The organism is Streptomyces sp. S063, from assembly GCF_002832675.1.
GTDB lineage: Bacteria > Actinomycetota > Actinomycetes > Streptomycetales > Streptomycetaceae > Streptomyces > Streptomyces sindenensis.
On the sequence record NZ_CP021707.1, the window covers coordinates 2,561,230 to 2,791,915 of the forward strand.

General features: G+C 70.8%; 178 protein-coding genes, 2 tRNA genes, 3 rRNA genes, 1 other RNA gene and 7 pseudogenes (1 of these 191 cut by a window edge). 77 read left to right on the forward strand and 114 right to left on the reverse strand.

Annotated features, from left to right (window positions below; genetic code table 11):
- Positions 1 to 53: 53 nt before the first annotated feature.
- Entirely contained in the window at positions 54 to 536 is a 483-nt protein-coding gene (locus tag CCZ36_RS11580; protein WP_069738990.1) for an SsgA family sporulation/cell division regulator, read from the forward strand.
- Between the two features lie 74 nt (positions 537 to 610).
- On the opposite strand, the gene CCZ36_RS11585 is transcribed toward CCZ36_RS11580, so the two are convergent.
- Positions 611 to 1,978, reverse strand: a complete 1,368-nt coding sequence (locus CCZ36_RS11585) for an FAD-binding oxidoreductase (protein WP_128817593.1) — start codon at positions 1,976 to 1,978, stop codon at positions 611 to 613.
- A gap of 97 nt (positions 1,979 to 2,075) precedes the next feature.
- On the opposite strand from CCZ36_RS11585, the gene CCZ36_RS11590 reads away from it, so the two are divergent.
- The gene (locus CCZ36_RS11590) at positions 2,076 to 3,719 is read left to right on the forward strand and encodes a tetratricopeptide repeat protein (protein WP_128817594.1); all 1,644 of its coding nucleotides are present in this window, start codon (positions 2,076 to 2,078) and stop codon (positions 3,717 to 3,719) included.
- Positions 3,720 to 3,804: 85 nt separating this feature from the next.
- Here CCZ36_RS11590 and hppD read toward each other — a convergent pair whose 3' ends face one another.
- The gene (hppD, locus tag CCZ36_RS11595) at positions 3,805 to 4,950 is read right to left on the reverse strand and encodes a 4-hydroxyphenylpyruvate dioxygenase (protein WP_069738987.1); all 1,146 of its coding nucleotides are present in this window, start codon (positions 4,948 to 4,950) and stop codon (positions 3,805 to 3,807) included.
- 122 nt (positions 4,951 to 5,072) lie between these two features.
- Here hppD and CCZ36_RS11600 point away from each other — a divergent pair, with 122 nt between their 5' ends.
- The 8 genes from CCZ36_RS11600 to CCZ36_RS11635 all read left to right on the forward strand — a co-directional run bounded on the left by CCZ36_RS11600 (position 5,073) and on the right by CCZ36_RS11635 (position 11,618).
- Positions 5,073 to 5,546 (forward strand): Lrp/AsnC family transcriptional regulator, encoded by a 474-nt coding sequence (locus CCZ36_RS11600; RefSeq protein ID WP_010070916.1) that lies wholly within the window; start codon positions 5,073 to 5,075, stop codon positions 5,544 to 5,546.
- Positions 5,547 to 5,589: 43 nt separating this feature from the next.
- Positions 5,590 to 6,237 carry an ABC transporter permease gene (locus CCZ36_RS11605; protein ID WP_069742692.1) on the forward strand — a complete coding sequence of 216 codons (648 nt, stop codon included), beginning with the start codon at positions 5,590 to 5,592 and terminating at the stop codon, positions 6,235 to 6,237.
- Positions 6,230 to 7,501: a betaine/proline/choline family ABC transporter ATP-binding protein gene (locus CCZ36_RS11610; protein WP_069738985.1), complete on the forward strand. Its 1,272-nt coding sequence runs from the start codon at positions 6,230 to 6,232 to the stop codon at positions 7,499 to 7,501. Before CCZ36_RS11605 ends, CCZ36_RS11610 begins: the two co-directional genes overlap by 8 nt.
- On the forward strand, positions 7,498 to 8,367 hold the full coding sequence (locus tag CCZ36_RS11615; protein ID WP_128817595.1) for an ABC transporter permease: 870 nt from the start codon (positions 7,498 to 7,500) through the stop codon (positions 8,365 to 8,367). Before CCZ36_RS11610 ends, CCZ36_RS11615 begins: the two co-directional genes overlap by 4 nt.
- Positions 8,368 to 8,393: 26 nt before the next feature.
- Positions 8,394 to 9,338 carry a glycine betaine ABC transporter substrate-binding protein gene (locus CCZ36_RS11620; RefSeq protein ID WP_069738983.1) on the forward strand — a complete coding sequence of 315 codons (945 nt, stop codon included), beginning with the start codon at positions 8,394 to 8,396 and terminating at the stop codon, positions 9,336 to 9,338.
- Between the two features lie 64 nt (positions 9,339 to 9,402).
- Positions 9,403 to 10,020 (forward strand): ArsR/SmtB family transcription factor, encoded by a 618-nt coding sequence (locus CCZ36_RS11625; RefSeq protein WP_069742695.1) that lies wholly within the window; start codon positions 9,403 to 9,405, stop codon positions 10,018 to 10,020.
- Between the two features lie 46 nt (positions 10,021 to 10,066).
- The gene (locus CCZ36_RS11630) at positions 10,067 to 10,261 is read left to right on the forward strand and encodes a hypothetical protein (protein WP_069738981.1); all 195 of its coding nucleotides are present in this window, start codon (positions 10,067 to 10,069) and stop codon (positions 10,259 to 10,261) included.
- Between the two features lie 25 nt (positions 10,262 to 10,286).
- The gene (locus tag CCZ36_RS11635) at positions 10,287 to 11,618 is read left to right on the forward strand and encodes an MFS transporter (RefSeq protein ID WP_128817596.1); all 1,332 of its coding nucleotides are present in this window, start codon (positions 10,287 to 10,289) and stop codon (positions 11,616 to 11,618) included.
- On the opposite strand, the gene CCZ36_RS11640 is transcribed toward CCZ36_RS11635, so the two are convergent.
- The 4 genes from CCZ36_RS11640 to CCZ36_RS11655 form a co-directional block, all read right to left on the reverse strand.
- A complete protein-coding gene (locus tag CCZ36_RS11640) occupies positions 11,578 to 12,366 on the reverse strand; it encodes a S16 family serine protease (RefSeq protein ID WP_069738979.1) in 789 nt (262 codons plus the stop codon). The genes CCZ36_RS11635 and CCZ36_RS11640 overlap by 41 nt on opposite strands.
- A gap of 121 nt (positions 12,367 to 12,487) precedes the next feature.
- Complete coding sequence (locus CCZ36_RS11645) at positions 12,488 to 13,132, reverse strand: IclR family transcriptional regulator (RefSeq protein WP_030591826.1); 645 nt, start codon at positions 13,130 to 13,132, stop codon at positions 12,488 to 12,490.
- 500 nt (positions 13,133 to 13,632) lie between these two features.
- Positions 13,633 to 15,417: a DEAD/DEAH box helicase gene (locus tag CCZ36_RS11650; protein ID WP_079134137.1), complete on the reverse strand. Its 1,785-nt coding sequence runs from the start codon at positions 15,415 to 15,417 to the stop codon at positions 13,633 to 13,635.
- Between the two features lie 200 nt (positions 15,418 to 15,617).
- Complete coding sequence (locus tag CCZ36_RS11655; RefSeq protein WP_128817597.1) at positions 15,618 to 17,123, reverse strand: MFS transporter; 1,506 nt, start codon at positions 17,121 to 17,123, stop codon at positions 15,618 to 15,620.
- Positions 17,124 to 17,341: 218 nt separating this feature from the next.
- On the opposite strand from CCZ36_RS11655, the gene CCZ36_RS11660 reads away from it, so the two are divergent.
- Positions 17,342 to 17,416, forward strand: a tRNA-Cys gene (locus tag CCZ36_RS11660).
- Positions 17,417 to 17,493: 77 nt separating this feature from the next.
- On the opposite strand, the gene CCZ36_RS11665 is transcribed toward CCZ36_RS11660, so the two are convergent.
- The 14 genes from CCZ36_RS11665 to CCZ36_RS11730 all read right to left on the reverse strand — a co-directional run bounded on the left by CCZ36_RS11665 (position 17,494) and on the right by CCZ36_RS11730 (position 33,662).
- Positions 17,494 to 18,270, reverse strand: coding sequence for a hypothetical protein (locus CCZ36_RS11665; RefSeq protein ID WP_128817598.1), 777 nt, complete (start codon positions 18,268 to 18,270; stop codon positions 17,494 to 17,496).
- A 64-nt stretch (positions 18,271 to 18,334) separates the two neighbouring features.
- The gene (locus CCZ36_RS11670) at positions 18,335 to 18,595 is read right to left on the reverse strand and encodes a hypothetical protein (RefSeq protein ID WP_237302639.1); all 261 of its coding nucleotides are present in this window, start codon (positions 18,593 to 18,595) and stop codon (positions 18,335 to 18,337) included.
- Positions 18,596 to 18,842: 247 nt separating this feature from the next.
- A complete protein-coding gene (locus CCZ36_RS11675; RefSeq protein ID WP_128817599.1) occupies positions 18,843 to 19,496 on the reverse strand; it encodes a hypothetical protein in 654 nt (217 codons plus the stop codon).
- A 2-nt stretch (positions 19,497 to 19,498) separates the two neighbouring features.
- Positions 19,499 to 21,811, reverse strand: a complete 2,313-nt coding sequence (locus tag CCZ36_RS11680) for a hypothetical protein (protein WP_128817600.1) — start codon at positions 21,809 to 21,811, stop codon at positions 19,499 to 19,501.
- 19 nt (positions 21,812 to 21,830) lie between these two features.
- Complete coding sequence (locus tag CCZ36_RS11685; RefSeq protein WP_069738973.1) at positions 21,831 to 22,259, reverse strand: hypothetical protein; 429 nt, start codon at positions 22,257 to 22,259, stop codon at positions 21,831 to 21,833.
- A 126-nt stretch (positions 22,260 to 22,385) separates the two neighbouring features.
- Complete coding sequence (locus CCZ36_RS11690; RefSeq protein ID WP_128817601.1) at positions 22,386 to 24,749, reverse strand: xanthine dehydrogenase family protein molybdopterin-binding subunit; 2,364 nt, start codon at positions 24,747 to 24,749, stop codon at positions 22,386 to 22,388.
- A 76-nt stretch (positions 24,750 to 24,825) separates the two neighbouring features.
- The gene (locus tag CCZ36_RS11695) at positions 24,826 to 26,469 is read right to left on the reverse strand and encodes a (2Fe-2S)-binding protein (RefSeq protein WP_128817602.1); all 1,644 of its coding nucleotides are present in this window, start codon (positions 26,467 to 26,469) and stop codon (positions 24,826 to 24,828) included.
- Positions 26,466 to 27,362 (reverse strand): FAD binding domain-containing protein, encoded by an 897-nt coding sequence (locus tag CCZ36_RS11700; RefSeq protein ID WP_069738970.1) that lies wholly within the window; start codon positions 27,360 to 27,362, stop codon positions 26,466 to 26,468. The genes CCZ36_RS11695 and CCZ36_RS11700 overlap by 4 nt, the downstream gene beginning before the upstream one ends.
- 318 nt (positions 27,363 to 27,680) lie before the next feature.
- Positions 27,681 to 29,390, reverse strand: coding sequence for a beta-N-acetylhexosaminidase (locus CCZ36_RS11705; protein WP_128817603.1), 1,710 nt, complete (start codon positions 29,388 to 29,390; stop codon positions 27,681 to 27,683).
- 4 nt (positions 29,391 to 29,394) lie between these two features.
- Entirely contained in the window at positions 29,395 to 30,243 is an 849-nt protein-coding gene (locus CCZ36_RS11710; RefSeq protein WP_069738968.1) for a carbohydrate ABC transporter permease, read from the reverse strand.
- Positions 30,240 to 31,226: a carbohydrate ABC transporter permease gene (locus tag CCZ36_RS11715; RefSeq protein WP_069738967.1), complete on the reverse strand. Its 987-nt coding sequence runs from the start codon at positions 31,224 to 31,226 to the stop codon at positions 30,240 to 30,242. The genes CCZ36_RS11710 and CCZ36_RS11715 overlap by 4 nt, the downstream gene beginning before the upstream one ends.
- A 2-nt stretch (positions 31,227 to 31,228) precedes the next feature.
- Entirely contained in the window at positions 31,229 to 32,533 is a 1,305-nt protein-coding gene (locus CCZ36_RS11720) for an extracellular solute-binding protein (RefSeq protein WP_128817604.1), read from the reverse strand.
- Positions 32,534 to 32,774: 241 nt separating this feature from the next.
- Complete coding sequence (locus CCZ36_RS11725; protein WP_006124925.1) at positions 32,775 to 33,071, reverse strand: DUF3039 domain-containing protein; 297 nt, start codon at positions 33,069 to 33,071, stop codon at positions 32,775 to 32,777.
- 30 nt (positions 33,072 to 33,101) lie between these two features.
- Complete coding sequence (locus CCZ36_RS11730; RefSeq protein ID WP_069738965.1) at positions 33,102 to 33,662, reverse strand: YqgE/AlgH family protein; 561 nt, start codon at positions 33,660 to 33,662, stop codon at positions 33,102 to 33,104.
- A 287-nt stretch (positions 33,663 to 33,949) separates the two neighbouring features.
- On the opposite strand from CCZ36_RS11730, the gene murA reads away from it, so the two are divergent.
- Positions 33,950 to 35,290, forward strand: a complete 1,341-nt coding sequence (murA, locus tag CCZ36_RS11735) for a UDP-N-acetylglucosamine 1-carboxyvinyltransferase (RefSeq protein ID WP_006124927.1) — start codon at positions 33,950 to 33,952, stop codon at positions 35,288 to 35,290.
- 51 nt (positions 35,291 to 35,341) lie between these two features.
- Here murA and CCZ36_RS11740 read toward each other — a convergent pair whose 3' ends face one another.
- Positions 35,342 to 36,220, reverse strand: coding sequence for a helix-turn-helix domain-containing protein (locus tag CCZ36_RS11740; RefSeq protein ID WP_443069803.1), 879 nt, complete (start codon positions 36,218 to 36,220; stop codon positions 35,342 to 35,344).
- On the opposite strand from CCZ36_RS11740, the gene CCZ36_RS11745 reads away from it, so the two are divergent.
- Positions 36,219 to 36,698 (forward strand): DUF2000 family protein, encoded by a 480-nt coding sequence (locus CCZ36_RS11745; protein WP_443069804.1) that lies wholly within the window; start codon positions 36,219 to 36,221, stop codon positions 36,696 to 36,698. The genes CCZ36_RS11740 and CCZ36_RS11745 overlap by 2 nt on opposite strands.
- Before the next feature lie 111 nt (positions 36,699 to 36,809).
- Here CCZ36_RS11745 and CCZ36_RS11750 read toward each other — a convergent pair whose 3' ends face one another.
- The 13 genes from CCZ36_RS11750 to CCZ36_RS11810 all read right to left on the reverse strand — a co-directional run bounded on the left by CCZ36_RS11750 (position 36,810) and on the right by CCZ36_RS11810 (position 52,868).
- Complete coding sequence (locus tag CCZ36_RS11750) at positions 36,810 to 37,091, reverse strand: HU family DNA-binding protein (protein WP_003968811.1); 282 nt, start codon at positions 37,089 to 37,091, stop codon at positions 36,810 to 36,812.
- Positions 37,092 to 37,467: 376 nt separating this feature from the next.
- The gene (locus CCZ36_RS11755) at positions 37,468 to 38,904 is read right to left on the reverse strand and encodes an NAD-dependent malic enzyme (RefSeq protein WP_128817605.1); all 1,437 of its coding nucleotides are present in this window, start codon (positions 38,902 to 38,904) and stop codon (positions 37,468 to 37,470) included.
- 434 nt (positions 38,905 to 39,338) lie between these two features.
- Positions 39,339 to 41,711 (reverse strand): HelD family protein, encoded by a 2,373-nt coding sequence (locus CCZ36_RS11760; RefSeq protein ID WP_206515723.1) that lies wholly within the window; start codon positions 41,709 to 41,711, stop codon positions 39,339 to 39,341.
- 101 nt (positions 41,712 to 41,812) lie between these two features.
- Positions 41,813 to 42,787 (reverse strand): anti-sigma factor family protein, encoded by a 975-nt coding sequence (locus tag CCZ36_RS11765; protein ID WP_069738961.1) that lies wholly within the window; start codon positions 42,785 to 42,787, stop codon positions 41,813 to 41,815.
- Positions 42,784 to 43,371, reverse strand: a complete 588-nt coding sequence (locus tag CCZ36_RS11770; protein ID WP_069738960.1) for a sigma-70 family RNA polymerase sigma factor — start codon at positions 43,369 to 43,371, stop codon at positions 42,784 to 42,786. The genes CCZ36_RS11765 and CCZ36_RS11770 overlap by 4 nt, the downstream gene beginning before the upstream one ends.
- 66 nt (positions 43,372 to 43,437) lie before the next feature.
- Positions 43,438 to 44,124 carry a CGNR zinc finger domain-containing protein gene (locus CCZ36_RS11775; RefSeq protein ID WP_234427821.1) on the reverse strand — a complete coding sequence of 229 codons (687 nt, stop codon included), beginning with the start codon at positions 44,122 to 44,124 and terminating at the stop codon, positions 43,438 to 43,440.
- 101 nt (positions 44,125 to 44,225) lie between these two features.
- Positions 44,226 to 44,789, reverse strand: a complete 564-nt coding sequence (locus CCZ36_RS11780) for a GNAT family N-acetyltransferase (RefSeq protein ID WP_128817607.1) — start codon at positions 44,787 to 44,789, stop codon at positions 44,226 to 44,228.
- 82 nt (positions 44,790 to 44,871) lie between these two features.
- Entirely contained in the window at positions 44,872 to 46,014 is a 1,143-nt protein-coding gene (locus CCZ36_RS11785) for a uroporphyrinogen-III synthase (RefSeq protein WP_069738957.1), read from the reverse strand.
- A 175-nt stretch (positions 46,015 to 46,189) separates the two neighbouring features.
- A complete protein-coding gene (locus CCZ36_RS11790; protein ID WP_069738956.1) occupies positions 46,190 to 47,521 on the reverse strand; it encodes a nitrate/nitrite transporter in 1,332 nt (443 codons plus the stop codon).
- A gap of 135 nt (positions 47,522 to 47,656) precedes the next feature.
- Complete coding sequence (locus CCZ36_RS11795; RefSeq protein WP_069738955.1) at positions 47,657 to 48,820, reverse strand: acyltransferase family protein; 1,164 nt, start codon at positions 48,818 to 48,820, stop codon at positions 47,657 to 47,659.
- Positions 48,817 to 50,946 carry a glycosyltransferase gene (locus tag CCZ36_RS11800; protein ID WP_069742716.1) on the reverse strand — a complete coding sequence of 710 codons (2,130 nt, stop codon included), beginning with the start codon at positions 50,944 to 50,946 and terminating at the stop codon, positions 48,817 to 48,819. The genes CCZ36_RS11795 and CCZ36_RS11800 overlap by 4 nt, the downstream gene beginning before the upstream one ends.
- An 86-nt stretch (positions 50,947 to 51,032) precedes the next feature.
- Positions 51,033 to 51,734, reverse strand: coding sequence for a hypothetical protein (locus CCZ36_RS11805; protein ID WP_128817608.1), 702 nt, complete (start codon positions 51,732 to 51,734; stop codon positions 51,033 to 51,035).
- Positions 51,735 to 51,896: 162 nt separating this feature from the next.
- Complete coding sequence (locus CCZ36_RS11810) at positions 51,897 to 52,868, reverse strand: LysR family transcriptional regulator (RefSeq protein ID WP_069738952.1); 972 nt, start codon at positions 52,866 to 52,868, stop codon at positions 51,897 to 51,899.
- Positions 52,869 to 52,971: 103 nt separating this feature from the next.
- On the opposite strand from CCZ36_RS11810, the gene CCZ36_RS11815 reads away from it, so the two are divergent.
- Complete coding sequence (locus tag CCZ36_RS11815) at positions 52,972 to 54,432, forward strand: MFS transporter (protein ID WP_237302640.1); 1,461 nt, start codon at positions 52,972 to 52,974, stop codon at positions 54,430 to 54,432.
- A gap of 131 nt (positions 54,433 to 54,563) precedes the next feature.
- Here the strand turns inward: CCZ36_RS11815 and ssrA are convergent.
- From ssrA to ftsE, 5 genes are all read right to left on the reverse strand, one after another.
- Positions 54,564 to 54,950: a transfer-messenger RNA gene (gene ssrA, locus CCZ36_RS11820) on the reverse strand.
- 98 nt (positions 54,951 to 55,048) lie between these two features.
- Entirely contained in the window at positions 55,049 to 55,537 is a 489-nt protein-coding gene (gene smpB / locus CCZ36_RS11825) for an SsrA-binding protein SmpB (RefSeq protein ID WP_003968790.1), read from the reverse strand.
- An 18-nt stretch (positions 55,538 to 55,555) separates the two neighbouring features.
- Positions 55,556 to 56,743, reverse strand: a complete 1,188-nt coding sequence (locus CCZ36_RS11830; RefSeq protein WP_128817609.1) for a S41 family peptidase — start codon at positions 56,741 to 56,743, stop codon at positions 55,556 to 55,558.
- A 68-nt stretch (positions 56,744 to 56,811) separates the two neighbouring features.
- A complete protein-coding gene (ftsX, locus tag CCZ36_RS11835; protein ID WP_010062141.1) occupies positions 56,812 to 57,729 on the reverse strand; it encodes a permease-like cell division protein FtsX in 918 nt (305 codons plus the stop codon).
- 54 nt (positions 57,730 to 57,783) lie between these two features.
- A complete protein-coding gene (ftsE, locus tag CCZ36_RS11840; RefSeq protein WP_003968787.1) occupies positions 57,784 to 58,473 on the reverse strand; it encodes a cell division ATP-binding protein FtsE in 690 nt (229 codons plus the stop codon).
- Positions 58,474 to 58,733: 260 nt separating this feature from the next.
- Here ftsE and CCZ36_RS11845 point away from each other — a divergent pair, with 260 nt between their 5' ends.
- The gene (locus CCZ36_RS11845; RefSeq protein WP_030087514.1) at positions 58,734 to 58,934 is read left to right on the forward strand and encodes a hypothetical protein; all 201 of its coding nucleotides are present in this window, start codon (positions 58,734 to 58,736) and stop codon (positions 58,932 to 58,934) included.
- A 234-nt stretch (positions 58,935 to 59,168) separates the two neighbouring features.
- Here CCZ36_RS11845 and CCZ36_RS11850 read toward each other — a convergent pair whose 3' ends face one another.
- The 4 genes from CCZ36_RS11850 to CCZ36_RS11865 all read right to left on the reverse strand — a co-directional run bounded on the left by CCZ36_RS11850 (position 59,169) and on the right by CCZ36_RS11865 (position 64,692).
- Positions 59,169 to 60,041, reverse strand: coding sequence for an LPXTG cell wall anchor domain-containing protein (locus CCZ36_RS11850; protein ID WP_128817610.1), 873 nt, complete (start codon positions 60,039 to 60,041; stop codon positions 59,169 to 59,171).
- 330 nt (positions 60,042 to 60,371) lie between these two features.
- Entirely contained in the window at positions 60,372 to 61,478 is a 1,107-nt protein-coding gene (gene prfB / locus CCZ36_RS11855) for a peptide chain release factor 2 (RefSeq protein WP_030708835.1), read from the reverse strand.
- An 81-nt stretch (positions 61,479 to 61,559) separates the two neighbouring features.
- Positions 61,560 to 62,807 carry a serine/threonine-protein kinase gene (locus CCZ36_RS11860; RefSeq protein ID WP_069738948.1) on the reverse strand — a complete coding sequence of 416 codons (1,248 nt, stop codon included), beginning with the start codon at positions 62,805 to 62,807 and terminating at the stop codon, positions 61,560 to 61,562.
- Positions 62,808 to 63,006: 199 nt separating this feature from the next.
- Positions 63,007 to 64,692 (reverse strand): serine/threonine-protein kinase, encoded by a 1,686-nt coding sequence (locus CCZ36_RS11865; RefSeq protein WP_128817611.1) that lies wholly within the window; start codon positions 64,690 to 64,692, stop codon positions 63,007 to 63,009.
- Between the two features lie 471 nt (positions 64,693 to 65,163).
- Between CCZ36_RS11865 and CCZ36_RS11870 the strand changes: the two genes are divergently transcribed.
- The 5 genes from CCZ36_RS11870 (at position 65,164) to CCZ36_RS11890 (ending at position 75,291) form a co-directional block, all read left to right on the forward strand.
- Positions 65,164 to 68,949 (forward strand): FHA domain-containing protein, encoded by a 3,786-nt coding sequence (locus tag CCZ36_RS11870; RefSeq protein ID WP_128817612.1) that lies wholly within the window; start codon positions 65,164 to 65,166, stop codon positions 68,947 to 68,949.
- Positions 68,950 to 69,164: 215 nt separating this feature from the next.
- Positions 69,165 to 70,529, forward strand: coding sequence for an ABC transporter substrate-binding protein (locus tag CCZ36_RS11875; protein ID WP_069744185.1), 1,365 nt, complete (start codon positions 69,165 to 69,167; stop codon positions 70,527 to 70,529).
- Positions 70,530 to 70,629: 100 nt separating this feature from the next.
- Positions 70,630 to 71,916, forward strand: a complete 1,287-nt coding sequence (locus CCZ36_RS11880; RefSeq protein ID WP_128819449.1) for a carbohydrate ABC transporter permease — start codon at positions 70,630 to 70,632, stop codon at positions 71,914 to 71,916.
- Positions 71,913 to 72,857: a carbohydrate ABC transporter permease gene (locus CCZ36_RS11885; protein ID WP_128817613.1), complete on the forward strand. Its 945-nt coding sequence runs from the start codon at positions 71,913 to 71,915 to the stop codon at positions 72,855 to 72,857. Before CCZ36_RS11880 ends, CCZ36_RS11885 begins: the two co-directional genes overlap by 4 nt.
- Before the next feature lie 205 nt (positions 72,858 to 73,062).
- On the forward strand, positions 73,063 to 75,291 hold the full coding sequence (locus CCZ36_RS11890; protein WP_128817614.1) for a bifunctional glycosyltransferase/CDP-glycerol:glycerophosphate glycerophosphotransferase: 2,229 nt from the start codon (positions 73,063 to 73,065) through the stop codon (positions 75,289 to 75,291).
- 23 nt (positions 75,292 to 75,314) lie between these two features.
- On the opposite strand, the gene CCZ36_RS11895 is transcribed toward CCZ36_RS11890, so the two are convergent.
- From CCZ36_RS11895 to CCZ36_RS11920, 6 genes are all read right to left on the reverse strand, one after another.
- Complete coding sequence (locus CCZ36_RS11895) at positions 75,315 to 76,457, reverse strand: glycosyltransferase (RefSeq protein ID WP_128817615.1); 1,143 nt, start codon at positions 76,455 to 76,457, stop codon at positions 75,315 to 75,317.
- Complete coding sequence (locus tag CCZ36_RS11900; protein WP_128817616.1) at positions 76,454 to 79,318, reverse strand: bifunctional glycosyltransferase/CDP-glycerol:glycerophosphate glycerophosphotransferase; 2,865 nt, start codon at positions 79,316 to 79,318, stop codon at positions 76,454 to 76,456. Before CCZ36_RS11900 ends, CCZ36_RS11895 begins: the two co-directional genes overlap by 4 nt.
- The gene (locus tag CCZ36_RS11905) at positions 79,315 to 82,776 is read right to left on the reverse strand and encodes a bifunctional glycosyltransferase/CDP-glycerol:glycerophosphate glycerophosphotransferase (protein ID WP_128817617.1); all 3,462 of its coding nucleotides are present in this window, start codon (positions 82,774 to 82,776) and stop codon (positions 79,315 to 79,317) included. Before CCZ36_RS11905 ends, CCZ36_RS11900 begins: the two co-directional genes overlap by 4 nt.
- A gap of 215 nt (positions 82,777 to 82,991) precedes the next feature.
- Positions 82,992 to 83,861, reverse strand: a complete 870-nt coding sequence (locus CCZ36_RS11910; RefSeq protein WP_176734687.1) for a TylF/MycF/NovP-related O-methyltransferase — start codon at positions 83,859 to 83,861, stop codon at positions 82,992 to 82,994.
- 26 nt (positions 83,862 to 83,887) lie between these two features.
- Entirely contained in the window at positions 83,888 to 84,703 is an 816-nt protein-coding gene (locus tag CCZ36_RS11915; protein ID WP_128817618.1) for a methyltransferase domain-containing protein, read from the reverse strand.
- A gap of 117 nt (positions 84,704 to 84,820) precedes the next feature.
- Positions 84,821 to 86,038, reverse strand: a complete 1,218-nt coding sequence (locus CCZ36_RS11920; protein ID WP_164873497.1) for a CDP-glycerol glycerophosphotransferase family protein — start codon at positions 86,036 to 86,038, stop codon at positions 84,821 to 84,823.
- A gap of 101 nt (positions 86,039 to 86,139) precedes the next feature.
- Here CCZ36_RS11920 and CCZ36_RS11925 point away from each other — a divergent pair, with 101 nt between their 5' ends.
- Together CCZ36_RS11925 and CCZ36_RS11930 are read left to right on the forward strand one after the other, a co-directional pair.
- On the forward strand, positions 86,140 to 89,712 hold the full coding sequence (locus CCZ36_RS11925) for a bifunctional glycosyltransferase/CDP-glycerol:glycerophosphate glycerophosphotransferase (protein ID WP_128817619.1): 3,573 nt from the start codon (positions 86,140 to 86,142) through the stop codon (positions 89,710 to 89,712).
- A gap of 77 nt (positions 89,713 to 89,789) precedes the next feature.
- Positions 89,790 to 91,013, forward strand: a complete 1,224-nt coding sequence (locus tag CCZ36_RS11930; RefSeq protein WP_128817620.1) for a hypothetical protein — start codon at positions 89,790 to 89,792, stop codon at positions 91,011 to 91,013.
- A 16-nt stretch (positions 91,014 to 91,029) separates the two neighbouring features.
- On the opposite strand, the gene CCZ36_RS11935 is transcribed toward CCZ36_RS11930, so the two are convergent.
- Positions 91,030 to 91,653, reverse strand: a complete 624-nt coding sequence (locus CCZ36_RS11935) for a TetR/AcrR family transcriptional regulator (protein ID WP_069739516.1) — start codon at positions 91,651 to 91,653, stop codon at positions 91,030 to 91,032.
- Positions 91,654 to 91,806: 153 nt separating this feature from the next.
- Between CCZ36_RS11935 and CCZ36_RS11940 the strand changes: the two genes are divergently transcribed.
- Both CCZ36_RS11940 and CCZ36_RS11945 read left to right on the forward strand, forming a co-directional pair.
- On the forward strand, positions 91,807 to 92,754 hold the full coding sequence (locus CCZ36_RS11940; RefSeq protein WP_373297623.1) for an ABC transporter permease: 948 nt from the start codon (positions 91,807 to 91,809) through the stop codon (positions 92,752 to 92,754).
- Entirely contained in the window at positions 92,747 to 93,550 is an 804-nt protein-coding gene (locus CCZ36_RS11945) for an ABC transporter ATP-binding protein (protein ID WP_069739518.1), read from the forward strand. The genes CCZ36_RS11940 and CCZ36_RS11945 overlap by 8 nt, the downstream gene beginning before the upstream one ends.
- Positions 93,551 to 93,644: 94 nt before the next feature.
- Here the strand turns inward: CCZ36_RS11945 and CCZ36_RS11950 are convergent, their stop codons facing one another.
- Positions 93,645 to 98,645, reverse strand: coding sequence for an NAD-glutamate dehydrogenase (locus tag CCZ36_RS11950; protein ID WP_128817621.1), 5,001 nt, complete (start codon positions 98,643 to 98,645; stop codon positions 93,645 to 93,647).
- Positions 98,646 to 99,089: 444 nt separating this feature from the next.
- Between CCZ36_RS11950 and CCZ36_RS11955 the strand changes: the two are divergent.
- Positions 99,090 to 99,676, forward strand: a pseudogene (locus CCZ36_RS11955) (DJ-1/PfpI family protein).
- Positions 99,677 to 99,758: 82 nt separating this feature from the next.
- Here the strand turns inward: CCZ36_RS11955 and CCZ36_RS11960 are convergent.
- Both CCZ36_RS11960 and CCZ36_RS11965 read right to left on the reverse strand, forming a co-directional pair.
- Positions 99,759 to 100,445, reverse strand: a complete 687-nt coding sequence (locus CCZ36_RS11960) for an HAD family hydrolase (RefSeq protein WP_069744194.1) — start codon at positions 100,443 to 100,445, stop codon at positions 99,759 to 99,761.
- Between the two features lie 62 nt (positions 100,446 to 100,507).
- Positions 100,508 to 101,014, reverse strand: coding sequence for a DUF6912 family protein (locus CCZ36_RS11965; RefSeq protein WP_069739522.1), 507 nt, complete (start codon positions 101,012 to 101,014; stop codon positions 100,508 to 100,510).
- Between the two features lie 275 nt (positions 101,015 to 101,289).
- Between CCZ36_RS11965 and CCZ36_RS11970 the strand changes: the two genes are divergently transcribed.
- Positions 101,290 to 101,778, forward strand: a complete 489-nt coding sequence (locus CCZ36_RS11970; protein WP_128817622.1) for an Rv3235 family protein — start codon at positions 101,290 to 101,292, stop codon at positions 101,776 to 101,778.
- Positions 101,779 to 101,855: 77 nt separating this feature from the next.
- Here CCZ36_RS11970 and secA read toward each other — a convergent pair whose 3' ends face one another.
- On the reverse strand, positions 101,856 to 104,675 hold the full coding sequence (gene secA, locus CCZ36_RS11975; protein ID WP_069739524.1) for a preprotein translocase subunit SecA: 2,820 nt from the start codon (positions 104,673 to 104,675) through the stop codon (positions 101,856 to 101,858).
- 239 nt (positions 104,676 to 104,914) lie between these two features.
- On the opposite strand from secA, the gene CCZ36_RS11980 reads away from it, so the two are divergent.
- Both CCZ36_RS11980 and CCZ36_RS11985 read left to right on the forward strand, forming a co-directional pair.
- Complete coding sequence (locus tag CCZ36_RS11980) at positions 104,915 to 105,535, forward strand: GNAT family N-acetyltransferase (protein ID WP_128817623.1); 621 nt, start codon at positions 104,915 to 104,917, stop codon at positions 105,533 to 105,535.
- Between the two features lie 88 nt (positions 105,536 to 105,623).
- On the forward strand, positions 105,624 to 106,811 hold the full coding sequence (locus tag CCZ36_RS11985) for a winged helix-turn-helix domain-containing protein (protein ID WP_128817624.1): 1,188 nt from the start codon (positions 105,624 to 105,626) through the stop codon (positions 106,809 to 106,811).
- A gap of 12 nt (positions 106,812 to 106,823) precedes the next feature.
- On the opposite strand, the gene CCZ36_RS11990 is transcribed toward CCZ36_RS11985, so the two are convergent.
- The 7 genes from CCZ36_RS11990 to mtnA all read right to left on the reverse strand — a co-directional run bounded on the left by CCZ36_RS11990 (position 106,824) and on the right by mtnA (position 115,323).
- Positions 106,824 to 107,579, reverse strand: a complete 756-nt coding sequence (locus CCZ36_RS11990; RefSeq protein ID WP_069739527.1) for a response regulator — start codon at positions 107,577 to 107,579, stop codon at positions 106,824 to 106,826.
- A 183-nt stretch (positions 107,580 to 107,762) separates the two neighbouring features.
- A complete protein-coding gene (gene hpf, locus CCZ36_RS11995) occupies positions 107,763 to 108,452 on the reverse strand; it encodes a ribosome hibernation-promoting factor, HPF/YfiA family (RefSeq protein ID WP_006124981.1) in 690 nt (229 codons plus the stop codon).
- Positions 108,453 to 108,779: 327 nt separating this feature from the next.
- A complete protein-coding gene (locus CCZ36_RS12005; protein ID WP_128817625.1) occupies positions 108,780 to 109,523 on the reverse strand; it encodes a ComF family protein in 744 nt (247 codons plus the stop codon).
- Positions 109,524 to 109,587: 64 nt separating this feature from the next.
- Positions 109,588 to 111,423: an LpqB family beta-propeller domain-containing protein gene (locus CCZ36_RS12010; protein ID WP_069739529.1), complete on the reverse strand. Its 1,836-nt coding sequence runs from the start codon at positions 111,421 to 111,423 to the stop codon at positions 109,588 to 109,590.
- 28 nt (positions 111,424 to 111,451) lie between these two features.
- Complete coding sequence (mtrB, locus tag CCZ36_RS12015; protein WP_069739530.1) at positions 111,452 to 113,485, reverse strand: MtrAB system histidine kinase MtrB; 2,034 nt, start codon at positions 113,483 to 113,485, stop codon at positions 111,452 to 111,454.
- A 1-nt stretch (position 113,486) separates the two neighbouring features.
- Positions 113,487 to 114,176 carry a two-component system response regulator MtrA gene (gene mtrA / locus CCZ36_RS12020; protein ID WP_007448372.1) on the reverse strand — a complete coding sequence of 230 codons (690 nt, stop codon included), beginning with the start codon at positions 114,174 to 114,176 and terminating at the stop codon, positions 113,487 to 113,489.
- Positions 114,177 to 114,180: 4 nt separating this feature from the next.
- Entirely contained in the window at positions 114,181 to 115,323 is a 1,143-nt protein-coding gene (mtnA, locus tag CCZ36_RS12025) for an S-methyl-5-thioribose-1-phosphate isomerase (protein WP_128817626.1), read from the reverse strand.
- 140 nt (positions 115,324 to 115,463) lie between these two features.
- On the opposite strand from mtnA, the pseudogene CCZ36_RS12030 reads away from it, so the two are divergent.
- From CCZ36_RS12030 to CCZ36_RS12050, 5 genes and pseudogenes are all read left to right on the forward strand, one after another.
- Positions 115,464 to 116,674 (forward strand): annotated as a pseudogene (locus CCZ36_RS12030) (hypothetical protein).
- A gap of 4 nt (positions 116,675 to 116,678) precedes the next feature.
- Positions 116,679 to 117,368: a DUF4129 domain-containing protein gene (locus CCZ36_RS12035; RefSeq protein ID WP_128817627.1), complete on the forward strand. Its 690-nt coding sequence runs from the start codon at positions 116,679 to 116,681 to the stop codon at positions 117,366 to 117,368.
- On the forward strand, positions 117,365 to 118,615 hold the full coding sequence (locus CCZ36_RS12040) for a DUF4350 domain-containing protein (protein WP_128817628.1): 1,251 nt from the start codon (positions 117,365 to 117,367) through the stop codon (positions 118,613 to 118,615). Before CCZ36_RS12035 ends, CCZ36_RS12040 begins: the two co-directional genes overlap by 4 nt.
- Entirely contained in the window at positions 118,612 to 119,631 is a 1,020-nt protein-coding gene (locus CCZ36_RS12045) for an AAA family ATPase (RefSeq protein WP_069744207.1), read from the forward strand. The genes CCZ36_RS12040 and CCZ36_RS12045 overlap by 4 nt, the downstream gene beginning before the upstream one ends.
- 10 nt (positions 119,632 to 119,641) lie before the next feature.
- Positions 119,642 to 120,955, forward strand: coding sequence for a DUF58 domain-containing protein (locus tag CCZ36_RS12050; protein WP_128817629.1), 1,314 nt, complete (start codon positions 119,642 to 119,644; stop codon positions 120,953 to 120,955).
- A 107-nt stretch (positions 120,956 to 121,062) separates the two neighbouring features.
- On the opposite strand, the gene rrf is transcribed toward CCZ36_RS12050, so the two are convergent.
- The 4 genes from rrf to CCZ36_RS12075 all read right to left on the reverse strand — a co-directional run bounded on the left by rrf (position 121,063) and on the right by CCZ36_RS12075 (position 127,936).
- Positions 121,063 to 121,179: ribosomal RNA gene (gene rrf / locus CCZ36_RS12055) — 5S ribosomal RNA — on the reverse strand.
- 78 nt (positions 121,180 to 121,257) lie between these two features.
- Positions 121,258 to 124,381 (reverse strand): 23S ribosomal RNA (locus CCZ36_RS12060).
- A gap of 297 nt (positions 124,382 to 124,678) precedes the next feature.
- Positions 124,679 to 126,206, reverse strand: a 16S ribosomal RNA gene (locus CCZ36_RS12065).
- Together the 16S, 23S and 5S rRNA genes form the textbook arrangement of a ribosomal RNA operon.
- A gap of 722 nt (positions 126,207 to 126,928) precedes the next feature.
- Positions 126,929 to 127,936, reverse strand: coding sequence for a stage II sporulation protein M (locus CCZ36_RS12075; protein ID WP_069740197.1), 1,008 nt, complete (start codon positions 127,934 to 127,936; stop codon positions 126,929 to 126,931).
- 119 nt (positions 127,937 to 128,055) lie between these two features.
- On the opposite strand from CCZ36_RS12075, the pseudogene CCZ36_RS12080 reads away from it, so the two are divergent.
- Positions 128,056 to 129,080 (forward strand): annotated as a pseudogene (locus CCZ36_RS12080) (RDD family protein).
- Here the strand turns inward: CCZ36_RS12080 and CCZ36_RS12085 are convergent.
- The 8 genes from CCZ36_RS12085 to CCZ36_RS12125 form a co-directional block, all read right to left on the reverse strand.
- Entirely contained in the window at positions 129,077 to 129,739 is a 663-nt protein-coding gene (locus CCZ36_RS12085) for a hypothetical protein (protein WP_128817630.1), read from the reverse strand. The pseudogene CCZ36_RS12080 and the gene CCZ36_RS12085 sit on opposite strands and share 4 nt — an antisense overlap.
- Before the next feature lie 206 nt (positions 129,740 to 129,945).
- A complete protein-coding gene (gene ahcY / locus CCZ36_RS12090; protein ID WP_069740194.1) occupies positions 129,946 to 131,403 on the reverse strand; it encodes an adenosylhomocysteinase in 1,458 nt (485 codons plus the stop codon).
- Between the two features lie 280 nt (positions 131,404 to 131,683).
- Positions 131,684 to 132,670 carry a cation diffusion facilitator family transporter gene (locus tag CCZ36_RS12095; protein WP_128817631.1) on the reverse strand — a complete coding sequence of 329 codons (987 nt, stop codon included), beginning with the start codon at positions 132,668 to 132,670 and terminating at the stop codon, positions 131,684 to 131,686.
- Between the two features lie 90 nt (positions 132,671 to 132,760).
- Complete coding sequence (gene manA / locus CCZ36_RS12100) at positions 132,761 to 133,936, reverse strand: mannose-6-phosphate isomerase, class I (RefSeq protein ID WP_128817632.1); 1,176 nt, start codon at positions 133,934 to 133,936, stop codon at positions 132,761 to 132,763.
- A gap of 299 nt (positions 133,937 to 134,235) precedes the next feature.
- On the reverse strand, positions 134,236 to 135,372 hold the full coding sequence (locus tag CCZ36_RS12105) for an SIS domain-containing protein (protein WP_069740191.1): 1,137 nt from the start codon (positions 135,370 to 135,372) through the stop codon (positions 134,236 to 134,238).
- 186 nt (positions 135,373 to 135,558) lie between these two features.
- Positions 135,559 to 135,741 carry a Trm112 family protein gene (locus CCZ36_RS12110; RefSeq protein WP_069740190.1) on the reverse strand — a complete coding sequence of 61 codons (183 nt, stop codon included), beginning with the start codon at positions 135,739 to 135,741 and terminating at the stop codon, positions 135,559 to 135,561.
- A gap of 339 nt (positions 135,742 to 136,080) precedes the next feature.
- Positions 136,081 to 137,448: a phosphomannomutase/phosphoglucomutase gene (locus CCZ36_RS12120; protein WP_128817633.1), complete on the reverse strand. Its 1,368-nt coding sequence runs from the start codon at positions 137,446 to 137,448 to the stop codon at positions 136,081 to 136,083.
- Positions 137,449 to 137,517: 69 nt separating this feature from the next.
- Positions 137,518 to 137,991, reverse strand: a complete 474-nt coding sequence (locus CCZ36_RS12125; RefSeq protein ID WP_128817634.1) for a DUF3499 domain-containing protein — start codon at positions 137,989 to 137,991, stop codon at positions 137,518 to 137,520.
- Positions 137,992 to 138,386: 395 nt separating this feature from the next.
- Between CCZ36_RS12125 and CCZ36_RS12135 the strand changes: the two genes are divergently transcribed.
- The gene (locus CCZ36_RS12135) at positions 138,387 to 138,815 is read left to right on the forward strand and encodes a metallopeptidase family protein (RefSeq protein ID WP_075265990.1); all 429 of its coding nucleotides are present in this window, start codon (positions 138,387 to 138,389) and stop codon (positions 138,813 to 138,815) included.
- 40 nt (positions 138,816 to 138,855) lie between these two features.
- Here CCZ36_RS12135 and CCZ36_RS12140 read toward each other — a convergent pair whose 3' ends face one another.
- From CCZ36_RS12140 to CCZ36_RS12150, 3 genes are all read right to left on the reverse strand, one after another.
- A complete protein-coding gene (locus CCZ36_RS12140) occupies positions 138,856 to 140,394 on the reverse strand; it encodes a DUF5719 family protein (RefSeq protein WP_128817636.1) in 1,539 nt (512 codons plus the stop codon).
- Positions 140,391 to 144,272: a glycosyltransferase family 2 protein gene (locus CCZ36_RS12145; RefSeq protein WP_069740187.1), complete on the reverse strand. Its 3,882-nt coding sequence runs from the start codon at positions 144,270 to 144,272 to the stop codon at positions 140,391 to 140,393. The genes CCZ36_RS12140 and CCZ36_RS12145 overlap by 4 nt, the downstream gene beginning before the upstream one ends.
- Positions 144,273 to 144,648: 376 nt before the next feature.
- Positions 144,649 to 144,912: a WhiB family transcriptional regulator gene (locus tag CCZ36_RS12150; protein WP_003968728.1), complete on the reverse strand. Its 264-nt coding sequence runs from the start codon at positions 144,910 to 144,912 to the stop codon at positions 144,649 to 144,651.
- 668 nt (positions 144,913 to 145,580) lie between these two features.
- Here CCZ36_RS12150 and CCZ36_RS12155 point away from each other — a divergent pair.
- The 3 genes from CCZ36_RS12155 (at position 145,581) to CCZ36_RS12165 (ending at position 148,427) form a co-directional block, all read left to right on the forward strand.
- The gene (locus tag CCZ36_RS12155; protein ID WP_069740186.1) at positions 145,581 to 146,081 is read left to right on the forward strand and encodes a cysteine dioxygenase; all 501 of its coding nucleotides are present in this window, start codon (positions 145,581 to 145,583) and stop codon (positions 146,079 to 146,081) included.
- Positions 146,082 to 146,094: 13 nt separating this feature from the next.
- A complete protein-coding gene (gene cofD, locus CCZ36_RS12160) occupies positions 146,095 to 147,051 on the forward strand; it encodes a 2-phospho-L-lactate transferase (protein ID WP_128817637.1) in 957 nt (318 codons plus the stop codon).
- Positions 147,052 to 147,155: 104 nt separating this feature from the next.
- Positions 147,156 to 148,427, forward strand: a complete 1,272-nt coding sequence (locus CCZ36_RS12165) for a coenzyme F420-0:L-glutamate ligase (protein WP_234428103.1) — start codon at positions 147,156 to 147,158, stop codon at positions 148,425 to 148,427.
- Positions 148,428 to 148,588: 161 nt separating this feature from the next.
- Here the strand turns inward: CCZ36_RS12165 and CCZ36_RS12170 are convergent, their stop codons facing one another.
- The 3 genes from CCZ36_RS12170 to CCZ36_RS12180 form a co-directional block, all read right to left on the reverse strand.
- On the reverse strand, positions 148,589 to 149,572 hold the full coding sequence (locus CCZ36_RS12170) for a DNA-3-methyladenine glycosylase family protein (RefSeq protein WP_069740183.1): 984 nt from the start codon (positions 149,570 to 149,572) through the stop codon (positions 148,589 to 148,591).
- Positions 149,573 to 149,654: 82 nt separating this feature from the next.
- Positions 149,655 to 150,746, reverse strand: coding sequence for a sugar phosphate nucleotidyltransferase (locus tag CCZ36_RS12175; RefSeq protein WP_069740182.1), 1,092 nt, complete (start codon positions 150,744 to 150,746; stop codon positions 149,655 to 149,657).
- An 80-nt stretch (positions 150,747 to 150,826) separates the two neighbouring features.
- Positions 150,827 to 152,320 (reverse strand): N-acetylmuramoyl-L-alanine amidase, encoded by a 1,494-nt coding sequence (locus CCZ36_RS12180; protein WP_128817638.1) that lies wholly within the window; start codon positions 152,318 to 152,320, stop codon positions 150,827 to 150,829.
- A gap of 137 nt (positions 152,321 to 152,457) precedes the next feature.
- Between CCZ36_RS12180 and CCZ36_RS12185 the strand changes: the two genes are divergently transcribed.
- The 4 genes from CCZ36_RS12185 to CCZ36_RS12200 all read left to right on the forward strand — a co-directional run bounded on the left by CCZ36_RS12185 (position 152,458) and on the right by CCZ36_RS12200 (position 158,613).
- Positions 152,458 to 153,210, forward strand: coding sequence for a TIGR03089 family protein (locus tag CCZ36_RS12185; RefSeq protein WP_069740180.1), 753 nt, complete (start codon positions 152,458 to 152,460; stop codon positions 153,208 to 153,210).
- Between the two features lie 177 nt (positions 153,211 to 153,387).
- Positions 153,388 to 154,812 carry an LCP family protein gene (locus CCZ36_RS12190; RefSeq protein WP_128817639.1) on the forward strand — a complete coding sequence of 475 codons (1,425 nt, stop codon included), beginning with the start codon at positions 153,388 to 153,390 and terminating at the stop codon, positions 154,810 to 154,812.
- A gap of 224 nt (positions 154,813 to 155,036) precedes the next feature.
- Complete coding sequence (locus CCZ36_RS12195) at positions 155,037 to 156,836, forward strand: LCP family protein (RefSeq protein ID WP_370738591.1); 1,800 nt, start codon at positions 155,037 to 155,039, stop codon at positions 156,834 to 156,836.
- 37 nt (positions 156,837 to 156,873) lie between these two features.
- On the forward strand, positions 156,874 to 158,613 hold the full coding sequence (locus tag CCZ36_RS12200) for an LCP family protein (protein WP_206515724.1): 1,740 nt from the start codon (positions 156,874 to 156,876) through the stop codon (positions 158,611 to 158,613).
- Positions 158,614 to 158,699: 86 nt separating this feature from the next.
- Here the strand turns inward: CCZ36_RS12200 and CCZ36_RS12205 are convergent, their stop codons facing one another.
- Positions 158,700 to 159,728 carry a glycosyltransferase family 2 protein gene (locus CCZ36_RS12205; RefSeq protein ID WP_069743157.1) on the reverse strand — a complete coding sequence of 343 codons (1,029 nt, stop codon included), beginning with the start codon at positions 159,726 to 159,728 and terminating at the stop codon, positions 158,700 to 158,702.
- Between the two features lie 151 nt (positions 159,729 to 159,879).
- Between CCZ36_RS12205 and CCZ36_RS12210 the strand changes: the two genes are divergently transcribed.
- A complete protein-coding gene (locus tag CCZ36_RS12210; RefSeq protein WP_443069805.1) occupies positions 159,880 to 161,454 on the forward strand; it encodes an LCP family protein in 1,575 nt (524 codons plus the stop codon).
- A 57-nt stretch (positions 161,455 to 161,511) separates the two neighbouring features.
- Here CCZ36_RS12210 and CCZ36_RS12215 read toward each other — a convergent pair whose 3' ends face one another.
- Positions 161,512 to 162,081, reverse strand: a complete 570-nt coding sequence (locus tag CCZ36_RS12215; protein ID WP_069737496.1) for an acyl-CoA thioesterase — start codon at positions 162,079 to 162,081, stop codon at positions 161,512 to 161,514.
- Between the two features lie 117 nt (positions 162,082 to 162,198).
- On the opposite strand from CCZ36_RS12215, the gene CCZ36_RS12220 reads away from it, so the two are divergent.
- Positions 162,199 to 163,524, forward strand: a complete 1,326-nt coding sequence (locus CCZ36_RS12220) for an LCP family protein (RefSeq protein ID WP_128817641.1) — start codon at positions 162,199 to 162,201, stop codon at positions 163,522 to 163,524.
- A gap of 79 nt (positions 163,525 to 163,603) precedes the next feature.
- Here the strand turns inward: CCZ36_RS12220 and CCZ36_RS12225 are convergent.
- A pseudogene (locus CCZ36_RS12225) lies at positions 163,604 to 164,142 on the reverse strand (DUF5954 family protein); the annotation flags it as partial.
- Positions 164,143 to 164,479: 337 nt separating this feature from the next.
- Between CCZ36_RS12225 and CCZ36_RS12230 the strand changes: the two are divergent.
- Positions 164,480 to 165,466: a hypothetical protein gene (locus CCZ36_RS12230; RefSeq protein ID WP_069737494.1), complete on the forward strand. Its 987-nt coding sequence runs from the start codon at positions 164,480 to 164,482 to the stop codon at positions 165,464 to 165,466.
- 14 nt (positions 165,467 to 165,480) lie between these two features.
- On the opposite strand, the gene CCZ36_RS12235 is transcribed toward CCZ36_RS12230, so the two are convergent.
- From CCZ36_RS12235 to CCZ36_RS12260, 6 genes are all read right to left on the reverse strand, one after another.
- Positions 165,481 to 166,077 (reverse strand): hypothetical protein, encoded by a 597-nt coding sequence (locus tag CCZ36_RS12235; protein ID WP_128817642.1) that lies wholly within the window; start codon positions 166,075 to 166,077, stop codon positions 165,481 to 165,483.
- Between the two features lie 19 nt (positions 166,078 to 166,096).
- Positions 166,097 to 166,699, reverse strand: a complete 603-nt coding sequence (locus CCZ36_RS12240; RefSeq protein ID WP_069737492.1) for a hypothetical protein — start codon at positions 166,697 to 166,699, stop codon at positions 166,097 to 166,099.
- Positions 166,700 to 166,702: 3 nt separating this feature from the next.
- A complete protein-coding gene (locus tag CCZ36_RS12245; protein WP_069743152.1) occupies positions 166,703 to 168,952 on the reverse strand; it encodes a DUF6571 family protein in 2,250 nt (749 codons plus the stop codon).
- A gap of 12 nt (positions 168,953 to 168,964) precedes the next feature.
- Complete coding sequence (locus tag CCZ36_RS12250) at positions 168,965 to 169,423, reverse strand: hypothetical protein (protein ID WP_069737508.1); 459 nt, start codon at positions 169,421 to 169,423, stop codon at positions 168,965 to 168,967.
- A gap of 95 nt (positions 169,424 to 169,518) precedes the next feature.
- On the reverse strand, positions 169,519 to 170,364 hold the full coding sequence (locus CCZ36_RS12255) for a class I SAM-dependent methyltransferase (protein ID WP_128817643.1): 846 nt from the start codon (positions 170,362 to 170,364) through the stop codon (positions 169,519 to 169,521).
- A complete protein-coding gene (locus CCZ36_RS12260) occupies positions 170,361 to 170,843 on the reverse strand; it encodes a hypothetical protein (RefSeq protein WP_128817644.1) in 483 nt (160 codons plus the stop codon). The genes CCZ36_RS12255 and CCZ36_RS12260 overlap by 4 nt, the downstream gene beginning before the upstream one ends.
- A gap of 159 nt (positions 170,844 to 171,002) precedes the next feature.
- On the opposite strand from CCZ36_RS12260, the gene CCZ36_RS12265 reads away from it, so the two are divergent.
- A complete protein-coding gene (locus CCZ36_RS12265; RefSeq protein ID WP_032767324.1) occupies positions 171,003 to 171,575 on the forward strand; it encodes a dihydrofolate reductase family protein in 573 nt (190 codons plus the stop codon).
- Between the two features lie 100 nt (positions 171,576 to 171,675).
- Here CCZ36_RS12265 and CCZ36_RS12275 read toward each other — a convergent pair.
- A pseudogene (locus tag CCZ36_RS12275) lies at positions 171,676 to 172,323 on the reverse strand (class I SAM-dependent methyltransferase); the annotation flags it as partial.
- Positions 172,324 to 172,419: 96 nt separating this feature from the next.
- Between CCZ36_RS12275 and CCZ36_RS12280 the strand changes: the two are divergent.
- The 6 genes from CCZ36_RS12280 to CCZ36_RS12315 all read left to right on the forward strand — a co-directional run bounded on the left by CCZ36_RS12280 (position 172,420) and on the right by CCZ36_RS12315 (position 176,235).
- Positions 172,420 to 172,998 carry a maltokinase N-terminal cap-like domain-containing protein gene (locus CCZ36_RS12280; RefSeq protein WP_128817645.1) on the forward strand — a complete coding sequence of 193 codons (579 nt, stop codon included), beginning with the start codon at positions 172,420 to 172,422 and terminating at the stop codon, positions 172,996 to 172,998.
- A 398-nt stretch (positions 172,999 to 173,396) separates the two neighbouring features.
- The gene (locus CCZ36_RS12285; RefSeq protein WP_069737487.1) at positions 173,397 to 173,588 is read left to right on the forward strand and encodes a hypothetical protein; all 192 of its coding nucleotides are present in this window, start codon (positions 173,397 to 173,399) and stop codon (positions 173,586 to 173,588) included.
- Complete coding sequence (locus CCZ36_RS12290; protein ID WP_128817646.1) at positions 173,572 to 174,096, forward strand: DUF6879 family protein; 525 nt, start codon at positions 173,572 to 173,574, stop codon at positions 174,094 to 174,096. The genes CCZ36_RS12285 and CCZ36_RS12290 overlap by 17 nt, the downstream gene beginning before the upstream one ends.
- Positions 174,093 to 174,923, forward strand: a complete 831-nt coding sequence (locus tag CCZ36_RS12295) for a helix-turn-helix domain-containing protein (protein ID WP_128817647.1) — start codon at positions 174,093 to 174,095, stop codon at positions 174,921 to 174,923. The genes CCZ36_RS12290 and CCZ36_RS12295 overlap by 4 nt, the downstream gene beginning before the upstream one ends.
- A 534-nt stretch (positions 174,924 to 175,457) precedes the next feature.
- On the forward strand, positions 175,458 to 175,682 hold the full coding sequence (locus CCZ36_RS12310) for a DUF397 domain-containing protein (protein ID WP_128817650.1): 225 nt from the start codon (positions 175,458 to 175,460) through the stop codon (positions 175,680 to 175,682).
- 85 nt (positions 175,683 to 175,767) lie between these two features.
- Positions 175,768 to 176,235 carry a hypothetical protein gene (locus CCZ36_RS12315; protein WP_128817651.1) on the forward strand — a complete coding sequence of 156 codons (468 nt, stop codon included), beginning with the start codon at positions 175,768 to 175,770 and terminating at the stop codon, positions 176,233 to 176,235.
- A gap of 332 nt (positions 176,236 to 176,567) precedes the next feature.
- Here the strand turns inward: CCZ36_RS12315 and CCZ36_RS12320 are convergent, their stop codons facing one another.
- Positions 176,568 to 177,119, reverse strand: coding sequence for a hypothetical protein (locus CCZ36_RS12320; RefSeq protein ID WP_128817652.1), 552 nt, complete (start codon positions 177,117 to 177,119; stop codon positions 176,568 to 176,570).
- Positions 177,120 to 177,176: 57 nt separating this feature from the next.
- Between CCZ36_RS12320 and CCZ36_RS12325 the strand changes: the two genes are divergently transcribed.
- Positions 177,177 to 178,430 (forward strand): tyrosine-type recombinase/integrase, encoded by a 1,254-nt coding sequence (locus CCZ36_RS12325; RefSeq protein WP_237302642.1) that lies wholly within the window; start codon positions 177,177 to 177,179, stop codon positions 178,428 to 178,430.
- 199 nt (positions 178,431 to 178,629) lie between these two features.
- On the opposite strand, the gene CCZ36_RS12330 is transcribed toward CCZ36_RS12325, so the two are convergent.
- On the reverse strand, positions 178,630 to 179,787 hold the full coding sequence (locus tag CCZ36_RS12330) for an acyl-CoA dehydrogenase (RefSeq protein ID WP_010059900.1): 1,158 nt from the start codon (positions 179,785 to 179,787) through the stop codon (positions 178,630 to 178,632).
- 207 nt (positions 179,788 to 179,994) lie between these two features.
- Between CCZ36_RS12330 and CCZ36_RS12335 the strand changes: the two genes are divergently transcribed.
- A complete protein-coding gene (locus tag CCZ36_RS12335) occupies positions 179,995 to 181,338 on the forward strand; it encodes a UDP-glucose dehydrogenase family protein (RefSeq protein WP_069737485.1) in 1,344 nt (447 codons plus the stop codon).
- Between the two features lie 45 nt (positions 181,339 to 181,383).
- Complete coding sequence (locus CCZ36_RS12340; protein WP_128817654.1) at positions 181,384 to 182,580, forward strand: GDSL-type esterase/lipase family protein; 1,197 nt, start codon at positions 181,384 to 181,386, stop codon at positions 182,578 to 182,580.
- 3 nt (positions 182,581 to 182,583) lie between these two features.
- Here CCZ36_RS12340 and CCZ36_RS12345 read toward each other — a convergent pair whose 3' ends face one another.
- From CCZ36_RS12345 to CCZ36_RS12355, 3 genes and pseudogenes are all read right to left on the reverse strand, one after another.
- A complete protein-coding gene (locus CCZ36_RS12345; RefSeq protein ID WP_128817655.1) occupies positions 182,584 to 183,768 on the reverse strand; it encodes a dipeptidase in 1,185 nt (394 codons plus the stop codon).
- Positions 183,769 to 183,779: 11 nt separating this feature from the next.
- Positions 183,780 to 184,328 carry a 5-(carboxyamino)imidazole ribonucleotide mutase gene (gene purE / locus CCZ36_RS12350; RefSeq protein ID WP_069737482.1) on the reverse strand — a complete coding sequence of 183 codons (549 nt, stop codon included), beginning with the start codon at positions 184,326 to 184,328 and terminating at the stop codon, positions 183,780 to 183,782.
- A pseudogene (locus CCZ36_RS12355) lies at positions 184,325 to 185,415 on the reverse strand (5-(carboxyamino)imidazole ribonucleotide synthase). Before CCZ36_RS12355 ends, purE begins: the two are co-directional and overlap by 4 nt.
- A 213-nt stretch (positions 185,416 to 185,628) precedes the next feature.
- Between CCZ36_RS12355 and CCZ36_RS12360 the strand changes: the two are divergent.
- Positions 185,629 to 186,222 (forward strand): GtrA family protein, encoded by a 594-nt coding sequence (locus tag CCZ36_RS12360; protein WP_069737481.1) that lies wholly within the window; start codon positions 185,629 to 185,631, stop codon positions 186,220 to 186,222.
- Between the two features lie 20 nt (positions 186,223 to 186,242).
- Here CCZ36_RS12360 and CCZ36_RS12365 read toward each other — a convergent pair whose 3' ends face one another.
- Together CCZ36_RS12365 and CCZ36_RS12370 are read right to left on the reverse strand one after the other, a co-directional pair.
- Positions 186,243 to 187,508 carry an ATP-binding protein gene (locus tag CCZ36_RS12365; RefSeq protein WP_069737480.1) on the reverse strand — a complete coding sequence of 422 codons (1,266 nt, stop codon included), beginning with the start codon at positions 187,506 to 187,508 and terminating at the stop codon, positions 186,243 to 186,245.
- Positions 187,509 to 187,623: 115 nt separating this feature from the next.
- Positions 187,624 to 188,301 (reverse strand): response regulator transcription factor, encoded by a 678-nt coding sequence (locus tag CCZ36_RS12370; protein WP_069737479.1) that lies wholly within the window; start codon positions 188,299 to 188,301, stop codon positions 187,624 to 187,626.
- 488 nt (positions 188,302 to 188,789) lie between these two features.
- Here CCZ36_RS12370 and CCZ36_RS12375 point away from each other — a divergent pair, with 488 nt between their 5' ends.
- Positions 188,790 to 190,274 (forward strand): oligopeptide:H+ symporter, encoded by a 1,485-nt coding sequence (locus CCZ36_RS12375; protein WP_069737478.1) that lies wholly within the window; start codon positions 188,790 to 188,792, stop codon positions 190,272 to 190,274.
- Positions 190,275 to 190,426: 152 nt separating this feature from the next.
- Here the strand turns inward: CCZ36_RS12375 and CCZ36_RS12380 are convergent, their stop codons facing one another.
- The 3 genes from CCZ36_RS12380 to CCZ36_RS12390 all read right to left on the reverse strand — a co-directional run bounded on the left by CCZ36_RS12380 (position 190,427) and on the right by CCZ36_RS12390 (position 191,916).
- Positions 190,427 to 190,762: a hypothetical protein gene (locus CCZ36_RS12380; protein WP_128817656.1), complete on the reverse strand. Its 336-nt coding sequence runs from the start codon at positions 190,760 to 190,762 to the stop codon at positions 190,427 to 190,429.
- A gap of 99 nt (positions 190,763 to 190,861) precedes the next feature.
- Positions 190,862 to 191,353 carry an ATP-binding protein gene (locus CCZ36_RS12385; protein WP_069737476.1) on the reverse strand — a complete coding sequence of 164 codons (492 nt, stop codon included), beginning with the start codon at positions 191,351 to 191,353 and terminating at the stop codon, positions 190,862 to 190,864.
- 194 nt (positions 191,354 to 191,547) lie between these two features.
- Positions 191,548 to 191,916: an STAS domain-containing protein gene (locus tag CCZ36_RS12390; RefSeq protein WP_069737475.1), complete on the reverse strand. Its 369-nt coding sequence runs from the start codon at positions 191,914 to 191,916 to the stop codon at positions 191,548 to 191,550.
- Between the two features lie 285 nt (positions 191,917 to 192,201).
- Here CCZ36_RS12390 and CCZ36_RS12395 point away from each other — a divergent pair, with 285 nt between their 5' ends.
- The gene (locus CCZ36_RS12395) at positions 192,202 to 193,200 is read left to right on the forward strand and encodes an RNA polymerase sigma factor SigF (RefSeq protein WP_069737474.1); all 999 of its coding nucleotides are present in this window, start codon (positions 192,202 to 192,204) and stop codon (positions 193,198 to 193,200) included.
- A gap of 148 nt (positions 193,201 to 193,348) precedes the next feature.
- Here CCZ36_RS12395 and hutI read toward each other — a convergent pair whose 3' ends face one another.
- The 4 genes and pseudogenes from hutI to hutU form a co-directional block, all read right to left on the reverse strand.
- Positions 193,349 to 194,521 (reverse strand): imidazolonepropionase, encoded by a 1,173-nt coding sequence (hutI, locus tag CCZ36_RS12400; RefSeq protein ID WP_069737473.1) that lies wholly within the window; start codon positions 194,519 to 194,521, stop codon positions 193,349 to 193,351.
- Positions 194,522 to 194,642: 121 nt separating this feature from the next.
- Positions 194,643 to 196,010, reverse strand: coding sequence for a formimidoylglutamate deiminase (locus tag CCZ36_RS12405; protein WP_069737472.1), 1,368 nt, complete (start codon positions 196,008 to 196,010; stop codon positions 194,643 to 194,645).
- Positions 196,001 to 197,310 (reverse strand): annotated as a pseudogene (locus tag CCZ36_RS12410) (allantoate amidohydrolase). Before CCZ36_RS12410 ends, CCZ36_RS12405 begins: the two are co-directional and overlap by 10 nt.
- Positions 197,310 to 198,968, reverse strand: coding sequence for a urocanate hydratase (gene hutU, locus CCZ36_RS12415; RefSeq protein ID WP_069737470.1), 1,659 nt, complete (start codon positions 198,966 to 198,968; stop codon positions 197,310 to 197,312). The pseudogene CCZ36_RS12410 and the gene hutU overlap by 1 nt, the downstream one beginning before the upstream one ends.
- Before the next feature lie 136 nt (positions 198,969 to 199,104).
- Here hutU and CCZ36_RS12420 point away from each other — a divergent pair, with 136 nt between their 5' ends.
- The 5 genes from CCZ36_RS12420 to CCZ36_RS12440 all read left to right on the forward strand — a co-directional run bounded on the left by CCZ36_RS12420 (position 199,105) and on the right by CCZ36_RS12440 (position 202,920).
- Positions 199,105 to 200,490: an APC family permease gene (locus CCZ36_RS12420; RefSeq protein ID WP_128817657.1), complete on the forward strand. Its 1,386-nt coding sequence runs from the start codon at positions 199,105 to 199,107 to the stop codon at positions 200,488 to 200,490.
- 158 nt (positions 200,491 to 200,648) lie between these two features.
- A complete protein-coding gene (locus CCZ36_RS12425) occupies positions 200,649 to 201,056 on the forward strand; it encodes a hypothetical protein (protein ID WP_069737468.1) in 408 nt (135 codons plus the stop codon).
- A complete protein-coding gene (locus CCZ36_RS12430; protein ID WP_069737467.1) occupies positions 201,053 to 201,859 on the forward strand; it encodes a helix-turn-helix domain-containing protein in 807 nt (268 codons plus the stop codon). The genes CCZ36_RS12425 and CCZ36_RS12430 overlap by 4 nt, the downstream gene beginning before the upstream one ends.
- A 38-nt stretch (positions 201,860 to 201,897) precedes the next feature.
- Positions 201,898 to 202,374 carry a roadblock/LC7 domain-containing protein gene (locus CCZ36_RS12435; RefSeq protein WP_069737466.1) on the forward strand — a complete coding sequence of 159 codons (477 nt, stop codon included), beginning with the start codon at positions 201,898 to 201,900 and terminating at the stop codon, positions 202,372 to 202,374.
- Between the two features lie 171 nt (positions 202,375 to 202,545).
- On the forward strand, positions 202,546 to 202,920 hold the full coding sequence (locus CCZ36_RS12440) for a hypothetical protein (RefSeq protein WP_069743134.1): 375 nt from the start codon (positions 202,546 to 202,548) through the stop codon (positions 202,918 to 202,920).
- 31 nt (positions 202,921 to 202,951) lie between these two features.
- Here the strand turns inward: CCZ36_RS12440 and CCZ36_RS12445 are convergent, their stop codons facing one another.
- Entirely contained in the window at positions 202,952 to 203,797 is an 846-nt protein-coding gene (locus CCZ36_RS12445) for a MurR/RpiR family transcriptional regulator (protein WP_069737464.1), read from the reverse strand.
- 536 nt (positions 203,798 to 204,333) lie between these two features.
- Here CCZ36_RS12445 and CCZ36_RS12450 point away from each other — a divergent pair.
- From CCZ36_RS12450 to CCZ36_RS12490, 9 genes are all read left to right on the forward strand, one after another.
- A complete protein-coding gene (locus CCZ36_RS12450; protein WP_069737463.1) occupies positions 204,334 to 204,783 on the forward strand; it encodes a hypothetical protein in 450 nt (149 codons plus the stop codon).
- 263 nt (positions 204,784 to 205,046) lie between these two features.
- Positions 205,047 to 205,763, forward strand: coding sequence for a hypothetical protein (locus CCZ36_RS12455; protein WP_237302643.1), 717 nt, complete (start codon positions 205,047 to 205,049; stop codon positions 205,761 to 205,763).
- Positions 205,760 to 207,067, forward strand: a complete 1,308-nt coding sequence (locus CCZ36_RS12460) for a peptidoglycan-binding domain-containing protein (protein ID WP_237302644.1) — start codon at positions 205,760 to 205,762, stop codon at positions 207,065 to 207,067. The genes CCZ36_RS12455 and CCZ36_RS12460 overlap by 4 nt, the downstream gene beginning before the upstream one ends.
- The gene (locus CCZ36_RS12465) at positions 207,064 to 207,783 is read left to right on the forward strand and encodes an ABC transporter ATP-binding protein (protein WP_128817659.1); all 720 of its coding nucleotides are present in this window, start codon (positions 207,064 to 207,066) and stop codon (positions 207,781 to 207,783) included. The genes CCZ36_RS12460 and CCZ36_RS12465 overlap by 4 nt, the downstream gene beginning before the upstream one ends.
- Complete coding sequence (locus CCZ36_RS12470; RefSeq protein WP_069737460.1) at positions 207,777 to 209,048, forward strand: ABC transporter permease; 1,272 nt, start codon at positions 207,777 to 207,779, stop codon at positions 209,046 to 209,048. The genes CCZ36_RS12465 and CCZ36_RS12470 overlap by 7 nt, the downstream gene beginning before the upstream one ends.
- Before the next feature lie 68 nt (positions 209,049 to 209,116).
- Positions 209,117 to 211,477 (forward strand): glycoside hydrolase domain-containing protein, encoded by a 2,361-nt coding sequence (locus CCZ36_RS12475; RefSeq protein WP_128817660.1) that lies wholly within the window; start codon positions 209,117 to 209,119, stop codon positions 211,475 to 211,477.
- Positions 211,478 to 211,492: 15 nt separating this feature from the next.
- Entirely contained in the window at positions 211,493 to 211,936 is a 444-nt protein-coding gene (locus CCZ36_RS12480; protein WP_069743129.1) for a hypothetical protein, read from the forward strand.
- Entirely contained in the window at positions 211,929 to 212,627 is a 699-nt protein-coding gene (locus CCZ36_RS12485; RefSeq protein ID WP_069743128.1) for a hypothetical protein, read from the forward strand. Before CCZ36_RS12480 ends, CCZ36_RS12485 begins: the two co-directional genes overlap by 8 nt.
- A 106-nt stretch (positions 212,628 to 212,733) precedes the next feature.
- Positions 212,734 to 213,150: a hypothetical protein gene (locus CCZ36_RS12490; RefSeq protein ID WP_069737456.1), complete on the forward strand. Its 417-nt coding sequence runs from the start codon at positions 212,734 to 212,736 to the stop codon at positions 213,148 to 213,150.
- Positions 213,151 to 213,492: 342 nt separating this feature from the next.
- Here the strand turns inward: CCZ36_RS12490 and CCZ36_RS12495 are convergent, their stop codons facing one another.
- Positions 213,493 to 214,899: a cystathionine beta-synthase gene (locus tag CCZ36_RS12495; protein ID WP_069743127.1), complete on the reverse strand. Its 1,407-nt coding sequence runs from the start codon at positions 214,897 to 214,899 to the stop codon at positions 213,493 to 213,495.
- Between the two features lie 159 nt (positions 214,900 to 215,058).
- Between CCZ36_RS12495 and CCZ36_RS12500 the strand changes: the two genes are divergently transcribed.
- From CCZ36_RS12500 to CCZ36_RS12510, 3 genes are all read left to right on the forward strand, one after another.
- Positions 215,059 to 216,060, forward strand: coding sequence for an SGNH/GDSL hydrolase family protein (locus tag CCZ36_RS12500; protein ID WP_069743126.1), 1,002 nt, complete (start codon positions 215,059 to 215,061; stop codon positions 216,058 to 216,060).
- 177 nt (positions 216,061 to 216,237) lie between these two features.
- Positions 216,238 to 217,458, forward strand: a complete 1,221-nt coding sequence (locus CCZ36_RS12505; protein WP_069737453.1) for an acetyl-CoA C-acetyltransferase — start codon at positions 216,238 to 216,240, stop codon at positions 217,456 to 217,458.
- A 220-nt stretch (positions 217,459 to 217,678) separates the two neighbouring features.
- Positions 217,679 to 218,581: a hypothetical protein gene (locus CCZ36_RS12510; RefSeq protein WP_237302645.1), complete on the forward strand. Its 903-nt coding sequence runs from the start codon at positions 217,679 to 217,681 to the stop codon at positions 218,579 to 218,581.
- A 39-nt stretch (positions 218,582 to 218,620) separates the two neighbouring features.
- On the opposite strand, the gene CCZ36_RS12515 is transcribed toward CCZ36_RS12510, so the two are convergent.
- The 3 genes from CCZ36_RS12515 to CCZ36_RS12525 all read right to left on the reverse strand — a co-directional run bounded on the left by CCZ36_RS12515 (position 218,621) and on the right by CCZ36_RS12525 (position 220,310).
- A complete protein-coding gene (locus CCZ36_RS12515) occupies positions 218,621 to 218,938 on the reverse strand; it encodes a hypothetical protein (RefSeq protein ID WP_069737451.1) in 318 nt (105 codons plus the stop codon).
- 146 nt (positions 218,939 to 219,084) lie between these two features.
- A complete protein-coding gene (locus CCZ36_RS12520; RefSeq protein WP_069737450.1) occupies positions 219,085 to 219,966 on the reverse strand; it encodes a Bax inhibitor-1/YccA family protein in 882 nt (293 codons plus the stop codon).
- 258 nt (positions 219,967 to 220,224) lie between these two features.
- Positions 220,225 to 220,310: transfer RNA gene (locus tag CCZ36_RS12525), tRNA-Leu, on the reverse strand.
- Positions 220,311 to 220,904: 594 nt separating this feature from the next.
- Here CCZ36_RS12525 and CCZ36_RS12530 point away from each other — a divergent pair.
- Together CCZ36_RS12530 and CCZ36_RS12535 are read left to right on the forward strand one after the other, a co-directional pair.
- Positions 220,905 to 221,675: an ABC transporter ATP-binding protein gene (locus CCZ36_RS12530; protein WP_069737393.1), complete on the forward strand. Its 771-nt coding sequence runs from the start codon at positions 220,905 to 220,907 to the stop codon at positions 221,673 to 221,675.
- Positions 221,676 to 221,794: 119 nt separating this feature from the next.
- On the forward strand, positions 221,795 to 224,326 hold the full coding sequence (locus CCZ36_RS12535) for an ABC transporter permease (protein WP_128817661.1): 2,532 nt from the start codon (positions 221,795 to 221,797) through the stop codon (positions 224,324 to 224,326).
- 125 nt (positions 224,327 to 224,451) lie between these two features.
- Here CCZ36_RS12535 and CCZ36_RS12540 read toward each other — a convergent pair whose 3' ends face one another.
- The 6 genes from CCZ36_RS12540 to eno all read right to left on the reverse strand — a co-directional run.
- Positions 224,452 to 225,801 carry an SAM-dependent methyltransferase gene (locus CCZ36_RS12540; protein ID WP_128817662.1) on the reverse strand — a complete coding sequence of 450 codons (1,350 nt, stop codon included), beginning with the start codon at positions 225,799 to 225,801 and terminating at the stop codon, positions 224,452 to 224,454.
- A 342-nt stretch (positions 225,802 to 226,143) separates the two neighbouring features.
- On the reverse strand, positions 226,144 to 227,529 hold the full coding sequence (locus CCZ36_RS12545) for an NAD(P)/FAD-dependent oxidoreductase (protein ID WP_079134182.1): 1,386 nt from the start codon (positions 227,527 to 227,529) through the stop codon (positions 226,144 to 226,146).
- Positions 227,530 to 227,998: 469 nt separating this feature from the next.
- Positions 227,999 to 228,961, reverse strand: a complete 963-nt coding sequence (locus CCZ36_RS12550) for a Ppx/GppA phosphatase family protein (protein WP_069737389.1) — start codon at positions 228,959 to 228,961, stop codon at positions 227,999 to 228,001.
- The gene (locus CCZ36_RS12555) at positions 228,958 to 229,572 is read right to left on the reverse strand and encodes a DUF501 domain-containing protein (protein ID WP_128817663.1); all 615 of its coding nucleotides are present in this window, start codon (positions 229,570 to 229,572) and stop codon (positions 228,958 to 228,960) included. Before CCZ36_RS12555 ends, CCZ36_RS12550 begins: the two co-directional genes overlap by 4 nt.
- A 46-nt stretch (positions 229,573 to 229,618) precedes the next feature.
- Complete coding sequence (locus tag CCZ36_RS12560) at positions 229,619 to 230,098, reverse strand: FtsB family cell division protein (protein ID WP_069743120.1); 480 nt, start codon at positions 230,096 to 230,098, stop codon at positions 229,619 to 229,621.
- Positions 230,099 to 230,192: 94 nt separating this feature from the next.
- Positions 230,193 to 230,686, reverse strand: the end of a protein-coding gene (gene eno / locus CCZ36_RS12565; RefSeq protein WP_006125111.1) for a phosphopyruvate hydratase. Its footprint extends 787 nt past the window's final position; only the last 494 of its 1,281 coding nucleotides appear in the window; its start codon lies beyond the right edge, outside the window; it ends in the stop codon at positions 230,193 to 230,195.

The following is a 230,686-nucleotide window of genomic DNA, read 5'->3' on the forward strand; positions in this document are numbered from 1 at the left end:
GTGCGGGACGGTCACGGGACCGGCCCATGAGCACCGGAAGGTCGTGCATTTCGATGATGAGCATCGTGGAACGTGAGCTGGAGCTGAAGCTGGTCCTGTCCCCCGAGCGGTCCATCCCGGTACCCGCCCGGCTGGCGTACCGCACCGACGACCCGTACGCCGTGCACATCGCCTTCCACATCGGCTCCGAGTCGCCCGTGCACTGGACGTTCGCCCGGGAGCTGCTGGTGGAGGGCGTGTTCCGGCCGTGCGGGCACGGGGACGTGCGGATCTGGCCGACGAAGGTCGCGGGCCGCAGCGTCATCTGCGTGGCCCTCACCTCCCCCGACGGCAACGCCCTGCTGGAGGTGCCGTCGGCCGCCGTGGCCGCCTGGGTGGAGCGGACCCTGCGGGTGGTTCCGCCGGGCACCGAGAGCGACCGGCTCGGCCTGGACGAGGCGCTGGCGGAGCTGCTGGCACCGCTGCCGGCCGACGACCTGTGGCTGAGCGACCCGTGGTCGGCGGACGAGTCGCCGTCCCAGGACGGTGAGGCGTGAGGGCCCCCGCACGGAGCGGGGGCCGGCGGGGCGGCGGTCAGAAGGGCTTGCCGGGGTTATCGGCGGAGCAGGGGTCAGAAGAGCTTGCCGGGGTTGAGGAGACCGAGCGGGTCGAAGGCGGCCTTGATGGAGCGCTGCAGTTCGACGCCGGTCTCCCCCAGCTCGCGGGCCAGCCACTCCTTCTTGAGGACTCCGACGCCGTGTTCGCCGGTGATGGTTCCGCCGAGTTCGAGACCGAGCGCCATGATGGCGTCGAAGGACTCGCGGGCCCGGCGGGACTCGTCGGGGTCGTGGTGGTCGAAGCAGACGACGGGGTGGGTGTTGCCGTCGCCCGCGTGGGCGCAGACGCCGATGGTGAGGCCGTACTCCTCGGCGATGGCGGCCGTGCCCGCGAGCATCGCGCCGAGCTGCGAGCGCGGGACGCACACGTCGTCGATCATCGTGGCGGACTTGACGGTCTCCAGGGCGGTGAGGGACATGCGGCGGGCCTGGAGGAGGAGTTCGGACTCGGCCGGGTTGTCGGCGGGGACCACTTCGGTGGCCCCGGCGGCGGTGCAGAGCTCGCCGACGGCGGTGAGATCGGCGACCGGGTCCGGGGTGTCGAAGGCGCAGAGGAGGAGTGCCTCGGTGGTCTCGGGCAGGCCCATGGAGGCCATCGCGTTGACGGCACGCACGGTCGTACGGTCCATCAGTTCGAGGAGTGACGGGGTGTGACCGCGCTCCATGATCCGGCACACGGCGTCACAGGCGGTGGCCGCGGAGGGGAACTCGGCGGCGAGGACGAGCTGCTGCTGCGGCCGGGGTTTGAGCGCGAGGACGGCCTTGACGATGATCCCGAGGCTGCCCTCGGAGCCGACGAAGAGCCGGGTCAGGTCGTATCCGGCGACGCCCTTGGCGGTGCGGCGGCCGGTGGTCAGGAGCCGCCCGTCGGCGAGGACGACCTCCAGGCCCAGTACGTATTCGGCGGTGACCCCGTACTTCACGCAGCACAGGCCGCCGGACGCGGTGCCGATATTGCCGCCGATGGTGCACGTCTCCCAGCTGGACGGGTCCGGCGGGTAGTACAGACCGTGTTCGTTCACCGCGCGTGAGAGCACCGCGTTGACGACGCCCGGTTCGACGACGGCGATCCGGTCGACCGGGCTGATCTCCAGGATCCGGTCCATCCTCACCAGGGAGAGCACGACGCAGCCGTCCGAGGCGTTGGCCGCGCCGGACAGGCCGGTACGGGCGCCCTGCGGGACGACGGGGACGCGCAGCGCGGTGGCGGTGCGCATGACGTGCTGGACCTGCTCGACCGTGCGCGGGAGCACCACGACGGCCGGGGTGCCCGCCTCGCAGAAGCTCGCCATGTCGTGGGCGTAGGACGCGGTGACGTCCGGATCGGTGATCAGCGCCTCGGGAGGCAGTCCCGCGCGCAGCCGTTCGAGGAGATCGCTCATGATCCAAGCGTGTCACCCGGGGCCAATGGTGTGAACCCGTGAGCGGGGGCGATCCCAAGGCGCGGTGTGCTCGTATGACTGACGCAGAGTGATGGTCATGGATGTCACGCCGCAGCAGGGCCCGGACTCCGGCCGGCCGCCCGAGCCGTCCCCGCAGGACCCTTGCGCCCTGCCCGCCGAAGGCGCCACCGCGCTGCCCCCGCCACCGCCCACGCTGCGGACGACGCTGCGCCGGGCCGCGTTCGGCGCGGTGGCCGCCGGGGTGCTGCTGGCGGGGGCCCTGGTGGCGGTGGACGACAGGGACGAGCGGCCGAAGGAGCCGGGGCCGGTCGAGCGGGCCGAGGCGGCGGCGACCGCGGGGTCCCCGGCCTCGCTCTCGGACCTCACCGCGCTGATCGGGGACCGGCAGAAGTGGGTGGAGTCCCACCCGAAGGACGCCCCGTCCCTGGCGACGCTCGGTACGGCGTACGTGGAATGGGCGCGGCGTTCGGCGGACACGGCGTACTACCCCCGCGCCGAAGAGGCCCTGAAGCGGTCGCTGGAGGCGCAGCCGGGCGAGCGCGGGAACGGGGAGGCGTGGGTGGGGCTGGCGGCCCTGGCCAACGCCCGGCACGACTTCCTCGCGGCGAAGCGGTGGGGCGAGACGGTGAGGAAGCAGCAGCCGACGGCGTGGAGCGTGTACCCGGTCCTCATCGACGCGTACACCGGGCTCGGCGACCGGAAGGCGGCGACCGCGGCGACGGAGAAGTTCGGCGAGCTGCGCAAGGGGGTCCCCGCGCTGGCCCGCACCGCCGACCTCTACCGGGGCCAGGGCTGGCGCGAGGACGCGCTGGCCACCGCCCGGGAGGCGGCCGACCGGGCGACGCGGCCGGCCGAGAAGGCCGAGGCACTGCACCGGCTCGGCGAGCTGGCCTGGGAGCGGGGCGAGCCGGAGGAGGCGGTGGCGCAGTTCGACGCGGCGCTGCGCACGGACTCCGCTCACCACGCCTCGCTGGCGGGCCGGGCCCGGGCCCTGGTGGCGCTGGACCGCACCGACGAGGCGCTGGCCGCGTACCGCCGGGCGCTGGAACAGCTGCCGCGCCCGGAGTACGCGTTGGAGCTGGGCGAGCTGTACGCGTCGCTGGGGCTGGACGGGGACGCCCGCACCCAGTACGCGAAGCTGCGGGAGATGGTGGCCGCGGCGAAGAAGGACGGGGTCGACGAGTCCCTGGTGCTGGCCCGGTTCGAGGCCGACCACGGGGATCCGGAGGCCGCGGTGGAGCTGCTGCGGGCGCAGTGGCGGGGGCAGCACCGCAGTGCGGCGGTGGCGGACGCGCTGGGCTGGGCGCTGCACCGGGCGGGGAGGTCCGAGGAGGGCCTGGAATACGCGCAGCGGGCGGCCGACACGGGCGTGCGGAACGCCTCGTACGCCTATCACCTCGGCGTGATCCAGCGGGCGCTGGCGCACTACGGTCCGGCGCGCCGGAATCTGGAGCAGGCCGTGCGCACCAAACCGGCGTTCTCGCCGCTCGCCGCGCCGCTGGCGCGGGAGGCGCTGGACGCGCTGGGCGAGCCGCCGCCGGGCGGACCGGGCGACATGCGGCCGCCGTCCCCGCCGCCGTCCCCCGAGCCGAAGCGGGAGCCGCGGCCGGAGCGGGAGAAGAAGCCCGAGGCCCCGGCACCTGCTCCGTCGGGAACGGCGGCCGCCCTTTCGACGTCCCCGTCACCCTCCGCACCGCCCTCCGTGTCGCAGAGCCCGTGAAGCGGAGGCCATCAGCGACGGACGCCGCCGTGGTCCGAGGTACTGCCTCGGACCACGGCGGCGTCTTGGCACCCGAAGGCGCGGATCAGAGGTTGCCGCGCTTCTCCTGCTCGCGCTCGATCGCCTCGAACAGGGCCTTGAAGTTGCCCTTGCCGAAGCCCATGGAGCCGTGGCGCTCGATCATCTCGAAGAAGACGGTCGGCCGGTCCTGGACCGGCTTGGTGAAGATCTGCAGCAGGTAGCCGTCCTCGTCGCGGTCGACGAGGATCTTCAGCTCGCGCAGGGTCTCGACCGGCACCCGGGTCTCGCCGGCCCACTCGCCGAGGGTGTCGTAGTACGAGTCGGGGGTGTCCAGGAACTGCACACCGGCGGCGCGCATCGAGCGGACCGTGGAGACGATGTCGTTGGTGGCGAGCGCGATGTGCTGGACGCCCGCGCCGCCGTAGAACTCCAGATACTCGTCGATCTGCGACTTCTTCTTCGCGATCGCCGGCTCGTTGATCGGGAACTTGACCTTGAGCGTGCCGTCGGCGACGACCTTCGACATGAGGGCGGAGTACTCGGTGGCGATGTCGTCGCCGACGAACTCCTTCATGTTGGTGAAGCCCATGACCTCGTTGTAGAAGCCGACCCACTCGTTCATCCGGCCGAGCTCGACGTTGCCGACGCAGTGGTCGATCGCCTGGAAGGTGCGCTTGGCGGGCGGCTCGACGATCGGCTTGGCCGCGACGAAGCCGGGGAGGTAGGGGCCGTCGTAGCCGGAGCGCTCCACCAGGGTGTGGCGGGTCTTGCCGTACGTCGCGATGGCGGCGAGGACGACCGTGCCGTGCTCGTCCTTGACCTCGTGCGGCTCGGTGATGCCGCGCGCACCGCGCTCGACGGCGTACGCGTACGCGGCCCGGGCGTCCGGGACCTCGATGGCGAGGTCGACGACACCGTCGCCGTGCGCGGCGACGTGGTCGGCGAGGAAGGTGCCCCACTCGGTGGAGGCCTTGATCACGGAGGTGAGGACGAAGCGGGCGGAGCCGTTGGTCAGGACGTAACTCGCGGTCTCGCGGCTGCCGTTCTCCGGTCCGGAGTAGGCCACGAGCTTCATGCCGAAGGCGGTCGAGTAGTAGTGCGCGGCCTGCTTGGCGTTGCCCACGGCGAAGACGACCGCGTCCATTCCCTTGACCGGGAAGCGGTCGGCCTGCGCTGCGGTGTCGGGGCTGGTGTGCAGAGTCTCAGTCATGTTCGAAGGCTCTCCCCGCATCGCAAGGTGCGCAATAGTTCACGCAATCACTGGTCAATATGTTCAGCGGATGGCCATCATGGCCGGACTATCTGTACAGGCTGACCACCGGAGGCGGGCCCATGGCGATCGATCATCTGGACGGCCGGCTCATCGTGCTGCTCGCACGTGAGCCACGCATAGGCGTCCTCGAAGCATCCCGACGGCTGGGGGTGGCGCGCGGGACCGTCCAGGCGCGGCTGGACCGCCTTCAGTCGAATGGCGTCATCCGGGGGTTCGGCCCGGACGTGGACCCCGCGGCGCTCGGCTATCCGGTCACCGCGTTCGCCACACTGGAGATCAAACAGGGTCAAGGAGCCGACGTACGGGCGCACTTGGGCGGTGTACCGGAGGTGCTGGAGCTGCACACGACCACCGGTCACGGGGACATGCTCTGCCGGCTCGTCGCCCGTTCCAACGCCGATCTTCAGCGAGTGATCGACCGGGTTGTCGGATTTGATGGCATTGTCCGGGCTTCCACGGCGATCGTCATGGAGAACCCGGTTCCGCTGCGGATCATCCCGCTGGTGGAGCAGGCGGCCGAGGACACCGGCTGAGCCGAAGGGCTCGGCGACACCGACGGAGCCGAGGGAGTGCCGTGTGAGCTTCTGGGAGTATCTGAGCACGCGCCACCAGCAGCTCCTCACGGATGCGTTCCAGCACGTCAGCGCGGTTTTCCAGTGCATGGTGATCGCCACCGTTCTGGGCGTGATCATCGGGGTGGTGAGCTATCGCAGTGGCTGGGGCGGCTCGCTGGCCATCACCTCCACGGCGACGATCCTGACCATTCCGTCCCTCGCCGCGATCGGTCTGCTGATCCCGCTGGTCGGCCTCGGGGTCGCCCCGACCGTGATCACGCTGACGCTGTACGGGCTGCTGCCGATCGTCCGGAACTCCATCGTCGGGCTGCGGGGCGTCGACCCGGCCCTGGTCGACGCGGCGACGGGCATCGGGATGTCGCGTACGGCGCGCCTGTGCCGGGTGGAGCTGCCGCTCGCCTGGCCGCCGATCCTGACCGGGATCCGGGTCTCCACGCAGATGCTGATGGGCATCGCCGCGATCGCCGCGTACGCCTCCGGGCCCGGCCTCGGCAACGAGATCTTCCGGGGGATCGCCTCGCTGGGCAGCGCCAACGCGATCAACCAGGTGCTCGCGGGCACGCTCGGCATCGTGATCCTCGCCCTGCTCTTCGACGCCGCGTACGTCCTGCTGGGACGGCTGACCATCCCGAGGGGGATCCGTGCCTGAGACCGAGACCGACCCGGCCGTCACGACGGAGGAGGGGGCGGCGGCCGCGTCCGGGGCCACCATCCAGCTGGAGAACCTCACCAAGAGGTACCCCGGCAACCCGAACCCGGCCGTCGACAACGTCTCCATGGAGATCAAGGCGGGCGAGACGGTGATCTTCGTCGGCCCGTCCGGCTGCGGGAAGTCGACCACCCTGAAGATGATCAACCGGCTGATCGAGCCGACGTCGGGCCGGATCCGGATCGGCGACGAGGACGTCACCGACATCGACCCGGTGAAGCTGCGCCGCAAGATCGGTTACGCCATCCAGTCCTCCGGTCTCTTCCCGCACATGACGGTCGCGGACAACATCGCCCTGGTGCCGAAGATGGTCGGCTGGTCGAAGTCCCGGGTGAAGGACCGGGTGGAGGAGATGCTGGACCTGGTGGGTCTGGACCCGCGCGAGTTCCACGGGCGCTATCCGCGTCAGCTCTCCGGCGGGCAGCAGCAGCGGGTGGGCGTGGCGCGGGCGCTGGCCGCCGACCCTCCGGTCCTCCTGATGGACGAGCCGTTCGGGGCGGTCGACCCGATCACCCGCGACCACCTCCAGGACGAACTGATCCGGCTCCAGCACGAGTTGCACAAGACGATCGTGTTCGTCACCCATGACTTCGACGAGGCGATCAAGCTGGGCGACCGGATCGCGGTGCTGCGGGAGCGGTCGCACATCGCGCAGTTCGACACCCCCGAGGCGATCCTCACCAACCCGACGGACGACTTCGTCTCCGGTTTCGTCGGCGCGGGCGCGGCCCTCAAACGCCTCAACCTCACCCGCGTACGGGACGTGGGCATCGCGGACTTCCCGACGGTGACGGTCGAGGACCCGCTCCAGACGATCTTCAACAAGCTGCGCAACGGCCCGCACAACGAGCTGCTGATGCTGGACCGGCGGAACCGCCCGTACAAGTGGCTGCGGCGCGGCGATCTGATGCGGGCGCGCGGTTCGCTGGCGCGGGCCGGGCAGCTGGTGCACGACACGGTGACCCGGGACGCCACGCTGCACGACGCGCTGGAGGCGGTGCTCACGGACAGCGGGGGCCGGGTGGCGGTGACCGGGCGGCGCGGCGAGTTCATCGGGGTCGTCGACATGAAGACGCTGATGGACAACGTGCAGGAGCTGCTGGAGGCGGACCGGCTGACCGCGATGGAGCACCAGCACGAGCTGGAGGAGCAGCGCGTCCACCAGACGGAGCAGGAGCTGGAGGGGGGTGGCGGCGGAGTATGAGCCCCAGCCATCGGTCCGGCTCGGACAAGGGCCCGGCGGCCCCGACCCGGCCGCCGGGCGAACACGACGTCAAGGGCCACCCGTTCCACGACGAGGAGAGCGCCCCCTCCCCCGCCCCGGCCGCGCCGGAGCGCCGGATCACCTGGCGGAAGCTGGTGGTCCTGCCGGCGGTGCTGGCCGTCATCCTGGTGATCACGTACGTCTGGATCACCAACATCCACCTGGACTCGATCGCGGAGAACTCCCTCTCCGGCGGAAATGTGCAACTGCGCTGGTGGCAGCACGTACGGCTGACGGCGATCTCGACGTTCTGGGTGCTGATCATCGCGATCCCGCTCGGTATCGCGCTGACCCGGCGGCGGCTGCGGAAGGCCGCCCCGGCGTTCACGGCACTGGCGAACGTCGGGCAGGCGACCCCGGCGATCGGTCTGCTGGCGCTGCTGGTGATCTGGCTGGGCATCGGCCCGCGTACGGCGATCATCGGCATCGTGATCTACGCGGTGCTGCCGGTGCTCTCCAACACGGTGGCGGGCCTGCGGGCGATCGAGCCGAGCATGATCGAGGCGGCGCGCGGGATGGGGATGTCCGGGCGGGGCGTCCTGCTGAAGGTGGAGCTGCCGCTCGCGGTGCCGCTGATCCTGGCGGGCGTCCGTACGGCCCTGGTGCTCAACGTCGGTACGGCGACGCTGGCGACGTTCGGCGGGGGCGGCGGGCTCGGCGACCTGATCACCTCGGGGATCCAGACGCAGCGGATGCCGGTGCTGATCATCGGCTCGGTGCTGACGGTGGTGCTGGCGCTGCTGGTGGACTGGCTGGCCTCGCTGGCCGAACTGGCGCTGACGCCGCGCGGGCTGGAGGAGCGGTGAGGAGGACGAGGAGGAAACTGCTGCTGATGGCGGTGCCGGTGCTGCTGCTGGGCGGCTGCGGGCTGAAGAGCGGATCGCCGATGGTGGACGACGTATCACCGGGTTCGGTCGGGCGGGGCGAACCGCTGAAGGGCGCGACGCTGACGGTGACGTCGAAGAACTTCAGCGAGAACATCATCCTGGGCCAGATGACCGGCCTGGTCCTCAAGGCGGCCGGAGCGGAGGTCCTGGACCGGACGAACCTGCCGGGTTCGATCAGCGCGCGCGAGGCCATCATCAACGGCGACGCCGACGTCCAGTGGGACTACACCGGCACGGGCTGGATCACCTTCCTGGGCCACGCGGACCCGATCGTCGACCCGAAGAAGCAGTACGAGGCGGTACGGGACGAGGACAAGGGCAACGGGGTGATCTGGCTGCCGCCGGCCCCGCTCGACAACACGTACGCGCTGGCGATCAGCAAGAAGAACAACGCGAAGTACAGGCTGAAGACCCTCTCGGACGTGGCCGCCCTCGCGAAGAAGGACCCGGGCGCGGTGACGATCTGCGTGGAGAACGAGTTCGCCTCGCGCGACGACGGACTGCCGGGCATGGAGAAGAAGTACGGGATGAGGATCCCGGCGGGCAACATCCAGAAGATGGACGCCGGGATCATTTACACCCAGGTGTCCGAGTCCAGCTCCTGCCTGCTGGGCGAGGTCTTCACCACGGACGGCCGGATCAAGGCCATGAACCTGGACGTCCTGGAGGACGACAAGCACTTCTTCCCCAACTACAACGCCTCCCCGGTCGTCCACGAGGCCACCTTCGAGAAGTACCCGGTGATCGCGGAGCTGCTGGACCCGCTCGCCCGGAAGCTGACGACCGAGGTCGCGCAGACGCTGAACGCCAAGGTGGACGTGGACGGCGAGGATCCGCACGAGGTGGCGAAGGAGTGGCTGGTGGAGGAGGGGTTCATCGAGGAGGGCTGAGTTACCAAGAGATCATTGCAAAGAATCTCTTGCAAAGCTCCCTTTGCATCTCTACTGTCGAAGCATGACGGAGAACGAGGACGCCTCCCGCCCCCACCGCCACGGCGGCACCGACCGCAGGATGCACACCGTGGACGCCCGCACGCTGCGCAGCCTCGCGCACCCCCTGCGGATCCGACTGCTGAACGCGCTGCGCGAGTTCGGCCCGGCGACCGCCTCGAAGCTGGGCGAGCGGCTGGGCGAGTCGAGCGGTGCGACCAGCTATCACCTGCGCCAACTGGCGGAGTCCGGGCTGGTCGAGGACGCCCCGGAGCTGGGCAAGGGGCGCGAGCGCTGGTGGCGGGCGGTGCACGAGGGGGCGATCTTCGAGAGCTCCGACTTCCTCGCACACGCCGATCCGGAGGTGCGCGGCGCCATCGGGGTGGTGATGCACGAGGTGGCCACCACGCACGCCCAGGAGCTCAACACCTGGCTCGGCACGATGGGCGAATGGCCGCAGGAGTGGCGGCAGAGCTCGGACATGAGCGACTTCAAGGTGCGCCTCACCCCCGAGCTGGCCCGGGAACTCTCGGCGAAGCTGCACGCGGTGGTGGAGACCTACCGCGACGTGGTCCCCGAGGGCACCGAGGGCTCGGCCGTCGTCCGCACCCATCTGCACGTCTTCCCGCGTCCCTCCGAATGACGGCACCGCACACCGCACCTCCCCACCACCCGAAGGGAAGCCCGTTATGCACGCCGACGTCCACCACCTCCTGCACGCGGCCGAGTCGGCCGAACTCCGCTCCAAAGCGGGCGAGTTCCGCCTCCCCCGCACCAGCCTGCGCACCCGGGTCGGCTGGACCCTGGTGGAGGTGGGCCTGCGGCTGACGGCGCAGGGCCGGGAGACGGCCGCGCCTCGCGCCGCCGCCTTCCATCCGGCGTAACCACCGGCCCGGGGGGGAGGAAAGCATGGGGAACCGCACCCCGCTCGCCGTCACGCTCGCGGCCAACTCCATTTCCACCGCAGGGACTTCACTGACGCTGATCGGCGTCCCCTGGTTCGTCCTGGAGACCACCGGAAGCGCGGGCCGGGCCGGGGTCGTCGCCTTCTGCGCCACCCTGCCGATCGTCGTCGCCGCGCTGATCGGCGGACCGGCCATCGACCGGTTCGGCCGCCGCCGGACGGCCGTCGTGTCCGACGCCGTCTGCGCGGCCGCCATCGCCGCGATCCCGCTGCTGCACCTCGCCGGCGCCCTCGACTTCTGGATGCTGTGCGCGCTCATGGCGCTCAACGGGTTCGCCCACACCCCGGGCAACACCGCGCGCTACGTCCTGATCCCGGACCTGGCCGAGCACGCCGGAACCACCCTCGCCCGCGCCGCCGGCCTCTTCGACGCGGTCTCGCGCGGGGCCCGCATGGTCGGCGCGGCCCTCGCCGGGCTCCTCATCGCCTTCGTCGGCGCGGAGACGGTCCTGCTGCTGGACGCGGCGGCCTTCGGGCTGTCGGCCCTGCTGATCGCCGCGGGGGTACGGGGAGTACGCGCGGCCGAACCGCGGAAGGCGGAGGCCCCGGTCTCCCTGCGCGCCTACGGCACCGAACTCCGCGAGGGTTACGCCCACGTGCTCGGCAACCGGCTGCTGCTGGCGGTCGTGGTGATGGTGATGTTCATGAACGGCACCGACCAGGGCTGGAACGCGGTCCTGCTCCCGGTGCACGCCGAGAGCGAGCTGAGCGGCGCGCCCGCCATCGGACTGCTCACCGCGCTGTTCGGCGCGGGCGGCCTGACCGGGGCGCTGCTGTACGGGGCGGTGGGGCACCGGTTCTCGCGCCGGGCGGTGTTCACGGTGTGCGTGGTCCTGTGCGGCGCGCCGAGGTTTCTGGTCGCGGCGGTGACCGGGACGACGCTGCCGCTCGCGGTGACGATGCTGCTCGGCGGAGTCGCGGGCGGCGTGCTGAACCCGATCCTGACGACGGTGATCTACGAGCGCGTGCCGGACCGGCTGCGCAGCCGCGTGTCCGGTGCGCTGACAGCGGGCTGCGAGTTCGCGATGCCGGTGGGCGGGCTCGCGGCCGGGCTGCTGGTGGAGGGCGCGGGAGCGACGGGGGCGCTGCTGGCGATGGGCGGGGTCTACTTCCTGGCGACGCTGAGCCCGCTGGTGTTCCCGTCCTGGCGGACGCTGGACGACGGGCCGGGGGCCGTACAGGAGGCGGCGGGGCCGGAGCCCGTACCCTCGGAACCGGCACAGGCACCGGCGCCGGTCAGCAGCTCGGGACCTTCCCGCCCGACTCCAGGGCCTTGAGCGAACCGACCGCGTCCTTCAGCGTGGAGACGGGCACGATCCGCAACCCGTCGGGCGCCTCGGCCTCCGCCTGACCGCACTCGGCCTTCGGTACGAGGAAGACGCTCGCGCCGTCGCGGTGGGCGCCCTGGACCTTCATCGACACCCCGCCGACCGCGCCGACCTTGCCGTCCGCGGTGATCGTCCCCGTACCGGCGATGGTGCGGCCGCCGGTGAGACCGCCGCCGGAGCCGTCGCCGTCGAGCTTGTCGATGATGCCGAGGGAGAGGAAGAGCCCGGCGCTCGGACCGCCGATGTCGCCGAGGTCCACGTCCACCCGCATCGACCCGGGCTCGCGGTCCAGGTAGTCCAGGGCGGCGTCGACGGCGACGTTCTGCGACTCCTTCATGTCGTCGAGGTTGTGCTTCTCGATCTCCTTCTCGGAGCCGCCGGTGGGGTAGACCGCGTCACGCGGCATGACCGCCCGGTCGGTCCGGAACCAGCTGTCGAAGACCTCGCCGATGCGGACGTCCGCCTTCGGCCCGGTGGCGAGGATCGTCGTCATCCGCAGCTGCCCGTCGGTGGGCCGGGTCTCGGCCCCGGTGATGGTGATCACCGGCCGCCCGTCGTCCTTGCCGAGCACGTCCGCGGTCACCCCGGGCCGCGCCAGGGTGAACGGCAGCGGCGCGAGGGCCGCCGTACCGAACAGGGCGAGGACGGGGAGTGCGCAGAGGGCGAGGACGCGGGGGCGCGAGAGACGAGAGAGCACGCACCCAATCTAACCGCCGCGCCGGAACGGGAAAGCGCCAGGAGCACGCCGCCCGGCGCACGCTCCGACGCGTTACACGTCCACGCCCACCCCGACGCACCGGAGGCGTACGGCCACCCGCCTACCGCAGCGCGTCCGCCACTTCCCGGGCGGCGTCGAGCACACGGGGCCCGACCCGTTCCGGGACGGCGTCGGCGAGCATGACGACACCGACGCTGCCCTCGACGCCCGAGACCCCGACCAGGGGCGCGGCCGCCCCGCTGGCGCCGGCTTCGAGTTCGCCGTGGGTGAGGGTGTAGCCGGGGTGGCCGGACTCCGTGGCCTGCCGGGCGGACAGGATGGCCCGGCCCGCGGCGCCCCGGTCCAGGGGATGGCGGAAGCCGGCCCGGTAGGCGACGTGGTAGTCCGTCCACGTGGGCTCGACCACGGCGACCGCGAGGGCGTCGCTGCCGTCGACGAGCGTGAGATGGGCGGTGGCCCCTATGTCCTCGGCCAGGGAACGCAACGCGGGCAGCGCCGCTTCCCGGACCAGCGGGTGCACCTGTCTGCCGAGCCGCAGCACACCGAGGCCGACCCGGGCGCGACCGCCCAGGTCGCGGCGTACCAGGGCGTGCTGCTCCAGCGTGGCGAGCAGCCGGTAGACGACGGTCCGGTTGACACCGAGCTTGTTGGACAGCTCGGTCACGGTCAGGCCGTGGTCGGTGTCGGCGAGCAGTTTGAGGACGCGCAGTCCTCGGTCGAGCGTCTGGGAAGTCTCCGCTGTCACGACGCCCTCTCCTCTTCGGGGTGAGCGACGACGGCCTGCTCCGACGGTTGCGACGCCGGTCCCAGCGGCGACGCACGGAGAGGCCGCCGGTCTGGCAAGGCACCGGCTGCGCTCCGCGGCGGCGTTGCCACGGGGCGTTCATATGGCGGGGACAGTAGCGAGCCAGTCCGCTCAGCGGAAGTCCTCGTCCAGAATCCGGTCTCCGGACGCGGGGCCCCGGAACGGCCCGCACATAAGGGCCGGTCAGCGGGACGGCGTCCGGTAAGCGAACATCTACGCGCGTTCACGTGTCACGACTTCGCCGGTCGGCCCGTCCACGGATGCGAACCGACGTTAACTGCGTGTGAACGGACACCGGGGAAATTTCCCGGGCACGAGGCCCGGAAACACGGCCGTACGCCCATGGGGAGAGTCGGTAACGCCGTCGGCCCGTACGGAGGTTGGAACCTCCGTACGGGCCGACGGGCCGACGCGGACGACGGAAACGAACGGCTGCGAGGTCACTTCATCCGCGTCGCCCACTCCTGGACCTTCGCGATGCGCGTCTGGATCTGGTGAGCCGTGGCCTCCGCGCTCGGCGGGCCGCCGCAGACGCGGCGCAGTTCGTTGTGGATCACGCCGTGCGGCTTGCCGCTCTGGTGGGTGTAGGCGGAGACCATCGTGTTGAGCTGCTTGCGCAGGCTCAGCAGCTGCTTGTGCGTGACGACGGGCCGGGCCTCGGCGGGCTTCTCCAGGAGGTCGGCCTCCTCGGCCGGCTTCTGGCGGCTGTGCGCGATCTGCCGGCTCTGCCGCTTCTGGAGGAGCAGCTGGACCTGGTCCGGCTCCAGGAGCCCGGGGATGCCGAGGTAGTCCTGCTCCTCCTCAGAACCGGGGTGGGCCTGCATGCCGAACTCGGCGCCGTCGTACAGCACCCGGTCGAAGACGGCGTCGGACTCCAACGCCTCGAAGGGCAGCTGGTCCTCGGTCTCCTCGTCCTCCAGCTTCTCGGCGTCGGCGAGGAGCTTGTCCTCCTCCGAGAAGGGGTTCTCCTCGTCGCTGCCCTTCTTCGGCTTGTCGAGGACGTGGTCGCGCTCGACCTCCATCTCGTTGGCGAAGTCGAGGAGCATCGGGATGGTCGGCAGGAAGACGGACGCCGTCTCGCCGCGCCGGCGGGAGCGCACGAACCGGCCGACGGCCTGGGCGAAGAAGAGGGGCGTCGAGATGGTGGTCGCGTACACGCCGACGGCGAGGCGCGGCACGTCGACGCCTTCGGACACCATCCGGACCGCGACCATCCAGCGCGACTCGTCCGCGCTGAACCGGTCGATCTTCTTGGACGCGGCCTTCTCGTCGGAGAGGACCACGGTCGCGGACTCCCCGGTGACCTTCTTCAGGATCTTGGCGTACGCGCGGGCCGAGTCCTGGTCGGTGGCGATGACGAGCCCGCCCGCGTCGGGGATGCCCTTGCGGACCTCGGTGAGCCGCTTGTCGGCGGCGGCGAGGACGTTGGGGATCCACTCGCCGGTGGGCGCGAGCGCGGTGCGCCAGGCCTGGCCGATGGCGTCCTTGGTCATCGGCTCGCCGAGCCGGGCGGCGATCTCGTCGCCCGCCTTCGTACGCCAGCGCATGTTGCCGCTGTAGCTGAGGAAGATGACCGGGCGGACGACGCCGTCGGCGAGGGCGTTGCCGTAGCCGTAGGTGTAGTCGGCCGAGGAGCGGCGGATGCCGTCGTTCCCCTCCTCGTACTGGACGAAGGGGATCGGGTTGGTGTCCGAGCGGAACGGCGTACCGGTCAGCGCCAGCCGCCGGGTCGCCGGGTCGAACGCCTCCTGGCAGGCCTCGCCCCAGGACTTGGAGTCACCGGCGTGGTGGATCTCGTCGAGGATGACGAGCGTCTTGCGCTGCTCGCAGCGGTTGCGGTGGAGCATCGGGCGGACGCCGACACCGGCGTACGTCACGGCGACCCCGTGGTACTCCTTGCTCAGCGGACCTGCGCTGTAGTCGGGGTCGAGCTTGATCCCTATGCGGGCGGCCGCCTCCGCCCACTGCTTCTTGAGGTGCTCGGTCGGGGCGACGACGGTGACCTGCTGCACGACGTGGTGGTGCAGCAGCCACGACGCGAGGGTCAGCGCGAACGTGGTCTTGCCGGCGCCCGGCGTCGCGACGGCGAGGAAGTCGCGCGGCTGCTCCTGGACGTACCTCTCCATGGCGCCTTGCTGCCAGGCTCGCAGCTTGTTGGCGGTGCCCCAGGGGGCACGGCCCGGGAAGGCGGGTGAGAGGTGGTGGGAGGCGGTGGTAGTAGTCACGGTCTCCGGTTCGGGGCTCTCGGGTACGTGGGGCGCTGCCCGTACCGCACCCGGCCCCAAGGGCCCGGCCCGCGATACGACAACCGGGCCACCTTACCGGGGGCCCGGGCCTGAACCCGTACGAACGGGCCGCGGCTCGGGCCCGTTGAGACCCTCTTCACAGGTACGGCAACCGGGCGAGCATCTGTTCCCGGGTACCCCTACTTCTCCCGTACGAGCACCCTCGTCGCCACCCACACCCCCACCAGCGCCACCCCCGCCATCGGCAGGAAGACGGCCGCGAACGCGCCCGGGTGGGAGCCGGAAGCGCCCGCCTGCACCGCCCCGTGCGCGGCCGCGCCCACCGCTCCGCCGCCCAGCGCCGCGAAGGCCGCGCCGCCGGAGGCCAGGAGCAGCACGTTGGAGAGCCCGTCGGAGATCTGGAGGGCGGCGGAGTTGGAGCCCGCCTCCTCGGGGGCCGACAGCTTCAGGAGCAGGACGCTGGTGGAGGCGATCACCATGCCCATCCCGAAGCAGCCGAAGGCCCAGGCGACGGCGACGATCCAGACGGGGACCCCCTCGATCAGCACGGAGGGCGCGACGGCGATCGAGGCGGCGACGAGCAGCATGCCGGTCACCATCAGCCGCTCCCGGTACGGCTCCATACGCGGCCGGGACTGGACGAACGAACCGAGCGCCCAGGTCGCCCCGCCCACGGCCAGCGACAGCCCGGCCATCGTCGGGGACAGTCCGCGCTGGGTGACCAGCATCAGCGGTACGAAGGACTCGGCGGCGATGAACGACCCGGCGGCGATCCCGCGCAGCAGAACCACCGAGGGCAGCCCGCGCGCGGCCCGTACGGTCCCGGTGGGCAGCAGTCCGCGGACGGCGGGCACGAGCAGGGCGGCGCCGGCGGCGGCGGGCAGGAGGGCGAGCCAGTTCAGCTCCTGCCCCGCGTACTGGAGCAGCCCCGCCCCGGCCGAGATCCCGAGGGCGAGCCGGATGCGTCGGCGGTCGTACGGCTCGGTGGCGGCGGCCGGGTCGGCGGGCCCGGAGGCCGTGCGCCGGATCGCCGGGAGGGCCAGGGCGAGCGGGATCACGATGAGGACGGGGATGCCGACGAAGACCCAGCGCCACCCGAGCTGCTCGGTCACCGTCCCGGAGGCGAGCGGCCCGACGACGGACGGGATCACCCAGCTCGCGGCGAAGGCGGCCAGGATCGCGGGCCGGATGTGCTCGGGGTAGGCGCGCCCGATGACGACGTACAGCGCGACGATCACCAGCCCGCCGCCGAGCCCCTGGACGGCCCGGCCCGCGATGAAGACCCACATGCTGGTGGCCGCCCCGGAGAGCAGCAGCCCGACGCCGAACGCGGTGATCCCGGTGGCGAGCGGCTGGAGCGGCCCGCGCCGGTCGGCCCACTGCCCGGAGAGGACCATGGCGAAGAGGCTGGTGGTGAAGTACGCGGAGAAGGCGAACGCGTAGAGCGGGATCCCGTTCAGCTCGCGGGCGGCGACCGGCATCGCCGTACCGACTGCCGTGGCCTCGAACGCGATGAGGAACACCACGGACACGATGCCGATGCTCAGTGCCCGGTAGGTGCGCCCGAGGACCCCTTCGACGGCCGCGGCGGGAAGGTCGGACAGGGGGTCCGGGGAGGGGGCGTCGGTCGCGGGCGGCGCGAGGTGTGCGGCGTCAGTGCCGTCACGGGGTTCGAGGGCGGTCATGGGGTCAGCGTAAGGGGCATGGGCCGCTTTGAACCCTGTCGATGTGCGGTCCCGTGCTCGCCCTTGGTCGTAGGTCCCGGGCCCGGAAGTCCGCTCCTCCCCCGGATATGAACGGCGTATGGCAGTCGCGTTGCACCCCGGCCGGATTGCTTGAGGCGGGTGCCGGGGGCCCGTAGCGTCGTTCTCAGCAAGGAACAACGGACCACAGCACCACGCCCGACCGTGTGCCCGAGAGGCTCAGGGGCTCGACTGCAACTCGAGTTACACCGGTTCGAATCCGGTCGCGGTCTCCAGAACGCGGAAGTGGCCGCCCTCACGGTAGGGGGCGGCCATTACCGCTTTTCGCACGTCTCGGCCGAAGCCCGGCCCGTCAGCCGGTCTTCAGCGCCTTCATGACATCCCGCATGTCACTGATCAGATGTCCCCGGTACGCGAGCATCTCGGGCTCCTCCGGCGCGTCCGGCATCTCCTCGGTGTCCTCGCCCTCGCCCTCGTTGTAGGACATCCAGACGGACAGGTCGAGCATCATGACGGCACCGCCTTCCACGACGTTCAGGCGCATGCTGTTATCGTCCGTGATCAGCAGATACGCGCTGTCCCCGAGGTCCGGTACGCGCTCCACCCGGTCCACGGCCGTCCCGTCGATGTCCGTCACCGTGCTGCTCGCCTCGAACACGGGACGCGGATCGGCTTCCTTGTGCAGCTCGGCCGTGAGGGAAGCCCGGTAGCCCATGTACCAGCCCGATCCGTCCTCGCCGCCCCGCTCCCCGAGGACCGACTCCGGGAAGTCGACGGTGCATCGGATGCGGTGGAGGGCGGGATGCTCGATCCCGTCCAGCTCGGTGGTCGTCTCGGACTCCGGCTTGCCGAGCGCCCTGGCGAGCTCCTTCAACTGCATCGCCGCGCAGGAGTCGGACTCCACGCGGTAGCCGCGCGAGTCCGGCCTGCCGTCGCCGCCGATCCCGTACCCGAAGACGGCTGCGGCCCACACCGCCGACGCCGTCAGCGCCCCGGCGACGCCCCAGATCGCCCCGTGCCACCGCCGCCGGCCGCCCTCCCCGATCCCCTGCTCGGGGTCGAACCCGCTCACGACGTCCGAGGACGAGCCCGGCCCGTCCTCCCCCACCAACTCCGGCTCGGAAATCACACCGGCACCTCCCCCTGGTCAACGGCCACGGTACCGGCCGGGCTTGTCGCCGCGGCTCCGTACGTCAGGCGGGGTCGAGTACGGGCCGGGACTCCAGCCCTCCGTCGTTCTCGCAGCGCAGTTCCTTCGCCATGGCCAGGGCGAAGGAATGGACCACGGTCGCGTAGGCGTCCGTCAGCTTCTCCGGATCGCCCTCGGGGTCCTTGGGTGACCAGCGCTCGACGCCGATGTCGATATGAGCCGGCGTGGAGCCGGGCAACTTCTCACTCCGGCAGGCGAACTGGATGGAGCCGGCGTCCGGAGCGGCCAAAGCCCGCTCCCCCATCGGGAGCACCCTGAACTTCGGAGCAGGCTCGCCCTTCGGCGGGGGGCGCAGATAAGCTCCCAGGTGACCCTCAGTCGATCGCTCGCGGCGGAGTTCTTCGCGTATATGCGGCAGATGTCCCCGCCATACGGCCAGACCTGCGATGAGCATCAGCCGGTCGTTTCCGGCCGCATGAATCAACCACTCCTGGCCAGCTGACGACAGGTCGCAGATTTCCCGTTCTCGTGGGAAAACTCGAAAATTGAGGTCAGCGGAGTAGTTGTGCCGGGATAACCGGATCTCCGGCACAGGACAATTCTTCTACCAGAGTTCGAGCGAACGTCGACAGCAGGACTTGACGCTGATCAACCGCCAATCCGGGATCGGTCACCGCCATCTGCAGAGGAAGCCCCACTTCCTGCCCTGCTGCGGCACCGGGGACGCCGCACGTGACGAGGATTTCCATGCTCGGCCGCCCGGTCTCCAACTCGACGAACACCTGATCATTCAACTGTCGCCAACTCTTGGCATACTTCGGCTCGCTCATCGAATCAACGGTGAGCACCGACCACTGAACTGTCGCCTCGATCACAAACGCACCACCACCCTCGGCTGGCACCTGAATGCGGCAAGCACTGTAAGAGTTGTGCAGTAGATCATCAACTGGCCACTCCTCAGCCTCGCGATCCAATATCGCAGCCAGCCGTGCCGGGCTGTTCCGCGCGGTAGCAGTCGCCTTACCTCCTTCTACAGATTCGACCGCCCTGTTTACGTTCTCCACACCAAGGAACTGGCCACACTTTTGGAGGCCTGCGGAACTACGCATCCCCTTGTCCACCTCTGGGTCATCCGAGCACCCAACCAGCACCAGCGCGCACAGAAAAACACCGGGCGTCACGAATGCAGAAAATGATCGCTTCACGATTAGTTGACCTTCATCGGCTGACGCGCAGCCGTGACGCCATTGTTGTAATCATACTGAATATCACGGAACAGTTCCTGCTTCTCTTCTCTTGCCATTCCCACGGAGTCGGCGTAGTGGAACATAGCGGCTGCAGCGCTACTTTTGCCCTGCTCACTCCCTTCCTCAATACTGGTGAGCGCTTGGTCATTATTGTTATATTCGGCATCTTTGAGGTACTGCAGAGTTTCAGAGCCATACTGCGTGCTCACTGCACTGCCAGCCGTCTCCATGACCAGCGGTACAGCAACCGTGGAGACGACGCCAGCGGCAGGTCCGAGTACAACCGCAGACCCCACCCCCACCACAGCCGTCACCGCACCGCTGACGCCAGCCTTACGCCACTCTGCACTTTTCTCCCTCGCCAAATTCTCCGCATCCTCGTTGCTTTTGAATTCATCACCGATTCCGATGCTACGCGACTCGTCAAGAATTCCATGGATCTTGGTCGCGTTTCCACCGAACGCCAACGCATCCGCCTTTTCATCTCCGAACGATCGGAGTCCGCTGGCCTCATACACTTGCTGAGCGCTGCTCAGCGTCCGGTACCCCTCGTCACCTGTGGCAACTGCGGCCATGAATCTCAGCGCCGAACTCTCTCCGAAATCAGTCCTTTCGGATTCATCGCTGCTCTTCATGAAAAGTTCCTCGCGTCCTGCCGCATCACCGTAACCGCCGAAATTGTAGGTTGAGTAATTCAAGTCGTCGATGTAGGCGGCACCCATGCGCGCAAGGCTGTCTTTCATCGGATCATGCCGATCCCTAAGCCCTGAATCCATTCCGTAGCTATCGATCACATTTTTCATGATGCCCGCCGTCACCTCGTCGCGCTTCAGCGTGGGCGAGGGGTCGTCCCAGGCGTGCCCGGTGGTCGCCGCCTCCAAGGCCTTTCCGAGCGCGTCGGGCAGGTACTGCGTGGACTTCTTCACGTCGTCCGGATGGTGGCTCGTGACGTCGAAGAACGGGTCGTAGTCCTCGTTCTGGAAGAAGTCCAGGTAACTGGTGATCTCCTCCCCATCCTTGTCCTTTCCGAGATCAGCGTCACCGCTCTTCAGGGTGCCGTCCTCGCTGTACGCGGTGGGCTCGGCGGAGAAGAAGTGCTTTGCCGCCTCCGGGCTGTGCCCCAGGGCTTCCAGCATGCTGTTCACCGGGTCGTAGCCGGAGCCGTTGACACCCGAGGGGTTGTACAGATTCTCCGGCCCGCCGGGCACGCCCTTGGACGCATAGAAGAAGTCGTGGTCCTTCTGCCTCAACTGGACCACATGCTCAGCCATGGGATTGAGGAACTTGGGGTCGTAGTTCCCGAACCGCATGATTCCGCCGAGCAGCTGGTAGCCGAACGGCCCGCCGTAGTCGTTCTTGGCGAGCGGGAAGCGTTCCGTACCCATCTTGCGGAGCTCCGGCCCCCACTCCGCCGTGAACGCCTTGTCGTGCGAGGCGGTGGCCAGGTTGAGGCCGAGGTTCTTCTGCAGCGCCTGAACGTCCTTGAGCCGCTCCTCATCCACGCTCACACCCATGTGCGTGTCCGTTGCGAGCTGGCCGAAGAAGGTGAGCGCCTTCTCCGGGCCGAGCTTCTCGTAGAAGTTCTTCGCGAACTCCACCGAATTGGCGTTGTCTCGCAGCAGTTCGTTCAGCGCCTGGAGTTGCGCGTGCGTGAGGTCGCGGCCCTTGGACGCCAGGGCAACGGCGCGGGCCGCCTCTTCCTGGTCGAACTTGGTGTACTTCGGGGTGGTGAAGTCCTTGCGGTCGGTGACGTTGGCCTCAAGGGAGTTCTTGAAGGTCACATCGGTGTCGTTGCAGGTTTCGACGATGTGGTCGATCTTCTTCTGCCACGATGCGATGTTCTCCCTCTCCTGCTGGAGGTACTTGCCGAAGTCGGGATCGTGACGCGCCGCGTTGTTCTCGGAGATCGGGGAACGTGCCGTGACCTTTCCTCTGCCGTCCACCGAGATCCCGGCGGCCGGCCCCTCGTGGTCCCGGATGTTGGCAAGGTCGTCCTTGGCCTTCTTGAAAGCCGCGTATCCCTCTTCCAGCAGCGCCTTCACGCCCTTGGCCTCGGCGGCGGCGTCCGCGAACTCCTTGACGGTCTTGCCGACGAACGCCTTGGTGACCCCTGCGTTGAGGCCTTCCCAGCTCGCCTTGTTCGCCTTCGCCTTCATTCCGTCCGACGCGTGATCGGCGAGCCTGTCCAGCTTCGTAGCCATCTCCGACCAGTCGTCGGCCGCCGCCTTCAGCTTGCCCAGCGGGGCTTCGACGATGTCCTCGTAACTCAGCATGTGCGCGCTCCCCCGAGCCCTACTTCATGTACTCCGACAGCTTGGAGATCGGCGTCAGATCTCCACCGATCTTCACGTCGTCCTTCGCGTGCTGCGCCTTGGTGTAATCCAGGTGGTTCGAAATGTGCGCGCAGGAATCCAGCAGCGTCTTGAGATGCTTCTGCCAGAAGTCGTGCACCTTCAGAACCGCCGAGCCGCTCGCGAAGTTGCCGTTGGTGAGCGCGATCGCCGCGTCGAAGGTGGCCGGGCGGGCGTGGTCACCGTCCTTCGACAGTCTCGTCCTGAGCTCGTAGGCGTCATTCCCGATAGCTCCGAGATCATCCCGGTTCACCACCAGGTCCGGCGCACCGGCACCACCGCCGCCCTCGGCCGGGGCGCTGTTGATCTGCATGGCACTTCGCTGGGCGGCAGCCGAACGCAGTTCCGCCCATTCCTTCTCGAAAGTCACGAATTCCCTCAGGTCTCACCCGCGCGGATAACCTTCGCGGGAACGGTACCGTCAAGAGAACAGCAGTCACGAGCCCGATCCGAGCCTCTTATCGGCCATAAAATTCAGCAATCGCCGGAGGACGCCTCAGCCCTTCGGCGCCGTCGCCACCGCTGCCTGCGGCCTGATCGGGAGGCGGTTCACCGGGCGGCCCGTTGCCGAGCGGACCGCTGAGGCCACCGCTGCGGGGGCCGTGACGACCGGGACCGCCGACGCGGGTTTCGCGCCGAAGGGGGCCACCACGTCGCGTTCCTCGACCAGTTTCACGATGCGGATGTCCGGCACGTCCAGCGCCGTCGGAAGCGCGTAGCCCGTCAGGTCGGGGTGGCGGATCAGGCCCTTCGCGGTGCGGAGGTTCTCCGTGAGGGCCGCGCCGATTCCCTGGGTGATGCCCGCCTCGATGCGCACGGCGAGCTGGGCCGGATTCAGGACGCGGCCCACGTCCTGGGCGACCGCCATCTCGACCACGCGGATCGAACCGAGCTCGATGTCGACGTCCACCACCGCCCGCACCGCGCAGAACGCGAGGCCGACGAACGCGTCGCCCTGGCCCGCCTCGTCCAGCGCTTCCGTGGGGTGGGGGCGGCACTGGGCGGTGGCCCAGAGTTCCTTGCCGTCCATGGCCTCCATGACGGTGGTGGAGAGCACCCCGTCGTACGAGGTGATCTTGCCGTCGGCGATCTGGAGCAGCTCCGTGGACATGCCGAACTTGTGGGCCAGCGGCTGGAGGAGCTGGGTGCGGACCATCTTCGCCGCGCGCTCCACCGCCCCGCCGGAGACCCAGGTGTGGCGGCCGTGGGTGGCCGGGCCGGCAGGGGGCTGGTCGGTGTCGACCGCCGCCACGTGGACCTCTTCGACCCCCAGGACCTCCTGGACGATCTGGCGGGCGAGGGTCGTGAAGCCCTGCCCCGTCTCCACCGCAGCGCAGATCACCGTGGCCACCCCGTCATGGACCCGGACCGTGGCCGTGGAGACCTCGTCCGTGCCCTCGGCGCCGAGCATGTGCACCATGCCGACCCCGTAGCCGACGCCCCGGCGCACCGCCCCCGGCTCCCCCGCGCCCTCGGGGCCGCCCGGCAGCAGCCAGTCGTCCTCCGGGGCGTCCTTGGGGAGGGCGGGGAGCGGGAAGTCCCGTACCGCCTGGAGCAGTTCGGCGACCGGGGCCGGGCAGGTCACCGTCTGACCCGTGGGCAGGATGTCGCCCGTGGAGAGCGTGTTGCGCAGGCGCAGTTCGGCCGGGTCGATGCCCAGCTTGGCGGCCAGCTTGTCCATCTGGCCCTCGTACGCCGCGCAGACCTGCATCGCGCCCTCGCCGCGTACGTGACCGGAGGGCGGGTTGTTCGTCCGGACCGCCCAGCCTTCGATGAAGGCGTGCGGGACGACGTACGGGCCGCAGGCGAACGCCACGGCGGCGGCCAGGGATTCGGAGGAGGCGTCGGCGTACGCGCCCGCGTCCAGGAGGATCTGGGCCTCCACCTTGACCAGCCGGCCCTCCGCGTCCGCGTGGTGGCGGTAGCGCAGGAGGGTGGGGTGGCGGTGGGTGTGGCCGAGGAAGGACTCCTCGCGGCTCGCCGCCAGCTTCACCGGGCAGCCGGTGCGCAGCGCGAGCAGGCCGAGCGCGATCTGGAAGCCCGGGTCCTCGCGGTCGCCCGTCGCACCCGGCACCCCGGTCACGACGACCTTGACCCGGTCCGGCTCCAGGCCGAAGCAGGCGGCGACCAGGTCGCGGTCGGTGTGCGGGTCGGTGGAGGAGGTGTAGATCTCGACACCGCCGTCGGGCCTCGGCACGGCGAGGCCGGCCTCCGCGCCGATCGGGGCCGGGTCCTGGCGGCCGATGCGGTAGAGGCCCTCGACGACGACGTCGCCCGTCGCCTCCGCGTCGCCGTACCGGAGGGGGATGTGGCGGATCAGGTTGCCGTCGGGGTGCAGCGGCTCCGCCTCGAACGCCTTCTCCGGGTCCGTGACCGGCTCCAGCACCTCGTACCGTACGGCGATGGCGGCGGCGGCCAGCCGGGCCGTGTCCGGGTGGTCCGCCGCGACCGCGGCGATCGGCTCGCCGTGGTGGCGTACCAGGTCGGAGGCGAACACCGGGCGGTCCACCACATGGCGGCCGTAGTTGCTCTCCCCCGGCACGTCCTCGTGCGTGACGACCGCCCGCACCCCGGGCATCTCCTCGGCGCCCGAGGTGTCGATGGACAGGATCCGCGCGTGCGGGTGCGGGGAGCGCAGCACGGCCGCCCACAGCAGGCCCTCGGCCCAGAGGTCGGCGGCGTACGGGAAGGTGCCTTCGGTCTTCGCCCGGGCGTCGGTGGCGGGGAGCGACGACCCGAGGCCCATGCGGGGCTGCTCCAGGTCCGGGTCCGGGCCGCCTCCGGGGCCGCCGCGCAGCGCGTCGATCCTGGGCAGACTGGTGCTGGTCGCGTTGGCCGCGGTGGCCGCGTCGCTGCTCACGCCGCCTCCTTGTCGATCACGTGGTGCTGCCGGTGATGCGTGTGCCGCTGCTGTACGGCGGGGCCGCGGGCGTGCCTCACAGCGCCTCTCCCTCGTGCGGGTGGGAACCCTGCTGCACGCCGCCGCTGCCCGGCTCGGCCTGGTGCGGGATGCACGCCTCGTCCGGGGCCGCCGTGGCCGCCGCCTCGGCGTTCGCCTCGCGGGCCGCGACGACGTCCGCGACCGCGTCGAGCACGCCCCGGTAGCCGGAACAGCGGCAGAGGTTGCCGCAGAGCGCCTGGCGGGTCTCCAACTCGGTGGGGGCGTGGTTGCCCTCCAGCAGGTCGTGGACGGTCATCGCCATGCCGGGGATGCAGAAGCCGCACTGGACGGCTCCGCAGGCGGACAGGGCGCGCTGGACGTCGGAGGGTTCGCCGTCGACGGCCAGGCCCTCGACCGTACGCACCTCGCTGCCCGCCGCCGTGGCCGCGGGCACCAGGCAGGAGGCGACCAGCCGGCCGTCGACCTGGACGTTGCACGCGCCGCACTCGCCCTGCGAGCAGCCGTCCTTGGCCCCGGCCAGGCCCAGGCGCTCGCGGAGCACGTAGAGCAGGGACTCGCCGATCCAGGCGTCGCTGACCGGGCGGTCCACGCCGTTCACATGGAGCAGGTAGGACGCGGCGGGGTGCTCGCTCGGTACGCCGGGGAGGGCAAGAGCCTCGTCGGTGGGGGCTAGGGCCTCGTCGGGGAGGGCAAAAGCCTCGTCGGTGGGGGCAAGGGCCTCGACGGGGAGGGCGGGGGTCTCTTCGGTGGGAGCGGGGGCCTCGTCGGTGGGGGCGGTGAGGTCGGCGGTCTCGGTTTCGGTTGCGGTGGGGGCGGTGTACGACGGTGCCTCCGCTTCCGTCTCCGCTTCCGCGTTCGGGTCCGCTTCCGCCGCCGGGGGTGCCCCCGCTGCGCCCAGCTCGGATACGGCCCCCTCGGCCTCGGCTTCCGGCTCGGCTTCCGGTGCCGCCTCCGGTACGGGCGCGGCCTCCGGTTCCGGTGTCGCCCAGGGGGCGGGCGCGCCGCCGGGCAGCGTCGCCGGGCGGGCGCTGTCCGCGTACCACTGCGGGGTGTGCGCCGACGCCGGGAACTCGCCCGATTCGTCCGGCAGGTCCCCGTCCGCGACCGGGATCGTCCACTGACCCGTGTGGCCGGAGTAACCCGTGTGGACCGTGTGGGCCGACGCGTCGGACTCCCCCGTCGCCTCCGGCGCAGCCTGTGCCGTCTCCCCCAGGGCCTCGGTGAAGTTCCACTGGGCCGTGGCGTGCGAGGTGCCCTCGTACGGGCCCTGGTAGGCGCTGGGCACGCCGCCCTGCTGGTTCGGGTCCGGCCAGTGGATCGCGCCGGTCTCCTGCGCGGCGGCCTCGTGCGCGGCCGCCGCCTCCTGGGCGCGCTGCTCCGCCTGCGCCTGCTGGGCCTGCGTCTGGATGACCCAGCTGCCCGTCGCCGCCGGGTCCAGACCGGCGGCCGGGGTCAGCGGCAGGATCATCGGCGGGACGTACCCCTGACCCGGCGCGGCCAGGGGAATGTTCGCCAGGTCCTCCGGCGGGAGGTGGACGAAGGCGGTGGCGTCGGCCGCGGTGGCGTCGGCGTCGAAGCCGTCGCCCTGCGGGGTCGGCTCCCAGCCGCCGTACCGGGGGTCCGGGCCCTCGGAGTGGCCCTGCCCCTGCTGCTGGTGGGGGTTTTCCTCATTGCTCACGACAGTGCCCTCCCCAGCGCGCGTCGGGCGAGCGCGGCGACCGTGCGCCGCAGGTGCAGGACGGCCGGGGACAGCGGCGGGGCCTCTGATCCGTCGGCCGGTGGTGCGTGGTCCGGGATGCAGGCCGCGGCGACGTACTCGCCGAAGGCGGCCAGCGCGTCGGGGGCCAGGCCCCGCTCACCGTCCCAGTCGATCAGCGAGGCGATCCACTGCTCCGCCTCCAGCGGGCGCAGCGGCATCGGGGCGATGGCGCCGACCGCGCAGCGCACGCCCCGGCGGGCCGGGTCCAGGACGATCGCGACGGACGCGGTGGCGCGGCCGGGGCCGGTGCGGCCGGTGGCCTTCAGGAACACCTGCGGGGCGTGCAGCAGCGGTACGCGGACGAAGCCGATCAGCTCCGCGGGCTCCAGCAGCTCGCGGCCCGCCAGCAGGTGCGAGACGGGGATCTCGCGGCGGGCGCCGGCGGGGCCCGCGATGACGAGCTCGGCCTCCAGCGCGGCGAGCACAGGCAGGGCGTCGCCGGTCGGCGCGGAGGTGACGATGTTGCCGCCGAGCGTGCCCGCGTTACGGATCTGGGGCGGGCCGGCGGCGCGGGCGGATGCGGCGAGGGCGGGGATGAGGGCGGCGAAGTCCGGGCGGCCCATCCGGGCGTGGGTGAGTCCGGCACCCAGGAGCGCGTGTCCGTCCTGGTAGTGCCAGCCGCGCAGCTCGCTGATCCGGCCGAGGCCGACCAGGCCGGAGGGGCGCAGCAGCCCCTTGTTGACGGCTGCCATCAGGTCCGTGCCCCCGGCAACCGGAACGGCTGCGGGCATGGCGCCGAGAGCCGCCACGGCCTCGTCCAACGAGGCCGGCAGCGTCACCGACTGCATCGCCTGCGGTGCGTGCGTGGTCAACCCAGCTGCCCCTTCCCGGTCTCCCGGCGCTCTGGCCTGTTCCGCCGTACGGTACGTGTTCACAGCCCGGACGTGGCAACTCTGGCACATCTTCCGATCGGACCGGCGCGAGGGTCCGCGAAGGGTGGATCCGTCCCTGACCTGCGGGATGTTCCGGTTTCGCATGTCTTCGGCGGGGAAGGTGAATTGCCACTCTTCAGCGAGGCTTGTACGACTTATACGGTTCGCGCTCCGGATCCGTTCCCGGACGCGCGTCGGCCGCAGCGGTTCCGGAGGGCTTCCGGAGGACGGCTGCGGCCGACGGGGTCGGTGCTCGGGTCACACCACCGGAGGCTCCCCCTCCCGCGGGAAGCCGAGGACGCCGGGGCGCTGCTGGCGGGGGTACGGGCCGCCCGGCGGGCGGTAGTCGACGCCGAGGGCGTCGAGGCGGGCGTAGTGGGCCCGCATCCGGGCGTCGAAGGCGGCGAAGTCCCGGTCGGCCGGGGCGGGCAGGGCGGACCAGGCGACCTCGGCGAAGGCGGCGAGGCGTGGGAAGACCTGGTAGTCGACGCGGGCCCGGTTCTGCATGACCTCGGTCCACACGTTGGCCTGGGTGCCCAGGATGTGACGGGCCGCCTCCTCGCTCAGGCCCGGCGGGACGGGCTCGAAGCGGTAGACGTCCTCCAGGGTCCGTACGTACCCGATGGGCATCGGCTCGTCGGGGCCGCCGTCCTGACGGTGGTCCAGATACACCTGCTGTTCGGGGCACATGACCACGTCGTGCCCGGCCTCGGCGGCCGCGATGCCGCCGCCGTAACCGCGCCAGGAGGAGACCGCGGCCCCTTCGGCGAGGCCGCCTTCGAGGATCTCGTCCCAGCCGATGAGGCGGCGGCCCCGGGCGGTGAGCCAGGCGTCGAAATGCCGGATGAACCAGGACTGGAGGCCGTCCTCGTCCTTGACGCCGAGTTCGGCGATCCGGGCCTGGGCGAGCGGGGACTCCTTCCACTGGTCCTTGGGGCACTCGTCGCCGCCCATGTGGACGAAGGGCGAGGTCGCGGCGGGGAAGAGCTCCAGCACCTCTTCCAGGACGCCCTCGAAGAAGCGCAGGGTGGTGTCGGTGGGGGCGAGTACGTTCGGGCTGACGCCCCAGGTGTCCCAGACGGAGAGGGTGGTGGTGTCGATGACGTCGGTGTTGCCCAGCTCGGGGTACGCGCTGATCGCGGCCTGTGAGTGGCCCGGGATGTCGATCTCGGGGACGACCCGGATATGCCGCTCGGCGGCGTAGGAGACGATCTCGCGGATGTCGTCCTGGGTGTAGAAGCCGCCGTAGGGGGTCTCGTCCCACAGCTCGGAGGCCCGGTGGCCGTATTTGGTGCGCGCGCGCCAGGAGCCGACCTCGGTGAGGCGCGGGTAGCGCTTGATCTCGATGCGCCAGCCCTGGTCGTCGGTGAGGTGGAAGTGGAAGACGTTCAGCTTGTGGGCGGCGAGAAGGTCCAGGTAGCGCAGGACGTCGTCCTTGGGCAGGAAGTGCCGGGAGACGTCGAGCATCATGCCGCGCCAGCCGAAGCGGGGTTCGTCCTCGACGACGACCGGCGGGACCTCCCAGGTGCGGCCGGGGGTGAGGGGGGCGCGGCGGAAGGCGTCGGGGCCGAGGAGCTGACGGAGGGTCTGCGCGCCCCGGAAGACGCCCGCCGCCGTGCCGCCCGTGACGCGTACGGCGTTCGCCTCGACGGCCAGACGGTAGCCCTCGGGGGCGAGCGACTCGTCGAGCGCCAGCACGATGCCCTGTCCGGTCGAGCCCGTTCCGGAGCCGTCGCCCGCCCCCGTGCCGGTGCCGTCGCCCTCGGGCAGGGGCAGTCCGGTGGACGGGCCGAGGGTGGCGCGCAGCCAGCGGGCGACTCCTTCGGTGCCCGGTCCGGCGGTCAGCGGGGTCCGGTAGCCGAGCGGGTACGGCCCGGCGGCGGCCGCGGTCAGGGTGCGCGGGGCTGGGATCAGACCGAGGGCCGAGGCGTCCACGGTGCCCGGGGAGGGGGATTTCTCGGGTGTCATGACGTCAGTCCTTAACCGCTCCGCCCAGTCCGGAGACGAGGCGTCGCTGTACGAGTACGAAGAAGACCAGGACGGGGATGGTCATCACGGTCGAGGCTGCCATGATCCCTCCCCAGTCGTTCTCGTCCGGCTTGAAGAAGACCAGCAGCGCCATCGGCAGCGTCGACTGGGAGGTGTCGCTGATGATGAACGACTTCGCGAACAGGAAGTCGTTCCAGGTGGTGATGAAGGAGAAGACGCTCGTGGCGACCAGCCCGGGGAAGACCAGCGGGAAGAGGATCTGCCACAGGAACCGCGTACGGCCGGCACCGTCGATGTAGGCGGCCTCCTCCAGGGCCTCGGGGACGGCCTTGACGAAGCCGCGCAGCATCCAGATGGCGAACGGCAGCGAGAAGGCGAGGTGCGGCAGGATCAGTGAGCCGAGCGTGTTCAGCTGGCCGAAGTCCCGCATCAGGAAGAACAGCGGGATGGTCAGCGCCTCCACCGGCACCATCTGCGCCACCAGGAACATGATCAGCAGCGTGGTGCGGAACGTGAAGCGGAAGCGTGTCACGGCGGTGGCGGCCAGGAAGGCGATCAGCGCGGAGAGGACGACGACGGTCCCGGCCACCAGCAGGCTGTTGAGGAAGTAGCGGCCGAAGTCCTGCTGCTCGAAGACCCGGCGGAACGAGTCGAGTGAGGGGGCGAGCGTCCAGGGGCGGGCCTCGGTGGACTGGATCTCGCCGGCCGGTTTGAAGGCGGAGAGCACCATCCAGTACAGCGGGAAGGCGACCGTGACGGCGATGAGCAGGGCGGCGGCCTCGGCCATCAGCCTGCCGGGCCGCTTGACGCGCAGGAGCGTGCGTGCGCTCACAGTTCCTCCCCCTGGCGCCTCACCAGGCGCAGATAGACCAGCGTGACGGCCAGCAGGATCACCAGCATCACGACGCCGATCGCCGATCCGAGGCTGTACTGCGAGGACGCGAACGCCTTCTGGTACGCGTACACGTTCAGCACCAGGTTCTGGCCGGCGATACCGCCGCCGTTGGTCATGACGTAGATCTGGGTGAAGACCTTGAAGTCCCAGATGATCGACTGGATGGTGACGACGATCAGGATGGGCTTGAGCATCGGCGCCATGATGGTGCGCCAGATCCGCCACTGCGATGCGCCGTCCAGCGAGGCGGCCTCCAGCACCTCGGTGGGGATGGCCCGGATGCCCGCGTACACGGTGACCATCACGAACGGGAACGAGCACCACAGGACTTCGAGGAGGACGAGCGCGAAGGCGCTGTAGCGGCCGTACGTCCAGGAGAAGTCGCCGAGTCCCAGCACCTTGTTGACCGGCCCGAAGTCGGGGTCGAAGAGGAAGACCCAGACGGTGGAGCCGGTGATCGCGGGGGTCGCCCAGGCGCCGAGGGCGGCCATCATCAGCGCCAGCCGGGGCAGCGCGCGGACGCGGGTGAGCAGGACGGCGAGTGCGCAGCCGACGAACAGGGTGGAGATCACGCAGGCCGCCGCGAAGAGCACGGTGGCGAGGAGGACCTGCCAGAACTGGCTGTCGTTGAAGAGGGTCGCGTAGTTGCCGAAGCCCTGGAAGGTGGTGGGTTCGCCGCCGCTGACCTGGGCCTGGGTGTACTCCAGGAACGAGATCAGGCCGAGCTGGTAGATCGGGTAGACCAGCAGTCCGGCGAGCAGGACGAGGGCCGGCAGGAGGTAGAGCCAGGGGGTCCAGCCGGAGTGCCCCCTGGGGGACACGGACCGGCCGCGCCGGGGCGGGCGGGCGGCCGGAGTGGTGCCGGCCGCCCCGGCCCCGCCGGCGGGCGGGGCCTTGAGCGGTGAGGTGTGCGTGGTCATCGTCAGCCGGCTTCGGTGAAGGCCGCGTCCATCTTCTTCGCCGCGTCGTCCGAGGCCTTCGCCACGTCCTTACGGCCGGAGACGATCTCCTGGAACATCGTCGGCAGGATCAGCGAGGCGTCGATCTGGCCCCAGGCGGGCGAGGCGGGGACGAACTTGGCGCCCGCGCCGAGGGTCTGGACGAACGGGGCGACGAAGGGCTCCTTCTTCGCGGCGTTGTCCCGGACGTCGGTGTAGGTGGGCAGGAAGCCCATCGCGTCGAACATCTGGGCCTGGGTCTTCTTGCCGGACAGCGACTTCATCAGGTCGACGGCGAGGGTGCGGTGCGAACTGCTCTTGAGGACGCCGAGGTTGTTGCCGCCCGCGAAGGCCGGGGCGATGGAGTTCTCCGCGACGCCGGGCAGCGGCACGACGGCGTACTTGCCCTTGACGGCGCCCGCCTCGACGGCCGCGTGGCTGAAGTCGCCGCCGATGGCCATGGCGGCCTTGCCGGAGGCGAAGGCGGTCACGGTGGCGTTGCCGCCCATGGACGCGCACTTGGCGGCCGGACAGTTGTCGTCGCCGAAGAGGGAGGTGTACGCCTCGATGCCCTTGCGGGACTTCTCGCTGTTGATGCCGGACTTGTACGTGCCGTCGGTCTCGCCCGCGAGTTCGCCGCCGTTGGCCCAGATGAAGGGCATCGCGCCGTAGGTGTACGCGCCGCCGACCGCGAGGCCGTAGAGGTCGGGCTTGGCCTTGCGGATCTTCTTGGCGGTGGAGATCAGCTCGTCCTGGGACTTGGGGGGATCGATGCCGAGGTCCTTGAAGACGTCGGTGCGGTAGTAGAGGGCCCGGACGCCGACGAAGAAGGGCGCGCCGTAGACCTTGCCGCCGACGGTGACGGACTGCTTGGCGATCGGGTCGGTGTCCTTGGCCTCGTCCCAGGCGCCGAACTCCTCGGTGATGTCGGCGAGTCCGCCGTCCTTGACGTACCCGGCGGTGTCGCTGTTGCCGTACTCGATGAGGTCCGGGGCGCTCTCGGGGTCGTTGAACGCGGCCTTGATGCGCTGCGCGCGGGTGTCGACGGGTATGTACTCGATCTCGACCTTCGCGCCCTCGTGGGCCTTCTCGAATTCGGCGACGGCCGCGTCGACGACCTTCTCCTTGGGCTTGTTGCCGACCTCCTGGAAGAGCCAGACACGGAGCGTGCCGCTCTTGTCGTCACCCTTCGCACTCGTGTCGGAGGTCTGCGGCGCACAGGCGGTGGCGGTGAGGCCGGCCAGCACAAGCGCCGCGACGGGGGCGGCAATTCGGGCAGAAAGCTTCATCCGGAACCCCTACCGGTCAAGCGTTGCATCATGTGCAACGTGCGTTTCGTTCTGCACAACTGGCAGGAGAGTAGGCCTGCGCTCCGGTGACGACAAGTGGTCTCGACCACTCTGTGACCAGCGGATGCAGCCCGTGCAACGCGACCGAACCGTCACCTTCCGTGAGCGAGCACGGAGAAGGCCCCCGGGGCGTGCGGTGTCGCACGCCCCGGGGGCCTTTCAGCGAGTGCGGGAGCCGGACCTACTTCTTGTCCTTGCCGCCGCCCTTGCCCTTGTCCTTGTCGCCGCCGGCACCCATGGACTCGTAGATCTCCTTGCACATGGGACAGACCGGGTACTTCTTGGGGTCGCGCCCCGGCACCCAGACCTTTCCGCACAGCGCGACCACGGGAGTGCCCTCCAGGGCGCTCGCCATGATCTTGTCCTTCTGGACGTAATGGGCGTAGCGCTCGTGGTCGCCGTCGCCCCTCGACACCTGCGGCGTCGGCTCGACGAGGGTCCCCGTACCTGCCCCGCGATCGGGCTCAAGAGTGCTCATAACCGCCAAGGGTACTGAAAGAGACGGGGATCAGTTGAGTGAAGGGTCGTCCGGATACGTGGCGATCATCGCGAGCTCGCTGCGCTGGCGGCGGAGCACCGCACGCCAGAGCTGCTCGGGGCGCGGGGAGGAGACGTCGCCGGGCTCGGACTCGACCACGTACCACGCGCCCTCGGTCAGCTCGCCCTCCAGTTGACCGGGGCCCCAGCCCGCGTACCCGGCGAAGATCCGCAGCGAGCCGAGGGCGGGGCCGAGCAGCTCCGGCGGGGTCTCCAGATCGACCAGGCCGATCGCCCCGTGCACCCGCCGCCAGCCGAGCGGGCCCTCGTCGCCGGGGATCACGGCCACGCCGAGCGCGGAGTCGAGCGAGACCGGACCGCCCTGGAAGACGACGTCCGGCTCACCGGTCAGGGCGGCCCAGGACGCGAGGATGTCGCCGACGCCGACCGGGGTCGGGCGGTTGAGGACCACGCCGAGGGAGCCCTCCTCGTCGTGGTCGAGGAGCAGCACCACCGCGCGGTCGAAATTCGGGTCCGTGAGGGCGGGTGCGGCCACGAGCAGTCGCCCTGTGAGCGAGGACACCTCGGTCATGGCACGAATGATCCCGCATCTTCGCCCTTCACGGGAGGCGAGTCGGCGTGATGCCGCCCTCAGGAGAGCGAGCGCAGCTCAGGGCGCACGGAGGCACGGGGAGCGCACCGTCCGGCGGGGACGCTGTGGGCCATCCGGACGGTAACCCTCCGCAAGATCGGATGCGCAGAGGGTGTTGTGGCGGATTCATGACGTTCGTACACCCCCCTTCGCCTTACGGAAGGGGGGTAGGAGGCCATTACCCTTTTCGTTGGCCCCCTGCCCGACCACTCCGGAACGCGAGATACATGACCGGCACAGACGATGTCCTGCTTGTCCACGGCGGCACCCCGCTGGAGGGCGAGATCCGCGTCCGAGGCGCCAAGAACCTGGTGCCGAAGGCCATGGTCGCCGCGCTGCTCGGCAGCGGGCCCAGCCGCCTCCGCAACGTTCCCGACATCCGTGACGTACGGGTGGTCCGGGGGCTCCTCCAGCTGCACGGCGTCACCGTCCGCCCCGGCGACGAGCCGGGCGAACTGATCCTCGACCCCTCGCACGTCGAGTCGGCCAACGTCGCCGACATCGATGCCCACGCGGGTTCGTCGCGCATCCCGATCCTCTTCTGCGGCCCCCTGCTGCACCGCCTCGGCCACGCCTTCATCCCGGGCCTGGGCGGCTGCGACATCGGCGGCCGGCCGATCGACTTCCACTTCGAGGTGCTGCGCCAGTTCGGCGCGACCATCGAGAAGCGGGCCGACGGCCAGTACCTGGAGGCCCCGCAGCGGCTTCGCGGCACCAAGATCCGGCTGCCGTACCCCTCGGTGGGCTCCACCGAGCAGGTGCTGCTCACCGCCGTCCTCGCCGAGGGCGTCACCGAGCTGTCCAACGCGGCCGTCGAGCCGGAGATCGAGGACCTCATCTGCGTACTGCAGAAGATGGGCGCGATCATCTCCATGGACACCGACCGGACCATCCGGATCACCGGGGTCGACAAGCTCGACGGATACACCCACCGGGCGATCCCGGACCGCCTGGAGGCGGCCTCCTGGGCGTCGGCGGCGCTGGCGACCGAGGGCAACATCTATGTGCGCGGCGCCCAGCAGCGCTCGATGATGACCTTCCTGAACACCTACCGCAAGGTCGGCGGCGCGTTCGAGATCGACGACGAGGGCATCCGCTTCTGGCACCCGGGCGGCGCGCTCAACGCCATCGCGCTGGAGACGGACGTGCACCCCGGCTTCCAGACCGACTGGCAGCAGCCGCTGGTGGTGGCGCTGACGCAGGCCGCGGGCCTGTCGATCGTCCACGAGACGGTGTACGAGTCGCGGCTCGGCTTCACCTCCGCGCTCAACCAGATGGGCGCGCACATCCAGCTGTACCGCGAGTGCCTGGGCGGCTCCGACTGCCGCTTCGGTCAGCGCAACTTCCTGCACTCGGCGGTCGTCTCCGGACCGACGAAGCTGCAGGGCGCGGACCTGGTCATCCCGGACCTCCGGGGCGGTTTCTCGTACCTGATCGCGGCGCTGGCGGCGCAGGGCACCTCCCGGGTGCACGGCATCGATCTCATCAACCGCGGTTACGAGAACTTCATGGAGAAGCTGGAGAAGCTCGGCGCGAAGGTGGAGCTGCCGGGCGGTTCCCTGGTCTGACCCCGCTCAGTGCTGCCGCACACAGCACTGCGCGAACGGGTGCCCCGGTCCTCACGGAGGGCCGGGGCACCGTGCCGTCCGGGACCGCGCGAACCGGCCCGGGGTGGTGCCCGCGATCCGCTTGAAGTGCCGGGTGAGGTGGGACTGGTCGTGGAAGCCGACCGCGCCGGCCGCCTCCCCCGGCGGCACGCCCTCCAGCAGCAGGCGGCGGGCGAGGTCGACCCGGCGGGCCGTCACGTACTGGTGGGGCGGCATCGCGTAGGCCGCGCTGAAGGCCCGTACGAGATGGGTCGGGTGCGCGTGGACCAGCCGGGCGGCCTCGGCGAGCGTGATGCCCTCCCGCAGCCGCTCGTCCAGCAGCTCGCGCAGGTCCCGGGCGACCCCCGGACCCGGCCGGGGGTGCTCCGGGGCTTCCACGGGCCGCAGATGGCCGCGCAGCCGCTCCCCGACGAACGCCAGGCGGCTCTCCGCCTCCAGCGCGTCGCCCGGATCCGCGAGGGCGGTGTGCAGCCGGGCGACGCGGGCGCGCAGCAGCGGGTCCGCCAGGTCCGGGGTGTCCACGGCGGGTCCGATGAGGCTCGCGTCGAGGTGGCTCATGTCCAGATAGAGCACCCGTTTGCGGAAGCCCTCCGGGGTGGCGGGCGAACCGTTGTGCGGTACCTGCGGCGGCAGCAGGCTGACGGTGCCGTCCGGGGTGCCGTGCCGGTGGCGGTCCAGGTCGTAGCGGACGGCCCCGTCGTCGACGATCAGGAGCGTCCAGGCGTCGTGGACGTGCATGGGGTAGGCGTGCTCGGTGAAGCGGGCATGGAAGACCTCCACGACCCCGGCGACGGACGGTCGCCAGGCCGAGATCTCCTGCGGGCGGCTCGCGCGGGTCACGCCAAGAACGTACAAGACGGGCCGGCGGGGCGTCGGCCAGTCTCGGCCCATGGGAAACACGTACGAGAACGCCATGGGAGACACGCTCGGGAACGCGAGCGGCGACGAGACCGCACCCGTCCGTTTCGACACGAAGATCGCGGTGCTGCTCCGCGACGACCTGGAGACCTGGCAGCGGCTGAACGTGACCGCCTTCCTGGTGAGCGGCCTGGGGACGGCGGCGCCGGAGGTGATCGGCGAGCCCTACGAGGACGCCGACGCGACCGCGTACCTGCCGATGCTGCGGCAGCCGGTGCTGGTCTTCGAGGGGGCGAAGGAGACTCTGACCGCGGCGCACACGAAGGCGCTCTCCCGGTCCCTGACGGCGGCCGTGTTCACCTCGGACCTGTTCGGCACGGGCAACGACCGGGACAACCGCGCGGCGGTGCGGGCGGTGGGGCGGGGCTCGCTGGACCTGGTGGGTCTGGCCGTGTACGGGCCGCGGAACGCCGTGGACAAGGTCCTGAAGGGCGCGCGGATGCATCCGTGAGTTCCCGGACCCCCGGACGGCCGACGGGGCTCCACGGGGCGCATGTGCCCCTGGCATGCGCAAGGGCGGCCACCCCTGGTCGGGAGTGGCCGCCCTCGTCGCGCCTGGGGGTTACTTGCCCTTGGCGGCTTCCTTGAGCTTCGAGCCCGCGGAGACCTTCACGCTGTAGCCGGCGGGGATGTTGATCGGGTCGCCGGTCTGCGGGTTGCGAGCGGTGCGAGCGGCACGGTGGGTGCGCTCGAAGGTCAGGAAACCGGGGATGGTGACCTTCTCGTCGCCCTTGGCGACGATCTCACCGACGGTCTCGGCGAGCGCGGCCAGCACGGCGTCGGCGTCCTTGCGAGTCACCTCGGCGCGGTCGGCCAGGGCGGCCACCAGCTCACTGCGGTTCATGTTGTTACTCCCGTGTTCTTCTTGCCTGTGAGGCGTGAGATCGAAGCCGATGCTGCCAGGGCCCTCTGACAGTCCCCGGACCCGGGTCTGATGTCAGACCCTCTCGCCCGATTACGCATCCTGCCCCCACCAGCGGCGGGAAAGCCAATCCGGAACCCTTCGGGGTCAATGAAAAGCGCCACGGTTTGCTCGTGGTGACGCTCCGTCGACTTGGCCGAGCGGTCCGCAGCGGATGCCGGGCCCCGCAGGGCCCACTGCCCGCCCACCCTAAAGGGGCGTTTGGGGCGCCGCGACCCGCGACGCGCCGTACGGCACGGGCGGGTGCGGCCCGGGGTACTTCGCGCGTACCCCCTGAAAGGGCGCCGAAACGGCCGCGTCAGACGGCCGGGGAGGGGGCGCCCGCGGTGACGCCGGCGGCCTTCGCGGCGGCCCGTACGGCTCCGGCGACCGCGCCCGCGACCTTGTCGTTGAAGACCGAGGGGATGATGTAGTTCGCGTTGATCTCGTCCTCGGCCACCACGTCGGCGAGGGCGCCGGCAGCGGCGAGCATCATCTCCGTGTTGACGGTGCGGGACTGAGCGTCCAGCAGACCGCGGAAGACACCCGGGAAGACCAGCACGTTGTTGATCTGGTTGGGGAAGTCCGAGCGGCCGGTGGCGACGACCGCGGCCGTCTGCCGGGCGATCGCGGGGTCGACCTCGGGGTCCGGGTTCGCGAGCGCGAACACGATCGCATCGTCCGCCATCGCGGCGACGTCGTCGCCGTTCAGCACGTTCGGGGCGGAGACGCCGATGAAGACGTCGGCTCCGACGACCGCCTGCCTGAGGGTGCCGGTGACGCCCTCGGGGTTGGTGTTGTCGGCGATCCAGCGCAGCGGCGAGTCGGGGTCGGCGGCGACCAGGTCCTCGCGTCCGGCGTGCACCACTCCGTGGATGTCGGCGACCACCGCGTGCTTGACGCCCGCCGCGATGAGCAGCTTCAGGATGGCCGTTCCGGCCGCGCCCGCGCCGGACATGACGACCCGTACGTCGCCGATGTTCTTCCCCACCACGCGCAGGGCGTTGGTGAGGGCGGCGAGTACGACGATCGCGGTGCCGTGCTGGTCGTCGTGGAAGACGGGGATGTCGAGGGCCTCGCGCAGCCGGGCCTCGATCTCGAAGCAGCGGGGGGCGGAGATGTCCTCCAGGTTGATGCCCGCGAAGCCGGGGGCGATGGCCTTGACGATCTCGACGATGGCGTCGGTGTCCTGGGTGTCCAGGCAGATCGGCCAGGCGTCGATGCCGGCGAAGCGCTTGAAGAGGGCCGCCTTGCCCTCCATGACGGGCAGCGCGGCCTTCGGGCCGATGTTGCCGAGGCCGAGCACGGCGGAGCCGTCCGTCACAACTGCGACGGAGTTGCGCTTGATGGTGAGACGGCGCGCGTCCTCGGGGTTCTCGGCGATGGCCATGCAGACCCGGGCGACCCCGGGGGTGTAGATCATCGACAGGTCGTCACGGTTGCGGATGGGGTGCTTGGACGCCATCTCGATCTTGCCGCCGAGGTGCATGAGGAACGTACGGTCGGAGACCTTGCCCAGCACGACGCCCTCGATGTCGCGCAGACCTTCGACGATCTCGTCCGCGTGCGAGGTGGAGGTGGCGGCGATGGTGACGTCGATCCGCAGCTTCTCGTGGCCGGACGCGGTGACGTCGAGGCCGGTGACCGAGCCCCCGGAGGACTCGACGGCCGTGGTGAGCTGGGAGACCGCGGTACCGCTCGCGGGCACCTCCAGCCTGACCGTCATCGAGTACGAGACGCTGGGCGCCGTTGCCATGGCCGAGTCCTTCGCTTTCCTTAGCTTCATTGCCGCACATCCGGAGGGTGGGTTCCGGATGTGCTTTCCGATCGTCGCACCTACCGACTGGTAGCCGGTAATGACTGCCGTCTTTCGGAAAGTAGTTTCCACCATACGAGAGATCACCCGTTCGGCGGAACCCCCAACGGGCCGGAAAGCCGCCGGACCGCCCACAACGAGAACAGACCCGCGCCACCGGAAGGTGGCGCGGGTCTGTCTTTTTCGTTGAGGTGGCACCGACCCGCCATGCTCGCCTCGCGGCAAGTGGTCGCTCGAAGCGACGAAGGTTGGGCCCGGGGGCTTGGATCGAGCCGGTGCCAGTACCAAGGTAACAAAGACCCCGGAAAAGTGATTCCCGTGCGCCGGGTTGACTCTCCGAACCCTTCCGCGTCAGCCCGCCGGCACCGCGGGCATCAGTCCCTGAGCAGGTCCGGCACCCCGTCCTCGTCCGGCATGTCCCGCTCCCCCGAGACCACCGTGAGCTGCTGCGTCGCCCGGGTCAGCGCCACGTACAGCACGCGCAGCCCGGCCGGGGACTCGTCCGCGATCTCCGCGGGCGAGACGACCACCGTGGCGTCGTACTCCAGCCCCTTGGCCTCCAGGCTGCCCAGCGCCACCACCCGCTCCCCCAGCTCCGCGAGCCACTCACGGGCCTGGGCGCGCCGGTTCATCGCGACGACCACGCCGACCGTGCCGTCCACCTCCGCCAGCAGCCTGGCGGCCTCCTCGCGGACCGTGGTGGCCAGCTCCCCGTCGCGCACCGGCTCGAAGCGCGGCACCACCCCGGTCGAGCGGACCGCCGCCGGGGACTCCATGCCGGGCATGGCCAGCGCCAGCACCTTGGCGGCCAGCTCCGCGATCTCCGCCGGGTTGCGGTAGTTGACGGTGAGGGTGAAGCGGCGGCGCGGCCGGGAGCCGAGCGCCTCGTCCCGGGCCGCGGCCGCCTCGTCCGGGTCGGACCAGGAGGACTGGGCCGGGTCGCCGACGATCGTCCAGGTGGCGTGCCGACCTCGGCGGCCGACCATGCGCCACTGCATCGGGGTGAGGTCCTGTGCCTCGTCGACGATGACGTGGGCGTACTCGGTGCGCTCCGCCGCGAGCCGTTCGGCCCGCTCCCACTGCGTCTCCTCGCGCTGCGGCATCAGCTCCTCCAGCCCGGTGAGCTGGTCCAGCGGGTCGGCCTCGCGCTTGCGCTTGGGCCGGGCGGGGGTGCCCAGCAGCGCCTGGAGCTCGTCCAGGAGCGCCACGTCGTGGACGGAGAGCGGGCCGTTGCCCTCCGCGTCCAGGCGCTTGAGGGAGCGGGCCAGGCGGCGCGCCTCGCCCTGGTTGAGGATGCGCCGGGACCAGCGGCCGAGCCGCCGTTCGTCGGCCATCGCGGCCAGCACCCGGCGGGGCGTCAGCTCGGGCCACCAGGCGTCGAGGAACTCCAGGAACGGGGTCTCGGTGGAGACGTCCTCGTCGAACGAGGAGCGCAGCTCCGCGATCAGCTCCGGGTCGGTGTAGCGGCCACGCCCGGAGGACCTGTTCCACAGGGCGTCCAGCAGCAGCTTGCGGGCGCGCGGGCGCAGCAGGTTGACCGGTGCGGTGCCGCCCAGCGCGTTGTGCCGGATGCGCTTGAGCTCGTCCGCCTCCAACTCGATCCGGGCCCCGAAGGCGACGACGCGCAGCCGGGTGGGGGTGGCCGGGGCGGCCGACTGCGCGGGCTCGTCCCCGAAGGCGAGCTGACCGCCCTCGTTCACCGGCGGTGGGATCTCCAGGGCGCCCCGGGCCGCCTTGCGCAGCACGTGGAGCATCCGGGAGGAGCCCTTGACCCGGGCCACGGCCGGTTCGTCGTAAGCGGTGGCCCCTTCCAGGCCCGCCGCGTCGTCGGAGAGCGAGCCGATCGCGCGGATCGCGACCTGGCCCTCCTCGCCGAGCGAGGGCAGCACCCCTTCGGTGTACGCGACCAGGAGCGGGGTGGGCGAGACGATCAGGATGCCGCCCGCGTACCGCCGCCGGTCCTGGTAGAGCAGATACGCCGCCCGGTGCAGGGCGACGGCGGTCTTGCCGGTGCCGGGGCCGCCGGTGACCTCGGTGACGGAGGCGGCGGGGGCCCGGATGACCAGGTCCTGTTCGGCCTGGATGGAGGAGACGATGTCCCGCATGGTGTGGCTGCGGGCCTGGCCGAGCGCCGCCATCAGCGCGCCGTCCCCGATGACCGGCAGCTTCTCGCCGTCCAGGAACGCCGTCAGCTCCGGGCGCATCAGGTCGTCCTCGACCCCGAGGACCTTGCGGCCCTTGGAGCGGATGACCCGGCGGCGTACCACACGGCCCGGGTCCTTCGGGGTGGAGCGGTAGAACGGGGCGGCGGCCGGGGCCCGCCAGTCGATCACCAGCGGCGCGTAGTCGGAGTCCAGGACTCCGATCCGGCCGATGTGGAGCGTCTCCGCGATATCGGCGGTGGCGTCGTCGCGTACGGAGTCGTCGGCCGGCTCCACGGAGGTGTACGCGCCGTCCGGACCGCGCTCCCCGTCCTTGCCGAGCAGCAGATCGATCCGCCCGAAGAGGAAGTCCTCGAACTCGCTGTTCAGCCGGTTGAGGTGGATCCCCGCCCGGAACACCTGGGCGTCCCGCTCCGCGAGCGCGCCGGGGGTACCGACCTGGCCGCGCTTCACGGCGTCGTTCATGAGGAATTCCGCCTCGTGGATCTTCTCTTCGAGGCGGTGATAAACACGGTCGAGATGCTCTTGCTCGACACCGATTTCCCGGTCCCGCAGCGATTCGACAGCGGCATCCTGCGCGGCCACCGAGGCCCCCTTCTTAACGGCACTGGGCAGCCGTCAACCCTATAGCGAAGGGGGCCCGGGCGCACCTGCCGACCGGCAGGCGGTCGCGCGTCGCGCCCTGGTCAGGCCCCGATCTCCACCAGCCGCTCCCCGTCGAAGGTCCGCACCTCGAAGCGGGCGATGTCCTCGCGGTCCATCGCCGCCCCGCCGTGGACGTACAGCGGGGCCCTCGCCGTCGGGTTCGTCGCGCCCTCGATGCCGTACCCCCACCGCGGGACGGACCAGGAGGTGACGACCTCTTCCTCGCCGGTCCTGGAGACGGCGACCAGCGTGCACTTCTGCGGTCCCTTGACGTTCTTCAGCTCCAGGACCGTGTGGGTGCCCCAGGCCTTCTCCTCCATGCCGACGGTCGCGCCGACCCGGGTGGTGGGGTCGGTCGCCGAGACCTTCTCCGTCATGTGCTCGAAGAAGGCGTCCTCGGCCGGGCTGGTGGGGTGCGGCTCGCCCACGGCCACCGATCCGCCGCCGCGGTCGTCGCCCGCCGTGACCGCGAACGCGGCGACCGGGCCGCCGACGATGAGGGCGGCGGCCGCGGCGACCCAGTAGCGGCTGCGCCGGGTGCGGCGGTGCCGCCTTCGCGCCACCTCGTCCATCAGTCCGCCGAGCAGCCGGGGCGCGGGCTTCTCGGGCACATGCGGTACGGGGCGGGCGCCGGGCACGGCGGACGGGGCCTCGGAGAGCATCGCGAGCATCGGCTCCATCCCCGCGAACTCGTCGAGATGCGCGGCGCACCGGGCGCAGCCCGCGAGATGGGCCTCGAAGTCGCTCGCCTGGGCGTCGTCGAGGATGCCGAGGACGTACGCGGCGGCCGCGTCGTGCTCGGACCCTTCGGAGTCCGGGCCGCGGCCCGGACCGGCGCCGAAGCGTCCGGGCGGGCCGGAGGAACCCGGCGGGCCGGACGGGCCGGGGACGCCGGTGAGGTGGGCGGGCCCTGAGGGGTGTGCAGGACCCGCCGCATACGGGGGACTTGAGGGACCGGACGGCGTGCGGTGACCGGGAGGCCGGGGCCCGAACGGCTGCCACTGCTGGTCGCTCATGCCGTGATCCCCCTCTCTTCGAGTGCGAGCTTCATCGAGCGCAGTGCGTAGAACACCCGGGACCGCACGGTCCCGCTGGGCACACCGAGCACTTCGGCGGCCTCATTGACCGTACGCCCCTTGAAGTAGGTCTCGACCAATGCTTCCCGGTGCGCGGGGGTCAAATCTTCCAGCGCGTCCGAGAGCGTCATCAGCCACAGCGCCTTGTCGATCTCGTCCTCCGCGGGAATGACCTCCAGCGGCGACGGATCGACCTCGCGCGGCCGGGCCTGCCGGCTGCGGTGGTTGTCGATGACGATGCGCCGGGCGACCGTCACCAGCCAGGGTCGGACTGAGCCGGTGGCCCGGTTGAGCCGGCCGGCGTTCTTCCAGGCACGGATGAGCGTCTCCTGCACCACGTCCTCGGCCCGCTGGCGGTCGCCCGCGACGAGTCGGAGGACGTACGCGAGCAGCGGCCCGGCGTGTTCGCGGTACAGCGCCCGCATCAGTTCCTCGTCCGGTATCCCGGAGGGGGGCTGGGGCGGCTCACTGCGATGTCGAGCCCTGGGCGGACGGTCATCGGCCACGGCCGCATCCTTGCGCACCCGAACCTCCCGGTCGAGACCTCTGAAACGAGCTCCTGGACCATCGATACGGGGGTGGGCGCCGGTTCATTCAACGCCGGGCGGATTTTCTTTCTCCGGGCCGGGCGGGCCGGGTTCACCCGGACCGTACGCGCCGGGTGTCGCCGGGCCGGGGGCACCGGTCGTTCCGGAGGTCCGGCGCCGGTGCCGGGCGACCCGTTCGCGGTTGCCGCAGACCTCGCCGGAGCACCAGCGCCGCCGTCCGCCGCGCGAGGTGTCCAGGTAGAGCCGGTGGCAGGCCTCCCCCTGGCAACGGCGCAGGGCGGCCCGCGCGACGGGGTCGGTGAGCAGGTCCACCGCGTCCCGGGCGACGACGGCGAGGAGCCCCGCGCAGTCGGGCGCGGCGCTCAGGGCCCGTACGAGGCCGCCGTCCGCGCCACGCACCGCCCGGGGGCCCGGAGGCGCTGCGGAAGCGCGGGAGTTGACCCGTTCCAGCGCGCCGTCGGCCGGGGGGCCGCCGAGCTGAGCGGCCATCAACCGCGAGATGTCGGAGCGCAGTTCGTGGAAGCGGGCCACCCAGGTGTCGTCCAGCTCCGCCAGTGCGGTGCCCGGCGGGACGAGCCGGGCGTCGGTGAGCCACTGGGCCAAGTGGCCCGGCCCGCCGAGCTGTTCGCAGGTGCCGGGCACCCCGCCCGCGCGTTCCGTGGCCACGAGGTCGAGGCAGATCCGGCCCGCGTCGAACCGCCACATCCGCGCACCCCTGCCCGCTGCCATGATCCCGCTCACCGCCCTGGGCCACCCGGTGGAACGACCCTCCCCAGAGTGCTCCTGTCGGGGCCCGGCCGGAACCCCGCGGGAGGCTCCGGCGACGACGGTCAGCCGGTCGGCGGGTCGTCGTGGAGAAGCCGCTGGAAGAGGTGGTGGTCGCGCCAGCGGGCGTTGATGTGCAGATAGCCGGGCGCGGTGCCGGTCCGCTCGAACCCGGCCTTGGCGAGCACCCGTTGGGAGGGGGCGTTGTCGGTGACGGTCGCCGCCTCGACGCGGTGCAGGCCCAGCCGGTCGCGGGCCGCCTCGCAGACCGCCCGGACGGCCGCGGTGGCGAGGCCGCGGCCGGCGTGGCCCTCGGCGACCCAGTAGCCGAGGCGGCCGTTGCGGAACGGGCCCCGCTCGATCGCGGAGAGCGTGAAGGCGCCGATCACCCGGTCGTCGGGGTCCGCGAGCACCCAGGGCATGGCCCGCCCGGCGTCCCGGTCGGCCAGCAGGGCGGTGAGCCGGGCGGCCTGGCCCTCGACGGTGTAGAAGGTGTCGGGGCGTACGGGTTCCCAGCGGCGCATGTACGCGCGGTTATGGGTGAGGGTGGCGGCGAAGGAGGGCGCGTCGGCGAGTTCGGCGGGCCGGAAGGCCACGTCCGGGGCGAGCAGGTGGGTGCGGTCGGTCATCCGGTCACGCTAACCGGGACGGCCGGGCCGTGCCCGGGGCCCCGGCTCCTGCGGACCAGGCCCGACTCCTGGGAGGGGGCCCTCAGCGCCCGCACTCCGTGTCCGCCGACGGGTCCAGCGCCAGCCGGTAGCCGCGCTTGACGACCGTCTGGATCAGCCGGGGCACGCCCAGCGCCGAGCGGAGCCGGGCCATCGCCGTCTCCACCGCGTGCTCGTCGGAGCCGCTGCCGGGCAGGGCCCGCAGCAGGTCGGCGCGGGCCACGACCCAGCCGGGGCGGCGGGCCAGCGCGTGCAGGAGGGCCATGCCGGCGGGCGGCACCGCGCGCAGTTCGTCGTCGACGAGGACCGCGTGGCCCCGGATCTCGATGCGGTGTCCGGCGACGGGCAGGATGCGGGCGGCCGCCGGGAGGTGGGAGCACATCAGCTGGACGAGGGGGCCGAGCCGGAAGCGTTCGGGCTGGAGGGTGTCGATGCCCCGGGCCTGGAGCGGGAGGGCGGTGACCGGTCCGACGCAGGCGACCAGCACGTCGTCGCGCAGGGCGCCGAGGACCTCCGGGAGCAGTCCGCGGGTCTCGGCCCGGCCCAGGAACGAGGCGGCGGCGGGCGCGCTGGTGAAGGTGATCGCGTCCAGGCCCCGGGCGGCCGTGACGTCGAGCATCCGGTCGAGCGGGGCGAGGTCCTGCGGCGGCATCCAGCGGTAGACGGGGACGACGACGACCTCGGCGCCCGCGGCCGTCAGGGACTCGACGAAGCCGGGCAGCGGTTCGCCGTGCAGCTGGAGGGCGACCCGGCGGCCCGCGACGCCCTCGGCGAGGAGCCGGTCGAGGACCTCGGCCATCGATTCGGACCCGGGCGACCAGGCCTCGGAGAGCCCGGCGGCCCGGATCGCGCCCTTGACCTTGGGGCCCCGGGCGAGGAGTTCCACCCCGCGCAGGGTCTCCAGGAGCGCGTCACCGATGCCCCAGCCGTCGGCCGCCTCGATCCAGCCCCGGAAGCCGATCGCGGTGGTGGCGACCGCCACGTCGGGGGCGTGGCCGATCAGCTCCTTGGTGGCGGCGAGGAGTTCGCTGTCGTCGGCCAGCTGCACGATCCGCAGGGCGGGGGCGTGCAGGACGGCGGCCCCGCGGCGCTTGAGGAGGGTGCCCAGCTCCTCGGCCCGGCGGGCGGCGGTCACCCCGACGGTGAAGCCCGCGAGGGGGCCGTGCGTTGTGTCGTCGTCCTGCATGGCGTGTTCCCGGCTCCTGTGTTCCCGCTGGTGCGCGATGGTTCCCCGCTGATACGCGATGGCTTCCGCTCGTGACGCGATGTACGGAGGGCCGAGACTGCCAACGGTGCGTGACAGGCTCGGTTCCCCCGTATTTCCCGGCCGTTACGTCGCACGACACCGGACCGTGCCGTTTCTACACCTCCGCGTAGCCGAGCTGGGCCCGGGCGGGCGCCGGTGCGGGGCGGCGAAGGTATACCGCCCAGGTGATCGTGGTGCACACCCCGTAGAAGGCGAGGAAGGACCAGAAGGCCGCGGTTCCGGTGCCGGAGGCCTGGAAGGACTGGCGGAAGGCGAGGTTGATCGCCAGGCCGCCGAGCGCGCCGACGGCCCCGATCAGGCCCATGGCCGCGCCGGAGAGCCGCCGTCCGTGGACGGCGGCCGCCTCACCGTCCAGGCCCCGGGCGAGCGCCTTGGTGTGGAAGATGCCGGGGATCATCTTGTACGTCGAGCCGTTGCCGAGGCCTGTCAGGACGAACAGGGCGGTGAAACCGGTGAGGAAGACCGGCAGCGAGGCGGTCCCGGAGGCGTGGATGACGACGCCGGTGGCGGCGGCCATCGCGACGAACGTGGCCAGGGTGATGCGCGCCCCGCCGTACCGGTCGGCGAGGCGGCCCCCGACGGGCCGGATCAGGGAGCCCAGCAGCGGGCCGACGAAGGTGAGCGAGGCGGCCTGGAGCGGGGTCCGGCCGAACTGGGTCTGGAGCACCAGGCCGAAGGCGAAGCTGTAGCCGATGAACGAGCCGAAGGTGCCGATGTAGAGGACCGCCATGATCCAGGTGTGCGGGTCGCGGACGGCCTCCAGCGCGGCCCCGGTGTCGTTCTTCACGGGCCGGAGGTTGTCCATGTACAGGGCTGCGCAGACGGCGGCGAGGACGATCAGCGGGATGTAGACCCCGAGGACGATCCGGGGGTGCGAGGCGCCCAGGGTGCCGATGACGAGCAGGCCGACGAGCTGGACGACGGGGACGCCGATGTTGCCGCCGCCCGCGTTGAGCCCGAGCGCCCAGCCCTTCTTGCGCAGCGGGAAGAAGGCGTTGATGTTGGTCATCGACGAGGCGAAGTTGCCGCCGCCGATGCCGGTGAGCGCCGCGACCGCGACGAACGTGCCGTACGAGGTCCCGGGCTCCATCACCCAGAACGCGGCCAGGGTCGGGACGAGCAGGCTCACCGCGCTGAAGATCGTCCAGTTGCGGCCGCCGAAGCGGGCGACGGCGAAGGTGTACGGCACCCGCACCAGCGCGCCGACGAGGGTGGCGGTCGAGATGAGGAAGAACTTCCCGGCCGGGTCGATGCCGTACTCCGGTCCCATGAACAGGACCATCACCGACCACAGGGTCCAGATGGAGAATCCGATGTGCTCGGAGAGCACGGAGTACCAGAGGTTGCGGCGGGCGACCCGTTCGCCCTTCTCCCGCCAGAACGTCTCGTCCTCCGGCTCCCAGGTCTCGATCCAACGGCCTGCCATCACGCGCCTCCACAGGGGGTCGGGGTGTTGTTCCCGACGCTAGGGAGCCCGCGTTTCGGCGTGGTGCCGCGAGGTGACCGGTGCGCAACCTTGCTCTCACCGGGCCGTTCCCGGCCCGGTGAGATGCGGTGCCCGCTACCGTCTGCCGTCCGGCCAGAGGCGGGGCCGGCGTTTGGCGGCGACGTCCTCCACCCAGCCCACGGCGACGATCATGAGCGCGATCAGCGGCCAGACGAGCAGGGTCATCAGCAGGGTGTACCCGGCCTCGACCGCCGATCCCAGGTGCGCGTCCACGTACGGGATCTCCCAGAGGAGGTCGAGCAGCGGGATCGTCGCCAGGATCAGCAGGTTGTGCCAGAGGTAGATCGTCACGGCCCGGTTGTTGGCGAGTGTGACCAGCCGGTCGAAGCGGGCGAGCCGGCCGGGCAGCTCCTGCCAGGACGGGGCGTACTGGAGCAGGATCACGCAGAAGCCGAGCGACCAGGTCGCCTGGGCCAGCGGGATGTCGTTGAGGTCCCAGCCGTCCGCGGTGAGGTGCCCGGAGGCCCACCACAGCCCGAAGCCCATGACGATCGACGCCAGCGAGATCGTGAGGTAGCGCGGCACGTCCGTGAACAGCCCGTCGTGGTGGGCGAAGCCCAGGATCCAGCAGGAGCCGAACACGGCGAAGTCGCTCAGCGCGTTTCCGGTCTCGCCCGGGATCGTCACCAGGCCGGTGCCGATCACGGCGGTCAGGCCGAGCGGGGCGAGCAGCGTCGCCCAGGGCAGCCTGCGGAACGCCCGGAGCAGCAGGGGCGAGGCGAGGACGAACCAGAGGTAGGCGCGGATGTACCAGAGGGGCCCGGCCGCCTGGACCGCCCAGGTCTCCTCCAGCAGACCGGCCCGGTCACCGCTGGACCAGGGGAAGGGGGGCGCGCCGACCGGGAAGACGTACCAGGCGAGCTTGATGAACCACCACGCGCCCTCCTCCTTCACCGGCTGCCAGCTCAGCGCGAACATCATCGGTACGACGACGAGCGCGAACACCCACATGGGCGGCAGCAGGCGGCGGATCCGGCCCCGGATGACGCCCAGGGCCGGGCGGCCCAGCGAACGGGCCATCAGCGAGCCGGCCAGGGCGAACATCACGCCCATGGAGGGGAACAGGATGGTCAGCCAGGCCCAGCCGAAGATGTGGTAGATCACCACCCGGACCAGGGCGATCGTCCGGAGCAGGTCGAGATAGCGGTCCCGGCCGGGCTTCCCCTTCGTGGCGGGGGGCGCCGCGGGGGCTCCGGCGGGCACGGTGGCGGCGCTCATCCGACGGGCCCCCGCTCGGGGACGGACCCGGTGCCGCGCCGCTGGGCGGAGACGCCGCCGGGGGCCTCCACCGCGCCGGTGCGGCGCAGCTTCTGCCAGCGCAGCCGGCCGCCGGTGAGCGCGGTGATCCAGGACTGGAGCAGCACGACGTACATGAGCTGGCGGTAGAGGATCTGCTGGAGCGGCAGCGAGAGGAGGTGCGTCATGCGTTCCTTGTCCAGCCGGAAGGCGTACGCGGCGCAGACGGCCTGGACGACCAGGACGCCGAACCACGCGGCCACGGTCTTGCCCGTCGGGCCGAAGACGAGTCCGTACAGCAGGAACACGTCGATGAGCGGCGCGAGCAGCGGGGCGACGACCATGAACAGGGAGACGAACGGCAGGCCGACCCGCCCGAAGCGGCCCGACGGTCCGCGCTCGATGACCGCGCGGCGGTGCTTCCAGATCGCCTGCATGGTGCCGTAGCTCCACCGGTAGCGCTGCGACCAGAGCTGCTGCACGGACTCCGGGGCCTCGGTCCAGGCGCGGGCGTTCTCGGCGTAGACGACGCGCCAGCCGTCCCGGTGCAGGGCCATGGTGACGTCGGTGTCCTCGGCGAGGGTGTCCTCGCTCATCCCGCCGACCCGTTCCAGGGCCTCGCGGCGGAACGCCCCGACCGCGCCGGGGATGGTGGGCATGCAGCCGAGCACGTCGTACATCCGGCGGTCCAGGTTGAAGCCCATCACGTACTCGATGTGCTGCCAGGCGCCGATGAGGGAGTCGCGGTTGCCGACCTTGGCGTTGCCCGCGACGGCCCCGACCCGGGGGTCGGCGAAGGGCTGGACCAGCTCGCGGACCGTGGCCGGTTCGAAGACGGTGTCGCCGTCCATCATCACGACGATGTCGTAGCGGGCGTGCCGGATGCCGTTGTTGAGGGCGGCGGGCTTGCCCGCGTTCCGCTGGCGCACCACCCGTACGTGCGGCATCCGCATGGCCTCGACGAGGTCGGCGGTGCCGTCGGTGGAGCCGTCGTCGATGACGATGATCTCGATGGGGTGCTCACTGGCGGCCAGGGAGCGCACGGTCGCCTCGATGCACTCGCGTTCGTTGTACGCGGGGACCAGGACGGAGACCGGGCGGCGCAGGGGTTCGCCCCAGCTGAAGTTCCTGCGGCGGACCTTGCGGGCGTGCAGGAAGGAGAGCAGCAGCATCAGGCCGAAGCGGGCCAGCACCAGGGCGCCGATGGCGGCGAGCCCGACGACCAGGACGCCGGTGATCCGCTCGGAGACGGCGACGGCGGAGACGAACGCCTTGCCCTTCCACAGGGCGAACCCGGTGACCGGGGTGTGCGCGCTGGGGGCGTCCAGGGCGGTGGTGAGGCGGGTGAAGGTGTAGCCCTTCTCCTTCAGGTCGGGCAGCAGGGTGTCGAGGGCGGCCACGGTCTGCGAGCGGTCGCCGCCGGAGTCGTGCATCAGGATGATCGCGCCCTTGCCGTTCTTCGGCGTGGCCCGCTCGACGATGGCCCGGACCCCGGGGCGCTTCCAGTCCTCGCTGTCGGTGTCGTTGACGACGGTGAGGTAGCCGCGGCTGCCGATGTACTCGGTGACCGGCCAGGACTTGTTGTCCATGGCGTCCGAGAAGGAGGAGTAGGGCGGCCGGAAGATCGAGGTGCGGACCCCGGCCGCGCCCGCCAGCGCCAGCTGGTTCTGCGACAGCTCCCAGTCGATGCGCGCGGTGGACTGGTAGGAGAGGTCGGGGTGGTTGAAGGTGTGCAGGCCGAGTTCGTGGCCCTCCTCCACCATCCGCCGGACCAGGTCCGGGTGGCGGGCGGCCATGTTGCCGGTGACGAAGAAGACGCCGTGGGCGTCGTACTCCTTCAGTTTGTCGAGCACCTTCGGCGTCCACACCGGGTCGGGTCCGTCGTCGAAGGTCAGGACGATCCGGCGGTCGGGTATGCGCAGGGTCTTCGCGTCACCGGAGCGGGCGTCGATGACGGGACCGCCGGTCAGGACGTCCTCGGGCACCTGATGGGTGGGGGCGGCGTCGCGGACCCGGTGGTCGGCGAGGATCTCGCTGTGCACGTATCCGCGCAGCATCAGCATCGCGAGCAGGGCGACGAGAAGGGTCGTCGGCAGGAGGTAGCGCATGGGGAGCCTGAGTCGGCTCCGGCCACGTGACGCCTTACGCCTCCTGCCGTCCTTGCCGTTCCTGCCCCGCGTGGCGGGGAGTTCATTTACGGGGCGCTCTCTTCTTGCACCGGCTGTTCGGGGTCCTCGACGGGCGGGGCCGTCGGTTCGGTCGGCTCCGGCTCTGCGGGCGGCGGCGTGGGGTGGACCGGCGGTTCGGCGGCCGAGGTCGTGGGGGCCGGCTTCGTGGCGCCGCCGCCTCCACCTCCGCCGCTGCCACCGCCCGTGGCGGGGCGGGACGGGTCCGCGGAGACGGACGCGGAGGGGCGGTCCGCCGAACCGGCGGGCACGACCACGGAGGTGGCCGACGGGGTGGCGCCCGTGGGGGCGCCGGAGACTCCGGCCGCCGGTGATCCGGAGGCGCTGGGCCCCGGCTCCGGGGCGCCGTCGTCGGACAGGCCGTCGTCGACGGTGCCGGTCTCGGGAAGGTCCTCGACCTGCTCCGCCTTCGCCGCCTCCTTGGGCCCGGACAGGGGCAGCCAGGGGGCGCTGGAGTTTCCGCCGAGGACGGCGAAGACCAGCGTCACGGCGTAACCGGTGCAGACCGTGGCGAGGACCCAGCCGAGGCGTCGGAAGGTCTTGCTGCGGCGGCCGCTCTCGTCGACGAAGACGGGGCCGTCGGAGTTCTCCGGCGGGGCGGGTTCGCCGGGCAGTTCGGCGAGCTGACGGCCCAGTCCGTCGAGCTGGATCGTCGCGTCGTTGGGCTCGTGCGTATGCCCGGTTCTCATGCCTTCGCGCCAATTGTCCACAGGTGCAGCCCATCCCCCACTCAATGAATCAGGCACACCGAACTTGACTGGTTCTTTACTGTCGGACTGGGCCCCCACCCCTCCACGAACCTGGCGTCCATGCACCCGGAGGATGAATGTAGCGCACGGAGTTGACGCCCAAGTGCCCCTGAACGGAGTTGATCAGGAACGGTTGCGCATCAGTGACAGATCGGACTCCGGCAACCAGGCCCCGGACGGCAGGTCCAGCCACCCCTCGGCAAGGGCCAACTGGTCAGTAGCGTTGCGCAGCGCGTCTACGCCGGGATGCCGCAGCCCCTTCCGCCAGACCAGCGACACCGGCGAAAGCGGAACCGGGTCGACGAGCGGGCGCAGGACGGTCCCGGGCAGCGGTGGGAAGTCGACGACGGCGAGCACGGGGTGCCCGCCCTTCTCCATGACCCGCTGGAATTCGGCCACGCCCACGGCGAGCGGAACGGGCGGAGCCATCGCGATGTCCCATTCGGCGAACAGCGATGCGGCGAGGTCGGTCCACTCCCGGGTCCGCTCGTTGCCGGCCCCCGCGTAGACGGTCTCGCCGGACAGCTCGGCCAGGGCGACGGTCTCCCGCTCGGCGAGAGGATGGGACAGGGGCAGCATCAGGGCCATCGGCTCGTACCGCACGGGGTGCGTGGAGAGCCCCGCCCGCACGGCGCGGGCCAGCCCGGCGGCCCGGCCGAAGGAGGCGTCGAGCCGGCCGGCCAGGATCTCGGCGGCGGCCCAGGTGAGCCCGGACTCGAAGCGGGCCATCAGCTCGCACTCGGGCACCAGCTCGCGGGCGCGCCCCAGCACCCGGGCGGCGGTGGCCCCGTCACTGTTCAGATCCACGAGCAGCGGCCGGGCGGGCGCGCCGCTGAAGGCCCCGGCGAGTTCGGTGTGCGCGTCGAGCACCCGGCGGGCGTACGGCAGCAGGCGTTCGCCGTCCGGGGTGAGTGCGACCTGGCGGGTGGTCCGGACGAACAGCTCGGCGCCCAGCTCGCGCTCCAGCCGCCGGATGTCCCGGCTCAGCGCCTGCTGCGCGACGAAGAGCCGGGCGGCGGCCCGGGTGAAGTGCAGTTCGTCGGCGACGGCGAGGAAGGCGCGCAGGAGTCGGGGGTCGGTGTCGGCGGGAGGCACGCCGCGAATCTACCGCGCGGGACCGCATTCACAACCCGTACGCGTGAATCGCTCCGCAGAAGGTGTTGGACCCGGACGACGGGGCACGGCGAGCCTGGTCCGTATGCCGATATCCCCTGCCGCCCGCCCCAAGACCCCACCCCGGCCCGTCCCGCACACCCCGGCCGGGCCCGCCGTCCCGCCGCGACCGTCCGCCGGCTCCGCCGTTCCGGCCCGGACAGGTCCGCGCGCCCGTCCGGTGCCCGCGCCCCGGCCCGCCACGGCCTCCGCTCCCCTCCTCGCCGTCTCCGGCGGCCAGTTGATCGCGGCCCCGTGCTCCGCGCCGACGAGCGCCGCGCCTCGGCGGGCGCGGCCTGCCTCGAATCCGTACCTCCGACTGCTGGCGACGCCCGGGGCCCGCGCCTTCACGGCGGGCAATCTGATCGCCCGGCTGCCGATGGGGATGCTCAGCGTCAGCGCGGTCATCATGATCGCCGGGTCCCGGGGCTCGTACGCCCTCGCCGGCGCCGTCACCGCGACCGGCCTGGCGGCCACGGCGGTGGTCGCGCCGTTCACCGCCCGGCTGGTGGACCGCTTCGGGCAGGCGCGTGTCGCCGTGCCCGCCACCGCGCTCGCCGTACTGGGGTCGCTGGCCCTGGTGCTGTGCGTGTACCACGACGCCCCGGCCTGGACGCTGTTCGCCGCGTACGCCGCGACCGCGACGACCCCGAACACCGGCGGGATGTCCCGGGCCCGCTGGGCGCATCTGCACCGGGGCGATCCAGCCGCCCTGCACACCGCGAACTCCTTCGAGCAGGCCGCCGACGAGCTGTGCTTCATGCTGGGCCCGGTGCTGGCCGCGACGCTCTGCGGGGCGCTGTTCCCGGAGGCGGGCACGCTGGTGGGGGCGGTGCTCCTGATGACCGGCGTCCTGATCTTCGCCGCCCAGCGCGCCACGGAACCACCCGTCACCCCGCGCACGAGGGCGGTGGCCTCACCCCTGCGCACGCCCGGGATGCCCGCGCTGCTGGCGGTGTTCCTCGCCACGGGGGCGGTGTTCGGGTCGATGGAGGTGGTCTCCATCGCGCATGCCGGGGGCGCGATCCTGGCGCTCCAGGCGGCGGGCTCGTGCGCGGCGGGTCTGCTCTACGGTTCGCTGCGGCCCGCCCGGAACGTGCGCCTCCGGTTGCTGCTGTGCCTGGCCGCGATGACGACCCTGATGTCCCTGCCGCTGCTGGCCGCCACCGGGTCGGCCTCCCTGCCGGTCCTGGCGCTCTGCCTGCTGCTGGCGGGGGCGGCGACCGCGCCGACGATGGTCACGGGCATGACGCTGATCCAGCGGGCCACGCGCCCGGAGCAGCTGAACGAGGGCATGACGCTCTCGGTGACGGCGCTGCTGGGCGGGGTCGCGGCCGGGGCGGCGGTGGGCGGCTGGCTGGTCGAGCACGCGGGGACGGTCGCCGGCTATGCGGCCCCGCTGTCCGCGGCGGCCCTCGCGCTCGTCATCGCGGGCGCGGGAACGGCCGCAACGGCTTCGCCCGACCTGGTACGGCGGATGAAAACTGCCCCACCAAAGGGGAGTTGACCTGGACGGATGGCTGGGAGAGGCCGAGTCGGCGGCTGTTCCCGCATCGACCTGGAGCTGTCCGAGGAGGCCGAACCGTCGAAAAGCCTCCGCCCCGCGAGTGAACTCGCGGGGCGGAGGCTTACATGGGGTGGTGGAGATGGCGGGAATCGAACCCGCGTCCAACGGTGCGGAACCAGGGCTTCTCCGAGTGCAGTTCGCTACGCTTTTCTCGGCCCCGGAGGTCACGCGAACAAGCCTCCGACAGGCCCAGCCACTGTTTGATTTCCTTCTCGGCCCCGTGGCCGGGCCGAGAAGTTTAGATCCCTAGTTGATGCCAGGATCCGGGTCGGGATCACTCCCGGGCTGACACTCCGCAGAGTCTTCGCTAGCTGCTAATTAGGCAGCGAGGGCGAAGGCGGAGGAATCGCGCTTGGAATTGGCGATTATTGTTTGCGACATATGGTTTACGAGATCATTGCCGCTTCCTCGACTCGCTTCCCCTGCTTCGACATCCGCTGTCGAAACCGATCATCCCCATGTTGATTTTTCAACGCACGCACCTTCGCTGAGGTGCACGGCCCATCGTACGTGACCAACGCCGGACGATGCCAGCGTATTCCCCGCGAGGGGGGCCTCAGGCGCTGCGCTGCCGTCGGCGGGCCGCCGCGATGGCGCGGTTCGTCTCCCGCGTGTCCTGCTTCTCGCGGAGCGTCTGCCGCTTGTCGTACTCCTTCTTGCCCTTGGCGAGCGCGATCTCGACCTTGACCCGGCCGTCCTTGAAGTACAGCGCGAGCGGCACGATGGTGTGGCCCGTCTCCTGCGACTTCGACTCCAGCTTGTCGATCTCGGCCCGGTGCAGCAGCAGCTTGCGCTTCCGCTTGGCCGCGTGGTTGGTCCAGGTGCCCTGGACGTACTCGGGGACGTGGATGTTGTGGAGCCACGCCTCGTGGTCGTCGATCTGCACGAAGCCGTCGACCAGGGAGGCCCGCCCCATGCGCAGGGACTTGACCTCCGTCCCCATGAGGACGAGACCGCACTCGTAGGTGTCGAGGATCGTGTAGTCGTGCCGCGCCTTCTTGTTCTGCGCGATCATCTTGCGCCCGGTGTCTTTTTCCTTCGCCATAGTGCGGTCATTTTCGCACTACGACCCACCCCCGAGGCCACTCAATACCGTCTCGGCCCGCTGCTGGGCCCGCTCCCCCACCACGAGGTCAGGGGTGATGCCCTTGCCGTCGACGTTGCGGCCGCCCGGGGTGCGGTAGTGGCCGACGGTCAGCTCGGCCACCGAGCCGCCCGGCAGCCTGCTGGGCATCTGCACGGAGCCCTTGCCGAAGGTGGGCGAGCCGACGGTGACCGCGCGGCCCCGGTCCTGGAGGGCGCCGGTCAGCAGCTCGGCGGCGCTCATCGTGCCGCCGTCGACCAGGACGACGACCGGCCGGTCCGTGTCACCGCCCGGATCGGCGTACAGCGCGTGCTGGTCCCCGCGTACGTCGTACGTGGCGACCAGGCCGCCGTCCAGGAAGGCGGAGGCGGCGACGACGGCCTCGGCGACGAGTCCGCCGGAGTTGGCGCGCAGATCGAGGAGTATCCCCGCCCCGTCGGGGGCGTCCCGGACCGCGTCCCGGACGTCGGCCCCCGCCCCCTTGGTGAAGGCGGCGACCTTGACCAGGACCGCCGACGCGGGCCCGTCCCCCAGCCGTCGCACGGTGACCGCCTCGGTGGTCAGCCGGGCCCGCTCCAGGGTCTCGGTCCAGCTCCGCCCCTTCCGGACGAGCCCGAGCTCCACCCGGCTGCCCTCGGCCGCCCCCGTACCGTCGCCGCGCAGTAACGCGACGACCTCCGCGACGGGGCGTTTGCCGATCGCGCGGCCGTCCAGGGTGCGCAGCAGGTCGCCGGTGCGGATGCCGGCCCGGTCGGCGGGGCCGCCGGGCTGGACGCGGGAGACAGTGACCTCGCCGCTGCCGGTGCGCCGGGCGGAGAGCCCGACGCCCGTGTAGGTGCCGTCGAGCGCCTGCTCGAACTCCTCGTACTCCCGCTGGTCGTAGACCGCGCCCCAGCGGTCCCCGCTGCGGCTGACGACCTCCTCGGCGGCGTCCTTCACGGACTTGCCGTCGGCCTCGGCCTCGGCTGCGGCGTCCTCGATCTCGTCGTGGTCGACCGGGGCGACGGTGGAGGAGACGGCACGGGTCTGCGGACCGGGCCCGGGCTCGGGTTCCTGCGGCAGCGAACCGGTCGCGGCGGCGGTGGCGAGCGCACACCCGAAGACCAATGTCAGGGCCGCCCCGCGGCGACGACCGCGGGGCCCGAAGCGTTGAGCGGAGCCCGACATGGCGACGAGTCTAGGACAAACCCCCTGGGGCGCACGGGCGATCGCCCGTGCGCCCCAGGGGGCACATGTCACACCTTCAGGTACTTGCGCAACGCGAAGAGAGCGGCGACGGCGGGCATCAGCAGACCGATCGCGAGCACCAGCGGAAGCTTGGTCAGGACGGCGTCCCAGCCGATGAAGTTGATGAGGTTCAGCTTCTCCTGGAGGGCGAGACCGCCGTCGATCAGGAAGTACCGGCCGCCGAGCAGCATGGCGCAGGCCAGCACGCCCCCGATCAGACCGGCGACGGCCGCCTCCATGATGAAGGGGGCCTGGATGTAGAAGCCCGAGGCCCCGACGAGGCGCATGATGCCCGTCTCACGTCTCCGGCTGAACGCGGAGACGCGCACGGTGTTGACGATCAGGATCAGCGCGATGACGAGCATCAGGATCATCACGTAGATCGCGACGACGTTCATGCCGTTCATCAGCTCGAAGAGGTTGTCCAGGATGGACCGTTGGTCCTGGACGGACTGCACCCCGTCCCGCCCGGCGAAGGCCGTCGCGACGACCTTGTACTTCTGCGGGTCGTCCAGCTTCACGCGGAACGACTCCTGCATCTGGTCGGGCGTGATGTTGCCCGCCATCGGGGAGTCGCCGAACTGCTCCTGGTAGTGCTTGTACGCCTCGTCGACCGTCTCGAAGTGGACCGTCTCCACGGCGTCCATCTTCTCCAGATCGGCCTTGATCTCCGCCTTCTGCTCCTTGGTGACAGCCCCCTTGGCGCACTTGGGCATGTCCTTGGCGTCGTTCTTGTTGCAGAGGAAGATCGAGACGTTGACCTTGTCGTACCAGTAGTCCTTCATCGTGCTGACCTGCTCGCGCATCAGCAGCGCACCGCCGAACAGGGCGAGCGAGAGGGCGACGGAGACCACGACCGCGAAGGTCATCGTGAGGTTGCGGCGGAGACCGACGCCGATCTCCGACAGGACGAACTGGGCGCGCATGGCGTCCTTTCAGTACTCGATGCTCGAAATGCACGAAGGGCCGGAGCCCCTCGGTCAGTGCTGGTAGCCGTAGACGCCGCGTGCCTGGTCGCGTACGAGACGGCCCTGCTCGAGCTCGATGACGCGCTTGCGCATCTGGTCGACGATGTTCTGGTCGTGGGTCGCCATGATCACGGTGGTGCCGGTCCGGTTGATCCGGTCCAGCAGCTTCATGATGCCCACCGAGGTCTGCGGGTCGAGGTTGCCGGTCGGCTCGTCCGCGATCAGCAGCATGGGGCGGTTGACGAAGGCGCGGGCGATGGCCACACGCTGCTGCTCACCACCGGAGAGCTCGCCGGGCATCCGCTCTTCCTTGCCACCGAGGCCGACGAGGTCGAGGACCTGCGGCACGGCCTTGCGGATCTCGCCGCGCGGCTTGCCGATGACCTCCTGCGCGAAGGCCACGTTCTCCGCGACCGTCTTGTTGGGCAGCAGGCGGAAGTCCTGGAAGACCGTCCCCAGCTGGCGGCGCATCTGCGGCACCTTCCAGTTGGACAGCCGCGCGAGGTCCTTGCCGAGCACATGGACCATGCCCGTGCTGGCACGCTCCTCGCGCAGGATCAGTCGCATGAAGGTCGACTTGCCGGAGCCGGAGGACCCCACCAGGAAGACGAACTCACCCTTCTCGATGTCCAGCGAGACATCGCGCAGAGCCGGTCGGGTCTGCTTCGGGTAGGTCTTGGAGACGTTGTCGAATCGGATCACGGATGCACCACGGTCGGCCGGGAGTAGGTGAGCGTGACCATACGCGAACCGGGCTCACGCGTGCAGGCGGCGTCCGGCAATGGGTGTTATATGGCGAATCGCCCCACGGTACGAAACGGGTCGTGCCGGACCTTGTCCGGCGGGCCGCGCCGAAATCGCCGCGAGCTGGCACAGTGGTGGGGGGAACGGTTGCGTTTCCGTGAGCGTTGTGCGGAGAGAAAGCAGGCAAGCGGCTCCGCCGCGCGGGAGGAGGAATGCGCATGACCTATGACCGACTGGTGTGCGCGAACTGCGCGGCGCCCGTGAGCGAGGGCCGTTGCCGCGTCTGCCGTGCCGTGCGGCAGCAGATGCTGGAGGAGCAGGGCCAGGGCCCGCTGGCCGGGATGAGCCCGGCGATGCTGATCGCCCTGATGGTGGTGTTGCTGACGGCGCTCGCGCTGCTGGCCCACCAGGCTGCCTGAGATCCGGGCCCGCACGCTCGTACGGCCCCTGGGGCCGCCCCTCATCGCCCCGTCGGGGCTGACAGACGTATGCGTACGGCCGCCTGAGCGGTTCGGGCGCGCAGAAGGGCCCGGGAGGCGTTGTACGCCCTCCCGGGCCCTTCGTCATGCCGTGCCGTGCCGTGTACGGGAGTGCGTACGGGCCTGACCTGCGCCCTCTACGCACCGGTACGGTCCGCCGCGGCCCGCCGCTGACTAGGCGACCGTGCGACCGCCGCCGACGAGGCGCGGCAGGATGCGGAAGCCGATGCCGCCCGCGATCATCGTCGCGGCACCGATGACCAGGAAGGTCGTCTCGGCCGCACCGGTCTCGGCGAGCTCTTCCTTGCCCTTGCTCTGCTCGACCGGCTTGTTGCCGACACTGTCGGTGTCGGTGTTGTCGGTGCACTCGGCGCCGTCGAGGTCGACGGTGCAGCCGGTGTCGTCGCCACCGGTGGTGGAGCCGCCGGTGGAGCTGGTGCCGCCCTGGTCGCCGCCGGTGGTGCCGGTGGTGCCGGTGGTACCAGTGGTGCCGGTCGAGCCGGTCGAACCCGTGGTGCCGGTCGAGCCGGTGGCGCCGGTCGAACCCGTGGTGCCGGTGGTACCCGAGGTGCTGGTCTCACCGGTGGTTTCACCCGTGGTGGTCTCACCGGTCGTCGAGGTCTCGCCCGTCGTGGACGTCTCGCCGGTGGTCTCGCCCGTGGTGGTCTCGCCCGTGGTCGAGGTCTCGCCGGTGGTCTCACCGGTCGTGGTCTCGCCCGTGGTCGAGGTCTCGCCGGTGGTCTCACCGGTCGTGGTCTCACCGGTGGTGGACGTCTCACCCGTGGTCTCGCCCGTGGTGGTCTCACCGGTCGTGGTCTCGCCGGTGGTCTCACCCGTGGTGGTCTCGCCCGCGGCGCCGCCCGGGTCGGCACCGCCGATCGGGTCGTCAGCGTCCAGCAGGTCCGCCTGGACGTTGACGTCCGCGACGCCGGTGTCGACGCCGATCTCCAGCGCCTGCGCCGCGCCGGCCGCAGTCAGCGAGGCACCCGCGGCAATAACCGCACCAGCGGCTATCCGCGCGACGCGAACACGCGTCTTCTTCGTCATCTGTTGCTACCCCCAGTAGCCGATCTCGTCAGTGGAGCAGCCATATGCGGGCAGCGGGCCCTGGGGGTATCGCTCTCGGCAAGGCCACGTCGTGTCGTGGTCACCCCGCCCCGCCCCCGGTACACACCCGCCCCAGGCATACGCATGCTGCTCTAGCACCCTGGCCAGAGTTAAGGATTACGTCAAGGCCGTTCCGTGCACTAGGCACCGATATGAGGGGTGTTGACGGCTATTCGGAAGCGTGACTGTGACGTATCGGGCACAGATCCTCCCCAACGCAGGAGGGCCCGGACAGTTCCCCGTCCGGGCCCAACCTCCGTACCGCTGAAGCTACTTCTCCCGCTGCTTGCGCCAGCGGATACCCGCCTCGACGAAGCCGTCGATCTCGCCGTTGAAGACCGCTTCGGGGTTGCCCATCTCGAACTCCGTACGCAGGTCCTTGACCATCTGGTACGGGTGGAGGACGTACGAACGCATCTGGTTGCCCCAGGAGTTGCCGCCGTCGCCCTTGAGCGCGTTCATCTTGGCCTGCTCCTCCTGGCGGCGGCGCTCGAGGAGCTTCGCCTGGAGGACGTTCATCGCGGACGCCTTGTTCTGGATCTGCGAGCGCTCGTTCTGGCAGGAGACGACGATGCCGGTGGGCAGGTGGGTCAGACGCACCGCGGAGTCCGTGGTGTTGACGCCCTGTCCGCCGGGGCCCGAGGAGCGGTACACGTCCACGCGCAGCTCGGACTCGTCGATCTCGATGTGGTCCGTCTGCTCGACGACCGGGAGCACCTCGACGCCCGCGAAGGACGTCTGACGGCGGCCCTGGTTGTCGAAGGGCGAGATGCGGACCAGGCGGTGGGTGCCCTGCTCGACGGAGAGGGTGCCGTAGGCGTACGGGACCTGGACGGCGAAGGTGGTCGACTTGATGCCGGCCTCTTCGGCGTACGCGGTTTCGTAGACCTCGGTCTTGTAGTTGTGCTGCTCGGCCCAGCGGAGGTACATGCGCTGGAGCTTCTCCGCGAAGTCGGCGGCGTCGACGCCGCCGGCCTCGGCGCGGATGGTCACCAGGGCCTCGCGCGCGTCGTACTCGCCGGAGAGGAGCGTGCGGACCTCCATCTCGTCCAGCGCCTTCTTCACCGACTCCAGCTCGGCCTCGGCCTCGGCCTGCGCGTCGGCGTCGCCCTCGGCCTCGGCGAGCTCGAAGAGGACTTCGAGGTCGTCGATGCGGCCGCGCAGGGCCTCGGCCTTGCGGACCTCGGCCTGGAGGTGCGAAAGCTTGCTGGTGATCTTCTGGGCCGCGTCCGGGTCGTCCCACAGGGACGGTGCCGCTGCCTGCTCCTCGAGCGCGGCGATGTCCGCCCTCAGCGCATCCAGGTCCAGGACGGCCTCGATCGACCCCATGGTCGAGGAGAGGGACTTCAGCTCTTCGGAAATATCGACGACTGCCACGGGTCCAGCGTAACGGCTGGGCGGATGAAGCTTGCCCTCACCCGGGAACCGGCCGGAAACCGGCCCGGGCCGGGGGCGCGCTCACGGGGTCGCCGGGGCCGAGTTCTCGCTGTCCTGGGGCGCTCCGCCCCCGTCGCCGCCACCGGTGGCCAGCCACCCGCCGACCGCGACGGCCCCGCAGAGCAGCACGGCGGCGGCACCCAGCGTGATGCGGCGCTTGCGGACGGACGCCGCCTTGTTCCGGGCGGAGCCGGGGCGGGGCCTTCCCGGGGCGCGGGGGGCGCGCGCCGTACCGAGAGGGCCGCCCGCCAGCTCGTCCGGGGCCGGCACACGCATGCTGGTGTGGGTGTCCCGGTTGGAGTCGGGGGCGGAGCCGGGCACCAGCGGGACCGCCCCGCGGCGGCGGGGCTCCTCGGCGGCCGGGGTGTACTGCTGCTCGTCGTAGGCGGCGGGCTGCTGGTCGCTCTCCTCGGGGCCCGGCTCGTCCACCTCCAGCGGGGGTATCCCCGCCAGCAGGGGCAGCAGGTCGCGCAGCCGTACGGCCAGCTCCGAGGCGCGCAGCCGGGAGGCGGGGGCCTTGGCCAGGCACTGGACCAGCAGCTGCCAGAGCTCCTCGGGGATGCCGGGGAGCGGGACGACGGTCTCGGTGACGTGGCGGCGCAGGACCGCGCCGGGGTGGCCGCCGCCGAAAGGGGTGAACCCGGCGAGCAGCTCGTACAGCACGGTCGCGAGCGCGTAGATGTCGACGGCGGCGCGCGGCGGGAGGCCCTCGACGATCTCGGGGGCCAGGTAGTCCGGCGTGCCGATGATCTTCGTGGCCTTGGTGCGGCGCGGGGTGTCGATCAGCTTGGCGACGCCGAAGTCGGTGAGCAGCGCCGGGTGCGCGCCGCCGGGGCCGAGCGGGCCCTCCATGTCCAGCAGGATGTTCTCCGGCTTGACGTCCCGGTGGACGATCTGGGCCTTGTGCGCGGCGGCCAGCCCGTCGGCCACGTCCGCGATGATCGCGACGGCGGCCTCCGGCGCGAGGCGGCGCTCGCGGTCCAGGCGGGTGCGCAGATCGGTGCCGCGTACGAGGGTCATGACCAGGGCCAGGTCGTTTCCGTCCACGACGAGGTCCCGGACGGCGACCACGTGCGGGTGGTCGAGTCCGAGCAGGGCGGTGCGCTCCTGTACGAAGCGGCCCACGAGCTCCTGGTCGGACGCGAGGTCCTCACGGAGCAGCTTGATGGCGACCGGGCCCTCGGGCCCCTCGCCGAGCCATACCGTGCCGGCGCTGCCGCGCCCCAGGATCTGGTGGGCCGTGTACCGGCTGCCGATATTCCGTGCCAAGACTGCTCCCTCAGCGGCTGGCGGTGGACCCCCGGTCGACAAAGTTACGCGGCGTTCGGGGTGTCACGCGCCCAGGATGGCACCGACCTTCACTTCTCCGGGCGGAATGGGCCCGGAGAAGTCGACAAAGAGACAACATTGCGGGTCAGGGACCGGTCGTGAGGCGGGCCCGGCCGCGCCGGGCCCTTCGGCGTACGGGTCAGGCGCCGCCCGATCCTCCGGCGCTGTCGCCGAGCTCGGAGAGCCAGTCGGAGACCTTGCCGATCCCGTCGCCGATCGCTTCCCAGTAGCCCTTGCCCTGGGCGACCCAGTCCTGGAGCGGGGTCAGCTCCCAGATCAGCCAGCCGGCGACGATCAGGAGGACGAGGGTGAACAGACAGCCCTTGAGGCAGCCGAGCCCGGGGATGCGCATCGGGTTGGCACCGCGCTGCCGCGGCGGACGCGGCTCGCGCGGCGGCCGGGCAGCCGGCTGCTGCGGCTGCGGCTGCGGGGGCGCGTACTGCTGCCGCTGGGGCTGCTGCGGCTGCTGGTAGCGCTGCGGTTGCTGTTGCTGCGGTTGGTACGGGTACTGCTGCTGGAGCGGCTGCTGCCGGCGCTGCGCGGGCTGCTGCTGCCGCTGGGGCGGCTGCTGCGGCGGCTGCTGCTGGCGCTGAGGGCGGCGGCGCAGCGGGTCCTGGCTCGGGTCCAGGTACTGCACCTGGGTCTGCTCGTTGCGGTCGCGGGCCGCCTGGAGCTGCGACTGCCAGGGGTGCGGGCCGTCCGGCTGCGGCGGTCCGTCGGGGCGCTGCGGCACGGGCGGCATGACGGCGGTCGGGTCGGGGTGGCCCTGGCTGCCGCCCGGGCCCTGCCCCTGCCCGCCGGGGCCGGTCTGCGGGAGCACACTGGTGGCCGCGGCGGGGTCGTAGGAGCCCGCGTTGCTCGGCAGCACCTGCGTGGGGTCGGCCGCGCCGGGAGTGTCCGGGACGGCCGTGGGCGCCGGGTCGGGGGCGAGCAGGGCGCCCACCCCTTCGGCGGCGGCGATCTGGGCGGAGGTCGCGTGGACGCCGATGCCCGACGCGACCGTACGCAGACCACGGGCCAGGTTCTCGGCGCTGGGCCGCCGGTCCGGGTCCTTGCTCAGGCAGCGCTCTATGACCGTCCACAGCGGTCCGGGGACGGTGGAGGGCCGGCGGGGCTCCTCGCTGAGGTGCCGGTGCAGGACTTCGAGTGCGGTGCCCCCGGCGAACGGCGGACGGCCGGTGACCAGCTCGTACAGCAGGATCCCGGCGCCGTAGATGTCGACGGCGGAGGTCTGCGGGCGGCCCTCGGCGGACTCCGGGGCCACATAGGCGGGCGTGCCGACGAACTCGTGGGTCCGGGTCAGGCCCGGGGAGTCGGCCAGGCGTGCGATGCCGAAGTCGGTGAGCATCGGGGTCATGCCGCCGTCGCGCTCGTCGAGAAGCACGTTGGCGGGCTTGAGGTCGCGGTGGACGACGCCGTCGGCATGGCTGGCGGCGAGCGCGTCCGCGATCTGCGCGGTGAGCAGGGCGGCGGCGACCGGGGTGAGCGGGCCGTTCTCCCGGAGGTAGCGGTGCAGGTCGGGGCCGTCGATCAGGTCCATCACCAGGGCGAGGAGATCGCCCTCGACGACGAGGTCGCGGGTGCGCACGATGTTCGGGTGCGTGAGCCGCAGCAGGACCGAGCGCTCCCGGAGGAACCGCATCACCACGTCGGCGTCGTTGGCCAGCTCTTCCTTGAGGACCTTGATGGCCACGGTCTCGCCGGGCTGACCCGCGACGGCTGCCTCGGCGCCCGCGGTCTCCCGCTGGCGGGCTCGCCAGACGGTGCCCGTGGCGCCGCGCCCGAGCGGCTCCTCGAGCAGGTACTTGCTGCCTACCGGCCGCACGTCATGCGCTCCCTGCTGATCGTGGCTTGCGGTCCCCCCGGCCCGCCCGAATGTTCCGGCCCACTGTAATGCCGCCGAACGGGGCACCGGGGGCTCACGTTTCGAGGAAAGACGCGGAGACCGGGCGGAAGGTTGCCGGACAGCTGATCACAGGACGGCCAGGCGTTCGGGGATCCGGCGCGGGTCGCCGCCCGGCGTGCGGCGGATAACTCCTGGCAAACCCTCCGAGCGGCGGGATCCGGACGCAAGCAGACACTTTTGCGCCCACAGCCGACCATTCAAGATCATTTAAAGGTGACCGCCGGGCGTGTTGTCAGCGGCAGGTGCGAGGATGCCTCCAGCACGGATCTGTGGACTCGGAGTCCCACGGTCCGTGACGACCTGTACGGACGACGTGTCCGTGCCGGGTGGGGGGAATCACAGGGCGTTTCCCCTGCCGGGCACCCCGCGCAGAAGGGACCGCTGACGGCGATGCAGATCCGGCTGACCGTCCTCGCGCCGCGCAGCGGCCAGACCCCGGCGCGCACCTGCGACGTGCTCGTGACCGCACCCGCCGGGACGGCGCTGGCCGCCGTGGCCTCCCAGCTGGCCGCCGCCGTGTCGGGGCCCGAGAGCTCCCTGGGTGGCGGGGCGGTCGTGCTCTTCGCCGGGCGGGAGCGGCTGGACGGCCACCGCATCGCGCTGGGCGAGCCGCCCCTGGTGGACGGCGCGGTCCTCTCGCTCCAGGTCCCCGGCGAGGACGAGGCGACGGACGACGCCGTTCCGGCCCAGCTCCATGTGGTCGCGGGCCCCGACGCGGGCGGTGTCCACCTGCTGCACGGCGGGCAGATCCGGATCGGCCGCTCCGCCGACGCGGACGTTCCGCTGGACGACCCGGACGTCTCCCGGCTGCACTGCGCGGTGTCGGTCGCCGACGACGGCCGGGTCACGGTCGCCGACCTCGGTTCGACGAACGGCACCTCGCTGGACGGCGTCGAGGTGCGTGAGCGGCCGGTCCGCCTCACCCCCGGCGCGCTGCTGCGGCTCGGCGAATCCACGCTCCGCCTCACCTCGGGCTCCCGTCCGGCGACGCTGACGACCGCCCCGGACGGTGAGGGGCATCTGCGGGTGGCCCGCGCCGAGACGGGGGCGGCCGCCCCGGGCCGGGACACGGGCGCGCCCCTCGCCGCACACGCGTCCGACCAGGGCGGCCGGGCCCCCGGCCCCGCTCACGGCACGCCCGCCCCGTCCCCGTTCGCCTCCTCGGGGCCCTCCGGGGCGTACGGGGACCCGGAGCCGTCCTTCGACGAGGCGGCCTCCTGGCAGGAGCACGCCGAGGCCGGTCCGTCCGCGTGCACGGGCGGCGACACCCACGCCCGCGGCGAGGAGTCCGCCGAGGCTCCGTCGCCCCGGCGCGGCATAGGGGCCTGGGCGAGGCGGCTCAAAGGCGGTGCGAAGGGCGAGCAGACAGCGCGCCCGGCGGCCGGAGCCGCCCGGCGAGCCGACGCGTACGGGCCTGCCCTCACTCCGGCCGTTCCGGGCACCCGGGCGGCTCACGGATCACCTCCGTACGGAACCGGCGCCCACGACTCCGGGGCGCGGGGCTCCGGCGGGCCCGGCTCCGCCGCGGGTTCCTCGGGCGTCCCGGGCGGGTCCGCCGATCCGGTGGGCGGGCCGTCCGGGGCCGGGCACCTCTCCTCACCGGCCTCCCCCGGCTCCCCCTTCTCCGCGCTGCCCTCCGCCCCCGAGGGCACCTGGCCGGACCCCGCGGCCGTGCTGCTGACCGCGCTCGGACCGGGGCCCCGCCTCTGGGAGCGCCACCCGACCCACCCGGAGGCCCTGGTGGTGCGGCTCGGCACGACCGACCGGGCCGAGGTGCCCGCCGTGCCGGTGACCGTGGGGCTGCGGGAGGCCGGTTCGCTCGGGCTCGCCGGTCCGCGCGCCCGGCTGGCGGGTCTGGCCCGCGCGACGGTGGCGCAGCTCGCCGCACTGCACTCGCCGTTCGACCTGGAGATCGTCCTGATCTCCACGGACCGTTCCCGCACGCTGGAGGAGCGGCGACGCGAGTGGTCCTGGCTGGGGTGGCTGCCGCATCTGCGCCCGACGCACGGGCAGGACTGCCGACTGCTCCTCGCGTACGACCGTGAGCAGGCGGAGGCCCGTGCGGCCGAGCTGGTGCGCCGCCTCGACGAGGGCCCCCTCGGTCCCGGCTGGCCGCATCTGGACCGGGCGGCGGTGGCCGAGGCCGCCCGCGCCCACACGGGCCCGCACACGGTGGTCGTCCTGGACGGCGACCCGGGTACGGCGTTCCTGCGCGAGACCACGGCGCGGCTGGCCGGGGCGGGCGCGGCGGCCGGGATCCATCTGATCTGCCTGGCCGAGACCCCGGCCGCCTCCCCCACCTCACCGGTGGCCGCGACGTACGAGGCCGCCTGCCGCGGCTCCATCGCCTTCCGGGAGTGCGGGGCCGTCGCGATGCTGAGCGGCGACGTCGCCACGGCGTTGCGCCTGCTGCGTACGGCGGGCGGGCAGGCCGCCGGGCACGGGACGGTGGCCGCGGTGGACGCGGTGTCGGCGGCCTGGGCCGAGCGGTTCGGGCGGGCGCTCGCGCCGCTGCGCGAGGAAGGTTCGGCCGCGCTGGCGGGCCGGCCGACGACCGCGGCGCTGCCGCCGTCCGCCCGGCTGCTGGACGAGCTGGGGCTGGCCCGGGCCACCCCGGCGTCGCTGATGGCCCGCTGGGCGTCCACGGCGGAGGCCCAGCCGGGCGCTTCGGCTCCCCGGACGGCCGCCGCGCCTCAGCCTCGTACCGAACTGGACAGCCCCAACTCCGGGCGCACCCTCAGCGCGGGCCCGCGCGTCGGCCCCCAGCGCACGGCGGCCTCCCCGCACCACGACTCCGGCCGCGCGCCGTACCCGGCCGCAGGCGCCCCGGACCCGGGCCGCACCCCGTACCCGCCCCTGACCTCCAGGGACTCAGGCCGTACGCCGTACCCCTCGCTCGACACCCGCGACTCCGGCCGTACGCCGTACCCTCGCGCGAACTCCCGCGACTCCGAGCGCACACCCCACCTGGGCGCCCAGCGTTCCGGACCGGGGCGCGGTGCGGGGACCGGCTCCGGCTCCGGCTCCGAGGCAGGCGTCGATGCCCGGGAGCGGGGCGACGCCACCACCCCGGCGTCCGGTTCCGGCGGGGCCGCCCCCGCCACCGTCCACGCCGGCCGGCCCGTCCTCGTCCTCGGGGCCGGCCCCCGGGGCCCCCTCAGTGTCGATCTCGCCGACGAGGGCCCGCACCTGCTGATCGAGGGGCCCCCGGGCAGCGGTCGCACGGAGCTGCTCCGGGCCGTCGCCGCCTCGCTCGCCTCCGCGGCCCGGCCCGATCGGCTCGGCATCCTCCTCGTCGACGGCTCCGGCGGCGAACAGGGCGAGCGCGGCGAAGGCCTGCTCCCCTGTACGGAGCTGCCGCATGTCTTCACCCACCTCGTGGCGTCCGACCCGGTCCGGATGCGGGAGTTCGCGCAGGCGCTCGGCGGCGAACTGAAGCGGCGCGCCGAGCTGCTCGGCGAGCTGGACTTCGCGGCCTGGCACGAGCGCTTCGGAGAGCAGGAGGCCCAGCGGGGGCCCGCCCCCCGCGTCGTGGGCCAGCGTCCGCCGAGCGGTGCGGAGCGCCGGGGCGATCTGGACTCCCCGGCCAGCGGCACCCTGCGGCTGCGCCCGGCCGCCGCCCGCTCCGCGGACCCGGGCCCGTCCCCGCTGCCCCGCCTCGTCGTCCTCGCCGACGACTTCGACGCGCTGGTCGCCCCGGCGCTCGGCTCACCCGGCCGGCCCGCCGCCGGTTCCGTGGTGCGGGCGCTGGAGGCCGTGGCCCGGGACGGCGGACGGCTCGGGGTGCACCTGGTCGCCACCTCCGCGCGCCCCGACCGCACCGAGGACACCGAGCTGGCCCGGGGAGCCCGGCTGCGCATCGTGCTGGACGCGCCGGCGCTGCCGCCCTCCCCGGACGAACCGGCCCCCGGCCGGGGCAGGCTGGGGCATCCGGACGGCCGGGTGACGCCGTTCCAGGGCGGCAGGGTCACCGGCCGCATCCCGCGTACGGCGACGCTCCGGCCGACGGTCGTCCCGCTGGAGTGGGAGCGGATGGGCGATCCACCGACCCGGCGCCCGGTCCGGGAGCTGGGCAACGGGCCGACCGACCTCGCGCTGCTCGCCAGCGCCCTGGAACGCGCTGCCCGCTCGGTGAACGCCGAACGGCTGCCCGCGCTGGTGCCGTTCACCACCTGACGCCATCGGGCGCCGCTCCGGGGAACCCGCCCCTTCCCCTGCCCGGGCAGGCTTCCGACATGCCCTGACATGACGTCACGAGGCGATCACGATCGGCGTGTTGGGACCTCCGGCGGTATTGCGGGGCCCGTGCGCCGGGCGTAGGACTGTGCGCACGGACGACGTGGTCCGGGCCTGCGAGGTGGCCGGGCCCGTACGGAAGAGACGGGGCAGGAATGCGCACAACCTTCTCGATACGCAGGACCGCAGTCGTGTTCGCGGCGGTCGGCGCTCTGGCGCTCACCGGCTGCGGGGGCGACGGCGACGGCAAGAAGAAGACGGGTGACGACTCCGGCAAGGGCACGGACAGCGCAGCCACGGTGGAGCTGCCGAAACTGGACGGGGAGAAGGTCTCCGTCGCCGCGGTCTGGACCGGACCCGAGCAGGCCAACTTCACCAAGGTGTTGGACGAGTTCGAGAAGCGTACGGGCGCGGATGTCACGTTCGTCCCGGCGCAGGACCCGATCATCAACTTCCTGGGCACCAAGATCGCGGGCAAGCAGCCGCCGGACGTGGCGATGATCCCGCAGGTCGGCGCGATCCAGCAGGCGGCCGCGAAGAAGTGGGCCAAGCCGGTCGGCGCCGAGGCGAAGGCCCAGCTCGACAAGAACTACGCCCAGGTCTGGCAGGACCTCGGGGCGGTCGACGGCACCCAGTACGGGGTGTATTTCAAGGCCGCCAACAAGTCCCTGATCTGGTACAACGCCGCCGCGTTCGACAACGCGGGGGCGAGCGAGCCGAAGACCTGGAAGGAGTTCCTGACCACCGCCGAGACGGTGGGCGCCTCCGGCGTCACCCCGGTCTCGGTGGGCGGCGCGGACGGCTGGACGCTGACCGACTGGTTCGAGAACGTCTACCTCTCGCAGGCGGGCCCGGAGAAGTACGACCAGCTGGCGAAGCACGAGATCCCGTGGACCGACCCGTCCGTGAAGGACGCGCTGACCACGCTCGCCGAGCTGTTCGGGAAGCCGGAGCTGATCGCGGGCGGGGCGGACGGGGCGCTCCAGACGGAGTTCCCGGCCTCGGTGACGCAGACCTTCACCGGGGGCGACCAGCCCAAGGGCGCGATGGTCTTCGAGGGTGACTTCGTCGCCGTCAACATCGCGCAGACCGAGGCGAAGATCGGTACGGACGCCAAGGTGTTCCCGTTCCCGGCGGTCGGCGCGGACTCGCCCGTGGTGACCGGCGGAGACGCGGCGGTGGCGCTGAAGGACAGCAAGGGCGCGCAGGCGCTGCTGACCTGGCTGGCGTCGGCGGACGCTGCGAAGATCTGGGCCGAGGCGGGCGGGTTCATCTCCCCGAACAAGAGCCTGGACCTGAAGGCGTACCCCAACGAGGTGCAGCGCACGATGGCGCAGGCGCTGATCGACGCGGGCGACGCCGTCCGGTTCGACATGTCCGACCAGGCCCCGCAGTCGTTCGGCGGGACGCCCGGGGCGGGCGAGTGGAAGATCCTCCAGGACTTCCTGAAGAACCCGAAGGACATCGCGGGGACCCAGAAAAAGCTGGAGTCCGAAGCGGTCAAGGCGTACAAGAGCTGACGCCGTGACGACAGCGACCGCGGGGGGCGCCGGTGCGGCGCCCCCCGCCGACGACACGAGTCCGAACCCGTCCCCCGACCCGAAGAAGCCCGGCCGGAACGTGACCGGCACCCGCGGGGTCGTCGCGGCGGTGTTCCTGCTGCCCGCGCTGGTGCTGCTCGGTGCGCTGGTGCTCTACCCGATCGGGTACTCGGTCTACCGGTCGTTCTTCGACCAGGCCGGTACGGGCTTCGCCGGGTTCGACAACTACATCTCTCTGTTCACCGACGACACGATCCTCATGGCGGTGAAGAACAACGCGATCTGGGTGGTCTTCGCCCCGACGGTCGCCACCGCGCTGGGGCTGATCTTCGCGGTGCTGACCGAACGGATCCGCTGGGGCACCGCGTTCAAGCTGATCGTCTTCATGCCGATGGCGATCTCGATGCTGGCGGCGGGCATCATCTTCCGGCTGGTGTACGACCAGGCCCCCGAGCGCGGGGTCGCCAACGCGGTGGCGGTGAGCGTGCACGACACGTTCAACGAGTCCGCCGGTTTCCCGAAGGCCCGCCCGCTGCCCGTCCACCCGCTGAAGAAGGCGGTCGGCGGGACGTATCTGTCCAAGGAGCCGATCCGGGCGGGTGAGCCGCTGCGGGTGCCGCTGGTCGGTGTGGCCCCGGCGAAGATGCCGGGCGACGCGCGGCCGGCCGAGGGCGCGCCCGCGGCCTCCGGGGACACGATCTCCGGCACGGCGTGGCTGGACTTCACCCGGGGCGGCGGCGGGAAGCCGAACGTCGTCGACCCGGAGGAGCTGGGGCTCAAGGGCCTGAAGGTCGAGGCGGTGAAGGACGGTGAGGTCGTCGCCACCGCGACCGCGGGGGCGGACGGGGTGTTCACCCTGCCCGCCTCGGCGGAAGGGGCCCAACTCCAGCTTCCGGCCGACAACTTCCGCGAGCCGTACAACGGCGTCGACTGGCTCGGCCCGTCCCTCGTGACGCCCGGGATCATCGGCAGTTACGTGTGGATGTGGGCCGGGTTCGCCATGGTGCTGATCGCGGCCGGGCTGGCCGGGCTGCCGCGCGAACTGCTGGAGGCGGCCCGGGTGGACGGGGCCAACGAGTGGCAGGTGTTCCGCCGGATCACGGTGCCGATGCTGGCGCCGGTGCTGGCGGTGGTCCTGGTGACGCTGATGATCAACGTGCTGAAGGTCTTCGACCTGGTGTTCATCATCGCGCCGGGCTCCTCCCAGGACGACGCGAACGTCCTGGCGCTCCAGCTGTACCGGTCCTCGTTCGGCACGGACGCGGACCTGGGGATCGGCAGCGCGATCGCGGTGCTTCTGCTGCTGCTGGTGATCCCGGTGATGCTGGTCAACATCCGCCGGATCCGGAAGGAGGGACGGCGATGAGCAGCGCACCGGACGTGAACACCGCCCGCATCGGCCGCCAGAAGGCGGTCTCCCGGAAGACGGGCGGCGCCCCCGAAGCGCCGAAGGCCGAGCAGTCCCTCGGAGCCCGGATCGCCGCCCGCGCGGGTGGCGGGGTGATGCGGGTCTTCCTGGTCCTGGTCGCCCTGTTCTGGCTGATGCCCACGATCGGTCTGCTGCTGTCCTCGCTGCGCGGTCCGCAGGACATCGCGGCGACCGGCTGGTGGAAGATCTTCACCGCCCCGTCCGAGCTGACCTTCGAGAACTACCAGCGGCTGCTGGACAATTCGACGATCACCGGCTCGCTGGGCAGCACCATCATGATCACCGTGCCCTCCACGGTGCTGGTGGTGCTGATCGGATCGTTCGCCGGATACGCCTTCGCCTGGATGGACTTCCCCGGCCGGGACTGGCTGTTCCTGCTGGTCGTCGGGTTGCTCGTGGTGCCGGTGCAGGTCGCGCTGATCCCGGTCTCCGAACTGTTCGGCACCATCGGGATTTTCGAGACGACGCTCGGGGTGGTGCTGTTCCACACGGCGTTCGGCCTGCCGTTCGCGATCTTCCTGCTGCGGAACTTCTTCGCGGAGATCCCCCGCGAACTCCTGGAGGCCGCCCGGCTCGACGGGGCGGGCGAGATCCGGCTCTTCACGCGGGTCGTGATGCCGCTGGGCGGTCCGGCGATCGCCTCGCTCGGGATCTTCCAGTTCCTGTGGGTGTGGAACGACATGCTGGTCGCGCTGATCTTCGCGGACTCCGAGTCGCCGCCGATCACCGTGGCGCTCCAGCAGCAGGTACGCCAGTTCGGCAACAACATCGACGTGCTCGCACCCGGCGCGTTCGTGTCGATGGTGATCCCGCTGGCGGTGTTCTTCGCCTTCCAGCGGCAGTTCGTCTCCGGCGTGATGGCGGGTGCGGTCAAGTAGGCGGCACCGCACGGCCGTACGCCCTCGAAGGCGCCCCGGCCGAAAACGTACGGCTGTACGTCAACACGGAGCGGCCCGGTTCCCCGGAACCGGGCCGCTTCCGCGTCCGGGTCCCCCGATTGCCACGTCCGGCGTAACCCTGTCATTCCATCCGACGTTTGCGCTCTGCCTGGATTTCCGCGAACGATCGACCCATGGATGTGTAGTGCCCCGGTTCTCCGTCATCGTGCCCGCATTCCGGGTCCAGGCGTATCTGCACGCGTGTCTGGATTCCGTGCTGGCCCAGTCCTTCAAGGACTACGAGGTCATCGTGGTCGACGACTGCTCCCCCGATGCCTGCGGACCGATCGCCGACGAGTACGCCCGCCGGGACCCCCGCGTCACCGCACTGCACCTGCCCCGCAACATCGGCCTCGGCCCGGCCCGCAACGCCGGGATGGGCCGGGCGGCCGGTGACTACCTGATCTTCCTCGACGGCGACGACACCCTGCTGCCGGACGCCCTCCAGACCATCGCCGACCGGATCGACACGACCGGCGGGCCCGACGTCCTGATGTACGACTACGCCCGTACGTACTGGACGGGCCGCAGCGTCCGCAACGTCCTGGCCGCCCATCTCGACGAGAGCGGCCCCGAGCGCTTCCGGCTGACCGACCGCCCCGAGCTGCTGCAACTCCTCATGGTCGTCTGGAACAAGGCGTACCGCCGCGCGTTCGTCGAGGCCGAGGGGTTCACCTTCCCGCCCGGCTACTACGAGGACACCCCCTGGACCTACCCCGTCCTGATGGCGGCCGACTCGATCGCCGTGCTGGACGCGGTCTGCGTCTCCTACCGGCAGCGGCGGCGCGGCAACATCCTCTCCACCACCAGCGAGAAGCACTTCGACGTCTTCGACCAGTACGACCGGGTCTTCGCGTTCATCGACTCCCGCCCCGAACTCGCCCTGTGGCGACCGGTGATGTTCCGTCGCATGCTGGACCACTTCTCGGCGCTGTTCGCCTCCCGGGACCGGCTGCCGCTGCACAGCCGCGCCGCGTTCTTCCGCCGGGCCACCGCCTCCTGCCGCCGCCACCACACCCCCGGCGCCCCGGCTCCCCGCCGCGCCCTGCTGCGGCACGGTCTGATGCATCTCGGCGCGCGGCGCACCTACCGGGCCCTGTCGGAGGCCCGGCGCCTCGGCGGCCGGCTGCGGAAAGGGGCGGCGGCCCTGCGCCGGGCGGTCCGGGGCGCGGCACTGCGGGCGCACTACCGGATCCAGTTGCGGCTGCCGCTGCGCACCCGGGACGCGGTGTTCACCGCCCGGGGCGGCGGGTACGCGGGCAGCCCGGCGGCGATCGAGGCGAAGGTCCGCGAGCTGGTCCCGGGGGTGCGGACGGCCTGGATCTGCCGGCCGGTCGACGCCCACACCGTGCCGACCGGCACCCGGCATCTCGCACCCGGTACCTTCGCCCACCGGGCCGCGCTGGCCCGCTCGGCGTATCTGGTGAACGACGGGTCCTTCGACCGGGGGCTGGTCAAGCGGCGGGGCCAGACCCTGCTCCAGACGCACGAGGGCACGCCGCTGCGGACCGAGGGCACCGATCTGCTGGACCGGCCCGCCGCCGCCCGAGGCACCGACTTCGACGAGCTGCTGCGCTCGGTGGACTCCTGGGACTTCTCCCTCTCGGCCAACCCGCACTCCACCCTCGTACGGGAACGGGCCTATCCGTCCGCGTACACGACGCTGGAGTACGGCTCGCCGCGCAACGACGTCTACCACCGCACCGGGCCGGCCGATGTGGCACGGCTGCGCGAGACGCTGGGCATCCCGGCGGGGGCCACGGCCCTGCTGTACGCCCCGGTGTCCCGCGACTACCGGCGGGTCCAGCGGCCCACCCTGGACCTGGAGCGGCTGGTCCGGGTGCTGGGCCCGCAGTTCGTGATCCTCGCCCGGGCGCCGCGTCCCGCCGGTCCGGGAGGCAGGGGCCGGGCGCCGCATCCCCGGATCATCGACGTGAGCGCCCACCGGTCCGTGGAGACGCTGGCGCTCGCCTCGGACGCCCTGCTCACCGACTACGCCTCGCTGATGTTCGACTACGTCAACCTGGACCGCCCGGTGGTGCTGCACCTCGACGACATCGAGGCGTACGAGGCGGCCCGGGGCACGTACTTCGACATCACGGCGTTCCCGCCCGGCGTCGTCGCCCGGAGCCAGGACGAGCTGTTCGACATCTTCGCCACGGACCACTGGCGGGGCTCCCGCTCGGCGCAGCTGCGGGCCGCGTTCCGGGCCCGGTTCTGTCCGTACGACGACGGGTACGCCGCCGAGCGGGTGGTGCGGCGGGTCTTCCTCGGGGAGACGGACGGGCTGCCGCTGCCGGTGCCGTTCTCGGCCCGCCGGACGCCCGCGGCCCTGCCCGCGCAGGACGGGGCCGGGGCGGCCGTCGGGGGCTGACCCCGACGGCCGCCCGGGCGGGATCAGCGTTCCAGGAACGCGAACAGCTCCTCCCAGCGGCGCAGGGTCTCCGGTTCGGAGAACCGCTGGACGCCTGAGCGGGCCCGCGCGCCCATCGCGTCGCGCAGCCGGGGGTTGCCGGTGAGCCGCAGCAGCCGGTCGGCGAGGGCGGCGACGTCCCCGGCCGGGGCGAGGAGCCCGTCCTCGCCGTCCCGGACGATCTCGCGGACGCCGGGCGCGCAGTCGAAGGCGGCACAGGGCACGCCGCTCGCCATCGCCTCCAGCAGCGCCAGCGGGAAGCCCTCGCCCCGGGAGGACTGGACGAAGACGGAGGCGTCCGCGAGGGCCCGCTCCACGTCGTCGGTGCGGCCCATCCACTCCACGGAGCCGTCGAGGCCGAGGCCCGTGCACTGCTCCTTCAGCGCGGCCTCGTCCTCGCCCGCCCCGTAGACGCGCAGTGTCCAGTCGGGGCGGGCGGGGGCGACCAGGGCCCAGCTGTCCAGGAGCAGGTCGATGCCCTTCTGGTCGGTGAGCCGGCCGATGCTGGCGACGGTCCTCGCGGTGCGCGGGGAGGGCACGAGAGGAAGCCGGGAGAGGGCGTTGGGCAGGAAGCCCACGTTGTTCATGCCGTCCCCGGCCCACCGGTCGGCGTCCTCCTCGGTGAGGACGAGCCAGTGGTCGAGGTCCTTGTAGTGGTTCTTGATCCAGCGGTAGCGGTGGCTCGCGCGGGAGTAGTCGTAGGACTCGTGGCTCATCCCGATGACCCGCAGACCGGTGGTGTCGGCCTCCCCGACCCACTCCATCGCCCAGACCTGGGTGACGATGACGACGGCGCCGGGCCGGGCGGTGGCGAAGAGCTCCGAGAGCCGCCCGACGGCCCGCTTCTTGGCAGCGGCCCGGGCGGCTTCCTTGCGCCGGGCGGGGATGCGGAAGCGGTCGCGGACGCCGTGGGGGGTCCACGGGGCCGGGGGGTGGGCGGGGTAGAGGGCGGTGACCGGGTGTTCGGGCTGCCGGGGCAGCGTCATCTTGAGGTCGGAGGCGTGGATGCCGATGGTGTGGACCCGGTGGCCCTGGCCCGCGAAGAGGCGGGCGGTCTGGTGCATCCAGCCGGTGACACCGCCGAGTTCGTCGGTGCTGTTGGAGACGATGAAGATGTCGCGGCTCATCGGCCGGCCCCCCGGTCGTGGTCGGTGGTGTCGCGGACGCCCCGGGAGGCGGTGGGCCCGAAGACGGCGGCGACGGTGGCGCGGGCCGCGTCTCCCCGGTCGTGGACGCCGAACCGCTCGGCGAAGGCGCGACGTCGGTCGGCGTACCGGGTGTCGGACTTCTTCAGTTCCGCGAGGGCGGCGAACAGCTCCTCCTGGGTCGCGGTCACCGGTCCCGGGGCCTGCTCCCGCAGGTCGAAGTAGCTGCCGCGCTCGGCCGCATACGTCTCCAGGTCGGGGGCGAACAGCACGACGGGCCGGTCGAGGAGGGCGAAGTCGAACATGATGGAGGAGTAGTCGGTCACCAGCACGTCGGTGATGGTGAGGAGTTCGCTGACGTCGTGGTGGCGCGAGACATCGACGACGGTGCCGGGCGGGCAGACCGGCAGCCGGGCCGACTCCAGGTAGTGGGCCCGCACCAGCAGGGTGTGGGTGTCGCCGAACCGCTCCGCGAACTCCCGTACATCCAGCAGGAGTCTGGCCTTGCGTTGCTTTCCCGGGCCGCCGCGGAACGTCGGGGCGTACAGCACGGTCTTCTTGTGGTCGTCGAGCCCGAGCTCCGCGGCGAGGGGCGGGCGTGGCAGCCTTCCCTCGGTCTCGGCCCGGGTGCGCTCCGCGATCAGGGCGTCGTTGCGCGGGTAGCCGGTGCGCAGGAGTCTTTCCTCGGGCAGCCGGTAGGCGCGGGCGAGGGTGGTCACGTCGTGCTCGGAGCGGACGAGGAAGTGGTCGAAGCGGTCGACGGCCCGCTGGAGCCGTTCGCGCTGCGGGGCGTTCTGGAGCCGTACGCGGGTCTCGTCGAAGCCCATGCGTTTGTACGCGGAGCCGTGCCAGGTCTGGAGGTACGTGGTGCGGTCGGGCTTGCGCAGTTGCTGCGGGAAGCCCTGGTTGTCGACCCAGTACTCGGCGCGGGCGAGCGCCCACAGGTAGCGCCAGGACCAGCGGCGTACGAGGCGGGCGTCGTGCGGGAAACCGGCCGGGGACGGGTCGTAGGACCAGGTGGCGTGGAGCTTCAGGCCCTGGCGGCGGATCTCCTCGTACAGGGCGCGCGGGCTGTCGCCGTAGCAGGTGCCCATGTGGCTCTCGAAGACGACGGAGCCCCGGCGGACGGGGAGGCGGGTGAGCCAGGTGTTGTAGGCGGGGGCCTTGAAGCCGCGGGAGCGGTAGCGGTCCAGGCGCTTGCGCAGGGCGCGGACGATGAGCTTGGCCTTGCGGGCGGGCCGGAAGTGCGTGGCGTAGCGGATCAGGCGGTGGGCGGTGCGGGCCGGGCGGCGGCGGGCGGTCAGCCGGAGCGCGAAGTGGTCCTTGAGGGTGATGTAGGGCTCCCAGGTGTCCCCGGCGAGCCGCCCGAGCCGGGGCCGCGCGGGGAACCGGACCGCTCCGGCCACCTGATCCTGCGGGGCGAACAGGTCGCTGACGGACCGGACCCCGTCGGCCTCCACGATCAGCCTCGCGTCCCACGCCGTGTCGCGGACGCCGACGGGGCGCAGGCGGCGCGCGACGTCGGCGCGCGCGCGCCACGTGATCCCGGTCCCGTCGTGCCGGACCACCTCGGCCGGGAACGCGACGGCGCGCGCCCCGCCCCGGGCCCGGAACTCCAGGGTGGCGGCGAGGGGGGCGCCGGGGGCGGGCCCGGTGTGCCCGGGCAGCACGAGACGGCCTTCGAGGAGCAGGCGGCCGTGGTCGGCGGCGGCACAGCGGGTGAGCCGGTTCATCAGCCGCATCTCTCCGAACCGGCGGTACTGGTGGCCGAGTTCGGTGATGTCGGCGACGGGCGCCTCCGATTCCCCGCCCCAGGTGACCCGTCCGTCCGCGCCCGTCGTCAGCGGCGCGCACACGGTGGCGGGCCGGCTCAGCGCGTAGGCCGCCGCGAGGACCTCTTCGGCGTCGCCCCGGCCCAGCAGGGTCACGGCGACCCGCTCCAGCGGCGGCAGCTCCGGCGGGACGGGCCCGGTCAGGGTGCGGGCGGCAGTGGTGGCGACCCGGTCGCGCCGGACGGCGGGCAGCGCGGGGAACGACCGGACCAGCGGCACCAGATGATCCCGGTGGAACGCCTTCTCCCGCTCCTCGCGCAGCTCGGGCAGCCCGAGGGCGATGAGGGTGTTGGCGACCCGGCGGTGGGCCTCGACCAGGGCGACGAGGTCGCGGGCCCGGTCGGGGTCGGCACGGCCCGTCACGATCAGCCGGCGGACCAGGGCGATCCGGCCGACCGACGCGGCGGCGATCGGGCCGAACAGGATCTCGCCGTGCGCCAGGTCCTCCTCGTACCGCAGCCCGTGCCGCCGGGCGGCCTCGCGGCGCAGACAGAATCCGGTCACCAGGGCGTCCCTGACGACGAGTTCGGGTGCCTCGGTGAAGCGGGAGAGGGTGCGGGAGCGGGCGAACAGCTCCGCCTGCCAGGACGGCTCCCGCTCCTTGCCGCTCTCGTCGGTGATCCGGCTCCACCGGCCGGCGATCAGGTCGGCGCGGCTGGTCTCGCCCGTCTGCCAGAGGTTGCGGCAGGCGTGCTGCTGGAGCCGCTCGCCGCTGCCGAGCACCAGGACGTACCGGCCGGTCGCCGCGTCGAGACCCGCGTTGCGCAGGGCCCCGGTGGTGCGGGCGGCCGGGTCGGCGTGGACGAGGCGGACCCGCTCGGGGGCGCGGGCGGCGAGGGCGCGGGCGGCGGTGCGCACGGCCGGGTCGGCGGCGGAGGCGAGGACGACGAGAGCCTCGGTGGCGCGCATCGACTGGCAGAGGACGGACTCCACGGAGGCCCGCAGGGCGTCGGCCCCGCCCGGGCCCTCGCCGTCCCCGCCGCCGGTGATCACACAGCTGACGTCGCTCATGCCCGCTCCCCCTTGAGCATCCGGTCCACGACCCGGGCGGCGGCGGTCCCGTCGTCGAGGTCGCAGAACGCCTCCCGGAACTGTTCGTACGCCTCCCGGTGCCCGGCCGTGGCCGCGTCCGGGTCGCGGAGCGCGGCGACGATCCCGGCGGAGTCGGGGATCAGGGGCCCGGGGGCGCGGTGCTCGAAGTCGAAGCAGAAGCCGCGCAGGGTGTCGCGGTAGTGGGCCAGGTCGTGGGTGTGGAAGATCATGGGGCGGCCGGTCTGCGCGAAGTCGAACATGATCGAGGAGTAGTCGGTCACCAACGCGTCGCTGAGCAGCAGCAGTTCGGCGGCGTCCGGGTGGCGGGAGACGTCCCGCACGAAGTCGGTGTCGGGGACGCTGCCGCCGACGAGGTAGTGCCGCCGGACCAGGAGGACGTGGTCGTCGCCGAGGACGTCGCGGGCGTGTTCCAGGTCGAGGTGGAGGTCGGGGGCGTACCTCCCCGCCTTCCGGGGCCGGTCCTCGCGCCAGGTCGGGGCGTACAGGATCACGCGCCGCCCTTCGGGGATCGCGAGCCGTTCCCGTACGGCGGCGGCGACCTTGGCCCGGTCGGAGGCGTACAGCAGGTCGTTGCGCGGGTAGCCGCACTCCAGGACCTCACCGCCGTAGCCGAAGGCGCGGCGCAGGACGGGGGTGGAGAAGCTGTTCGGCGAGACGAGCACACTCCACTGGCCGGACCGGCGCTCCATGGAGGCCATGTACGCGGCGTCCGCGTGCGGGGTGCCCGCGAGGTCGCGGCCGATGCGCTTGAGGGGGGTGCCGTGCCAGGTCTGGACGACGCACTGGCCCTCGGCCCGCTCGAACCACTCGGGGAGATGCGTGTTGGTGACGATCCACCGGCTGCGGGCCAGCGCCTGGTACCACTCGGCGCTGTGCAGGGCGATGGGCCGGACCCCGTCGGGCACGGCCGCCTGCTGGTCGCGGACGACCCACAGGTGCTCGATGTCCGGTTCCCTGGCGGCGAGTTCGCGGTGGACGGCCCGGGGCGAGTCGGAGAACTGGCGGCCGTCGAAGCTGGAGTAGAGGACGGCGGGGCGCGTCGCGGCCGGGGCGACGGTACGGAGTACGGCATACCGCTCGCGCCGGACGCGCTGCCCGTACGGCCCCCGGTCGGCGGCCGGGAGGGCGCTGCCGGACTCCAGGACGAGCCGGTCGTGGTAGCGCCGCTGAAGGGTGAAGTCCCGTCCCTCCAGCCGCTGTCGGCGAGGCAGGGTGCTGTGCAGGGAGGTGATCGTCCGGACCGGCCGGTACGCCTCGGGGTCCCGCTCGCCCGGTGTGCGCAGGAAGAGGTACCAGCGCCCCTCGGCGAGCGGCAGCGCCCCGCCGGGCCCTTCGACGGCGGCCGGCGCGATCACGGCCCGGAAGCCGTCGCGGTCCCCCCGCTCCACGCCGACGACGGCCTCCTCCTGGTGACCGCTGTGGCGCAGGACGAGTTCGTGGGCGGCGCCCGTGGGCTCGGGGAAGGCCCCTTCGAGGACCAGCTCACCCGATCCCTCCCAGGCGGCGGAGGTGACGACGGGCTGGACGGCCCGGTCGGTGAGGACGAGGTCGCCCGAGGGGTTGGGAGCCGCGTACACCTCTCGGCCATCGGGCAGGGCATAGGCCCCGTCCGGCCCGTCGGACCGGGCGGCAACGGTCAAGGGATTTCCCTCGCCGATGAGTTGGACGCCCCAGATGTCGTCCTCCCCCCGGAACACGCTGAGCGGGATGTCCGCCGCCCGCGAGCCGAGCGAGCCGCGCAGGGCGAACTCCCGGACCTCCTTGGTGCGCCATTCGGTGAGCCGGAGGGCGACCGGCCCGGCGTCGCCGAGGACCTTCACCTCCAGGCGCACGGCGTCCTCGACCGCCGACTGCCCGGTCAGGACGGCGGCGACGCGTTCGGTGCGCAGCTCCAGCTTGTTGCCGGACAGGACGGGGACGGTACGGGTCCGCTCGTCGGTGTACGTCACGGCGGGCGGGGCCGGGGTGCCGACGAGCCGCATGGGGCCCCGGCGCGGCCGGCCCGCGCCGACGACGACGGCCTCCAGCTTCCACGTCGTACGGCCTCCGCCCGCCTTTCCGGCGAGCGTGCGCGGATCGACGGTGGCGGTGAACCCGGCACGGTCGTACCGGTGCAGGGAGCGGCCGGACCGGGCGGTGGCCTCGTCGCCGCCGGCGGGGCGCAGCCGCAACGGGATCAGCCGCTTCCCGGACCGCAGCCACCCGAGGCGCGGGGGCCCGCCGGGGGCGTTGCGCACATAGGCGTACCCGGTCAGACGCAGCAGCCCGTCCCGCCAGACGGCCTCGGTGAGGTGGGCGTGGACGGGCAGATCGGCGGGGGTGAGCGCGGTGGTGGCGGGCGGCAGCGGGGCGCGGACGGCGGGGTGGTGGGCGCGGGGTCGGAGCAGTCCGCGTACGTGGAAGGTGTCCCGGTCCTTCCTCTCGTCGGCGAGGAGGGCGAGGAGTTCGGGGAGCCGGCGTTCCCGGATGAGCTGCCACTTGACCCGCAGATGCAGGGGCAGCGAGGCGAAGACGTCGGGTTCGACGGTGGAGGCGAAGGCGCCGGCGTGCTCCATGAAGGCTTCGTGGTACTCCGCGTCGCCGTCCGGCAGGGCCTCGATGAACAGCCAGAGGTCGCCGGAGAGCGCGTGGGCGTCGTAGCGGCGCTTGGCCTCGGCGGCGTCGGCCGCTCCTTCTCCGGATGACCGCTCGGCGAGGAAGCGGCTGACGGTGGTGACGGCGGTGACCCGGTCGCGGATGCCCCGGGGGACGGCCCGCCGGGTGGTGATCGAGCCGTCGCGGTCGCGCCAGTGGTAGACGGGCTCCTCGACGACGTCGACCGAGCGGGCCAGGAAGTGGGCGGGGAGGACGACCGCGATGTCCTCGTACAGCACGCCCGTCGGGAAGGCGAAGGCGTGCTCGTCCCAGAAGGTGCGGCGGAAGACCTTGTTGCAGGCGATGCGGTCGCCGAGCAGGATCCAGTCCCGGGTGACATGGGTGGCCGGGCGGGCCTTCTCCATCGGTTTGCGGAACATCGGGGACTGTTCGAGGTCCCCGTTGGCCCGCAGACGCAGGACGTTGCCGGTGGCGAAGTCGGAACCGGAGCGGTCGAGTTCGGCCAGCATCCGGGCGTACGCGCCGGGCGGGACGACGTCGTCGCTGTCGACGAACGTCAGGAACTCCGCGTCGGGGTGGGCCTCGCGGACCCCGGCGTTGCGGGCCGCGCCGAGCCCGGCGTTCTCCTGCCGGATCAGCCGGAAGCGCGGGTCGCGTTCCGTGAACTCCTGTGCCAGCGCCGGGCCGTTGTCCGTGGAGCCGTCGTCGACGAGGACGACCTCCAGGTCCGGCATGGTCTGCTCGGCGAGCGAGGTCAGGCAGGCACCGAGGTACTCCTCGACGTTGTAGAGGGGGACGACGACGGTGAGACGGGGTGCCATCGCGGCGCACGATCCTTCCGGGGACTGGGGCTTCGGGGGCGTGAAGGGCCCGCCGGGGGCCATGGGATACAACCCGCGCCGTGGTCGCCGGTCACCCGAGGGGGTCCGTTCGAGTGACGGGAGGGGCGGAGTCGGGCGCCCGGGGGCGCGCCGGTGACGCGTTCGAGCCCCGCGCGGGAGGGCACGGGGCTCGGCACGACGGCGAGGGACTCACCTCAGGGCTTGACGGCGATCCGCCCCTCGTCCATCCGGAGCAGGAGGAGCCGCTCCCCGGTCTTCTCCAGGAACTCGTCCACCGCCTGCCGCGAGCCCTGCCAGTAGCCGTAGTCGTCGATCAACAGGACCCCGCCGGGGACCAACCGGTCGTAAAGATGCTCCAGTTCGTGCTTGGTGGAGGCGTACCAGTCGGTGTCCAGGCGCAGGATCGAGATCTGCTCCGGGGCCTGCTCGGGGACGGTGTCCTCGACCCGCCCCCGCACGTAGTGCACGCGCTCCTCCGGATAGGGCACCTGCCCGAAGCCCGCTTTGACGTCCTCCAGCGAGGCGACCGCCCAGATCGGCCGGTCCTTGCCCTGGGCGTCCAGGAGTTCCTGCGCCGGCCGGCCGTCGCGCCGCAGGTCCTCGGCGGTGGGCGGGGTCATCCCCTCGTACGTGTCGAAGAGGTAGAGGTCGCGCTCGGTCTCCCCGAGGGACAGCAGGGTCCGGGCGCACGCCTGCATCGAACCGCCGCGCCAGACACCGCACTCGACGATGTCGCCGGGGATGTCGTGCCGGGCGATGTACCGGGTGGCGAGGATGAAGGCGTTGAGCCGCTCCGGTGAGGTCATCGAGTACGGCTTGACCGCGCGGATGATGTCCTTGGCCTCGTCGTCGTAGTCCGCCGGGAACGCCGGGGCGGGCTTCTTCGCCTGGGGCTTCGGGGCGGGTGCGGGGTCCGCCGGTGCCGGAGCGGGGCCGGCCGGGGCGGTGCGGGCGGCGGGCACCGGGACCCGCCTGAGCTGGTATCCGGTGAGCTGCTGAAGGACGCCGTTGACGGCGTTGCGCCAAGCCATGCCCCGGGACAGTACGCGCGGTTTGCGGCTCATGTCACTTTTCGTCAACCTGCCATTGATTACCGCGCGGTACCGGGGCCGGACACGGAGGTGGGAGCCGGGGCGGGCACGGGAGTGGGGGCCGGGGCGGACACGGAGGCGGGTTCGGACGCGGGCTCGGGTACGGGGGCGGGGACGGCGGGCCTGCCGCACCGGTCGCGGCCGTCCACCGGCCGGGGCAGCGGGACGCCGTCCACACCGCCGACCCGGTTGGCCCACCACACCGCCGACTCCCGTACGACGAACATCGTCAGCCGGGGGTAGCGCCGCGGCTTGCGGAAGACGCCGACGGAGTCGCCCCAGTAGGCGGCCTTCTTGTCGATGGCCCGGTAGTCGTGCCAGATCCCCTTCTGCGGCGGGAAGTCGGTGTAGGCCTCGACCAGTTCCAGCCGGGAATGGGCGGCGAGGGCACGGAATCCGTCGGGGTAGTAGCGCCAACAGTCCTGTGCGTCGTGGACGTGGCCGCGGGAGGGAGCGGTGATGAACGCGTGCCCGCCCGGCTTCAGGACGCGGGCGATCTCCAGCATCGAGGCCCAGAAGAACGGGATGTGCTCGAACGCCTGGCCGGAGAGGACGACATCGGCGCTGTTGGAGCGGGCGGGGATGCGGTACGGCTTCTTCATCACCGCGTCGACGTTGGGGCCGTCCTGGACGTCGACCCCGAAGTAGTCGACGGGGTGCCGGGCGAGGAGCGCCCGGTGGGTGCGGGTCTGCTTGCCGGAGATCCGCGACCCGAGGTCGACGACCCGGTAGGCGCCGTGACCGGATGCGGGCCCTTCGACGGGCAGATACTCCTTGACGCAGAGTTCCATCTGCTCGTAGGCGGACCGGTGCATGGACGTCTCCCAACATCACGGGGTGAGCGAACTGCCGGGCACAACGACCGCGCGGGGCGGAGGAACCGGCACGGGGAGCGCGCCTTGCGCCATTCGGGTGACGGGCGCGGCCCCTGGTCACCCGGCCGGGGCGAAGAACCGGCGTACGACACGTTCCGCCGCGTGCCCGTCGTCGTACGGGCAGAACCGCTCCCGGAACGCGGTGCGCAGCGCGGCCGCCTCCGGGGAGCGCCACCGCCCCGACCGGAACACGTCCCGTAGCTCGTCCGGGGTGGTGGTGACGGGTCCCGGGGTGTCGCCGGGGAGCCCGGAGAGCAGGTCGAAATAGGTTCCCCGCGCGGCCCGGTAGGCGTCCCAGTCAGGAGCGTGGACGACGATCGGGCGGTCCAGGCAGGCGTAGTCGAAGACCAGGGAGGAGTAGTCGGCGATCAACGCGTCGGCGGCCAGGCACAGTTCCTCGACCCGGGGATGCCCGGTGACGTCGATGACCCGCCCCGTACTCATAGGGCCCGTGGCCCCGGCGGACCGCCCGTAGAAGTAGTGGGCGCGCACCAACACCACGTAATCCGAGCCCAGTTGGCGCGCCAGTAGCTCCGGGTCGAGGTCGGGAACGAAGCCGTCGCGGTAGTCGCGGTGGGTCGGGGCGTGGAGGAGGGCGATCTGCCCCTCGGCGATGCCCAGTTCGGCGCGGACCTTTGCGATGTCGTCGGCGGTGGCGGTGAAGTAGACGTCGTTGCGCGGGTATCCGAGGTCGAGATGTTCGTAGGACGCACCCTCCGGGGCCGGGTACACGCGGTCCCAGACCTCGGTGGTGTGCGGGTTGGCGGAGAGGCTGAAGTCCCACTGGCGTACGTGCGCGAGGATCTTGTCGAAGTCGGTCTTCCGGGCGAGGGCGGGATACGCGCGCTGGTCGAGCCCCATGGTCTTGAGCGGGGTCCCGTGGTGGGTCTGGAGATAGCGCTGACCGGGTCGTTTGGTGAAACCACCGGGAAAACTGGAGTTGTTGACCAGGTAGGTGGCGGTGGCCATGGCCCGCCAGTAGGGACGCGAGCCCTCGATGACGTACGGCACCCCGGCCGGCATCCGGTCGCGGTGGCGGGACGAGACGACCCACACACCCCTGATGTGCGGGACCAGTTCGCGGGCCTTGGCGTGGATCGCGGCGGGGTTGCAGGCGACGCCCCGGTTCCAGTACGCCCCGTAGACCGCGAGGTCGGGGTCGAGCGGGCGGCGCAGGTCGGTCCGGTAGACGGCCCGCATGGCCTGCCGGCGGACGAACCGCTTCACGGACGCCGCGGAGGCTCGGGGGGACCTGCGGGTGGGCCTGGTGGGCATGGCCGTTGAGCGTAGTCGCGGGTTCGGGCGGCCGGCGCCCCGCGTTCACCCGTTAGGGTCAGCGCCGGTGACCCGGGGACCCGCCCTCTGTTGACCAGGACATGAAGCCACCACTCCTCAGCGTCGTCGTCCCCGTCCACAACGTCGAGGCCTACCTGGAGGACTGCCTGCGGTCGGTGGCGGAGCAGACCCTCGACGCGATCGAAGTGGTGATGGTCGACGACGGTTCGACGGACGGGAGCGCCCGGATCGCCGCGGAGTTCGCAGCCCGGGACGACCGCTTCCGGCTGGTCCGGCAGCCGAACGCGGGCCTGAGCGCGGCCCGCAACACCGGCGTCCGGCACACCACGCCCACCGCCCGCTACCTGGCGTTCGCGGACAGCGACGACATCGTCGTGCACGACGCGTACGAACGGATGACGGCGTCCCTGGAGTCGACCGGTTCCGATCTGGTGACCGGCAATGTGTGGCGGCTGACCGGCCAGGGGCGGCAGCAGGCCTGGCAGTACCGCTGGCTGACGGACTCCCGGTCGCGTACGCACATCACCCGGGATCCGCGTCTGCTGGCCGATCGGGTGGCTTGGAACAAGGTGTTCCGGCGCTCCTTCTGGGACGCGCACGGCTTCGCGTTCCCCGAGGGCAGGCTGTACGAGGACACGCCGGTGATGATCCCCGCGCACTATCTCGCGGGCTCGGTCGACGTCCTCGCCGGGCACGTCTACTACTGGCGGGTGCGGGAGGGCTCGATCACCCGGCGGCGTACGGACGTGACGGGCGTACGGGACCGGATCGCCGCGTGCGAGCAGGTCAGCGCGTTCCTGGGCGGGCGGGACGCGGACCGGCGGCGGGCGTACGACGCGTCCTGCCTCCGCGACGACTTCGGATACTTCCTGGACGGCCTGCCGATGGGCGGCGAGGCGTACCGGGCGGCGTTCCTGGAGGGCGCGGGGGCCTTCGTCGACCGGGCGGGCCCCGGGGTGCTGGAGGGGCTGCCGGTGGAGCTGCGCATCAAGTGGCGGCTGGTACGGGAGCGGCGCCTGGCGGAGCTGCTGGAGGTGCTCGCCTTCGAACGGGCCAACGGGACGGGCACGTTCGCCGTCGAGGGCCTGCCGGGACGGCGGCGGGCGGTGTACCCGGGCGTGCGCGGCGCGAGCGCCCGGCTCACGGGAAGGGACGTCCCGGCGGTCGCGCGGCTCCTGGAGGCGCGGTGGGGCGCGGACGGGAAGCTGCGGCTGCGCGGGTACGCGTATCTGCGCAACCTCCCGGCCGGGTCGGCGCGCCGACAGCTGACGGTGGGCATGGTCCGGGCGGAGCGGGGACGGGCGGTGCGGCCGGTGCCGGTGCGGTCGGTTCCCGCGCCCGAGGCGACGGTGAACTCCGGTCAGGAGCTGCACGACTACGACCACGCGGGCTTCGAGATGGTCCTCGACCCGGACAGGCTTCCCGCGACGGGCGAAAGCGGCGGCTGGCTGGTGGGCCTGGTCCTCGCCGCCCCCGGAACGGTCCGCCGGGTCGCGGTGCGCGCCCAGGACGCGGGCGCGGACCAGCCGCTGGTGCACGACCTGGGCGACGGGCGGCGGGCGGTGCTGGACTTCCGGGGCGGCCGGCTCCGGCTGACGGTGTCGCGACTGCGGGCCCGGGCCGAGGAGCACCGGACGGCCGCCACCGGGACGGCGGGGGCCTCGCTGGAGATCGCGGGCCGGCTCTTCGACGGGACGGCGAGGGCCACGGGGCTGGTGCTGACCCGCGAGTGCGGCGAGGGCGACGAAGGTGTCGACGAGCGCCTGTGCGCGGTGGAGCACGAGGAGGGTGCCGGGTCCGACGGTCTCCCGTTCACCGCGCGTGTGCCGCTCGCCGACCTCGCCGCCGTACCGCCCGCCACGCACCACCGGGTCCCCCGCGAGGTCGAGGCGGCGGGCGGGGCGCGGTGGCGGGCCCGGCTCCTGCTCGACGACGGCACCCGCGTCCCGCTGCCCGCCGCCCCGGACCTGCCGCCGCCCGCGTGCGCGGACCCGGCGGGCGACCTGGTGCTGGAGCCGGCGGGGCCGCCGTACGCGGACCGGGTGGAAGCCACTCCGGAGGGCGGCCTGAGGATCTCGGGGGCGTACGCCCCACCGGCTCAGGGCGTGGCGGCAGCGCCGGACGCGTCCGGCGGCGGTCTCGTCCTGCGCCACGAGACGCTGCACGAGGTGGTCCCGGTCGCGGAGGGCGAAGTGACCGGTGCGAACGGCACTGTGGGTGCCCCGGGTACCCGGGGTGCCCGCCCCTCCCTCCGCTTCTCCGCGCTGATCACCCCGCCGCTCCCGGAGGGCCGCTGGGAGGTCCGCCTGGACGGCCGCCCCGTCCGCGTCCTCGGCTCCGCCGCCGCGCAGCTTCCCTGTGGCAACGGGGGCGGGACCGCGCTGCGCCTGGAGCGGCGGCACGGTGACCGGATGTCCGTGGTCGCTCCGCCCGACCTCCCGGCCGCCGGGCAAAGCGCGTACGGCAGGCGCCTCCTGCGTGCGGCGCACCACCCCGGCCCGCGCAGGCCCGAGACGTCGCGCACGCCCAGCGCTTCGCCCGCCCTCCCCCTCCGCGACACCGTGCTGTACGTGGGCGGCGACTCCCCGCGCGCCGTCCACGCCGAGCTCGTGCGCCGGGGCACGGACGCCGAACATCTGTGGGTCACCGGTACCACCCCCGGCCGCATCACCCACGTCCCGCCCGGCGTGCGGGCCGTCCCCGTGCACAGCCCCGCCTGGTACGAGGCTCTGGCGCGCTCCCGCCGGATCGTCACGGACGAGCAGCTGCCCGCCTGGTTCGAGCGGCGGCCCGGGCAGACGGTCGTCCAGACCTGGCACGGCACCCCGCTCGGCCGGTTCGGCTCCGGTCTCGCGGGCTCCCTCTACGCCGACCACCAGCACCTCGCCACCCTGCCGCAGCGATCGGCCCAGTGGTCGGTACTGATCTCCCCGAGCCGCTTCGCCACCCCCCTGCTGCGCCGGTCACTCTCGTACGAGGGCGAGGTGCTGGAGGCCGGATCGCCCGCCAACGACGTGCTGTTCCCACCGGTACGGGACAAGACGGCCGAAGAGGTACGGCGCGGGCTCGGCATCCCGGAGGAGCACGGCGTCGTGCTGTACGCCCCGACCTACCGCGACCACCTGGCCCATCCCCCGTCCGCCGCGTCCGCCGACCGGACGGTCCCCGGCCCATACCGGTGGGACCCGGCGCTCGACCCGCACGCCCTGGCCCGGGCGCTCGGCCCGGGCCACACGGTGCTGGTGCGCCGTCACCCCCGCGTCACCGGCAGCGTTCCGGCCGGGCCCGGCGTGCTCGACGTCTCGCACCACCCGGGGGCGGCGGGGCTGCTCCTCATCGCCGACGTCCTGGTGACGGACTACGCGGGGCTGATGTTCGACTTCGCGCTGACGGGCCGGCCGATGCTCTTCCACACGTACGACCTGGAGCACTACCGGGACACCGTGCGCGGCTTCTGCCTGGACTTCGAGACCCGGGCGCCGGGGCCGCTGCTGGTGACGACGGACGAAGTGGCCCAGGCCCTGCGTGACACGGGAACGTCGGCGGCCCGGCACGCGGACGCGTACGAGAGCTTCCGCCGCGACTACTGCGACCTGGACGACGGCGGCGCGGCGGCCCGGGTCGCGGACCGGCTGCTGGCGGACGCGGAGTAGGCCCCGGCCCGTCGCCCGGAATCCCTCGGACGAGTGGCGGCGGGGAGAACGGGCCCGCCGCACGGAACCCATGAGGTGTGCCCCTCTTCTCCGCTGCCTCCGCCGCGTCCTCCGCCGCCGACCTCCCGACCGCCGCGACCGCGGGCGACCGGGCCGAGGGGGCTGCCCGGCCGTCCTTGTGGCTGCCGTCCCCGTTCCTCGTGCTGGGCGGTCTGCTGTGGGCGGTGCTGTCGGCGGCGGCCTGGCAGGCTCCGCTGTGCTGCGAGGCCGGGCTCCAGGCGGCGGTCGTCGAACGGCTGCGGGTGAACCTGCTGCACCCGGCGTTCCCGATGACCGACCTGCCCGCCGTGGCGAGCGCGCACTACTCCCCGTACGCGCTGCTCCAGGGTCTCGCCGCCCGTGCCACCGGGCTCTCCGGCCCGTCCGTCGTGGCACTGGCCGCGTCGGTGAACCTGCTGCTCCTGCTCTCCGGGATCGGCCGGCTGACCCGGCTGCTGACTCCGAACCGCTGGGTGCCGGTGCTCCTCCTCGTACCGCTGGGGCTGATCCACTGGGCGGACCCGGCCCGCTGGAGCGCGCCGACCACGTTCGCGGTCGCCGTCACCCTGCATCTGTGGGCGTGGACCGGTCCCGTCGCCGCCCGGCTCGCGGAGCCCGGTGACCCGGCGCCCGCCCGGTCGCCCCGGTGGGTCGAGGCGACCGGGATCGGGGTGCTGCTCGGGCTCGTCCTGCTGGTCCACCCGCAGACGGCGATCGGCGCGGGGATCGGATGCCTGGCCCTGATCGCGTTCCGGACGCGGACCCGGATCCGGCCGACCGTGTGGCGGTGGGCGTTCGCCGGGGTGTGCGCGGTGACCGTGGCGGCGCTGTGGCCGTACTACAACGGGCTCACCGCCCCGCGCGTCCCCACCGACAGCCGGACGACAGCGCCTCCGGCGGACGGGGACGTGAAGGCGGCCGGGCAGCCGTACTCCTGGGCGACCGCGTACGTACCCCCGGGCGAGGTGGTCCTCACGGACAGCCGTCCGGCGATGTACGCGCTGGCCGGGCACGGGGCGTACGTGCTGGCCGACGCGTTGCCGGACGCCGGGCTCGCGACCACGGAGCGGCGGGAGAGAAGCCGGGCGGTGGCCGCCTACCTCGACACGTCGACCCCGCAGGACCGACGGGACGGGATCACCGCCCGGTACGGGGTGCGGTGGCTGCTGCTGACCCGCCACCAGCGGCTGCCGGAGAACGCGACGGTGCTGGCGTTCAGCCCGCGCACGGGCGAGGTGCTGGCACGGGTGGCGGCGGGCTGACGATCCCTCTGTCGCGTCAGCCGGTGTACTGGAGGGCGGCCACCGCCGAGGCGGCCAGCTCGTCGAGGTAGCCCTGGGGCAGCTCGCCCCGGACGACGACGAGCCGCCAGTACAGCGGGCCGACGATGAGATCGAGTGCCCGGTCCGGATCGCTTCCCTCCGGCAGTTCCCCCCGGGCCACCGCCTCCCGCACGACCACGGCGGCGACGCCCTGCTGCTGGTCGAGCAGGGCTGCCTTGATCGCCTCGGAGATCTCCGGATTGCGGGCCGCCTCGACCAGCAGGTCCGGGATGACCTGCGAGGCGACCGGGTGGCGCAGGGCGTACGCGGCCAGCTCCAGAACGGCGCGCACGTCCCCGTACAGCGAACCGGTGGCCGGGGCGGGCATCCCCTGGGCGGCGACGGCCGCGACCAGGTCGAGCACGAGCGCCAGCTTGGACTTCCAGCGGCGGTAGACGGCGGTCTTGCCGACCCCAGCACGCCGGGCGATGCCCTCGATGGACATCCGGGCGAACCCCACCGCGGCGAGTTCCTCGAAGACGGCGGCGCGGATGGCGTCGGTCACGTCCTCCCGCAGGACGGCGGCGCCTGCGGGGGCACGACGGCGGGTTCCCCGTTCGGTGGTCATGGCCCGCAGCATAGTCGGCCGCGACGAAACGGTTGCGTTGCGACGTAGAAGCGTCCTACTCTCGGCGTTGCGACGATACGGTCCCGTCCCAACGAGGGCGTCCCCACGGGACCGTACCGTCCCGCACTCCCCCATCGCCCCATCGGTCTCGAAAGCGGTCGATCGTTGAGCCAGACAGCAGCCCCGCCCCCGGTGACCGCCCCCTCCGGGGACGCCCCGGCCACCGCCGTCCCCGCCTATGCCCCCGGCGAGCTGGCGGCCCTGGCCGCCCGGCACGGCCTGAAGGTCAGCGGCGCCCGGCCGTCGCTGCCCGCGTACATCCGGCAGCTCTGGGGGCGCCGGCACTTCATCACGGCGTTCGCGACGGCCAAGCTGACGGCCCAGTACAGCCAGGCGAAGCTCGGCCAGATCTGGCAGATCATGACGCCGCTGCTGAACGCCACGGTCTACTACTTCATCTTCGGCGTCCTGATGAACACCAAGCACGGGGTGGAGGACTTCGTCCCGTTCCTGGTCACCGGGGTCTTCATCTGGACGTTCACCAGCAGCTCGATCACTGCCGGCACGCGGGCGATCAGCGGCAACATCGGCCTGGTGCGGGCCCTGCACTTCCCGCGCGCCTCGCTGCCGGTGGCCCTGGCCCTCCAGCAGCTCCAGCAGCTGCTGTTCTCGCTCGGCGCGCTGACCCTGATCCTGCTGGCGTTCGGCCAGTACCCCCGCCCGACCTGGCTGCTGGCCGTCCCCGCGCTGGCGCTCCAGGCACTGTTCAACACCGGCCTGTCGATGGCCATGGCCCGTCTGACGGCGAAGACCCCGGACATCGCCCAGCTGACCCCGTTCGTGCTGCGGACCTGGATGTATTCGTCCGGCGTGATGTGGAGCCTGGACCACCTGCTGGCCGGCGACCGGGTGCCGCGGGCGGTACTGCTGGTGCTGGAGTACAACCCGGCGGCGCTCTTCATCAACCTCATGCGGTACGCGCTCATCGACAGCTACACCTGGGAGCAGCTGCCGCACCTGGCCTGGGCGGCGGCGGCCGGCTGGGCGCTGCTGTGCGGGGTGGCGGGATTCGTGTACTTCTGGAAGGCCGAGGAGACCTACGGACGTGGCTGACGACAGGAACACCCCCGGGGACCACCGGGTCCCCACGGTCGTCGTCGACGACGTCCACATCACCTACACGGTCAACGGCGCGCGTACGGGCAGAGGCAGCGCGACCTCGGCGCTCAGCCGCCTCACCTCGCGCCGCCGCACTCCCGGCGCACGCCAGGTGCACGCGGTGAAGGGGGTCAGTTTCGCCGCGTACAAGGGCGAGGCGATCGGCCTGATCGGCTCCAACGGCTCGGGCAAGTCGACCCTGCTCAAGGCGGTCGCGGGCCTGCTCCCGCCGACCCGGGGCAAGGTCCACACCCAGGGCCAGCCGTCGCTGCTCGGTGTGAACGCGGCGCTGATGGGCGATCTGACCGGCGAGCGCAACGTGATCCTGGGCGGGCTGGCGATGGGCATGACGCGCGAACAGATCCGCGCGCGCTACGACGAGATCGTCGACTTCTCCGGCATCAACGAGAAGGGGGACTTCATCACGCTGCCGATGCGCACGTACTCCTCGGGCATGGGCGCGCGGCTGCGCTTCTCCATCGCGGCGGCCAAGAGCCACGACGTCCTCCTGATCGACGAGGCGCTGTCCACGGGCGACGCGAAGTTCCAGCGCCGCAGCAAGGACCGCATCAAGGAACTGCGCGCGGAGGCGGGCACGGTCTTCCTGGTCAGCCACAGCAACAAGTCGATCACCGAAACCTGCGACCGCGCGCTGTGGCTGGAGGCGGGCACGCTGAGAATGGACGGCCCGGCGAAGGAGGTGGTGAAGGCCTACGAGACCTTCACCCGATCCAGCCCGTCGGGCGCTTGAGGACGTCTGTTCAGCCCGTCGGCGCTTGAGGACGAAGACCCCACGCCGAGGGGCCGGCACCCACCAGGTGCCGGCCCCTCGGCGGTACCGACCCCTATGCGTGCGTACGCAACAGCGTCCGCATCGTCCGCATGGCCACCGACAGATTCGCCAGGTCGAACGCGTCCGACCCCTGGATCTCCTCCAGCGTCGAGCGCGACCGGGCCAGGATCGCCGCGTTCTTCTCCTCCCACGCCCGGAACCGCTCCTCCGGCGTCGAGGACCCGTTCCCCACGCTCAGCACGTCCGACGTGAGCGCCGCGTGCGCCGCGTACAGGTCCTCGCGGATGGAGGCGCGGGCCATGGACTGCCAGCGGTCGGCCCGAGGCAGCTCGATGATCCGGTCCATCAGCTGCGTGATCCGCAGCCGGTCCGCGAGGTCGTAGTAGACCTCCGCGACCTCCAGCGGCTCCTTGCCCGTCCGGTCGGCGATGGCCACGATGTCCAGCGCCGGGAAGGCGGAGGAGAACCCGGCCACCCGCACCGCCAGCTCGTCCGGCACGCCCGCGGCCGTCAGCTCGTCGAGGATCGAGTGGTACCAGTCCAGGTCGGCGCCCCGGACCAGCTTGGGCAGGTCGTTCCAGACCTGCTCGACCCCGTCCCGGAACAGGTCGATGGTCTCCGCGATGGCGACGGGCTGCGGCCGGTTGCCGAGCAGCCAGCGCGAACCGCGTTCGACCAGCCGCCGCGAGTGCAGCCGGATCCGGGTCTGGACGTCGGCGGCGACCTTGTTGTCGAGCGCCTCGACCGCGTCCCACACCGCTGAGAGACCGAAGATCTCGCGGGCGGTGAACTGGGCCCGGACGATCTCCTCGATCGACGCCCCGGTCTCCTCCCGCAGCCGGTGCAGGAAGGTCGAACCGGCAGTGTTCACCGTGTCGTTGACCAGGACCGTCGTGATGATCTCGCGCCGCAGCGCGTGCGCGTCGACCGCCTCGGGGAACCGCTCGCGCAGCGCGCTCGGGAAGTAGGCGTGCACCAGCTTCTGCAGGTGCGGGTCGTCGGGCAGCACGGTGGAGATCAGCTCGTCCGCCGTCGTGATCTTCGTGTAGGCGAGCAGCACGGCCAGCTCGGGCTGGCTGAGCCCCTTCTCGTTGCCGAGCAGTTCCCGGATGTGCCGGTCGGCGGGCAGGAACTCCAGCGCCCGGTCCAGCGCGCCGTCGCGCTCCAGCCGGCGCATGAAGCGCTGCTGGGCGTGGAGCAGCGAGGGCGCCTGCGCGGAGGCGTTGGAGAGGGCGACGTTCTGCGCGTAGTTGTTGCGCAGGACGAGCGCGCCGACCTCGTCGGTCATGTCGGCGAGCAGCTTGTTGCGCTGCTTGACGGTCATGTCGCCGTCCCGGACCAGACCGTTGAGCAGGATCTTGATGTTCACCTCGTGGTCGGAGGTGTCCACGCCGGCGCTGTTGTCGATCGCGTCGGTGTTGATCCGGCCGCCGTTGCGGGCGAACTCGATCCGGCCGAGCTGGGTGGCGCCGAGGTTGCCGCCCTCGCCGACGACCTTGGCCCGCAGGTCCTCGCCGTTGACGCGGATCGCGTCGTTGGCCTTGTCACCGACGTCGGCGTTCGACTCGGAGACGGCCTTGATGTACGTGCCGATGCCGCCGTTCCACACCAGGTCGACGGGCGACTTGAGGATGGTCTGCATCAGGTCGGCGGGCGTCATCTTGGTCACCGACGCGTCGATGCCGAGCGCCTCGCGGATGTGCGCGTTGAGCGGGATGGCCTTGGCGCTGCGCGAGTGGATGCCGCCGCCCGCGGAGAGCAGGTCGGTGTTGTAGTCGGCCCAGGAGCTGCGCGGCAGATCGAACAGACGGCGCCGCTCGGCGTACGAGGTGGCGGCGTCCGGGTTCGGGTCGATGAAGATGTGCCGGTGGTCGAAGGCGGCGACCAGGCGGATGTGCTCGGAGAGCAGCATGCCGTTGCCGAAGACGTCACCGGACATGTCTCCGACGCCGACGACGGTGAAGTCCTCGGTCTGGGTGTCGTGGCCCAGCTCCCGGAAGTGCCGCTTGACGGACTCCCAGGCGCCCCGGGCGGTGATGCCCATGCCCTTGTGGTCGTAGCCGGCCGAACCGCCGGAGGCGAACGCGTCGCCGAGCCAGAAGTTGTAGGCGACGGCGACCTCGTTGGCGATGTCGGAGAAGCTCGCGGTGCCCTTGTCGGCGGCGACGACGAGGTAGGTGTCGTCCTCGTCGTGGCGGACGACGTCGGTGGGCGGCACGACCTCGCCCGCGACCATGTTGTCGGTGATGTCGAGCAGCGCGGAGATGAAGGTGCGGTAGGCGGCGATGCCCTCGGCGAACCAGGCGTCGCGGTCCACGGACGGGTCCGGGAGCTGCTTGGCGACGAAGCCGCCCTTGGCGCCGACGGGCACGATGACGGTGTTCTTCACCATCTGCGCCTTCACCAGGCCGAGGATCTCCGTACGGAAGTCCTCGCGCCGGTCCGACCAGCGCAGCCCGCCGCGGGCGACCTTGCCGAAGCGCAGGTGGACGCCCTCCACGCGCGGCGAGTAGACCCAGATCTCGTACGCCGGCCGGGGCGCGGGCAGGTCGGGGATGGCCTGCGGGTCGAACTTCATCGACACGTAGGAGTGCGGCTCGCCGTTCTCCGTCTGCTGGAAGAAGTTGGTGCGCAGGGTGGCCTTGATGACGGTGAGGAAGGACCGCAGGATCCGGTCCTCGTCGAGCGAGGCGACCTGGTCCAGGGCCCCGTCCAGCTCCTCCAGGAGCCCGTCGGTCAGCTCGGTTCCGGCGCTCTGGCGGCCGGGCGACATGCGGGCCTCGAAGAGCGAGACGAGCAGCCGGGTGGTGTGGACGTTGTTGCGGAGTGTGGACTCCATGTAGTCCTGGCTGAAGGGCGAACCGGCCTGCCGCAGGTACTTCGCGTAGGCGCGCAGGACCATGGCCTGGCGCCAGTTCAGCCCGGCGCCGAGGACCAGCGCGTTGAAGCCGTCGTTCTCCGCCTCGCCCTTCCAGACGGCGGCGAAGGCCTCCTGGAAGCGGGCGCGGGCGTCGTCGGCGAGGTAGCCGCCGTTGCCGTTGACCAGGGGCATCCGCAGCCCGAAGTCGTAGATCCAGGCGTGGGTGCGGTCCGCGCAGCGCAGCTCGTACGGCCGCTCGTCGACGACCTCGACGCCGAGCTGCTGGAGGGCGGGGAGGACGGCGGAGAGGGAGACCTGCTCGCCGGTCCGGTAGATCTTGAAGCGGCGCTCGCCGGGGCCCGCGCCGACCGGCTCGTACAGGCTGAGGGCGAAGTCCTTCTCACCCTCCCGGAGGGTTTCGAGGTGGACCAGGTCGGAGACGGCGGCGCGCGGCGAGTGGTCGGCCTTGTAGCCCTCGGGGAACGAGTGGCCGTACTGACGCTGGAGTTCGGCGGCGCGTTCCTCGCCCAGCTCGGCGGTGAGCGCCTCCCCGAAGCCGTCGGCCCAGGAGCGGGCGGCCTCGACGAGGCGGGCCTCGATCCGGTCGGCGTCGGCGTCGGTGAGGTGCGGCAGCTCCGTGCCGGCGGGGACCCGGATGACGAAGTGCAGCCGGGAGAGGATCGACTCGGTGTTCCAGGCGGTGAAGTCGACGCTGGTGCCGCCGAGCTCCTCCTTGAGAATGTCGATCAGCCGCAGGCGCACGCCGGTGGTGTAGCGGTCGCGCGGGAGGTAGACGATCGCGGAGTAGTAGCGCCCGTACTCGTCCTGGCGCAGGTAGAGCCGCAGCCGACGGCGCTCCTGGAGGTAGAGGACGGAGGTCGCGATGGCGCGGAGCTGGTCGACGGGCGTCTGGAACAGCTCGTCGCGCGGGTACGTCTCCATGATCTGGAGCAGGTCGCGCCCGTCATGGCTGTTGTACGAGAAGCCGGCGCCCTCGACGACCTCGGCGACCTTGCGGCGGATGACGGGCACCCGGCGCACGGACTCGGTGTAGGCGGCGGAGGAGAACAGGCCCAGGAAGCGCCGCTCGCCGACGACGTTGCCCTTGGCGTCGAACTTCTTCACGCCGACGTAGTCGAGGTAGCTGGGCCGGTGCACGGTGGCCCGGCTGTTGGCCTTGGTCAGGACGAGGAGCTTGTGCTCGCGGGCCTTGGCGCGGACGTCGGCGGGCAGCCGGTCGAAGGACGGACTGACCGGGTGGGCCTCGTCGGCGCTGTGCTGCGGGTCGGAGCGCAGGATGCCGAGCCCGGTGCCGGGGACCGCGGCGAGCGCGTCGCTGTCCTTCAGCTCGTACTCGCGGTAGCCGAGGAAGGTGAAGTGGTCGGCGGCCAGCCAGCGCAGCAGCTCGCGGGCCTCCTCGACCTCCTCGCCGGCGAGGTCGTCCAGCGGTTCGCCCGGCAGGTCGTCGGCGATCCTGAGGGCGGCGTCGCGCATCTTGCCCCAGTCCTCGACGGTCTCCCGTACGTCGGACAGGACGCGCAGCAGGTCAGCGGTGATCTGCTGGAGGTCGGCGCGGTCTGTCTCGCGGTCGATCTCGACGTGGATCCAGGACTCGACGAGCGCGTCGTGCGGCAGCTCGCTCTGCTCGTCCTTCTTCCGGCCCTGGGACGCCTTCGGGGTACCGGGGCCGCCGGAGAGGACCTCGATGAGCTTGCCGGTGACATCACGGCGGACGGTGACCTGCGGGTGGATCACCAGATGGATGCCGCGGTCCTGCCGGGACAACTCGTTGGTGACGGAGTCCACGAGGAACGGCATGTCGTCGGTGACGACCTCGACGACGGAGTGGCTGCAGGCCCAGCCGTTCTCCTCGACGGTCGGGGTGTGCACCCGGACGTTCGCGGTTCCCTGGGGGCGGTTCTCGGCCAGCCGGTAGTGCGAGGCGGCGGCGCCGAAGACATCGACCGGGTCACGGCCGCTGAGGTCTTCCGGAGCCGTATGCAGGTAGTAGCGCTGGAGGTAGGCGAGCACCGTGTCCTGGTCGGCGGAGGCGCTCGTGTCGGCCCCGGCGGCGGAGACCCGCGCCCCGGGGGCACCTCCCGGGCCACCGACACCACCGCCCGGACCGTTGTCAGCTACCTTCGCGGCCCCTGCGAGCAGCTCGGCCTTGGCTTCGTCCAGCTTGGTCTGCATGTCCTCTGGCTCCTGTCGCGCGCCGTTGCGTGACGTAGGTGAGAAAAGCGACGTACCGCCACGACGCGGGGTTTCCGGTCTGGGTCGACGCTATGCCGCTTCGAGAGTTCCCCGGGACCACATGGGCCATTTTTGACGGCCGGTCCGGAGTCGGGAGATCGCGGATCGCCCGGGTGCTGTGGCACTCCGGGCGGCGGCCGGGGGCTTCGCTGCCCCCGAGGCGTATCGCGCTGATCACGGCACCAGGCTATCTCTCCCGCACCCCACCGCGTCATGAGCTGCTTGTGTACAAAAGAACCCCCCGAACTTTGACACTCTGGACAGTGCGTCGCGCCGCCTTGGCGAACCTCCGGAACCGGGGCAATCTGTGGACAACGCCCGAATCAGGCCACCGGCAGACCGCGAGCCGAGCCGCCGGGGCCGATCGCCCCCGAGGAGTCCGCCATGCCGCAGAAGATCCTCATCGTCACCGGCGACGCCGCCGAGTCGCTCGAAGTGCTCTACCCGTACCAGCGGCTGCTGGAGGAGGGGTACGAGGTCGACATCGCGGCCCCGAGCGCAAGACGCTGCGCTTCGTGGTCCATGACTTCGAGCCCGGCTTCGACACGTACACGGAGAAGCCCGGCTACACCTGGCCCGCCGACCTGTCCTTCTCCGAGGTCGACCCCGGGGCGTACATCGCTCTCGTGATCCCGGGCGGCCGGGCCCCCGAGTACCTCCGCAACAACGCAGAGCTACGGAAGATCGTCGGCGCCTTCTTCTCCGCGGACCGCCCGGTCGCCCAGATCTGCCACGGCCCCCTGATCACCGCCGCCACCGGCCACCTCAGCGGCCGAACGGTCACGGCGTACCCGGCCCTGGAACCGGACATGCAGAGCGCGGGCGCAACGTTCCAGGACACGGAGGCCGTGACGGACGGCCCCTTGGTCTCATCACGGGCGTGGCCGGACCACGCGGCATGGATGAGGGAGTTCCTGAGGGTGCTCCGCTCAAGCCCGTCGGGCACCTATTCAAGCCCGTCCGGCGCTTGAGGACATCGTTTCCAGCCCGTCCGGCGCTTGAGGACCGGGGCCCGGGGCAGCGCCCCGAAACACCCCACCCCGCCCCGCACCGCTACGCGCCGAACGTCTCCGCCAACGCCACCGCCTCCCCCAGGCTGTCCACCACCGGCACCCCCGCCCCCTCCAGCGCGCTGCGGCTGTGCGACCCCCCGGTGTACAGCACCGCCCGCGCCCCCACATGCGCCGCCGCCACCGCATCGTCCAGCGCGTCCCCGATGACCACCACGTCCTCCGGCGAGAACCCGTCCACACCGCCCGCCCCGGCCAGCGCGGCGAAGTGCCGCTCCATGTGCAGCGCCTTGCTGCCGCCCGACGGCCCCGTACGCCCCTCGACGCGGACGAACCGCGGCTCGATCCCGTACCCCCGCACCACCGGCACCAGCTGCTCGTGCCCGTACATGCTCAGGAGCGACTGGCTGCGCCCGGCCCGCTGCCACTCGTGCAGCAGTTCCTCCGCCCCGGCGGTGAGCCCGCAGGCCGCCCGCTGCTCCGTGTAGTACCGGTGGAAGACGCCGTCCATCCGCTCCCACTCGGCCTCGGTGGGCAGCCGGCCCAGGAACCGCTCGTAGAACCGGGGTATGGGGATGGTGTACATCTCCCGGTACTGCTCCAGCGTGATCGGCGCCAGCTCGACCTCCGCGAACGCCGCGTTCGTCGCCTGGATGACGGCCTGCGTGTCGTCGAGCAGCGTGCCGTTCCAGTCCCAGACCAGATGTGTGCGTGTCGTCCCGGAAGTCATACAGAAAAAATACCCGCCGGGTCCGACAACCCCGCCGGCCCTGGGCGAGACCGGCGTCCGCCTCAGCGGATGAGCTGCGGAATCTCCTGGACACCGAACCAGAGCAGCTCGTGGTCCTCGGCCCCGTCCACCGTGAACTGCGCGTCGTCGTCGCCGAGGTCCGCCGCCCCCAGGGCCGCCGCCGCGGCGGCCACGTCCTTCTCCGCGTCGTCGGCGTCCACGTGCACCGCCGCCGCCTTGGCCAGCGGCAGCGCGACGGCGATCCGCACCTCGCCGAGCGATGCCGCGCTCAGCCCGTGATCGGGGTCGGCGACGGCGGACCCGTCCGGTACGTCGACGGCGACGACGACCCGGCGGCGCGCCTCGTCCGGGTTCCCGGCGATCAGCCGGAGCGAGGCGGCGGCGGCGCGGGTGAGCGCCGCGTACTCCAGCTCCTCGATGTCGTCGGAGACGTACCACTCGCGCAACCCGGGGGTCACCGCGTAGGCCGTCAGCGGCCCGGGGCCGACCTCGCCCGCACCGTGCGCCGCTGCGAGACCGGAAAGGGTCAGGGGGACGTACACGCGCATGGCAGGTCGCTTTCGTAGAAGGAAACGTCCTCAGGATACGTGGGAGCGTCCCCTTTCGGGTTTCGGCAACCGGGGTCCTCCGTCCACGGCCGACGCCCCGTCACCCCCGCCGTTGCCCTTGTCGCGCAAGGGCCGAGCCACGGATAGGTGAAACCGCCCGCGCCGGATCGGCGCCAGAAGGCCCCTTGCGTCGCTGACGACCGCCCCCGTAGAAGATCCCCAACACAAGTTACCGTCCGGTAGAAGCCGGGCCCGGGCAACGGGGGCGACAGAGCATGAGCACAGACAGGACGAGGCCCGCCGGCCGACGCGACCAGCGCGGCCCTCGATCAGCACCCACCGGTCCTCGCTCGGCGCCGAACGGTCCCCGGCCGGTGCCTCCGCAGCGCTCCCGCAGGCTGCAACCCCACCGGCCGCAGCGCCCGCACCAGTGGTTCGCCGAGCGTCTGCTCGCGGTCCTCAGCGGCCAGCGCCCGGTGCACTGGATGCTCGGCCACACCATCGGCGAGGCCTACGACCAGCTCGCCGAACTGGCCCCCAGCACCCCGCTGAGGGCCACCCAGGGCAGCCGCCCGGTCCTCCGCCACTGCCGAGGGGCCCAGCCCGCCACGGGGGTGGTCGAGGCGTTCGCCAGCATCGCCGCGGGCGACCGGGTGCGGGCGATGGCGTTCCGGCTGGAGCAGGGCGCCGACCAGCGCTGGCGCTGCGCCGCCGTGGAGCTGGGCGGCGAACGCCTCACGGCCGGCGCCCCGAGCCCCCGGTGACCCGGCAGACCCGGGAGACGCGGCAGGGGCCGGACACCTCGCGGCGTCCGGCCCCTGCCGGGGAACAACTTTTACGGCTACTTCTTGCGACGGCGACCGCCGCCACCACCGCTCTTCTGGGCCTTGCGGCGCTCCGCACGCGTCATGCCGTCGGCCGACCTCGTGGCGCCGGAGACCTCGTCGTTGGCGAAGTCGCCCTCGACGACACCGCCCTCGCCGTCCACCGTGGGAGCGGAGAAGTGGAGCCGGTCCGGCCGCTGCGGGGCCTCCAGGCCCTTGGCACGGATCTGCGGGGCCGCGGCGGCACCCTCCTTCTCCAGCGAGGGACGCTCGGCGCCGTCCTGCACCGGAACCTCCTCGACCTGCTGCTCGACCTGGACCTCCAGGTTGAACAGGTAGCCGACGGACTCCTCCTTGATGCCCTCCATCATGGCGTTGAACATGTCGAAGCCCTCGCGCTGGTACTCGACCAGCGGGTCCTTCTGCGCCATGGCCCGCAGGCCGATGCCCTCCTGGAGGTAGTCCATCTCGTAGAGGTGCTCGCGCCACTTGCGGTCGAGCACCGAGAGGACGACGCGACGCTCCAGCTCCCGCATGATGTCGGAACCGAGGGTGTTCTCGCGCTCCTCGTACTGCTCGTGGATGTCGTTCTTGACCGACTCGGCGATGAACTCGGCGGTGACGCCCGCCAGATCCCCGGCCGCCTCCTCCAGCTCCTCGACGGTGACCTTCACCGGGTAGAGCTGCCTGAAGGCGCCCCACAGCCGGTCCAGGTCCCACTCCTCGGCGAAGCCCTCGGCGGTCTCCTGCCGGATGTAGTCGTCGATCGTGTCGTCCATGAAGTGCCGGATCTGGTCCTGGAGGTCCTCGCCCTCCAGGACGCGGCGGCGCTCGCCGTAGATGACCTCGCGCTGCCGGTTGAGCACCTCGTCGTACTTCAGGACGTTCTTACGCGTCTCGAAGTTCTGCTGCTCGACCTGCGACTGGGCGGAGGCGATGGCACGGGTGACCATCTTGTTCTCGATCGGGACGTCGTCCGGGACGTTCGCCATCGACATGACGCGCTCGACCATCTGGGCCTTGAACAGGCGCATCAGGTCGTCGCCCAGCGACAGGTAGAAACGGGACTCGCCCGGGTCGCCCTGACGGCCGGAACGACCGCGCAGCTGGTTGTCGATACGGCGCGACTCGTGGCGCTCGGTGCCCAGCACGTAGAGCCCGCCGAGCTCCTTGACCTCTTCGAACTCCGCCCTCACGGCCTGCTCGGCCGCCTCCAGCGCGGCGGGCAGCGCGGCCGCCCACTCCTCGACGTTCTCCACCGGGTCGAGGCCGCGCTGGCGCAGCTCCGCCTCGGCGAGGTCGTCCGGGTTGCCGCCGAGCTTGATGTCGGTGCCTCGTCCGGCCATGTTCGTCGCGACGGTGACGGCGCCCTTGCGGCCCGCCTGGGCGACGATCGTCGCCTCCCGGTCGTGCTGCTTGGCGTTGAGGACCTCGTGCTGGACGCCGCGCTTGGAGAGTTGCTGCGAGAGGTACTCGGACTTCTCGACCGAGGTGGTGCCGACCAGGATCGGCTGGCCCTTCTCGTGCTTCTCGGCGATGTCGTCGACGACCGCGGCGAACTTCGCGACCTCGGTGCGGTAGATCAGGTCCGACTGGTCGGCGCGGACCATCGGCCGGTTCGTCGGGATCGGCACCACGCCGAGCTTGTAGATCTGGTGGAACTCGGCGGCCTCGGTCATCGCCGTACCGGTCATGCCGGAGAGCTTGTCGTAGAGGCGGAAGAAGTTCTGCAGGGTGATCGTGGCGAGCGTCTGGTTCTCGTCCTTGATGTCCACCCCTTCCTTCGCCTCGATCGCCTGGTGCATGCCCTCGTTGTAGCGGCGGCCGGCGAGGATACGGCCGGTGTGCTCGTCGACGATCATGACTTCGCCGTCGATGACGACGTAGTCCTTGTCCTTCTTGAACAGTTCCTTCGCCTTGATGGCGTTGTTCAGGTAGCCGACGAGCGGGGTGTTCACCGACTCGTAGAGGTTGTCGATACCGAGCCAGTCCTCGACCTTGGCGACGCCGGCCTCATGGATGGCCACGGTCCGCTTCTTCTCGTCGACCTCGTAGTCGCCGGTCTCCTCGATGCCCTTGAGCTGGTTGCCCGCCTCGCCCTTGGTGAGGCGCGTGACCAGCTTGGCGAAGTCGCCGTACCACTTGGTGGCCTGGTCGGCCGGGCCGGAGATGATCAGCGGCGTACGGGCCTCGTCGACCAGGATCGAGTCGACCTCGTCGACCACGGCGAAGTTGTGGCCGCGCTGGACGAGCTCCTCCTTGGACCACGCCATGTTGTCGCGCAGGTAGTCGAAGCCGAACTCGTTGTTCGTGCCGTACGTGATGTCGCAGGCGTACTGCTCGCGGCGCTGGGCCGGAGTCATGTTGGCGACGATGCAGCCGACGGACAGACCCAGGAACTTGTGGACCCGGCCCATCAGCTCGGAGTCACGCTGGGCGAGGTAGTCGTTGACCGTGATCAGGTGCACGCCCTTGCCGGAGAGCGCGTTCAGATACGCGGGCAGGGTGCCGACGAGGGTCTTGCCCTCACCGGTCTTCATCTCGGCCACATAGCCGAGGTGCAGGGCGGCTCCACCCATGATCTGTACGTCGTAATGGCGCTGCCCGAGGACACGCTTGGCGGCCTCGCGGATCGTGGCGAACGCTTCGGGAAGCAGATCGTCCAGGCTCTCGCCGTCCGCGTACCGTTCCTTGTACTCGTCGGTGAGCGCCCGCAGCTCGGCGTCGGAGAGGTTGACGAAGTCCTCTTCGATGGAGCTGACCTGGTCCGCGATGCGGTGCAGTTTGCGCAGGATCTTGCCTTCGCCTGCACGCATGAGCTTGTTGAAGACGGACACTGAGGCTGGTCTCCTTGCCGGTCGGGCCTGGCACTGGGTCGTGTAATGGACTCTGGCGCGGGCACGGCAGGTGGGCCCCACCGCAACGGCCATCGTAAGCGAGGACACCACCGCGTCGGGAGGGCTGCCGTCGCGTGGACCTCGCCGCACCCTTATAGGACAACGGTCCAGGGGCGCGGAAGGTGCCGGGAAGCCCGAAAGTGCTCGCGTCGGGGCGGCGGGCTCACGAGAATCGGCCCATGGAGCCGATCACCCTCACCACGGAACGCCTGGTCCTGCGGCCCTTCGGCCCGCAGGACACCCACCGGGTGCACGCCGCCTGTCAGGACCCGGACATCCAACGGTGGACGGTGATCCCCTCCCCGTACCGCCTCACCGACGCGGAACTGTTCACCACGAAGCTCGCCCCGGCGGGCTGGCAGGACGACTCCGCCTACGGCTTCGCCCTGACCCTGCGGGAGACCGGGACGCTCGTGGGGGCGCTCGGCATCGACCGCCGCAGCTGTCCGGGGACGTACGAGGTGGGCTACTGGTCCGCCCAGGAGCACCGCGGCAACGGATACGTCACCGAAGCGGTGCTCGGCTCCGCCCGCTGGGCCTTCGCCTCGCTCGGGGCGGACCGGCTGGAGTGGCGGGCCGAGATCGGCAATCTGGCCTCGCGGGCCGTCGCCCTGCGGGCGGGGTTCCGGCTGGAGGGCGACCAGCGGTCCGGGCTGCTCAACAAGGGCGTGCGGCGCGACGCCTGGACGGCGGCCCTGCTCCCGTCCGACCTCGGGCTCGCGGGCACCCATCCGTACGTCCCCGGGCGGCACGCACCCCGGCCCGGCGGAGCCCCGGATTCGGTACGCCGGTCCACATGATCCCGGCCCCCCGCGGGGCCCCGGGCCCCGTGATCCAGGGGCGGATTCCGGGGCCGGACTGTCAGTGGCGGCGTCTAGGGTTCGACGTATGACGCCTGTGCCTCCTCCCGCAGTCGAACTCTCCGCCGACCAGGCCCGCCGCATAGCTCTGCGCGCCCAGGGCTTCCTGGGGGCCCCGGACCGTCGGGCGGGGGTGCCGGGGGTGCTGCGCCATCTCGGCGCGGTCCAGCTGGACACGATCTCGGTGCTGGCCCGCTCGCACGAGCTGATCCCCTACGCCCGGCTCGGTTCGGTGGGGCGCCGGACGGTGGAGGAGGCGTACTGGTCGGGCGGCCGCACCTTCGAGTACTGGTCGCACGCCGCGTGCATCCTGCCCGTCGAGGAGTGGCCCCACTTCGCGTTCCGCCGGCGCGCCTACCGCTCCCGCCCGCACTGGCACCACGATCTGCCCGACGGCGTGTACGACACCGTGATCAAGCAGCTGCGCGACGAGGGGCCGCTGACGGCCACCGAGCTGGGCGGCGCGAAGAACGGCGGCGAGTGGTGGGACTGGTCGGCGTCCAAGGTCGCCGTCGAGCGAGCCCTGATGTACGGCGAGGTGGTGTGCACCGAGCGGCGCGGCTGGAAGCGGGTCTACGAACTGGCCGAACGGGCCATTCCGGATGCCCTGCTGCACGACGAGCTGAGCGACGCCGAGTGCCGACGACGGCTGGTCGCGCTGGCGGGCAGGTCCCTGGGCGTCGGCACCCGTGGCGACATCGCGGACTACCACCGGCTGAAGGGTGAGGAGTTCGACGCCGTGGTGGCGGACTCGGGGCTGGTCCCGGTCGTGGTGGAGGGCTGGACGAAGCCCGCCTGGGCGGACCCGGAGGCCCTGGCCAAGGAGCCACGCGGCCGCCACCGGACGACGCTGCTGTCACCGTTCGACTCCCTCATCTGGGAGCGGGCGCGGACGGAGCGGATCTTCGGCTTCACGCATCGGCTGGAGGCCTATGTGCCCAAGCAGAAGCGGATCCACGGCTATTTCGCCATGCCGTTGCTGGCGGGCGGGAAGCTCCAGGGCCGGGTCGACCCGGCCCGCGAGGGCACCACGCTCGTCGCCAAGCAGGCGTCGCCGACCGGCCCGAAGGCGGTGGTCCCGATGGCCGAGGCCCTGGTGGAGGCGGCGGCCTGGGTGGGCTGCACGGACATCCGGGTCGACCGGGTGGACCCGCCGGAGCTGCGCGAACCGCTCAGGACGGAGATCGGCCACGCACTCCAGCGCGCCTTCCGCTGACCGGCCGCCCGGCTACCTGATCTCCAGGATCTTCTCGCGCATGGCGTAGACCACGGCTTCCATCCGGGAGTGCAGCTGCAGTTTCTCCAGGATATTGCGGACGTGGTTCTTCACCGTGTTCTCGGAAATGAACAACTCCTTGGCGATATCCCGGTTGTTCATGCCGGTCGCCACGAGTTTCAGCACCTCCAGCTCACGATCGGTGAGCCGGGGCGCCGGCACGAGCCGTCGCTCGTCGGTGCGCTGGATCATCGATTTGAACTCGGTGAGCAGCTTGGAGGCCATGGAGGGACTGATCTGGGACTGGCCGTCGGCGACCGCGCGAATGGCCGTGGCGACCTCGTCGGTGGAGATCTCCTTGAGGAGGTATCCGGTCGCACCCGCCTTGATCGCCTCGTAGAGGTCGGCCTCCTCGTCGCTGATCGTCAACATGATGATCTTCGCGCTGGGGGCCACCTCCTTGATGGCGGTGCAGGCCTCGATGCCGCCGCGCTTGGGCATCCGGACATCCATCAGCACGATGTCGGGCAGCAGGTCGGCGGCCTTGTCGACCGCCTCGGAGCCGTCCGCGGCCTCGCCGATGACCTGGATGTCCTCCTCCTGCGCGAGGACGATCTCCAGACCCCTGCGGAAGAGCGCGTGGTCATCGACCACGAGGACCCTGATGGGCTCCTTGCGTGCGGCGCCGTCCGTGTCCGCCCCGGTGTACGCGCCGGTGTCGTCGTCGGAGTCGTTCGCATCACGCACGGGCCCGAAGGTGTCCGCCATCGTTCCTCCCCCAGAAGGCCACGGCCTGAAGTGTCGGTCGTTCGCCAACGGCACCTCACGGAACACCGATTGGCTCGGTCCGCCATGATTCCATGCCCCGACCCCGGCACGGTGGTCCTGTGCCCGTGCACGGGTGCCCCCGGTGGCGTGAAAACGCCCCGGGGGCACCCGGATGATGTGGCCTCAGCCGCCGAGCGCACCGCCCGCGCCGCCTGCCTCGTCCGCGGCGAGCGGGTCGGTCCTCAAGTGGATGACGCCGTAGTCGTAGGCGTGTCGCCGGTAGACGACGCTGGGCTCCTTCGTCTCGGAGTCGACGAACAAGTAGAAGTCGTGACCGACCAGTTCCATCTCGTAGAGCGCCTGGTCGAGCGACATCGGTGCGGCGGTGTGGGTCTTCTCGCGCATCACGAGCGGCCCTTCGCCCTGCACTTCGAGCGAGCCGATCTTCGTGGTGGGGACGGGCGCCGGCGACTGGTCGCCGACCAGCTCACCGTCCTCGTCGAACGAAGCCACGCCGGGGACGACGTCCCCGACCTCGGCAGCCGACAGACGGCCGTTGCCACGGCGGCTGTAGCGCTTGTCGTGCTGCTTGCGCAGCCGGGCCTCCAGCTTTCCGGTGGCCAGGTCGAGCGCTGCGTAAGGGTCGCCCGCCGCCGCTTCCGCCCGGATGACCGGCCCCCGGGAGCGGAGCGTGATCTCCACCCGGTCGGAACGGTCGGCCTGACGGGGATTCGGCTCCTTGGACACCTCGACGTCGAGGCTGATCACCTTGCCGTCGAACTTCTGGATCTTGTCCAGCTTCAGCTTCTCGGCCACGTGCTTGCGGAACCGCTCGGGCACCTCGGTCTTGCGGCCCTTGACGACGATGTCCACGCAGAACTCCGTTCCCGGATCGCCCCGCTCAGTGGCGGAGCATCTCCCTTTCGCACCAGGCCCCGGAGATCCCCAGGGCCTCGGACTCGGTGGCTTTCGCCTCCTCCTCCCCCGTCGGAGGGGTCGCAACCCCACCGACTTTGCGTGCCTCTCCTACCGGTGAGTTACCTGCCCGAAACCTCATGGTGCATTCATCGAGGTCCGGCATTCACCGTTCCTCACAACCGAACATAGCCTGCGCACCAGGGTCTCGGCACCCGCTACTGGCACGTACCTCCATTCAGGGGGTATTAGCCTCTCATTACCTGCAACGATGCAGGTTCTCGGTCAGTTCCGGTTTATTTCGAAGGCGGAGGGAGAGGCCGCGACGACCGCCGCCCGGCACCCTCCGCGCACGGAGGACTCCCGATCGGCGCCGCACCCCTCGCCGACGGCCCGTGCCGCCTCCGCCAGCGTCGATCCCGTCGTCAACAGATCGTCGACCAGGATCACCCGGTCGTGAGCGGCAAGGCCGCGCCGGAGAAGGCGCCCTCCCGCTGCCGTGAGCTCCAGCGCGCCGGCCAGATTAGCCCGCCGCTGCCGCGCCCCGAGCCCCGACTGGTCGGCGACCGCGCGTCGCTGCCGGAGCACCGAAAGCACATGGGCCGACAGGCCCGCGCGCCGCAGCTCGCGCGCGGCCGTGACGGCGATCCTGCGCACCGGATCATGACCACGCGCCGCGGTCGCGGAACGCGCGGAGGGCACGGGGACCAGCAGCAGGGGCCCCGCACCGTCCGACTGCCCCGCCACGGCCCGTACGCCACCCGCCAGGGCCCGTCCGAGCACCCTCGCCAGCCCGAGTGCCCCGCGCTCCTTGTGGGCCAGCAGAACCGCGCGTACGGCGTTCTCGTACGGCGCGGCCGCGTACACCGCCGGAAGTCCCGGCGGCCGCGGCGAGGGGCGGACCCGCCGGGCGGCCACGCCGAGCAGCGCGGCCCCGCAGACCGCGCACAGCTCGGTGCGCGGTCTGCCGCACCCGGCGCAGGCCATCGGCAGAAGCAGACCGGACAGCTCGTGCCACACGTTCCGCATGACCCCACAGTGCCGCGCCCACGGGAACCGGACCACCCCTGTGGAAAACCCCGGGCCTGCCGGATCAGCCGGGGTAGACCAGCGCCTTGCCCTCCTTGAGGACCGTCTGCCAGTTGTCCCCCGGCGAGAGCTTCACAATGCCGTCGCCGACGGTTTCCGCCATCAGCGGAAGCTGTTCGTCGTCCGCCGCGGCGATCGACTGGACCTGGTTCACGCCGGGGAGCGCGCCCGAGGCCGACGTGGACCCGTCGGCCTGCACGTAACGCACCTGCTGAACGCCGCCCTCCTCCTTGCCGACCACCACCAGACGGCTGCGGCCCGACCAGGAGATGGCCGAAACGTCCGCGAGCTGCGGGGCGGCCTGGCGCAGGTCCTCGACCGAGATCTCGGGTGCCACGGAGGACCCCCGGCGCTCGACCCGGCCGATGTTCAGCGTCGTACGGCCGTCCTTCGTGAGCAGCAGGGCGATCCGCACGCCGTCCGCGGACAGCCGGAGCTCCTCGATGCGGGCGCCGTCGAGGCCGGGCACCCGAACCTCCTGCGGCTCGCCCTTGCCCCCGGCCAGCCGCAGCAGCCTCGGTCCTGCCGGATCGCGGTCGGCGACCCACAGATCGCCGCGGCCGTCCCAGCTCGGCGGCGACAGCCGGTCAGCCGCCTTCTTCGCGTTGCTGGTGACGAGGGGGTCGGCCAGTTCGCCCTCCGTCTCGACGGAGGACACGTAGAGGTACTGGCCGGAGGAGGAGACCGCGGCGGCCCGCTCCTCGTCCCGGGCCACTCCGACGGATCCCATCGGGACGGTGCCCGCTCCCAGCGGACCGGTCACGGGCTCGGGTGTCACGGGTCCGTCGATGGCACCGAGGATCCGCTCCACCTGGCCCTTCTCATTGATGAAGTACTGGCTGTCGGCCCCCTCGGAACCGCGGTCGGCGGAGAACTCCGACGCGTCGTCGGCGTTCAGCGCGCAGAGCCGGCCCTCGCCACCCTCCAGCTCCACCCGCTCGACCCGCGCCGAGGTCAGGTCGCGGAGCGTGAAAAGCACCTGGGCGGCCATCATCCGGCAGGCGCTACGGCCCGCCGATTCGGCCTTCTGGTTGAGCGGCACCCTCAGGACGTTCTGGTCGTCCGGCGCCAGCGCGGTGACGCCCTTGCGCAGGGCGGTCCCCGTCGGGAACCGGGAATCGACCACGGGCCGCAGCCAGTTCGTCGGCCCGGCGAGGAGGGTCCTGACGGTCTGCGTCGCGGTGTCCATGCGCGTGACGGGATCCGTACGGTTGCGTACGTAGACGGGGTCGGCGACGAGCGTCGACCGGCTGTTCGTGCCCCCGGTGGCGTAGTAGTACTTGTTCACGGAGCGGTAGAGCCGCTTGAAGTCGGACTGCCCGAGGACCAGGCCGTCCGGCACGACGTCGATGCGCCACTCCTTCTTCCCCTCCGCCACCTGCTCCAGCACCAGGTGCAGGGTCTGGGAGTAGGCGGTGGGCGCGAGCGGCTGGTAGGAGCTCTGGGCGTCGACCGTCGCGACCTTCTCGCCGGTCAGCGTGTAGGTCGTCTCGCGGTCCCGGGTGGCCCGGTTGTCCTCGTCGTGGAGCAGGGGGCCGCTGCGGTTGGGAGCCTGGGCCAGCACCGTGGTGCTCCCGCCCGGCTGCCAGGTGCGCCGGGCATCCGTGCTCAGGTATTTCCGGGTGGTCGCGAACGCGGGGTCGTCACTGGTCATCGACTCCAGGAAGCCGTCGACGATCTCACTGGGCGGTGCGCCGTCCCGGGGCGCCACCGCGTACACCTGCACCTGGGAGTCGCCGGGCTGCGAGGCGTCGACCGCCTTGACGTCCCCGGTCACCGGCATCGAGCCGCAGCCGGCCAGCACGACGACGGCGCAGCCCAGCAGCGCGGTCGTCCGCACTGCCCGCCCTTGGCCGCCCGGACGACGGTCAGTACCCACGAGTGGTGTCCTCCTGGTCGGGATTCTGTACGCCGCCCACGTCTCCGGGGCGTTCCGGGGCCGGGCGGGCCACGACACGGGCTCCGTTGCCCGGCAGCGCGGCGGGGTGCACCGACGAGGGCGCGCCGCTGCGGGCGACGGGCCCATGACCGGGCACGGGCAGCGGCGAACGCGCACCCGCGCCGGGCTGGGCCGGCACGGACATCAAGCGGTGATCGCCCGACGTACCCGATCCGGCCTCGTCGCGTTCCCGGCTCTCCCGGTTGCGCCGCGAGTCCTCGGGCTCCAGCGGTATCGGCGAACCGCGCAGGGGCTCGTCCGCGGTACGCGGCAGGGTCAGCCGGAACTGGGAGCCGCCACCGGGCTCGCCCCAGGCCTGGAGCCAGCCCCCGTGCAGCCGGGCATCCTCGACCGCGATGGAGAGGCCGAGACCGGTCCCGCCGGTCGTCCGGGCCCGCGCCGGGTCGGCACGCCAGAACCGGTTGAAGACACGGGTCGCCTCGCCGGGCTTGAGCCCGACTCCGTAGTCCCGGACGGCCACGGCGACCGCGCCCTGTGCCACGCCCATCCGCACCACGACGTCCCGGCCCTCTCCGTGCTCGACGGCGTTGACCACGAGGTTACGCAGGACGCGTTCGACACGCCGGGCATCGGCCTCGGCGACCACCGGCTGGTCGTCGCCGACAACCAGGATCCGGGTGCCCTTGCGCTCGGCGAGCGGCTCGGCGCCACCGATCACCCGGTGCACCACGGTCCGCAGGTCTATCGGCTCGGCCTCCAGGGCCGCCGCGCCCGCGTCGAAGCGGCTGATCTCCAGCAGATCGGCGAGCAGCGACTCGAACCGGTCGAGCTGGTCGCCCAGCAGCTCGGCGGAGCGTGCGGTGACGGGGTCGAAGTCGGCGCGGGCCTCATGGATGACGTCGGCGGCCATCCGCACGGTCGTGAGGGGGGTCCGCAGCTCGTGCGAGACGTCGGAGACGAACCGCCGCTGCATCCGGGAGAGCTCCTCCAGCTGCTGGATCTTGAGCTGGAGGTTCTGGGCCATCTTGTTGAAGGCCTCGCCGAGCCGGGCGATGTCGTCCTCGCCGGTGACCTTCATCCGTTCCTGGAGCTTGCCCGCGGAGAGCCGCTCGGCGATACCGGCCGCCATCCGCACCGGTGTGACCACCTGCCGCACCACGAACCAGGCGATGGCTCCGAGCAGCACGACGACGAACAGTCCGGCGGTCGCCAGGGTCGTCTTGACCAGGGCCAGGGACTTCTCCTCCTGCGTGAGCGGGAAGAGGTAGTACAGCTCATAGGGCTGCTGATCGATGTCGTAGAGCCGCTTGCCGACGACGAGCCCCGGTTGCGACTCGTTGCCGTACGAGTACTGGATCAGGGAGTAGGTCTGGTAGGCGCCCTGCCCCTTGCTGACGTTCTGCCGCAGACGCTCGGGCACGCTGGACGCCTCGACGCTGCCGGAACCACGCGCGGCACGGCTGCCCGCACCCTCGGTGACCGAGTCCACGCTGAGCGCCACCACGTTGAAGGCGTTCTTGCCGCCGCTGGCGAGCTGGTCGACGAGCTCGGTGCGCCAGGAGGTGCTGCCGGTCATGCCGTCGGCTCCGTCGCTCCCCTGGCCGCCGGGGGCGAGGGGAGCGTTCGCCTTCTCCTGGGCCGCGGCGAAACCGCCGGCGGCCTGGGTCTGGGCGGCCTTGCCCTTGGCGTCGAGCAGGCCGTTGCGCACCTGGCCGATGACGACGAAGCCGAGCAGCAGCACGACCCCGAGCGACATCAGGAGAGTGCCCGCGACCACGCGGAGCTGCAGGTTGCGCCGCCACAAACGGACGGCCGGCAACAACGGACGACGCACCCACCGCATCAACAACCGCGGTACGGGCCCGCCGGGCGTCCGGTCCTCGAACAACCGGCCGCCCTGCAGGAAACGGCTCATACGTGACGCCTTCCGACCCGGGCCGGCAGCCCGCTCCGTACGGACTCCCGGCTCGCCGGGCCCCGGAGCAGCACCGCCTCGGGCCATCTCAGCTCGGTCCGGCCTTGTAGCCGACGCCTCGGACCGTCACCACGATCTCCGGCCGTTCCGGGTCCTTCTCGACCTTGGAACGCAGACGCTGGACATGAACATTCACCAGGCGGGTGTCGGCCGCGTGGCGGTAACCCCACACCTGCTCCAGCAGGACCTCACGGGTGAAGACCTGCCACGGCTTGCGGGCGAGCGCGACCAGCAGGTCGAACTCCAGCGGGGTCAGGGCGATCGACTGCCCCTCCCGCTTCACGGAGTGGCCGGCCACGTCGATGACCAGGTCACCGATGGTCAGCTGTTCCGGCGCGGGCTCTTCGGACCGCCGCAGACGTGCCCTGATCCGGGCGACCAACTCCTTAGGTTTGAACGGCTTGACGATGTAGTCGTCGGCCCCGGATTCCAGGCCGACCACGACATCGACGGTGTCACTCTTGGCAGTGAGCATGACGATCGGCACACCGGACTCGGCCCTGATCAGCCTGCACACCTCGATGCCGTCCCTACCGGGCAGCATGAGGTCGAGCAGCACCAGGTCCGGCTTGGCCTCACGAAATGCGGCCAGTGCCTTGTCGCCGTCCGCTACGAACGACGGCTCGAAACCTTCTCCACGCAGCACAATCCCGAGCATCTCGGCCAGTGCGGTGTCGTCGTCGACGACAAGGACGCGTCCCTTCATAATCGACATCATCCCATTAGCTAATCGTTACCTGCGATGACCTGGCACACAGCTCGGCCAGTCCGACCCCCGTGACCGGGGAAATTGTGCCCTCCTCGGTGACGATCGCCGTGATCAGTTCCGGCGGCGTGACGTCGAAGGCCGGGTTGTACGCCGGGGCTCCGAGGGGTGCGACGACGATCCCGCGTCCGCCGTCGGCCGATACACCCTGCAGCGATGTGAGCTCCGTCACTTCCTGCCCGGAACGCTGCTCGACGATGATCGATGTGCCGTCCGGGGTCTCCAGATCCACGGTCGTCGTCGGTGCCACCACGATGAAGGGCACGTGGTGGTACTTCGCGAGCACGGCCAGCGGGTAGCTCCCCACCTTGTTGGCCACCGAGCCGTCCGCGGCGATGCGGTCGGCGCCTATGAGCACCGCGTCGACCTCCCCCGCCGCGAACAGGGACCCCGCCGCGTTGTCCGTGAGCAGGCTGTACGCCAGCCCGTTCCTCGCCGCCTCGAACGCCGTCAGCCGCGCCCCCTGGAGCAGCGGCCGCGTCTCGTCCACCCACAGCCGTCGCAGCCGCCCCTGCCGGTGCACCCGCAACGCCACCGCGAGCGCCGTCCCCTCCCCTCCCGAGACCAGCGCCCCGGTGTTGCAGTGGGTCAGCAGCTGGTACGCCCGGCCCGGCAGCAGTTCCTCCAGCAGCGCCTCGCCGTACTCGGCCATACGCCTGCTGGCCTGGGCATCCTCCCGGTGCAGCGCCCGCGCCTCGGCCAGCGCCGCCGCGGCGGCCGCCTCGTCGCCCTCCCCCTTCCCGGCCGCCGCCCAGTAGGCCGCTGCCACCCTCCGCACCCCGTAGCCGAGATTCACCGCGGTGGGCCGCGCCCCCGCCAGCAGTCCCGCCGCCTCGGCGACGTCGAAGCCCCGCGCCGCCGCGAGCGCCACCCCGTAGCCCCCGGCGATCCCGAGCAGCGGAGCCCCGCGCACCGCCAGCGTCTGGATCGCCCGCACCAGCGCGGGCACATCGGTGCACACCAGCTCGACCTCCTCGGCGGGCAGCCGCGTCTGGTCGAGAAGCACCAGCACGGGGCCTTCCGGAGGCTCGTCCCAGCGGAGTACCGAAAGCGCGGGAGGCTCGAAGCCCACCGATGATTGCGCGTCGTGATCAGCCATCTGTCCAGTCTGCCCGGTGAGCCACGCGCATATGAAGGTGCGAACGAGAAGGAGCGGCTGGTCCGCCCCGGACCGGCGCGTGGCACGATGGCTGCCAACCTGCCGCCCCGATGAGCGGTCAGGACGGTGAAGGAGCGAGAATGAACGACTCTCCGGGCTGGGCGTCGCCCGGATCTGCCCCCTCCGACGGCAAGGAGACGGCGATTCCCCGCCCCTCCGACCCGCAGGACGGAAGCGGCCCGAAGGGGCAGTGGTCCCCCGAGCAGCCGCCCCCCGGGCAGTGGTCCCCACCGAGCAACCCCGGCAGCGGTCCCGGAACCCGGCCGCCCGCACCCGGCTGGGGCGGCGGCCCGCAGCGGCAGGGCTGGGCAGGACCGCCCCGGCCGCGAAGCCCGGCGTCATCCCGCTGCGCCCGCTGAGCCTCGGCGAGATCCTCGACGGCTCGGTGTCCGCCCTGCGCGCCCACTGGCGTACCGCCCTGGGCTTCAGCCTGACGATCTCGGTGATCACCCAGATCGCCGTCATCCTCATGCAGCGCTACCTGCTGCCGGAACCGACCTCCATCGACCCGAACGCCACCGGCGCCGAGGCCCTGCGCCAGACCGCCGACTCGGCCCGGTCGACGCTGGTCTCCCTGGCCCCGGTCTCCCTCCTCTCGATGGTCGCCACGCTCTTCACGGCGTCGGTCGTCACCGTGATCATCAGCCGCTCCGTGCTGGGCCGCCCCACCACGCTCGCCGACTCCTGGGCCGAAGCCCGCCCCCGCGTCCTCCCTCTGCTCGGTCTGACCGTGCTGGTCGCCGTGATCATGGCCGCCATCATGACCGTGGGCATCGGCCCCGGCCTGTTGCTCGGCTCCGAGGCCGGAGCGGCCCTCGCCTTCCTCGGCTTCGCCGCCGCCTGCGTCGTGATGCTCTGGCTGAACGTGAGCTTCGCCCTCGCCGCCCCCGCACTGATGCTGGAACGGCAGAGCATCGTCGCCGCGCTGCGCAGGTCGGCGAAGCTGGTCCGGGGCGCCTGGTGGCGCACCTTCGGAATCCTCGCCCTGACCTATCTGCTGACCTTCCTGCTGACGTTCCTCGTCTCCATCCCGTTCGGCATCATCGCGGTGATCGCCGACGGAACCGAGGTCAGTGACCTCTTCGGCGGTACCGCTCCTTCCGTCGGCTGGCCCTTCCTCATCGTCACCGGCATCGGCGAAGTGATCGTCTCGACGTTGATCTACCCCTTCGTCGCCGGCGTGATGGCGCTTCTCTACGTGGACCAGCGCATCCGCCGCGAAGCCCTGGACCTCGACCTCGCACGGGCCGCAGGCCTGCCGGGCTACGGCGACAACACACCCAGGAGCTGATGCGGTGTCGGCGGCGGGGGGCATCACCACAGCACGGCAGGACATCGCGGCGGGCGACATACCCGTGGACACGCCACGCCTTCCCGCACGGGAAGCGGCCGAGAGCGAGCTGTCCAAGCCGATGTACCACGAGAACGACCCGAACGTCGTCCAGCGTGCCCTGAACCAGTTCTGGGACTGGGTCGCCGGAGTCTTCGACGCCGCCGCGGGGGCCGCCCCCGGCGGCCCGGCCGGACTCGCCGTCCTGGTCGTCATCGTCGTCGGCCTCGCCGCCGCCCTCTGGTGGCGGCTCGGCACCCCGCAACGCTCCTCCCGGAGCGCGGAGGCTCTGTTCGACAGCACGGGCCCCCGCAGCGCGGCCCAGCACCGCGCCACGGCCGAAGCACACGCCGCGGCCCTGCGCTGGACCGAAGCGGTCCAGGAGCGCATGCGCGCCATCGTCCGCTCCCTGGAGGAGCGCGCCCTGCTCGACCCCCGACCCGGCCGCACCGCGGACGAGGCCGCAGCCGAGGCGGGCCGCACCCTCCCCGAGCACACGACCCGGCTGCGCGCCGCCGCGCGGAGCTTCGACGACGTGACATACGGCGGCCGCGCCGCGGACCAGTCGGCATACCTGTCCCTGCGCACCCTCGACCTGGCACTCGACGAGGCGAAGCCGCTGCTGCCCGGAACCTCCCGAGGAGCCACCGGATGACCGCGGCGACCACCGCTTCCCCCACCTCGACGGCGCCCACCCCCGGCCAGGTCTGGACCCGCGCCCGAGGCATCCTGGCGGTCATCCTCATCCTCGTCGTCGCCGGCATCACGTTCGCCGCCGTACGCTCCGGCACGAGCCACGGACAGCTCGACCCCCGCTCCGCGGACCCCAAGGGCAGCCGTGCCGTGGCCGAACTCCTCACAGCACGCGGCGTATCCGTCACCGTGGCCACCACCCTCGACGAGGCCACCGCCGCGACCGGATCCGACACCACACTCCTGGTCGCCGGCCCCAACCTCCTGACCCGGTCGCAACAGCTCCGGCTGAACGAGGCGACCACCGCCTCCGCCGGACGCACCCTGCTGATCGCTCCGGGCCCGGGGGCCACCGCCCGGCTCGCCCCCGGCGTCCGCGCCGAAGCGCACCTCCCCGTCAGCGCTCTCGCCCCGTCGTGCGAGCTCCCCGCCGCCCGCAGGGCCGGCACAGCGGACCTGGGCGGCACCCGCTACACGGCGCAGGACCCGGCCGCCGTCACCTGCTACCCGAGCGCAGGCACCCCCAGCCTGGTGGCTCTCCCGACCGGAGCGGGCGGCGACACCGTCGTCCTCGGCTCCCCCGCTTTCCTCCACAACGAGCGTCTCGACCAGCAGGGCAACGCCTCCCTCGCCCTGCAACTCCTCGGTTCCCGTCCCCATCTCGTCTGGTACCTCCCCTCGCTCACCGATCCATCCGCGACAAGCGATGACGGCGCCCCCGGCGACGGGGACGAAGAACAGTCGGAGGGCGGAGCGAGAGACGACTCGGCCGACGAGAGCGGCTTCCTCGACCTCGTCCCCTCCGGCTGGCTGTGGGGAACGCTTCAACTCGCCCTCGCCGCCGTCCTCGCCGCCGTCTGGCGGGCCCGCCGACTCGGCCCCCTGGTGACAGAACGACTGCCGGTAGCCATCCGCGCGTCCGAATCCGCCGAGGGCCGCTCCCTCCTCTACCGCAAGGCCAACGCCCGCGACCGGGCCGCCGACGCCCTCCGAGCCGCCGGCCGCACACGCCTCGCTCCACTCGCCGGTGTGCCCGTCCGTGACGCGCACACCCCTGATGTCCTCCTCCCCGCCGTGTCCGCACGCGTCACTGCCCCGGACCGCGATCTGAACACCCTGCTCTTCGGCCCGGCTCCCTCCACCGACGCCGCCCTGGTCCTCCTCGCCGATCAACTCGACGCCCTCGAAAGAGAGGTACGCACTTCATGAGCGCCCCGACCCCCGAGCCGGCCGAGCCCATGGCGCCTTCTGCGATGCCCACGGAACCGGAGCCGTCCGACAGCGCCCGCGCCTCCTTGGAGGCTCTGCGCTCCGAGATCGCCAAGGCCGTGGTCGGGCAGGACCCCGCCGTCACCGGACTCGTCGTCGCGCTGCTCTGTCGAGGTCACGTGCTCCTCGAAGGCGTGCCCGGAGTGGCCAAGACTCTGCTCGTGCGTGCACTCGCTGCTTCCCTCGAAGTCGACACCAAGCGCGTGCAGTTCACCCCCGACCTGATGCCCAGCGACGTCACGGGTTCACTGGTCTACGACGCGCGCACCGCCGAGTTCTCCTTCCAGCCCGGCCCGGTCTTCACCAACCTGCTGATCGCCGACGAGATCAACCGCACCCCTCCCAAGACCCAGTCGTCCCTCCTTGAAGCGATGGAGGAGCGGCAGGTCACCGTCGACGGAACGCCGCGTCCACTGCCTGAACCCTTCCTTGTCGCCGCGACCCAGAACCCCGTCGAGTACGAAGGCACCTACCCCCTTCCCGAAGCCCAACTGGACCGCTTCCTTCTCAAATTGACGGTTCCGCTCCCTTCGCGCCAGGACGAGATCGATGTCCTCACCCGCCATGCCGACGGCTTCAGCCCCCGCGACCTCAAGGCCGCCGGGATACGGCCCGTCGCCGGACCCGCTGATCTGGAAGCAGCACGCGAGGCCGTCGCGAAGACGACCGTCTCCCCCGAGATCACCGGCTATGTAGTGGATATCTGCCGTGCCACGCGCGATTCCCCCTCGCTCGCTCTCGGTGTCTCCCCCCGAGGCACCACCGCACTGCTGTCGACCGCCCGCGCCTGGGCCTGGCTGACCGGTCGGGACTATGTCATCCCGGACGATGTGAAGGCCCTGGCCCTTCCCACGCTCCGTCATCGCATCCAACTGCGGCCCGAGGCGGAAATGGAAGGAGTCACTCCCGACTCCGTCATCGCCTCAGTGCTCGCCCACGTCCCCGTACCCCGATGAGGCGGTGACCATGGCCCTCACCGGACGTACCGCGCTGCTGGCCGCCCTGGGGTCACTCCCCGTAGGCGTCTTCGCTCCCAGCTGGACCGGGATGTTGGCGGTCAACGCCCCGCTCTCCCTGGCCATTCTGTGCGACTACGCCCTGGCCGCGCCAGTGCGAACGCTTCGATTCACCCGATCCGGCGATACAAGCGTTCGACTCGGTGACACGGCCGAAGTGCAACTGACGGTGACCAACACCTCGCGTCGGAGCCTGCGCGCCCAGCTGCGGGACGCCTGGCCCCCCAGCAGCTGGGCCTCGGGCGCCGAACGCCGCGCTTCCCGTCACACGCTGACGATCCCCGCCGGCGAACAGCGGCGCCTGGTCACCGTTCTGCGCCCGACGCGTCGCGGCGACCGGCAGGCGGAACGCATCACGGTCCGCTCGTACGGTCCGCTCGGCCTCGCCGCACGCCAAGGGCAGCATCGAGCCCCTTGGACCGTACGGATCCTGCCGCCGTTCACCAGCCGCAAGCATCTGCCCTCCCGGCTCGCCCGGCTCCGCGAACTGGACGGTCGCACCAGCGTTCTGACACGTGGTGAGGGCACAGAGTTCGACAGTCTGCGAGCTTACGTACCGGGGGACGACACCCGCTCCATCGACTGGCGGGCCACCGCACGCCAGTCCGCCGTAGCGGTCCGGACCTGGCGGCCCGAGCGTGACCGGCACATCCTCATCGTTCTCGACACCGGGCGTACGTCGGCGGGCCGGGTCGGTGACGTACCCCGCCTGGACGCCTCGATGGACGCCACGCTCCTCCTCACCGCACTAGCGATGCGGGCCGGCGACCGCGTCAGCCTCCTCGCCTATGACCGCCAGGTCCGAGCCCGTGTCCAAGCCCGGACAGCCTCGGGCAATGTCCTGCCCACCGTCATCAACACGCTGGCGACGCTGGAGGCCGAGCTCATCGAGACGGACGCCCGCGGCCTCAGCAATGCCGCCCTCACGGATGCCCCGCGCGGTTCGCTGATCGTTCTCCTCACGACGCTGGAGGCCGCCCCCATCGAGGAGGGGCTTCTCCCGGTGCTGTCCCAGCTCACCCAGCGCCACACTGTTCTCGTGGCTGCGGTCTCCGACCCTCGGATCGAGGAAATGGCCAACGCACGGGGAACAGTGGAATCGGTGTACGACGCGGCAGCCGCCGGCCAGGCCCAGGCGGACCGTCGCCGCACAGCGGACAGGCTTCGTCGCCATGGCGTCGTGGTTGTGGACGCCACTCCGGACAATCTTGCTCCCGCGCTGGCCGATACGTACTTGGCGCTGAAGGCCGCAGGTCGTCTCTGAGGCACTGCGGTCGGCCCGGCGAGGGAGGGGCGGCGGGCCGCTGTGCTCCGGTCCCGGAACGCAGAAAAGCCCCGCACCAGAAGGTGCGGGGCTTTCCCACAATAATTGTTCGGCGGCGTCCTACTCTCCCACAGGGTCCCCCCTGCAGTACCATCGGCGCTGAAAGGCTTAGCTTCCGGGTTCGGAATGTAACCGGGCGTTTCCCTAACGCAATGACCACCGAAACACTATGAAACTATGAACACCGGGCAACAACACAGCTGTTCGTTATTTCAGAACTAACACAGTGGACGCGAGCAACTGAGGACAAGCCCTCGGCCTATTAGTACCAGTCAGCTCCACCCGTTACCGGGCTTCCACATCTGGCCTATCAACCCAGTCGTCTACTGGGAGCCTTAACCCCTCAAGAGGGTGGGAATACTCATCTCGAAGCAGGCTTCCCGCTTAGATGCTTTCAGCGGTTATCCTTTCCGAACGTAGCCAACCAGCCATGCCCTTGGCAGGACAACTGGCACACCAGAGGTTCGTCCGTCCCGGTCCTCTCGTACTAGGGACAGCCCTTCTCAATATTCCTACGCGCACAGCGGATAGGGACCGAACTGTCTCACGACGTTCTAAACCCAGCTCGCGTACCGCTTTAATGGGCGAACAGCCCAACCCTTGGGACCGACTCCAGCCCCAGGATGCGACGAGCCGACATCGAGGTGCCAAACCATCCCGTCGATATGGACTCTTGGGGAAGATCAGCCTGTTATCCCCGGGGTACCTTTTATCCGTTGAGCGACAGCGCTTCCACAAGCCACTGCCGGATCACTAGTCCCGACTTTCGTCCCTGCTCGACCCGTCGGTCTCACAGTCAAGCTCCCTTGTGCACTTACACTCAACACCTGATTACCAACCAGGCTGAGGGAACCTTTGGGCGCCTCCGTTACTCTTTAGGAGGCAACCGCCCCAGTTAAACTACCCATCAGACACTGTCCCTGATCCGGATCACGGACCCAGGTTAGACATCCAGCACGACCAGAGTGGTATTTCAACGACGACTCCACAACCACTGGCGTGGCCGCTTCACAGTCTCCCACCTATCCTACACAAGCCGAACCGAACACCAATATCAAACTATAGTAAAGGTCCCGGGGTCTTTCCGTCCTGCTGCGCGAAACGAGCATCTTTACTCGTAGTGCAATTTCACCGGGCCTATGGTTGAGACAGTCGAGAAGTCGTTACGCCATTCGTGCAGGTCGGAACTTACCCGACAAGGAATTTCGCTACCTTAGGATGGTTATAGTTACCACCGCCGTTTACTGGCGCTTAAGTTCTCAGCTTCGCCACCCCGAAGAGCAGCTAACCGGTCCCCTTAACGTTCCAGCACCGGGCAGGCGTCAGTCCGTATACATCGCCTTACGGCTTCGCACGGACCTGTGTTTTTAGTAAACAGTCGCTTCTCGCTGGTCTCTGCGGCCACCCCCAGCTCACCGAGTAAATCGGATCACCAGTGATGGCCCCCCTTCTCCCGAAGTTACGGGGGCATTTTGCCGAGTTCCTTAACCATAGTTCACCCGAACGCCTCGGTATTCTCTACCTGACCACCTGAGTCGGTTTAGGGTACGGGCCGCCATGAAACTCGCTAGAGGCTTTTCTCGACAGCATAGGATCATCCACTTCACCACAATCGGCTCGGCATCAGGTCTCAGACTTATGCACGACGGATTTGCCTACCGTGCGTCCTACACCCTTACCCCGGGACAACCACCGCCCGGGCTGGACTACCTTCCTGCGTCACCCCATCGCTTACCTACTACAAGTCTGGTTCATCGGCTCCACCACTACCCTCAACTCCGAAGAGATCGGGCCGGCTTCACGGACTTAGCATCGCCTGATTCAGTACTGGGCGTTTCAAAGCGGGTACCGGAATATCAACCGGTTGTCCATCGACTACGCCTGTCGGCCTCGCCTTAGGTCCCGACTTACCCTGGGCAGATCAGCTTGACCCAGGAACCCTTAGTCAATCGGCGCACACGTTTCTCACGTGTGTATCGCTACTCATGCCTGCATTCTCACTCGTGAACCGTCCACAACTCGCTTCCGCGGCTGCTTCACCCGGCACACGACGCTCCCCTACCCATCCATACAGGCGTTGGCCCTATGTGTATGAATGACACGACTTCGGCGGTACGCTTGAGCCCCGCTACATTGTCGGCGCGGAATCACTTGACCAGTGAGCTATTACGCACTCTTTCAAGGGTGGCTGCTTCTAAGCCAACCTCCTGGTTGTCTCTGCGACTCCACATCCTTTCCCACTTAGCGTACGCTTAGGGGCCTTAGTCGATGCTCTGGGCTGTTTCCCTCTCGACCATGGAGCTTATCCCCCACAGTCTCACTGCCGCGCTCTCACTTACCGGCATTCGGAGTTTGGCTAAGGTCAGTAACCCGGTAGGGCCCATCGCCTATCCAGTGCTCTACCTCCGGCAAGAAACACACGACGCTGCACCTAAATGCATTTCGGGGAGAACCAGCTATCACGGAGTTTGATTGGCCTTTCACCCCTAACCACAGGTCATCCCCCAGGTTTTCAACCCTGGTGGGTTCGGTCCTCCACGAAGTCTTACCTCCGCTTCAACCTGCCCATGGCTAGATCACTCCGCTTCGGGTCTAGAGCGTGCAACTCAAACGCCCTGTTCGGACTCGCTTTCGCTACGGCTTCCCCACACGGGTTAACCTCGCTACACACCGCTAACTCGCAGGCTCATTCTTCAAAAGGCACGCAGTCACGACGCACCGAGCAAGCTCGATGCGCGACGCTCCCACGGCTTGTAGGCACACGGTTTCAGGTACTATTTCACTCCGCTCCCGCGGTACTTTTCACCATTCCCTCACGGTACTATCCGCTATCGGTCACCAGGGAATATTTAGGCTTAGCGGGTGGTCCCGCCAGATTCACACGGGATTTCTCGGGCCCCGTGCTACTTGGGTGTCTCTCAAACAAGCCGCTGATGTTTCAGCTACGGGGGTCTTACCCTCTACGCCGGACCTTTCGCATGTCCTTCGCCTACATCAACGGTTTCTGACTCGTCTCACAGCCGGCAGACCGTGAAAGAGAGATCCCACAACCCCGCATGCGCAACCCCTGCCGGGTATCACACGCATACGGTTTGGCCTCATCCAGTTTCGCTCGCCACTACTCCCGGAATCACGGTTGTTTTCTCTTCCTGAGGGTACTGAGATGTTTCACTTCCCCTCGTTCCCTCCACACTGCCTATGTGTTCAGCAGCGGGTGACAGCCCATGACGACTGCCGGGTTTCCCCATTCGGAAACCCCCGGATCAAAGCTTGGTTGACAGCTCCCCGGGGACTATCGTGGCCTCCCACGTCCTTCATCGGTTCCTGGTGCCAAGGCATCCACCGTGCGCCCTTAAAAACTTGGCCACAGATGCTCGCGTCCACTGTGCAGTTCTCAAACAACGACCAGCCACCCATCACCCCACCCGCAAAGGTGAGTTCACTGGGACCGGATCAGAAGGAACAACCTTACGGCCGCACCCTCAGACACCCAACAACGTGCCCGACACAACCGATCCCTCACCACGTTCCACGCCGAAGCAGTACTAGCAGTAATGAACCTGTCGTGCCGAATAGTCAACGTTCCACCCATGAGCTGACCACCGTCGAACATTTGCCGACGTAGTGGCTCTGGACCCCCGAAAGGGTCTAGATGCTCCTTAGAAAGGAGGTGATCCAGCCGCACCTTCCGGTACGGCTACCTTGTTACGACTTCGTCCCAATCGCCAGTCCCACCTTCGACAGCTCCCTCCCACAAGGGGTTGGGCCACCGGCTTCGGGTGTTACCGACTTTCGTGACGTGACGGGCGGTGTGTACAAGGCCCGGGAACGTATTCACCGCAGCAATGCTGATCTGCGATTACTAGCAACTCCGACTTCATGGGGTCGAGTTGCAGACCCCAATCCGAACTGAGACCGGCTTTTTGAGATTCGCTCCGCCTCGCGGCATCGCAGCTCATTGTACCGGCCATTGTAGCACGTGTGCAGCCCAAGACATAAGGGGCATGATGACTTGACGTCGTCCCCACCTTCCTCCGAGTTGACCCCGGCAGTCTCCTGTGAGTCCCCATCACCCCGAAGGGCATGCTGGCAACACAGAACAAGGGTTGCGCTCGTTGCGGGACTTAACCCAACATCTCACGACACGAGCTGACGACAGCCATGCACCACCTGTATACCGACCACAAGGGGGGCACCATCTCTGATGCTTTCCGGTATATGTCAAGCCTTGGTAAGGTTCTTCGCGTTGCGTCGAATTAAGCCACATGCTCCGCTGCTTGTGCGGGCCCCCGTCAATTCCTTTGAGTTTTAGCCTTGCGGCCGTACTCCCCAGGCGGGGAACTTAATGCGTTAGCTGCGGCACCGACGACGTGGAATGTCGCCAACACCTAGTTCCCAACGTTTACGGCGTGGACTACCAGGGTATCTAATCCTGTTCGCTCCCCACGCTTTCGCTCCTCAGCGTCAGTAATGGCCCAGAGATCCGCCTTCGCCACCGGTGTTCCTCCTGATATCTGCGCATTTCACCGCTACACCAGGAATTCCGATCTCCCCTACCACACTCTAGCTAGCCCGTATCGAATGCAGACCCGGGGTTAAGCCCCGGGCTTTCACATCCGACGTGACAAGCCGCCTACGAGCTCTTTACGCCCAATAATTCCGGACAACGCTTGCGCCCTACGTATTACCGCGGCTGCTGGCACGTAGTTAGCCGGCGCTTCTTCTGCAGGTACCGTCACTTTCGCTTCTTCCCTGCTGAAAGAGGTTTACAACCCGAAGGCCGTCATCCCTCACGCGGCGTCGCTGCATCAGGCTTTCGCCCATTGTGCAATATTCCCCACTGCTGCCTCCCGTAGGAGTCTGGGCCGTGTCTCAGTCCCAGTGTGGCCGGTCGCCCTCTCAGGCCGGCTACCCGTCGTCGCCTTGGTAGGCCATTACCCCACCAACAAGCTGATAGGCCGCGGGCTCATCCTTCACCGCCGGAGCTTTCAACCCCGTCCCATGCGGGACAGAGTGTTATCCGGTATTAGACCCCGTTTCCAGGGCTTGTCCCAGAGTGAAGGGCAGATTGCCCACGTGTTACTCACCCGTTCGCCACTAATCCGCCACCGAAGCGGCTTCATCGTTCGACTTGCATGTGTTAAGCACGCCGCCAGCGTTCGTCCTGAGCCAGGATCAAACTCTCCGTGAATGTTTACCCGTAATCGGGTGCACACACACGAGAGCGGAACAACCGGTCGGAATAAGACCCGTTGTTCACAGCGTCCTCGCTGTGTATTGCCTACCGCCGCACATGGCGACCGTAGGACTTTCAAAGGAACCACCAACCTGCCGAAGCAGGCCGGGGTATCAACATATCTGGCGTTGACTTTTGGCACGCTGTTGAGTTCTCAAGGAACGGACGCTTCCTTCGGTCCCGTATCACCGGGGCCCTCCGGGCGCTTCCCTTCGTTTACTTCTTTGTCCTGCTGTCTTGCGTTTCCGACTCTATCAGACTCTTTCGTGTCCGATTCCCGGTCGAAGCGGGCCGTGCAGTTTCGCTTTCCAGGTTCTTCGCTTTCGCGTTTTCCCTTTCCGGCGGTTCCAACTTTACCAGACTCTTTTTCGTTCCGTTTCCGGTCCGAATTCGATTTCCGGTGGCCTGTGGAGTGGCCTTGCCTTTCGGCGGATCCGACTTTAACAGAATCTCGCGGGGCAAACGAACAACCCGAGGGATTCCATAAAGGAGAATCATGCGGCTCGGCGGAGCTGACAAGCACTCCTGCGCGAGCGGAGTAGACAATATGCGCTCATCTCGAACTTGTCCAGTCCGAGGCAACCGTTCAAATCTACCTCCCCACATCTGCCGTGTCAACGGGTTCTGTGGGCGAAGAGGAGACTAGCAGCTCAGCAGGGGCGAAAGCACATCGGCCGTCAGGCTGCGGTGGGAAGTTCGGCGCTGCGTTCGACTGCGGTGAGATCGCCGGTGTCGCCGGCGCGGGCCGCACGGCCGCCCAGGATGTAGACGTACATGAGAAAGGCCAGTTCAGCGGCGATGCCGATGGTGATCCGGGCCCAGGTCGGGAGTCCGGACGGCGTCACGAAGCCCTCGATGAGCCCGGAGACGAACAGGACCAGTGCCAGGCCGATCGCCATGCCCAGTGCGGCGCGGCCCTGCTGGGCCAGGGCGGTCCGGCGTGAGAGGGGGCCAGGGTCGATCACCGCCCAGCCGAGGCGTAGCCCCGTGCCCGCGGCGACGAACACCGCGGTCAGTTCCAGCAGGCCGTGAGGCAGCACCAGGCCGAGGAAGACGTCGAGCCGACCGGCGGAGGACATGAGGCCTATGCCGACGCCGAGGTTCAGCATGTTGAGGAAGAGGATCCAGATCACCGGTATGCAGAGGAACGCCCCCAGGACCAGGCACAGGGCCGCGGCCTGCGCGTTGTTCGTCCATACCTGCGCCGCGAACGACGCCGCCGGATGGCTGGAGTAGTAGGTCTCGTACTCCCCGCCCGGCCGGGTCATCGCGCGGAGGTCTTCCGGAGCCGCGATCGCTGCCTGTACCTCGGGGTGCGTACCGATCCACCAGCCCAGAAGTGCCGCGACCGCGGTCGAGAGCACTGCGGTGGGCACCCACCAGTGGCGCGAGCGGTAGACCGCGGCGGGGAATCCCGCGGTGAGGAAGCGGGCGGCGTCCCGCCAGGAGGCCTTGCGGGTGCCCGTCACGGTCGACCGGGCGCGGGCCACCAGCTGGGTCAGGCGTCCAGTGAGGAGGGGGTCGGGACTGCTCGACTGGATCAGCGAGAGGTGCGTCGCCGTGCGCTGGTAGAGGACGACCAGTTCGTCCGCTTCCGCACCCGTGAGACGGCGCCCTCGGCGCAGAAGGTGTTCGAGGCGATCCCACTCCGTGCGGTGGGCGGTGACGAAGACGTCGAGGTCCATGGGCGTCTGTTGCTCCAGGCGAAGGGGCGTACGGGTGCGTACTGCTGCGGCGCGCTGGCGGTCAGCTTGGCAGACTGGGCCCGGCTGGGGCAGGGAAGGTCGGCGAAGGGTGGGGCCCGATGAGTGAGCTGGTGACCGGCGACGCGGTCGTTCTGGGCTTGAGGCCCGCTCGGCTGCCCAGCCGGGCCCTGGCCTCCGCCATCGATCTGGCGGTGACGTTCGCGGTCTTCATCCTGGTTTCGGTGGTGCTGGGTATAGCCTCCGCGGCCTTGGACGAGGCAGCCGTCGCGGCGATCGGGGTCGCCTCGTTCCTGCTGGTCCTGATCGGTGGGCCCGTCGCGGTGGAGACGCTGAGCCATGGCCGCTCCCTGGGGAAGCTGGCCTGCGGGCTGCGGGTGGTGCGGGACGACGGTGGGCCGATCAGGTTCCGGCACGCGCTCGTCCGTGGGGCCATGGGGCTCGTCGAGACCCTCCTGACCTTCGGTGCTCTGGCCTCCATCGCGTCCCTGGTGTCGGCGCGGGGGCGCCGGATCGGTGACGTGTTCGCCGGCACGCTGGTGATCCGGGAGCGCGTCGCCGCGACGGGCCGGTCGGTCGCCGTGCCGCCTCCCCCGCCCTGGCTGGTGGGCCGGTTCGCGCAGCTGGATCTGTCGGGCGTACCGGACGAGCTCTGGTCGGCGATACGGCAGTACCTGACGCGGCTGCAGCAGCTGGATCCCGGTGTGGGGCGGTCGATCGCCGAGCGGCTGGCCGGTGAGCTGGTCGCTCGGACGGGGGCCTCCGCGCCGCAGGGCGTTCCCGCGGCCGCCTTTCTGGCCGCGGTGGTCCATGAGCGGCAGTCCCGGGATGCGCGGCGCGTGTTCGCCGGGCATCGGACCGGAGCCGGGGCCGGGGGGTACCTCGAGGCTCCCATGGTCCCCGTGGCCCCGGGACCCCTGCGTCCCCTGGTTTCGCTGGGGCCGGTGGGCTTGGTGGGGGTGGGGGTGCTGCTGCTGTCGATGGTGAGGGCGGTGGCGTCGGTGGCAGTGGAGCCGGTGGTGCGGGGGCTGCTGGGGAGGGTTCCCGTGGTGGGGGTAGTGGCGTCGGTGATGAACGGCAGCGGCGCGGGGGTACTTCGTCGGCCGGGTTCGCTCCGCCCGGCTAGTCGGCGGCCGGGCTGTCCGTGGGCGGCTCGCCGAGATCCGGCCCGTAGGTGCGCGGGGACGGGGGTGTCTCCAGATGTTCGAGCTCGATGCCGGGGGCCGCGAGGACCACGTCGCCGGCGATGTGGACGGTGTGCCGCTCCCCGGTGTCCAGGGCGCTGACCTGGTATTCGTCCACGATCAGGGGGCCGTTGTCAGTGGCGTGCGCTTCACTGTTCATCAGAGCCCAGGACTGGTCGACGGTCCTGGGTGCGAGGACCGGGTCCGTGAAGGTGACCACGCGGACGCGGGTCGTGGGGGAAGCCGGGGTGAGGCGCAGCAGACGGGTCGTGGCGATCAGGAACGCGGGGGACGTGCCGGCGAAGGTGTGGGCGCGGACGTTGCCTTCGGTGGCGTGGCTGCCGGTGGGATCGGTCCGGACCCAGGTGACCCCTTCCAGGGCCGCTCCTCGTACCTGCCAGCTCGCGGCATGGAGTTCGAGGCGGATGGGCCTGCCCAGCTCGTCCAGGGCGAGGTCGAGGGAGCCGAGGTGGTCTCCGGAGGGGGATGTGGTCTGGGAGACATAGCGCCAGCCGGAGGGGCCGGGGGCGCAGTGGAAGTGTTCTTCGCCGAGGGGGGTGTGATCGTGAAGATCGTGGAGCGAATACCTGCCGCGGGGCATGGGGTCCTTCGGGTTCCTCGGGCTGTGCGGGGGCGGTAACGGGAGCAGGCCCCCGGCACGGGGGTGCGGGGGCCTGCACTCGGAGCTGCTGCGGACGGCAACGCATGTGCCGCGGGAACTGCCGCGGCGCCGCTGCGGAACTGCCGCTGGATGCTGTGACGCCGCTCGGTGTTCGGAAGGCCGGCCTTCCGAACACCGGGGGCGGATCAGTAGCGGTAGTGGTCGGGCTTGTACGGGCCCTCGACCTCGACACCGATGTACGCCGCCTGCTCGGGGCGGAGCGTCGTGAGCTTGACGCCCAGGGCGTCGAGGTGGAGGCGGGCGACCTTCTCGTCCAGGTGCTTGGGCAGCACGTACACGTCGGTCGGGTACTCCTCGGGCTTCGTGAACAGCTCGATCTGCGCGAGGGTCTGGTCCGCGAAGCTGTTGGACATCACGAAGGACGGGTGTCCGGTCGCGTTGCCCAGGTTCAGCAGGCGGCCCTCGGACAGGACGATGAGGACCTTGCCGTCGGGGAACGTCCAGGTGTGGACCTGGGGCTTGACCTCGTCCTTGACGATGCCGTCGATCCGGGCGAGACCGGCCATGTCGATCTCGTTGTCGAAGTGGCCGATGTTCCCGACGATGGCCTGGTGCTTCATCCGGGCCATGTCCGTGGCCATGATGATGTCCTTGTTGCCCGTCGTGGTGATGAAGATGTCGGCCGTCTCCACGACGTCGTCCAGCGTGGCGACCTGGTAGCCGTCCATCGCCGCCTGGAGCGCGCAGATCGGGTCGATCTCCGTGATGATCACGCGTGCGCCCTGGCCGCGCAGGGACTCCGCGCAGCCCTTGCCCACGTCCCCGTAGCCGAAGACGACGGCGGTCTTGCCGCCGATGAGGACGTCGGTGGCGCGGTTGATGCCGTCGATGAGGGAGTGGCGGCAGCCGTACTTGTTGTCGAACTTGGACTTGGTCACCGCGTCGTTCACGTTGATCGCGGGGAACAGGAGGGAGCCGTCACGGTGCATCTCGTACAGGCGGTGGACGCCGGTCGTCGTCTCCTCGGTGACACCGCGGATCTCGGACGCGAGCTGGGTCCACTTCTGCGGGGACTCGCCGAGGGTGCGGTTCAGCAGGGTGAGGATGTGGGCGTACTCCTCGCTGTCCGCGGTCGACGGGTCCGGGGCTGCGCCGGCCTTCTCGAACTCGACGCCCTTGTGGACGAGGAGAGTGGCGTCGCCACCGTCGTCCAGGATCATGTTCGGGCCGCCGGTGGGGGTGTTCGGCCAGGTCAGCGCCTGCTCCGTGCACCACCAGTACTCCTCCAGGGTCTCGCCCTTCCAGGCGAAGACCGGGACGCCCGCGGGGGCCTCCGGGGTGCCGTTCGGGCCGACCGCGATGGCGGCGGCGGCGTGGTCCTGGGTGGAGAAGATGTTGCAGGAGGCCCAGCGGACCTCGGCGCCCAGGGCGACGAGGGTCTCGATGAGCACGGCGGTCTGCACGGTCATGTGCAGCGAGCCGGTGATCCGGGCGCCGGCCAGCGGCTGGGCGGCGGCGAACTCCTTGCGGATCGACATCAGGCCGGGCATCTCGTGCTCGGCGAGCGTGATCTCCTTACGCCCGAACGGGGCGAGGGAGAGGTCGGCGACCTTGAAGTCCTGGCGGTCGGTGGCCGTCGTCATAACGGGCTGCTCCTCGTGATGGGTCGAGGGTGGGCTGTCTCTGGGCTGACTCTGCGGCGCGACGGGCACAGGAATGCCCGGGCGGATTCGCAGTGCAGTCCGTCGGAGGCCCTCTGTCCCTCGCCCGGCTCGCTGGTGCCAGCCGGTCGACCGCCATCAGCAGCGACGTCTGTTTTCCGTATCCGAATCTACACCGAACGGCCCAGTGAGCCCCAGCCCGTTCGGAGAGAGGGGCGTGTGTGCGGGGTCACCGGGCCGATCGGGGCTGGTGTGCGGTGGGTCAGTGGCCGGAATCGCTCGGGGCCCCGACCGGGCCGTCGAGCGTCCTGCCCGGGTTGGTTCCGGTCGCGGCGGCCTCCGCGTTGTAGATGTCCGGCTCCAGGTAGATGACCCGGGCGATCGGGACGGCGTCGCGGATGCGGTGCTCGGCGGCGTCGATGGCCTGGGCGACCTCGGCGGCGGTCTCGTCGTGCCGGACCGCAATCTTGGCGGCGACCAGCAGCTCCTCGGGGCCGAGGTGCAGGGTGCGCATGTGGATGATGCGGGTGACGGTGTCGCCGTCCACCACGGCCGCCTTGATCTTCTCGACCTCCTCGATGCCGGCGGACTCGCCGAGCAGGAGGGACTTCGTCTCGACGGCCAGGACGATCGCGATGAGGATCAGCAGGATGCCGATGCAAAGGGTGCCGATGCCGTCCCAGACGCCGTTGCCGGTGGCGAGGGCGAGACCGACGCCGCCGAGCGCCAGAATCAGGCCGACGAGGGCGCCGAGGTCCTCCAGCAGGACGACCGGCAGCTCGGGGGCCTTGGAGCGGCGGACGAACTCGGTCCAGGAGCGGTCGCCCCGGGTGAGGTTGGACTCCTTGATCGCCGTACGGAAGGAGAAGATCTCGGCGATGATCGCGAAGACCAGGACCCCGACCGGCCAGTACCAGGCCTCGATCTCGTGCGGGTGCTTGATCTTCTCGTAGCCCTCGTACACGGCGAACATGCCACCGACGGAGAAGAGGACGATGGAGACGAGGAACGCGTAGATGTAGCGCTCGCGGCCGTAGCCGAAGGGGTGTTCAGGAGTCGCTTCGCGCTTCGCCCGCTTGCCGCCGAGCAGCAGGAGTCCCTGGTTGCCCGAGTCGGCGAGCGAGTGGACGCTCTCCGCGAGCATCGACGAGGACCCACTGAAGAGGAACGCTACGAATTTGGCCACGGCGATCGAGAGGTTGGCGGCGAGTGCCGCCACGATCGCCTTGGTTCCGCCTGACGCGCTCATGAGTGCGTGGTGTCCTTTCGTCGGTGCGCGGCGGAACGTACCGCCGTGGTGAGGCGGCACATTGTTGCAGCCGCGGGGGCGGTCCGTGGGTCAGGCCGCCACGGTGGCCCGGAAGAGTGTGCCCGGTCCTGTTGCCTCGACCCGCTCGCCGGCCGGGACGTAGGCCGACTCCCCCGGCCCGAGGGGGAGTTCGCCGACCCTGACGGTGCCCGCCGTGCAGAGCAGGATCTGAGGGGTGGGGGCGGTCAGGTCGGTGGGGGCCGCCCCGGAGGCGAGCGTGTAGCGGGACAGGGCGAACTCGTCGACCGGGGTTTCGTAGCGTTCCTCGCCCGACGGGGCCGCTTCGGGGCGCAGTACACCGGGCTCGGTGGCCTCGAAGCGGACGATGCGCAGGAGTTCGGGGACGTCGATGTGCTTGGGGGTCAGGCCGCAGCGCAGCACGTTGTCCGAGTTGGCCATGATCTCGACGCCGAGGCCGTCGAGGTAGGCGTGCGGGACGCCCGCGCCGAGGAACAGGGCTTCGCCGGGCTGGAGTTGTACGTAGTTCAGCAGCATCGCGGCGAGGACCCCGGGGTCGCCGGGGAAGTGGTGGGCGACGCGGGCGTACGGGGCGTGGGCGCCGCCGAGGCGTTCGGCGGCGGCCGCGGCCTCGGTCACGGTCTCGGCCATCTCCGCCGGGTTCGCGCCGAGGATCGCCGTGAGCACCTCGCGGAGCGCCGCCTCCTCGGGGTGGGCGCGGAGGAGGTCCACGTACGGCTTGAGGGAATCGACGCCCAGCGCCTCCATCGCGTCCGCCGCCTCGGTGGGCGGGCGGAAGCCGCACAGCCCGGCGAACGGGGTGAGGGCGCAGATGAGTTCGGGCTTGTGGTTCGCGTCCTTGTACGTGCGGTGGGGGGCGTCGATCGGCACGCCGCGGGCCTCCTCGTCGGCGTAACCCTCACGGGCCTGGTCCAGGTCGGGGTGGACCTGTACGGAGAGGGGGGCGCCGGCGGCGAGGAGCTTGAGGAGGAAGGGGAGGCGGGGTCCGAAGCGGGCGACGGTCAGCGCGCCGAGCTCGCCCTCCGGGTCGGCGTCGATGGCGTCGGTGAGGGCCAGTTCGATCTCGCCGGACGCGGTGGTACGGGTGATACGTGAGGGCGCTCCGGGGTGAGCTCCCATCCACATCTCGGCCTGCGGTTCGCCGGTGGGCGCGATGCCGAGCAGGGCGGGGATGGCCGTGGTGGACCCCCAGGCGTAGGGGCGCACGGTGTTGGACAGCCGGTCCATGGAGTCGTCCTCGGGTGGGGCGGGCGGGTTGGTGGGCGAGTCAGGATCAGGTCGGGTCAGGATCAGGTTCGCGCCAGGGGCGCCCGCCAGGGGTATCAGTGGTGCGTGAGGCTCTGGCGTCGGTGGGGTGGACGGGGAGTGAGGGGCGGGTGCGGCCTGTGGGGCTTGGACGCCTGGGATGCGTCGCGCCTTGTCCGGTGGGGCATGTCCGTCCTGCCCTGACCCGTTATGCCGATAATCCGTTCTGCTCTGTTCTGTTTTACTTCGTTCTGCCCTGTTCTGTGTTCTCTTGTTCTGTGTCAGGGCTGGGGGGCAGACGCCAGTGAGAGGTACACCGCCGCGAAGTCGGTGATCGCGAGCAGTTCGGCGAGGGCTTCCAGCTCGCCGCCCTCCTCCGGCTCCAGCTCGCTGACGGGCGTGTCGTGGCCGAGCGCGAGTTCCCGGGCGGCCGGGTAGGCGCTCAGGCCTCCCGTCGGGCGGTCCCGGAGCAGGACGACCCGGGCTCTCAGCGTCTCGCCCTCCTCGACCCGGTCGCGGAAGAAGTCGTCGGGGTCCGCGCCGGCCGCGAAGTCCCCGGCGAGGAGCGCGCCGTGCGAGGGCAGCGCCTCGGGGAGCTGTGCGGTGAGGGCGGGACGGCCGGCCAGTTCGGACAGTACGGCGGCGAAGCGGCGGCCGACCGGGCCCGCGGCTTCGCCCTCCGTCCACAGCAGTGGCAGGCTGTCGGCGAGTTCGGCGGCGAGTGTCTTGGCCGGGTTGCTGTACGTGTCGATGGCCGGGCCACAGCGTTCCGCCGTGCGGTCCAGGCGGTCCGCCACCTTCTGCAGGTCCTCGGGGGTCGCGGTCACCAGGCCGACCCGGTCCAGGAGCGCCAGCAGTGGCGTGAGCAGTGCCCACAGCGTGCCGGGACCGGCGGCCGAGGTCTCCGCGTCGTACTCGCCGTGCGGGGCGGCCGCCATCGGGACGACCAGGCCGTGCACCCCATCGACCGCCTCGCGCAGCGGTGAGCGGGTGGGGGCGACGGCGACGACGGTGCAGCCGCGGCGGTACGCCTGCTCGGCGAGCAGGGCTAGGCCCGGTTCGGAACCGTCGGCGGTCGCGATGAGGAGCAGGTCCACGGATCCGGCCCAGCCGGGCAGGGCCCAGCGGAGGGCGCCGGGGGCGGGGGCCACGCCCGCGGGGTGAATACGGGTGACGGGGGCAGCCGCGCCGGCCAGTGCCCCGATCAGGTCGGCGACGCCGGACGCGGCGGTGCCGGGGCCCGCTACGAGGACGGCGCGGGGCCGGCCCTCGGGAGCCAGGCCGCCGATGCCCGCCTCGGCGGCGTGCCGGGCGGCGGTACGGACCCGGGCGCCGGCCTCGGCTGCGCCGCGCAGCAGGTCGCGGCGGTCGGCTCGGGCCAGGGCTTCCGGGGCGTCGAGCAAGGACTCGTCGAGCATGGCTGTGGGCCTCCGATCACCGGGTGGGGTGCGGGCTGCGGGTACGGGGTGGGGAGCCCTCGACCGGCTCGGCCTGGCTCGGCCCCGACTGGCTCGGCCTCGACCGGCCGGCCTGGTTCGGAGCCGAGGCCGTTCGCCTCGCCCGCCGTCTGTTGCCGTCCTGTCCCGTACGGGTGTCGCTCGCGGTCAGGCGGGGCGGCGGGCCTCGTCGACGAGCAGGACGGGGATGCCGTCCCGGACCGGGTAGGCCAGGCCGCAGCCGTCGCCCGTGCAGACCAGTTCGGGGGTGTCGGCCGCCGAACGGTCGTCGAGCGGGGAGTGGCAGGCCGGGCAGGCCAGGATCTCCAGGAGGCCGGCTTCGAGCGGCATGGGGTGAGTCCCTTCGAGCATGCGAGTTCCGATCCGCGTGGATCAGGCGTCGTCAGCCTACCGCCGGGGTGGAAGAGACGCGGCTTGGCCCGGGGGAGGAAACGGGGGATGGCGTGGGGGTGGGGTGGGGCCCGGGGTGGAGTGGGGCCGGGGCCGGGGTGGGCCGGGGCAGGGGGTGAGACTCGGGCATGGGGGCGGGGGGTGGGCGCCTGCGGCGGGCTTGCTCCCCGCCCCGCCCCTTCCCGTAACCGGGGCTCCGCCCCGGACCCCGCTCCTCAAACGCCGGAGAGACTGAAAACGACCTCGGTGAGGCTGAGAAACCGTCCCGGAGAGGCTGGATCAGTTCCGGATCAAGCCCAGGACCTCGTCTCGTACCGCTGTCATCGTGTTCTCGTCCCTCGCCTCCACGTTCAGGCGCAGCAGCGGTTCCGTGTTCGAGGCTCGGAGGTTGAACCACCAGTCGGGGGCCGTCACCGTGAGGCCGTCCAGGTCGTCGAAGGTGATGTCCTCGCGGGTGCCGTACGTCTCCCTGACCTTGGTCAGGCTGGCGGCCTGGTCTGCGACGGTGGAGTTGATCTCGCCCGAGCCGGTGTAGCGGTCGTACTCCGCGACCAGCTCGGAGAGCGGCTTCTGCTGGCCGCCCAGTGCGGCGAGTACGTGGAGGGCGGCGAGCATGCCCGTATCGGCGTTCCAGAAGTCGCGGAAGTAGTAGTGCGCCGAGTGCTCGCCGCCGAAGATCGCGCCGTGCTCGGCCATCTCCGCCTTGATGAACGAGTGGCCGACCCGGGTGCGGACCGGGGTGCCGCCGTTCTCGCGGACCACCTCGGGGACGGACGAGGAGGTGATCAGGTTGTGGATGACGATGCCCTCGCCGCCGTTGCGGGCCAGTTCGCGGGCGGCCACCAGGGCCGTGATCGCGGACGGGGACACGCCCGCACCCCGTTCGTCGACCACGAAGCAGCGGTCCGCGTCGCCGTCGAAGGCGAGGCCCAGGTCGGCGCCCTCGGCGAGGACGCGGGCCTGGAGGTCGGCGATGTTCTTGGGGTCGAGGGGGTTGGCCTCGTGGTTGGGGAAGGTGCCGTCGAGCTCGAAGTACATCGGTACGAGGTCGAGCGGGAGGCCCCCGAGGACCGTGGGGACCGTGTGGCCGCCCATGCCGTTGCCCGCGTCCACCACGACCTTCAGGGGGCGGATCGCGGTCAGGTCGACCAGGCCGAGAAGGTGGGACGCGTAGTCGGTGAGGGTGTCGCGTTCCGTGATGGTGCCGGGGGGCGTGGCCGCGGCGGGCCGGGGCGTTCCTTCCGACCACTGCTCGACCAGCGTGCGGATCTCCGCCAGGCCGGTGTCCTGGCCGACCGGGGCCGCGCCCGCCCGGCACAGCTTGATGCCGTTGTACTGCGCCGGGTTGTGCGAGGCCGTGAACATCGCCCCGGGGAGGTCCAGCGCCCCCGACGCGTAGTAGAGCTGGTCCGTCGAGCAGAGGCCGATGTGCGTGACGTCCGCGCCCCGGGCCGCCGCGCCGCGCGCGAAGGCGGCGGACAGACCCGGTGAGGTGGGCCGCATGTCGTGGCCGATCACGATCGCGTCGGCGGCCGTGACCTGGACGAAAGCGGCTCCGAAGAGTTCGGCCAGCGACTCGTCCCACTGGTCGGGCACCACTCCGCGCACGTCGTACGCCTTCACGAGCTGCGACAGATCAGCAACCACGGCCGGTCCTCCTGGGGTCTTTACGGACCGCCCAAACTACCCGGCCGGGCAGTGCCTCAGGAGGCGGCCTCAGGAGTCCGGGGAGCGCAGCACCCTCAGGTGGCCCCGACGGGCCACCTCCACCGGGTCGGCCGAGCGCCGGCCCCGGCCCTCGCCGTCCGGGCCCCGGTCGTGCGGGCGTGCCGCCTCGCGGACCGCGTTGGCCAGTGCTTCGAGGTCGTCGCCGCTCGGGTGCGCCGGGGCGGAGCCGTCGGAGAGCCGCACCACTTCCCAGCCCCGCGGCGCGGTGAGCCGCTCACTGTGTTCGGCGCACAGGTCGTAGCAGTGGGGCTCGGCGTAGGTGGCGAGCGGGCCGAGGACCGCAGTCGAATCGGCATAGACGTACGTCAGTGTCGCGACGGCAGGGCGGCCGCACGCGGTGCGCGAACAGCGACGTACAGGGCTCACGATATTGGACGGTACCGCACTCTTGAGCGGGCCGCGACGACTCCCCCTCGGGTCACCCCACCGTGTCGCCCTGTGACCTGCGGCACAGCCGGACATCCGGCGGCTACCCTGACCTGCGCCGCCGCCGGGGGCGCGTGATCGTCGGCCGGTCGCGCCCGTCGCGGGTGGGGCGGATCGCGGTCCCAGAGGCACGGCCAATGATCGGATGAGGGGCCTGAAACGGGCTCAACCTTGGCCGAAATGTTCAACTGTGGACATCCGGAGGCGGGGGCCCGTCTGCCGTCCTGGGAGCCCCCGCCCCTCCGCCCCCGGCGGGCCCCCTCCGGTCCCCGTGGGGCCCTCCAGGGGCGGAGGCCCCTCTCCGTCCCCGGCGGGCCCCCCGTCCCCGGTAGGGCCGGACCCGTCGACCCCGGCACCTCGTCCCGGCTGTCGGTCCGGCCGTGTCGTCCCGCCGATCGTCCCGGTCCCCGGAGCGTTACGCTGCGTCGGTGATGGACAGCTCCGTACCTCCCCACCCGTTCGAGCCGCGGCCCCGGCGCCGTGACCGTCATGGCCGCGGAATGCGCGGGCCGGTCGCACCGCCGCAGGTGCCGCTGTCGGCCAGCCGGGGCGAGACCTTTCGCGATCTGGTCCAGGACTCGGTGGAGCGGCTGGAGCGGCGCTGGCCCCAGCTGGCCGAGGTCGACTTCGTCGTCCTCGATGTGCCCGGTACGCCGGAGGAGGTCGTTCCGCTCGGTAGCGCGGTCTCCGCGGAGAAGGGGCGGCCCGCGCAGATCGTCGTCTACCGGCGGCCCGTCGAGATCCGCACCAAGAGCCGCGACGAGCGTGCCCTGCTCGTGCACGAGGTCGTCGTGGAGCAGGTCGCCGAGCTGCTGGGGCTGGCCCCCGAGTCGGTCGATCCCCGGTACGGGCAGGACTGACCTCCGGGGGCCCGCTGCGGCACCGCCGCCGGCCGCGCCCTCAGTCGTCCAGGACCGAGAGGTCCTGGCGCGCTGACGGGACCTCGACCATGCCCCTGTCGTCGGGGAGCGTCTGCACCGTGAACATCTGGATGCCGTCCGAGGCGATCGCCAGCGAGCGCGACGCGTGGACCGGGCCGCCCGAGGTCGTCTCGACGGTCAGGGCGTAGGAGCCCTTGAGGCCTTCCGGAGCCTTCGGGGTGACGGCGAGGGTGGTTCCGGCCTTGACCGTGTACGTCTCGACGGCCGGTTCGCCGCCGCCGCTGCCCGCCGACGCGGTGACCTTGACCTTGGCCGTGGCGCCCGGCGCGGTCAGGGACAGCGTCGAGCCCTTGGCCCGGTTGTCCGGAACGGTCGCCCGGGCGCCGACGGGCCCGGTGGCCGGGATGTAGGCGATCTCCTGCTGGTCGCCCTTGCCGCGGACCACGCGCAGCGCGGCCACGATCGGGGTGGCCCGGTCCTTCCGGACGGGGCTCAGTCGCAGGGAGCCCGGTTCGCCGCGGGTGAGGTCCTTGAGGTCGACGGAGGCCGTCATCGAGGACTTGATGTGCAGGGTGGCGTTCCCGGCCGGGGAGAACGTCGCGTTCTTCCCCATGAGCTGGACCTTCACGTCCGCGTCGTCCTCGCCGGGCGCGAACGCCACCAGCTGTACGGAGGTGGCGTCGGCCGGGATGCCCGGCATCACGAGCGTGCCGGAGGGGTCCTCGGACGCGGTGAGCCAGTCGCTGCCCGCGCTGTCGTCGGCGCTCATGACGACCGCCCCGATCCGCCCCGAACGGGTGGTGACGTGGGCGGTCAGCCGGTCGACGGCCTCGGAGGTGAGGGTGGACAGCAGGATGGCGACGCTGGAGCGGGCCGGCACGGTGATGCCGTCGCCGACGTCGGACTTGAGCGCGCCCTCGGGGCCGTACAGCTCGATGTCGGCCACGGCGCCGGTGTCGTCGGGGTTGGTGAGGTGGATGTAGTCCTGGCGGGACGTGGCGGTGCTCGCGCCCGGGAACCAGAAGTCCGTGTCGGGGGCGGTGCAGGTGACCCCGAGGAGTCCCCGGGAGCCGCCCGCGGTGACCTCGGTGGTCTGCTGGGCGGCCCAGCCGGGGGCCAGCTTGCCGGTGGCCGTGCCGACGAGGGCCGGGGCACTGGCTCCGTTCGCCTCCGCGACGACCGGCTTTCCGGGCTCCTTCAGGGCGAGGACCGGCTTCTCGGCCTTCTCCCTCGCCTTCTTCGCCGCTTCCTCGGCCTTCTTGGCCTTCTTCGGGTCGGTCTCGTCCTCGTCGTCCACGATCGGCAGCGCCGGCTTCAGCTCGGCCGTGCCCTTGGCTTCGCCGCCCTCGCCCGCCGGGGTGAACGCGGTGTACTGCGTCTCGGCGAGGTCGGAGTTGCTGGGCGCCGGGCAGACCAGACCGGCCCGCTCCACCGGCAGCAGAGCGGCGGGCTTCGCGGCGGATTTCGCCGGGGCGCCGGGCGCGGTGACCGTGGCGAATCCGGTGACGGCGGCCAGGACTGCGGCGCCCGCGATCAGGGACAGATGGGTGGACTTCACTCGGACTCGCCTCGCGATGCGTTACCGGTCTGCCACGGGGCCTGCCCCGGGGCCGGGGGGTCGGTCTGTTCGCCGTTCTCGGTGTACGGGTGCTGCTGGTGCTGCCCGCCGATGTACCGGCCGTACTCGTCGTACGCGCCCTGGTTGTCGTACGTGCCCTGGTTGTCGTACGCGGCGCTCTGGCCGTTGTACGCGCCCTGGTCGCCGTACGTGCCCTGGTCGCCGTACTGCTGTGCGTACGGGTCCTGTACTCCGTAGCCGCCCTCGTAGCCCGCGTTCTGCCGGCCCTGCTCCTGCTGCTGCTGGGCGTACGGGTCCGGCTGCTGGTACGTCGTGTAGTAGTCGGCGGTCGGCTGCTGCTGTTGCCCGTCCCACTGCGCGTACTCGTCGTACTGCTGCGGAGCCGCCTGCTGCTGCGGGACCGCCGCATAGCCGCCGGTGGCCTCCTGCGAGTCGTGCGGGGCCCGCGGGTCGTGCGCCGGGGGGTTCTCGGCGTACGGGTCGGCGGACTGCTGCGCCGGAATGTACTCCCCCGGGTCCGCCGCCCGCGACGGGTCGCCGTTCCCGGCCTCCTCGGCGGCTGCCGCCTCGGCCTGGGCGGCCTCGGCCTGGGCCGCGGCGCGCAGCCTGCGGGCGCGGCGGCCCTCGCCGTCGACCGGCTCGGCGGCGACGGCGAGCGCCTCGTCGGGCAGGTCGTCGTCGATCTCCCGGCGGCGGCCCGGCAGGGCCATGACCACCAGGACCACCAGCAGCCCGATCTGGGCCCAGACCCACGCGGTGTGGGTGATCGGGGCGTCGTGGGTGAGGTCCAGGCGGCCGCCGTTCGCGGGCAGTTCGAAGCCCTGGGCCCAGCCGTCGACGGTCTTGCGGGTCAGCGGCTTGCCGTCCAGCGTGGCCGTCCACCCCGGGTCGGCGGCATCCGCGATCCGCAGCACGCGGCCCGCCTCGCCGGACGGGATCTCCGCGTGGGCCTCGACGGCGGCCGAGCCGACCGCGACGTGCTCGCCCTCGCCGGAGGCCGGGGTGATCATGACCCGGGCCACCTGGCGGTCGACGCGCCACAGCGCGCTGCCGTCGAGCTGGCTGAGGCGGCTGAGGCCCGGGGTCGAGTCGAGGACCCGGCTCATCTCGCGCGGTGCCCCGTCCCGGACGAGGACGTAGCGGATCGCGAAGCCGCTGAGCTGGCCGCCCTGGTCGGCGCCGGAGCCGGCGACGAGGTTGGCGACGACCTTGTCGAGGTGGCTGTTGCTGCCGCCCGCCTCGGTCAGTTCGCCGTCGCCGAGCCGGGCCCCCGAGCCGCGGACCAGGCTGTAGGAGACGGTGTCGGGGGAGGTGCCGCCCAGAATGAGCGTGCGGGGCTGGTCGCGGGTGGTGCTCTCCTCCGCGACGAAGGCGGGCACCTGGACGGGGTCGCGGCGCTCCAGCGGACCGTCCGCACCGCCGATCATCCAGCCGGCCGCGGCCAGGACCGGGGCCAGTCCGGCGGCCAGCGCGATCAGCGCCGCCACGGGCTGGCGCCAGCCGAAGCTCTGCTCGGCGACCCGGATGCGGGCCCCGTCCGCGCCCACCAGGGCGGCGGCGATCAGGGCGGTGCCGTAGACGAGGGTGGCGGGTCCGGCCCACGTGGACCCGTTGGCGACGGCGGCGAGGAGGAGGCCGACGAGCGCGACGGCCCACGCGGTGCGGACGGCGAACTGGCGCTCCTCGCGCAGCAGGGCGGCGAGCGCGGCCAGCACGATGCCGAGCAGCAGGATGCCGCCCGCCGCGCCGGGGCCGCCGGGGCTGATGCCGAGCAGGTCGAGGCCCGACGCCGATCCCGTACCGAGGTCGAGGCCCGCCTCGGTCAGGAGCGCGGACGGGTCCGTCAGGAGGCTCAGCGACCAGGGGGCGAGGACCAGGACCGGGGTGGCGACGGCGGCGACGAAGCGGAGCGCGTACGCCGTGATGTCGCCGCGCCGCAGCACGAGCACGCCGAGGCCGAGGACCACGGCGAGCGGCCAGACGATCGGGGTGAACGCCATGGTGACGGTCAGCAGCAGCGTATACGCCCAGGTGGCACGCCAGCTGCCGCGCTCCCCCGCCGCGCTGTCGGCGCGCAGCCCGTGGGCGGCGACGCCCGCGCGGGCGATCAGCGGGAGGAGGACGAGGAGGACGGCGGTGCCCAGGCGGCCGGTGGCCAGGGCGCCGGTCGCGGCGGGCAGGAAGGCGTACGCGACGCTCGCCCAGGCCCGGAGCAGCCGGGAGGGGAGCAGCGGGCGGGAGGCGAAGTAGGCGGTGGCCCCGGCCAGCGGGATCGAGCAGACCAGCAGCACGCTGACGGCGAGTCCGGTCGAGCCGAGGAACAGGGCCGACAGGGCGGCGAGCAGGGCGAGGTAGGGGGGCGCGGTCTGGGTGCCGCCGGTGCCGACCGTGTGCCAGGCGTCCGCGTACCGTCCCCAGAGCGATCCGAGTTCGGCGGGGACGGGCAGCAGTGCGCCGCCCGCGAGTGCGCCGCCGCTGAGCAGGTTGCGGCAGGCGATGAGCGAGACGACGAGGAGCAGGGCGAAGAGGACGGGGCCCGGCTTGCGGCCGACGCGCTTGAGGCGGGCGAACTGGTCGACTTCGAGGAAGTCGGCGTCGTCGCCGCCGGGGCCGGATTCGACGGCTCCGTGGCGGGAGCCGCCCGAGTCGGAGTCCGCACGGCCGCCGAAGTTGCCCGCGACCTGGTCGACGGTGGCCCGGACGGTCGCGCCGGGCGGCGGGAACAGGGCGCGCAGCTCGGCCGCGTCGACGACGCCCTTTCCGCGGTTGCGGCGGGCGGTGAGGATGCGGCCGGGGCGCAGCAGGGTGCCGAGCAGTCCGGTGACCTCGTCGAGGGCCTGGCCCGGCACCTTGCCGACGAGGTAGGCGAGGGTACGCAGGAGGGTGCCGACGACGAGCCGGAGCAGGACCCACGGCAGGGCCTTGCCGCGGGCGTTGACGAGCATCGTGTAGACCGCGCCCGCCTTGTCGACGCGGTGCGGGCTGGAGACGGAGCGGCCGGCGCAGTCGATGGGGCGGCGTTCGCGGGCGGAGGCCTCGGCGTGCCGCAGGACGGCGTCCGGGGCGACGAGGACCCGGTGGCCGGCCAGGTGGGCGCGCCAGCAGAGGTCGACGTCGTCGCGCATCAGGGGGAGGCTGCGGTCGAAGCCGCCGAGCTCCTCGTAGACGTCGCGGCGGATGAGCATGCCGGCGGAGGAGACGGACAGGACGGTTCGGACCTGGTCGTGCTGGCCCTGGTCCTGCTCGCGGCGGTCCAGGCCGGTCCAGCGGCGTCCGCTGTTGGCGATGGAGACGCCGACTTCGAGGAGCTGCTTGCGGTCGTACCAGCCGCGCAGCTTGGGGCCGACGATCGTGGCGTGCTTGTCCGTGTCGACGACGCGCAGCATCTCGGCGAGCGCGTCCGGCTCGGGTGCGCAGTCGTCGTGCAGCAGCCAGAGCCACTGGACCGGTTCTCCGTGGGGCAGCTCGGGGAGGTCGTAGTTCTCGTCGACCCAGGTGCGGGTCTCCGGGTCCCAGCCGCTGGGGCGCTTGAGGTACGGCAGGTCGTCCGGGGTGAGGATCCCGGCCGTGCGGGCCGCCTCGTCGACGGCCGTGCCGAAGCTCGTACGGCGTGCCAGGTGCAGGACGCGTTCGTCGCCGAGCGCCTCGGTGACCAGGCGGGCCGAGTCGTCGGCGCTGCCGGTGTCGGCGGCGATGACGTTCTGTACGGGGCGTTCCTGCCCGAGCAGCCCGGCCAGCACGTCGGGCAGCCAGCGGGCGCCGTCGTGGGAGACGAGCACGGCGGTGACGACGTGCCGGGGGAACTCTGGGGCGGCGGCGGCCGCGTTCGGCGCCGCCGAGTGGCTGTGCACGGACATCGAGGTACGGGCCCTCCGGCCGGGTCCGGGGGCGTCCCCGGGGGCTGCATCGGTGTACACGCGCGCCCCGGCGGGGCGTTGGCGCGTCTCGGACGGGGCCCCACACTAACGGTACGGACAGGCGGCGGAGGTCGGAGCCGGTGAAGGGAGCGGGCCCGGACCTGCCGACGGCCCGTCCACCGGCCCCGGGGGGCGGTGGACGGGCCGTCGGGGATGAGTCGGCGGGAAACGGTCCTCTCTGCGCGGCCGTCCGGAACTACGGGGTGTCCCATGCCTCGTACCTGATGTCTCGCGCCGATGAGACCGGTGCCCGGCGTCTCGCGTCGATGGGAGTGCCGCTCGGCCGGTCCGGCGGATGCCGGCGGGCGGCCTCGTGTCAGATCGCGGCCTTCTTCAGGCGTCGTCGCTCCCGCTCGGAGAGCCCGCCCCAGATGCCGAAGCGTTCGTCGTTGGAGAGGGCGTACTCAAGGCATTCCGAGCGCACCTCACAGGCCAGGCAGACCTTCTTGGCCTCGCGGGTGGATCCGCCCTTCTCGGGGAAGAAGGACTCGGGATCGGTCTGGGCGCACAGTGCGCGCTCCTGCCAGCCGAGTTCCTCGTCCGCGTCCTCGACCAGCAGTTGCTGGAACAGCTCGGTCATGTGCGCCCCTCGTCTGTCTCTTGCGTCCCGTGATGCAGCCTTTTGCGGCTGAACGACACGAGTGAAATTACAAATCTGTAGCTCTGGGACAGTCAAGCGAGGATCTGCTATTGGCCCAGGGATTCACTCTGCGGAACCAAGCGTATGCGGTAAGTGTTCAAATCAGCAAAAATCTGACATATGCCACGGCCCCACGGCCTCACGCCCTCTCTCGACGAAGACGAACGAGGCCCGTCCCGTGTTGCGATTCGATCACCGAAGCGACCAAGATCACAGTTGGGTCACGGAGCGTCAGCCGTGTTTGAGAGCACGGATGATGCGCCACGTGTCCCCGCTCCCAGCTGCATAAACCTTTCTCCGGATCCGGCAACCGGAAGGGGTGAACCATTGCCCCCATATCGGGCATCGGGTTGACAGCGGAAGGCCGAGCCGGTCTCCTTGACCTCATGCCAGCGACCGCAGCCCTGCACGTCACCCACATCCGTGGGTTCCGTAGTGCTGTCCAGGCCCGCTGTTGCTGTTCCAGCTGTCACAGCTGTTGATGCCGTAGCGCTCCAGCTCTGATCCAGCCTCTCCGGTCGAGCGTTTCCTTCGTTCTCCGCGCTCCTCCCTGCATTCATCGTGACTCCCCGCACGCGCACTCACCCTGCCGAGGAACCACCGCAGCAATGAACAGTGACAGCGACCTTCAGATCGCCGGCGACATCCTTGAGGTCCAGCACCTCCTCCGGCCCGCCCGCGAGCACCCCTCCACCGTCTCCGAATTCGTCGGCCTCGCGCGCTCCATCGCGGCCGACCGCGCACGGTGGGCGGACATCGTCCAGTACGACTCGGCCTCCCGCTGGTACCACCGTCTGCACCAGGGCCCCGGTTACGAGGTGTGGCTGCTCAGCTGGGTGCCCGGACAGGGCAGCGGGCGGCACGACCACGGTCTCTCCGCCGGCGTACTCACCGTGCTGGAAGGCGAGTTGACCGAGCACACCGGGCGCGGGACGCGGTCCCTCGGCGCGGGTGCGCAGCGGTCCTTCGCCCCCGGGTACGTCCACGAAGTGGTCAACGATTCGCTCGAACCGGCCGTGAGTCTGCACATCTACTACCCGGGCCTGACCGAGATGCCGATGCACCCGGGCCAAAGCGCCCCGACGGCCGTGGACGCCGTACCCGCCTGACAGACTGCTGTGCATGCGCATTGTTGTTCTGGCCGGTGGCATCGGCGGTGCCCGCTTCCTTCGCGGCCTCAAGCAGGCCGCGCCCGACGCGGACATCACGGTGATCGGCAACACGGGTGATGACATCCATCTGTTCGGGCTGAAGGTCTGTCCCGACCTCGACACCGTGATGTACACCCTCGGCGGTGGCATCAACGAGGAGCAGGGCTGGGGGCGTACCGACGAGACCTTCCGGGTCAAGGAGGAGCTCGCGGCGTACGGCGTGGGCCCCGAGTGGTTCGGTCTCGGCGACCGTGACTTCGCGACCCACATCGTCCGTACGCAGATGCTGGGCGCCGGCTACCCCCTGAGCGCGGTCACCGAGGCGCTCTGCGCCCGCTGGCAGCCGGGCGTGCGGCTGCTGCCCATGTCGGACGACCGCGTCGAGACACATGTCGCCGTCGAGATGGACGGCGAGAGCAAGGCGATCCACTTCCAGGAGTACTGGGTGAAGCTGCGCGCCTCCGTCGAGGCGCGGGCGATCGTGCCGGTCGGGGCGGAGCAGGCCAAGCCGGCTCCGGGGGTGCTGGAGGCCATCGGCGCCGCCGACGTCATCGTCTTCCCGCCGTCGAACCCGGTGGTGTCCGTCGGCACGATCCTCGCCGTGCCCGGGATCCGGGAGGCCATCGCCGAGGCGGGCGTGCCGGTCGTCGGCCTCTCCCCGATCGTCGGGGACGCGCCCGTGCGCGGGATGGCGGACAAGGTGCTCGCCGCGGTGGGCGTCGAGTCGACGGCCTCGGCCGTGGCCCAGCACTACGGGTCGGGGCTGCTGGACGGATGGCTGGTGGACTCGGTGGACGCCGGTGCGGTCGCCGAGGTGGAGGCGGCGGGGATCCGCTGCCGGGCGGTGCCGCTGATGATGACGGACGTGGACGCGACCGCGGAGATGGCCCGGCAGGCGTTGGCGCTGGCCGAGGAGGTGCGGGCGTGAGTGCGGCCCCTGGGGCCGGGGGCGGGGTCCCGGTCGAGGCCGGTGAGTGCGTGGGCGGTTCGCCCGCGGCCGTGCCTTCTTTTCGTGTGTGGGCCGTGGGTGGGATGCCCGAGGTTCGGGACGGTGACGATCTCGCCAAGCTGATCGCCGCCGCCGAGCCGGGGCTGGTCGACGGGGACGTCCTGCTCGTCACCTCGAAGATCGTCTCCAAGGCGGAGGGCCGGATCGTCGAGGCCGTGGACCGTGAGGCCGCCATCGACGCCGAGACCGTGCGGGTCGTCGCGCGGCGCGGGACCCTGCGGATCGTGGAGAACCGGCAGGGGCTGGTCATGGCGGCCGCCGGGGTCGACGCGTCCAACACGCCCGCCGGGACCGTGCTCCTGCTGCCCGAGGACCCCGACGCGTCCGCCCGGACCATCCGGGACGGGCTGCGGGACATCCTCGGCGTGCGGGTCGGCGTCCTCGTCACGGACACCTTCGGGCGGCCCTGGCGCAACGGGCTGACCGATGTCGCGATCGGTGCGGCCGGGGTGCGGGTCCTGGACGATCTGCGGGGCGGGACGGACGCGTACGGCAATCCGCTCAGCGCCACCGTCGTGGCCACGGCGGACGAGCTGGCCTCGGCCGGGGACCTGGTCAAGGGCAAGGCGGAGGGGCTGCCGGTGGCCGTGGTCCGGGGGCTGTCGCACGTGGTCGCCCCCGATGACGTGGACACCGAGCCCGGCGCCCGGGCGTTGGTGCGCGGTGCTGCCGATGACATGTTCCGGCTCGGGACGTCCGAGGCGGTGCGCGAAGCGGTGACGCTGCGGCGTACGGTGCGCGAGTTCAGCGACGAGCCGGTGGATCCGGGGGCGGTGCGGCGCGCCGTGGCGGCTGCCGTCACCGCGCCCGCGCCTCATCACACGACGCCGTGGCGGTTCGTGCTGCTGGAGTCCGCCGAGTCGCGGACCCGGTTGCTCGACGCGATGCGGGAGGCGTGGATCGAGGATCTGCGACGCGACGGGAAGAGCGAGGAGTCGATCGCGAAGCGGGTGCGGCGCGGGGATGTGCTGCGCAACGCGCCGTATCTGGTGGTGCCCTGCCTGGTGATGGACGGCTCCCATACGTACGGGGACGAGCGGCGGGACACCGCGGAGCGCGAGATGTTCGTGGTCGCGGCGGGGGCCGGGGTGCAGAACTTCCTGGTGGCGTTGGCGGGTGAGCGGTTGGGGTCGGCGTGGGTGTCCTCGACGATGTTCTGCCGGGATGTGGTGCGGGAGGTGCTGGCGCTGCCGGCGTCGTGGGATCCGCTGGGGGCGGTGGCTGTGGGGCATGGGGTGGGGGTGCCTCGGGAGCGGGCTGTTCGGGAGGCGGAGGAGTTTCTCACCGTGCGGTGACGTGGGGGCGCCGGCGGGTGGTGCGGGCTTGGGGGGAAGGGGCGTGGGGGCCGCTGCGCGGGGCTTGTCCCCCCGCCCCTTCTCGAAACCGGGGCTCGGCCCCGGGCCCCGCTCCTCAACCGCCGAAGGGGCTGAGAAGGGCCGGAGAGGCTGGGGAACTGCTACAGGTTCACGATGTTGCCCGGCTGCATCCTCGGGGCCCTGCGCGCCGGGGTGCGGCCCGAGAGCAGGATCAGGCGCGTCGCTCGGTGGCGTTGGCCCTCGTAGGGCATCAGCAGCCTCAGCATCTCCTCGTCGTCCGCGTCGCGGTGGTCCGCCAGGGCGTGGCCCACGATGCCGGGGAGGTGCAGGTCGCCGACCGTGACCGCGTCGGGGGCGCCGTTCGAGCGCTGGAGGGTTTCCGCCGAGGTCCAGGGGCCGATGCCCGGGATCAGCTGGAGGCGGGCCTGTGCCTCGGGCAGCGGCATCGTCGCCGCCTCCTCCAGGCGGCGGGCCACCCGTACCGCGCGCAGGATCGTCGACGAGCGCTTGGCGTCCACGTTCGCCTTGTGCCACTCCCAGGACGGGATCATCGCCCAGCCGCGCGGGTCCGGCATGACGTGCAGGCCCAGGTCGGCGGTGGGGCCCGGGGCCGGGGTGCCGAAGCGGCGGACCAGGTGGCGCCAGGACCGGTACGCCTCGTCCGTGGTGACCTTCTGCTCCAGGACCGAGGGGATCAGCGACTCCAGCACCAGGCCCGTGCGCAGCAGGCGCAGGCCCGGGCGGCGGTGGCGGGTCAGGGCCAGCAGGCGGTGGCGCGGGACGAACGCCTCCGGGTCGTCCTCCGCGCCCAGCAGCGTCGGCAGGCCTTCCAGCAACCACTCCGCGCCGGGACCCCACGCCGCGGCCGCGATCCGGTCGCCGCGCGCCGCGATCCTCAGGGTGCCGGGGCCCGCGGGTGTACGGGTCGCCCGCCAGAACGTGCCGTCCCCCACCATCCGGAACGTCGGGTCCGCCGGACCCCGGCGCAGCGGGCCCAGCACCAGGCGGAGGTCCAGGGGGGTCGGTGGGGTCCACTCCCGGGTGCGGGGAGCGGCTGCCCCGGACGCGGCGGCCTGCTGCGGGAGCGCCGCTCGCGCGGTGCGGGGGGCGAATCGTCCTGCCACGAAGCCTGGTGTCCCTGGATGCTCGTCGGTGCGGGAGGGCTGCTGCTCATCCCGCCGCTCTTCGAGGGTACGGGCAGGAGGGCTACTGGTCCGAGGAGAAGCGGACCGAGGCGTCCGGCAGCGTCGACCCGCACCAGATCCTGATCCCGTCGCGCAGTTCGTTGTCCGCGCCCACCCGGGCCCCGTCGCCGATCACCGCGCCCGTCAGGACCGTACGGCTGCCGATCCGCGCGCCCGCCCCGACCAGGGAGTCCGTGACGATGGCGTTCGGCTCGACGATCGCGTTCTCCAGGACCGTGGAGCCGTCCACCCTGGCGCCGGCGCCGATCACCGCGCCGGCGCCGACCACCGTACCGCCGGTGAGCTTGGCGTCCGGGGCCACGGAGGCGGTCGGCAGGACCAGGCGGTCGCCGCAGCGGCCGGGGACCGCCGGGGACGGGGCGCGGCCGAGGACGAGGTCGGCGGAGCCCCGGACGAAGGCGGCCGGGGTGCCGAGGTCCAGCCAGTACGTGGAGTCGACCATGCCCTGGAGGTGGGCGCCGGAGGCGAGCAGTCCGGGGAAGGTCTCACGTTCGACGGAGACCGGGCGGCCGGACGGGATCGTGTCGATGACCGAGCGCCGGAAGATGTACGCCCCGGCGTTGATCTGGTCGGTGACGATCTCCTCGGGCGTCTGCGGCTTCTCCAGGAACGCGGTGACCCGGCCCGTCTCGTCCGTCGGTACGAGACCGAAGGCGCGCGGGTCCTCCACCCGGGTCAGGTGCAGGGAGACATCCGCCCCGGAGACGGTGTGGGAGGTGACCAGGGCCCGGATGTCGAGCCCGGTCAGGATGTCGCCGTTGAAGATCAGGACCGGTTCGTCCGGTCCCGAGGACAGCTTCGGCGCGACGTTGCGGATGGCTCCGCCGGTGCCGAGCGGCTCCTGCTCGGTGACGTACTCGATGTGCAGACCGAGCGAGGAGCCGTCGCCGAAGTACGGCTCGAAGACCTCGGCCAGGTAGGACGTGGCGAGCACGATGTGCTCCACCCCGGCCGCCCTGGCCCGCGCCAGCTGGTGGGTGAGGAAGGGGACCCCCGCCGCCGGGACCATCGGCTTCGGGGTGTGCACCGTGAGCGGGCGCAGCCGGGTGCCCTTGCCCCCGACCAGGAGAATCGCTTCTTTTGCCTCTGTCACAGCACCGTCTCTGCTTCCTGCTGGGGCTTGGCCTGGTTTGTGACTGGTCAGTTAAGCAGACCGGTCGTGCCCCGTTCCGGTCAGCGGCCCTGCAGTTTGGCGGAGCTGGTCCGGGCCGTGCCGAGCTTCTTGTAGAGACGCGCTCCGGGGCATTCGGTTGCGAACCCGTCCCGATGGCCCGAGATCACTTTCATTTTGACCTTTGTGCCCGCCTTGTACTTGTTGCTTCCGCCGGAGGTGAGGGTCACCTTGCCCTTGGGGTTGGCGCCGAACAGGCCCAGTTTCCAGGCGGTGAGCTTGGCGACGGCGCCCACGGCGGCGGCGGGCGGGTTGGTGGAGGAGTAGGAGCCCAGGACCGCGATGCCCATGGTGTTGGTGTTGAAGCCCAGGGTGTGCGCTCCGAGGACCGCCTTGGTGACACCGCCGGCCCGGCCCTCGTAGATGTTTCCGCACTTGTCGACGGCGAAGTTGTAGCCGAAGTCCCGCCAGCCGCTGCTCTTGACGTGGTAGCGGTAGATGCTGCGGAGCACCGCGGGCGCCTGCTTGCAGGTGTAGTTGTTCCCGGTCGCGCTGTGGTGCACGAAGGCCGCCTTGACGGTCCTCGTGTACGCGAACTGGCGCTCGCGGAGCCTCTCGTCCGCGCCCCAGCCCTTACGGGTGATGATCCTCGGCCGGGGTCCGATGTACGGCTTCGCCCCGGCCGCGACGTTCACCGCCTCCTCCGTTTCCCCCTTGGTCAGGGCGGGGATGACGGACGCGCCGAGCGGTACCAGCTCCGCGTTGACGGCCGAGGCCGCCTCGGACTCGGCGGTGAGCACTTCCGGCACGACCACCGGGGTCGTGGTGGGCGGGGACGGGTTGACGGCGAACGCCGCCGTGGTGGCGGTCCGGCCGGCCGGGGCGGCCCGGGCCGGCTCGGGGGCCGATTCCGCGGCGGACCCGGGGGCGGGGTCCGGGCCGGGGTCGACGAGTTCGAGGCGCAGCCCTTCGGGGAGCGGAGCGGCCGCGGACCGGTTCTGCGGATCGGCCGCCTCCGGCAGCACGCGCACCTCCACGCCGTCCGAGTCGCCGACCCAGAGAGGGGCGGTCGCTCCGCGCACGGCGCCGGACGAGCGCTCGTCGCCGCCGAGGTCGGCGGCGTGTTCGGCGTTGTGGGTCTCGATGTCCTGCCAGCCCGACCAGTCCGCGGAGCCGGTCGCCCGGGTACGGACCTGGACCGTGCCGTGGAGTTCGGCGTCGGCGTCGTCCCAGACCACGCCGACCAGCGAGAACGGGCGGGCCGTCCGGCGTTCCAGCCCCTGCCCGGCCGTCGCCGGACCCATGGACCGGTCGGACGGTGCGGCGAAGGGCTCCAGGGGCAGGGACTGCGTCGAGCCCGCGGTCTCGGCTGCCGCACGGGACGCGGCGACGGGCCGCGCCGAGGGCGGGCCGGCCCCCGGTGACTCGGGGGCCGAGGAAGGCGGGCGGGTCGAGGCGGAGGGCACGGCGGGGGCGGACAGGGCGGGGGCGGCGAGCGGCAGAGTGAGGGCCGCCGCGCAGGTGACGCCGACTGAGGTGACCAATAGTGCACGCATACGAACGATCCTGAACATAGAGTGATGACTCCGGCTACCCGGACATCGGACCCCTCATGACGCGCCGTCTGCCGAACCGGTGTACGTGACACCCGTTCAGCCCGCCCCGCACGGCGTCCCCGCGTACGCTTGCGCGGATGAACTCCAGCGACCGCACCCTCGCCGACCTGCTGCGTTCCGCCCTCTCCGCGGACCCGGCCCGCCCCCTGGTCACGTTCTACGACGACGCCACCGGAGAACGCGTCGAACTGTCGGTGGCCACCTTCGCCAATTGGGTGGCCAAGACCGCCAATCTGCTCCAGGGCGACCTCTCCGCGGAGCCCGGCGACCGGCTCGCCCTGCTGCTGCCCGCGCACTGGCAGTCCGCGGTCTGGCTGCTCGCCTGTTCCTCCGTCGGTGTCGTCGCCGATGTCCAGGGCGACCCGGCCGCCGCCGACCTCGTCGTGACCGGCCCGGACACCCTGGAGCGGGCGCGGGCCTGCCGGGGTGAGCGCGTCGCCCTGGCCCTGCGTCCGCTGGGCGGCCGGTTCCCGCAGGCGCCCGAGGGGTTCGCGGACTACGCGGTGGAGGTGCCGAGCCAGGGCGACCGCTTCGCGCCCTTCGCCCCGGTGGACGCCGACGCCCCCGCGCTGGCCGTGGGCGGGGTCGAGCTGACGGGTGCGCAGCTCGTCGCCCGGGCCCGCGAGGACGCCGGCGCCCTCGGCCTCGTACCGGGGTCCCGGCTGCTCACCGGGCGTACGTACGACACCTGGGAAGGGTTGAGCGCCGGGCTCTTCGCGCCTCTGGCGGCGGGCGGGTCCGTGGTGCTGTGCCGTCACCTCGGGCAGCTCGACGCGGACGGGCTGGTCAAGCGGGTCGAGAGCGAGCGGGTCACCAACACCGCGGTATGACAAGCGCGCTGAGGTCCACTCGTCCGGCCCACAGCGGGCCGAGTCCTCGGCGAACGGCAGCGGAGCGGGTAGATGATCGGGCGGTACAGACCACTCTCCTGGCCGTGCACAACCAAGCGCGAGTTTCAGCCGTCTACTCCTGCGACCGGCGGCCCCTCGCGCCGCCGAACGCGAAGGATGGACGCAGACGTGACCGACAGTGCTGGCCCGCCGTCCGACCCGGACCGCCCGGACGAGGACAAACCGCAGGACATGTCACGGGACAGTTCACAGGACAGGTCACGGGAAGAGTCCGGGCGGGCCGAGGCCGGGTCCGGGTCCGGTGAGGCCGGTGCAGCCGCCGGGGCCGACGAGGCCGGGACCGGCGAGACCGGTGCCACCGCCGGGTCCGGAGCCGCGCCCGGCCAGGGCGAAGCCGACGGCGTGCAGACCTGGGCCGATCAGCCCAAGGACGGCTCCCTCGCCGCCCGTAAGAGCCACTGGCTGCGCTGGACCGCGCTCGTCGCCTCGTTCCTCGTGCTGATCGCCGCCGGGGTCGGCTGGTGGATGTACAAGAAGCTCGACGGGAACATCACCACCGACACGAGCGCCGCCGCCGAACTCAAGGCGTACGAGAAGGAGCGGCCGACCCCCGTCGTCATGGACGCCCAGAACATCCTGCTCATCGGCTCCGACAGCCGGGCCGGGGACAATCGCGAGTACGGGCGGGACGACGGCGGCAGCCAGCGCTCCGACACCACGATCCTGCTGCACCTCGCGGCGGACCGGAAGAGCGCGACGGCCGTGTCGATCCCCCGTGACCTGATGGTGGAGATCCCCAGCTGCCGCACCGCGGACGACAAGAAGACGCGGGAGCGGTTCACCCAGTTCAACTCGGCCTTCGAGCTCGGTGGCACCGCCTGCACGATCCGGACCGTGGAGCGGATGACCGGCATCCGCGTCGATCACCACATGGTCGTCGACTTCAACGGCTTCAAGGACATGGTCGACGCCGTCGACGGGGTCGAGATCTGCCTCAAGGAGCCGATCAACGACAAGGACGCGCACCTGGAGCTCCCGGCCGGCCGGCAGACGTTGAACGGTGAGGACGCCCTCGGATACGTACGGGCGCGGAAGTCCCTCGGCAACGGCAGCGACACCGAACGCATGGAGCGGCAGCAGCAGTTCCTCGGCGCCCTCGTCAACAAGATGCAGAGCAACGGCGTCCTCCTCAACCCGACGCGGCTCTACCCGGTGCTGGACGCGGCCACCAAGTCGCTGACCACCGACCCGGGGCTGGACTCGCTGCGCGATCTGTACGACCTGGTGCGCGGGATGCGCGACGTACCGACCGAGCAGGTGCAGTTCCTGACCGTGCCCCGGCAGCCGTACCGTAACGACCCCAACCGGGATGAACTCGTCGAACCGGACGCGGGCGACCTCTTCCAGCAGCTCCGCGAGGACAAGCCCGTCGCCGTGGTCCCGGCCGATGAACTCGAAGAGGCGGAACGGGACCAGGAAAGCGGACGGGACGGCAAGCCGGACGACGCCGGGTCCGAAAGCCCGATCCCGACACCCACCTACTCGGGTTCGAGCGCGGCGGACGACCTGTGCAAGCAGTAAAGCAATTGCCAAGACACAGAACATAATCGACGCGGAATGGGAAGTATGCCCGGTTGTAAGGGGGGTGGAATGTGTCACGCACGTCGCTCGACCTGGAATCGGCCGGATAGTGTGACGCGATCCGGTGCTTCCGGCCGTCAGGTCGTGCACTGCTGGAGCGAAGGAACGAGCGCCTTGCCGGGGGAGGGCGCCTCGCGTGGCACCGACGGAGGACGCAGGCAACCGTGGACGCGCAGAGTCGTGGACGGGCGGACGATATCGACCCCGCCGACCAGTGGGTACTCAACCCGCACACCGGTAATTACGAATTGCGACTGGATCACTCCGCTGGGGAGTCGAGCAGTTCCGCGGGCACGGTGAGCAGTTCCACGCGTACGGCGACGGCAGAGGGAACCGGCCGCCGCGGGGAGTCCCGGGCCGGTTCGTCCCGGGAGGGTTCGGGGCGCCGCGCGGCCGGTTCGCGCGGGGGCGCCACGGACACGTCGCGCCGCGAGGTGCCGGGCCAGCGCAGCCGCCGCAGCTCCCAGGGGGGCCGTGGCGCCGCCGAGCCCCCCACGACCGGCCGCCGGAAGCGCAAGCCCCAGAAGTCGCGCAAGAAGAAGGCTCTGCTGTGGACGGGCGGCGTGATGGCGTTCGTCGTGGTGGGCACCTCGGTCGGCGCGTACGTCCTGTACCAGCAGCTCAACGGGAACATCGACTCCATCGACGTGGGTAACGCCGGCAGCAAGAACGTCGTCACCGACGGCCCGATGAACATCCTGGTCATCGGCACCGACAAGCGCACCGGCAAGGGCAACGAGGGCTACGGCGACAAGGGCAGCGAGGGCCACGCCGACACGAACATCCTGTTCCACGTCTCCGAGGACCGGACCAACGCGACGGCGATGAGCATCCCGCGCGACCTGGTGACCGATATCCCCGAGTGCGAGACGAAGCAGTCGGACGGCACCTCCACCACCATCCCCGGCACCCCGAACCAACGCTTCAACACCAGCCTCGGCCAGAACGGCCGCGATCCGGGCTGCACCATGAAGACGGTCGAGAACATCACCGGCCTCAAGCCGGACCACTTCATGATGGTCGACTTCAACGCGGTCAAGGAGCTGACCACCGCCGTCGGCGGCGTCCAGGTCTGTATGTCGAAGCCGGTCGACGACCCGAAGTCGCATCTGAAGCTGCCCCAGGGCCGGTCCAAGGTGCAGGGCGAGAAGGCGCTGGCCCTGCTGCGTACGCGCGACAGCTTCGGCAACCGGAGCGACCTCGACCGGATCAAGGTGCAGCAGCAGTTCCTCGGCTCGATGATCCGCCAGATGAAGTCGAGCGACACCCTGACCAACCCGAAGAAGCTGTACAAGCTGGCCGACGCCGCCACCAACGCGCTGACCGTCGACTCGGCCATCGCGGACGCGAAGAAGCTGATGACGCTCGCCCAGGAGATCTCCAAGGTCGACACCAAGCACATCACCTTCCTCACGATGCCGGTGATAGACAACCCGGCCGAGCCGAAGCCCGTCACCGTGGTCGTGGACCCGGTCAAGGGCGAGCAGCTCTTCGCGATGATGCGCTCCGACACCTCGCTGACCGAGGTGAAGCAGAAGCAGAAGGACGCCAAGAGCAAGCAGGCGGCCCTGCTCAAGGGCCCGAAGGCCGACCCCGCCGACGTACGGGTGGACGTACTCAACGGCGGCGAGATCGCCGGTGCGGCCGGTGCGACCGTCACCTGGCTCCAGAACGAGCAGGGGGTGCTGAAGTCCACCAACAAGGCCAACGCACCGGAGAAGATCAAGAAGACGACGCTGGAGTACGCGCCCAACCAGGCCGATCAGGCCCGGGCGCTCGCCGAGATGATGGGGCTCCCCGCGACCGCCATGAAGAAGGGCACCGCCGACGCCGAGGGGCTTGAGGCGATGGTGCTCACGCTGGGGGCGGACTTCAAGGGCGCGGGCCAGCTCATCACCGGACCGGCGAAGGCTCCGGAAGGCGTCGAGCAGGCGAGCGCCGACAAGGCGGTATGCGCCAAGTGACACCGGGGCACCGCGCCGCGGCGGAAATCTGAACAGCATGGGGGGTCCGGTGGGACGGAGCAGCACGTCCGGGGAGAAGACGCGATCACGCGTCCGCCGCGCCGATCGGCTCGGCGTGGGCGAAGGCCGGAGCGGCACCGGGGGCGACGGCCGGGACGCGGAGGCCGACGACGGGCACGGCAGCGGTGACGCGCCCGCGAGCGGCAGGAGCGGTGAGCGCGGCCGGCGGACCGAGGGCCGCCGGCGCGGCACCGCGAACGGCGCCCGGGGGCGCAGCAGCCGCCGCGCGCCCAAGAGCGGCAAGCGGCGCGTCCTGCGGTGGGGCGCCTCCGTGCTCGCGGTGCTCATACTCGGCACCGGCGGTGCCGGTTACCTCTACTACGAGTACCTCAACGGCAACATCAAGAAGGAGGATCTGACCCTCGGCGACAAGCAGATGGCCGATCACAAGGCCAACGCCGCCGGGCAGACCCCCCTCAACATCCTGCTCATCGGTTCCGACGCCCGGGACTCCGAGGCCAACCAGAAGCTGGGCGGTGCGAAGGAGACCTTCGGCGCGACACCGCTCGCCGATGTGCAGATGCTGCTCCACCTCTCCGCGGACCGCAGCAATCTGTCCGTCATCAGCATGCCGCGCGACACCATGCTGAAGATGCCCAAGTGCACCGCCCCGGACGGCAAGGTCTACCCGGCCAGCACCAGGGACGTGCAGACCAACGAGAGCCTGGGGCGCGGCGGTCCGGGGTGCACGGTGGCCACCTGGTACGAGCTGACCGGCATCCGGATCGACCACTTCATGATGATCGACTTCGCGGGTGTGGTGTCCATGGCCGACGCCATCGGCGGCGTCCCGGTCTGCGTCGACGCCAACATCCACTCGCGCAGCGCCGACGGCAAGGGCTCCGGGCTGAAGCTGGAGAAGGGCACCACGTACATCAAGGGCGAGCAGGCCCTCCAGTGGCTGCGCACCCGCTACGGCTTCGAGGACAACACCGACCTGGGGCGGGCCAAGGCCCAGCACCAGTACATGAACTCGATGGTGCGTCAGCTGCGCAAGGGCACCAAGCTCACCGACCCGGCGAAGCTGATGAACCTCGCGGAGGCGGCCACGGAGGCGCTGACGGTCGACAAGGGCCTGGACACGGTCAAGAAGCTCTACGACCTGGCCGAGGAGTTCAAGAAGGTCCCGACGAAGCGCATCACGATGTCGACCATGCCGAACGTGTACGGCACCGGCGTCAACAGCGGCCGGGTGTACCCGAAGGCGGGCGACGCCGAGCAGCTGTTCCGGATGGTGCGGGACGACGTGCCGCTGGACGGCAAGGCCTCCAAGCGGAAGAAGCCGGAGGAGCCCAAGGACCCGTCCGCGCCGGTGGGCGAGATCGCCGTCTCCGTACGGAACGGGACCGCGACCGACGCCCTCGGACCGGCTTCGGGGCGTGCGGGCGAGGTGGCGGACCAGCTGAAGAACGCGGGCTTCGGGCGGGCCAGCGTCGACTCGGCCAACGTGACCGGGGCGGCACGGACCGGGATCCTGTATCCGAGCGCGGATCTGGAGGGCGACGCGCAGGCGGTCGCCAAGGCGCTCGGGGTTCCGCTCTCGCAGGTGAAGCGGTCCACCGATGTGTCGGGCATCTCGCTGGCGGTGGGCGCGGACTGGCGCGAGGACGGGACCTATCCGGTGTCCAAGGGCACGGAGAAGACCCCGGAGTCGGCAGGCGCCCTCAACGGCGAGGAAGAGGCCTGCATGAAGGTCAACCCGAACTACACCTGGTGACGCCGTAGCGGCACGCGCACGACGCGACGAAGGGCCCCGACGCCGGGGCGATTCCAGGGGCCCTTCGTACGCGAGCCGTCGTCGGCTCAGACGGTCTCGCTGTTGTCGGTCATCGCCGGGCGGCGGCTCGCGATGACCCGCTTCGCCAGGGACCGGGGGCTGGTGAGGAAGCCGAAGCCCCAGCACATGTGCATGGTCGCCAGGGCCACCGGGATCTGGGCGCGGGCCTTCAGCGAGAGCCCCTTGCCCGCGGGCAGCGACCCGGCGACGATCGCGGCGACGTAACCGCCGGGGACGACCAGCGCCCACGGGGTGACGGTCGCGCCGAGCACCAGGCCCGCCGCGATGGCGACGACGGCGGTCGGCGGGGCCAGGTAGCGCAGGTTGATCGAGCCGGCGTGGTAGCGGGCGACGACGTGGCGCCAGCGTCCGTAGTCCTTGTACTGCTTGGCGAGCGCCTTCACGGTGGGGCGCGGGCGGTACTGGACCTTCAGCTCGGGCGAGAACCAGATCAGCCCGCCGGCCTCGCGGATGCGGAAGTTCAGCTCCCAGTCCTGGGCCCGGATGAACTCGACGTTGTAGCCGTCCGCCCGCTCCAGGGCCTCCCTGCGGAAGACGCCCAGGTAGACGGTCTCGGCGGGGCCCGCCTGGCCGCCGGTGTGGAAGGCCGCGTTGCCGACGCCGATCTTCGAGGTCATCGCGGCGGCGACGGCGTCCTCCCAGGCGTTCTCGCCCTCGGCGTGCATGATGCCGCCGACGTTCTGCGCGCCGGTCTCCTCCAGGAGGCGGACGGCGGTCGCGATGTAGTTCGGCGAGAGCATGCCGTGCCCGTCGACCCGGACGACGACGGGGTGGCGGGAGGCCTTGATCGCCGCGTTGAGGGCGGCGGGGGTGCGGCCGGTGGGGTTGGGCACGGTGTGGACGCGGGGGTCCTCGGCGACCAGCTCGGCGGCGATCTCGTCCGTCCGGTCGGCGGAGGGGCCGAGCGCGATCACGACCTCCATCTCACCGGGGTACTCCTGCTCCAGGATGTGCCGGACCGAGTTCCTGAGATGGCGTTCCTCGTTGAGCACCGGCATGATCACGGAGACGGCGGGGTACTGCGCGGCAGACATGTGGTCCTCGGGGGGTCCTCGGGGGCGCCGGGGGGTTTCGTACCCCAGGAGGCGGCTCGGTTTTCGGCCGCCACGTTACCGCGAACGGGGGACACCGGTGCGCGCCGCCGGGTCGTGGGCGGGGGCGGTGGTCGTATGGGCCTACCGTGCGATGGTCCCCTTGCACCGCAGAGGTGTCTCCCTTGCGCCCCGGAGGTGTCTCCCCGTGCCCGTACCGCAACGACCGCCGCACCCCCGCGCCACTCCCCCGCGACGCCGCCCGCGGCAGGGGGCCCGGCCGCCGCAGGGCACCCGGCCGGTCCGGTCCCGGAAGCAGGACGAGCGGCCGCGCTGGGGCATGCGGGTGGCCACCGGTCTCTCGGTGCTGGTGCTGGGGGCGGGTGGGATCGGTCACGCCGTGGTGAGCAGCCTGGAGGGCGGGATCGGCCGGGTCGATCCGTTCCGGGACATGAAGAACCGCCCCGAGGGGGGTCACGGCACGAATCTGCTGCTGGTCGGCACGGACGGCCGGGACACGATCACCAAGACGGAGAAGCAGAAGTACAAGCTCGGTGGCGCGCCCTGCCACTGCACGGACACGATCATGCTGGTCCATCTGTCGGCCGACCGGCAGCGGGCGAGCGTGGTCAGCCTGCCCCGGGACAGCTACGCCGAGATGCCCGCCCACACCGACCGCACCACGGGCAAGCACCACGCCGGCCACCCGGTGAAGCTGAACGCCGCGTATGCGGAGGGCGGGCCCGCGCTGACCGTGCGGACCGTCGAGAACATGACCAAGGTCAAGATCGACCACTATGTGGAAGTCGACTTCACCAGCTTCATGAGGACGGTCGACGCGGTGGGCGGGGTGAAGATCTGCACGGCGCGGCCGATGAAGGACTCGTACACCGGTCTGGACCTGCCTGCCGGCACGCACGAGCTGGACGGCGGCCAGGCGCTCCAGTACGTCCGCTCGCGCCATGTGGACGTGGCCGCCGACCTGGGCCGGATGGAGCGCCAGCAGAAGTTCATGGCGGCGCTGATCAAGCAGGCGACGAGCAGTGGGGTGCTGCTGAACCCGGTGAAGTTCCAGCAGGTCTCCGGCTCGGTGCTCAAGTCGGTCCGGGCCGACAAGGGCTTCGGTACGGAGCAGATGCTGGCGCTGGGCAAGGCGATGAAGGACTTCGGGCCGGCCTCGTCGGAGTTCGCGTCCGTGCCCATCGGCAACCCGAGCTTCCCGGTCAAGGGCATCGGATCGACGGTGCAGTGGGACGCGAAGAAGGCGGACAAGCTGTTCCAGGCCCTGCGCGAGGACAAGCCGCTGGCCCCGGCGAAGCCGGAGCCGAAGCCCGCGGCGGGCCCGCAGCAGCCGCCCGCGAAGCTGGTCGACGTGGCGCCGAAGGACGTGCGGGTGCAGGTCTACAACGGCACCCCGAAGGACGGTCTGGGCCGGGCCGTGGACGAGGCGCTGCGCGCGACCGGGTTCACCACGACCGAGGCCCCGCTCAACGGGGAGGTGCGGGAGCTGAAGCGGACGCTCGTGGAGTACGACCCGCGCTGGGACCGGTCGGCGAAGTCCCTGGCCACGGCGCTGCCCGGGAGCGAGCTGAAGGCGGTGAAGGACCAGGGCCCGCAGATGAGGGTGACGGTGGGCTCGGACTTCACGAAGGTGCAGCGGGTGAAGGCGGAGACCCGACAGACGGGCGAGTTCGGCACGGTGAGGGGCGACGAGGTGGTGTGCCCGTAGGGACCCGGGAGTCCACGCGGGCCGTGGCCGTCCGCGGCGTGACCGTACGGACCGGGCTCAGTCGTCGAATCCCTCGGCGGCGCGCTTCTCGCGCAGTTCCTTGATCGCGCGGCGGCGGGCGAGCCGGTGGGTGCGCCGGATCTGCGCCTCCTGGTAGCGCCGGTTGTCGCGCTCGGTCTCGGGGATCACCGGCGGTACGCGGCGCGGCTTGCCGTCCCCGTCGACGGCGGCGAAGACCAGATAGGCGCTGCCGACCTGCTGGGCGGGGGTGGACTCGTTCCAGCGTTCGGCCATCACCCGGACGCCGACCTCCATGGAGGACCGGCCGGTCCAGTTGACCTGGGCCTTCACATGGACGAGGTCGCCGACGCGGACCGGCTCCAGGAAGACCATCTCGTCCATCGACGCGGTCACGGCGGGCCCGCCGGAGTGCCGGCCGGCCACCGCGCCCGCGGCGTCGTCGACCAGCTTCATGATCACGCCACCGTGCACCGTGCCGAGGAGGTTGGTGTCGCTGCCGGTCATGATGTGGCTGAGGGTGGTCCGGGACGCTGCGGTCGGCTTGCCCGGAATGTCACCCTCAGCACGGTTGGCCGGATCTGTTACGCCAGTGGCCTGATCTGTCATACCGTCCACCTTATGCGGGGTCCGCGATCCCGCAGAATGCATCAGGTTCGCAACAGCCCTGGTGCGATTTCCCTTACACCCTGTAAGAGCCGTGGGCCGGGACGGCACACTGTTCGGATGAACGATTGGCCCGATCGACGGACCGGCGACCGCAGCGAGCGCTACGGGCGGGGCAGCGCGAGCCCTCAGCCCGAGAGCGCGCGGGCGATGCCGCACATCCAGCGCCGCCCGTCCTCGCCGCAGCGGCCGCAGATGCCGCCCCAGCGGCCGCAGGTACCGCCGCAGAACCAGGGCTACGACGACCGCTACCAGGACGGCGGCTACGGCAACAGCCCCGACTCGGGGTACGACAGCGGCTACAACACGGGCCAGGTCTACGGATCGGGCAGCGGCGGCTCCGGCGGCCGGGGCGGCGGTGGGCGTCGCGGCGGCGGTGACGGGGGTTACGTCCAGGGCCGCCCGGCTCCGGACTGGCGCCGCCGGATCAAGCTCGGCGCGCTGACCCTGGTGGTCGTGGTGCTCGCGGTCTCGATCTCGACGTACTTCTGGGCCGACTCGAAGCTGAAGCGCGAGGTGGACCTCTCCAAGGTCATCGAACGGCCGGAGTCCGGCGACGGCACGAACTATCTGATCGTCGGGTCCGACAGCCGCGAGGGCATGTCGGCCGAGGAGAAGAAGCGGCTGCGCACCGGTTCCGCCGAGGGCAAGCGCACCGACTCGATGATGATCCTGCACGACGGCTCCAGCGGCCCGACGCTGATCTCGCTGCCGCGCGACTCCAACGTCGAGATCCCGTCCTTCAAGGGGTCCGAGTCCGGGAAGATGTTCCAGGGCACCGGCCGGCAGGTGAAGCTGAACGCCGCCTATGCCGAGGACGGCCCCGAACTCCTGGTCCGTACGGTCGAGTTCAACACAGGCCTGCGCATCGACCACTACGTCGAGATCGGCTTCGGCGGCTTCGCGAAGATCGTGGACGCGATCGGCGGGGTCGAGCTGGACATCCCGAAGGCGTTCAAGGACAAGAAGTCGGGGGCCGACTTCCAGGCGGGCAAGCAGACGCTGAACGGCGAGCAGTCCCTCGCCTTCGTCCGTACGCGGTACGCGCTCCCGGGCAGCGACCTGGACCGTACGAAGAACCAGCAGAAGTTCCTCGCGGCGCTGGCGAGCCAGACGGCGACCCCGTCCACGATCCTCAACCCGTTCAAGCTGTACCCGACGATGGGCGCGGGCCTGGACACGCTGATCGTGGACAAGGACATGTCGCTCTGGGCGCTGGGCAACATGTTCTTCGCGATGAAGGGCGTCACGGGCGGCGACGGTACCTCGATGAACATGCCGATCTCGGGCAGCGTCGGCGGCAACCTGGTCTGGGACAAGGCCAAGGTGAAGCAGCTGGTGCAGCAGCTGAACAACGACGAGAAGGTCACGGTCAAGGGCAACTGAGGCCGTTCGAGCAGCCGTTGAGGGCGCCGGGCGATTGCCGCCCGGCGCCCTTTCGCCGTCCGTGGACGCCCTCGACGTGCTACGTGCCGTAGGTGATGTTCCCGTGCTCGTCCATGGGGGGATGCATCTGGGAGGGGCCGTACTCGTCGACGTCGGACGGGCGAGGCGTCTCCGGCCCGTCGGGCCCGATGCGCATCATGCGCTCGACCCGGATCACCTCGAACCGCTTGCCGCGCACGAAGAGTTCGTTGGGCCTGCGGCGTGCCATGAACTTCTTCGCGGCCCGCTCGTTGACCGCCGCCTTTGCGGAGTCGAGTACTGCGCGGTCACCATCGACCAGGACGCCTCCTTGCGCTGCACCACCCGGAACGTCGTCGGAAGGAGCACGACGCCCGGGTGGGTGGTCACCGCCCGGTGGGAATCGGCCCGTACGTCGGCGGGGAAGCGGTCGGCGGTGTAGGCGAGCTGGAGCAGCCCGGCCCGGCCGATCCCCTCGCTCAGCCCGACGGCGGCCGCGTGGTCGACCACGAAGCCCTCGGTGCGGCAGGGGTCGGGGGCGTCCAGGTCCCAGCCGTCGTCGTCCGGGTCGGTGGCCCGGGGCGGCTCCAGGCGCCCGTCGCGCCTCACCTGACTCGCACCGGATCGTGGCGCGTCAGGATCCGGTGCCGCCCCACCGGATCGTGGCCGACCGCGACCTGGTGGCCCACGACATCAACTACTTAAAGAACCAAGAGAAATAACTTAACCCCACCCCACCTGATGCCGGTGGTCAGCTGCGGGAGGGCTCGTCACTCGCGCGGGTGAGGTTTGCCGACTGGGCTGGATTTCGGCCCGGTTGGCAGGCATATGCTCGCGCTGATCGACCTTCGATCCACCTTCAGACATCGAACAGCCCCCGGCCGGGACGGCAATCCCGAACCGAGGGCCTAGCCAACAAGGAAGACAACCCTTCCCGATGGATACCCAGCACGATAACGCCCTGGCCCATGCCCTGGCCGCAATTCCCGGGCCCGTCCCGCCCTCCGGCGTCATTCACGTCGCGGTCCCGCACACGAGCCGGTTCACGGTGGTCGGGAACCACCTCGCCCAGCACGCCGAGCTGTCCCTCGTCGCGATCGGGGTCGGCGTCCACATCCAGTCGCTGCCCGCCGGAGCGGAGGTCGGGATCAAGGCGCTCGCGGCCCGCTTCCCCGAGGGTGAGGTGAAGATCGCCCGCGCCCTGCGCGAGTTGGAGGCCCACGGCTATCTGCACCGCACCCGCGTCAGGCTCACGAAGGGCCGGGTCGCCACCCGCACGGTGTTCTGCAACCAGCCGGGGGCGGTGCTGCGGGGCGGGGTGGCGCCCGTGGTGGGTCCGGCGGTACGCAGCACCGGGCCCGCGCCCGCTCCCGTACGGGAACACACCCGCGTACTGGAGCCGGAGGCCGCCGCCGTACCGGAGGAGCCCCGGCCCGTGCCGGAGCACGTCCTCGTACCGGAAGCGCTGCCCGCCCCGGTCCGCTTACCGGCCCGGACCGCGCCCACCCAGCCGCGTAGGCCGCTCCCCCACCCCCACGCACTCACCCCGGAGCTGCGACAGACCGCGTCCGCGTTCCTCGCCGATCTGCGTCGTCACGCTGAGGAGTTGGTGCTCTCGGAGCAGGACGTCGAGGAGCTGGTGCCCGGGGTGGCCGCCTGGCTCGAACGCGACGCGACCCTCGACACGATCCGGCGCACCCTCACGGCCGACCTCCCGAAGCCGCTGAAGCACCCGGCGAGGCTTCTCAGGCACCGCTTGACGGCCCTCCTGCCGCCCCCGCTCCCCGGCATCCACGCTCTCGCGCCACCGCGCCGTGCGCAGGTCACCCCGTTCCAGACCTGCGACGGCTGCGAACGGGCCTTCCGCTCACACCACCCGGGCCACTGCCGCGACTGCCGGGACCAGCACTGGGAGGCGGCCTAGCAGGCAGGGCACGGTCAGTCGGCGCAGCCGTACCGCTCGGCGAGCCTGGTGGCCACTTCCCGCATCACGGTCGCGTTGTTGCGCGTCGCGGTGTCCGGGTCGACGGGCGGCTTCTCTCCCCGCCGGTACAGGCGTTCCTCGTCCTGCGAGGGCACTTCGAGCGACGCCCTGATGTACGGGGCGGTCGAGCCCATGCGGGCGGCGCAGCCGGTGGGCAAGGTGACCTCGGCCCGGTCGGGGAGCGCCCAGCCGGTGAACCCGGCACCGAGAGGAGCGGAGCCCTTTTCGGCCCCGGGGGCGCTCCGCGTGTCCTCGACGACCAGTTTGAAGACACCGCGCCGCTCGGCACCGTCCTGGCCGGCACGCAGCACGTGGCACGCCGTGAGCACCGCGTGCTCATGGGTCCTGTCCTTGCTCTCCCACGCGCCCGCGCTGACCTCACCGCCCTGGCCGTCGTCGATCAGCTCCGCCGTCTCACGGCTGAGCGCACCATGACACAGGCTCTGCGGCAGCGGCGGCTGCTCCACGGTGTCGGGCCAGACACTCGCCACCACCACCGCCACCCCGGCAACGCCGAGCGTGACGGTCAACGGCAGCCACTTCTTGTCCATCGGTCCTTCCGTGTGGCCGTCAGTCGGCGCAGTCGTAACGCTCGGTGAGCCTGGCGGCCACCTCCCGCATCACGGTCACGTTGTTGCGCAGCGCGATGTCCGCGTCGACAGGCCGCTTCCTCTCCAGCCTGGCCAGCTTCTCCTCGTCCTGCGAGGGCACGTCGAGCCACACCCTGATGTACGGGGCGGTCGAGCCCATACGGACGGGGCAGCCGGCGGGCAACGTGACCGCGGCCCGCTCGGGCAGCGCCCAGCCGGTGAGCCCGGATCCGAGAGAGGTGGAGCCCTTCTTGCGGCCGGGAGGGCTCGGAGTGTCCTCTATGACCAGTTTGTAAACCGTGCGAGGGTTGTCGTTCTCGTCGTACGGGTTGGCGCGCAGCACGCGGCACGCTTTGAACACCGCGGAGTCAGTGGTGCTGCCCTTGCTCTCCCACTCGTCCGTGCTGATCTCACCGCCCTGGCCGTCGTCGATCAGCTCCGCCGTCTCACGGCTGAGCGCACCATGGCACAGGCTCTGCGGCAGCGGCGGCTTCTCCACGTCGTCGGGCCAGACACTCGCCGCCACCACCGCCACCCCGGCGACAGCGAGCGTGACGGTCAACGGCAGCCACTTCTTGTCCATCGGCTACTCCCCCGTCAACTTCTTGGCCTCGGCGTGGCCGGTGAGGTACCACTGTTTGGCCTTCGCCTGGAGGTGGTTCTCGAACTCGCCCGGGCTGGCGTCCAGTTCGTCCTCCGTCAGCCCGCGTTTGATCGCTATGCCACGCAACATGCCGTTCAGCTGATCCTGGCCGTCTTCGTAATGCTTGATCCTCTTCTCGCGGGTCTCGGCATCGACCTTGGCGTTGTCCTCGTTCAGGCCTTCGCTCAGGCCCCAGTCCACCGAGCGCTGAAAGGCGTCCCCGGCCATCGGGATGGGAGTCAGCAGTCCGCCGACGAGGTGGTAGTTGAGCATCTTCTCGTAGGCGTTGGCGTCCTTCTCCGCCTGGCCCAGGTCGAAGATGACGTCGTCGCGCACCCCGTCGAGGTTGCCGAGCACATTCGCGGACTGCTGAACCCAGGCCCGCAGCGCCGGATCTTCCTTGCGGAAGGACTCCGCCGGGTACTTCTCGAGACCTTCACCGATGACCACGGTCTGCGAGCCGTGGATCACCTTGTAGGCATTGGGGTCTTCCACCGTGGCCCGGATGACCCGGGTGAGGTCGCCCCGTTCGATCTCGAGGTCGTTGAACTTGGTCGGTCCGTTCATCTCCTTGCCGAGGATCTGGTGCACGTCGCCGCTGTAGTCGGCGATCATGTCGGCCATCGGCAGGCGCATGGAGACGGGGATGGCGGTCTGGTTCTTGTGGAGCGCTTCCGTGTACTCGCCCATCACCCGCTCGAAGATCGCGGTCTCGGCGGCGTCGTGGTGAGCGGGTACCGGGTGCATCGGGGAGCCGGGCACCCGGCCGGTGGCCGCGGACTCAAGCGCGAGTCCCAGCTCGGCACGGGCCGAGGTGTACTGCTTCTCGTCCGGCATCTTGGTCTCGACTTCGCCACCGGGCCACTTCCGGTCCTCCAGGAAGTACTGGAGGTTGTCGGTGGTGTTGGGGTCGAAGTAGTGGGTGGAGGCGGCCGGGTTGCGGCTCATGGCGTTCAGCAGACCCTTCATCGGGTCCTCCTGTGTGCCCTGCCAGTTCTTCATGACGCCGTCGTAGGCGTCGTCGTTGTTCGTCTCCCAGTCGCGGATGGTGTCGCCGACCTCGGTCAGGAAAGCCTCGCTGAAGACCGGGTCGCCCTCGTCCTTCTTCCAGGGCGAGGACTTCTCCTTGGGGTCCTTGTTCGGGTCGTACACGTGGTTGTCACCGGCGTCGGCCGCCATCAGGTCCGTCAGGTTCTTCAGGCTCGCGGCGCCGCCCCCGATGGCCCCGGGGTGCTGACGGGGCAGGCCGTTGCCGTCGCGGGCCGTGGTGATCAGCTTGTCGGTCCAGGCCGAGGTGACGCCGCCGGGGGAACCGATCGAGGAGTCGGGACCGGTGGCGGTGGCCAGGGAGCCGGACAGCGCCTTGTAGAGGCGGGCGTCGGTGCTGGAGAGCTGGCCGTCGCGGCCGCCCGACTCCAGGCTGCTGGCGAGGAGCAGGACGGCTTCCTGCTGGTCCCGGCCCCGGTAGCTGAGGTTCGTCATCAGCTGCTCGGCGAAGGCCGGCGAGTTCTTGCCCTTCTCGGCGTAGGTGAGGAGCCGCTCGCGCTCCTCGTCGTTGAGGTGCTCCCAGCGCGCGTAGAGCTTGGCGGCCTCGCGCCCGTTCTCCGCCTGCTCCTTCTCCTCGGCGCGCGCCCTCCGGGCGTCGGCCAGGCCGTTGAACTCGGTGCTGCCGAAGTCGTTGGGGTGATTGCGTATCAGTGCGCGCAGGCCCCAGGAGCACAGCTCGTCGGCTTCGTCGGCGCGCTTCAGAATGCCTTCGAGCTTGCCCCGCAGCGCCTCGAACTGGGCCTCGGTGGCGACGGGCTCGGTGCTGTCCTTCGAGCGCCGGTCGGGGTGCACCCGGTGGCTGAGAACGCCGTTGGGGTAGATGATGATGCCCGGCGGGGGGTTCTCGTACGCGTGCTTGAGGTCGTCCTGGGCCGACTTGAAGAGAGCGTGGGCGTCCTTGAGGAGGTCGCGTACGGACTCCGCCTCCTTGACCGCGTCGTCGAACTCCTTGGCGGTCTTGGTGACGAACTCCTTGGTGACGGTGGCGTTCTCGCCCTTCCACGTGGACTTGTCGGCCTTGGACTTCATCGCCTTGGCGTCATCCTGGAGAGGAGTCTTCAGCTTGCCGATCATCTCGGTCCACTGGGTGACCGCGGTCTCCATCGGGCCGAGGCGGGCAGTGAGGAGCTGCTCGAAGGTGGGCACGGTGGCGGCTCCTTACCGGAAGTACTTGCTGAGCTGGGAGGCGGGAACAGCGCCGTCCGCTCCCGGGGCGACGGGGCCGACGATGCGCAGCTGTGTCTCGAGCCACTCGTCGTCGGACTTTCTCGCCTTCTTCGTGTAGTCGAGGTGGTTGGAGATGTGAGCGCATGCCTGCAGGAGGCTTCTGACCTGCTTCTCCCAGGTCCCGATCACTTCCGTGAACGCCGCACCGGTCTTGAACCCGTCGCCCGTGAGGCCCTTGGAGGCCGTCTCGCTCGCCGTCTTCGCGTGCTTGCCTGTCGGCTCCAGGCTGTTGAACAGGCCGAACGCGGCGTGACCGATGCCCCCCAGCTCATCGTCCTTGACCACGAAGTCGGCCGATCCCTTGGGACCGGACCCGCCGGCTCCTCCGGCCTGGTTCAGCCTCATCGCGGCGGCGGCCTTCAGCTCGCCCCACTCCTGTTCGAACGACATGCTCCACACCCCGTGCACTACCTAGAGAATCGTTTCGCGCGCGTCACCCTACCTGTGTGATGAAATAAACCTCCATCAGTGATCACCTGCTGCCCCTACGCTCGCCCGTGCGCCAGCAGCGCAAGGTGCGGCAGCACCAACAGGCCGTCCCGCATGTGGAATTCGGCGCTCAGGTCGTCGTACGCATGCCGTGCCGCCGCCATCCCTTCCGCGCCTCCGCCGTTGAGGACCTGCCCGATCGCCCCGATCCCCCGCTCGGCCCCCGCCCACCAGGTGTCCGGGTCACAGCGATGCTCCCAGGCCACCTCGGAGCACTCCGCGCCGAGGAGCCCGGCCGCGTCGAGGAGGGCCGCGAGCCCTTCGGGCGTACGGGGGAAGTCGTCGTGCGGCGCGAGAGCGGGGAGCCAGTCGGGGCGGGTGAGGCCGGCGGCCCGGGCGGCCCGGCCGATCAGAGTCTGGCCGGGGGCCCCGGGCGAGCGCCAGATGGTGACCGCGACCCGGCCGCCGGGGCGGGTGATGCGGCGCAGCTCGGCCAGGGCGACGAGGGGGCGGCCCACGTGGTTGAGCACGAAATTGCCGACGGCGGCGTCGAAGACGGCGTCCGCGTAGGGCAGTTCGGGGAGCCGGGCGACGTGCGCCATGGCACCCGGCACGGCTCGGCGGGTCGCGGCCACCATGCCGGGCTCGGCGTCGGCCGCGTACACCGTCGCTCCGCGCGCAACCGCCGCCGCGCTCACGGTTCCGCTGCCGCAGCCCACGTCGAGGACGCGGACGCCGGGCCCCACCTCGGCGGCGTCGAGCAGGGCCGCAGCCGGGTGGGCGCAGAGCCGGGCGTAGGTGTCGGCGTACGCCTCGGCCTTGCCGGACCAGATGCGGCGCTCGGCATGGTCGAAGGGGGTGGTCGGGGCGGCCCCATCAGGTGCTACGGCCACGTCGGTCACGTCGCGATGATTCCCTTCGGTTCGAGTTCCGCGAAGTCCTCGTGGAGGGCGTCGAGGTGGCGGCCGGTCGGTGCGCCCGCCGCGTTCAGCTCCGCCAGCCGCCACCCGGGCAGTTGCGCCTCGACCTCGGCGGGGAGCGAGCCGTCCGCCGGTTCCGCCAGGGCGTACAGCACCCCGAACGCGGTCTCCCTGGCGATCTCGCGGGCCAGCGCGCCGAGATCCTCGGCGGTGAGCCCGGCCGCGAGGGCCCGGTCTACGGCGCCGGCCGCCGTCCCGTCGGCGCGGTAGGCGTCCACCCACTGCCGGGCCGCCGCGGCCCAGGCGTCGACGTCCTGCCACACCGTCCGCAGGAGGCGGTAGCGGGCGAGCTGCGGCAACCCCTCCTCGGCCTCGGACTCCGCCCAGTCCCGGGCGTCGGCGTCCGCCCCCAGGGCGCTGAAGAGGGCGGTCAGCCTGTCGAGTTCGGTCGCTTCGGTCATGGGGAGGGAGGCTACCGGCCGGGGGCGGGAGGCGGTCCGGCACGGTTCGACGGCATGGGACCGATGAGTTTCCGTCCGGCACGCGGTCAGTACATCCGTAAGAGTGAGAAGCGACGCCGGGCACCGGACAGGCCCGCGACGACACACCCAGGAGACCTGATGCGCACCCTGATCAGCACCGCCTTCGTTTCGCTCGACGGTGTCATGGAGGCCCCGGGCGGCGAGCCCGGCTACCGGAACTCGGGGTGGACGTTCAAGGACATCGAGTTCCTGCCGGAGGCGTACGAGCTCAAGGCCCGGGAGCAGGACGAGGCAGCGGCCCTGATGATGGGCCGGGCCAGCTACGAGGCGTTCAGTCCGGTGTGGCCGGGCATGGAGGAGTTCACCGGGTACAAGGCGATGCCGAAGTACGTCGTCTCCACCAAGCTCACCGACGGCGACCTGGTGTCCGACTGGGGCGAGACCACGATCCTGCGGTCGCTCGACGAGGTCGCCGCACTGAAGGAGACCGAGGGCGGCCCGATCATCGTGCACGGCAGCACCGAGCTGAACCGGAACCTCGCGGACGCCGACCTGATCGACCGGTACCACCTGCTGGTCTTCCCGGTCCTGCTCGGCGCGGGCAAGCGCCTGTTCAGCACGACGGACAAGGACCAGCAGAAGCTGAAGCTGGTCGAGCACGAGGCGTACGCCAACGGCATCCAGAAGAACGTCTTCGAGGTCGTCCGCTGACGAGCCGGGCAGGGGTCAGCCGGCGCGCACCGCTCGCAGCACGGTCTGAGCCACCTCGGCGGGCCCGACGCCCGTCGTGTCGACCACCCGAGCCTCCGGCGGGCCGCTGACGCCAGACCAAGGTGTAGCGCCAGAAGAGGCGTCGGTGCAGCCGGGCCCCGGGCAGGACACGTCGGGCGTCGCGGACGATCTCGGCGAAGCTCATGGTCGCCGGGCGGGTGGGAGCGGTCATGGAGTCCGGCCGTGGTGCCCGGCGCCCCTTGTTCTTGATCCACGCCATGGCGATGTTCGCCGGGATCGCGGCAGCGGCGAGGAGATGGTCACCGGGGGACGCCGCCCGGGCCACACCGACGACGACCAGGGTCCCGCCCGGCGCCAGGTGCCGGCGAAAGTGGGCGAGGGCCTGGGTGAACGGCAGGTGGTGGAGGGCGGCGACGCAGGTGATGACGTCGTAGGGCCCGGGCGGTATCTCCGTCAGCGCGTCTGCGGCGGTGAACGTCACGGGGACAGCCGGGGCCGTGAGCTTCCGGGCCTTCGCGACGATGGCCCGGTCGGCGTCCAGGCCCCGCACCGCCGTGGCCCGCGTGGCCAGGAGCCGGGCCAGGTCTCCGCTGCCCGATCCGATGTCCAGGGCCCTGTCGAAGCGCCGGGGGATCTGCCGCATGATCCACCGGTGGTAGTGAGCGTTATGGTCCCACGGGTGGACGCTGTGGAATCGGTCGATTGCCCGAAGGACACGGGTCGTCATGGTCACCACGGCACGAAGTCCACCATCCCGGGAACGTCACGGCCAGAGAGTCCCCGGCCGAAGTCCCCGGCCGGAGACCGACCACAGGGAGCTCGCATGGCATTCATCCACCGCACCACCATGACGCCCGGCAAGCTGGAGCTCATCACCGGCTGGCTGCCGAAGCAGAGCTGGTACGCCGGCACCGGCGGAGCGCCGGACCTGACCAAGGGCGGCGGGTTCCGGCTGGACGACCCGGAAGGGGCCGTCGGGATCGAGTTCATGGTCGTCGTGGACTCCGCCGGGCCGGAGCCGGTGGCGTATCTGGTGCCGCTGAGCTATCGCGACGCGGCGCTGGAGGGCGTACCCGAAGCGGCGCTCATCGGCACCTCCGAGCACGGCGTGCTCGGCACCCGGTGGGTCTACGACGGCGTCCACGACCCGGTGGTACTGGACCGGTTGAGCGCCCTGCTGCGGGGCGAGGCGAACCCGCAGCACCAGAGTCTGAGCGACACCCCCGACCCGACCGTCACCGTGCACGGAGCCGGTGCCGACCAGGAAGCCGACGTTCGGATCAACCGCGTCCTGCGGGCCGGTGAGAGCGACCAGCCGTCACCGGCACACCTCGTAGCCGGTTGGACCCGGCCCGACGGAACGGCCGCGCGGGGCGTGTTCGCGGTCGCCGCTCCCCGGTAGGGGCCGTACGCGAACGGCCCCCGGCAACGTTCACCGGGGGCCGTACAACGGGCGCTGCGCGGAAGGCCGTTACGGCAGGTTGCGCGCCATGACGATGCGCTGGACCTGGTTCGTGCCCTCGTAGACCTGTGTGCTTTACAGGTAATACGGCGCTGACCTGCATGGACACCCCTCTTGGCAGATCCCTCCCCAGCTTTTCCCCATGATCGTCAGGAGTCTGCCGAGGTCGGCGCGGTACTGGCGGCAGCCTCCCGACCGGTCGGAGGAGCGGCAGGCTCCGGAGAAGTCACGCGGTTTCCCGTTCCGTCAACCGTGATCGCTTGACCCGCGCGCCCTGACCTCGGGAGCATCAACCCAGATGCGGGGTACTGGCAGCACGGGAGAGGGGAACCTAGACCATGAAGGTCACCAAGCTGGTCAGCACGTGCGACATCAAAGACTGCCCGACGATCTACGCGACGGATCGCGGCACGCTCTTGGTTCAGGGGGAGACTCCGACCGACCACGGGCTTCAGATCCCCGCTCACGAAACCCTGGTCGAGATCCCGATGGAACTGATCCAGAAGGCCTTTCGTGACAACCTCATCTAGGACCCTCGGCGACCTCTTCGACACGTTCCAGCGTGAGGCGTTCCGGCTCGAAACCCTCGACGACTACAGCAAGTCGGGGAACGTCGATGCCTATCACGCGTTCCTCGCCGGGGAGCCGCAGCCGGACGACTACAACGCGGGCTGGGTCGAAGAACTCCGCTCACACACCGGAATAGGGAAACGGGTCTACCGGGTTCACATTCTGCGCCGCCCGCTCACGGACTACCTTAGGTTCGAACTCGGGTGGGGGTACCAGAAGAACATGTCTGGGGGTGAGGAGTTCTTCATTCTGGACGTCACCGACAGGCCGAACCCCCTACAGAACGTACCCGACTTCTGGCTCTTCGACTCCGAGTCCGTGGCCGTGATGAACTACGACGGCGCCGGAAAGTACCTGGGCTCGGAAGTCCTGCCATCGGAACTAACAGCGGAATTCGCCGGGCATCGTGACGCGGCACTCACCCACGCGGAGCCGTTCACGGAATGGTGGGCCAAGTACGGGACGTGAATAGAGCACAGCTTGGCGCCGCGCTGCGGGCTCTGCGAGTAGCTTCCGGCAAGGAGGCCAAAGCGGTGGCCCGCAGCGCCCTCATGTCTCCGTCCAAGCTGTCCAAGATTGAAAACGCGAAGCTCGCGGCCAGCGCGACGGACGTGGAGCGCAACCTGACCGCCATCGGTGTCTCGGATGAGGTCAAGGCGGAGTACACCGAGGCTGCGCGAGCATCGGCAACGGAAGCAACGGCATGGCGCCTGTTGAAGCGCATCGGAGTCCACAAGGGCCAGCAAGCCGCCAAGGCTCTTGAAGCCCAGATGTCGACGCTCCGGCTGTTCCAACCGGCTCTGGTGCCCGGCTTGCTCCAGACGCCGGAGTACATCCGTGCCATTCTCCAACGGCACGATCTGAGTGAGGACTCTCTCACCCGGACCATCAACGGCAGGCTTGAACGTCAAGCGGTCCTCTACGACAACACCAAGTCGCTGCGATTCATAATCACAGAACCTGTCCTACGGTGGCGCATTGTCCAGCCGCAGATGATGGCGGCACAGCTCGACCGAATCGTTTCCATTTCTCGCCTGTCTCATGTGGACATCCGCATAGTCCCGTTGGGGATTCAGCAGCGCGACATTGCGAATCATGCGTTCGTCATCCGCGATGATCGAATGGTCACGGTTGAGACCGTCCACGCCGAGGTAGTAGTAACGGACCCAAGGGACGTTGGTCTCTACGTCGAGAAGTTCGAGGGATTCGAACGAGTGGCGTTGTCTGGTGACCACATGCGGGGCCTGGTCGAAGGTATCCGCGACGACTTTTTGCGGGAACAGGAAACAGGCTAGAGCCACATCCGTGGCCCGCCGAAGATGGCGCCATGGAGAGCGAAGAGAGAACTTCCGATCCTGGAACCCACACGACAGCACGGACGTGCCTGTCGAAGCCACCTCGCGAGCCGTCGCCCAAATCCGGTTGCGCTGACTGCCTGCCCATATCGGTAGCCCGCGAGAACGCCCGCTCCACGTTCGACTACAGCGCCGTATCCGACGCCAATGTACGGATGCGCCAGCACCACGCAGAGGCGCACGCGTCATGAGCAGGGGAGCGAGCTCAAGGCTCTTCGCCGACCGCCCCCTGATGACCATGCGGGTCTCTCGCGACTCAGGGCAGACCTGGGGGCCGGAGCAAGCCGTGGCCACGACGGACGATCTACCGCCGCTGCTCACAAGCGCTTGGCCGCCATGCGAGTGCTGGCGCTGCACGGAACGCGGCCAAGGTTCCAGGCGCTGAAGTCTCTCCCTCTCCTCCATGAACTCCCGCCCGACATGGGCGGCGGCGGTCAGCCATGGCCGCGATTAGTTGAGCAGGAAGGTGTAGTAATGCTGAACGGAACCGACCTGTACGCGCTCGACATCGACGGGGCCTCGTTCGTGAAGGCGTGCGGAGGCCCCTGCACCGAGGGGTGCGTGACCCTCGCCCGGATCGGCGACGACGCCTGGGCCCTCGGCGACAGCAAGCGGCCGGACTCACAGCCGCTGCGGTTCACCACGGAGGAACTGGACGCGGCCGGGATCGACCCGGCGCGGTTCGGCCTCAACGTCTGATCCTCCCCCTCCGCCAGTCGGGCCAGGTTCATCCCCCCGTCCCTAGGCCCGGCCCGGCTGGCACTCCTCGAAACGGGAACGACTCGTGCACCACCACGGCTATCTATGGACCGGCCCCAAAGAGCGTTTCGACAATGAGGCCCTACGACGGCCCCCGCATCCTGAGCCGCCCCCGGCTGGAGGTAAGCCGGAACTGATCCAGCGGTATCGGGAGGTCGCGGCGGAGTTCCCGAACGTCGACCTACCGCCCCTCGAAACGGCGTACTGGCTCATCAAGCCCCGTTCCTTGGTTCGTGACACGTGGGAAGAGGCGAAGGAGGCGGCGTCATGGCTCGGGGAGCAGTTGGCCGAGTACGCGCACCGGTTCGCCGCCGAGAGGGACCGCGACACCACCCGTCTGTCCATGCTGGTCAACTCCGTTGCTGAGCGGCTGGAATCGGGGGCGGATGTGTCGTTCGGCTTCTACCTCGAACGCCCCTCGTACCTGTCTCTGGCTGTGGTGACGTGTTCCCCGAATCGCTCGAAGCCTGAACTGGCCTGCCCTGTCCAGTAGTCGAAGCAACAAAAGAAGCCCCGGCCAGTGGCCGGGGCTGTTCCTTTGGTTGGTTAGAGCAGTACGCGGAAGGGGTTAGAGTCCGCGAGCGGTTCCGAGCGCTGAGGTTGCGGCGCGGGCTCGGGGGCCTGCTTCGGTTCGGGGCGGTAGGTGTCAGGACGGACGACCTTGGTCCCGCTGCTTTCCATTACGGCCCGCTGGGCCGGCCCTGACTCCTCGTGCTGGGAAGTGTTCCCACGGAGTGTGAAGACTGTGGCCGGTCGGCCGGTCTTCCCCGACCGTTCCACGGTGACGACGATTTCGGGGAGTGCCTGCTTAAGTCGTAGCGGACGTCAGTCCTGGTCGTCATCAGAATTAACGAAGGCTGCGAGAACCTCCGTGGCTTTCTCGGTCAGTTCGCCGCCTGCCTTGCCCGCAACCGTGGTCAGGTAGCCCTCTCTTCGCGCACGCTTGAGATGGTCCTTCACGGTCTCGGGACGGCGGCCGATGAGCCGCGCCAGCCACGGAACAGGAGCCGGAGCGCCCAGGTCGGCCATGGTCTTGTAGGTCGAGGCCAGCATGGCCAAGTACGGGTCTGACACACCTTCGCTGGTCAGCAACAGGCCCGCCGCCGACCCTGCTTCCTCGACCTTCGCCGTTACCTCCTCCATGCCCTGCTGAAGCTCAGGCGCCTTCTCTGCCAGCTTCATGGCCGCCGCAAGGTCGAGTCTCCGCAGAACAGTCGTAGAGATCCCACGCGCCACGTCACGCGCGGCGGAGCCGTCCGCCGCCTCGACAGTGATCCGCTGCGGCCCTCCGGTAATCGGTCCCGTCGGCCACCACATGCGGATCACCCAAGCCCCTTGCGTCTGGGTGATCTCGAACCCGCTCTCATTCGCTTCCACACTTTCGAACGTACCACACAGGGTGAGCCACCCTGTGTTGACAACCCAGGGTGGACCATGCGCAGACTGGATCATGCCGGATATCCGGCGCAACGCCGGGCCGTCCGTGCGTCATCGACAGAGGGGGGTGCCTCAGTGGCAAGGGCATGGGTCGCACGATCCAAAGACGACCCGAAGAAGTGGACGACGTTCTGGTACGACCCTGACGGGAAGCAACGGCAGAAGACGTTCGCCACCAAGACGCGGGCGGACGACCAGCGCAAGCGCAAGGAACAGGAACTCGACGCCGGAACGTACCTCGACGATCGGTTGGGCAAGCAGCCGGTGACGGCCGCCTGGGAGCAGTGGACCAATCAAAGGAAGCTGGAGAACAGCACCAAGAAGCAGTACCGATCCATCCTCAACACGACCATTGAGCCGTTCTTCAAGGCCCGTTCGATCGTGTCCCTGAAGATTGCCGACGTTGAGCAGTGGCTTTTGTGGATGGAGCGGGATCGGAAGCTGTCGGCACGCACTCGACGCCAACGGCTCTCGTTCTTCTCCGGGATGATGGACTGGGCCGTCGCCAACGAGATCATCGGCCGGAACCCGTGCAAGAAGGTCAAGGGTGCCGGGAGCCGCGCCAAGGAGATCAGGGAACACAAGAGCACCGCGCGGCGGCTCACGACGCGGGAAGTCCTGGCGATGCTGGATGCCGCTCCTCCGCGATACCGCGCAATGCTGTGGCTCATGGCCGGGTGCGGTCTACGGCTGGGTGAGGCCATGGCGGTGTCCCGCGATCAGATCGACTTCAAGGCCGAGACGCTTCGCGTCGACTTCCAGATTGCGGAGGACGGCGACACGGAGTCGGGCAAGAACAGCGCGATCCAGCGTCGGCACATCAAGGCTCGGGACGAAGGCGAGCCAGGGCGTACCGTCCCTCTCCCGCCGAACGTCGCCTTCAAGCTTCGGCGACACATCAAGAACCACTGCGTATGGGGGCCGGAGCGGCTCCTCTTCCCCAACATCACGCGGACCGGGTACCTCTACGCGTCGTACTTCTACCCGAAGATCTGGATGGAGGCTCTGGGCAAGGGCCAGGTGAAGTACTGCAAGGCTCACTCACTCCGGCACTACTACGGGTCGCGGCTGTTGTACGCCGGAGTCCCTGAGAACGACGTGGCCGACTGGATGGGCCACAGCAGCACGGACGTACTCAGGGAGCACTACCACTACATCTTCGAAGGGGCCGAGCAGCGCGGTCGGGCAGCCATCGCAACCATGCTGACGCCCGGTGCCGACGACCCCACGGAGGCGTCAGAGGTCGCCTGATGCACGTACGACAACAGCCCCCGGCATCACGCCGGGGGCTGTGTTGTTTGTGCTGGTCAGTGGCCCTTTTGAGCCTGTCAGTCGCCCAGGATTCCCCCAGCATGACGCCCATGAACGCCCCCGATCGGGGCGCAACGGGCGGGAAGCCGAGAGTCTTCCTCGAGGCCGTGGAGATAGCCCCTGACCTGCAAAAACGCAGCTAGGGAAGGTTCCTTGCCATCACGATCCGCTGAACTTGGTTCGTGCCTTCATAAATCTGCGTGATCTTGGCGTCGCGCATCATGCGCTCCACCGGGTAGTCCCGCGTGTAGCCGTAGCCGCCGAGCAGTTGGACGGCGTCCGTGGTGACCTCCATCGCGACGTCCGAGGCGAAGCACTTGGCCGCCGCGCCCTGGAAGGTCAGGTCCGCGTCACCGCGCTCCGACTTGGCGGCGGCGGCGTACGTGAGCTGGCGGGCCGCCTCGATCTTCATCGCCATGTCCGCCAGCATGAACTGGATGCCCTGGAAGTCCGCGATCGGCTTGCCGAACTGCTTGCGCTCCTGGACGTACCCCTTGGCGTAGTCCAGCGCGCCCTGGGCGATGCCGAGCGCCTGGGCCGCGATCGTGATGCGGGTGTGGTCCAGGGTCTTCATCGCGGTGGCGAAGCCCGTGCCCTCCTCGCCGATCATGCGGTCCGCGGGGATGCGGACGTTGTCGAGGTACACCTCGCGGGTCGGGGAGCCCTTGATGCCGAGCTTCTTCTCCGGGGCGCCGAAGGAGACACCCTCGTCGGACTTCTCGACGACGAACGCCGAGATGCCCTTGGAGCGCTTGGTCGGGTCGGTGACGGCCATGACCGTGTAGTACTCGGAGACGCCCGCGTTGGTGATCCAGCGCTTCACACCGTTGAGGACCCAGAAGTCGCCGTCGCGCACGGCCTTCGTCTTCATGCCCGCCGCGTCGGAGCCGGCGTCCGGCTCGGAGAGGGCGTACGAGAACATCGCGTCGCCCTTGGCCAGCGGGCCCAGGTACTTGGCCTTCAGCTCCTCGGAGCCGGAGAGGATCACCGGGAGGGAGCCGAGCTTGTTCACGGCCGGGATCAGGGAGGAGGAGGCGCAGACGCGGGCCACCTCCTCGATCACGATGACCGTGGCGAGCGCGTCGGCGCCGGCCCCGCCGTACTCCTCCGGGACGTGGACGGCGGCGAGGTCCGACGAGACCAGGGCGTCCAGCGCCTCCTGCGGGAAGCGGCTCTCCTCGTCGACCGCGGCGGCGAAGGGGGCGATCTTCGACTCGGCGAGCGCGCGGATGGTCTCGCGGAGCATGTCGTGCTCCTCGGCCGGACGGTACAGGTCGAAATCGGTCGAACCCGCCAAGACGCTCACTCCCCAGATGCTAACTACCGTTAAGTAACTCAATTTTAGTGCGCGGACGGCCCGGCGGCATACGTGACGAGCACGTGAGCTTGCCGACAGGGGTGGGGCACGGAGGAGGTACCGGTCATATCCGGCGGTGAATTCCGGCCTCCGGGTCCGCGACTATGCTCGGTCCGCACGTCCGTCCGTACCTCCCAGGAGCACTCCATGGCCCTCAGGATCACTGTGATCGGCACCGGCTATCTCGGCGCCACCCATGCCGCGGCCATGGCCGAGCTGGGCTTCGAGGTCCTGGGGCTCGACATCGTTCCGGAGAAGGTCGAGCTGCTGTCCGCCGGGCGGGTTCCGATGTACGAGCCGGGTCTGGAGGAGTTGCTTCAGCGGCATGTCGCGGGCATCGAAGGGTCCACCGGGCGGCTGCGCTTCACCACCTCCTGGGAGGAGGTCGCGGAGTTCGGCGACGTCCACTTCGTCTGTGTGAACACTCCGCAGAAGCACGGCGAGTACGCGTGCGACATGAGCTACGTGGACAGCGCCTTCGACGCCCTCGCCCCGCGTCTGACCCGGCCGGCCCTGGTCGTCGGCAAGTCGACCGTCCCTGTGGGCTCCGCCGCCCGGCTCGCGGACCGGCTCGCCGAGCTGGCTCCGGTGGGGGCCGGGGCCGAGCTGGCCTGGAATCCGGAGTTCCTCCGCGAGGGCTTCGCCGTGCAGGACACCCTCCACCCCGACCGGATCGTCGTCGGCGTCACGAGCGAGAACGCCGAGAAGCTGCTCCGCGAGGTGTACGCCGTACCGGTCGCCGAGGGCTCGCCGTTCGTCGTCACCGACTTCCCGACCGCCGAGCTGGTCAAGACCTCCGCCAACTCCTTCCTCGCCACCAAGATCTCCTTCATCAACGCGATGGCCGAGGTCTGCGAGGCCGCCGACGGAGACGTCGTGAAGCTCGCCGAGGCCATCGGGCACGACGACCGGATCGGGAAGAAGTTCCTGCGGGCCGGTATCGGCTTCGGCGGCGGCTGCCTGCCCAAGGACATCCGCGCCTTCATGGCCCGCGCCGGTGAGCTGGGCGCGGACCAGGCGCTCACCTTCCTCCGCGAGGTCGACTCCATCAATATGCGGCGCCGCGGCCACATGGTGGAGCTGGCCCGCGAGGCCGTGGGCGGCGGGTCGTTCCTCGGCACGCGGGTGGCGGTGCTGGGCGCCACCTTCAAGCCCGACTCCGACGACGTACGCGACTCCCCCGCGCTCAACGTCGCCGGGCAGATCCACCTCCAGGGCGGCCAGGTGACCGTGTTCGACCCGAAGGGGATGGACAACGCCCGCCAGCTGTTCCCGACCCTCGGGTACGCGGACTCGGCGCTGGAGGCCGTGCGCGGCGCGGATGTGGTGCTGCACCTGACGGAGTGGCGCGAGTTCCGCGAGCTGGACCCGGCCGAGCTGGGCGAGGCGGCCGCCCGCCGGATCATCCTGGACGGGCGCAACGCCCTGGACAGCGCGGTGTGGCGCGAGGCCGGATGGACCTACCGGGCGATGGGCCGCCCGAAGGCCTAGCCGGCCCATTGGCTTCGCCCCGCCTCCCGTGGACAGGCTGAGGCCATGGACGACTCGCACGGCTGGATCACCACCCCGCTCACCGCCGACCTTCTGCGCGGCGCGCTCGACCTGGAGCGCACCGCGCGCGGCGGTCTCCTCCCCCACCGGCTGCCCGCCCCGGCCCGGGCGCGGGCCGGCGGCGACGAGCAGGTGGCGCAGGCGGAGTCGCAGCCCTCGGGGGTGCGCGTGGTCTTCTGGACCCGGGCCACCGCCGTGGAGCTGGACGTCCTGCGCACGGTGGTGGGGCACCGGGGGCTCCCGCCCCTCCCGAACGGTGCGTACGACGTGTACGTCGACGGGGAAGCGGCCGGCCGGGCCACGGCGAGCGGCGGCAACGTGCTGATGGTCGACCTGTCCGACGGGTCGCGGGAGCTGTTCCCGGGCAGCCCCGGGACCGTGTCCTTCACCGGGCTGCCCGCGCGGGAGAAGACCGTCGAGATCTGGCTGCCGTACACCGAGACCGTAGAGCTGACCGGGCTGCGCACCGATGCTCCGGTCGAGGCGCCCGAGCCGGACGGCCGGCCGGTCTGGCTGCATCACGGCAGCTCCATCAGCCAGGGGTCATCGGCCGACAGCTCCGCCACCGCCTGGCCCGCTCTGGCCGCCGCGGCGGGAGGTGTGGAGCTGGTCAACGTCTCGCTGGCAGGCAGCGCGCTCCTCGATCCGTTCGTCGCGTGCGCTCTGCGGGACGCCCCCGCCGACCTGATCAGCGTCAAGATCGGCATCAATGTCGTCAACCACGACGCGATGGGGCTGAGCGACTTCGGCCCGGCCGTGCACGGGTTCCTCGACACCGTCCGCGACGGGCATCCCACCGCGCCGCTGCTCGTCGTCTCGCCCGTTCTCTGCCCCGTCCACGAGGACACCCCGGGGCCCGCCGCCCCGGACGTCTCCGACGGGCGGGTGCGGTTCACGGCCCTGGGTGACCCGGCCGACGCGGCTCGCGGCAAGCTGACGCTGCGCGTCGTACGGGAGGAGCTGGCACGGATCGTGGCGGAGCGGGCGGCCGACGACCCGTGGCTGTCCTACCTGGACGGCCTCACCCTGTACGGCGAGGCCGACCACGCCGAGCTGCCGCTGCCCGACCGGCTGCACCCGGACGCCGCCGCCCACCGCCGCATGGGCGAACGCTTCGGGGCGTTCGCCTTCGGTCCGGGGGGACCGTTCGCGGCGGTGGGCGGCGGGGGGAGCGACCGGTAGGCGTCAGCCGTCCAGCTCGGCGATCGTGGCGTGGGACGGGCCGCGCCTGCTCTGCTCGTCGCGGGCCACCGCTTCCGCGTCGCGCAGCACCCGTACGGAGTTCTGCCAGGTCAGCTTGGCGAGGTCGCCCTCGGACCAGTGACGTCGCAGGAGCTCGGCGATCAGGTTCGGGTAGCCGGCGACGTCCTCCAGGCCGCGCGGGGTGAACGCCGTGCCGTCGTAGTCGCCGCCGATGCCGATGTGGTCGATGCCCGCGACGGCGCGCATGTGGTCGAGGTGGTCCGCGATGGTGGCGACGGTGGCCTCGGGGCGCGGGTAAGCCGCCTCGAAGTCCTCGTGGATGCGCATCGCGACCGGGGTGGTGTCGAGGTGGTGCAGCCCGTGCTCGCGCATGTTGCGGTCGGCGGCCAGGGTCCAGGCGACGGCCTCGGGCAGCACGAACTTCGGGACGAAGGTCGCCATCGCGACGCCCCCGTTGGCCGGGAGGGCCGCCAGCACGTCGTCGGGGATGTTGCGCGGGTGGTCGCAGACGGCGCGGGCCGAGGAGTGCGAGAAGATCACCGGCGCGGTGCTGGTGGCGAGCGCGTCGCGCATGACGCCGTCCGCCACGTGCGAGAGGTCGACGAGCATGCCGATGCGGTTCATCTCGCGGACGACCTCGTGGCCGAAGGCGGAGAGGCCGCCGAGGCGCGGCAGGTCCGTCGCGCTGTCGGCCCAGTCGATGTTGTCGTTGTGGGTGAGCGTCATGTAGCGGACGCCCAGGTCGTACAGGGCGCGCAGGGTGCCCAGCGAGTTGTTGATGGAGTGGCCGCCCTCGGCGCCCATCAGGGAGGCGATCCGGCCCTCGGCGCGGGCCTTCTCCAGGTCGTCGGCGGTGAGCGCCCGTCGCAGGTGCGTCGGGTAGCGGGCGATCAGCTCGCCGACGACGTCGATCTGTTCCAGGGTGGCGCTGACGGCCGCGTCCCCGGTGAGGTCGGTGCGGACGTACACCGACCAGAACTGGCCGCCGACCCCGCCGGCCCGCAGCCGGTTCAGGTCGGTGTGGAGCAGGCCGCGCTGGTCGGCGGCGATGTCCCGGGCGTCGAGGTCGTAGCCGACCTGTTCCCGCAGGGCCCAGGGGAGGTCGTTGTGGCCGTCGACGACGGGGTGGGCGGCCAGGAGTTCGCGGGCGCGCGCGAGGTGATCCATGGGGCCGCCTCCTACTTTCCGAAGCCGAAGGAGTCCGAGCCCTGGACCTTGGAGCGCAGCCGCTTGCCCTTCTCCGTCGCCTGGTCGTTCAGCTCCTGTTGGAATTCCCGCATCCGCTCCTGGAGCGCGGGGTCCTGCGTGGCCAGGATCCGGGCGGCGAGCAGGCCCGCGTTGCGTGCTCCGCCGACCGAGACGGTGGCGACCGGCACCCCGGCGGGCATCTGGACGATGGAGAGCAGGCTGTCCATGCCGTCCAGGTACTTCAGCGGCACCGGCACGCCGATGACCGGCAGCGGGGTGACCGAGGCCAGCATCCCGGGCAGGTGGGCCGCTCCGCCCGCGCCCGCGATGATCGCCTTCAGGCCACGGCCCGCGGCCTCCTCGCCGTACGCGATCATCTCGCGCGGCATGCGGTGGGCGGAGACGACGTCGACCTCGTAGGGGATCTCGAACTCGTCGAGCGCCTTGGCCGCCGCCTCCATGACGGGCCAGTCGGAGTCGGAGCCCATGACGATGCCGACGAGAGGGGCGGCGGGGGATCCGGTGCCGGGGGAAGTCATTCGGTGATCGTTCCTCGCAGGTAGTCGGCCGCGTGCCGGGCGCGCTCCCGCACGTCCGCCAGATCGTCGCCGTAGGTGTTGACGTGGCCGACCTTGCGGCCGGGCTTCACGTCCTTGCCGTACATGTGGATCTTGAGCTGCGGGTCGCGGGCCATGCAGTGCAGGTACCCCTGGTACATGTCCGGGTAGTCGCCGCCCAGGACGTTGCACATGACCGTCCAGGGGGCGCGGGGGCGCGGGTCGCCGAGCGGGAGGTCGAGGACCGCCCGTACGTGGTTGGCGAACTGCGAGGTGATCGCGCCGTCCATGGTCCAGTGGCCCGAGTTGTGCGGGCGCATCGCCAGCTCGTTGACCAGGATGCGGCCGTCTCGCGTCTCGAACAGCTCCACCGCGAGGTGTCCGACGACGTCCAGCTCCGCGGCGATGCGCAGCGCGAGCTGCTGGGCCTCGCCGGCCAGGGTCTCGTCCAGCTCCGGGGCCGGGGCGATCACCGTGTCGCAGACGCCGTCGACCTGGATGGACTCGACGACCGGGTAGGCGACGGCCTGGCCGTGCGGCGAGCGGACGATGTTGGCCGCCAGCTCCCGTACGAAGTCGACCTTCTCCTCCGCGAGGACCGGGACCCCGGCGCGGAACGGGTCGGCGGCGTCCTCCTCGGAGCGCACCACCCACACGCCCTTGCCGTCGTACCCGCCGCGCACGGTCTTGAGGATGACGGGGAAGCCCCCGACCTCCTCGGCGAACGCGGCGGCGTCGGCCGGGTCGCTCACGATGCGGTTACGGGGGCAGGGGGCGTCGATCTCCGCCAGCCTGGCGCGCATCACCCCCTTGTCCTGGGCGTGCACCAGGGCATCGGGGCCGGGGCGCACGGGGATGCCGTCCGCCTCCAGGGCGCGCAGATGCTCGGTCGGCACGTGCTCGTGATCGAAGGTGATCACGTCGCAGCCGCGCGCGAAGGCGCGCAGGGTGTCCAGGTCGCGATAGTCGCCGATGACGACCTCGCTGACCACCTGGGCCGCCGAGTCCTGGGGGTGTCACTGAGCAGCTTGAATTTCAGGCCGAGGGGGATACCCGCCTCGTGGGTCATGCGGGCGAGCTGACCGCCGCCGACCATGCCGACTACCGGGAACGTCACGTGTCCAGGGTATCCGCCACGCCGGTGGTCCCCGGACGGCCGTACGGATGGCCGCACGGCCGCCGCCCCCGTGGACTCACGGGCGTCACACGGGTGGGCTGGTTAGCATGGCGGGGTTGACGCGGTTGCGTCGACGCCATCGAACGGACGGACTGAGCGATCACCATGAGCGAACGGGGCGCACTGCGGGCCCGGCTTGATCTGCTGGCCCGGGAGGTGGCCAAGTTCGGCGCGGTCGGCGCGGTGGGACTGCTGGTCAACATCGCCGTCTTCAACCTGCTCCGGCACACGACCGATCTCCAGGTCGTCCGGGCGAGCGTGCTGGCGACCTTCGTCGCGATCCTCTGCAACTACGTGGGCTTCCGCTACTGGACCTACCGGGACCGTGACAAGACCGGCCGGACCCGCGAGCTGACGCTCTTCCTGCTGTTCAGCGCGGCGGGCGCGGTGATCGAGAACGGTGTGCTGTACCTGGCGACGTACGGCTTCGACTGGAACAGCCCGGTCCAGAGCAACGTCTTCAAGATCCTCGGCATCGGGCTCGCGACCCTCTTCCGCTTCTGGTCCTACCGCACGTGGGTCTTCAAGGCGCTCCCCGCCGAGATCCGTCCCGTCGAGGCCCCGCCCGCCGAGACCCCTGCCGCAGAGGCCTCTGCCGCGGAGACTCCTCGCGCAGAGGAGGCCGCGCGCTCCGCGGAGCGGTTTCTGGAGCAGCGGCGGCCGGCGGAGACCGTAGAGCCCGATCCCGTACGGAACTGACGTGCGGCGTCCGTCGTTGTTCAGCGCACCGGGCGCTCAGGGGGCCTGCGGTCGACCGGGACCCGGCTGAGGAAGAGCGCGAAGACCGCCGGGTGCTGCTGGAGCAGTTCCAGCCGCCCGCCGTCCGCCTCCGCCAGGTCGCGGGCGACGGCCAGGCCGATGCCGGTGGAGTTGCGGCCGCTGATGGCCCGCTCGAAAATGCGCGCCCCCAGTTCGGCGGGGACGCCGGGGCCCTCGTCGGTGACCTCGATGACCACCTGGTTGCCGGTGACCCGGGTGCGCAGGGCGACGGTGCCGCCGCCGTGCATGAGGGAGTTCTCGATCAGCGCCGCCAGGACCTGGGCGACCGCGCCCGGGGTGCCGACGGCCCGCAGCCCGTGCTTGCCGGAGCAGACGAGGGCCCGGCCCGTGGAGCGGTAGGCGGGGCGCCACTCCTCGAGCTGCTGCTTGATGACCTCGTCGAGGTCGAAGACGACGGCGGAGCCGGTGCGCGGGTCGCGGGAGTTCGTCAGGAGCCGCTCGACGACGTCGGTGAGGCGCTCGACCTGGGTGAGGGCGATGTTCGCCTCCTCCTTGACCGTCTCGGGGTCGTCGGTGACGGAGATCTCCTCGATCCGCATGGAGAGCGCGGTCAGCGGTGTCCGCAGCTGGTGCGAGGCGTCCGCGGCCAGCCGGCGTTCGGCGGTCAGCATCCGGGCGATCCGCTCGGCCGAGGAGTCCAGGACGTCGGCGACCCGGTCCAGCTCGGGCACTCCGTACCGCTTGTGGCGCGGGCGGGGGTCCCCGGAGCCGAGGCGTTCGGCGGTCTCGGCGAGGTCGGTGAGCGGGGAGGCCAGCCGGTTGGCCTGGCGTACGGCGAGGAGCACGGCCGAGATGATCGCCAGCAGCGCCACCGCGCCGATGATCAGGAGGGTGCGCCCGACCTCGCGGGTGACGGACGAGCGGGACTCCTCGACGGTGACCTTCTCGCCCCCTTCGCCGGTCTCGGTGGCGCGCAGGACGGAGCCGGTGGGGCGGTCACCGACGGAGATGGGCTTGCGGCCGGGGATCTCGATCAGCGCGTACCGGGCCGGGTCGATCTGCTCGGCCAGCACGCCGGAGTTGATCGCCTCCTCCCCCAGCAGCCGGCTCTCGACCACGCTGATCAGCCGGAGCGCCTCGGACTCGACGCTCTCCTGGGCGCTGGCGCTGATGGTGCGGGTCTCCACGATCACCAGCGAGACGCCGAAGACGGCGATGACGACGAGCACCACGGCGAGCGTGGAGTTGATCAGCCGGCGACGCATACCCGCCGCCTCATGGGGCCGTCGGGACGGTTCTCAGGACGCACGGGACGCACAGGACGCACGGGACGCATGGGTGCTCGGTACGTCAGCTCTTCACGCATGGGTGCTTCGTACGTCAGCTCTTCTCGAACCGGAAGCCGACGCCCCGGACGGTGGCGATGTAGCGCGGATTGGCGGCGTCGTCACCGAGCTTCTTGCGCAGCCAGGAGATGTGCATGTCGAGGGTCTTGGTGGAGGACCACCAGGTGGTGTCCCAGACCTCGCGCATCAGCTGGTCGCGGGTGACGACCCGGCCGGCGTCCCGGACGAGGACCCGCAGCAGGTCGAACTCCTTGGCGGTGAGCTGGAGTTCCTCCTCGCCCATCCAGGCGCGGTGCGACTCGACGTCGATCCTGACGCCGTGGGTGGCGGGCTGCGGAACGGGCTCGGAGGAGCCGCGGCGCAGCAGGGCGCGGACCCGGGCGAGCAGTTCGGCGAGCCGGAACGGCTTGGTGACGTAGTCGTCGGCGCCCGCGTCCAGGCCGACGACCGTGTCGACCTCGTCCGCGCGGGCCGTCAGCACCAGGATCGGGATGGCGTGGCCGCCGGCCCGGAGTCTGCGGGCGACTTCGAGACCGTCCATCCCGGGCAGCCCCAGGTCGAGGACGACCAGGTCGATACCGCCCTGGAGTCCGGCGTCGAGCGCGGTCGGACCGTCCTGGCGGACCTCGACCTCGTAACCCTCCCGACGCAGTGCGCGGGCCAGGGGCTCCGAGATGGATGCGTCGTCCTCGGCGAGCAGTACACGGGTCATGGACTGATGGTAGTCCGGCCGGGAGGCCCGGAGTGAGGCACGCGACGTCACCTGCGGGTCAGTGCCACAAAGAGGATGGGGACCTTTGAATATGGGAGCCTGGTTCCATCAGGACCTGTGATCCATGTCTCAAGTCCTTTCATATCCCGCCGTGTCGTGTCGTATGGTGTCCCGACGCCTGTTGCACTACTCAAGGACCTTTGGGCAGCCATGAGCGCCAAGGGTCCCTTTTGTGTGCGGGGCCGGTTCCCGCCGGCCCGCTCTGAGTGAATGACCTGTGAGCCGGGCCCGGAACGCGAGGACGCGCCCCGGGTGTGGATCCCGACGCGGTTCTTCCCCGCTCCACGCCGAGCCCCGCCAGGAGCCCGGCCGCACGGAGCACGTCCCCCTCAGGCGTGGGGACGGGGTACGCCGCGCCGGTGCCGGCTGCCCCCCACCGGGCGCGTACCGCTCACGAGGCGGCGCGTCCCGACCAGCAAGGATCGACCATGGCGTCCAGCCTGACGAAGGACTCGCCCAGTTCCGGCGAGAAGACCTTCTTCGGCCACCCCCGCGGCCTGGCCACACTCTTCATGACGGAGATGTGGGAGCGCTTCAGCTACTACGGCATGAGGGCACTGCTTCCGCTCTACCTGATCGCGCCCGGCGGGCTCGACATGGATGCCGGCACGGCGACCGCGATCTACTCCGTCTACCTGTCGCTGGTGTACCTGCTCGCCATGCCCGGCGGCTGGTTCGGCGACCGGGTCTGGGGTCCGCGCAAGACCGTCGCCATCGCGGGCGGCATCATCATGCTCGGCCACCTGACCCTGGCCCTGCCCTCCGAGGGCACCTTCTTCGCGGGCCTCGGCCTGGTGGCCATCGGCTCCGGCCTGCTGAAGTCCAACATCTCCACGATGGTCGGCCACCTCTACGACGGCCCGGAGGACCCGCGCCGCGACGGTGGCTTCACGATCTTCTACATGGGCATCAACATGGGCGCCTTCGCGGCTCCCCTGGTGATCGGCACCGTGGGCGAGAACGTCAACTGGCACCTCGGGTTCGCCCTCGCCGCGCTCGGCATGGGCCTGGGTGTGGTCCAGTTCCTCATCGGCACCCGCCACCTGAACGAGCGCAGCCTCGTCGTCCCGAAGCCGCTCTCCAAGGACGAGCGCGCCGCCACGCTGCGCAAGTCGATGATCTGGCTGGGCGTCGCCGCCGTCTTCTACATCGGCACGGTCGTCACCGGCGTCTACACGCTGAACTGGCTGCTGGTCCCGATCACGATCGCGGGTCTGGTCATTCCGGTGATGGTCCTCACGCGCATCAAGCGCGACAAGGAGCTCAGCGCCGCCGAGCAGTCGAAGATGACCGGGTACATCTGGTTCTTCGTGGCCGCGGCCATCTTCTGGATGATCTACGACCAGGGCGGCTCGACGCTCTCGATCTTCGCCGAGTCCTCCGCCGAGAACAGCGTCTTCGGCTGGGACTTCCCGGTCTCCTGGTACCAGTCGGTCAACCCGGTGCTGATCATGGCGCTGGCGCCGGTCTTCGCCACCTTCTGGCTCGCCCTGAACCGGCGTGGCAAGGAGCCGAGCACGATCGTGAAGTTCAGCTCCGGCCTCGTGCTGGTCGGCGCCTCGTTCTTCGTCTTCCTGATGCCGCTGACCATCGCGGGTGACGGCCACAAGGCCGCCGCGATGTGGCTGGTCGCGATCTACTTCATCCAGACCGTGGCCGAGCTGACGCTCTCCCCGGTCGGCCTCTCCGTCACCACGAAGATGGCACCGGCGAAGTACGCCAGCCAGATGATGGGTGTCTGGTTCCTCGCCGTCACCGCCGGTGACTGCACCACGGGTCTGCTCTCGCTGGCCGGTGTGGAGCTCAACGGCACCGGGGTGGTGGCCCTGGAGGCGACGCTCGCCGTCGCCGCCGGTATCGCGATCTTCATGTACCGCGGCAAGGTCAAGCAGCTCATGGGCGACGTCCGCTGACGCACGCTCCGTAGGCCCCGCCCGGGGACGTACGTACGACCGAGGGCCGCCGCACCGGAACACTCCGGTGCGGCGGCCCTCCGTCATGCCGGGACCAAGTCCCGCCGGGACCGCGTGGCGGGCCGGGAGTGCTCAGCGCGCGCCAGGAGCGCTCAGCGCGTGCCGCGCAGCTTCCGCCAGGGGGTGAACGTGAACACCGCGCCGCCCAGCAGGATCGCGGTGCCGACGACCAGGCCGAGCGCCCTCAGCGCGCCGCCGTCCTCGGCCCCGATGACGGCCAGTCCACCGCCCGAGTCCGTACCGCCGCTGTCAGCCCCGCCGCCCTCGGTGACCTTGATCGTGGCGCCCGGCCGCACCTCTTCCTTCGGCGCGCACTTGGTGTGCCAGCGCGAGAGCTGTCCGATTCTGGTTCGGCACCTCGTGTTCCCCTCCTGCCGGACGCCGCCGGACGCCACGACCCGTACGGGCGCACATTTCTGACGGTGCATCAGATTGGGCGCTCAAGGTACGCCCGACACCTGATGGAGGGAAGACAAAGAGCGCGCCGATCCGGCGCGCTCTTTTCGCGCGAGAGGGAGGGGCGGGCCCTACGCGGGAGCGGCGAGCTCCGCCCAGACGGTCTTGCCGGGAGCGTCCGGCGTACGCAGCACGCCCCAGTCGAGGCAGAGGCGCTGCACGATGAACATGCCGTGGCCCCCGGGGCGGCCGGCGCGGTGCGGCGTACGGGGGGCGGGCTGCCCGGCCCCCCGGTCGACGACCTCCACCCGCAGCCCCTTGGGGGTGCGGCCGATGCGGAGCTCCTCGGGGCCCTCCGCATGCAGGCAGGCGTTGGTCACCAGCTCGGAGACGACCAGCAGGACGTCCTCGGCGGCGGCCCTGCGGTCGGCGGTGGACGCCGGGAGCCAGCCCCAGTCGCCCAGCGCCTGCCGGGCGAAGTCCCGAGCCGTCGGAACGATGCCGCCGGCCTGTGCGAGCGACAGCGTGCGCCACTGCCGCTCGGCCGGAACGGGCGAGGCTGAGCCCGCTCCGTCCGGCTCGCGACCGAGGTCGCCCGGCGGATGCTGCCGGGTGGTGCTCATCAGCGCTTCACCTCACCGAGTCGCCATGTCGCCGTTGAACAGATAGTGATCAGTTACCGAGTGTGCCGGAACCCTTGCGGGGCACCGCCGGGGTGTCTCCTGCCCTGCCATGTCGCAACAACACCCACTTGAGGCACACGATCGCGCGACGCAGCCGACAACAGGCATGTCCAGGTCGCACGGTCGCGCCCGGGTCACGTGGCCAGGGCGTCTTCGAGCGTGGCGTGGACGGTGAAGACCGCCTCCGCGCCGGTGATCTCGAACACTCTCGCCACGACGGGCAGCATTCCGGCCAAGTGGACGCCCCCTCCGGCCGCCTCCGCCTTGAGGCGGGCGCCGAGGAGCACGTTCAGCCCGGTGGAATCGCAGAAATCCAGGCGGGAGCAGTCGACCACCAGGCGCGACCGCCCCTGCTCGACCGCACTCTCCAGGGGCTCGCGCAGCAGATCCGCGGTGTGGTGATCGAGCTCACCCACCGGGGTCACCACCTCGCTGCGCCCCTCGGTCCGGGCCTCGACCTGAAGCCGGCCCCGGTTCGCACTCCCGACCGTCCCGCGGTCCATGCCTGTTCCTCTTCGCCGTTCGTCACTGTGCGCGTCACTGCCTGTGCGGCTGTATGCATAGCTGCCGCCGACGTGCGTAAAACAGTACGCGTTCCGCACGCCACACGGTAGTCGGAGACCTCAACAAACCGGACATATAGCGGCAATTGGCGCTTGTCACTGCTGGTCAAGACCGGGTATGGGTAGAGGGACACCAGAAATGCGACCGGCTTCGGAGGCGCCGCTTCACCGCAGGAACACGTATGGGCATCGGCAGCCATATGCCGAGAACGATGGAGGAGAACCATGTCACCCCGGCTCGACGTAGCGCGTACCCAGAACGCGTCGTCGGCATGTCCTCAGGGACCGACCAATTCCGACTCCCCCGCCGCGAGCGCCGTTCCCGGCCCGCGCGCCAGCACCACCGGTACCTCTCGTACCACCAGCACCACCTCAGACTTCTCCGGCGCTTCCGGTGAGAACCTCGAAGGGCTCGAAGGGCTCGAAGGTCTTCCCGAGATACCGCCGTACGCCGAAGTGGGCGCTCTGGATGCCAGGGCCCTGTCGAAGACGCTCTTCGAGCGGCTGGAGTCCCTCGAAGAGGGCACCCACGAGTACAGCTACGTCCGCAACACCCTCGTCGAGCTGAACCTCGCGCTCGTCAAGTTCGCCGCCTCCCGGTTCCGCTCCCGCAGCGAGCCGATGGAGGACATCGTCCAGGTCGGCACCATCGGTCTGATAAAGGCGATCGACCGGTTCGAGCTGAGCCGCGGCGTGGAGTTCCCCACCTTCGCGATGCCGACGATCGTCGGCGAGATCAAGCGCTTCTTCCGTGACACCAGCTGGTCCGTGCGCGTACCGCGCCGGCTCCAGGAGCTGCGGCTCGACCTGGCCAAGGCGGGCGACGAGCTCTCCCAGCAGCTGGACCGCGCGCCCACGGTGGCGGAGCTGGCCGAGCGTCTCGGCATCACCACGGACGAGGTCGTCGAGGGCATGTCCGCGAGCAACGCGTACACCGCCAGCTCGCTGGACGCCAAGCCCGAGGAGGACGAGGGCGAGGGCGCCCTCGCGGACCGCATCGGTTACGAGGACCACGGGCTCGAAGGCATCGAGTACGTCGAGTCCCTGAAGCCGCTGATCGCCGCGTTGCCCGCCCGGGACCGGATGATCCTCTCGCTCCGGTTCGTCAGCAACATGACGCAGTCGGAGATCGGCGAGGAGCTGAACATCTCGCAGATGCACGTCTCCCGGCTGCTCTCCCGCACGCTGGCCAAGCTCCGCAAGGGTCTGACCCTGGACGAGTGACCCCCCGCCCGGCCCTCCGCCCCGCCACGGGGTCCGGGGAGCCGAGGAGCACCGCGGAAGGACCCGCCCCGGATCGCCGGGAGCGGGTCCTTCCGCGTGTGGGGGCCGGAGGCCCGCCGGGCCCCGGGGTCGGCCCCCGGGGCGCCCGTCAGGCCACCCGCTCCCCGCTCCGCCACACCGCGCTGACCAGCGGGACGCCCGGGCGGTAGGCGAGGTGGACGTGGCTCGGGGCGTCGAGGAGGACCAGGTCGGCGCGGGCGCCGGGGACGATGCGGCCGATGTCGGTACGGCGCAGGGCCGCGGCGCCGCCCGCGGTGGCGGACCAGATCGCCTCGTCCGGGGTCATCCCCATGTCGCGTACGGCCAGCGCGACGCAGAACGGCATGGACGAGGTGAACGACGAGCCGGGGTTGCAGTCCGTGGAGAGCGCGACGGTGGCCCCGGCGTCGAGGAGGCGGCGGGCGTCGGGCCAGGTGGCGCGGGTGGAGAACTCCGCGCCGGGGAGGAGGGTGGCCACCGTGTTGCCCTGGCCCAGCGCGTCGACGTCCGCGTCGGTGAGGTGGGTGCAGTGGTCGGCCGATGCGGCGTCGAGCTCGACGGCGAGCTGGACACCCGGGCCGTAGCTGAGCTGGTTGGCGTGGATGCGCGGGTGCAGCCCCCTGGCGAGGCCCGCGGTGAGGATGGCGCGGGCCTGGTCGCCGTCGAAGGCGCCCTGCTCGCAGAACACGTCGATCCAGCGGGCGTGCGGGGCGCAGGCCTCCAGCATCGGGCCGGTGACCAGGTCGACGTATCCGGCGGGGTCGTCGGCGTAGTCGGGGGACACGATGTGGGCGCCGAGGTAGGTGACCTCGTCGGTGTGGCGGCCCGCGATGCGCAGGGCGCGGGCCTCGTCCTCGACGGTGAGGCCGTAGCCGGACTTGGTCTCGAAGGTGGTGGTGCCCTGGCGCAGGGCCTCGGCGAGGTAGCGGGCCACGTTGGCGGACAGCTCCTCGTCGGTGGCGGCCCGGGTGGCGGCGACGGTGGTGCGGATACCGCCCGCGCGGTAGGGCTGTCCGGACATGCGGGCGTTGAACTCCTGGGTGCGGTCGCCCGCGAAGACCAGATGGGAGTGGGAGTCGACGAAGCCCGGGATCACCGCGCGGCCGGCCGCGTCGAGGACGTTGTCAGTGGCGGGTGCTTTGCTGGATTCACCGGTCCAGACGATGCGGTCGCCCTCGATGACGACCGCCGCGTCCTGGATCAGGCCCAGGGGGGTCCCGTTGCCGAGGGAGGGGTCATTGGTGACCAGGCTGGCGATGTGGGTGACGGCGGTGGTCGTCATCTGGAGAGTGTTCTCCTTGCGTTCCGGGGGTCTGGGGGGTCCCGGGGTTCCGCGCGGTCCCGGGGCTCCGGGCGGTCCCGGCGGTCCCGGGTGGGTGGTGCGGAGGGGTCGCGTCCCCGGCTCAGCCGTGCAGGGCGGCGATGGCTGTCGCAAGCGCCCGGGGCACGTCCTCGACCTGTGTGTGACGGCCGTCTTGGACGATGTGCCGCCCCGCCACGACCGTGTGCCGCACATCAGCGGCGGAGGCGGCGAATACGGCGGTCTCCGCTGCCAGTCGGGGCACCGGTCCCGCCGTTCTGACGGAGTCCAGGGCGACGGTGGTCAGATCGGCGGGGGCGCCCGGCTCCAGGACGCCCGCGTCGGGGCGGCCCAGCGCGGCGTGCCCGTCGGCGGAGGCGGCCCTCAGCAGGGCGGCGGCCGTCCAGTGGCCCCGGATGTGGGTGCGCAGCCGCTCGTTGAGCTCCATCGCCCGCGCCTCCTCGAAGAGGTCGATCACGGCGTGGCTGTCGCTGCCCAGCGAGAGCGGCGAGCCCGCCTTCTGGAGGGCGGTGGCGGGGCCGATGCCGTCGGCCAGGTCGCGTTCGGTCGTGGGGCACATGCAGGTGCCCGTCGCCGAGGAGCCCAGCAGCTCGATGTCCGCCTCGGTCAGGTGTGTGTTGTGGATGCCGGTGGTGCGCGGGCCGAGGACTCCGTGGTCGGCGAGCAGCCGGGTGGGGGTGCGGCCGTGGGCGGCCCGGCAGGCGTCGTTCTCCGCCGGCTGCTCGGAGAGGTGGACGTGGAGCGGCGCCTCCCGCTCCTCGGCCCACTGCGCCACGGTGGCCAGTTGGTCCGCCGGGACCGCCCGGACGGAGTGGATCGCCGCGCCGATCAGCGTGTGGTCGTCGCCCTTGAGGAGGGAGGCGCGCTCCGCCCAGGCCTCGGCGGTGGTGTCGGAGAAGCGCAGCTGGTGCCGGCCCGGCCGCTCGCCGAATCCAGCAGCGAGATAGGCGGTGTCCAGCAGGGTGATCCGGATCCCGGCCTCGGCGGCGGCCGCGATGAGCGCCTCGCCCATGGCGTTCGGGTTGGCGTAGGGGGTGCCGCCGGGGGCGTGGTGCAGATAGTGGAATTCTCCGACGGAGGTGATGCCTGCCAGGGCCATTTCGGCGTACGTGGCGCGGGCCAGGTCGAAGTAGGTGTCCGGGGTGAGCTCGGCCGCCGTGCGGTACATCAGCTCGCGCCAGGTCCAGAAGGTCCCGGTGCCCACCTGGACGGTGGCGCGCAGGGCTCGGTGGAAGGCGTGGGAGTGGGCGTTGGCGAGACCGGGGAGGGTCAGGCCGCGCAGCGCGGTCGCGCCGGGCGGGGGTGTCTCGACCCCGGTCCTGATCCCGGCGATGCGCCCGTCCGCGACGTCCAGGGTGACGCCCGGCTCGACGTGCGTGCCGAGCCAGGCGTGGTCCATCCAGTAGGTCGCGGTGACGGGCGCGCCCGTCGTCCGTTGTGTCAGCTGCACGCGAGACCTTCCAGTACGTCGGCGAGTGCCTCGACCCCCGCCGTGCAGTCGTCCTCGGCGGCGTGCTCGGCGGGTGAGTGCGAGATGCCGGTGGGGTTCCGTACGAAGAGCATGGCGGTGGGCACCGAGGCGGACAAAATACCCGCGTCGTGGCCCGCGCCGGTGCCGAGGACGGGCACGGGCCGCCCCGTGTCGCCGCCGCCCTCCAGGATCTTGGCCAGCTCGTCGCGCAGGGCGTGCTCGAACTCGACGACGGGCGTGAACGATTCGCGTACGACGTCGAGGTCGATCCCGGCCCGCTCGGCGTATTCCCGGGCGGCGCGCTCGACGCCGGTGACGACGGCGTCGAGGGTGGCCTGGTCGGCGGCGCGGGAGTCGAGCCAGCCGCGGACGAGGGAGGGGATGGCGTTGACCCCGTTGGGCTCGACCGCGATCTTGCCGAACGTGGCGAGTGCGCCGGTCAGTTCGGCCTCACGGCGGGCGGCGAGCACGGTCTCGGCGTACGTGAGCATCGGGTCGCGGCGGTCGACGAGCCGGGTGGTGCCCGCGTGGTTGGCCTCGCCCCGGAAGTCGAACCGCCAGCGGCCGTGCGGCCAGATGGCGGAGGCGATGCCGACGGGGTCGCCGGTCAGGTCGAGGGCGCGGCCCTGCTCGACGTGGAGTTCGACGAACGCGCCGATCCGGGCGAGGCGTTCCGGGTCGGGGCCGATGGTCCCGGGGTCGTATCCGGCCGCCTCCATGGCAGCGGGCAGGGTGGTCCCGTCCGCGTCCCTCAGACGGTGGGCGTCGGCGACGGTGAGCTGTCCGGCGGCGAGCCGGGACCCGACACAGGCCAGGCCGAAGCGGGCGCCCTCCTCGTCACCGAAGTTGGTGACGGCCAGCGGCCGGGTGAACTCCACTCCCCTGCGGTGGAGTTCGTCGAGCGCGGCGAAGGAGGACACCACCCCGAGCGGGCCGTCGAAGGCCCCGCCGTCCGGGACGGAGTCCAGGTGGGAGCCGGTGACGACGGCGTCCCCGGCCAGGGGGTCGCCGAGCCAGGCCCACTGGTTGCCGTTGCGGTCGGTCTCGTACGCGAGCCCGCGCGCCTCGGCCTGCGCGCGGAACCAGGCCGGCAGTCGAGGTCGGACGCCGACCAGGCGTAGCGCCGGTAGCCGCCGCTGTCGGGGTGGCGCCCGACGGGAGCCAGCTCCCGCCACATCGAGAGGAAGGAGTCCCCGGCGCGCCACGGCTGCCGTCCCGGGGCGGGAGGGGTGGGCCCGGCCGCACCGGCCGGGCCCTGCCCCGAGGTGCCCGTGGGCATCAGTTGCCCTCCGTCATCGGCACGCGTACGCCCTTGTCCGCGGCGACGGTCTCCGCGATGTCGTAGCCGGCGTCGACGTGGCGGATGACGCCCATGCCGGGGTCGTTCGTCAGGACGCGGCGGATCTTCTCGCCGGCCAGCTTCGTGCCGTCGGCGACGGAGACCTGGCCCGCGTGGATGGAGCGGCCCATGCCGACGCCGCCGCCGTGGTGGAGGGAGACCCAGGAGGCACCGGAGGCGACGTTGACCATGGCGTTGAGCAGCGGCCAGTCGGCGATGGCGTCGGAGCCGTCGAGCATGGCCTCGGTCTCGCGGTAGGGGGAGGCGACGGAACCGCAGTCGAGGTGGTCGCGGCCGATGGCCAGCGGGGCGGCCAGTTCGCCGCTCGCGACCATGTCGTTGAAGCGCTCGCCGGCCTTGTCGCGCTCGCCGTAGCCGAGCCAGCAGATGCGGGCGGGCAGGCCCTGGAAGTGGACGCGCTCGCCGGCCATCTTGATCCAGCGGTGCAGCGACTCGTTCTCCGGGAAGAGGTCCAGGATCGCCTTGTCCGTCTTGTGGATGTCGGAGGCCTCGCCGGAGAGGGCCGCCCAGCGGAAGGGGCCCTTGCCCTCGCAGAAGAGGGGGCGGATGTAGGCGGGGACGAAGCCGGGGAAGTCGAAGGCGCGGTCGTACCCGGCGAGCTGGGCCTCGCCGCGGATGGAGTTGCCGTAGTCGAAGACCTCGGCGCCGGCGTCCATGAAGCCGACCATGGCCTCGACATGGCGGGCCATCGACTCGCGGGCGCGCTGGGTGAAGTCGGCCGGCTTCTCGGCGGCGAGGGTGGCCATGTCGTCGAAGTCGACCCCGAGCGGCAGGTAGGCCAGCGGGTCGTGGGCGCTGGTCTGGTCGGTGACGATGTCGATCGGCGCGCCCTCGGCGAGCATCCGGGGCAGCAGCTCGGCCGCGTTGCCGAGGAGGCCGATGGAGAGAGGTTTCCGCTGGTCGCGGGCCTCGACGGCGAGCTGGAGGGCGTGCTCCAGGCTGTCGGCCCTCACGTCCAGGTAGCGGTGCTCGATGCGGCGCTCGATGGCGCGCGGGTCGACGTCGATACAGATCGCGACGCCGTCGTTCATGGTGACGGCGAGGGGCTGGGCGCCGCCCATGCCGCCGAGACCGGCCGTCAGGGTGATCGTCCCGGCGAGGGTCCCGCCGAACTTCTTCGCGGCGACGGCGGCGAAGGTCTCGTAGGTGCCCTGGAGGATGCCCTGGGTGCCGATGTAGATCCAGGACCCGGCGGTCATCTGGCCGTACATGGTCAGGCCCAGCTGCTCCAGGCGGCGGAACTCCTCCCAGTTGGCCCAGTCGCCGACCAGGTTGGAGTTGGCGATGAGCACGCGCGGCGCCCACTCGTGGGTCTGCATGACACCGACCGGCCGCCCGGACTGGACGAGCATCGTCTCGTCCTGCTTGAGCGTCTGAAGGGTGCGGACCATCGCGTCGAACGAGCGCCAGTCGCGGGCCGCCTTCCCGGTGCCGCCGTAGACGACGAGCTTGTCGGGGTGCTCGGCGACCTCGGGGTCGAGGTTGTTCTGCAGCATGCGCAGGGCGGCTTCCTGCTGCCATCCCAGGGCGGTCAGCGCGCTGCCGCGCGGTGCCCGTACGGGGCGGGGTCCTGACATGGCGGTGCCTCCTCGCGACGGTGGAAAACTATTCACATCCTGATGCTCTGAATAGTCGTAGTCAACAGGTGCGGTTCGCGTCGCGATCGGGAAGACGTGTTTCCCACCCGCCCCAGCGGCCGCCCCGGAGGCACCGATGAGCACTCCCGACCCACCCGCAAGCGCCCGGCCGGCCGGGAAGGACGGCGGAGCGCCGCAGCTCAAGCGGGCTCTCGGCCCCAAGCTGCTGGTCCTCTTCGTCATCGGCGACATCCTCGGAACCGGCATCTACGCCACCACCGGAGACGTGGCGGGCAAAATCGGCGGCGCACTGTGGCTGCCGTTCGCGATCGGCTTCGTCGTCGCACTGCTGACGGCGGCCTCATACGTGGAGCTGGTCGGCAAGTACCCGAAGGCGGCCGGGGCCGCGCTCTACACCCAGAAGGCGTTCAAGGCCCCTTTCCTGACCTTCGTCGTCGCCTTCATGGTCATGTGCTCGGGCCTCTCCTCCGCGAGCGCGGCGGCACGGGCGTTCAGCGGCGACTACCTGGGCGAGTTCACCGACGCCGTGCCGCCGACCCTGATCGCGATCCTGTTCATCCTCGCCCTGGCCGCGATCAACCTCCGCGGGGTCGCCGAATCGGTCAAGGCCAACGTCGTCCTGACCCTGGTCGAGGTCAGCGGGCTCGCGGTGATCCTCGCGATCGGCGCGTACGCCGTCCTCAGCGGCGAGGGCGAACCCTCCCGGCTGACCCAGATCGAGACCGGCGGCACCGGATACGCCCTGCTCACCGGTGTCCTCGGCGCCACCGCGCTCGGCTTCTTCGCTTTCGTCGGCTTCGAGGACTCGGTGAACATGGCCGAGGAGACCAAGAACCCGGCCCGGAACTTCCCCCGCGCCATCTTCATCGGCGTGGGCGTCACCGGCACCATCTACGTCCTGGTCGCCCTGATCTCCTCACTCCTGGTCGACTCCCGCACCCTGTCGGGGTCCAGCGGCCCGCTGCTGGAGGTGGTGAAGGCCGGGGGCGTCGATTTCCCGCCGAAACTCTTCGCGCTGATCGCCCTGTTCGCCGTCACCAACTCGGCGCTGATCAACATCATGATGGCCTCGCGGCTCTGTTACGGCATGGCCAACGAGCGCATCCTGCCGCCCGCGATGGGCAAGGTGCTGGCCGGTCGGCGCACCCCCTGGGTCGGGATCGTCTTCGTCTCCGCCCTGGCGATCGGCCTGGTCTCCACCGGCGAGATCGAAGGGCTCGGCGACACCACCTCGTTCCTGCTGCTCTGCGTCTTCGCCGTGGTCAACATCGCCGTACTGGTGCTGCGCAGGGACCCGGTGGACCACCCCCACTTCCGTACGCCCACGGCGCTTCCGGTGCTCGGCGCGCTCACCTCGCTGATCCTGGCGAGCCCGCTCGCCGACCGGGGCTCCGACGTGTACGTACGCGCCGGAATCCTGCTGCTCATCGGGATCGGGCTCTGGGCGCTCAACAAGGCGGTGATGACCGCCCGCGCGAGGTCCGGCGCCGACGCCCCCTGAGCGGACGTCACCGCACCCCCCGGCCACCACATTTCAGCCGCCCCTTTACACCCCGGAGGGCATGTACCAAAGGAAAATGCCAGAACCTCCACCAGTCGTGAGCACGATGCGTAGCCTCTGCGTTACAGCCGTACGCCACGTCGGGAGGGGAAATCCGCGTGCCCGGAATCGACGAGTGCCTGCTCGAAGTCATGAGGCTGCCCGGTGCCCGGGGCGCCTCGGTGGTCGACTGGACGAGCGGTCTCGCCCTCGGCACCATCGGGGACTCCCCCAACGGCGACCACGAGGCGACCGCCGCCGAGACCGCGGAAGTCGCCCGGATGACCGCCGAACAGCCCGCCTTCGCCCGCCTCGGCGCCGAGGGCGATCGGACCGCGGAGCCACCGAGCACGCCCGTCGAGGACGTCATCGTCACCACCCATGACGCATACCACATGCTCCGATTCGTGGAGACGGCATTCGACAGCAGCGTCTTCCTGCACCTCTGGATGGACCGCTCGGCGGGCAACCTCGCGCTCGCCCGGAGGCGGCTCGGTGAGCTGGCCGAGCGGCTGGTGCTGGCATGAGCGCGATAGCCGCCGACCCCGACGCACCCGGGACGGACCGGCTGCCCGTCCTCTCCCCGATGCTCCAGCGCCTGGCCGCCGAGCGCGCCACCGGCGCCCTGATGCGCGACCGCGGCACGCTCTACCTCTCCGACGGCCAGGTGGTGCACGCCGAGAGCCCCGCCACCCCCGGCATCGACGTCCTGCTCACCACCGGTGGAACCCTGCGGCACGAGGGGTGGTGGGACGCGGTGGCACAGGCCGGGGCGGGCCGCCGGGTCGGCCGCTATCTGGTGGACAGCGGTCATGTGCCGGGCGGGGCGCTGGAGTTGTGCCATCTGGGCGCGCTGTACGACGCCGCGTTCTTCGCCCTCGCCCCGACCGGGACCCCCGCCCGCTTCCGCTACGGGGTGGCGCACTGGATCGGTCCGGTGCGGCCCGTCCCCGTCGCCGCCGTGGAGCGCGAGACGCTGCGCAGACGGGAGTTCCTGGACCGGATCTGGCCCGATCCCGCCTGCGACAGCGCCCCGCTCCTGCGGACGGCGCACCGGACCGACGCCCCGCTCCCGGCCCGGCAGCGCCGGCTCCTGGAGCTGGTCGACGGGGTCCGTACGGCCTCGGACATCGCGCAGGCGCTGGGCCGCTCCGCGTTCCACATCCTGGTCGACCTGCGACGGCTCGCCGCGGCCGGTCTGGTGGAGGCGGTCCGCGCCCAGCCCCTGCCGACCGTCGCCGCGCCCGGCCGGATCACGCTCCCCGAGGTGACGGCCGACCCCGATATCGCCCTGCTGCGCCGACTCCGAGACGCATTGGAGGCCCTGTGATACGCGCGCTCAGACAGCGTGCCGGGAGGAGACAGCTGATGGTGCCCGAGGCCGAAGTGCGTGATGTCCTCGACGAGCTCCAGCGGTTACGCGCCCGGGTCCCGCTGCTCTCCGGGGCGCTGGCCGCCTCCACCGACGGGCTCGTCCTGGCCCACGACACCCCGGGCGTCGAGGCGGAGGGCGTCGCCGCCCTCACCGCCGCCGCCCTCGGCGTCTCCATCCGTATGACCGACGCCACCGGCCGGGGCGGCTTCCGGGAACTGCTGGTCCGCGGCGGCAACGGCTACATCGCCACCTACGCCGCGGGCTCCTCCGCCGTCCTGACCCTGCTCGCCGAGGACCGCATCAACGTCGGCCGGCTCCACCTGGAGGGCCGCCGCGCGGGCGCCCGCATCGGCGAACTCGTCGACACCGCGCTGGAGCGCGTCGAGCGCCCCGCCGCGGCCACCCCCCGTGCCGCACCACCGCGCCCGGCCACCGCGCCCGACCGCGCCCTGCCGCAACGCCCCACGTAACGCACCTTCGCGCAGCGGTCGCCCGATTCCCCCCACCCGTACCGCCACAACCACCGGGACTCAGCCATCACGCAGAAGCCCGAGCACCAGCCCGCACGGAAACCGGCCCAGCGGCCGGCACAGAAACGGACCCGGTCACCACGACCGGCCAGGGAAAGGAAACGAGCCACCATGGCGAACACCGAAGCGTCTCTGAAGGAAGCGATGAGCTCGATCGAGGGCACCACGGGTGTCGCCCTCGTCGACTACACGAGCGGGATGGCCCTCGGCACGCTCGGCGGCGGCAAGGACTTCAACCTGGAGGTCGCCGCCGCGGGCAACACCGACGTGATCCGCGCCAAGCTCCGCACCATGGAACACCTGGGGCTCAAGGAGGAGATCGAGGACATCCTCATCACCCTGGGCACCCAGTACCACCTGATCCGGCTGCTCAAGACCCGTGGCGGCAACGGCCTGTTCCTCTACCTGGTGCTGGACGCGAGCCGGGCGAACCTGGCGATGGCCCGCCACCAGCTGAAGAAGATCGAGGCGGAGCTGGAGGTCTGATACGTCCGGGGCGGCGCGAGGCCCCGGGGTCTCACTCCACGAACAGGCCGCGCGCCGCCGCCCGTACGTCGAACTCCTCCAGCCGCGCCTGGGCGTCGGGCAGTCCGTCGCACATGGCCTCCAGCAGCACCCGGCCGAGCAGCATCGGCGCGCAGACGGTGTCGAAGGAGAGCCCGGAGCCGATCGCCGCCGGGAGCAGCAGGTCGCTGTGTTTGGCGACGGGCGCGAAGGCGGAGTCGGCGACCGTCACGACGGTCAGCCCCTGGTCCCGGGCGTACGCGAGCGCGTCCACGCTCTCCTTGGGGTGACGCGGCAGGGCGAAGCACATCAGGGCGGTGGCCCCGGCCCGGCGGGCGGAGTCGATCCGGTCGGCCAGCATGCTGCCGCCCTCGTCGAGCACCCGGACGTCGGGGTGCACCTTGGCGGCGAAGTAGCCGAAGCCGCGCGCCTGCGAGGAGGCGGCGCGCAGCCCGAGCACCGGCAGGGGCCGGGAGGCGGCGAGCAGCCGGCCGGCCCGCTCGACGGGCGCGGGGTCGGCGAGCATGTCACTGAGGTGCTGGAGGTTCTCGATCTCGGCGCGGACGGCCTGCTGGTACTCGTTGTACGTCTCCCCCGTCTCCTCCTGCTCCGCCTCGGCGGGCGCGACCTCGCGCAGGTGCCTGCGCAGCGCCGGATAGCCGTCGAAGCCGAGGGCGACGGCGAAGCGGGTGACGGAGGGCTGGCTGACCCCGGCCAGCTCGGCCAGCTCGACGCTGGAGAGGAACGGCGCGTCGGCGGCCCGGCGGACCATGCAGTGTGCGATGCGCCGCTGGGTGGGTGTGAGCCGGTGGCCCTCGAAGAGCCGCTGCAACCGTGCGGCGGGGCTGCTCCCACTCATGCTGTCCCCTTGCTGGATCCGTCGCGCCACGACCGGCGCGACCGTTCTATTCAGCCAGGAAGGTTGCTGTATGTCCATATGCAGGGGCTGAGCCCCACGAGGAAGGCAGAACACGGCCCGGCTCAACGAGAAGGGCAAAGCGCCGGGCCGCTCATCACAGACGGATGCCGAATCGTTACCCCTCGAAACCCGAGGGCGGCTGCGCACGCCAAATGCACCCATAGATCACCCAACGGCACCCCCCGCCCCAAAAGCTCAGTACATCTGCGATCCACCACATCTTCCATTTTGCCGATCGCCCGCATTGTCCGTAATGAGGACATCCACCACTTTGCCCCTGGGGATTGGCCTCCTGCGTCATAACGATCACGAAACTTTCACAGAGCACCGACAGACTGGGTGCGTCTTGAAAATATTTTGGACTTTGTGTGTACTGACACCCGCATCAGACCGGGGAGGAATTCACCCCGAAAGCCGGGCCCGCCGTTTCGGGAACGATTCAGCCCAAACGCGTCCGACCCAATAAGGAAAATCACATGCACAATCTGAAGAAGACCGCTGCTGTCGTCGCCATGACCGCAGCGCTCGGCGCCGGCATGGCGACACCGGCTTCGGCCGCGAGCGGCGATTACAACAACTACTGGTTCGGCTGCAACTACGACTCGTCCAACACGTTCAAGTTCCGCATCCACTACAACTCGAACCTCGGCGGCGACTACCGGAACATCGGTTATGCCGTGTACGACTTCGACTCGGTCCAGGACGGGACGGGCTACAGCCCGCTCAAGTACTGCGGGTTCAAGAGCAGCGGTAGCGGACAGAACGTGAAGAACAACGCCGCATCCGCCCGGAACACCCACTCCAGCTATACCGGGGTGCTGTACTACAACAGCGGATACAAGGGCGCGGCTGACTACATCTGGGGCACGGTGAACCAGCTCGACGCCACGTACAACGAGAACGCCTCGTTCAACTGGAAGAGCTGAACGGGCCAGGTGCCCGCACCGCTGGGCGGGCACCTGCCTCGCGTCCCACCATCACCTGAAAACGGAAATCTTGCATGCCGCCCCACTTCGCACCTCGCCCTTCAGGGATCGCATCTGCCGCTCTTGTCGCGACGGCGGCGGTTCTGACGCTTTCCGGATGTTCCGCACCGCCGAAAAGCGAAATCAAGGAATCCTCGTCCGACGCCGCATCTCCGGAAAGCTGGTCCCTCCCTCTTCAGGCGTACATGCCGACGGATGAGGAGATGAGCCAGCTCGCGCAGGCGAAAAAGATACTGATCAGCGACTGCATGGAAGGGCTGGGGCTCGCCTGGACCCCTGCTCCCGACCTGCCCAGGGTGGGGCCGAAGACGCTGACCGACTGGCGTTACGGAATCCATGACGAGGGCTTGGCGGCGGTACGCGGATACAAGGTGGATGCCGCGGAGCAGCAAGCCTACGACGCGGCGGTCGAGAAGGGCGCCGTCGACGGGTCGACGGCAACCAGTATTGACGCGCGTGCGCTGGACGGTCGTATCGAGAAGGTGAACGGCAGAAAGGTCCCCGCCGACGGGTGTGTCGGCGCGGCGAACAAACGGATAGACGCGAACGCGGTACAGGCCCGCACCGCCCTCGACCTCGCCAACGCGGCCTTCGTCAAGTCGCAGCAAGAGGCCGAGGTGGTTCGGGCGTTCGCGGACTGGTCGGCGTGCATGAAACGCGACGGGTACGACTACAAGGAACCGCTCAACGCGAGCGACGACCCCAAGTTCACCGGTAATAAGCCGAGTTCGCAGGAGATCGCGACCGCCACCACCGATATCGCCTGTCGCGAGCGGACCGATGTGGCGCGGATCTGGTTCCAGGCCGAGTCGAGGCTGCAGAAGCAGGCCATCGAGAACCACGCCGAGGACCTGTCGGCGGAGCGGAAGAAGATCGACTCCGCGGTACGGACGGCCTCAGAGATCGTCACGGGCCAGTGAGTGACACAGCGGTGGAAGAAGACCACCCGCACGGTCGCGCCGACGCGCGACGGCACCGCGGCCGGCCGAGCCGCCGCCGTCGGTTCCTGGTTCTCGTCGTACTCGGCTCAACGGTGCTGACGGGGGCCGGGGTGGTCACCGCCACGTTCGTCAAGTCTCCGGCCCAGGCGGCCGCGGACACGCGCCCGCCGGCCCCCAGTGTCCTGACGGCCCCGGTCCAGAAGAAGGTCCTTTCCGACACCGTCATCACCCGAGGCAGGGTCGCTGCCTCGCAGCGGCTCGACGTCTCGGGCGAAGGAGTGGGCGAGAAGGACTCGGGCAGGTCCGTGGTGACGAAGACAGCGGTGCGGACGGGCCAGCCGCTCCGCATGGGACAGCTGCTCCTGGAGATCTCCGGGCGCCCCGTCTTCGTCCTGGAGGGGGAGGTCCCCGCTTACCGGGACCTCGGGCCCGGCAGCACAGGGCGGGACGTCTCCCAGCTGCAACAAGCTCTCGCCGGACTCGGCTACGGGTCGGGCAACGATCGTGCCGGGACATTCGGGCCCGGGACGGAAGCGGCGGTCACCCGCTTCTACCGGGCTCACGGCCACGTCCCGGTACCGGGGCAGCCCGACCCGCTCGCACCACCGCGGAACCAGGCCGCCGGGGACGAGGCGGAGGAACGCGGCGCCGGCGACGAGGCCCGGCGGGCGACACCGACGGTCACGGTCCCGATGGCGGAGATCGTGTACGTCCGCGCTGAACCGGCCTTCGTCGAGCAGGCGCACGCGGAGGTGGGCGACGACGCGCGGGGCGAGCTGATCTCCATCTCGGCGGGAAAGCTGATCGTCGAGGGCTCGGTGAGGCCCGACCTCAAGCGTCTGGTGAAACCGGGGATGAAGGTCTCCGTCACCTCCGAGGTGACGGGGTCCCGCGCGGCGGGAGAGATCGAGTACGTCGCCGCGAGACCGACCGAACCGGAGAAGGGCTCGGAGCAGACCGCCGACGGGTCCTACGCGATCAAGGTCAAGCCGACGACGACGCTGCCCGCGGACCTGGTGGGCGAGGACGTCCGGCTGACCATCACCGCCGCGTCGTCGAAGAAGCCCGTCCTGGCCGTTCCCACGGCCGCGGTATCCGCGGGTGAGGACGGGCACACCACCGTGACGGTGCTGCGGGGGCGGAGAGAAGTGCGCACGCGTGTGAACACCGGTATGGCCGCCGACGGGTACGTGGAGGTCTCGCCGGCCGGGGGCTCGCGCCTCGCCGTCGGTGATCGCGTCATCGTCGGAACGGACGAGCGGCGGCCGGTGACCGGCTCATGAACGTCGCACCCACCGGCCGCCCTCCTGTCATCGAGTTGGACGGCCTCGGCCTCACCTACCCCGGCCCTCCGCCGGTCGCGGCGCTGCACCCCTGTGACCTGCGGGTGGAGCAGGGCGAATTCGTCACCATCGTCGGGCCGTCGGGCTCGGGCAAGTCGACCCTGCTGAACGTGCTGGGCCTGCTCGACGACCCCACTCAGGGTACGTACCTGCTCCAAGGCGAGGACACCTCCTCCGCGAACGACAGCCGCAAAGCAGCCCTGCGAGGCAGGCACATCGGTTTCGTCTTCCAGTCGTTCCATCTCCTGCCCCACCGCACGGCCCAGGAGAACGTCGAGCTGGCGATGCTCTACCAGCGGAAGCCCCGGCGGATACGGCGCCGGAAGGCGGCGGAGGTGCTCACGCGCGTCGGCCTGGCACACCGGGCCCAGGCTCTCCCCACCCAGCTCTCCGGTGGCGAGCGCCAGCGGGTGGCCATCTCCCGGGCCCTGGTGTCCGAGCCGTCGCTCCTGCTGTGCGACGAACCGACGGGCAACCTCGACAGTGAGACCGCGGCGTCCATCCTCGGTCTGCTCGATCAGCTGCACCACGACGGGATGACCATTCTGGTCATCACCCACGACAAGCAGGTCGCCGAACGAGGACAGCGGATCCTCACCATCCGCGACGGGGTTCTCTTCGAAACGGCACCTGTCGAAGGCGGAGTACCGTGCTGAGCCGACGCCGTCGCCACGCCCGCGCGGGAGCCGCCGACCGCGCAGCCGTTCCGGAGTGTTCACGGTTCGCCGTACGCGACCTCCTGTCGGAGGCGGTGGCCGGCGTCGTCCAACGTCCCGCACGCTCGGTGCTGACCTCGTTGGGGACCGTACTGGGAGTCGGAGCGTTCATCTCCGTGCTCGGCCTCACCGGTTCCGCCGCCTCGCAGATCGACGCGCGGTTCAATCGGCTGACCGCGACCGAGGTCACCGTGGAGGACACGGGCGGCAACGACGCCGACCGCGTCCCCCTGGCCTTCCCCGACGATGCGGACAGCGCCATGGGCCGGGTGAACGGCGTCGAGGCCGCCGGTGTCCATTGGAGGGTCCGGCTCGCCCCCGGGGAGTCGGTTCGGTCCACTCCCGCCGAAGGGGCGAACGGTTCCGTCTCCCGGACCTCGGTCGTCGCGGCCTCCCCGGGTGTGCTGTCGGCCGCCCGGCCCCACTTCGTCCAGGGCCGCGGCTACGACAGGTTTCACGAATCCCGCAACCAGACCGTGGCGGTGATCGGTTCCGCGACGGCCTCCCGCCTGGGCATCACGACGCTCCGCACCCAGCCGGCGATCTTCATCGGCGACACCGCGTTCACGGTGATCGGTGTCTTCGACGACGTCGAACGCAAACCGGACCTGCTTCTTTCGATCATCGTCCCCAGAACGACCGCGGAGGAGATCTGGGGGCCTCCGCGGGACGAGCGCGCGAAAATGCTCATATCGACGCGTCTCGGCGCGGCCACCCAGGTCGCCGACCAGGCTGCCCTAGCTCTTCGCCCCGACCATCCCGAGTATCTGCGCGCCGTCCCGCCGCCGGCCCCGAAGGCCCTCCGCGATGACGTCGGCAGTGACTTGGGGCAGTTGTTCCTCCTGCTGTCGATCGTCTGCCTCTTCGTCGGGGCGGTCGGCATCGCCAACACCACACTCATCGCCGTCATGGAACGCACGGGCGAGATCGGCCTCAGGCGCTCCCTGGGCGCCCGCGCACGCCACATCACCTGGCAGTTCCTGACCGAGTCCGCGGCCCTCGGCCTGTTCGGCGGGATGGCGGGAACGTCGCTCGGCACGCTGGTCGTCGTCGGCGTCTGCCTCCACAACGAGTGGACGCCCGTCATCGACCTCACGACCCTCGCTTCCGCACCCGCCATCGGGCTTCTCACGGGCCTGCTGGCAGGGCTGTACCCGTCCTGGCGCGCGAGCCGCATCCAGCCCGTCGAGGCGCTGCGGCGCTGAACCGAACCCCGTCGGCGGCCCGATGAGGCGGCCGACCCGCCCCCGCACTCCTACGAGAGGTACCGACCATGGCAGACCAGCAAGTCCTCAGAGCTCAGCAGTGGGTGAACTCCACGTACGGCAGCGTGTCCGGTTACGTTCGCTGCCCGGAGAACGGCAACACCGGCTGGGGGACCATGAACTCCCTGGTCATGGCCCTTCAGCACGAGCTCGGCATCAGCCCGGTCGTGGCGTCGTTCGGGCCCACCACGTCCGCGAAGTTCGACGCGCTCGGAGGCATCGGTTTCGGGTGGGACAAGAACCGCAACATCGTCGCCATCCTTCAGTACGGTCTGTGGTGCAAGGGCTACTGGGCCGTGGAGCCGGAGAGCGAGGGCTGGTTCACGGGGGTCACCCGTGACGCCGTCGAGAAGCTGCGCAGCAACATGGGCATCGGCGGCGCAGGCGTCATCGACGCGAAGATAGCCAAGGCGCTCCTCAACATGGACGCGTACGTCGTCGTGGCGGGCGGCACCGAGAAGATCCGCGGCATCCAGCAGTGGCTCAACCGCAACTACTGGACGAAGAGCGCCTTCAACGTCGGTCCCTGCGACGGCATCTACTCCCGCGACGTCCAGAAGTCGCTGCTCACCGCCCTCCAGTACGAGCTCGGCATCTCCGCCCCCAACGGCAACTTCGGGCCGGGCACCCAGGCGGCGTTGCGGAACGTCACGCTGAAGGAGGGCGACTCCGGCACGCTCGTCAGCCTCTTCACCGCCGCGTGCGTCTTCAACGAGCCGGTCCCGATCGGTGTCGAGGGAGTCCGGACCACTTTCAAGTCCACCTACGACGCCAAGACCACCGAGTACGTCAAGCTTTTCCAGGAGTTCTCCTACCTCTTCGAACCGGGCCTCGAGTCGGGCAAGGGCGACTACACGACCTGGGCCCAGCTTCTGGTCTCCATGGGAGACCCCGACCGCAAGGTCACCGCTTCGGACACCCGCTTCGTGATCGACGGGCCCCGCGCCAAGTGGCTCTACGACAACGACTACCGCATCGTGGGCCGTTACCTGTACAACCCCGACCCGAACTACGAGAAGGAGATCCTGCCCGGCGAGCTGGAGACCATCCTCGGAAACAAGCTGGGTGTCTTCCCGATCTTCCAGATACACGGGCGCGACGCGACCGACTACAGCTATCCGAAGGGCTATCAGCATGCCCTGATGGCACACGAGAAGGCTGACGGGTTCGGTTTCAACCGGGGGACGGTGATCTATTTCGCCGTCGATTACGACGCCACTCAGGAGGAGATCGACGAGTACATCATTCCCTATTACCAGGGTGTCGCCTCCGGCCTCGCCAGCAAGGGAAAGAAGTACGTGCACGGCGTCTACGGCTCACGAAACGTGTGCATCAACGCCACCAACAGGACATACGCCCGGTACTCCTTCGTCTCCGGCATGTCCTGGGGGTTCTCCGGGAACCTCGGTTTTCCGCTCCCGGCCAACTGGTCGTTCAACCAGATCAAGGAAACGTCGCGTATCCCGATCAGCGGCAGCGACCCCATCGACCTCGACAGCGACGTCTGGCGGCCGAATTCCGACCCCGGGACCTTCTCCCTCAACCGGGACGCCTCGCCGGCTGCCGACTTCATCAGTCTCATCGCACGCCTCTATGACGCGGCGGTGGACTACAAGGCGTCACACGGCTCCGACCGGGACGCGTCCAAGCTCGTCATGGAGTTCATGCGGCACAAGAGCTACGGCGGCGTCCAGTGGCAGTCCCTGATCGGGGACTACGACCACGGGTTCGTCTCGTACGCCTCGGAGAAGGGCCTCGCCGTGCTCGACGAGTTCACCGATCCGGTGTCCGGATACCGGATCGGTGCCGAGCACCTGATGGCCACTGCGGACGGCCACTACGTCATCGCGCAGCCGGAGAACAAGAAGAGCGTCAACGTGGGCGACATCACCGGCTGGGGCGGTGACTTCATGACGTTCTACACCGACTGGCGCAACTCCGAGGAGCAGTACGCCTCAGGAAAGGCCTTCTGCAACGCCAAGCTCGCCAAGCCCGGAGTGTCGTCGTCCTTCGGGTTCACCGACCTCATCGAGGACGCGGACGGCTACCTCATCGCACGTGCGGTGCGCGGTGGTCAGGACATCGCCACGGCCGTTCGTCAGCGGTACAGCAACAACGGCAGCGCCCTCAAGCGATTCACCGACTATTTCCAGAACCGCTGGGGGTCCGTGGAGAACTGCAAGCAGGCCGCGTGGAATGTGCTGACCAAGGAAGAGCCCTTCTTCGACCTGGCGCGCGGGTACTTCATCACGCTCGAAGGCGCCCTGTATCCCGGCGTTCTCATCAACACACCCGGCGGATCCGACAAGCTGGACAGTTTCACCCAGGGATTCGCGGATGCCATCCTGGCACGAGTCGGTGCCGAGTAGCAGGAAGAGTCATCCATGGGAATCTCACTCGTCGGGGCAGTACAGCTATGGATCCCCGCTGCCCTCCTGAGCGCGGTCATCGCCCTTCTGGTACGGCGTCGTCAGCGCACGCCGGGACTCATGCAGCCGCCGACGATGGCCGCCCTGGGAGTCATCGCGTTTCTCAACGCGGCCACCGTCTGGATTCTCGGCTTCTCCCGTGCCGGACTCGACCTCAGGGAGTCGTGCGAGCGACGGAGCGGGGTCCCCTTCGACGAGAAGTGGCACGACACGCACTACATGGAGTCGCAGGGGCTGTTTCCGTTGCACGCGAAGTGCAGCGCGAACGTGGATCTCGTCCCCTCGTGGGTGAATCCCACCGTGATCGTTCTCTCGGTTCTTTCCGCAGCTCTTCTGTGCACGGCCGTCTTCCTCGGCGTGCGCACATTCCTCCAGAGAAGGAAGACAGTTCATGTCTGACATCGACACCACACCTCCTACGCGACGCCGCGTCCTCACCATCGGCACCGCCGTCGCCGCCGGAAGCCTGCTGTGGGCCCCGAGCGCTGCCGCGTCCGAGGGGCGCGGGTCGGAACCCGCCGAACCGGCCGAACCCACTGCGTGGACGGCTCGCCGGAGCGCCAACGGGTGGCCGGTGCTGGACCGAGCGACCGGCTACCGCGTCGAAGGCGCCGGAAAGCTGAGTGTCCACCTGGCCGACAGCGACGTCGCGACCGTACTGCTCCACGTGGTGCGCCGTTACTGCTACGAGGTCGAGATGCTCGACCCGCTGGACGTGGCGGGACACCGCGCCGACCGCAAGGTGGGGGCCGACCTGGAGAGCAATCAGCTCTCCGGCACCGCTCTCACCATCAAGTCGACGCACTATCCGCTGGGCGCTCCCGCCGGCAACGGGATGAGCGAAGCACAGATCACGGTCGTCCAGGACATTCTCGCCGACTGCCAGGGCGTCGTGGCCTGGGGAGGCGAGATGACCCCGCTCAAGCAGTCGCACTTCCAGATCGACGTCCCGCCGCACGATTCCCGCCTGCGCAGCCTGGTGGCGCGCATCAACGGGTGGGACGAACGGCCGGGCCGGGGGGCCGGGAGCATCGACGCGTTCCAGCCGACGCGCATCGCGCGGGCCCGGAAGGCCCGCAACGCGCGCTGAAACACGGACGCGGGCCGTCGGTCGGACGGCCTGGTGGGGCTAACCCCAAGAAACTCGGGGGTTAGCCCCACTGTCACGGGGGCCCGGACTCCGTACCGTCATCCGTATGGAAGCCCGTGACCACGAGCTCAAGAAGGAGCTCGCCGCCACCCTCCAGGCCCGCGGCGAGCTGGGCGCGGAGTACGAGTCCGTGCTCATCGAATCGTTCCTGGAGAAGGTCGAGCAGCGTCTCGACACCACGCTCGACCGCCGGGTCCGCCGCCAGCTCGCCGAGCAGCAGACGGCCGGCGTCCGAGGCGCGCGTCCGGCTCAGCCGGAGAGCTTCGGGGAGCGGCACGCGCTGGGGATCGTCTCGCTGATCCTGGCCGTGCCGCTGTCCGCGATCGGCGTCGCGAACGCCGGGATCGAGGGGCTGGTGGTGGCCTGGCTCGGCATCGTCGGCGTCAACGCGTTCCAGGCGGCGCGGGGCGGGGGGCTGTTCCGCCGCCGGGACGAACGGGCGTCGTCCGACTGGAAGGACTGAGCCCGGCGTAGGGGTGGGGACGGAGAAGGGGCGAGCCCGGACGTTATGTCGCGGGGACCGCCGCACCCCCGGTCGCCCGGGGGGCGGGACGACGGCGGTCCCCGCGAGGGACACGGTCCGGGTCAGGGCCGGAGGCTCGCGTCCGGGCGACGGTGGAGGTCCGGGAGCCGCTCCGTAGTCCGGTGTCGCCGTTCTGGGTGCCGGCGGGTTCCCCTGCCGACACCCACCAATGTGCCGGAGCCGTGTTAAGCGGGTGCTGCGCGGACGTGACGTGCTCGTACCGTCTTCGCGAAGCCCGGCCACAGGGGGCCTCCCGGAGCGGTCCCGGAGACCCCCGGACCGTCAGGCCTTCGCCGTGCCCGCGTCCTTGGCCAGGAACGCCAGCAGGTCCTGCCTGCTCACGACGCCCTTCGGCTTGCCCTCGACGAGCACGATCGCCGCGTCGGCGCCCTCCGTGCCACTGAGCACGGCCATCAGGTCCTCGACCGGTTCGCCGGAGCCGACCTGCGGCAGCGGGGCCGACATGTGCTTCTCCAGCGGGTCGGTCAGCGAGGCGCGCTGGGTGAACAACGCGTCCAGCAGCTGCCGTTCGACGACGGAGCCGATGACCTCGGCGGCCATCACGTCCGGGTGGCCGGCGCCCGGCTTCACGATCGGCATCTGGGAGACGCCGTACTCACGCAGCACCTCGATGGCCTCACCGACCGTCTCCTCCGGGTGCATGTGGACGAGGGAGGGCATCGGGCCCTCCTTGAAGTCCAGGACCGCGCCGACGTTGGCGGAGGTGCCCGAGTCCTCCAGGAAGCCGTAGTCCGCCATCCACTCGTCGTTGAAGATCTTGCTCAGGTAGCCGCGCCCGCTGTCGGGGAGCAGGACCACGACGACATCGTCGGGACCGAGCCGCTTGGCGACCTCCAGGGCACCGACGACCGCCATGCCGCAGGAGCCGCCGACGAGCAGGCCCTCCTCCTTGGCGAGGCGGCGGGTCATCTGGAAGGAGTCCTTGTCGGACACCGCGACGATCTCGTCCGTCACCTTGCGGTCGTAGGCGCTCGGCCAGAAGTCCTCGCCGACGCCCTCGACCAGATACGGCCGCCCGGAGCCGCCGGAGTAGACCGAGCCCTCCGGGTCCGCGCCGATGACCTGGACCGCGCCGTCGCTGATCTCCTTGAGGTAGCGGCCGGTGCCGCTGATGGTGCCGCCGGTGCCGACGCCCGCCACGAAGTGGGTGATCTTCCCCTCCGTCTGCTCCCACAGCTCCGGACCGGTGGTCTCGTAGTGCGAGCGCGGGTTGTTCGGGTTGGAGTACTGGTCGGGCTTCCAGGCGCCCGGCGTCTCGGTGACCAGCCGGTCGGAGACGTTGTAGTACGAGTCTGGGTGCTCGGGGTCAACGGCGGTGGGGCAGACGACGACCTCGGCGCCGTAGGCCCGCAGCACGTTGATCTTGTCCGTGGACACCTTGTCCGGGCAGACGAAGATGCACTTGTAGCCCTTCTGCTGCGCGACGATGGCGAGGCCGACGCCGGTGTTGCCGCTGGTCGGCTCGACGATCGTGCCGCCGGGCTTCAGCTCCCCGCTCTGCTCCGCCGCCTCGATCATGCGCAGCGCGATGCGGTCCTTCACGGACCCGCCGGGGTTGAAGTACTCGACCTTGGCCAGGACGGTCGCCTGGATACCTGCCGTGACGTTGCGCAGCCTCACCAGCGGGGTGTTGCCGACAAGACTGATCATCGAATCGTGGAATTGCACCGTGTACTCCGGGATCTCCGAGATGGTCCGGCCCAGAGTATGCGTACGGGACGCACTGTGCGTACGGGAAGGAGTACACGGAGCCCCGAGCGGGGCAAGTAGGTACGTGTACGGCTGTACGGCGAGGAGGAGGTGGACCGGACTGTGTCGAGAGCAAGGGTGGCACGGCGGATCGCGGCGGGCGCGGCCTACGGCGGTGGCAGCATCGGGTTGATCGGTGCGGCGGCCGTGGGCGTGTTCCTGGCGGAGGTCCAGCTCGCGAAGAGGCAGGTGGGCGGTGGAACGGCTCCGGTGCCGCCGAGTGCGGACGGGCGGTACGGAGTGGCGTTCGCCGGGCCGAACGACGCCATACGGCTCGGGATGCTCGGGGACTCGACGGCCGCGGGCCAGGGGGTGCGGCGGGCCGGGCAGACCCCGGGGGCTCTGCTGGCCTCGGGGCTCGCGGCGGTGGCCGAGCGGCCGGTGGATCTGCGGAACGTGGCCCTGCCCGGGGCCCGGTCGGACGATCTGGAGCGGCAGGTGTCGCTGCTGCTCGCGGATCCGGCCCGGGTCCCGGACGTCTGCGTGATCATGATCGGGGCGAACGACGTCACCCACCGGATGCCCGCGACCCAGTCGGTGCGCTGTCTGACGACGGCGGTGCGCAGGCTGCGGACGGCGGGGGCGGAGGTGGTCGTCGGGACCTGCCCGGATCTGGGCACGATCGAGCCGGTCTACCAGCCGCTGCGCTGGCTGGCCCGGCGGGTGAGCCGGCAGCTGGCGGCGGCGCAGACGATCGGCACGGTGGAGCAGGGCGGGCGCACGGTGTCGCTGGGCGACCTGCTGGGCCCCGAGTTCGCGGCGAACCCGCGCGAACTGTTCGGCCCGGACAACTACCACCCCTCGGCCGAGGGCTACGCCACGGCGGCCATGGCGGTGCTGCCCACGCTCTGCGCGGTGCTGGGCCTGTGGCCGGAGACCGACCGGCTGGACGGCGCGCGACGCGAGGACATCCTCCCGGTGGCCAAGGCGGCGTCCCAGGCGGCCCGGGAGGCCGGTACGGAGGTCACGGGGGCGCGGGCTCCCTGGGCCCTCCTCAAGCACCGCAGGCGGCGGCGTCTGCCCGCCTCCACGGAACCCACCCCGCACGCCCACCCGGACACCGCCCACGGGCACGCGTGACGGTTGGCGCCCACGGCCACGCGTAACGGCCGCGTCCGACGGCAGGCCGTGCTGAGCAAGCGCTTAGAAAAGAGTCCCGCATCACACGGCCTGCCGGGTGACCCCGGCGATACGTCCGGGTAACTTCCAGAGGAGTTCTGCCGTCCACACAGCCTTCCAGCCCCTTGGAGCCGCGTGATGCCCGAAGCCGTGATCGTCTCTGCCGCCCGTTCGCCGATCGGCCGCGCCTTCAAGGGGTCCCTGAAGGACCTGCGCGCGGACGACCTGACCGCCACGATCATCCAGACCGCGCTGGCCAAGGTCCCCGAGCTGGACCCCAAGGACATCGACGACCTGATGCTGGGCTGTGGTCTGCCCGGCGGCGAGCAGGGCAACAACCTGGGCCGCATCATCGCCGTGCAGATGGGGATGGACCACCTTCCCGGCTGTACGGTCACCCGCTACTGCTCCTCCTCGCTGCAGACCAGCCGGATGGCGCTGCACGCGATCAAGGCGGGCGAGGGCGACGTCTTCATCTCGGCCGGTGTCGAGATGGTGTCCCGCTTCGCCAAGGGCAACTCCGACAGCCTGCCGGACACGCACAACCCGCTGTTCGCCGACGCCGAGGCCCGCACCGCCGCCCGCGCCGAGCAGACCGGCACCGACTGGCACGACCCGCGCGAGGACGGCCTCGTCCCGGACGCGTACATCGCGATGGGGCAGACCGCGGAGAACCTGGCCCGGCTCAAGGGCGTCACCCGCCAGGACATGGACGAGTTCGGCGTACGGTCGCAGAACCTCGCCGAGGAAGCCCTGAAGAACGGCTTCTGGGAGCGGGAGATCACCCCGGTCACCACCCCCGACGGCACCGTCGTCGCCAAGGACGACGGCCCGCGCGCGGGCGTCACCCTGGAGGGCGTGCAGGGCCTGAAGCCGGTGTTCCGCCCCGACGGCCTGGTCACCGCGGCCAACTGCTGCCCGCTCAACGACGGCGCGGCGGCCCTGGTGATCATGTCCGACACCAAGGCGCGCGAGCTGGGCCTGACCCCGCTGGCCCGGATCGTCTCCACCGGCGTCTCCGGCCTCTCCCCCGAGATCATGGGCTACGGCCCGGTCGAGGCCAGCAAGCAGGCACTGAAGCGGGCCGGCCTGACCGTCGACGACATCGACCTCGCCGAGATCAACGAGGCGTTCGCGGCCCAGGTCATCCCCTCCTACCGGGACCTCGGCCTGCCGCTGGAGAAGGTCAACGTCAACGGCGGCGCGATCGCGGTCGGCCACCCCTTCGGCATGACCGGCGCCCGCATCACCGGCACGCTGATCAACAGCCTCCAGTTCCACGACAAGCAGTTCGGCCTGGAGACGATGTGCGTGGGCGGCGGCCAGGGCATGGCGATGGTGATCGAGCGGCTGAGCTAACCCCTCCGAGCTCCGACCGTGACCGAATCTCCCCCAGGATGTGATCTGCGTCCCGGGGGAGAGTCGTTTCCGCAGGTCACGGCCGTTTGGGGCTAAACACCGGACCGAAAGACCTGTCCATTTCGTGACGTAATGCACTGACAGCGCGTACCGGTACAGGCCAAGCTGATGTAGGAAGTCGGGGGTATCGATTGAGACCGGGAGTACGTCAGTGAGCGCCATGTCATTTGCCCTGTTGCTGACCACCGCCGCTGCCACGGCCGTCGGCGCCGCCGCACTGCACGCCGCTCACGGGCTGCGCAAGCAGGTCGTGGCGCTGCGCTCGGAGCTGGCCGCGGGCCGCGCTTCCGGTGCCTCGGTGCCACCGCAGAGTCGCAGTACGGCCACTCCCGCGGAGGAGATACGCGCGGCCGTCGCCGACGCCCTCGCCGAGGAGCGGGAGCGCGAGCTGGCCGAGGCGCGCGCCTTCTGGGCGGCCCAGGAGGCCCGTGACGCCGCCGACGCCCCGTCTCTGCTGGGCGGTCTGACCGGCCTCGGCGACGACGCCCCGTACTACCTGCCCCGGCAGGCCGACTTCGCCGGCCTGGAGTCGATGGACCTGGAGGCGGCCGAGGCGATGGAGGAGCTCGTGGAGTTGAGCGAGCGGACCCTCGCAGAGCACGAGGTCGGCGAGCTGACCGATCTGCCGGCCGACCTGGCGACGGACCCGGTGCCCGGGCTTCCGGAGGTTTCGGAGTTTCCCGAGGACTCCCCCGAGCTGGCCGCCGCCCGCCGCCGCCACCCCTCGCACCCGGACTTCGTTCCCGTACAGACGCCGGTGGTCACCGACCACGAGCGCACCGTGAACCGTCTCGAGGAGCTGGCCGACACCGCGACCGAGCTGACCGATGTGCGGCCCGGCCCGCTGGGCACGCTCGATGTGTACGTCTTCGCCGACGGCACCACGCTCTGCATGACCCCGGGCCACCGCGAGACCGCCGAGCGGCTCGCGGACGCGCTGCGGGCGGGCCGGCAGCCGGTGCTGCTGGGCGGCTCGGGCGTCTCGGGCGCCTACGCGCTGACCTTCTCCTGCGGTGAGGACAACGTGTACATCCTCGCCGACCGCGTCATCGCCTCGTTCTGACCGCCGGGCGCGGGCCGCTCGTACGCGCACCCGCGCCGCTCACGCGAAAGCCCGCGCCGCCGCTTCCTCGACATACCGCACGGCCTCGTCCAGCTCCTGGGACGGGGCCGTTTCCAGTGCCGCGGCCAGGTCCCGGCCGACGACGGCGAGCTGGTCGCCCACGGCGAACATTCCGGCGTCCGGCACCTCCCGCGGCTCGGCGTCCGGGGCCTCCAGCCGCTGCGCCCGTACGGCGAGCTCCCGGGCGGCGGCCAGCGCCTCGGCGGCCGCGCCGCGCTGGAGGCGGCTCTGCGGGGCCGAACGCAGCCGGTCGGCGAAACGGTCCACGGCCAGGATCAGGGGCGTCGTATCGAGCACCCGGCCGACCCTACGCGCCCCTCCCACGCCCCCGCCAACGGCCCGATCCGCACCTCCGCCCCCGCACGTGCCCCGCACCGGCCCCGCGAACGCGGAACGGCCCGCGGGCGCGATGCCTGCGGGCCGTTCCGGTACGACAGGACCGGTCAGTCGTCGCCGCTGAGGATCGCGACCAGGCGCAGCATCTCGATGTAGATCCACACCAGGGTCACGGTGAGGCCGAACGCGGCCAGCCACTCCTCCTCGCGGGGAGCGCCGTACGCGATGCCGTCCTCGACCTGCTTGAAGTTCAGGGCGAGGATGGCCGCGCCGATGACGATCGCCACGATGCCGAAGACGACACCGAGGGCGCCGCTGCGGAAGCCGAGGCCGTCACCGCCGCCGAAGACGGCGAACAGGAGGTTGACCATCATCAGCAGCATGAAGCCGATGGCGGCCGCCATGACGAAGCCGTAGAAGCGGCGCGTGACCCGGATCAGGCCGGTGCGGTAGGCGATCAGCACACCGGCGAAGACCGCCATGGTGCCGAGCACCGCCTGCATCGCGGCGCCGGGGGCGACGTACATGCTGACGATGTTGCTGACGATGCCGAGGAAGACACCCTCGAACGCCGCGTAGGTCAGGATCAGCGCGGGCGAGGGCCGGCGCTTGAACGAGTTGACCAGCGACAGCACGAAGCCGATGAGCGCGGCGCCGATGGCCACGCCGTAGGCGCTGCCCAGGTTCGCCTGGTCGACCGGCATGACCCACCACGCGACGGCGGCGGCCAGGATCACGGTGCCGAGCGTCATCGCCGTGCGCGTCACCACGCCGTCGATGGTCATCACGTCGCTACGGGCGGGCGCCTGCGGGGCGCCGTGCGTGTCCGTCTGCGCGTAGGGGTTCGTGGCGTACGGGTTGGCGGCGGTGCCCTGTGCGTACGGGTTGCCCGTCGCGGGGGCCCCGGCCTGCGGCGCCGCGTTGAAGCCCGCGTGGCCGTTGTCGCGGCTGAAGCCCCGTCGCGAGAAGACCGGGTTGCTGCTCCTCATCTCACTCCTCCATGGCCACACTGCGTGGCCTTGCCACAAGAGTAATGGGTAGGCAAAGGAATCACCCTAGTGCCCGGGGAGGATCTTTCCGGCATCCGTGACGGACCGCCCGTCGGAGACCGGGCCGGGTCCCGGAACGGTCCGCCGGTCACGGTCAGGGCAACGTGACGACCGTGGTCCGGGCGGCGGGGCGACCACGATCCCGGGCGGTGCGCCGGTCACGGTGAGGGCCGTCCGGGTCACGCAGCGTGCGGCGCGTGGTGCCCGGAGCCGGACTCGAACCGGCACGCCCCCGAGGGGCAGCGAGGTTTAAGCTCGCCGTGTCTACGTTCCACCATCCGGGCGTGCCGCGCGGCTCCGCGTCTGGCTACCGACCCTATCCGGGGCCGTCCCTCGATCAGCGGAACAGTGGCGCGATGTTGTCTTATTTTATTGACCGCTTGAGGGGTCGTCAGCACATCGGGCCGGGCTGACCACACGCCCGTGGCCGATCCCGGGCGGTGTGCGCGCCCCATCGGAATGACGGAAAGTCGCCGCACTCGTACGGCCCAACGCGCCAGGTCCCCGCCAGGCCCCGCCAGGGTGTCCGCCACCCTCGGCCGCCGCCTCTCTCCGGCGCCGCGGCCGGACACCGCTCACAGGGGGCCCGCGCGCCGTCGCGGCCGTCCCCGGCCCCCACCCCCGCCCGCTCACGCTGGGTGACCGCCACGGGTGGCCGTAAGGCGGTCGCACGACTCCGCTCAGGGTCGATGTCATACCCGAGGAGGACGGATCCACGCCCGTGATGCGACTCAAGAGGGCCCCGGGAACGGGCATCGGGAGTGACGACCGGACGCGATCGAGCCGTAAGGATGGAGTAAGTCCCCGAGGCATGGCGTCAGCGCCCGTCTCACCACGGCCCCGGCCCCATCCGCACCACCCGAACCAGGAGTGTCCCAGTGACCACCACCCCCACCGTTCACCGCGCCACCGCGGTGGCTGCCCGCGCCACGGAGCTGTCGAAGGTCTACGGCGAGGGCGAGACGCAGGTCGTCGCCCTGGACCGGGTGACCGTGGACTTCCCGCAGGGCGAGTTCACCGCGATCATGGGCCCGTCGGGCTCCGGCAAGTCGACGCTGATGCACTGCGTCGCCGGGCTCGACAGCTTCAGCAGCGGTTCGGTGCGGATCGGCGAGACCGAGCTGTCCACGCTGAAGGACAAGCAGCTCACCCAGTTGCGCCGGGACAAGATCGGCTTCATCTTCCAGGCGTTCAACCTGCTTCCGACGCTGACCGCGCTGGAGAACATCACTCTGCCGATGGACATCGCGGGCCGTAAGCCGGACGCCGCGTGGCTCCAGCAGGTGATCGACATGGTCGGTCTCTCCGAGCGGCTGAAGCACCGCCCCACCGAGCTCTCCGGCGGTCAGCAGCAGCGTGTGGCCGTGGCCCGCGCCCTGGCCGCTCAGCCCGAGATCATCTTCGGCGACGAGCCGACCGGAAACCTGGACTCCCGCTCCGGCGCCGAGGTGCTGGGCTTCCTGCGCAACTCGGTGCGCGAGCTGGGCCAGACCGTGGTGATGGTGACGCACGACCCGGTGGCCGCCTCCTACGCGGACCGGGTCATCTTCCTGGCGGACGGCGCGGTGGTCGACCAGATGATGCACCCGACCGCCGACGGCGTCCTCGACCGGATGAAGGCGTTCGACGCGAAGGGCCGCACCAGCTGACGCCCTCGGCCGGTCACCGCGACCGGCCGCCGCACGGCTGACGCGTACGGCCGCCCCACCGGCTGCCGTACCCGCGCGCCCCCGCCCTCCCCTTCCGGAACCCATCCCAGGACACAGACATGTTCCGTACCGCCCTGCGCAATGTGCTCGCGCACAAGGCCAGGCTGCTGATGACCGTGCTCGCCGTCATGCTCGGCGTAGCGTTCGTCTCCGGCACGCTGGTCTTCACCGACACCCTCGGCAACGCCTTCCGCAACCAGTCCGCCAAGAGCTACGACAACGTCGCCGTCTCCATCGAGACGTACACCGGCGACGACGAGAAGAACCCCGGCATCGACGACGCCACCCTGGAGAAGATCCGGGGCGTGGACGGGGTGGCCTCCGCCACCGGGCGCGTCAACGGCTTCGCCGGGGTCGCCGACCCGGACGGCAAGCTGATCGGCAACGGCTGGTCCAACACGGGTGCGAACTTCTCCCCCGGCAAGGACGGCAAGGACACCCAGTACGACTTCGTCGAGGGCTCGGGCCCGGTGAAGAAGGGCTCGGTGGCGCTCGACAAGGACACCGCGAGCAAGGGCAAGTACAAGGTCGGCGACCCGGTGCGGGTCGCGACCAACGGCCCGGTGAAGGAGTACACCCTCTCGGGGATCTTCACCACCGAGGACGGCGCGGTCAACGCGGGCGGCAGCCTCGTGCTGTTCGACACCCCGACCGCCCAGCAGCTCTACCTGAAGCCCGGCTTCTTCCAGAACGCCACGGTCAGCGCGGCGGCCGGGGTCTCCGACCGGAAGCTGCTGGACGAGATCGAGCCGCTGCTGCCGAAGGACGCCACCGCGCAGACCGGCAAGGCGCTCGCCGACCAGCAGGCCAAGGACATCGAGTCCGGCCTGACCAGCCTCAACACCATGCTGCTGGCCTTCGCGGGCATCGCGCTGTTCGTCGGCATCTTCCTCATCGCCAACACCTTCACGATGCTCATCGCCCAGCGGACCCGTGAGCTGGCCCTGATGCGCGCCATCGGCGCCACCCGCCGCCAGGTGAAGCGCTCGGTGCTGCTGGAGGCCGCCTTCGTCGGCGCCCTCGCCTCGGTCGTCGGCTTCCTCCTCGGTCTCGGTCTCGCCACCGGTCTGCGCTCCGCGATGGGCCTGCTGGGCGGCAAGATCCCGGCCGGCCCGCTGATCGTCTCGCCCACCGCCGTCGTCTCCGCCTTCGCGGTCGGCATCCTGATCACCGTGCTGGCCGCCTGGCTGCCCGCCCGCCGGGCCGCGAAGATCGCGCCGGTCGCCGCGATGAGCAGCGTCCACGCCACCGCCTCCGTCAAGTCCCTCGTCGTACGGAACTCGATCGGCGGCGTGATCACCCTGCTCGGCTCCGCCGGCATCGTCGGCGGTGCCGCGACCGGCGGCACCTCCGGCCGGCAGCTGGTCGCCGCGGGCGCGTTCTTCGCCCTGATCGGTGTCATCATCCTGATCCCGCTGCTCTCCCGCCCGGTGATCGCGCTGGTCCGGCCGCTGCTGAAGAAGGTGTTCGGCGTCTCCGGGAAGCTGGCCTCGCAGAACGCGGTCCGCAACCCGCGGCGCACCGGAGCCACCGCTTCCGCCCTGGCCATCGGGCTGACCCTGGTGACCGGCATCTCGGTGCTCGGCGTCACGCTCGGCCAGGCCATCGACAAGATGACCACCGACAACATCAAGGCCGACTACCTGGTCTCGATGGCGAGCGGCGACTCGCTCGACGAGTCCGCGCTCACGGCCCTGTCGAAGGCCGACGGCGTCTCGGCGCTCTCCCCGCAGCAGGCGGCCTGGTTCGAGGTCGACGGCGACTACTTCTCGGCCTCCGGCGTCACCCCGGGCGATGTGGAGCAGGTCTTCTCCCTGACGACCGAGTCCGGTTCGCTGTCCACGCTCGAGGACGGCCAGGTCGCGATCGGCTCCAAGACCGCGAAGAAGCACGGATGGAAGACCGGCGACACCCTTCCCGTGACGTTCGACAACGACAAGAAGGGCGAACTGAAGGTCGGGGCGACCTACCGGGAGAACGAGTTCCTCTCGCCCTTCGTGATCCCGAAGGAGATGGCCGACAAGTACAGCGCCTCCACCCGCCCGGAGATCCGCGAGATCTGGATCAAGGCGGACGGCGGCGCCAGCAAGGCCAACGAACAGTCCATCGTGGACGCGCTCGGCGACAACCCGGCGATGAGCGTCATGGACCGGCAGGACATCCGTGACATGTTCGGCGGCTTCATCAACACCGCCCTGAACATCATGTACGGGCTGCTCGCCATGGCCCTGCTGATCGCGGTCCTCGGAGTCGTCAACACCCTCGCGATGTCGGTGTTCGAGCGGCAGCAGGAAATCGGCATGCTCCGCGCGATCGGTCTCGACCGGGGCCGCGTCAAGCGGATGATCCGTCTGGAGGCCGTCGTCATCTCGGTCTTCGGCGCGGTCATCGGGGTCGGCCTCGGGGTCTTCCTCGGCTGGGCGATCGGCCGGACCCTGTCCGCCGACATCCCCGGCTACGCCCTGGTCATCCCGTGGGACCGGCTCGGCATCTTCCTGCTCCTGGCCGGCCTGGTGGGCGTCCTCGCCTCGCTGTGGCCCGCCCGCAGCGCCGCGAAGCTCAACATGCTGACGGCGATCAAGACGGAGTAGCAACGGGTCCCGGGGCCGGGACGCGGGGGATGACGAGGGGCCGGTGCACCGCTGGGGAGCGGAGCACCGGCCCCTCGCCCGTGCGTCCGTACGCGTACGGGGCAGGCGTCCCCGTCCTCGTACGGTCAGGTGTCCCCGTCCTCGGCGGTCTCCGTCCACGCACGGGCGCGCAGCGGCAGGCGGGAGCCGCCGTCCAGCGGGCGCACCGCGAGGATCTGGTTGACGCCGATCTTGTTGTGCTCGAAGGAGAGGGCCGAGGCGGCCATGTACAGCCGCCAGATCCTGGCCCGGCCCGGGGAGGTGGCGCGTACCGCCTGCTCCCAGTGCCGCTCCAGGTTGGCCACCCACTGGCGCAGGGTCAGCGCGTAGTGCTCGCGCAGTGCCTCGACGTCCCGGGCCTCGAAACCGGCCTCCTCCAGGGTGGCCAGGGTGCGGCCGACCGGGGCCAGTTCGCCGTCGGGGAAGACGTAGGCGTCGATGAACGCGTCGATGCGGTAGGCGTCCTCGTCCTTCTCGGGGCGGCGGGCGATCTGGTGGTTCAGGAGGCGGCCGCCGGGCTTCAGGAGGGCGTAGAGGACTTCGGCGTACTCGCGGTAGCGGACCGAGCCGACGTGCTCGGCCATGCCGATCGAGGAGATCGCGTCGTACGGGCCGGACGGGGTGTCCCCTGTTCGCGCGGAGCCGGGAGCCTGGGGAAGGACGTCCCTGTAGTCCTGGACCCGGATCTCGATCCGGTCGGTCAGGCCCTCCTCGGCGATGCGCTTGCGGGCGTGGGCGGCCTGTTCCCGGGAGAGGGTGATACCGGTGACCCGGGCGCCGTAGTGGCGGGCGGCGTGGATGGCCATCGAGCCCCAGCCGCAGCCGACGTCCAGGAGCCGGTCGCCCTCCTTCAGGCCGAGCTTGCGGCAGACCAGGTCGAGCTTGTCGCGCTGGGCGGCCTCCAGGGTGGAGCCGTCCTGCCAGTAGGCGCAGGAGTAGACCATGGAGGGACCGAGGACCAGGGCGTAGAAGTCGTTGCCGACGTCGTAGTGGTGGCTGACGGCCTCCTTGTCGCGGCGTCTGGTGTGCAGCGGGCCGGTGCGGCGGCGTACCTCCTCCGCGGGCGGGGCGGGCGGCGGCCAGGGTCCGGCGAGGGCGAGGAGGCCGCGGGCGAAGGCGCGGACCTTGGGGTCGCGGACCGGGTGGACGGCGTCCTTGGCATCGGCGCCGCGGTCCCAGAGCAGCCCGGCGATCCGGCCGAGCACGTCGTACAGATCGCCGTCCACATCGATCTCCCCGGCCACCCAGGCACGGGCCAGGCCCCGTTCGCCGGGCTTCCACAGGAGCCTGCGCAGGGCGCGGCGGTGGCGGATCACGAGGGCCGGAGCGTCGGGCGGTCCCGACTCGCTGCCGTCCCAGGCCCGGATCCGGACCGGCAGGGGTTCCGAGAGCAACTCTTCGGCAAGAGCGGTCAGCCGCGACGCGGCGTCTGCCATGGCGCACACCTCCGTGGTGTTTCCCCGACAAGCACAGCAAGCACAACAGGAACAACAGGCAACAGACATGCTCGTAGACCCCGCCGCGACACCCCGGGCGCCGTCGCGAGGCACACCTGCGTCAACTCTTCCCGCACACTCCGTCATCCCGCTACCGGGCAATGCATGGGCAAAGCACGTGTACGCCCCACTCACACGGGCGGGGCCGGACCACCGCCGCCCACCGGTCCCGCGCCCGGATCCGCGCCCGGATACGCCGAAGGGGCCGTCCGCACCACGGATGGCGGACGGCCCCTTCGGGCGTCGTACGGAGCGCTCCTCGCGGAGCGGGCCCGCGGAGGGTCAGGAGGCCTTGGCCTTCTCGCCCTCGGACTTGGCGGCGGCCGGAGCCGGGGCCGGCTTGGCGGCCTCGTAGAACTCCTCGCGCGGCGTCTCCATGGCGCCGAGCGAGACGACCTCGCGCTTGAGGAACATCGCCAGCGTCCAGTCGGCGAAGATGCGGATCTTGCGGTTCCAGGTCGGCATGGCCAGACCGTGGTAGCCGCGGTGCATGTACCAGGCGAGACGGCCCTTGAGCTTGATCTTCACCTTGCCCATGACGATCATCGCGACGCCCTTGTGCAGGCCGAGACCGGCGACCGCACCCTTGTTGGCGTGGCTGTACTCCTTCTGCGGGAAGCCCCGCATGCCGGAGATCACGTTGTCGCCGAGGACCTTCGCCTGCCGCAGCGCGTGCTGGGCGTTGGGCGGGCACCAGGCGTTCGGGTTGCCGGCGCGGCGGCCGACCATGTCCGGCACCTGGGCGTTGTCGCCCGCGGCCCAGATGTAGTCGGTGCCCTGCACCTGGAGCTTCTCGGAGGTGTCCACGTGGCCGCGGGGGCCGAGCGGCAGGCCGAAGCGTGCCAGCGCCGGGTTCGGCTTCACACCGGCGGTCCACACGATGGTGCTGGAGTCGACCTCCAGTCCGTTCTTCAGGACCACGTGGCCGTCGACACAGGAGTCCATGGAGGTGGAGAGGTAGATCTCCACGCCGCGGCTCTCCAGGTGCTCCTTGCCGTAGGCGCCCAGCTTCGGGCCGACCTCGGGAAGGATCTTGTCGGCGGCGTCGACGAGGATGAAGCGCATGTCCTCGCGCTTCACGTTCGTGTAGTACTTCGCCGCGTCGCGGGCCATGTCCTCGACCTCGCCGATGGTCTCCGCACCGGCGAACCCGCCGCCCACGAAGACGAACGTCAGCGCCTTGCGGCGGACGTCCTCGTCGGTCGTGGAGTCGGCCTTGTCCAGCTGCTCCAGGACGTGGTTGCGCAGGCCGATGGACTCCTCGATGCCCTTCATGCCGATGCCCTGCTCGGCGAGACCGGGGATCGGGAAGGTGCGGGAGACCGCGCCCATCGCGATGACCAGGTAGTCGAAGGGCAGCTCGTAGGCCTCGCCGACGAGCGGCGCGACCGTGGCGACCTTGCGGTCCTGGTCGATGGTCGTGACACGACCGGTGAGAACCTCAGCCTTGGGCAGCACGCGTCGCAGCGGGACGACGACATGCCGAGGCGAGATGCTGCCGGCGGCAGCTTCGGGGAGGAAGGGCTGGTACGTCATGTACGACCGCGGGTCGACGACCGTGACGGTCGCCTCTCCGTATCGCATCTTCTTCAGAATGCGACGAGCTGCGTACAGGCCTACGTACCCACCGCCTACAACGAGGATCCTGGGACGCTCCGTGGTGCTCATGCCATCGAGTATCCACCCCGCCCCAGGGGGGTGCTCGTGAGCCCCTTCACAAGGATTGACCGACCCTCTGCTACACTTCGCCGCCCACGTGACCCAGGTCATGGGTACGAAAGGGAACCACGGCGCCGCGGGAAACGTTGTTCACCGCTTGTGAGCTGGCCCTTGGCCCTTCGGGCGGGGTGAACCACCGCCCCTTTCCCTCCGAGCGCACCACCCTCGAAACGCGCCCGCGACACTCCGCCGCGGCCCCGAGGGCGCCCCGGTGGGGCGTACGGGACGCGAACCGCGCCCAACAGGACCCCATTCCTTGTGAAGAAGTTCACGAACTTTCTCGCGGCACATCTCGAAAGAGAGCCGCCGAGCCGCCCACCGGGACCGGTGGGCGGCTCAAAGGTGCAGGTGACGGAGCGATCGAGCGGCGCCGGGCAGCCCGCCGCACTCCACGCGATGCCGTCGGGCATCGCCGGTGTCAGCCGCCGAACGGTCCGCCTTCTGCCGCTTTGAAGGCGATACCGTCCAGGATGTCGTGTTCACTCACGACGACCTCGTGGGCCCCCGTCCGCTCCATCACCCCGAGCAGGACGAGCGCCCCGGCCCCGATCACGTCGACCCGGCCCGGGTGCATCACGGGGAGCGCGGCGCGCTCCTCGTGCGTCGAGCGCAGCAGATGTTCGGTGATCGCGCGGACCTGGCCACGGGAGACGCGGGCGTGGTGGATGGCCTTGGGGTCGTACGCCTCCAGCTCCAGCGCGATCCCGGCGATCGTGGTGACGGTGCCCGCGAGGCCGACGAGCGTGCCCGCCCCGGTGAGCGGCACGGTCCGCTCGGCGACGTCGAGGGCGGCGTCGATGTCCGCGCGGATCGCGGCGGCCCGCTCGTGGCTCGGCGGGTCCATGACGGCCCCGTCCACCACGAGGTGACGCTCCGTCATCCGTACACAGCCGATGTCGACGGACCGGGCCGCCTCCACCTCGTCCGAGCCGAGGACGAACTCGGTGGAGCCGCCGCCGATGTCGACGACCAGATACGGCTTCGCCAGATGGTCGCTGCCGGCCAGTTCCCTGGTGGCCCCGTCGAAGGAGAGCTGGGCCTCCTGGTCGCCGGTGATCACCTCGGGCTCGACGCCCAGGATGTCCCGCACCCCGGCCACGAACTCGGCGCTGTTCTCGGCGTCGCGGGAGGCGGAGGTCGCGACGAAGCGGATCCGCTCCGCGCCCAGCTCCTCGATAGCCGCGGCGTACGCGCGACAGGCCGCGAACGTCCGCTCCAGCGCCTCGGGGGCGAGCCGGCCGGTCTCGTCGACGCCCTGGCCGAGGCGGACGATCGTCATCCGCCGGTCCAGCTCGGTGAAGGAGCCGGTCGCGGGGTCCACGTCGGCGACGAGGAGCCGGATGGAGTTGGTGCCGCAGTCGACGGCCGCGACCCTGGTCACGCGCCCTGCCCGTCGGCGGGGCCGTCGAGCGGGCGGAAGGCGAAGTGGCCCTCGTCGCCGTCGTCCACCGTCCAGCCGTCATCCTCGCCCGTCGGCACGCACGGCGCGACGCACGGCCCCTTGGCCCACCACTCGGGCAGCATCGCGATGGCCTCGTCGCCCAGCGGGTTCACCCCGGGGCCCGCGGCCAGCGAATGGCCGACCAGTACGTGGAGGCACTTCACCCGGTCCGGCATGCCGCCCGCGCTCGGGAAGCCCTCCAGGACCTCGATGGCGTCGCGGCGGGTGATGTAGTCCTCGTGCGCGGCCCGGTAGGCCTTCGCCAGCTCCGGGTCGGTCTCCAGACGGGCCGTCATCTCCTTCATGACCCCGTTGGCCTCCAGCGTGCCGATCGCCGAGGCCGCCCGGGGGCAGGTCAGGTAGTACGTCGTCGGGAACGGCGTGCCGTCCTCCAGACGCGGCTGGGTCTCCACCACGTCCGGGTTGCCGCACGGGCAGCGGTGCGCGATGGCGCGCAGACCGCGCGGCGGGCGGCCGAGCTGCTGCTCGAACGCGGCGATGTCCGCGTCGGTGGGCTTGGTGGACTCGGTCTGCGGAGGGGGCGTTTCCATGCCTGCCTTGGTTCTGCTCGAAGCTCGTTGAGGGGGCGCGGGTCGGTCAGTCGCGGTCGTCACGGTCGGCGCTGTCGACGCCGTCCCAGAGGTTGGAGTGCCAGGGGCGGTCGCTCGCCCCGGGCTCCGACCGGCGGTCCTTCGCCGCGTCGGGGTCGGCCACGGTGTAGCCGGTCTCCCCGGGAAATACGTAATGCAGGTGCTGGCGGGCCAGACGCATGATGTACGCGTCGTCCTGGAGCCGCGCCTTCTCGTCCCGCAGCTCCTCGGTGCGCCGCTCCGCCTCCTGCGAGAGCCGCTCCTGCTCGGCGATCTCGTCGCGCTGGGAGACGTACTGCCGCATCGGATAGGCGAGCGCCACCACCAGGGAGCAGACCACCAGCGCCAGGAACGCGGCCCGGCCGGTGAGCCGGGAGCGGCGGGCCTGGCGGCGGTTCTGGGACCGGTACACGCGGGCCGCCGTCTGCTCGCCGAGCAGCCGCAGCCTGGTCGCGGTGGAGAACCGGTCGCGGTCCTTTCCGGCCATGTCTCCCCGCCTCCCCGTTACGCACGCCCGTCCCCGCACACGGTACGGGACCGGGTGCGGGGACGGGCGGAGGCCACCGGCTTGGCGCTGCGGGTCAGCCCTTGAAGCGCGGGAAGGCGGAGCGGCCCGCGTACACCGCGGCGTCGTCGAGGATCTCCTCGATGCGCAGCAGCTGGTTGTACTTGGCGACGCGATCCGAGCGGGCCGGGGCGCCGGTCTTGATCTGACCGCAGTTCACGGCGACGGCGAGGTCGGCGATGGTGACGTCCTCGGTCTCGCCGGAGCGGTGCGACATCATGCACTTGAAGCCGTTGCGCTGGGCCAGCTCGACGGCGTCCAGGGTCTCGGTCAGCGAACCGATCTGGTTGACCTTGACGAGCAGGGCGTTGGCGGAGCCCTCCTCGATGCCGCGGGCCAGGCGCTCGGGGTTGGTGACGAAGAGGTCGTCGCCGACGATCTGCACCTTGGAGCCGATGCGGTCGGTGATGACCTTCCAGCCGGCCCAGTCGTCCTCGTACAGCGGGTCCTCGATGGAGACCAGCGGGTACGCGGAGACGAGCTCCTCGTAGTACTCGGTCATCTCGGCGG

What these genes read in the sequence shown, in the direction of transcription:
- CCZ36_RS11580 (WP_069738990.1), top strand. Translation starts at nt 54, where the DNA reads ATGATGAGCATCGTGGAACGTGAGCTGGAGCTGAAGCTGGTCCTGTCC.
- CCZ36_RS11585 (WP_128817593.1), bottom strand. Translation starts at nt 1,978, where the DNA reads ATGAGCGATCTCCTCGAACGGCTGCGCGCGGGACTGCCTCCCGAGGCG.
- CCZ36_RS11590 (WP_128817594.1), top strand. Translation starts at nt 2,076, where the DNA reads ATGGATGTCACGCCGCAGCAGGGCCCGGACTCCGGCCGGCCGCCCGAG.
- hppD (WP_069738987.1), bottom strand. Translation starts at nt 4,950, where the DNA reads ATGACTGAGACTCTGCACACCAGCCCCGACACCGCAGCGCAGGCCGAC.
- CCZ36_RS11600 (WP_010070916.1), top strand. Translation starts at nt 5,073, where the DNA reads ATGGCGATCGATCATCTGGACGGCCGGCTCATCGTGCTGCTCGCACGT.
- CCZ36_RS11615 (WP_128817595.1), top strand. Translation starts at nt 7,498, where the DNA reads ATGAGCCCCAGCCATCGGTCCGGCTCGGACAAGGGCCCGGCGGCCCCG.
- CCZ36_RS11620 (WP_069738983.1), top strand. Translation starts at nt 8,394, where the DNA reads ATGGCGGTGCCGGTGCTGCTGCTGGGCGGCTGCGGGCTGAAGAGCGGA.
- CCZ36_RS11625 (WP_069742695.1), top strand. Translation starts at nt 9,403, where the DNA reads ATGACGGAGAACGAGGACGCCTCCCGCCCCCACCGCCACGGCGGCACC.
- CCZ36_RS11630 (WP_069738981.1), top strand. Translation starts at nt 10,067, where the DNA reads ATGCACGCCGACGTCCACCACCTCCTGCACGCGGCCGAGTCGGCCGAA.
- CCZ36_RS11635 (WP_128817596.1), top strand. Translation starts at nt 10,287, where the DNA reads ATGGGGAACCGCACCCCGCTCGCCGTCACGCTCGCGGCCAACTCCATT.
- CCZ36_RS11655 (WP_128817597.1), bottom strand. Translation starts at nt 17,123, where the DNA reads ATGACCGCCCTCGAACCCCGTGACGGCACTGACGCCGCACACCTCGCG.
- CCZ36_RS11670 (WP_237302639.1), bottom strand. Translation starts at nt 18,595, where the DNA reads ATGGGGGAGCGGGCTTTGGCCGCTCCGGACGCCGGCTCCATCCAGTTC.
- CCZ36_RS11680 (WP_128817600.1), bottom strand. Translation starts at nt 21,811, where the DNA reads ATGCTGAGTTACGAGGACATCGTCGAAGCCCCGCTGGGCAAGCTGAAG.
- CCZ36_RS11705 (WP_128817603.1), bottom strand. Translation starts at nt 29,390, where the DNA reads ATGACACCCGAGAAATCCCCCTCCCCGGGCACCGTGGACGCCTCGGCC.
- CCZ36_RS11715 (WP_069738967.1), bottom strand. Translation starts at nt 31,226, where the DNA reads ATGACCACGCACACCTCACCGCTCAAGGCCCCGCCCGCCGGCGGGGCC.
- CCZ36_RS11720 (WP_128817604.1), bottom strand. Translation starts at nt 32,533, where the DNA reads ATGAAGCTTTCTGCCCGAATTGCCGCCCCCGTCGCGGCGCTTGTGCTG.
- CCZ36_RS11725 (WP_006124925.1), bottom strand. Translation starts at nt 33,071, where the DNA reads ATGAGCACTCTTGAGCCCGATCGCGGGGCAGGTACGGGGACCCTCGTC.
- CCZ36_RS11730 (WP_069738965.1), bottom strand. Translation starts at nt 33,662, where the DNA reads ATGACCGAGGTGTCCTCGCTCACAGGGCGACTGCTCGTGGCCGCACCC.
- murA (WP_006124927.1), top strand. Translation starts at nt 33,950, where the DNA reads ATGACCGGCACAGACGATGTCCTGCTTGTCCACGGCGGCACCCCGCTG.
- CCZ36_RS11745 (WP_443069804.1), top strand. Translation starts at nt 36,219, where the DNA reads ATGGGAAACACGTACGAGAACGCCATGGGAGACACGCTCGGGAACGCG.
- CCZ36_RS11740 (WP_443069803.1), bottom strand. Translation starts at nt 36,220, where the DNA reads ATGGGCCGAGACTGGCCGACGCCCCGCCGGCCCGTCTTGTACGTTCTT.
- CCZ36_RS11750 (WP_003968811.1), bottom strand. Translation starts at nt 37,091, where the DNA reads ATGAACCGCAGTGAGCTGGTGGCCGCCCTGGCCGACCGCGCCGAGGTG.
- CCZ36_RS11755 (WP_128817605.1), bottom strand. Translation starts at nt 38,904, where the DNA reads ATGGCAACGGCGCCCAGCGTCTCGTACTCGATGACGGTCAGGCTGGAG.
- CCZ36_RS11765 (WP_069738961.1), bottom strand. Translation starts at nt 42,787, where the DNA reads ATGAGCGACCAGCAGTGGCAGCCGTTCGGGCCCCGGCCTCCCGGTCAC.
- CCZ36_RS11775 (WP_234427821.1), bottom strand. Translation starts at nt 44,124, where the DNA reads ATGGCAGCGGGCAGGGGTGCGCGGATGTGGCGGTTCGACGCGGGCCGG.
- CCZ36_RS11780 (WP_128817607.1), bottom strand. Translation starts at nt 44,789, where the DNA reads ATGACCGACCGCACCCACCTGCTCGCCCCGGACGTGGCCTTCCGGCCC.
- CCZ36_RS11785 (WP_069738957.1), bottom strand. Translation starts at nt 46,014, where the DNA reads ATGCAGGACGACGACACAACGCACGGCCCCCTCGCGGGCTTCACCGTC.
- CCZ36_RS11790 (WP_069738956.1), bottom strand. Translation starts at nt 47,521, where the DNA reads ATGGCAGGCCGTTGGATCGAGACCTGGGAGCCGGAGGACGAGACGTTC.
- CCZ36_RS11795 (WP_069738955.1), bottom strand. Translation starts at nt 48,820, where the DNA reads ATGAGCGCCGCCACCGTGCCCGCCGGAGCCCCCGCGGCGCCCCCCGCC.
- CCZ36_RS11800 (WP_069742716.1), bottom strand. Translation starts at nt 50,946, where the DNA reads ATGCGCTACCTCCTGCCGACGACCCTTCTCGTCGCCCTGCTCGCGATG.
- CCZ36_RS11815 (WP_237302640.1), top strand. Translation starts at nt 52,972, where the DNA reads ATGCCGATATCCCCTGCCGCCCGCCCCAAGACCCCACCCCGGCCCGTC.
- smpB (WP_003968790.1), bottom strand. Translation starts at nt 55,537, where the DNA reads ATGGCGAAGGAAAAAGACACCGGGCGCAAGATGATCGCGCAGAACAAG.
- CCZ36_RS11830 (WP_128817609.1), bottom strand. Translation starts at nt 56,743, where the DNA reads ATGTCGGGCTCCGCTCAACGCTTCGGGCCCCGCGGTCGTCGCCGCGGG.
- ftsX (WP_010062141.1), bottom strand. Translation starts at nt 57,729, where the DNA reads ATGCGCGCCCAGTTCGTCCTGTCGGAGATCGGCGTCGGTCTCCGCCGC.
- CCZ36_RS11845 (WP_030087514.1), top strand. Translation starts at nt 58,734, where the DNA reads ATGACCTATGACCGACTGGTGTGCGCGAACTGCGCGGCGCCCGTGAGC.
- CCZ36_RS11850 (WP_128817610.1), bottom strand. Translation starts at nt 60,041, where the DNA reads ATGACGAAGAAGACGCGTGTTCGCGTCGCGCGGATAGCCGCTGGTGCG.
- CCZ36_RS11870 (WP_128817612.1), top strand. Translation starts at nt 65,164, where the DNA reads ATGCAGATCCGGCTGACCGTCCTCGCGCCGCGCAGCGGCCAGACCCCG.
- CCZ36_RS11875 (WP_069744185.1), top strand. Translation starts at nt 69,165, where the DNA reads ATGCGCACAACCTTCTCGATACGCAGGACCGCAGTCGTGTTCGCGGCG.
- CCZ36_RS11885 (WP_128817613.1), top strand. Translation starts at nt 71,913, where the DNA reads ATGAGCAGCGCACCGGACGTGAACACCGCCCGCATCGGCCGCCAGAAG.
- CCZ36_RS11895 (WP_128817615.1), bottom strand. Translation starts at nt 76,457, where the DNA reads ATGAGCCGCGACATCTTCATCGTCTCCAACAGCACCGACGAACTCGGC.
- CCZ36_RS11900 (WP_128817616.1), bottom strand. Translation starts at nt 79,318, where the DNA reads ATGAGCGACGTCAGCTGTGTGATCACCGGCGGCGGGGACGGCGAGGGC.
- CCZ36_RS11905 (WP_128817617.1), bottom strand. Translation starts at nt 82,776, where the DNA reads ATGGCACCCCGTCTCACCGTCGTCGTCCCCCTCTACAACGTCGAGGAG.
- CCZ36_RS11910 (WP_176734687.1), bottom strand. Translation starts at nt 83,861, where the DNA reads ATGAGCCGCAAACCGCGCGTACTGTCCCGGGGCATGGCTTGGCGCAAC.
- CCZ36_RS11915 (WP_128817618.1), bottom strand. Translation starts at nt 84,703, where the DNA reads ATGCACCGGTCCGCCTACGAGCAGATGGAACTCTGCGTCAAGGAGTAT.
- CCZ36_RS11920 (WP_164873497.1), bottom strand. Translation starts at nt 86,038, where the DNA reads ATGCCCACCAGGCCCACCCGCAGGTCCCCCCGAGCCTCCGCGGCGTCC.
- CCZ36_RS11925 (WP_128817619.1), top strand. Translation starts at nt 86,140, where the DNA reads ATGAAGCCACCACTCCTCAGCGTCGTCGTCCCCGTCCACAACGTCGAG.
- CCZ36_RS11935 (WP_069739516.1), bottom strand. Translation starts at nt 91,653, where the DNA reads ATGCTGCGGGCCATGACCACCGAACGGGGAACCCGCCGTCGTGCCCCC.
- CCZ36_RS11950 (WP_128817621.1), bottom strand. Translation starts at nt 98,645, where the DNA reads ATGCAGACCAAGCTGGACGAAGCCAAGGCCGAGCTGCTCGCAGGGGCC.
- CCZ36_RS11960 (WP_069744194.1), bottom strand. Translation starts at nt 100,445, where the DNA reads ATGACTTCCGGGACGACACGCACACATCTGGTCTGGGACTGGAACGGC.
- CCZ36_RS11965 (WP_069739522.1), bottom strand. Translation starts at nt 101,014, where the DNA reads ATGCGCGTGTACGTCCCCCTGACCCTTTCCGGTCTCGCAGCGGCGCAC.
- CCZ36_RS11970 (WP_128817622.1), top strand. Translation starts at nt 101,290, where the DNA reads ATGAGCACAGACAGGACGAGGCCCGCCGGCCGACGCGACCAGCGCGGC.
- CCZ36_RS11980 (WP_128817623.1), top strand. Translation starts at nt 104,915, where the DNA reads ATGGAGCCGATCACCCTCACCACGGAACGCCTGGTCCTGCGGCCCTTC.
- CCZ36_RS11985 (WP_128817624.1), top strand. Translation starts at nt 105,624, where the DNA reads ATGACGCCTGTGCCTCCTCCCGCAGTCGAACTCTCCGCCGACCAGGCC.
- CCZ36_RS11990 (WP_069739527.1), bottom strand. Translation starts at nt 107,579, where the DNA reads ATGGCGGACACCTTCGGGCCCGTGCGTGATGCGAACGACTCCGACGAC.
- CCZ36_RS12005 (WP_128817625.1), bottom strand. Translation starts at nt 109,523, where the DNA reads ATGCGGAACGTGTGGCACGAGCTGTCCGGTCTGCTTCTGCCGATGGCC.
- mtrB (WP_069739530.1), bottom strand. Translation starts at nt 113,485, where the DNA reads ATGGCCCGAGGCGGTGCTGCTCCGGGGCCCGGCGAGCCGGGAGTCCGT.
- mtrA (WP_007448372.1), bottom strand. Translation starts at nt 114,176, where the DNA reads ATGATGTCGATTATGAAGGGACGCGTCCTTGTCGTCGACGACGACACC.
- mtnA (WP_128817626.1), bottom strand. Translation starts at nt 115,323, where the DNA reads ATGGCTGATCACGACGCGCAATCATCGGTGGGCTTCGAGCCTCCCGCG.
- CCZ36_RS12040 (WP_128817628.1), top strand. Translation starts at nt 117,365, where the DNA reads ATGACCGCGGCGACCACCGCTTCCCCCACCTCGACGGCGCCCACCCCC.
- CCZ36_RS12045 (WP_069744207.1), top strand. Translation starts at nt 118,612, where the DNA reads ATGAGCGCCCCGACCCCCGAGCCGGCCGAGCCCATGGCGCCTTCTGCG.
- CCZ36_RS12050 (WP_128817629.1), top strand. Translation starts at nt 119,642, where the DNA reads ATGGCCCTCACCGGACGTACCGCGCTGCTGGCCGCCCTGGGGTCACTC.
- CCZ36_RS12075 (WP_069740197.1), bottom strand. Translation starts at nt 127,936, where the DNA reads ATGGACCTCGACGTCTTCGTCACCGCCCACCGCACGGAGTGGGATCGC.
- CCZ36_RS12085 (WP_128817630.1), bottom strand. Translation starts at nt 129,739, where the DNA reads ATGCCCCGCGGCAGGTATTCGCTCCACGATCTTCACGATCACACCCCC.
- ahcY (WP_069740194.1), bottom strand. Translation starts at nt 131,403, where the DNA reads ATGACGACGGCCACCGACCGCCAGGACTTCAAGGTCGCCGACCTCTCC.
- CCZ36_RS12095 (WP_128817631.1), bottom strand. Translation starts at nt 132,670, where the DNA reads ATGAGCGCGTCAGGCGGAACCAAGGCGATCGTGGCGGCACTCGCCGCC.
- manA (WP_128817632.1), bottom strand. Translation starts at nt 133,936, where the DNA reads ATGGACCGGCTGTCCAACACCGTGCGCCCCTACGCCTGGGGGTCCACC.
- CCZ36_RS12105 (WP_069740191.1), bottom strand. Translation starts at nt 135,372, where the DNA reads ATGCTCGACGAGTCCTTGCTCGACGCCCCGGAAGCCCTGGCCCGAGCC.
- CCZ36_RS12110 (WP_069740190.1), bottom strand. Translation starts at nt 135,741, where the DNA reads ATGCCGCTCGAAGCCGGCCTCCTGGAGATCCTGGCCTGCCCGGCCTGC.
- CCZ36_RS12125 (WP_128817634.1), bottom strand. Translation starts at nt 137,991, where the DNA reads ATGTCCGGCTGTGCCGCAGGTCACAGGGCGACACGGTGGGGTGACCCG.
- CCZ36_RS12135 (WP_075265990.1), top strand. Translation starts at nt 138,387, where the DNA reads ATGGACAGCTCCGTACCTCCCCACCCGTTCGAGCCGCGGCCCCGGCGC.
- CCZ36_RS12145 (WP_069740187.1), bottom strand. Translation starts at nt 144,272, where the DNA reads ATGTCCGTGCACAGCCACTCGGCGGCGCCGAACGCGGCCGCCGCCGCC.
- CCZ36_RS12150 (WP_003968728.1), bottom strand. Translation starts at nt 144,912, where the DNA reads ATGACCGAGCTGTTCCAGCAACTGCTGGTCGAGGACGCGGACGAGGAA.
- CCZ36_RS12155 (WP_069740186.1), top strand. Translation starts at nt 145,581, where the DNA reads ATGAACAGTGACAGCGACCTTCAGATCGCCGGCGACATCCTTGAGGTC.
- cofD (WP_128817637.1), top strand. Translation starts at nt 146,095, where the DNA reads ATGCGCATTGTTGTTCTGGCCGGTGGCATCGGCGGTGCCCGCTTCCTT.
- CCZ36_RS12165 (WP_234428103.1), top strand. Translation starts at nt 147,156, where the DNA reads ATGCCCGAGGTTCGGGACGGTGACGATCTCGCCAAGCTGATCGCCGCC.
- CCZ36_RS12180 (WP_128817638.1), bottom strand. Translation starts at nt 152,320, where the DNA reads ATGCGTGCACTATTGGTCACCTCAGTCGGCGTCACCTGCGCGGCGGCC.
- CCZ36_RS12185 (WP_069740180.1), top strand. Translation starts at nt 152,458, where the DNA reads ATGAACTCCAGCGACCGCACCCTCGCCGACCTGCTGCGTTCCGCCCTC.
- CCZ36_RS12190 (WP_128817639.1), top strand. Translation starts at nt 153,388, where the DNA reads ATGGACGCAGACGTGACCGACAGTGCTGGCCCGCCGTCCGACCCGGAC.
- CCZ36_RS12200 (WP_206515724.1), top strand. Translation starts at nt 156,874, where the DNA reads ATGGGGGGTCCGGTGGGACGGAGCAGCACGTCCGGGGAGAAGACGCGA.
- CCZ36_RS12205 (WP_069743157.1), bottom strand. Translation starts at nt 159,728, where the DNA reads ATGTCTGCCGCGCAGTACCCCGCCGTCTCCGTGATCATGCCGGTGCTC.
- CCZ36_RS12210 (WP_443069805.1), top strand. Translation starts at nt 159,880, where the DNA reads ATGGTCCCCTTGCACCGCAGAGGTGTCTCCCTTGCGCCCCGGAGGTGT.
- CCZ36_RS12215 (WP_069737496.1), bottom strand. Translation starts at nt 162,081, where the DNA reads ATGACAGATCAGGCCACTGGCGTAACAGATCCGGCCAACCGTGCTGAG.
- CCZ36_RS12220 (WP_128817641.1), top strand. Translation starts at nt 162,199, where the DNA reads ATGAACGATTGGCCCGATCGACGGACCGGCGACCGCAGCGAGCGCTAC.
- CCZ36_RS12230 (WP_069737494.1), top strand. Translation starts at nt 164,480, where the DNA reads ATGGATACCCAGCACGATAACGCCCTGGCCCATGCCCTGGCCGCAATT.
- CCZ36_RS12235 (WP_128817642.1), bottom strand. Translation starts at nt 166,077, where the DNA reads ATGGACAAGAAGTGGCTGCCGTTGACCGTCACGCTCGGCGTTGCCGGG.
- CCZ36_RS12240 (WP_069737492.1), bottom strand. Translation starts at nt 166,699, where the DNA reads ATGGACAAGAAGTGGCTGCCGTTGACCGTCACGCTCGCTGTCGCCGGG.
- CCZ36_RS12250 (WP_069737508.1), bottom strand. Translation starts at nt 169,423, where the DNA reads ATGTCGTTCGAACAGGAGTGGGGCGAGCTGAAGGCCGCCGCCGCGATG.
- CCZ36_RS12260 (WP_128817644.1), bottom strand. Translation starts at nt 170,843, where the DNA reads ATGACCGAAGCGACCGAACTCGACAGGCTGACCGCCCTCTTCAGCGCC.
- CCZ36_RS12265 (WP_032767324.1), top strand. Translation starts at nt 171,003, where the DNA reads ATGCGCACCCTGATCAGCACCGCCTTCGTTTCGCTCGACGGTGTCATG.
- CCZ36_RS12280 (WP_128817645.1), top strand. Translation starts at nt 172,420, where the DNA reads ATGGCATTCATCCACCGCACCACCATGACGCCCGGCAAGCTGGAGCTC.
- CCZ36_RS12285 (WP_069737487.1), top strand. Translation starts at nt 173,397, where the DNA reads ATGAAGGTCACCAAGCTGGTCAGCACGTGCGACATCAAAGACTGCCCG.
- CCZ36_RS12310 (WP_128817650.1), top strand. Translation starts at nt 175,458, where the DNA reads ATGCTGAACGGAACCGACCTGTACGCGCTCGACATCGACGGGGCCTCG.
- CCZ36_RS12325 (WP_237302642.1), top strand. Translation starts at nt 177,177, where the DNA reads ATGCGCAGACTGGATCATGCCGGATATCCGGCGCAACGCCGGGCCGTC.
- CCZ36_RS12335 (WP_069737485.1), top strand. Translation starts at nt 179,995, where the DNA reads ATGGCCCTCAGGATCACTGTGATCGGCACCGGCTATCTCGGCGCCACC.
- CCZ36_RS12340 (WP_128817654.1), top strand. Translation starts at nt 181,384, where the DNA reads ATGGACGACTCGCACGGCTGGATCACCACCCCGCTCACCGCCGACCTT.
- CCZ36_RS12345 (WP_128817655.1), bottom strand. Translation starts at nt 183,768, where the DNA reads ATGGATCACCTCGCGCGCGCCCGCGAACTCCTGGCCGCCCACCCCGTC.
- purE (WP_069737482.1), bottom strand. Translation starts at nt 184,328, where the DNA reads ATGACTTCCCCCGGCACCGGATCCCCCGCCGCCCCTCTCGTCGGCATC.
- CCZ36_RS12360 (WP_069737481.1), top strand. Translation starts at nt 185,629, where the DNA reads ATGAGCGAACGGGGCGCACTGCGGGCCCGGCTTGATCTGCTGGCCCGG.
- CCZ36_RS12365 (WP_069737480.1), bottom strand. Translation starts at nt 187,508, where the DNA reads ATGCGTCGCCGGCTGATCAACTCCACGCTCGCCGTGGTGCTCGTCGTC.
- CCZ36_RS12370 (WP_069737479.1), bottom strand. Translation starts at nt 188,301, where the DNA reads ATGACCCGTGTACTGCTCGCCGAGGACGACGCATCCATCTCGGAGCCC.
- CCZ36_RS12375 (WP_069737478.1), top strand. Translation starts at nt 188,790, where the DNA reads ATGGCGTCCAGCCTGACGAAGGACTCGCCCAGTTCCGGCGAGAAGACC.
- CCZ36_RS12380 (WP_128817656.1), bottom strand. Translation starts at nt 190,762, where the DNA reads ATGCACCGTCAGAAATGTGCGCCCGTACGGGTCGTGGCGTCCGGCGGC.
- CCZ36_RS12385 (WP_069737476.1), bottom strand. Translation starts at nt 191,353, where the DNA reads ATGAGCACCACCCGGCAGCATCCGCCGGGCGACCTCGGTCGCGAGCCG.
- CCZ36_RS12390 (WP_069737475.1), bottom strand. Translation starts at nt 191,916, where the DNA reads ATGGACCGCGGGACGGTCGGGAGTGCGAACCGGGGCCGGCTTCAGGTC.
- CCZ36_RS12395 (WP_069737474.1), top strand. Translation starts at nt 192,202, where the DNA reads ATGTCACCCCGGCTCGACGTAGCGCGTACCCAGAACGCGTCGTCGGCA.
- hutI (WP_069737473.1), bottom strand. Translation starts at nt 194,521, where the DNA reads ATGACGACCACCGCCGTCACCCACATCGCCAGCCTGGTCACCAATGAC.
- hutU (WP_069737470.1), bottom strand. Translation starts at nt 198,968, where the DNA reads ATGTCAGGACCCCGCCCCGTACGGGCACCGCGCGGCAGCGCGCTGACC.
- CCZ36_RS12420 (WP_128817657.1), top strand. Translation starts at nt 199,105, where the DNA reads ATGAGCACTCCCGACCCACCCGCAAGCGCCCGGCCGGCCGGGAAGGAC.
- CCZ36_RS12430 (WP_069737467.1), top strand. Translation starts at nt 201,053, where the DNA reads ATGAGCGCGATAGCCGCCGACCCCGACGCACCCGGGACGGACCGGCTG.
- CCZ36_RS12435 (WP_069737466.1), top strand. Translation starts at nt 201,898, where the DNA reads ATGGTGCCCGAGGCCGAAGTGCGTGATGTCCTCGACGAGCTCCAGCGG.
- CCZ36_RS12440 (WP_069743134.1), top strand. Translation starts at nt 202,546, where the DNA reads ATGGCGAACACCGAAGCGTCTCTGAAGGAAGCGATGAGCTCGATCGAG.
- CCZ36_RS12445 (WP_069737464.1), bottom strand. Translation starts at nt 203,797, where the DNA reads ATGAGTGGGAGCAGCCCCGCCGCACGGTTGCAGCGGCTCTTCGAGGGC.
- CCZ36_RS12450 (WP_069737463.1), top strand. Translation starts at nt 204,334, where the DNA reads ATGCACAATCTGAAGAAGACCGCTGCTGTCGTCGCCATGACCGCAGCG.
- CCZ36_RS12455 (WP_237302643.1), top strand. Translation starts at nt 205,047, where the DNA reads ATGAGCCAGCTCGCGCAGGCGAAAAAGATACTGATCAGCGACTGCATG.
- CCZ36_RS12465 (WP_128817659.1), top strand. Translation starts at nt 207,064, where the DNA reads ATGAACGTCGCACCCACCGGCCGCCCTCCTGTCATCGAGTTGGACGGC.
- CCZ36_RS12475 (WP_128817660.1), top strand. Translation starts at nt 209,117, where the DNA reads ATGGCAGACCAGCAAGTCCTCAGAGCTCAGCAGTGGGTGAACTCCACG.
- CCZ36_RS12480 (WP_069743129.1), top strand. Translation starts at nt 211,493, where the DNA reads ATGGGAATCTCACTCGTCGGGGCAGTACAGCTATGGATCCCCGCTGCC.
- CCZ36_RS12485 (WP_069743128.1), top strand. Translation starts at nt 211,929, where the DNA reads ATGTCTGACATCGACACCACACCTCCTACGCGACGCCGCGTCCTCACC.
- CCZ36_RS12490 (WP_069737456.1), top strand. Translation starts at nt 212,734, where the DNA reads ATGGAAGCCCGTGACCACGAGCTCAAGAAGGAGCTCGCCGCCACCCTC.
- CCZ36_RS12505 (WP_069737453.1), top strand. Translation starts at nt 216,238, where the DNA reads ATGCCCGAAGCCGTGATCGTCTCTGCCGCCCGTTCGCCGATCGGCCGC.
- CCZ36_RS12510 (WP_237302645.1), top strand. Translation starts at nt 217,679, where the DNA reads ATGTCATTTGCCCTGTTGCTGACCACCGCCGCTGCCACGGCCGTCGGC.
- CCZ36_RS12520 (WP_069737450.1), bottom strand. Translation starts at nt 219,966, where the DNA reads ATGAGGAGCAGCAACCCGGTCTTCTCGCGACGGGGCTTCAGCCGCGAC.
- CCZ36_RS12535 (WP_128817661.1), top strand. Translation starts at nt 221,795, where the DNA reads ATGTTCCGTACCGCCCTGCGCAATGTGCTCGCGCACAAGGCCAGGCTG.
- CCZ36_RS12540 (WP_128817662.1), bottom strand. Translation starts at nt 225,801, where the DNA reads ATGGCAGACGCCGCGTCGCGGCTGACCGCTCTTGCCGAAGAGTTGCTC.
- CCZ36_RS12545 (WP_079134182.1), bottom strand. Translation starts at nt 227,529, where the DNA reads ATGAGCACCACGGAGCGTCCCAGGATCCTCGTTGTAGGCGGTGGGTAC.
- CCZ36_RS12555 (WP_128817663.1), bottom strand. Translation starts at nt 229,572, where the DNA reads ATGGAAACGCCCCCTCCGCAGACCGAGTCCACCAAGCCCACCGACGCG.
- CCZ36_RS12560 (WP_069743120.1), bottom strand. Translation starts at nt 230,098, where the DNA reads ATGGCCGGAAAGGACCGCGACCGGTTCTCCACCGCGACCAGGCTGCGG.